This is a genomic window from Chryseobacterium lactis (assembly GCF_003815875.1).
Taxonomy (GTDB): domain Bacteria; phylum Bacteroidota; class Bacteroidia; order Flavobacteriales; family Weeksellaceae; genus Chryseobacterium; species Chryseobacterium lactis.
The window spans coordinates 4,844,172-5,074,857 of record NZ_CP033924.1 but is presented as its reverse complement, the minus strand read 5'-3'; the positions used below and the strand labels follow the sequence as shown (position 1 = coordinate 5,074,857).

Annotated in this window: 192 protein-coding genes (2 of these 192 only partly in view); 88 read left to right on the top strand and 104 right to left on the bottom strand. The window is 35.8% G+C overall.

Annotation, left to right across the window (positions count from 1 at the left end):
- From EG342_RS22580 to EG342_RS25285, 5 genes are all read right to left on the bottom strand, one after another.
- A protein-coding gene (locus tag EG342_RS22580) for a hypothetical protein (protein WP_048506322.1) crosses the window boundary here: on the bottom strand, positions 1-260 show its 5' portion. Its footprint begins 355 nt before the window's first position; 260 of the gene's 615 nt are visible here — the first part of the coding sequence; its start codon is at positions 258-260; its stop codon lies off the left edge, out of view.
- 2 nt (positions 261-262) lie between these two features.
- The gene (locus EG342_RS22575) at positions 263-538 is read right to left on the bottom strand and encodes a DUF3408 domain-containing protein (protein WP_048507112.1); all 276 of its coding nucleotides are present in this window, start codon (positions 536-538) and stop codon (positions 263-265) included.
- A gap of 30 nt (positions 539-568) precedes the next feature.
- Positions 569-967 carry a DUF3408 domain-containing protein gene (locus EG342_RS22570; RefSeq protein WP_048506321.1) on the bottom strand — a complete coding sequence of 133 codons (399 nt, stop codon included), beginning with the start codon at positions 965-967 and terminating at the stop codon, positions 569-571.
- Positions 960-1,739, bottom strand: a complete 780-nt coding sequence (locus EG342_RS22565; protein WP_048506320.1) for a ParA family protein — start codon at positions 1,737-1,739, stop codon at positions 960-962. Before EG342_RS22565 ends, EG342_RS22570 begins: the two co-directional genes overlap by 8 nt.
- 203 nt (positions 1,740-1,942) lie before the next feature.
- Positions 1,943-2,107 carry a hypothetical protein gene (locus EG342_RS25285; RefSeq protein WP_157859436.1) on the bottom strand — a complete coding sequence of 55 codons (165 nt, stop codon included), beginning with the start codon at positions 2,105-2,107 and terminating at the stop codon, positions 1,943-1,945.
- A 408-nt stretch (positions 2,108-2,515) separates the two neighbouring features.
- On the opposite strand from EG342_RS25285, the gene mobA reads away from it, so the two are divergent.
- Both mobA and mobB read left to right on the top strand, forming a co-directional pair.
- Positions 2,516-2,947, top strand: coding sequence for a conjugal transfer protein MobA (mobA, locus tag EG342_RS22560; RefSeq protein WP_048506319.1), 432 nt, complete (start codon positions 2,516-2,518; stop codon positions 2,945-2,947).
- Positions 2,944-4,206 carry a conjugal transfer protein MobB gene (mobB, locus tag EG342_RS22555; RefSeq protein WP_048506318.1) on the top strand — a complete coding sequence of 421 codons (1,263 nt, stop codon included), beginning with the start codon at positions 2,944-2,946 and terminating at the stop codon, positions 4,204-4,206. Before mobA ends, mobB begins: the two co-directional genes overlap by 4 nt.
- A gap of 103 nt (positions 4,207-4,309) precedes the next feature.
- On the opposite strand, the gene EG342_RS22550 is transcribed toward mobB, so the two are convergent.
- From EG342_RS22550 to EG342_RS22515, 8 genes are all read right to left on the bottom strand, one after another.
- Positions 4,310-5,335, bottom strand: coding sequence for a hypothetical protein (locus EG342_RS22550; protein WP_073061301.1), 1,026 nt, complete (start codon positions 5,333-5,335; stop codon positions 4,310-4,312).
- Positions 5,336-5,362: 27 nt separating this feature from the next.
- Positions 5,363-5,683, bottom strand: a complete 321-nt coding sequence (locus EG342_RS22545) for a hypothetical protein (protein WP_123868160.1) — start codon at positions 5,681-5,683, stop codon at positions 5,363-5,365.
- A 20-nt stretch (positions 5,684-5,703) separates the two neighbouring features.
- On the bottom strand, positions 5,704-6,471 hold the full coding sequence (locus EG342_RS22540) for a DUF2314 domain-containing protein (protein WP_048506315.1): 768 nt from the start codon (positions 6,469-6,471) through the stop codon (positions 5,704-5,706).
- Positions 6,472-6,596: 125 nt separating this feature from the next.
- Complete coding sequence (locus EG342_RS22535; RefSeq protein ID WP_048506314.1) at positions 6,597-7,106, bottom strand: hypothetical protein; 510 nt, start codon at positions 7,104-7,106, stop codon at positions 6,597-6,599.
- A gap of 63 nt (positions 7,107-7,169) precedes the next feature.
- Positions 7,170-8,150, bottom strand: a complete 981-nt coding sequence (locus EG342_RS22530; RefSeq protein ID WP_048506313.1) for a hypothetical protein — start codon at positions 8,148-8,150, stop codon at positions 7,170-7,172.
- Between the two features lie 10 nt (positions 8,151-8,160).
- The gene (locus EG342_RS22525; protein WP_048506312.1) at positions 8,161-8,517 is read right to left on the bottom strand and encodes a hypothetical protein; all 357 of its coding nucleotides are present in this window, start codon (positions 8,515-8,517) and stop codon (positions 8,161-8,163) included.
- A 23-nt stretch (positions 8,518-8,540) separates the two neighbouring features.
- Positions 8,541-9,632: a putative toxin gene (locus EG342_RS22520; RefSeq protein ID WP_073060406.1), complete on the bottom strand. Its 1,092-nt coding sequence runs from the start codon at positions 9,630-9,632 to the stop codon at positions 8,541-8,543.
- Positions 9,633-9,657: 25 nt separating this feature from the next.
- Positions 9,658-11,043 (bottom strand): hypothetical protein, encoded by a 1,386-nt coding sequence (locus EG342_RS22515; RefSeq protein WP_048506310.1) that lies wholly within the window; start codon positions 11,041-11,043, stop codon positions 9,658-9,660.
- 587 nt (positions 11,044-11,630) lie between these two features.
- On the opposite strand from EG342_RS22515, the gene EG342_RS22510 reads away from it, so the two are divergent.
- The 5 genes from EG342_RS22510 (at position 11,631) to EG342_RS22490 (ending at position 20,201) form a co-directional block, all read left to right on the top strand.
- Positions 11,631-12,155, top strand: a complete 525-nt coding sequence (locus EG342_RS22510) for an RNA polymerase sigma factor (RefSeq protein WP_048506309.1) — start codon at positions 11,631-11,633, stop codon at positions 12,153-12,155.
- A gap of 87 nt (positions 12,156-12,242) precedes the next feature.
- A complete protein-coding gene (locus tag EG342_RS22505) occupies positions 12,243-13,049 on the top strand; it encodes a FecR family protein (RefSeq protein WP_048506308.1) in 807 nt (268 codons plus the stop codon).
- Between the two features lie 294 nt (positions 13,050-13,343).
- Positions 13,344-16,304 carry a SusC/RagA family TonB-linked outer membrane protein gene (locus tag EG342_RS22500; protein WP_246008689.1) on the top strand — a complete coding sequence of 987 codons (2,961 nt, stop codon included), beginning with the start codon at positions 13,344-13,346 and terminating at the stop codon, positions 16,302-16,304.
- Between the two features lie 11 nt (positions 16,305-16,315).
- Positions 16,316-17,686, top strand: coding sequence for a RagB/SusD family nutrient uptake outer membrane protein (locus EG342_RS22495; protein WP_048506306.1), 1,371 nt, complete (start codon positions 16,316-16,318; stop codon positions 17,684-17,686).
- Positions 17,676-20,201 carry an alpha/beta hydrolase family protein gene (locus EG342_RS22490; protein ID WP_048506305.1) on the top strand — a complete coding sequence of 842 codons (2,526 nt, stop codon included), beginning with the start codon at positions 17,676-17,678 and terminating at the stop codon, positions 20,199-20,201. The genes EG342_RS22495 and EG342_RS22490 overlap by 11 nt, the downstream gene beginning before the upstream one ends.
- Before the next feature lie 17 nt (positions 20,202-20,218).
- Here the strand turns inward: EG342_RS22490 and EG342_RS22485 are convergent, their stop codons facing one another.
- From EG342_RS22485 to EG342_RS22460, 6 genes are all read right to left on the bottom strand, one after another.
- Positions 20,219-20,479, bottom strand: a complete 261-nt coding sequence (locus tag EG342_RS22485) for a DUF6520 family protein (RefSeq protein ID WP_048506304.1) — start codon at positions 20,477-20,479, stop codon at positions 20,219-20,221.
- A gap of 1 nt (position 20,480) precedes the next feature.
- Positions 20,481-22,073, bottom strand: a complete 1,593-nt coding sequence (locus tag EG342_RS22480) for a DoxX family protein (protein WP_048506303.1) — start codon at positions 22,071-22,073, stop codon at positions 20,481-20,483.
- 140 nt (positions 22,074-22,213) lie between these two features.
- The gene (locus EG342_RS22475; RefSeq protein WP_048506302.1) at positions 22,214-22,996 is read right to left on the bottom strand and encodes a hypothetical protein; all 783 of its coding nucleotides are present in this window, start codon (positions 22,994-22,996) and stop codon (positions 22,214-22,216) included.
- 131 nt (positions 22,997-23,127) lie between these two features.
- On the bottom strand, positions 23,128-25,128 hold the full coding sequence (gene mobC / locus EG342_RS22470; RefSeq protein WP_073060412.1) for a conjugal transfer protein MobC: 2,001 nt from the start codon (positions 25,126-25,128) through the stop codon (positions 23,128-23,130).
- A 206-nt stretch (positions 25,129-25,334) separates the two neighbouring features.
- A complete protein-coding gene (locus EG342_RS22465) occupies positions 25,335-25,772 on the bottom strand; it encodes a DUF1896 family protein (RefSeq protein ID WP_048506300.1) in 438 nt (145 codons plus the stop codon).
- A 202-nt stretch (positions 25,773-25,974) separates the two neighbouring features.
- A complete protein-coding gene (locus EG342_RS22460; protein WP_103290200.1) occupies positions 25,975-26,232 on the bottom strand; it encodes a hypothetical protein in 258 nt (85 codons plus the stop codon).
- A gap of 254 nt (positions 26,233-26,486) precedes the next feature.
- Between EG342_RS22460 and EG342_RS22455 the strand changes: the two genes are divergently transcribed.
- From EG342_RS22455 to EG342_RS22430, 6 genes are all read left to right on the top strand, one after another.
- Positions 26,487-28,232: a helix-turn-helix domain-containing protein gene (locus EG342_RS22455; RefSeq protein ID WP_048506298.1), complete on the top strand. Its 1,746-nt coding sequence runs from the start codon at positions 26,487-26,489 to the stop codon at positions 28,230-28,232.
- Positions 28,233-28,338: 106 nt separating this feature from the next.
- Positions 28,339-28,923, top strand: coding sequence for an RNA polymerase sigma factor (locus tag EG342_RS22450; protein ID WP_048506297.1), 585 nt, complete (start codon positions 28,339-28,341; stop codon positions 28,921-28,923).
- 64 nt (positions 28,924-28,987) lie between these two features.
- The gene (locus EG342_RS22445; RefSeq protein ID WP_048506296.1) at positions 28,988-30,133 is read left to right on the top strand and encodes a FecR family protein; all 1,146 of its coding nucleotides are present in this window, start codon (positions 28,988-28,990) and stop codon (positions 30,131-30,133) included.
- A gap of 122 nt (positions 30,134-30,255) precedes the next feature.
- Positions 30,256-33,855, top strand: a complete 3,600-nt coding sequence (locus EG342_RS22440) for a SusC/RagA family TonB-linked outer membrane protein (protein ID WP_053082687.1) — start codon at positions 30,256-30,258, stop codon at positions 33,853-33,855.
- Between the two features lie 8 nt (positions 33,856-33,863).
- Positions 33,864-35,246, top strand: coding sequence for a RagB/SusD family nutrient uptake outer membrane protein (locus EG342_RS22435; protein ID WP_048506295.1), 1,383 nt, complete (start codon positions 33,864-33,866; stop codon positions 35,244-35,246).
- Positions 35,246-36,748: a TlpA family protein disulfide reductase gene (locus tag EG342_RS22430; RefSeq protein ID WP_048506294.1), complete on the top strand. Its 1,503-nt coding sequence runs from the start codon at positions 35,246-35,248 to the stop codon at positions 36,746-36,748. Before EG342_RS22435 ends, EG342_RS22430 begins: the two co-directional genes overlap by 1 nt.
- 59 nt (positions 36,749-36,807) lie before the next feature.
- Here EG342_RS22430 and EG342_RS22425 read toward each other — a convergent pair whose 3' ends face one another.
- The 11 genes from EG342_RS22425 to mnmE form a co-directional block, all read right to left on the bottom strand.
- Positions 36,808-37,065 (bottom strand): DUF6520 family protein, encoded by a 258-nt coding sequence (locus tag EG342_RS22425; RefSeq protein ID WP_048506293.1) that lies wholly within the window; start codon positions 37,063-37,065, stop codon positions 36,808-36,810.
- A gap of 406 nt (positions 37,066-37,471) precedes the next feature.
- Entirely contained in the window at positions 37,472-37,741 is a 270-nt protein-coding gene (locus EG342_RS22420; RefSeq protein ID WP_048506292.1) for a DUF6520 family protein, read from the bottom strand.
- Positions 37,742-37,839: 98 nt separating this feature from the next.
- Positions 37,840-38,286, bottom strand: coding sequence for a MauE/DoxX family redox-associated membrane protein (locus tag EG342_RS25400; protein WP_048506291.1), 447 nt, complete (start codon positions 38,284-38,286; stop codon positions 37,840-37,842).
- A gap of 260 nt (positions 38,287-38,546) precedes the next feature.
- On the bottom strand, positions 38,547-40,634 hold the full coding sequence (locus EG342_RS22415; RefSeq protein ID WP_073060415.1) for a type IA DNA topoisomerase: 2,088 nt from the start codon (positions 40,632-40,634) through the stop codon (positions 38,547-38,549).
- A gap of 11 nt (positions 40,635-40,645) precedes the next feature.
- Positions 40,646-42,115: a DUF3945 domain-containing protein gene (locus EG342_RS22410; protein WP_048506289.1), complete on the bottom strand. Its 1,470-nt coding sequence runs from the start codon at positions 42,113-42,115 to the stop codon at positions 40,646-40,648.
- Positions 42,116-42,192: 77 nt separating this feature from the next.
- Complete coding sequence (locus EG342_RS22405) at positions 42,193-42,507, bottom strand: helix-turn-helix domain-containing protein (RefSeq protein ID WP_048506288.1); 315 nt, start codon at positions 42,505-42,507, stop codon at positions 42,193-42,195.
- Positions 42,508-42,746: 239 nt separating this feature from the next.
- The gene (locus EG342_RS22400; protein WP_048506287.1) at positions 42,747-43,595 is read right to left on the bottom strand and encodes an RteC domain-containing protein; all 849 of its coding nucleotides are present in this window, start codon (positions 43,593-43,595) and stop codon (positions 42,747-42,749) included.
- A gap of 414 nt (positions 43,596-44,009) precedes the next feature.
- A complete protein-coding gene (locus EG342_RS22395) occupies positions 44,010-44,351 on the bottom strand; it encodes a helix-turn-helix domain-containing protein (protein WP_048506286.1) in 342 nt (113 codons plus the stop codon).
- 119 nt (positions 44,352-44,470) lie between these two features.
- Complete coding sequence (locus EG342_RS22390) at positions 44,471-45,640, bottom strand: site-specific integrase (protein ID WP_073060417.1); 1,170 nt, start codon at positions 45,638-45,640, stop codon at positions 44,471-44,473.
- Positions 45,641-45,740: 100 nt separating this feature from the next.
- Entirely contained in the window at positions 45,741-46,346 is a 606-nt protein-coding gene (locus EG342_RS22385) for a helix-turn-helix domain-containing protein (protein ID WP_048506285.1), read from the bottom strand.
- Positions 46,347-46,607: 261 nt separating this feature from the next.
- Positions 46,608-47,993, bottom strand: a complete 1,386-nt coding sequence (gene mnmE / locus EG342_RS22380) for a tRNA uridine-5-carboxymethylaminomethyl(34) synthesis GTPase MnmE (protein WP_103290196.1) — start codon at positions 47,991-47,993, stop codon at positions 46,608-46,610.
- A gap of 492 nt (positions 47,994-48,485) precedes the next feature.
- Here mnmE and EG342_RS22375 point away from each other — a divergent pair, with 492 nt between their 5' ends.
- Both EG342_RS22375 and EG342_RS22370 read left to right on the top strand, forming a co-directional pair.
- Positions 48,486-49,538, top strand: coding sequence for a hypothetical protein (locus EG342_RS22375; RefSeq protein WP_103290193.1), 1,053 nt, complete (start codon positions 48,486-48,488; stop codon positions 49,536-49,538).
- Positions 49,539-49,556: 18 nt separating this feature from the next.
- Entirely contained in the window at positions 49,557-50,072 is a 516-nt protein-coding gene (locus tag EG342_RS22370; RefSeq protein WP_103290190.1) for a hypothetical protein, read from the top strand.
- Between the two features lie 964 nt (positions 50,073-51,036).
- Here the strand turns inward: EG342_RS22370 and EG342_RS22365 are convergent.
- Entirely contained in the window at positions 51,037-52,455 is a 1,419-nt protein-coding gene (locus EG342_RS22365; protein ID WP_103290189.1) for a tetratricopeptide repeat protein, read from the bottom strand.
- A gap of 343 nt (positions 52,456-52,798) precedes the next feature.
- Positions 52,799-53,269 (bottom strand): Lrp/AsnC family transcriptional regulator, encoded by a 471-nt coding sequence (locus EG342_RS22360; RefSeq protein ID WP_103290187.1) that lies wholly within the window; start codon positions 53,267-53,269, stop codon positions 52,799-52,801.
- Positions 53,270-53,411: 142 nt separating this feature from the next.
- On the opposite strand from EG342_RS22360, the gene EG342_RS22355 reads away from it, so the two are divergent.
- From EG342_RS22355 to EG342_RS22320, 8 genes are all read left to right on the top strand, one after another.
- Complete coding sequence (locus tag EG342_RS22355) at positions 53,412-54,803, top strand: MFS transporter (RefSeq protein WP_103290184.1); 1,392 nt, start codon at positions 53,412-53,414, stop codon at positions 54,801-54,803.
- A gap of 104 nt (positions 54,804-54,907) precedes the next feature.
- On the top strand, positions 54,908-55,654 hold the full coding sequence (locus tag EG342_RS22350; RefSeq protein ID WP_103290181.1) for a metallophosphoesterase: 747 nt from the start codon (positions 54,908-54,910) through the stop codon (positions 55,652-55,654).
- Between the two features lie 98 nt (positions 55,655-55,752).
- A complete protein-coding gene (locus EG342_RS22345; protein ID WP_103290178.1) occupies positions 55,753-56,670 on the top strand; it encodes a helix-turn-helix domain-containing protein in 918 nt (305 codons plus the stop codon).
- A gap of 208 nt (positions 56,671-56,878) precedes the next feature.
- A complete protein-coding gene (locus tag EG342_RS22340; protein WP_103290496.1) occupies positions 56,879-58,024 on the top strand; it encodes an efflux RND transporter periplasmic adaptor subunit in 1,146 nt (381 codons plus the stop codon).
- Between the two features lie 9 nt (positions 58,025-58,033).
- A complete protein-coding gene (locus tag EG342_RS22335) occupies positions 58,034-61,174 on the top strand; it encodes an efflux RND transporter permease subunit (RefSeq protein ID WP_103290176.1) in 3,141 nt (1,046 codons plus the stop codon).
- A 17-nt stretch (positions 61,175-61,191) separates the two neighbouring features.
- Positions 61,192-62,604 (top strand): efflux transporter outer membrane subunit, encoded by a 1,413-nt coding sequence (locus EG342_RS22330; protein WP_246008688.1) that lies wholly within the window; start codon positions 61,192-61,194, stop codon positions 62,602-62,604.
- A 58-nt stretch (positions 62,605-62,662) separates the two neighbouring features.
- The gene (locus EG342_RS22325; protein ID WP_103290171.1) at positions 62,663-63,214 is read left to right on the top strand and encodes a DUF2652 domain-containing protein; all 552 of its coding nucleotides are present in this window, start codon (positions 62,663-62,665) and stop codon (positions 63,212-63,214) included.
- Positions 63,215-63,551: 337 nt separating this feature from the next.
- Positions 63,552-65,732: an outer membrane beta-barrel family protein gene (locus EG342_RS22320; RefSeq protein ID WP_103290169.1), complete on the top strand. Its 2,181-nt coding sequence runs from the start codon at positions 63,552-63,554 to the stop codon at positions 65,730-65,732.
- A 431-nt stretch (positions 65,733-66,163) separates the two neighbouring features.
- On the opposite strand, the gene EG342_RS22315 is transcribed toward EG342_RS22320, so the two are convergent.
- The 5 genes from EG342_RS22315 to EG342_RS22295 form a co-directional block, all read right to left on the bottom strand.
- On the bottom strand, positions 66,164-68,425 hold the full coding sequence (locus EG342_RS22315; RefSeq protein ID WP_103290166.1) for a glycoside hydrolase family 3 C-terminal domain-containing protein: 2,262 nt from the start codon (positions 68,423-68,425) through the stop codon (positions 66,164-66,166).
- A gap of 273 nt (positions 68,426-68,698) precedes the next feature.
- Positions 68,699-69,505 (bottom strand): methionine ABC transporter substrate-binding lipoprotein MetQ, encoded by an 807-nt coding sequence (gene metQ / locus EG342_RS22310; RefSeq protein WP_103290163.1) that lies wholly within the window; start codon positions 69,503-69,505, stop codon positions 68,699-68,701.
- A 76-nt stretch (positions 69,506-69,581) separates the two neighbouring features.
- A complete protein-coding gene (gene metI / locus EG342_RS22305) occupies positions 69,582-70,238 on the bottom strand; it encodes a methionine ABC transporter permease MetI (RefSeq protein ID WP_103290160.1) in 657 nt (218 codons plus the stop codon).
- Positions 70,231-71,259 carry a methionine ABC transporter ATP-binding protein gene (locus EG342_RS22300; RefSeq protein ID WP_103290157.1) on the bottom strand — a complete coding sequence of 343 codons (1,029 nt, stop codon included), beginning with the start codon at positions 71,257-71,259 and terminating at the stop codon, positions 70,231-70,233. Before EG342_RS22300 ends, metI begins: the two co-directional genes overlap by 8 nt.
- Positions 71,260-71,278: 19 nt before the next feature.
- A complete protein-coding gene (locus EG342_RS22295) occupies positions 71,279-72,274 on the bottom strand; it encodes an EamA family transporter (RefSeq protein WP_103290154.1) in 996 nt (331 codons plus the stop codon).
- A 639-nt stretch (positions 72,275-72,913) separates the two neighbouring features.
- On the opposite strand from EG342_RS22295, the gene EG342_RS22290 reads away from it, so the two are divergent.
- The 7 genes from EG342_RS22290 to EG342_RS22260 all read left to right on the top strand — a co-directional run bounded on the left by EG342_RS22290 (position 72,914) and on the right by EG342_RS22260 (position 80,395).
- The gene (locus EG342_RS22290) at positions 72,914-73,666 is read left to right on the top strand and encodes an SDR family NAD(P)-dependent oxidoreductase (RefSeq protein WP_103290151.1); all 753 of its coding nucleotides are present in this window, start codon (positions 72,914-72,916) and stop codon (positions 73,664-73,666) included.
- 14 nt (positions 73,667-73,680) lie between these two features.
- Complete coding sequence (locus EG342_RS22285) at positions 73,681-74,118, top strand: MarR family winged helix-turn-helix transcriptional regulator (RefSeq protein ID WP_103290149.1); 438 nt, start codon at positions 73,681-73,683, stop codon at positions 74,116-74,118.
- A 187-nt stretch (positions 74,119-74,305) separates the two neighbouring features.
- Positions 74,306-75,193 (top strand): helix-turn-helix domain-containing protein, encoded by an 888-nt coding sequence (locus tag EG342_RS22280; RefSeq protein WP_164465221.1) that lies wholly within the window; start codon positions 74,306-74,308, stop codon positions 75,191-75,193.
- Between the two features lie 148 nt (positions 75,194-75,341).
- A complete protein-coding gene (locus EG342_RS22275) occupies positions 75,342-76,220 on the top strand; it encodes an AraC family transcriptional regulator (RefSeq protein ID WP_103290144.1) in 879 nt (292 codons plus the stop codon).
- Positions 76,221-76,409: 189 nt separating this feature from the next.
- A complete protein-coding gene (locus EG342_RS22270) occupies positions 76,410-77,261 on the top strand; it encodes a hypothetical protein (protein ID WP_123868158.1) in 852 nt (283 codons plus the stop codon).
- A 141-nt stretch (positions 77,262-77,402) separates the two neighbouring features.
- The gene (locus EG342_RS22265; RefSeq protein WP_103290139.1) at positions 77,403-78,119 is read left to right on the top strand and encodes a M17 family peptidase N-terminal domain-containing protein; all 717 of its coding nucleotides are present in this window, start codon (positions 77,403-77,405) and stop codon (positions 78,117-78,119) included.
- A gap of 149 nt (positions 78,120-78,268) precedes the next feature.
- Positions 78,269-80,395, top strand: a complete 2,127-nt coding sequence (locus EG342_RS22260; protein WP_103290138.1) for a type IA DNA topoisomerase — start codon at positions 78,269-78,271, stop codon at positions 80,393-80,395.
- 341 nt (positions 80,396-80,736) lie between these two features.
- Here the strand turns inward: EG342_RS22260 and EG342_RS22255 are convergent, their stop codons facing one another.
- From EG342_RS22255 to EG342_RS22245, 3 genes are all read right to left on the bottom strand, one after another.
- Positions 80,737-82,860 (bottom strand): outer membrane beta-barrel family protein, encoded by a 2,124-nt coding sequence (locus tag EG342_RS22255; RefSeq protein ID WP_103290135.1) that lies wholly within the window; start codon positions 82,858-82,860, stop codon positions 80,737-80,739.
- A gap of 12 nt (positions 82,861-82,872) precedes the next feature.
- The gene (locus EG342_RS22250; RefSeq protein WP_246008687.1) at positions 82,873-83,358 is read right to left on the bottom strand and encodes a PepSY-associated TM helix domain-containing protein; all 486 of its coding nucleotides are present in this window, start codon (positions 83,356-83,358) and stop codon (positions 82,873-82,875) included.
- A 339-nt stretch (positions 83,359-83,697) separates the two neighbouring features.
- Positions 83,698-84,120 carry a hypothetical protein gene (locus EG342_RS22245; protein ID WP_103290132.1) on the bottom strand — a complete coding sequence of 141 codons (423 nt, stop codon included), beginning with the start codon at positions 84,118-84,120 and terminating at the stop codon, positions 83,698-83,700.
- A gap of 107 nt (positions 84,121-84,227) precedes the next feature.
- Between EG342_RS22245 and EG342_RS22240 the strand changes: the two genes are divergently transcribed.
- Together EG342_RS22240 and EG342_RS22235 are read left to right on the top strand one after the other, a co-directional pair.
- Entirely contained in the window at positions 84,228-84,650 is a 423-nt protein-coding gene (locus EG342_RS22240) for a PaaI family thioesterase (RefSeq protein ID WP_103290129.1), read from the top strand.
- A gap of 114 nt (positions 84,651-84,764) precedes the next feature.
- Positions 84,765-85,109 (top strand): phage holin family protein, encoded by a 345-nt coding sequence (locus EG342_RS22235; protein WP_103290126.1) that lies wholly within the window; start codon positions 84,765-84,767, stop codon positions 85,107-85,109.
- A 54-nt stretch (positions 85,110-85,163) separates the two neighbouring features.
- On the opposite strand, the gene EG342_RS22230 is transcribed toward EG342_RS22235, so the two are convergent.
- Positions 85,164-86,030 (bottom strand): chitobiase/beta-hexosaminidase C-terminal domain-containing protein, encoded by an 867-nt coding sequence (locus EG342_RS22230; protein WP_103290123.1) that lies wholly within the window; start codon positions 86,028-86,030, stop codon positions 85,164-85,166.
- A gap of 203 nt (positions 86,031-86,233) precedes the next feature.
- Between EG342_RS22230 and EG342_RS22225 the strand changes: the two genes are divergently transcribed.
- Positions 86,234-88,228: a S9 family peptidase gene (locus EG342_RS22225; protein ID WP_103290120.1), complete on the top strand. Its 1,995-nt coding sequence runs from the start codon at positions 86,234-86,236 to the stop codon at positions 88,226-88,228.
- An 82-nt stretch (positions 88,229-88,310) separates the two neighbouring features.
- Complete coding sequence (locus EG342_RS22220; RefSeq protein ID WP_103290118.1) at positions 88,311-88,802, top strand: DNA-deoxyinosine glycosylase; 492 nt, start codon at positions 88,311-88,313, stop codon at positions 88,800-88,802.
- Between the two features lie 418 nt (positions 88,803-89,220).
- Here EG342_RS22220 and EG342_RS22215 read toward each other — a convergent pair whose 3' ends face one another.
- From EG342_RS22215 to EG342_RS22190, 6 genes are all read right to left on the bottom strand, one after another.
- Positions 89,221-90,255, bottom strand: a complete 1,035-nt coding sequence (locus tag EG342_RS22215) for a phosphotransferase enzyme family protein (protein ID WP_103290115.1) — start codon at positions 90,253-90,255, stop codon at positions 89,221-89,223.
- Positions 90,234-91,154, bottom strand: a complete 921-nt coding sequence (locus EG342_RS22210; RefSeq protein WP_103290112.1) for a sugar phosphate nucleotidyltransferase — start codon at positions 91,152-91,154, stop codon at positions 90,234-90,236. Before EG342_RS22210 ends, EG342_RS22215 begins: the two co-directional genes overlap by 22 nt.
- Positions 91,144-92,541, bottom strand: coding sequence for a Gfo/Idh/MocA family protein (locus EG342_RS22205; protein WP_103290110.1), 1,398 nt, complete (start codon positions 92,539-92,541; stop codon positions 91,144-91,146). The genes EG342_RS22210 and EG342_RS22205 overlap by 11 nt, the downstream gene beginning before the upstream one ends.
- A 161-nt stretch (positions 92,542-92,702) precedes the next feature.
- Positions 92,703-93,776, bottom strand: coding sequence for a serine hydrolase domain-containing protein (locus tag EG342_RS22200; protein WP_185126887.1), 1,074 nt, complete (start codon positions 93,774-93,776; stop codon positions 92,703-92,705).
- A 51-nt stretch (positions 93,777-93,827) separates the two neighbouring features.
- On the bottom strand, positions 93,828-95,363 hold the full coding sequence (locus tag EG342_RS22195; RefSeq protein ID WP_103290107.1) for a M61 family metallopeptidase: 1,536 nt from the start codon (positions 95,361-95,363) through the stop codon (positions 93,828-93,830).
- Positions 95,364-95,417: 54 nt separating this feature from the next.
- Entirely contained in the window at positions 95,418-96,110 is a 693-nt protein-coding gene (locus EG342_RS22190) for an AIM24 family protein (RefSeq protein WP_103290104.1), read from the bottom strand.
- A 277-nt stretch (positions 96,111-96,387) separates the two neighbouring features.
- Between EG342_RS22190 and queA the strand changes: the two genes are divergently transcribed.
- The 5 genes from queA (at position 96,388) to EG342_RS22165 (ending at position 101,702) form a co-directional block, all read left to right on the top strand.
- Entirely contained in the window at positions 96,388-97,437 is a 1,050-nt protein-coding gene (gene queA, locus EG342_RS22185) for a tRNA preQ1(34) S-adenosylmethionine ribosyltransferase-isomerase QueA (RefSeq protein WP_103290102.1), read from the top strand.
- A gap of 74 nt (positions 97,438-97,511) precedes the next feature.
- On the top strand, positions 97,512-98,546 hold the full coding sequence (gene rlmN / locus EG342_RS22180; protein ID WP_103290099.1) for a dual-specificity RNA methyltransferase RlmN: 1,035 nt from the start codon (positions 97,512-97,514) through the stop codon (positions 98,544-98,546).
- Between the two features lie 75 nt (positions 98,547-98,621).
- Positions 98,622-99,572: a sterol desaturase family protein gene (locus EG342_RS22175; RefSeq protein ID WP_103290096.1), complete on the top strand. Its 951-nt coding sequence runs from the start codon at positions 98,622-98,624 to the stop codon at positions 99,570-99,572.
- A 199-nt stretch (positions 99,573-99,771) separates the two neighbouring features.
- Positions 99,772-100,650, top strand: coding sequence for a hypothetical protein (locus tag EG342_RS22170; protein ID WP_103290093.1), 879 nt, complete (start codon positions 99,772-99,774; stop codon positions 100,648-100,650).
- A gap of 74 nt (positions 100,651-100,724) precedes the next feature.
- Positions 100,725-101,702, top strand: a complete 978-nt coding sequence (locus EG342_RS22165; RefSeq protein WP_103290490.1) for a polyprenyl synthetase family protein — start codon at positions 100,725-100,727, stop codon at positions 101,700-101,702.
- Between the two features lies 1 nt (position 101,703).
- Here EG342_RS22165 and EG342_RS22160 read toward each other — a convergent pair whose 3' ends face one another.
- On the bottom strand, positions 101,704-101,997 hold the full coding sequence (locus EG342_RS22160) for a hypothetical protein (protein WP_103290091.1): 294 nt from the start codon (positions 101,995-101,997) through the stop codon (positions 101,704-101,706).
- A 137-nt stretch (positions 101,998-102,134) separates the two neighbouring features.
- On the opposite strand from EG342_RS22160, the gene EG342_RS22155 reads away from it, so the two are divergent.
- Positions 102,135-104,567 (top strand): alpha-ketoacid dehydrogenase subunit alpha/beta, encoded by a 2,433-nt coding sequence (locus EG342_RS22155; RefSeq protein WP_103290088.1) that lies wholly within the window; start codon positions 102,135-102,137, stop codon positions 104,565-104,567.
- A 127-nt stretch (positions 104,568-104,694) separates the two neighbouring features.
- Positions 104,695-105,534, top strand: a complete 840-nt coding sequence (locus EG342_RS22150; RefSeq protein ID WP_123868157.1) for a DUF7003 family protein — start codon at positions 104,695-104,697, stop codon at positions 105,532-105,534.
- A 2-nt stretch (positions 105,535-105,536) separates the two neighbouring features.
- Here EG342_RS22150 and EG342_RS22145 read toward each other — a convergent pair whose 3' ends face one another.
- Positions 105,537-105,953 carry a carboxymuconolactone decarboxylase family protein gene (locus tag EG342_RS22145; protein WP_103290082.1) on the bottom strand — a complete coding sequence of 139 codons (417 nt, stop codon included), beginning with the start codon at positions 105,951-105,953 and terminating at the stop codon, positions 105,537-105,539.
- 126 nt (positions 105,954-106,079) lie between these two features.
- Positions 106,080-106,472, bottom strand: coding sequence for a winged helix-turn-helix transcriptional regulator (locus tag EG342_RS22140; RefSeq protein WP_103290080.1), 393 nt, complete (start codon positions 106,470-106,472; stop codon positions 106,080-106,082).
- 123 nt (positions 106,473-106,595) lie between these two features.
- Here EG342_RS22140 and EG342_RS22135 point away from each other — a divergent pair, with 123 nt between their 5' ends.
- A complete protein-coding gene (locus EG342_RS22135; RefSeq protein WP_103290078.1) occupies positions 106,596-107,657 on the top strand; it encodes an NADH:flavin oxidoreductase in 1,062 nt (353 codons plus the stop codon).
- Between the two features lie 190 nt (positions 107,658-107,847).
- Here EG342_RS22135 and EG342_RS25795 read toward each other — a convergent pair whose 3' ends face one another.
- The 4 genes from EG342_RS25795 to EG342_RS22130 all read right to left on the bottom strand — a co-directional run bounded on the left by EG342_RS25795 (position 107,848) and on the right by EG342_RS22130 (position 110,061).
- Positions 107,848-108,009, bottom strand: a complete 162-nt coding sequence (locus EG342_RS25795) for a bacteriocin-like protein (RefSeq protein ID WP_407919933.1) — start codon at positions 108,007-108,009, stop codon at positions 107,848-107,850.
- 89 nt (positions 108,010-108,098) lie between these two features.
- The gene (locus EG342_RS25790) at positions 108,099-108,260 is read right to left on the bottom strand and encodes a bacteriocin-like protein (protein ID WP_407919932.1); all 162 of its coding nucleotides are present in this window, start codon (positions 108,258-108,260) and stop codon (positions 108,099-108,101) included.
- Between the two features lie 137 nt (positions 108,261-108,397).
- Positions 108,398-108,556 carry a bacteriocin-like protein gene (locus EG342_RS25280; RefSeq protein WP_164465220.1) on the bottom strand — a complete coding sequence of 53 codons (159 nt, stop codon included), beginning with the start codon at positions 108,554-108,556 and terminating at the stop codon, positions 108,398-108,400.
- Between the two features lie 302 nt (positions 108,557-108,858).
- Positions 108,859-110,061 carry a C1 family peptidase gene (locus EG342_RS22130; protein ID WP_103290076.1) on the bottom strand — a complete coding sequence of 401 codons (1,203 nt, stop codon included), beginning with the start codon at positions 110,059-110,061 and terminating at the stop codon, positions 108,859-108,861.
- Positions 110,062-110,217: 156 nt separating this feature from the next.
- Between EG342_RS22130 and EG342_RS22125 the strand changes: the two genes are divergently transcribed.
- The 11 genes from EG342_RS22125 to EG342_RS22075 all read left to right on the top strand — a co-directional run bounded on the left by EG342_RS22125 (position 110,218) and on the right by EG342_RS22075 (position 121,361).
- Positions 110,218-110,736, top strand: a complete 519-nt coding sequence (locus EG342_RS22125) for an RNA polymerase sigma factor (protein ID WP_103290073.1) — start codon at positions 110,218-110,220, stop codon at positions 110,734-110,736.
- 11 nt (positions 110,737-110,747) lie between these two features.
- Positions 110,748-113,231, top strand: coding sequence for a vWA domain-containing protein (locus EG342_RS22120; protein WP_103290071.1), 2,484 nt, complete (start codon positions 110,748-110,750; stop codon positions 113,229-113,231).
- A gap of 146 nt (positions 113,232-113,377) precedes the next feature.
- Positions 113,378-115,291 (top strand): YfbK domain-containing protein, encoded by a 1,914-nt coding sequence (locus tag EG342_RS22115; protein WP_103290069.1) that lies wholly within the window; start codon positions 113,378-113,380, stop codon positions 115,289-115,291.
- Between the two features lie 118 nt (positions 115,292-115,409).
- A complete protein-coding gene (locus EG342_RS22110; protein WP_103290066.1) occupies positions 115,410-115,913 on the top strand; it encodes a GbsR/MarR family transcriptional regulator in 504 nt (167 codons plus the stop codon).
- A gap of 70 nt (positions 115,914-115,983) precedes the next feature.
- On the top strand, positions 115,984-116,328 hold the full coding sequence (locus tag EG342_RS22105) for a hypothetical protein (RefSeq protein WP_123868156.1): 345 nt from the start codon (positions 115,984-115,986) through the stop codon (positions 116,326-116,328).
- A 7-nt stretch (positions 116,329-116,335) separates the two neighbouring features.
- Positions 116,336-116,737 (top strand): hypothetical protein, encoded by a 402-nt coding sequence (locus EG342_RS22100; RefSeq protein WP_103290063.1) that lies wholly within the window; start codon positions 116,336-116,338, stop codon positions 116,735-116,737.
- A gap of 79 nt (positions 116,738-116,816) precedes the next feature.
- Positions 116,817-117,629, top strand: coding sequence for a DCC1-like thiol-disulfide oxidoreductase family protein (locus tag EG342_RS22095; RefSeq protein WP_123868155.1), 813 nt, complete (start codon positions 116,817-116,819; stop codon positions 117,627-117,629).
- Between the two features lie 17 nt (positions 117,630-117,646).
- On the top strand, positions 117,647-118,135 hold the full coding sequence (locus EG342_RS22090) for an SRPBCC family protein (protein WP_103290058.1): 489 nt from the start codon (positions 117,647-117,649) through the stop codon (positions 118,133-118,135).
- Positions 118,136-118,188: 53 nt separating this feature from the next.
- Complete coding sequence (locus EG342_RS22085; RefSeq protein WP_103290055.1) at positions 118,189-118,893, top strand: YqjF family protein; 705 nt, start codon at positions 118,189-118,191, stop codon at positions 118,891-118,893.
- 75 nt (positions 118,894-118,968) lie between these two features.
- Positions 118,969-119,868: a TIGR01777 family oxidoreductase gene (locus tag EG342_RS22080; RefSeq protein ID WP_103290052.1), complete on the top strand. Its 900-nt coding sequence runs from the start codon at positions 118,969-118,971 to the stop codon at positions 119,866-119,868.
- Between the two features lie 50 nt (positions 119,869-119,918).
- Positions 119,919-121,361 carry an alpha-L-fucosidase gene (locus EG342_RS22075; RefSeq protein ID WP_103290050.1) on the top strand — a complete coding sequence of 481 codons (1,443 nt, stop codon included), beginning with the start codon at positions 119,919-119,921 and terminating at the stop codon, positions 121,359-121,361.
- A 60-nt stretch (positions 121,362-121,421) separates the two neighbouring features.
- On the opposite strand, the gene EG342_RS22070 is transcribed toward EG342_RS22075, so the two are convergent.
- Complete coding sequence (locus EG342_RS22070) at positions 121,422-122,303, bottom strand: hypothetical protein (protein ID WP_103290047.1); 882 nt, start codon at positions 122,301-122,303, stop codon at positions 121,422-121,424.
- Between the two features lie 295 nt (positions 122,304-122,598).
- On the bottom strand, positions 122,599-122,973 hold the full coding sequence (locus tag EG342_RS22065; RefSeq protein ID WP_103290044.1) for a hypothetical protein: 375 nt from the start codon (positions 122,971-122,973) through the stop codon (positions 122,599-122,601).
- Positions 122,974-123,141: 168 nt separating this feature from the next.
- Between EG342_RS22065 and EG342_RS22060 the strand changes: the two genes are divergently transcribed.
- From EG342_RS22060 to EG342_RS22050, 3 genes are all read left to right on the top strand, one after another.
- Positions 123,142-123,405, top strand: coding sequence for a hypothetical protein (locus EG342_RS22060; protein ID WP_246008686.1), 264 nt, complete (start codon positions 123,142-123,144; stop codon positions 123,403-123,405).
- 228 nt (positions 123,406-123,633) lie between these two features.
- The gene (gene lpdA / locus EG342_RS22055) at positions 123,634-125,022 is read left to right on the top strand and encodes a dihydrolipoyl dehydrogenase (RefSeq protein ID WP_103290041.1); all 1,389 of its coding nucleotides are present in this window, start codon (positions 123,634-123,636) and stop codon (positions 125,020-125,022) included.
- Positions 125,023-125,283: 261 nt separating this feature from the next.
- Positions 125,284-126,084, top strand: coding sequence for a patatin-like phospholipase family protein (locus tag EG342_RS22050; RefSeq protein WP_103290039.1), 801 nt, complete (start codon positions 125,284-125,286; stop codon positions 126,082-126,084).
- A 113-nt stretch (positions 126,085-126,197) separates the two neighbouring features.
- Here the strand turns inward: EG342_RS22050 and EG342_RS22045 are convergent, their stop codons facing one another.
- The 5 genes from EG342_RS22045 to EG342_RS22025 form a co-directional block, all read right to left on the bottom strand.
- Positions 126,198-126,638: a hypothetical protein gene (locus EG342_RS22045; RefSeq protein WP_103290036.1), complete on the bottom strand. Its 441-nt coding sequence runs from the start codon at positions 126,636-126,638 to the stop codon at positions 126,198-126,200.
- A gap of 201 nt (positions 126,639-126,839) precedes the next feature.
- Positions 126,840-127,544 carry an ABC transporter ATP-binding protein gene (locus tag EG342_RS22040; protein ID WP_103290034.1) on the bottom strand — a complete coding sequence of 235 codons (705 nt, stop codon included), beginning with the start codon at positions 127,542-127,544 and terminating at the stop codon, positions 126,840-126,842.
- A gap of 80 nt (positions 127,545-127,624) precedes the next feature.
- Positions 127,625-128,167: a hypothetical protein gene (locus EG342_RS22035; protein ID WP_246008685.1), complete on the bottom strand. Its 543-nt coding sequence runs from the start codon at positions 128,165-128,167 to the stop codon at positions 127,625-127,627.
- 309 nt (positions 128,168-128,476) lie between these two features.
- On the bottom strand, positions 128,477-129,172 hold the full coding sequence (locus tag EG342_RS22030) for a LytR/AlgR family response regulator transcription factor (RefSeq protein ID WP_103290031.1): 696 nt from the start codon (positions 129,170-129,172) through the stop codon (positions 128,477-128,479).
- Positions 129,165-130,226 carry a sensor histidine kinase gene (locus EG342_RS22025; protein ID WP_246008684.1) on the bottom strand — a complete coding sequence of 354 codons (1,062 nt, stop codon included), beginning with the start codon at positions 130,224-130,226 and terminating at the stop codon, positions 129,165-129,167. Before EG342_RS22025 ends, EG342_RS22030 begins: the two co-directional genes overlap by 8 nt.
- A gap of 186 nt (positions 130,227-130,412) precedes the next feature.
- Between EG342_RS22025 and EG342_RS22020 the strand changes: the two genes are divergently transcribed.
- Positions 130,413-131,537, top strand: coding sequence for an acyltransferase family protein (locus tag EG342_RS22020; protein WP_103290028.1), 1,125 nt, complete (start codon positions 130,413-130,415; stop codon positions 131,535-131,537).
- Here the strand turns inward: EG342_RS22020 and EG342_RS22015 are convergent.
- The 4 genes from EG342_RS22015 to EG342_RS22000 form a co-directional block, all read right to left on the bottom strand.
- The gene (locus tag EG342_RS22015; protein WP_103290026.1) at positions 131,524-132,558 is read right to left on the bottom strand and encodes a serine hydrolase domain-containing protein; all 1,035 of its coding nucleotides are present in this window, start codon (positions 132,556-132,558) and stop codon (positions 131,524-131,526) included. The two genes, EG342_RS22020 and EG342_RS22015, sit on opposite strands and share 14 nt — an antisense overlap.
- Before the next feature lie 178 nt (positions 132,559-132,736).
- Positions 132,737-133,960: a hypothetical protein gene (locus EG342_RS22010; protein WP_103290023.1), complete on the bottom strand. Its 1,224-nt coding sequence runs from the start codon at positions 133,958-133,960 to the stop codon at positions 132,737-132,739.
- Entirely contained in the window at positions 133,960-134,892 is a 933-nt protein-coding gene (locus EG342_RS22005) for a hypothetical protein (RefSeq protein WP_103290020.1), read from the bottom strand. The genes EG342_RS22010 and EG342_RS22005 overlap by 1 nt, the downstream gene beginning before the upstream one ends.
- Positions 134,893-134,895: 3 nt before the next feature.
- Positions 134,896-135,924 (bottom strand): hypothetical protein, encoded by a 1,029-nt coding sequence (locus EG342_RS22000; protein WP_103290018.1) that lies wholly within the window; start codon positions 135,922-135,924, stop codon positions 134,896-134,898.
- Between the two features lie 416 nt (positions 135,925-136,340).
- Here EG342_RS22000 and EG342_RS21995 point away from each other — a divergent pair, with 416 nt between their 5' ends.
- From EG342_RS21995 to EG342_RS21975, 5 genes are all read left to right on the top strand, one after another.
- Positions 136,341-137,504, top strand: a complete 1,164-nt coding sequence (locus EG342_RS21995; protein ID WP_103290015.1) for a T9SS type A sorting domain-containing protein — start codon at positions 136,341-136,343, stop codon at positions 137,502-137,504.
- Between the two features lie 177 nt (positions 137,505-137,681).
- Positions 137,682-140,153: a TonB-dependent receptor gene (locus tag EG342_RS21990; RefSeq protein WP_103290012.1), complete on the top strand. Its 2,472-nt coding sequence runs from the start codon at positions 137,682-137,684 to the stop codon at positions 140,151-140,153.
- Positions 140,154-140,292: 139 nt separating this feature from the next.
- Positions 140,293-140,877, top strand: coding sequence for a T6SS effector amidase Tae4 family protein (locus tag EG342_RS21985; RefSeq protein WP_164465219.1), 585 nt, complete (start codon positions 140,293-140,295; stop codon positions 140,875-140,877).
- 10 nt (positions 140,878-140,887) lie between these two features.
- Complete coding sequence (locus tag EG342_RS21980) at positions 140,888-141,388, top strand: hypothetical protein (protein ID WP_103290006.1); 501 nt, start codon at positions 140,888-140,890, stop codon at positions 141,386-141,388.
- A gap of 148 nt (positions 141,389-141,536) precedes the next feature.
- A complete protein-coding gene (locus EG342_RS21975) occupies positions 141,537-141,866 on the top strand; it encodes a hypothetical protein (protein ID WP_213084022.1) in 330 nt (109 codons plus the stop codon).
- 99 nt (positions 141,867-141,965) lie between these two features.
- Here the strand turns inward: EG342_RS21975 and EG342_RS21970 are convergent, their stop codons facing one another.
- Both EG342_RS21970 and EG342_RS21965 read right to left on the bottom strand, forming a co-directional pair.
- Positions 141,966-143,426, bottom strand: coding sequence for a 5-methylcytosine restriction system specificity protein McrC (locus EG342_RS21970; protein ID WP_103290002.1), 1,461 nt, complete (start codon positions 143,424-143,426; stop codon positions 141,966-141,968).
- Positions 143,426-145,345, bottom strand: coding sequence for an AAA family ATPase (locus EG342_RS21965; RefSeq protein ID WP_103290000.1), 1,920 nt, complete (start codon positions 145,343-145,345; stop codon positions 143,426-143,428). The genes EG342_RS21970 and EG342_RS21965 overlap by 1 nt, the downstream gene beginning before the upstream one ends.
- Positions 145,346-145,613: 268 nt before the next feature.
- Between EG342_RS21965 and EG342_RS21960 the strand changes: the two genes are divergently transcribed.
- Positions 145,614-145,973 carry a helix-turn-helix domain-containing protein gene (locus EG342_RS21960; protein ID WP_103289997.1) on the top strand — a complete coding sequence of 120 codons (360 nt, stop codon included), beginning with the start codon at positions 145,614-145,616 and terminating at the stop codon, positions 145,971-145,973.
- A 63-nt stretch (positions 145,974-146,036) separates the two neighbouring features.
- On the opposite strand, the gene EG342_RS21955 is transcribed toward EG342_RS21960, so the two are convergent.
- The 15 genes from EG342_RS21955 to EG342_RS25275 form a co-directional block, all read right to left on the bottom strand.
- Positions 146,037-147,782: an ATP-dependent nuclease gene (locus EG342_RS21955; protein ID WP_103289995.1), complete on the bottom strand. Its 1,746-nt coding sequence runs from the start codon at positions 147,780-147,782 to the stop codon at positions 146,037-146,039.
- 172 nt (positions 147,783-147,954) lie between these two features.
- The gene (locus EG342_RS21950; protein WP_103289992.1) at positions 147,955-150,129 is read right to left on the bottom strand and encodes a DNA/RNA helicase domain-containing protein; all 2,175 of its coding nucleotides are present in this window, start codon (positions 150,127-150,129) and stop codon (positions 147,955-147,957) included.
- A gap of 8 nt (positions 150,130-150,137) precedes the next feature.
- Positions 150,138-150,467, bottom strand: a complete 330-nt coding sequence (locus EG342_RS21945; protein WP_103289989.1) for a nucleotide pyrophosphohydrolase — start codon at positions 150,465-150,467, stop codon at positions 150,138-150,140.
- 35 nt (positions 150,468-150,502) lie between these two features.
- A complete protein-coding gene (locus EG342_RS21940) occupies positions 150,503-151,939 on the bottom strand; it encodes a hypothetical protein (RefSeq protein WP_103289985.1) in 1,437 nt (478 codons plus the stop codon).
- Positions 151,940-152,095: 156 nt separating this feature from the next.
- A complete protein-coding gene (locus EG342_RS25555; RefSeq protein WP_246008683.1) occupies positions 152,096-152,449 on the bottom strand; it encodes a hypothetical protein in 354 nt (117 codons plus the stop codon).
- Between the two features lie 194 nt (positions 152,450-152,643).
- Positions 152,644-153,897, bottom strand: coding sequence for a condensation domain-containing protein (locus tag EG342_RS21930; protein ID WP_103289981.1), 1,254 nt, complete (start codon positions 153,895-153,897; stop codon positions 152,644-152,646).
- On the bottom strand, positions 153,894-155,165 hold the full coding sequence (locus EG342_RS21925) for a condensation domain-containing protein (protein WP_103289978.1): 1,272 nt from the start codon (positions 155,163-155,165) through the stop codon (positions 153,894-153,896). Before EG342_RS21925 ends, EG342_RS21930 begins: the two co-directional genes overlap by 4 nt.
- A gap of 9 nt (positions 155,166-155,174) precedes the next feature.
- Positions 155,175-157,574 carry a glycosyltransferase gene (locus tag EG342_RS21920; RefSeq protein ID WP_103289975.1) on the bottom strand — a complete coding sequence of 800 codons (2,400 nt, stop codon included), beginning with the start codon at positions 157,572-157,574 and terminating at the stop codon, positions 155,175-155,177.
- Complete coding sequence (locus EG342_RS21915; protein ID WP_103289972.1) at positions 157,567-158,349, bottom strand: alpha/beta fold hydrolase; 783 nt, start codon at positions 158,347-158,349, stop codon at positions 157,567-157,569. The genes EG342_RS21920 and EG342_RS21915 overlap by 8 nt, the downstream gene beginning before the upstream one ends.
- The gene (locus tag EG342_RS21910; protein ID WP_103289970.1) at positions 158,340-158,639 is read right to left on the bottom strand and encodes an acyl carrier protein; all 300 of its coding nucleotides are present in this window, start codon (positions 158,637-158,639) and stop codon (positions 158,340-158,342) included. Before EG342_RS21910 ends, EG342_RS21915 begins: the two co-directional genes overlap by 10 nt.
- Positions 158,627-162,886, bottom strand: coding sequence for a type I polyketide synthase (locus EG342_RS21905; RefSeq protein ID WP_103289968.1), 4,260 nt, complete (start codon positions 162,884-162,886; stop codon positions 158,627-158,629). Before EG342_RS21905 ends, EG342_RS21910 begins: the two co-directional genes overlap by 13 nt.
- 18 nt (positions 162,887-162,904) lie before the next feature.
- On the bottom strand, positions 162,905-169,939 hold the full coding sequence (locus EG342_RS21900) for a type I polyketide synthase (RefSeq protein ID WP_103289966.1): 7,035 nt from the start codon (positions 169,937-169,939) through the stop codon (positions 162,905-162,907).
- Positions 169,940-171,416: 1,477 nt separating this feature from the next.
- Entirely contained in the window at positions 171,417-172,877 is a 1,461-nt protein-coding gene (locus EG342_RS21895) for a RagB/SusD family nutrient uptake outer membrane protein (RefSeq protein WP_103289964.1), read from the bottom strand.
- Positions 172,878-172,884: 7 nt separating this feature from the next.
- On the bottom strand, positions 172,885-175,839 hold the full coding sequence (locus EG342_RS21890) for a SusC/RagA family TonB-linked outer membrane protein (protein WP_103289961.1): 2,955 nt from the start codon (positions 175,837-175,839) through the stop codon (positions 172,885-172,887).
- 200 nt (positions 175,840-176,039) lie between these two features.
- Entirely contained in the window at positions 176,040-176,201 is a 162-nt protein-coding gene (locus EG342_RS25275; RefSeq protein ID WP_164465218.1) for a hypothetical protein, read from the bottom strand.
- Between the two features lie 425 nt (positions 176,202-176,626).
- Between EG342_RS25275 and EG342_RS21885 the strand changes: the two genes are divergently transcribed.
- The 3 genes from EG342_RS21885 (at position 176,627) to EG342_RS21875 (ending at position 180,411) form a co-directional block, all read left to right on the top strand.
- Positions 176,627-177,544, top strand: coding sequence for an SDR family oxidoreductase (locus EG342_RS21885; protein ID WP_103289958.1), 918 nt, complete (start codon positions 176,627-176,629; stop codon positions 177,542-177,544).
- 179 nt (positions 177,545-177,723) lie between these two features.
- Positions 177,724-178,644: a helix-turn-helix domain-containing protein gene (locus EG342_RS21880; protein WP_103289955.1), complete on the top strand. Its 921-nt coding sequence runs from the start codon at positions 177,724-177,726 to the stop codon at positions 178,642-178,644.
- Positions 178,645-178,902: 258 nt separating this feature from the next.
- Complete coding sequence (locus EG342_RS21875; protein ID WP_103289952.1) at positions 178,903-180,411, top strand: amidohydrolase family protein; 1,509 nt, start codon at positions 178,903-178,905, stop codon at positions 180,409-180,411.
- Positions 180,412-180,501: 90 nt separating this feature from the next.
- Here EG342_RS21875 and EG342_RS21870 read toward each other — a convergent pair whose 3' ends face one another.
- From EG342_RS21870 to EG342_RS21860, 3 genes are read right to left on the bottom strand one after another with little or no spacing between them, the layout of a single operon-like run.
- Complete coding sequence (locus tag EG342_RS21870) at positions 180,502-181,056, bottom strand: cysteine hydrolase family protein (RefSeq protein WP_103289950.1); 555 nt, start codon at positions 181,054-181,056, stop codon at positions 180,502-180,504.
- A gap of 14 nt (positions 181,057-181,070) precedes the next feature.
- On the bottom strand, positions 181,071-182,357 hold the full coding sequence (locus EG342_RS21865) for an MFS transporter (RefSeq protein ID WP_103289947.1): 1,287 nt from the start codon (positions 182,355-182,357) through the stop codon (positions 181,071-181,073).
- Positions 182,358-182,417: 60 nt separating this feature from the next.
- Positions 182,418-183,032 (bottom strand): TetR/AcrR family transcriptional regulator, encoded by a 615-nt coding sequence (locus EG342_RS21860; RefSeq protein ID WP_103289944.1) that lies wholly within the window; start codon positions 183,030-183,032, stop codon positions 182,418-182,420.
- A gap of 507 nt (positions 183,033-183,539) precedes the next feature.
- On the opposite strand from EG342_RS21860, the gene EG342_RS21855 reads away from it, so the two are divergent.
- Together EG342_RS21855 and EG342_RS21850 are read left to right on the top strand one after the other, a co-directional pair.
- Positions 183,540-183,935, top strand: coding sequence for a nuclear transport factor 2 family protein (locus tag EG342_RS21855; RefSeq protein WP_103289942.1), 396 nt, complete (start codon positions 183,540-183,542; stop codon positions 183,933-183,935).
- Between the two features lie 312 nt (positions 183,936-184,247).
- Positions 184,248-184,844, top strand: coding sequence for a Crp/Fnr family transcriptional regulator (locus EG342_RS21850; RefSeq protein WP_103289940.1), 597 nt, complete (start codon positions 184,248-184,250; stop codon positions 184,842-184,844).
- A gap of 142 nt (positions 184,845-184,986) precedes the next feature.
- Here the strand turns inward: EG342_RS21850 and EG342_RS21845 are convergent, their stop codons facing one another.
- On the bottom strand, positions 184,987-185,574 hold the full coding sequence (locus tag EG342_RS21845; protein WP_103289937.1) for a YciE/YciF ferroxidase family protein: 588 nt from the start codon (positions 185,572-185,574) through the stop codon (positions 184,987-184,989).
- 610 nt (positions 185,575-186,184) lie between these two features.
- On the opposite strand from EG342_RS21845, the gene EG342_RS21840 reads away from it, so the two are divergent.
- From EG342_RS21840 to EG342_RS21770, 15 genes are all read left to right on the top strand, one after another.
- Positions 186,185-186,880: a DEAD/DEAH box helicase gene (locus EG342_RS21840; RefSeq protein ID WP_317126832.1), complete on the top strand. Its 696-nt coding sequence runs from the start codon at positions 186,185-186,187 to the stop codon at positions 186,878-186,880.
- A gap of 167 nt (positions 186,881-187,047) precedes the next feature.
- Positions 187,048-187,242, top strand: coding sequence for a cold-shock protein (locus EG342_RS21835; RefSeq protein ID WP_103289934.1), 195 nt, complete (start codon positions 187,048-187,050; stop codon positions 187,240-187,242).
- Between the two features lie 360 nt (positions 187,243-187,602).
- Entirely contained in the window at positions 187,603-188,061 is a 459-nt protein-coding gene (locus EG342_RS21830; RefSeq protein WP_103289932.1) for a MaoC family dehydratase, read from the top strand.
- Between the two features lie 173 nt (positions 188,062-188,234).
- Positions 188,235-188,648 carry a hypothetical protein gene (locus EG342_RS21825; RefSeq protein WP_103289929.1) on the top strand — a complete coding sequence of 138 codons (414 nt, stop codon included), beginning with the start codon at positions 188,235-188,237 and terminating at the stop codon, positions 188,646-188,648.
- A 19-nt stretch (positions 188,649-188,667) separates the two neighbouring features.
- Positions 188,668-189,282, top strand: coding sequence for a response regulator transcription factor (locus EG342_RS21820; protein ID WP_103289927.1), 615 nt, complete (start codon positions 188,668-188,670; stop codon positions 189,280-189,282).
- A gap of 168 nt (positions 189,283-189,450) precedes the next feature.
- Positions 189,451-190,563, top strand: a complete 1,113-nt coding sequence (locus EG342_RS21815; RefSeq protein WP_103289923.1) for an autotransporter outer membrane beta-barrel domain-containing protein — start codon at positions 189,451-189,453, stop codon at positions 190,561-190,563.
- A 365-nt stretch (positions 190,564-190,928) separates the two neighbouring features.
- Positions 190,929-192,083 (top strand): helix-turn-helix domain-containing protein, encoded by a 1,155-nt coding sequence (locus EG342_RS21810; protein WP_103289919.1) that lies wholly within the window; start codon positions 190,929-190,931, stop codon positions 192,081-192,083.
- Between the two features lie 140 nt (positions 192,084-192,223).
- Positions 192,224-193,282 (top strand): serine hydrolase domain-containing protein, encoded by a 1,059-nt coding sequence (locus EG342_RS21805; protein ID WP_103289915.1) that lies wholly within the window; start codon positions 192,224-192,226, stop codon positions 193,280-193,282.
- A gap of 354 nt (positions 193,283-193,636) precedes the next feature.
- Positions 193,637-195,103, top strand: a complete 1,467-nt coding sequence (locus EG342_RS21800) for a serine hydrolase domain-containing protein (RefSeq protein WP_103289912.1) — start codon at positions 193,637-193,639, stop codon at positions 195,101-195,103.
- A gap of 722 nt (positions 195,104-195,825) precedes the next feature.
- Positions 195,826-197,004 carry a hypothetical protein gene (locus tag EG342_RS21795; protein WP_103289909.1) on the top strand — a complete coding sequence of 393 codons (1,179 nt, stop codon included), beginning with the start codon at positions 195,826-195,828 and terminating at the stop codon, positions 197,002-197,004.
- Positions 197,005-197,023: 19 nt separating this feature from the next.
- Positions 197,024-201,559: an RCC1 domain-containing protein gene (locus EG342_RS21790; protein ID WP_103289906.1), complete on the top strand. Its 4,536-nt coding sequence runs from the start codon at positions 197,024-197,026 to the stop codon at positions 201,557-201,559.
- Positions 201,560-201,706: 147 nt separating this feature from the next.
- Positions 201,707-202,117, top strand: a complete 411-nt coding sequence (locus EG342_RS21785) for a 5-fold beta-flower protein (protein ID WP_103289903.1) — start codon at positions 201,707-201,709, stop codon at positions 202,115-202,117.
- 411 nt (positions 202,118-202,528) lie between these two features.
- Positions 202,529-203,344, top strand: a complete 816-nt coding sequence (blaOXA, locus tag EG342_RS21780; protein ID WP_103289900.1) for a class D beta-lactamase — start codon at positions 202,529-202,531, stop codon at positions 203,342-203,344.
- A gap of 90 nt (positions 203,345-203,434) precedes the next feature.
- The gene (locus tag EG342_RS21775) at positions 203,435-203,935 is read left to right on the top strand and encodes an RNA polymerase sigma factor (RefSeq protein ID WP_246008682.1); all 501 of its coding nucleotides are present in this window, start codon (positions 203,435-203,437) and stop codon (positions 203,933-203,935) included.
- Positions 203,936-203,939: 4 nt separating this feature from the next.
- A complete protein-coding gene (locus tag EG342_RS21770; protein WP_103289897.1) occupies positions 203,940-204,545 on the top strand; it encodes a hypothetical protein in 606 nt (201 codons plus the stop codon).
- A gap of 163 nt (positions 204,546-204,708) precedes the next feature.
- Here the strand turns inward: EG342_RS21770 and EG342_RS21765 are convergent, their stop codons facing one another.
- The 14 genes from EG342_RS21765 to EG342_RS21700 form a co-directional block, all read right to left on the bottom strand.
- A complete protein-coding gene (locus tag EG342_RS21765) occupies positions 204,709-205,248 on the bottom strand; it encodes a GNAT family N-acetyltransferase (RefSeq protein WP_246008681.1) in 540 nt (179 codons plus the stop codon).
- Between the two features lie 142 nt (positions 205,249-205,390).
- The gene (locus EG342_RS21760) at positions 205,391-205,843 is read right to left on the bottom strand and encodes a GNAT family N-acetyltransferase (protein ID WP_103289891.1); all 453 of its coding nucleotides are present in this window, start codon (positions 205,841-205,843) and stop codon (positions 205,391-205,393) included.
- Positions 205,844-206,186: 343 nt separating this feature from the next.
- Complete coding sequence (locus EG342_RS25710) at positions 206,187-207,722, bottom strand: collagen-like domain-containing protein (protein WP_103289888.1); 1,536 nt, start codon at positions 207,720-207,722, stop codon at positions 206,187-206,189.
- A gap of 20 nt (positions 207,723-207,742) precedes the next feature.
- Complete coding sequence (locus EG342_RS21750) at positions 207,743-208,228, bottom strand: T9SS type A sorting domain-containing protein (protein ID WP_103289885.1); 486 nt, start codon at positions 208,226-208,228, stop codon at positions 207,743-207,745.
- A 189-nt stretch (positions 208,229-208,417) separates the two neighbouring features.
- Positions 208,418-209,485 (bottom strand): glycosyltransferase family 2 protein, encoded by a 1,068-nt coding sequence (locus EG342_RS21745; protein WP_103289882.1) that lies wholly within the window; start codon positions 209,483-209,485, stop codon positions 208,418-208,420.
- A gap of 240 nt (positions 209,486-209,725) precedes the next feature.
- Positions 209,726-210,709: a hypothetical protein gene (locus EG342_RS21740; RefSeq protein WP_103289879.1), complete on the bottom strand. Its 984-nt coding sequence runs from the start codon at positions 210,707-210,709 to the stop codon at positions 209,726-209,728.
- The gene (locus EG342_RS21735; RefSeq protein ID WP_103289877.1) at positions 210,702-212,291 is read right to left on the bottom strand and encodes a hypothetical protein; all 1,590 of its coding nucleotides are present in this window, start codon (positions 212,289-212,291) and stop codon (positions 210,702-210,704) included. Before EG342_RS21735 ends, EG342_RS21740 begins: the two co-directional genes overlap by 8 nt.
- A gap of 1 nt (position 212,292) precedes the next feature.
- Positions 212,293-212,496 carry a hypothetical protein gene (locus EG342_RS21730; RefSeq protein WP_103289874.1) on the bottom strand — a complete coding sequence of 68 codons (204 nt, stop codon included), beginning with the start codon at positions 212,494-212,496 and terminating at the stop codon, positions 212,293-212,295.
- Positions 212,483-213,343 (bottom strand): hypothetical protein, encoded by an 861-nt coding sequence (locus EG342_RS21725; RefSeq protein ID WP_123868154.1) that lies wholly within the window; start codon positions 213,341-213,343, stop codon positions 212,483-212,485. Before EG342_RS21725 ends, EG342_RS21730 begins: the two co-directional genes overlap by 14 nt.
- Positions 213,344-213,359: 16 nt before the next feature.
- A complete protein-coding gene (locus EG342_RS21720; protein WP_123868153.1) occupies positions 213,360-213,845 on the bottom strand; it encodes a hypothetical protein in 486 nt (161 codons plus the stop codon).
- Positions 213,842-215,506 carry a hypothetical protein gene (locus EG342_RS21715; RefSeq protein ID WP_103289866.1) on the bottom strand — a complete coding sequence of 555 codons (1,665 nt, stop codon included), beginning with the start codon at positions 215,504-215,506 and terminating at the stop codon, positions 213,842-213,844. Before EG342_RS21715 ends, EG342_RS21720 begins: the two co-directional genes overlap by 4 nt.
- 96 nt (positions 215,507-215,602) lie before the next feature.
- Positions 215,603-216,112 (bottom strand): hypothetical protein, encoded by a 510-nt coding sequence (locus EG342_RS21710; RefSeq protein WP_123868152.1) that lies wholly within the window; start codon positions 216,110-216,112, stop codon positions 215,603-215,605.
- Complete coding sequence (locus tag EG342_RS21705; RefSeq protein WP_103289861.1) at positions 216,078-217,712, bottom strand: DUF6402 family protein; 1,635 nt, start codon at positions 217,710-217,712, stop codon at positions 216,078-216,080. Before EG342_RS21705 ends, EG342_RS21710 begins: the two co-directional genes overlap by 35 nt.
- A gap of 93 nt (positions 217,713-217,805) precedes the next feature.
- Positions 217,806-219,689 carry a type VI secretion system Vgr family protein gene (locus tag EG342_RS21700; RefSeq protein ID WP_103289858.1) on the bottom strand — a complete coding sequence of 628 codons (1,884 nt, stop codon included), beginning with the start codon at positions 219,687-219,689 and terminating at the stop codon, positions 217,806-217,808.
- 416 nt (positions 219,690-220,105) lie between these two features.
- Here EG342_RS21700 and EG342_RS21695 point away from each other — a divergent pair, with 416 nt between their 5' ends.
- Positions 220,106-221,257: a serine hydrolase domain-containing protein gene (locus EG342_RS21695; protein WP_103289855.1), complete on the top strand. Its 1,152-nt coding sequence runs from the start codon at positions 220,106-220,108 to the stop codon at positions 221,255-221,257.
- 16 nt (positions 221,258-221,273) lie between these two features.
- On the opposite strand, the gene EG342_RS21690 is transcribed toward EG342_RS21695, so the two are convergent.
- The 4 genes from EG342_RS21690 to EG342_RS21675 form a co-directional block, all read right to left on the bottom strand.
- Positions 221,274-221,744 (bottom strand): hypothetical protein, encoded by a 471-nt coding sequence (locus tag EG342_RS21690; protein ID WP_103289852.1) that lies wholly within the window; start codon positions 221,742-221,744, stop codon positions 221,274-221,276.
- 501 nt (positions 221,745-222,245) lie between these two features.
- Positions 222,246-222,857 carry a hypothetical protein gene (locus EG342_RS21685; RefSeq protein WP_103289849.1) on the bottom strand — a complete coding sequence of 204 codons (612 nt, stop codon included), beginning with the start codon at positions 222,855-222,857 and terminating at the stop codon, positions 222,246-222,248.
- A 118-nt stretch (positions 222,858-222,975) separates the two neighbouring features.
- Positions 222,976-225,369, bottom strand: coding sequence for a hypothetical protein (locus EG342_RS21680; RefSeq protein ID WP_103289846.1), 2,394 nt, complete (start codon positions 225,367-225,369; stop codon positions 222,976-222,978).
- An 81-nt stretch (positions 225,370-225,450) separates the two neighbouring features.
- A complete protein-coding gene (locus tag EG342_RS21675; protein ID WP_103289843.1) occupies positions 225,451-226,947 on the bottom strand; it encodes a serine hydrolase in 1,497 nt (498 codons plus the stop codon).
- A 232-nt stretch (positions 226,948-227,179) separates the two neighbouring features.
- Here EG342_RS21675 and egtD point away from each other — a divergent pair, with 232 nt between their 5' ends.
- The 4 genes from egtD to EG342_RS21655 form a co-directional block, all read left to right on the top strand.
- Positions 227,180-228,160: an L-histidine N(alpha)-methyltransferase gene (egtD, locus tag EG342_RS21670; protein WP_103289841.1), complete on the top strand. Its 981-nt coding sequence runs from the start codon at positions 227,180-227,182 to the stop codon at positions 228,158-228,160.
- Between the two features lie 199 nt (positions 228,161-228,359).
- The gene (gene egtB / locus EG342_RS21665; protein WP_103289838.1) at positions 228,360-229,550 is read left to right on the top strand and encodes an ergothioneine biosynthesis protein EgtB; all 1,191 of its coding nucleotides are present in this window, start codon (positions 228,360-228,362) and stop codon (positions 229,548-229,550) included.
- A 9-nt stretch (positions 229,551-229,559) separates the two neighbouring features.
- Positions 229,560-230,480: an ABC transporter ATP-binding protein gene (locus EG342_RS21660; protein ID WP_103289836.1), complete on the top strand. Its 921-nt coding sequence runs from the start codon at positions 229,560-229,562 to the stop codon at positions 230,478-230,480.
- Positions 230,477-230,686 carry the beginning of an ABC transporter permease/substrate-binding protein gene (locus EG342_RS21655; protein ID WP_103289833.1) on the top strand. Its footprint extends 1,356 nt past the window's final position, so the window shows 210 of its 1,566 coding nt (coding positions 1-210); its start codon is at positions 230,477-230,479; its stop codon lies off the right edge, out of view. Before EG342_RS21660 ends, EG342_RS21655 begins: the two co-directional genes overlap by 4 nt.

Sequence of the window (230,686 nt, the reverse complement as noted above, 5' to 3'; positions counted from 1 at the left end):
TCTGGAACAGGATGTTCTAAACCCTTTCCCTCGGTTTTCATTTCAAAATTATTCTCTTTATCCTTTCGCTCATTTATTTGGCTTTCAGTGGATACACTTGGCGCGGTAAGTCTTCCATCATAGTTGGATTTGCCCATGATATCCTTCTGATCTTTCTTAGGAGCGACGATCTGAGTTCTTGTAATTTTGTTTATAACCAATTTATCTTTCAACAAAAGAATGATTATTGTTAAAAGAAAGATTAAAATCAATACTTCCATCGTTATAATATTGGTTTTTGGTTCAGGGCATGGATTGTGTTTATCTCGTCAGCGAAATTTTCAAAATGCTGCTTCAGGACATTATGGATATAGTCAGTGAGGGTAATTTCACCGTCCCCAAGGATACATACGATCCGGGTAAGTTTCTTGTGAAAATCCGAACATATGTAAACCGATTTTCCACATCTGGCTACAGTACTTGTCGGCTTTAAAAAAGCACATTCATACTCATCTATATGAAGTGTTTTTTTCAATTGGCTATTCTGTTGTTTTTTCATTTTGATATTCATTGTTATAAATTGAAATAATTAGAAGATTGGTTTAAACTTATCATTGAAGTCATCTGTAATTGCCTTTTCAAAAAGTTCAAAGTGGTGATTCAGAATATTGTCTAGATAGGCATACAACGGGATTTTATCTTCGCCAATAACCTGTACTATTCTTGATAAACGTTCATGATATTCCGGCCTGATATAGATACTCTTTTCACCTCTTCGGTTCATGGAATGATTTTTAAGAAAAAGTTCCCCGTAGCTTCCTTCTGGCTGTCTTTTTCCTTTCGGTTTATCTTTCACCACAGGCTTATTTTCAGCAGAAGGTTCTTGCTGAACTGGCAGATTTGGATCCCGTGTACCCTCAGCCATAACTTGCATAAGATATTCTTCATCAACTTTTGGGAGGTTCGCTTTTTTCTCATTTTTATCCATTATCCTTCAGTTTTATTGTTTTCAGAAATTCCTCAATGAACATATCCATTTTACAGGACCTTACAAGTCTTCTATCCGGTGGGAGCAGAGTTGACCTAAAAACCGTTTTCGCTTCTGATTCACTTTCTTTTCTGAATCGTTTGCTGTCAGTAACTCTAGTTTCCATCAATGTCAATCCCAGTTCATGAATTATTTTATCATAATGGTTATATAGAACAGACCTTTCCCTGCCGTCTACCTGATTCCAGAAGAGTCTAATTGTTTCAATCGAGGTCTCTCCATTTTTGATCAAAACGTTGGTCATGACATCGGTAAAAGAAAGTGTACTTTCAAGCACAACGCGATCCGCAGTTATCGGAGAAAAAATGTGGTTCATTCCCGCAAGAGTGCTTAGAAGGCCGGGAGTGTTAACTGTTCCAGGTAGATCAAAAAATATGATGTCAACAGGAATGGGCGACAATTTTAAAAATTGCTCTGCTTCTTTTAAGGCAAGTTCAGGCTTACATTGAAATATGGGATAAGCTTTCTTATTTATTGTCTTAAATTGTTGGAAAGCCAATTTTTTAAAGGTCTCATTTTTCATAATTGCGGATTGGTCTCTCTGTCTCATCTGGGCAAGACTGTGTTGGGGATAGTCGCAGTCAAAAACAGCTACATTAAGTCCTCGACTATAATGTAATGTACTCGCTAAAATCGCGGTGAAAGTACTTTTACCGACACCTCCCTTTTGGCTGGAGAATGCCACAAATAATGTTTTTTTCTTTTTTTCCATTTTTCTAGATTTTTAAAAATTATTATAAAATAGTATTTGGTCTATCCTGCAAACCGGATCTCCTGCGTGATGGCTTGCCATATTTATTGTTCTCTTTCCAGATAGAATGACTGACTGATTTTCCAAAAGGAATCCGTCAAGCCTGCATTCTTGCCGATTTTCATCCTATCCTTCAGACTTTCTATCCATCCTGCCGATCTTATTTATTTCCGGAAAGCAATCTGTCCATCAATTCTTCCTTCATCCCTGAATCCCGGATATTTTTCAGGCGGGACAGGATCATAACTCGACTGTCGTCCTGAAATCATGTTTTCTGGCAGGCTTGAAAACAAGTTCGCTGTATAACTGGCCTGATGATTTGCCCCCATGACTTTTTGCCTGCCTGATATCCGGAAAACTATCAGCTTATCTTGCTTGATAGCACAAAGAAGAAGTATTTTTTAATGCACTATAATTACCTGGAATTGATTGACCAGAAGCGGCGGTTTTTGGCTCTTGTTGATATGGTGAGCCTTTGAAAAACTAGCCTTTACTTTGTATAGGATTCGTGGAAGACATAAAAGAAGCTCATATACTGTTGATGGATTTAAAAAATAAAATCCTTTAATCGTTGTTACTCAATCCGCCATCGCTGGCGGAATCCTTTCATCGGAAAGGAGCAAGTTATCTTTTGAGCAGCTCGAAATAAATTCCGCCGCTCAAAACAACTTGCCCTAGCGGGGCTTTAAAAACACTCTCCGAAGTCGAGGTTTTCATTAAAACATTAATTTTTGACAATGGACAATCAAAAAAAAGAGCAAATCAAAAAGTCTGGGCGCAAGCCCAAGGTTGATCCGGCAAGACACCGGTATTCCATAAGTTTGAACGATAAGGAGAATGATCGTTTCTTATCGCTATTTGAGAAGTCAGGTATGAAAGTAATGGCCCATTTTATCACAGCTTGCATGTTTGATAGAACCATAAAGACAGTAAAAATTGATATGAATGCAGTGGATTATCATACCAGGTTAACCAATTTATATAGCCAATTCCGATCAATAGGCGTAAATTATAACCAGATAGTAAAGATTTTATACCGAAATTTTTCAGAGAAAAAGGCCGCGGCATATCTTTTCAAATTAGAAAATCAGACTGCTGAACTTGCAGAACTTTGTCGGAAAATCATTGACTTAACACGCGAATTTGAAAAAAAACACCTTGAAAAATGATCGCTAAAATTGGGAAAGGAGCAAACCTTTACGGAGTAATTACCTACAATTTTCAAAAAGTAGCAAGTGAAAATGGGGAGATTCTTGGTCTTAATAATATGCCGGAAAGTTTCGATGGAACTTATTCGGTCAGTTATCTAATGAAATGTTTTGATCCATATCTTACAGCTAACAATAAAACAGAGAAACCAATCCGTCATATTTCTTTAAATCCTGATCCGAATGATAAAGTAGTGGACGATGATCTTATTAATATTGCCAATGAATATATGAAAAAAATGGGATTTGGAAATCAGCCTTACATTATATTTAAACATACAGATATTGAAAGAACCCATATGCACATAGTTACCACATGTGTAAAATCTGACGGAAAGAAAATTCCCGATTATAATGATCACGGCAAATCGATGACTATCTGCAGGAATATTGAAAAGGAATATGGGTTATTGCCCGCAACGGAAAAATTAACTAAAGATGAGCTTAATTTTAGACCTGTTAACCATAAAAAAGGAAATATCAAGAGCCAGATTTCAGCGGTGGTCCGATATATACCCCAACACTACCAATTTCAGACTCTTGGGGGGTATAACGCGCTTTTATCATTATTTAATATCACCGCCGAAGAGGTTAAAGGAGAAATTCAGGGACAGCCTAAAAGTGGTCTTGTTTATTTTGCGTTGGATGAAAAAGGTAATAAAGCGAGCAATCCTTTTAAAGCTTCATTATTCGGAAAAAAGGCTGGAATGGAATTTCTACTCAGTCATTTTGAAGAAAGCAAAATCGCTATGAAATCCAGCCCAGCAAAATCAATTTTAAAGAATACCTGTGAATCTGTTCTAGCAATTACCAATAGTGAGATAGAATTTAAAAAACAGTTGGCAAAACAGGGAATCAATATTGTAGTACGCAGAAATGATGAAGGTAGAATTTATGGTGTAACTTTTATCGACCATGAAAGTCATTCTGTCTGGAACGGCTCACAGTTAGGGAAGAACCTTTCTGCAAATTTCTTTAACGAGTATTGGTCGATAGGGGCAAGGCCACTCAGCGATGATTATGGTACTGGTCAAAAAAATGACCTGCCGATCCATAAATTATTTGATTTCATAGATGAAGGAATTTTAACCAATCTGACCGATAATTTTATTGAGGGAACGGGCTCAATGATACCAGGATCACAGGGAGAAGATTTTGAGGAAATTGATTTTGAAAACCGGATGAAAAGAAAGAGTAAACGTAAACGTAGAAAACTGTGATCTATTTATCTTTTTTTTAGGCAATATTTGAAAAAGTGGCAGTAAACAAATTACAATTAGAAGTCGAACTTTTAATTTCAAGAACTAACAGTTATTGATTTATTCAAAGTACTACTCTTTGATCACTATATTTTTTTCTTTCGATTTTTAATGATGTTAACCACTCTAAATACATTCCTTCCGGCATATTTCTGTATCCGATCTTATGTATGTAACTATATTCAGCATTGATTTTTGAAAGCAGCCTGACAGCACTTGAAGAATTTTTTTCAAGTTTTAAATATTGGTTTTTATGCGTTTCCGTTTTTAGAATTAAGGCCGTTATCAGATTCGGAAATATTTGTATCGCACGATCAGCACATTTTAAAGCGAAGCTGCCATCATTATCCGGAAAAGACCTATTAAATGCATTTGCCAGATCTACCAAGCACAACGCTAAGCTTTCTTTATCATCAAGCGCTTTCATATATACACCATTTTCAATCGCATCCAAATGGATAAACCCCGATGCCATTAGCCAGGAATCCTGTGGGAATATACCACTGGTAAGTTCGGTATTATACCAACCTATTGACTTAATGTTATGCTTTATATAAATATGATTGGGAGCAAGGGCCAAATTAGCATTTACACCAATTTCCTCGGCGAGGATCTTATATAGGTAGGGCAACGAGTTACAGTTGCCTTTCTGTGTATTTATCAGTTTGGAAACAAACAGATTCGCCAGCTCTCTGTGTCCAAACACGTCCTCAAAATCATAAGAAAATGGTTTGTAGCGAATCGTATCCTGGTTTATTAAAATTGGCGTTTCCTCACAGATCACCGAGAAAATTGCAGCATATTTGCTAACCGTCTCCTTATCTTTTTCATTGTAAGTAAGATCCCGGTTCTTAATAATTGTTTTGCAAAAGTTGGCCATAAATCGGATTTTCCTGTCAAGCTCAACTGTGTCTAGTTTGCCCTGATAATATGCATTTTCCACACTCAGAACAGCAGTTTTAAAACTGTATTTCTGCTTATCGTCCAGCATATTATCAATAGTCTGGTAGGCATCGGTATAAAACTGGTTCACCTGGGCTTTGATTACCCCTGCAAAAAAGATAAATAAAGAGAGATAGAAGTATTTCATAATTTTGGTTCCCAACATGGGATATATTTAAAAATCTGGATTTTGAATATGGTCTATAATGTCAATTGCAAGTACGTCATCTGTCTTTCGATCATACTTAGAAAGATAATAATCTATTAATAAACCAAGTTCTTTTAGTGAACAAAGCCGTTCATATGTAATCCCATTATCATTGAGTAATTCCTTCATTGCCCTTTTTAATTTAAAGAATCTATAATTTGTATCAGTTCCTATAGAGTACTCTCCATACAGAATGATTTTCTCATAGTCCATATCACTCACTTCTTCGGTGAGGAAATCATTAATCGTATTTCTTCTGATTGCTTTTATAATTTCATCTAATTTCATGGCTACCTGCATTAATTTTTTTATTCAACAAGATTCAACACTTTCCAACCGTTATCCTTTGTTAGACCAACCCAAAATTTATTGACCGTTATAAATCCGTCCGGATAGTAAAGCGTTTCTTCAATTAGCTCCTGATCTTTTCTTCTCTCTATAAGGTTGAACACGCGCTCAATGGTCTCAAAATTTGGAAAACCTTTATTCTCTAAATCCTCTAATAGAGAAACCCTCAGCACGCTTACTACTTTAGAATGGATTTCTGAATCCCAATCCATATTGTGTTCTTGCATCACATTTTCCGCTTCCAGATAAAAATCTTTACAGGATAAAATACCTTCCATATTATTTTCATTGTAAAAATTTTCCAAAGTGATTATTGCACCTTCAGGAGTTGAACGGTCTGGTCTGAAAAAATCATTCCCATGATCAATACGATATCCACAATATATTTCAAAATTTACTCTTTCATCCTCTGATAGCATATTGTAATAATGACGTATGGTGTAGCCACCTATCAGTCGTTGGTTATCTATTAACAGCCAGTCAACAGATTCTTTTCGGAGAACGATTTCCGGCTGACCTGTTTCAGCGAGAACTCCTTTGTAATATTTTCCTTCAATTTCAATATTTTCCAACCAAACGAAAACATCATTTTTGTCTTTGAACTTTATAGAATTATATCCTGTAAATCCACCTGCGATCAACTGATCGAAGTACCATAGCGTGCTGCTGGCCTTATATAAATTATATATAAATTTATCATCGACCTCAATTGTTATATGATTGTCCATTATTCTCTTAATACTTTGGGGGAAATTGGTGGCTTCTTTTTAAATAGGTAATATTGGGTATTTTATTATGGTTAAAATTAGCATCCAAAAAACTTAATTGTAAGGCTATTCATATTGCCATCTATTTAGTCAAAATCTGGATAGACGAAATTGTATTTTCCTGTCCTAATTCGTTCCGCTATTGCAAAAGGCGGTATTACAATTCCAATTTCCGCGATTCGGTTTTCTCCTTCCAGTTTACCAACTTTTCTGAAACCTTCATCATTAATTTTCCATACAAACCACCTTTCAGAAACTTTTATCGGTTCATCCCCAACTTTATTACCATAATCATTTGTATCCCGAAATAAGACTTCCTCTAAAGTTGGATAAACAATACTTTTACCTTCCTGCATATATAAGCCCTGTTTTACTCCAATATTGATCACGGTATGTGCATGAAATTCAATATCGCCCTTCAACAGTTCCGAATAATCAGGAATTACACGGGCTGGATATTCTCTTTTAAATGATCTAATAACATCGCTGTTCAATTGGGTTCGGTCATTAGCGATGTATTGGAAATATTTTTTATTCCCATTTTCTAATTCCACCGAGAATATGTCCCCGATTTCTGTTTTTACTCTTTTACCCATTTTATTTGACGAGGAATTTTATAATTTTTCTCAATTTAGGCAAATAGCGAATTTTAATTTTTTTTACCGACAAATGTCCTTAATCCATTGCGCCGATTTCAAAAATCGTTTTGCCGTATCATCGCTCCATTGGACCCCATAATCTATTTTATGATCCGTACAATTATTATTATCCAAAACTGTATTTGCTGTTTGTAAAAGTTTAGAACTGCCTACTCTTACGGTCAGTTCATCTAACTTTTTTAACCAACTCGAACTGGGATTTGCGCCTCTCGCTGTGTCAAAGAAATGAATCAGCTGAACTTTAATCTCAAAGTCATCCCAACTGTTTTCAACTATTTCCAAATTCATAATTCGGTTAATAATTCTGTAGCAGCACTGATTATTGGCAACTTTAAATTTTTTCAGATAATCAATCAATAAAATGTCTTTGGGAGACACTAATTTTAAAATCTTTTTAAAACAGATTACGTCATGGTGGAAGCTGATCTGATTTATAATTTCCAGTATATTTTTCAAAGTTGATAGTTTAACTTCCACAGTAGCTTTTTTGAAAATACTTCTGGACTGTTCAATTTTTATAATACCTTCCAAAAAGTTGCTGTTCGGCGAAACAAAATAGTTATGCTTAAGATAAACCGTAATATGAAAATAATCTTCCGGTGAATACGTAATCATCTTGTCATTCACAAAATTTGGGATAAGATTATTTCCGAGCAAAGCTCCCAATCTGGCGACGTATAACGACCTTAAAAATGCGCCATTAAATTCATTGTTATAATGCAACAATTTTGGCAGGATGTACTTATAGCTGTTCTTTTCAATTTCTGATGAGATCAGTTCATGGAAACTATTCTCCAAGTTCTTTTCCGCATTGAATTGTTCTTCCTTATCACTTGTTAATTCTTGATGATATAGAAGTAACTGGTCAAACCAATCCTGAATTTTTAAAAAATCACTTTCAGAAATATTTAATGCTTCGGCTAAAACTTTAGATTCCTTTAGGTCATCATCTTTAAATTTTAAATATGGATTATCCGTCATAAATCTGAATTTAGATCATTTCCCCAAATTTTACATTTTCACCATCTTTAGTATAGGGATAGATTTGCTGAAATCTGCTTTCAGGTGAAAGAATTAAATCCACAACCAATACATCCTTACCCTGATATCTTCCGTCCTGAGCAATAGCATAAACCCGAATATCCTCATCTTTTAAATCATCATATGCGCCAGCCAGCAAAATATCATACATTTCTTTTGAATTTGTTGATTCTGAATAAGCAGAGATATTAGTAAGGTTACCATTTGCTCTTACATAGGTAGCATAGGGTGCGAATTCACCACTTTCAATTAAATACTTTGTTGCTTGCTCTTTTATGGCATTGAGCAATTTCTCAATATTATTCATAAATAAATATAATACTTTTTAAACTATGTGCACCCAGGAACACCACCACAGGGATCTTTAGGTTTTGGTACAGGAATAAGCTTAGGAGCAGGAGCAGGTGTAACTCTAAGATTATCAATTTTGGGTTTTGCAGGAGGCGTATAGCGTTGAATATTAATACCGGAATTTTTAAGCGGTTCGCTTAGTTTTGCAGATTCATTAATTTTCAAAATAGCTTCCTGTCCACTTGCTTTTGAAATTTCCTGCTGGCCCCTAAGCTGTTTTGTAAACGATTGTTTGGCAACATGCTTTATTTCCACAGTTCCCCCTTCATCTGTCATTGCGTCGGGTATAGTTTTTCCGGTCTTTCCAGTCTTAGGATCGGTGTATTCATAGGTTTTGGTATTTTTCTCCTTTCCCATTTCCGCAAGCTGTTTTTCTTCAACATATCTACCAAAATTGAAATGTTCCTGCTGAGCTTTTGTTACGGCTTCACTTTGCTTTGTTCCTACTTCACCAGTCTTGGTAACTGTTTCAATTATGTTCGGTTTAATTGACGATTCTTCAAATAACGGCATTAAACGTAGCCACCAACAACACTCAGTAGCATCTTCCGGCGCTAAACCTGTGGGATCTTTAAATCTTACAGGGTTATTGAAGGACATACTGTAAGGGCTCCAACTTGGGAACTCTTCACTCAGGGGGTCAGGACTCATCCAGCGTCCATGTGTATCACCGATCGGTTGTGCGTCCGGATCTTCAAGATCTACTTCAATGAAATCAACAACCTCACCTTTTTTGACGTTGAATTTTACTGATCCTATCGTAACAATACTGTCCTGATCATGAAATTCAAGGTATTTTCCCTTACTTAATGTAGCTACCTTGGGGTAGTAACCATATTTTTTAAATGGGTTTCCTGCTTCTATATTTTTTCTTCTTCTTTCGGCTTCGGCAGGACTTAAGCTATCTCTTGTCTTAAGCACTTCCGACATATAGGGGCGGGATCGCTCTTCTTTTGTCAATTTAACGGGGTTTACCCATTCTTTTTCTTTTGTGTGTTTTTTCTTTTGTTTTTCCTGCGCTTGCGAAAAGCACATAAGAAACAGGAAAACACAAAATAAAATCTTTCTCATAATTTATTTGTTTCTTGATTATCAGTTATAAAAATTCCTTTGGAATTTTGTAAATCTTTGGGGATTCTTTTTTAGGTAAGATAGGTTTTGGTTTATTTTGAGCTTCTCTCTGCTTTTGCGCGTTTAAAATTTTGATCCTTTCCGCAATTTCATCACTTTTTTGTTTGTTCTCAGTACTTCTTAATGAGCTGAGCCATTTTTCATATTGATCCAGTGGCATCTGGGAAAACCCCGATTGATCAATATAGTCAAAGCTCAAATTTATTTGACGAAATTGGTCTTCCAATGGTGGGTAATTACGGATATTTTGCAGCTGCTCCTTAATCTGAGGGTCAATTCCAAATCTCGCGCAAGACTGCATAAAACGAACTTGATCCGTATTGCTTTTCCATAAAGTCGCATTGATATTCTGTGGATTTAAAAGCAAAGCCTTATCAAGAACCTTAGAAACGAATTCATCATAACCAAATTTATGTATATAACCACTTGCTAAATCCACATATGTCTGCGATAAAACTTCCCGTTTATTTAAGTTTTGCATGTATAGCTTATTCTTTAATGCCTCTGCTTTAATATATCCTGAATTGAGTACAAAGGAATTGGCAGAAAACATTCCATTGGTCAATTCAATACTTAGTATTTCTCCATCATCATTTTTAAATCTGATATAGGAGTGATTCGGAGACATTACCAAATATGCATCCGCTCCAATTTGTTCTGCTAATATTAGATATAGTAATGGCATTGAATGACACTGACCAGAATTGGTTTTCATCAGTTTAGACACAAACATTTTTGAATAATCTTTGGCGCCCATATAATCGTCAAAATCGTATTTCATAGCCTTATGAACTACTTTCCCATTCTGTTTACTGTCCTCCGCGAAATACCTAAAAATTGATAGATTCTTGGAAACGTTGTCAGAATCTTCCACTCCGTTTTTCTTTAAATCATTTCTTATAATATTAGTTGCTTTTTGGATTTGATTTTGGTAAGATTCATGGAAGTTTTTATTGTTATCGTAATAAGCATTTTCAACTATAAAAACAGCATCTGCTATGGAATAGCTTTCGGGATCAAGTTGTGACAGATTTTCATAAGCCGCATAATATGAAGAGGTACCTTTTTGATCTGCTAATGAAGCAAGCCTAAAGTTCTTAGCGAAGGATTCGGCCCTTATCTCTGCAATCTGACGTTCAACCTCCTTATTAATATGTTCTTGATCTGCTTGTTGATTTATACGTTGATCGGCATGGGAATTAATGCGAGAATGATTATAACGACCAGGAGTGATCGTCTGTGTTTCCTGTACCCTAAATAGATTATTCTTTTGGGGCATTTCAGGAAACTTGGGTATTTGTCCGAGACAAATAGAACTGACATTAAAAAATAGTATAATAATATATCTCATCGGTATAACTGTGCTTTTTTCGGAGGGATTTGCAATTTAATTCTATTTATGTTTTTCGGCTCTAGGTATTTTCACGGAATTTTTACTTTTAAATTCTCATTCAAAAAATATATGGAGCGAAATTATAACTGGAAAACGTCAGAACCTGTCGCATTTTAAACTTTGGGAAGTTTAATTATCTTTCTTACCTATTTATTGGGGATAAACAAAGAAAGGCATGGTACTGAAGCCAATCGTCTAAAGAGGTACCGCTAAGAACCCAGATGCCGAAAAGACTTAGCCCATGCCAATAGTAGGCACAGGCGTAAGTCTATCGAATTGCATCTGTTTTTGAAAATTAGCGGTTTTCTTTAGATTAAATTTTCGATAGCTTACGCTCGTTTATATCTTAATATTCTATTAAATATTCCGACTGCTAATATATTAATTTTTTAGAAATAAATATTCCAAATGATAATAGTGTTTTATTGTTGAGAATGTAATTATGAAAAATGCTGATGTTGTGGTATATTTTTCCAGTATAATTAAAAATTATTTCGATAAATTTAATTATATATTAAAAAATTACTAATTTTGCTATTAACACAATGTGGTCTCTTAACCGACATATCAGAATTGAAGAACAACAATATCATAAGCTTCTTCATAAATTTAATCCACTAATATTTTCTCTCATTTATAAAAAGATCAATAATAGGGACGATGTTTTGGATGTCTTTCAGAATGTCATTATTCATATATGGGAATATCGGTCTAAACTGGATGCTGGCAATATTGAAAGCATAGTTGTAAAAACCTGCCAACAGGAAATAGCACATTTTTATAGGAACGCAAAAATCGATAAAACTAGCGATCTACCCTTACATTTTTCCGATACTTCGCATGAAGATTTAATCATTGCAGAAAATAAGGAGCGAAATCTCTCAGAAATAGAAACAGCAATTGAAGAGTTATTTCCTCCGCTTCGTAGAAAAATTTTCAAAATGAATAAAATAGAGGGTGTCACGCAAGAGAAAATTGCCGCTAATTTCAATATCTCCAAAAGAACGGTTGAAAAGCATATACATCAATCTATGATCTACCTGAGAGACAAAGTGAAAATTACTAAATGATGTTAAAGTATCATAAAATAAGTTAATTTTTCATAAAAACCGTGTGGTTTTTTCCTCCGTTCTCCTATACATAATAAAGGCTCTTTTATGAAAGACAATTTTCCCTATCTCACAGAGGAAGAAGAGAATAAAGTATGGACAAATGCTTTAATCGCTATTCGTCGTAAAGAAAAGCAAAAAAGAAATCGTAAAAATATAATGTACGGCGGCATTGCTGCAGTCGTGATTTTAAGTGGTAGCGTTTTAGGCTATAATTTTTTGATTAAGCCAGATGTCTATATGGCCGTTTCTGATCCTCGTAAGGTCTTACTGCCTGACAAATCAGAAGTAATTTTACAAAAAGGAGCGAAGCTGACTGTTGAAAAGTCATTTCCTTCAGATACACGTGAAGTTACACTTGATGGAGACGCAATCTTTAAAATTTCTAAATCAAAAGAACATCCATTTATTGTTCATGGTAGAAATTATGAGACTAAAGTATTGGGAACCGTTTTTAAGATTTATCAAAATGAAAAATCTTTCAGTGTTGACCTGTATGAAGGTAAGGTGTTGGTCTATAGATCTGAAAAACCTAACGAATCATTTGAACTAAAACCAAAAGAAACGTTTTCAAATTTGGGAACTGTACAAGTTGCAAGAATATCTGCCACATCACGGTCAACAGAATCTCAACTTAAATCAAGTTTATCCTTCAACGATTGCTCACTAAGTAAAGTAGCCCAAATCATAGAAGAAACCTATAACGTAAAAATGATAATCCCTGATAAAGATAAGGTGGTTAAGATTACGATTTCATCTACTAATTCTACCGCTAAATCCCTTATTGAAATCATTGCTTTCCAGCTGGATTTCAAAATAAAACAAATCAATGATAAAACATTTCAATTGGAGTGAAAAACTATGGGCTTTAATTATGCCCTCGCTCAGTGACGACACGTGAAGCCGAAAATTTAAATGTTGAATAAGAAAATGACCGACGGGTGCGACCGTCGGCCAATGTATTCAACCAATAACTGTTCGATGAATTATTAATTATAAATACGTTACAAAAATATGAAAATTTTGTACAAAGCCGCCGTGTTCTTTTTGATCGGATGGCAGGGTCTTAATGCCCAAGAGAATCTCTCTACCATGAGAGTAAATTATGATTCGGAAGCATTACCCGCAGTTGATGCAATTGAACTCTTTTTGAAGGAAAATAAAATACGTCGTTTTTCTTATAAAAAGAAGTCATTTATAAACTACAAAGTGCCAAGCACAAAATGCAATAACGAATTATTAATGGATTGCCTTGCGAAGTTATTCAAGGAATTACCCTTTGAAACAACCATTTTTAATAATACGGTTGTCATTCGCGAAAAGAAAATTAAAGCAATTAGCCAAATAACTCCACAAGATCAAAGTTTACCTGTTGACACATTAAAATCCGAGTCTTTTGCGGGTAAAGAAACAAAAATTGAAGAAATCACTTTAAATGCCGGATACTATAAAGTCACCGAAAGGAACAGCACTGGAAGTATTTCAAAGGTTAAGGCAAAAGATATCGAAAACCAGCCTGTAACGAATGTATTATCCTCTTTGCAGGGCCGAATGTCAGGAGTTAATATCACGCAAAATTCCGGTATTCCCGGTGGAGGGTTTACAATACAGATCAGGGGACAGAATAGTTTAAGAACAAGTATGAATTCCTCGATTGACGGTAATCTTCCACTCTATGTGGTTGATGGTGTACCTTTAAGTGAAATAACAGCTGAAAACACGCAAATCGGCGCTACAGTGATGCCTTCTGGTAAGATTAATCCATTAAATAGCATAAATCCGGGTGATATCGAGAGCATTGAGGTACTAAAAGATGCTGATGCGACTGCTATCTATGGTTCCAGAGGAGCAAACGGAGTTATATTAATAACCACTAAAAAAGGTAAATCAGGTAGACTGAGTGTACGACTTACAACCAATTACGGTATAAGTGAGGCTATTTCCAACCTCAAATTATTAAACAAGGACCAATACCTTAACATGCGCCGTACAGCTTACCTGAATGACGGAGTTGTAAACTATCCGGCAACAGCCTATGATCTTAATGGCGCTTGGGGAAACAATGAAATAGATTGGGAAAAAACATTGATCGGAAACAAAGCAACCTATAGTAACACCCAACTTTCATTGAGCGGTGGTAGTGAAACAACCAGTTTTTTAGTCAGCCTCGGACACAATGAGCAGACAACTCCTTTTGGACAAGGTTATAAATATCTCAGCAATACTTTTAATTCTAATCTGTCACATCGTTCAAAGGATAACCGCTTTCAGCTCAGTTTATCTAATATGTTTACCAATCAGAAAAACAATGTTGTTAGAACTGATATTACTGGCAGTAGTTATACGCTACCACCTGTATCACCTCTGCTCTATAATGAAGATGGAAGTTTAAATTGGGCCGGAAATACTTTTAACAATCCTTTAGCGGCCTTTAATGCCACTTATAGTAACGATACCAAGCTCTTTCAAACTAATATAAACGCTGATTACAAGCTTTACTCGGATATGAAATTTAAGATTAATGCAGGATTAAATTACACGGCAATAAATGAATTATCTCTACTTCCCAATACAGTCAATAATCCATCCCTTGCAAGCGGTGCTTCCAGTGCAACTTCACAATCAAGAAAAAAAGATCAGGATATATTTTCTTTCATTATTGAACCTCAATTAAACTGGTCAAAAAATTGGGGAAACCATAAAATTGATTTTTTGATAGGGGGAAGTTTTCAGAGAAATGTTAGGAATACTGATGAAATTACAGGAATAGGATTTGAAAGCAATCAGTTTATTACAAATGTTTCCGCTGCAAAAACGATAAGAATGGGCGACCAATCATCTATTGAATATAGATATGCCGCATTATTTGGTAGGTTAAATTATCAGTATAAAAATCGTTATATCCTGAATGTTACTGGTAGACGTGATGGGAGCAGTCGTTTTGGACCTAATAACAGATTTGCAAATTTTGGAGCGTTGGGAGCCGCATGGATCTTTACAAAGGAAAATTTTCTAAAGGATTCTAAATGGTTATCTTTTGGTAAGATTCGCGGTAGCTATGGTTCGACAGGAAGTGATAATATCGGGGATTTTCAATTTTTGGATAATTATAATGTTTCCTCAACATTAATATACAATGGAATTACCGGACTGTTACCTGCCAGACTATTTAATCCCAATTACAGTTGGGAAAAAACAAGAAAGTTTGAAACTGCAATTGAACTAGGTTTTTTGGACAACCGTATTACTACTAATTTAGCATATTATCGTAATAGATCTTCAAATCAATTGGTTGGCTACCAACTATCTGCCGTAACTGGATTTCCAAGTGTGACAGCAAATCTGGACGCTACAGTGCAGAATACCGGACTGGAATTTGAAATAAATGCAAGACCAGTTTCAACTAAGAACTTTAATTGGGAAACTAATCTTAATATAACATTCCCTAAAAATAAACTGTTATCATTTCCAGGTCTAGCCGGTTCACCTTATGCAAGTCAATATTCCATTGGCTCTTCAACGCAGATTGTTAAGCTATATCAATTGGAAGGTATTAATCCGCAGACAGGACTTTATCAGTTCACTGATTTTAATGGAGACGGCAAAATATCTTCTCCAGATGACCGTCAGGTTATTGAAGATCTTCAAATTAAATTTTTTGGTGGCATAAATAACAGTATTCGATATAAAAATTGGGATTTATATTTTTTATTTCAATTCGTCAAAAAGAAAAACTATAACCAAAATTCAATTATGCCTCTTCCGGGTACAATGGTTAACCAACCTGTGGAAGTACTGGATGTTTGGTCTGCCGAAAATCCTAACGGAACATATATGCCTTATAGTGCATCAAAAAATTTGCTCAATCATAATTTATTTAAAGGAAGTACTGCTGCTGTTTCAGATGCATCCTTTGTAAGATTAAAAAACCTAGAATTTGGTTATAATATACCGATGTCGTCAAGTCCTTTTAAAAGTGCTAAAATTTACTTTCAGGGCCAGAATTTAATAACATGGACTAAATTCTTTGGTGTTGATCCAGAGGCAATAATCTCAGGTTTTCTTCCTCCCTTAAGAACATACTCTTTCGGACTACAGTTAAATTTTTAATTTCTAATCTCATGAAAAATTTTAAATATTTATACACATGCATTCTCGCATCTTTCTCATTGTATTTTTCGATTTCGTGCGAAAAATTGATTGACGTTGATCTACCGAATAATCAGATTGCCAGCAACGAAGTATTTCAGGATCTTCAAACAGCTAACGCTGCATTATCGGCTTTATATGCCGATGTAATGTCAAATTCCCCGATTTCAGGAGTGAATCTTGATGCCGCCCTAGGCGTTTATACGGATGAACTGGATGAATTCAGTACAACGATTACTCCAACTAGGGAACTTTATCTAAACCAACAAACTGACACGAATCAAACCGTATACAATATCTGGGTTTCATCTTTTAAACATATTTATACAGCTAATGCTATTATTGAAGGTGTTGATAAATCTAACGGGATTTCAATGTCCGACAAAAAGTATTTGAAGGGAGAAGCTTTATTTATTAGAACGTTAATGTTTTTTTATTTGAACCAACTTTGGGGGGATATTCCATATCCTGAAACAACGGATTACACAATAAATCAGATTTTAAATAAAACACCTTCAAATGATGCATTGAAAAAAATGGTAGAAGATCTTCAACAGGTCCTGACACTATTGCAGGATGACTATCGAAATGCTGAACGGATATATGCCAATAAAATGACAGCAAGGCTTCTACTGGCAAAGATCTATATGGCACAGAAAAATTGGAATCAGGCAGAACAATTGTTAAAAGAAATTACCCAATCTTCGCTTTATCAAATAGAAACCGATATAACAAAAGTATTTCAAAAGTCAGGTAAACACATTCTTTGGCAATTAAAACCTATTAATAATGCTTCTCTGAAACAGGCTACCTTATACTATTTCTCAAATGCAAAGCCTAGTTCTTATGCGTTGAATATGAATCTCGTAAACTCCTTCAACTCTAATGACCTAAGAAAACAGCACTGGATGGCGTCAGTATCCTATAATGGATCAATATGGTATAGAGCTGAAAAATACAAAAATCGCGATAATACAAATGCTAATGAGTATTCTATCATATTCAGGGTGGAAGAAGCTTATCTTTTATTGTCAGAATCTTTGGCTCAGCAGAGTAAACTCACCGAAGGGCTTATTTATTTAAATTCGATAAGACAAAGGGCAGGTTTAGCGGCATTAACCAACTTAAGCCAAGCTGATCTCCTTAATGAAATCCTTTTGGAAGATAGACGTGAATTCTTTACTGAAACAGGACATAGGTTTCTTGATCTGAAGAGAATGGATAAACTCAATTTATTGTCAACTGCAAAGCCTAACTGGAAGGATTTTCATAAACTTTGGCCGATCCCCCAAAATGAAATTCTCCTCAATCTAAATCTCAAACCTCAGAATAATGGCTATTAAGATCAAATATTTACTGGTTTCCATAATTCTTAACGGCTTCATATTTATACCTGCTCAACAGCAGGGGGATACCTTAACCCAATGGAAGGCAAAATTTGCAACATTGGGCGGGGTTCCCAAGATTTCATCTGAAGGAACATGGATAGGAATCAATAAGCAGTATAAACTTGGTGGTGATTCGGCTTATGTTGTTAGCACAAAGGACAAGACAATACATAAAATTGTATCGACGGGAGTTTTGGACTTTCTTAATGAAGAAGGGGTTTTTGGGAGAAAAGCCGATCAATTACAGTTTCTGAACCTTAAGACTGGTAAAATATACCAATATAATAATGCCAGCAATTATTATCGGCTGGATAATTTAAATAGATATGCCATTTACTCCAGAGATAAGCACCTTATTTTTTATGATCTGACGGGCAATCAGCTACAGGAAATGGCAGACATTGATGGTCTTATGGCAACAGACTCAAAAAGTAAGCTATATGTTGTAAGGCAGAGTGAAGGAAAAGCCAAGATCCTTGAAACAACGGGTAAAAGACAAGAAATTGTATATTCAACAGAAAATCGAATATCAAAGATCGAACTTACGCCATCAGGCAAACAGCTACTCATTACAGAAGTTCAGATTCAGAAAGGACATAATCAATTGACTATACTCGATTCAGAACATGACTATAAAAAGGTAATTCAATTAAACGTTCCAAGCAAATCAGAATTAAGTTTGACGGAAATTCAAAATGGAAAGTACTTTCTCATCAATTCAAGGGTAAGATTCTCCGAAGAGCAGTCTTCCTTGGTTGACATATGGTATGGCAATGATCCATTTGTCAACCTACATAAAAGAATGTACGTAAATAACGAATACTGGTTATGGGATACGATAGCGAATAAACTGCAGTCATTAAAAATTCAGGAGAACCATGTACTTGAATCTTTAAATAATGCTCGATATTTTCTGACCTATCTACCTAGAAAAGATTACAATTTTAATACGTTTACGCCAGATATCAATGATGCCTATATATTTGATATATCAACAGAAAGTTTAACAGCAATCGGCAGCTTAAAACAAATACCTACTTTAACAAAAGGTTGGAGACCCGACTTTGTGGGAAATAGGTTTTTTTGTTCCAAGAATGGCAGGTTGTTCCTAGCGAGCAATGATGGTAAAAATTGGTCCTTGTTCAGTACTTCGGGCAAGAGAGAAGCCTTAATAGAAAAATTTGGTCTTGAAAAACCTGTTTTTACGGCAAACAGCAATCAAATTTATTTTGAAAGCAGTGACGACCTCTGGAAATATGACATCAATAGAAAGAAGTTGACCGCTTTGGGCATTGCAAAAGGAAAAAAAGTTGAAATTAAAAATCAAACTAACGAATTTGGTGAAAGTACATTAAATTCATTTTTACCGGAAGATTCCATATTGCTGGAAGTATATGATAATTATTCAAATAAAACTTTTTACAATATGTACCGCAAGGGAAAATGGAAAGAGGTTGTACCGGAAACAGAAAACAGGATTGACTCTGATCATCTACTTTTCAACAGAAATATGACATCCTTTTATACGTTGGAAAGAAATTTCAACCAGCCTCCTACATTGTATTCCTATGTCAATGGACATAAAAATAAATTGTTCAATGCCGGAATTAAGGATGTTGAAGCACAAAAGATCAAACAGAAAATTTATAATTTCAAAGCTGTTGGAAAAAATCTAAGGGGTATTTTATACTATCCAATAGACTATGATCCAAAGGGAAAATATCCAATGGTAGTCCATATCTATCAGGTACAACGGACTTTAAGCAATGATTATCTTTCTCCAAATAATGTATCACCTGTAGGATTCCAGATCAGGACTTTATTGGAACGAGGGTATTTTGTATATCTCCCCGATATAGAACAAGGCAAGGATGGCCCCGGCATGTCAGCTTTAGAATGCGTAAATAGCGCGCTGGATGCTTTATTGAAAAACCCTCTAATTGATCAGGATAGAATCGCGCTTTTAGGACATTCGTATGGTGGTTATGAAACCAATTTCATCGCCACACAATCGCAGCGCTTTAAGACATATGTATCAGGAGCAGGTTTCAGTGATCTGATCAGCAGTTACCATTCTTATAGTTATCAGTATGTTAAACCGTTTTATTTCTTTTATGAAACTGGGCAGTTCAAGATGGGAGACTCAGTGGCTGAAGATAAAGAAAAATATTTACTGAATAGTCCTATTTTAAATGTTGAAAATGTCAAATCACCAATTTTATTATGGGGAGGAAAGAAGGATGAAAACGTGCCATTGGACCAGGTTATGGAATTTTATATTGGTCTTAGACGTTATCAAAAACAGGTGATAGCCCTTTTATATAAAAATGGTAATCACGATTTTCTCCATCATCCTCTCGAGGAGAAAGACAGGGACGAAAAGATCTTAGAATGGTTCGATTATTTTCTGAAAGATATAAAAGATGTTCCATGGATCAATAAGCAAATAAAAAAGAAGGCGCCTTTTTAAGCGCCTTCTCTTCGAACTTATGGAGTAGTTCTGAATAGTTCTTGTGAACATTGTGTTTCACTATCCATAAACTCATGTAAACGCGAAGTACCGTCTCCATCCCAAGTACAAACAAATCCGCTTGTGGCATTACAATCTTGTTGTACCTGAACACATTTGTTATTCTCATCAATACGATAAGTCGGAATTACTTTAGAGGCTTTACTTGCCAAATTGGTAGCGAAAGCTGCGCCTGCACCCATTGCTACAATAAGTGCTGGCAATAATATTTTTTTCATATTAAGTGTTTATTGGTTTATGCCTAATCTTTTCAAGGTTTTCGGCAATCCCTTTTTTGGGTTCCTTATCAACAGGCTGCTCCCTGAGCGGCCTGTTTCGTTTTGAATTCACGTCAAAAGCACCATCCCGGATTTTATAACGAACAAGTTCATTTCCAATAAGGACGAAAAGGTTGTTGTCCTGAACGATCATTGCAGACATTGGTATATTATTTTTATGTCGAATGTAAAAACTACCAATATATTGCTGTTGATCAGTGCTGTATACATCAATTATGGAAGATGTTTTCCAGGATTTTGAGGGCTCATGTTTGCCTTTCAGGTTGGATTGATTAAATAATAAATTACCCGAAACCAGTGAACCTTTATTTACGCTAAAAGGCGGAGCACTCATTTTATTATTGCCATTGGATAAACGTACTACAGAAATTTTTGCACGGCTTGTTGTATCAATGGTATTTAGACGATTCAATATCTTGAAATTGTTATCCATCACAATGTACTGGTTGCGATAGACATAGGTGTAGACCAGTTTTCCGCTCTGACTATCAGAACTCAAAATTCCATCCACATCAAAAATTCCGTCAATCTGTTTTTCTAAAATATCCGGTTGCAATTCCAGTTTTTTATTTTTATCTAAATCCAGTGAGGCTAGAATATACCGTTTATCAGACCTCCGCTGAGTTCTAATGGCAAATCGCATTGAATCAAGTATGGCAAGCTGATTAAAATATGCATCACCAAAGCTTATTGTTTTTGCTAATGAGTCCTCCAACTTCCCTTGATAAATTACTGGTACAGAACCATCGTACATATAATAATATGGTTTACGGATTGTTAACTTTAAGTTTCGGAATACATGATTTTTATTGTCCAATTTTACCTTTATATCTGACATCCCTCTTAGTGCGGTGTCAATTTTTGTTATGAAAAGCGGTGCAGTTGTATTTCCCAAATAGATATTTCCATCCTCCAACCCAGCAAAGTAGTAAGAATTTACTCCCAGGTCATAAATCTGTTCTTTAACAAGTGGATGCGGTACAAATCGCCTTGTAAAATTATTCTCCTGCTTAATAATGTGTTCGGAACTTAAAAATAAGCATACAACAATTCCACAACTGACAATACTTATGGCAATAGATTTGGATATGGGTAAGATCAGTCGATTTTGTGGATTCTGTTTTCTTTCCCTGTAAAGAATTGCTGTAAAAATTAGTATCACGACCACGATATTAAAAATCAGGTGTTCAGTCCACCCTAATTTTTCTAATATTCCGCCGCATGAACACGGAACAAAATCACTATAATTTATTATCAGATAAATATAGATAGTAAAAGCTGTCATTAAACCCAAAGAGCCATATAACGCAAATAATTGATAATCTGGAACACAGACATAAACTGCCAACGCAAATTCAACTATAATTACGGCATAGGAAATAAATCCGGCATAGGCACTCAACAGTGGGGATTGCGCGAGTTGAACCTGGAAATTTTCAAAATCCAAAAGTTTACTCATAGCTGCATATACAAAAAGCAGCGCTATGAAATAAGCTACAATACTTGCATAGTCTTTTGCAAAATATTTTTTCATCACAATCGGTTTAATGATTATCTATAACCAAATTTCAAAAACCTTTCTTGAAAAAAAATATCTTGAATGAGCTAATGTATTTCAAATAAATGCTTTTTTATTATAAAAAATTCCTACTAATAGGAATTTAATTATCGATACTATAATATTTGTTTGAATCTGGGTAAGTCATCCAGCACGATTTTATAATGTTGATTATATATTCTGTAGAGGTTTAAATAATCTCCAAATTGATTATTATAAGCAATTTCCTTTTTGTTCATATCCGAAAAAAGAATATCACGGTTTGCCCCGATCATCTTTAGTTTGATATAAAATTGATAAAAAGTATCCTCTAGATAAATCTTACAGTCTTTCTGGAACTTCTTATAATTACGATTAAATGATGTTACAAAGTCTTTTAACGAACTTCTTACCTTTGCATCATACAGATCAAGAAGCCTTCCAATATAATCAAGATCCTGCGCAATTATATCAATTAAAATTCTCGGTATTTCAAATTCATGAAGCAGAAATCTAATCGTTTTTCCATAGGAGTCAGTCGCTGCAATTCCTGTCAATAGGGCTAAATTATGGGTTTTAGGATATTGGGTGTGAATGGGAATAATGCGGTTTTTGACATCATCTTCGATTTCTTCAATAACAAAGGATAAACCAGATAAAATTTCATCTTCTTGTGCTTTATCGAAATCCTTTATTCTTCGTTCAATAAGGCAAGATTTTTTTACTAAATCCAAATCTTTGGGCAGAAATCCGGTTTTTTGAAAAAATTCAATGTAGTAATCCATGAGTTTATTCAACTGCAGTTGAATCACATCAATTTTGTTAGCGTGAAATGCAGGAGAGACCCAATGAAGTTTTGAAAACTCTTCAATCGCGTCCTTTAACGTACTTTCTACCAATGCTAATAAATAAGTGTTCATAATTATTGGCCAGTTAGTATAACAAATTTCTTATAGAAAAGAAAATCCAATATTTTACTAAGTAATGAAATAATTTTGATTTTCTAAGAAAAAAATAAAATTAATCTTTGTTATATTAACCCTTCAATATCCTAAGATTCCTTTTTTATCAAATGAGATAAAGATGGATCATTACTTATACGATCTAATTCCCGTTCAATAATTCCGTTAATGTCGGCTTTGATCTGTTTGTAATTCCCATCAATTACTTCTTGCATATTGTCATTACCATTTTCATCAATAAACTTGGTGATTTCGGGTATTTTTTGATATGATTTTGTCTCTGCTGCAACCTTTTTATTGTCCACGACAATCTGGGCATGAAATATTTTCTGATCAATGCGTTCATCGAAGTTGTCTGCAACTGATCCCACGAACATTCCTTGGGTTAAGGTGCTGATCTTCGACGCAGGAATTAAACTGTCAAGTTGTGTGGAAATGGATGTCGATTTGTCATTACGGTTTATTGTCATGCTTTGCCTTTTCTGCAAGACCTTTCCAAAACGATCAGAAAGAGTCTTTGCAGTCTCTCCAACAACCAGACCACTTACTATATTACCTACCAAGTTTTGTATCACTTTACTTTCTTTATCACCATAATCTCTGGTTAGCTGCGAGAAGTCCTGAATACCAAAGAGAGACGAAATTTTTAGGGATCTGGCGTAGGAAATGTAATCCAGTCCACGTATATATATTGTAGGTAACTCATCAATGATAATGGAACATTTAAGTTGATCCTTTTTAGAAATTAGTTTAATAATACGAGAATTATACAATCCTAAAGCAGCCGAATAAATATTTTGACGATCCGGGTTGTTGCCAACACATAGTATTTTTGGTTCCTTTGGATTATTGAGATCTAGAGTGAAGTCGTCGCCTGACATAACCCAGTATAATTGCGGGCTGATCATTCTTGATAAAGGAATTTTTGCGGAAGCAATTTGTCCCTGCAATTGGTCCTGGGCGCCGCCCTCCCAAGCATCCATAAAGGGAGAGATATAGTTTTCCAGTTCTGGATATGAAGTCAATATGGTAAATATATCCTCATACTTTTTGTTTAAAAGCTCTATAGCATGTGGGAAAGTACAATATCTGCCATTATCATAAATTTTCAGATACCAAATAATTGCAGCTAATAATATTATTGGTGAATCGACAAAAAATTCGCCCTGCTTAGTTATCCAGGACCTATTGAGGTTCAGCATAATTGTGTACGCAGACTCATATGCATCAGAGATGTCCGTCATAAATTTGGGATTGATTGGGTTACTTCTGTGACTTTCGCGGGGATTATCAAAATTGATTACATAGAACTTTGGTTTTACCTTGTAGCAGTGAGTATTCCTTAACAGGTGATTATATGCTATAGTTGAGAGATCTGGGAATTTAAAGTCATAGATATACATCGCAAAACCCTTCTCAATATGCTGTTTGATAAAATTATTGACGACGGCATATGATTTTCCCGATCCGGGGGTTCCCAGTACGATTGTCGCACGAAAAGGGTTAACAATGTTGATCCATCCATCATTCCATTTTCCTTTATAATAGAATTTAGTTGGTAAGTTTACCGAATATTCGTTCTCCATCAATTTGGTTTCCTGCATGAAGCTTTCATTTTCGCTATTAAAGACATCATCCATCAGATTGTTCTTTAAAAGCCGGCTTAGCCAAATACCACCTACCATCAATGAAATATATCCAATACTTGTCGTAAGAATGTATAAAAAGAAGCCTATGTCGGGAGAAAGTAATAGTAATGATGTGTTTAGAAAATAAAATACAAATCCTACTAATAAAATGGTATTAATTTTTGTCCAGGTAATTTTTTCATTTTTCACTCCTTTCGTTCCCAAGCAGCTTAATGCAAGAAGCAGGAATGCAAAAGCCTTCGTATAAAGAGTATGTGAAAATAAACCTGCCGTCCTTTGGAAGTTGCTTAAAATTCGGTTGACCACCTCTATGTTCCAGCCCTTGTCTGCAAATGCACTATAACAAAACCAATAAAAATGCATAAGTATCAGAACGATACTTACGGCCCTCATAAAAGCAATAATTTTTGCTAATCCTCTTAAATCATCATCTCCTTGCATATCTGAAAAATTAAATTTGCAAGTGAAATTATTGGGAATCTGTATCCGTTGATTAAATTGGCTTTTCAGGGAATTTTAAGGATTAATTTGGCATTATTAGTTATGTTTTTGACCGAAAACATATAATAAAAAAACTGCTATCAAACAGGTCTGTAGCAATTCTTTGGATTTTCAATAAGGTGATGTAGGATGCTTTTTATTAGAGATTATAAATTCAAGTTCTTTTTAATCCATTCACTAATAATAGCTTTGATATCGTTATAAAGATAATCATAGTCAGTACTATACGCAAAGTCATCCGTTAGATCATATTTTTTAAATATATCATCGCAGACATTCAGCATTTTTAGAGAAAATGGTCTTATCTCTTCATCAACAAAAAAGGTGTCGAATTCGTAGGTGACAACTTGAAAAATTGTATTGAACTTGGAAAAATATAGAGCTTCAAAAAGAATAGAATTTGCGATTCTCTCAGCTTCTTCTTCAGTATTTTTACCTTGAATAGCACCTTCATAAGCTTTAAAAGCCCAATTTGAACGTTGAGAAATAAATTTAGAATCGTAAGCCTTTTCAGGATAATTGGTGTATAGTAATTCTTGAAGGTTTGATCTAAAATACGAGAGGTTTTTAAGTAAAATATCCATATAATATAATTTTTAATGGATAAACTTAAAGAAGTAATATGATACCCTTCAAAATGTGGCAGTGATTGGTATTTTAAGGATAAATTTGTCTCAAAGGAAGCAATTTTTAATTTCTATTACCATTGGAAAAGATGCCTCTGACTTACCTCATGATCTGTTCGTTATATATGCATTGCGCACTGCATATATACAAACAGTTTGATTAGTTTTTGATTTTCCACTGTCCACCATTTTTAGGAGGTGGATCTTTATAGTCAATTTCTGCCGCATCAAATTCACCTGAATTCGATACTTGATTTAGACTATCCGCATTTCTGTTGGATAGTTTACTTATTGATTTTTCAAACTTAAAGTCCTGCTCTAAAGCCTGATCATCGTCCTGCTGTCTACAGGAGTGCATAAAAACAATTCCCGCTAAAATTGTAATTATTGATGAAATAATTGAGATAATCTTTTTCATAGTCATAATATTTAGAAGATTTATCCCCGGGGTTTTAATAGAATTCTGACTTCGAAATTATTGGACTTTTCTCGCTCTGAAAACCTTTGTATGGTGCGCTTCTAAAATAATTATGTTGTATTTCTAGAAAAATAACATTCGTAATTATTTATGTTTCTGGATGTTGACCTAGATATTGCTTCCATTTAATGTTTATTCAATAAAAGGTCATATTTGGGTGATTTTTTTTAATTTTATATGAAAGTCACCTAACCATGAAAGCCTTCCTTAAACTTTATATAATATGTTTTTCGTTTTTTTTCACGATGTCTTTGAAAGGACAGAATGATGAAGAGTTTAGTGAATACTATCTTCTGCGAAAAAATTATGAGGGACTTTCAGAAAATGATGAACATGCGCTTCAGTTTATAAAGCAGTATATAGCCAAAGCGAAAAGAGAAAAGAATTACGAACAATTAATTCAGGGGTATTTGGATGGTATTTTGTACTCATCACACCCAGAACAGAAATTAAAATTTGCGGATAGTACAATTTATGCCTCAAAACTCACTAAAAATAATGAAAAAATAAGCGCTGCATATTTGGAAAAGGGAGTTGTGTATTATTTCCAGTATAAGAAGTATAATCTCGCATTAGATGAATACATAAAGGCATATCAATACGCCAAAAATAGTACAGATTATTTTTATAACAATAGGCTAATCTATCTTATGGGTGTTGTCAACAGTTATATGGGAAATTATAATGAATCCCTGGAACAGTTTAGAACCACGAGTGAATTTTTTAAAAGTGAATCTAAAAAACCTCAACATCCAAACCTCATTTACAACAATTTAAGAGGTTATTTTAATTCTATCCATCAAATGGCAGTATGTTATAGAAATCTTGGACAGTTTAAGCGTTCGGATTCATTAATTGCTGTTGGTCTATTGCAGACATCAACGAGCAAAGAATATATGCAGGAATACAGTTATTTTTTGAAAGAAAAAGGAATTCAGCAATTCAGGAATAGAAAATATGAACAGGCAATCTCATCCCTAAATTCCTGCATGAAATCCATTTCAGCTGTCAATGATTTTGCTTGGTTAACGGTTTGTTATTCTTACATTGGTAAATCATATCTTGCCCTTGGAAAAGAAGATCAAGCTGCAACATATTTTAAGATGGTGGATTCCGTATTTCAAAGACATAACTTCATTTTACCAGAAGTAAGAAATAACTACGAATCTTTGATAAATTACTATAAGACCAAAAAAGATCTTCATAAAGAATATTTTTATACAAAGCAATTATTAAAAGCAGATATAGTCCTTAATAGGGATTTCAGATATCTTTCTTCTAAAATTCATAAAGAATATGATACCCCGTTATTGCGGGAAACAAAGCTTAGTTTAGAAAAGGAGATTTCCAAAAGTAAGTGGACAACTTTAATAATTATAATTTTGAGCTCTTCCGTGATATTGTTCATGATAATATGGCATCAATCTCAAAAGGATAAACTACTTAAAGCCTATTATCTTCTAGAACAGAAAATTTTAAATAAAGTTGAGGAACCAAAGCCTGAAGATTCTTCTCCCATAAATAATTCGGTTGACCCTTATATTCCCCAACAAATAATAAATGAGATATTAAAAAAACTGAAAAAATTTGAACAGAACAATGGTTTTATAGAAAAGGGCTTAACATCTAAAGACCTTGCAAAAAAGTTTGATACAAATTACAAATATCTCACAAGTATTATCAGAGAATCTAGGGGAATGAATTTCACCGATTACTTGGCTCACCTAAGAATAAATTATATTACAAACAAACTATATAATGATAGGAAATATCTGTCATATACCATTATAACTTTAGCCGAGGAATGTGGTATAGGGTCGCGTCAGAATTTTAATGAAAAGTTTCTAAAAATTAATGGTATTAAAGCCACAACCTTTATAAAAAAAAGACGGAAAGACTTAAATTTCGATGATGATCCAATAGTAGAAATTCCCCTATGATGCTTTTTAAAAGTATATTTTCAAAACGCTTTCAGTCCTTTATAAAAATTATGATTTTTAAAATTTAGAAATAATAGCTAATTTTATAAATTATAGCCACCTAAAGATGAAGAATGTTGAAAATATGGCCTATGAAATATTACTGCAGGGACTGCGGAATGGAGATCAATATGCCTTTCACCAAATCTTCCAAACATTTCACAAAGCAATAGTTTATTTTGCTTCTAAGCTTTTACCTGAATACAATTATTCTGAAGCTGAGGAAATTGTACAAGATGTTTTTGTCAAGCTTTATGAAAAGAGATCAACTTTTAATTCTTTTGAAAATATTAAAGCATTTCTATACATAGTAACAAAAAATGCGTGTCTGGACAAGATTGCTAAAGAAAAAGTTAGATCTAATCGCTTTGGTAGATACATTCAGGATTTTGAAGAATCAGAAGAAAGTATTCTTCAAAATATTATTGATGCTGAACTTATTAGCCAATTGGGAGCTGAAATTGATGCACTTCCTGAAAAGTGCAGGATTATAATGAGGCAGTTTTTAGATGAAGATAAAAATGCAAAGGAAATCGCAGATGATCTCGGCATAAGCGTAAGTACTGTCAATAATCAAAAATCCAGAGCCGTCTCTATCATAAAAAAACGGCTTGGAAATGCCGGAATCGCCCTTTTATTATTTTATTTATAAATTTTTCAATTTTCTTTAGAGAAACCTATACTATTTCCCGTTTCTATATTATAAACGCGGAATCATGGAAAGGAAAGATGTTTACATCAGTTTTGAAATAAGCAATATATTAAAAAAAATCGTTCAGGAAGAACCTTTGACTTTTAGTGATCATTCAACTTTAGAAACTTGGTTATTAAAGGATGAAGGGAATAAAATATATTTCAATAATTTAAAAAATGAAAATCTTGTCGCTGATTCCATAAAGAAACTTTATAATACTGATTCAAATGTTCAATTCAAACTGATTGAACAAAAAATCAGAAAGAAAAGAAAATTAATGCTGTTCCGAAAAATGAGCATTGCTGCTGGATTCATAGTCGTTTTCGGAACGTCAATTTGGTATTTAAACTATAAGTCGGGTACGCAAGAACCAACATTTAAAACCATAGAAAACGACATCTTACCGGGCTCAAATAAAGCTACTATAACTTTTGGGAATGGTAAAGCTATTAATCTGAAAGAAACGGAAGGCATTTTGGTAACTCCCAGCGGCCTAACCTATAGTGATGGGAGTTCTATAAATGATTCAGAATTCATCGGATCAGCAATACTGAAAACCCCGAGAGGTGGCCAATATAAAATTACCCTTGCAGATGGTTCTAAAGTTTGGCTAAACTCCAATTCGTCTTTAGAATATCCAGTAAAATTTTCAAACAATAATAGAGAAGTCCGATTAAATGGTGAAGCTTATTTTGAAGTTCATCATGACCCAAAACATCCATTTCTCGTCAACACAACTCTCCAAGAAGTTAAAGTTCTTGGAACAACCTTTAATATTCGTGCCTATGAGGACAAACAGTATACGACTCTCGTTCAGGGAAGCGTAGAAATTAAATCTAATGGCTCTACATTTACCAGAAAATTGAAGCCCAATGAACAGGCTATAATTGATCATTATAGCCTTTCCATTAAAAATGTCGATGCTCTTGATTTTATCGGCTGGAAGGAAGGGTTGATAAATTCGGGAAATATTTCTCTCGTGGAACTTTCAAAGGAAGTTGAACGTTGGTATGATGTAGACTTCAAATTTCCCCAAAATTTCAAAAATTCAGAGAGTGCAGATTTAAGCATTAACAAAAATGAAAATCTTTCCACTGTTCTAAAAGTAATAGATAAAACATACGGTGTAAAAACTGAGATTCACGGAAAGGAGGTGATCATCAGATAAGAACGTTTCATATGTGTTTATGCCCGTAGTTCGTAAGAATATACCGTCCCGAGGTCCAGTCGGGACGGCTGCGGGTTTTTAAAAGTTAAATAAAGCAAATTACTAACCCTAACTCAAATGTAATGAATAATACCATTATCGACAATGGTAAACCGATTTCTATTCCCCTATGGAAACGGAAAACCAATGAAAAACAATTAGAAAAAAGACAAGTCATGAAAAACCTAATATTTTTTATATTGATTATTTTTCTCGCTTGCACAAAACTTACTGCACAAAAAATAACATTGATCCAAAAAGATGCACCTTTCAGGACTGTTATTCGCCAGATTAACCAGCAATCGGGCTATTCTTTTTCAATAAATAGCAGGCATATGAAGATTGCTAAGGCTGTCACTATATCTGCAAAGGAAAAAGATCTAAAAGCGGTTCTAGATGAAATCTTCAATGACCAACCGTTCGATTATTCTATTGAAGGAAAAATTATAGTTTCTGTCGATAGGGGGAAGGAAACAGGTTCTAAAAACCCAATAGATAAAGATCAGACTCCCATAAGAGGAAAGGTTTCTAATGAACGGGGTGAACCGTTGTCCGGAGCTTCTCTTCGAGTAAAAGGAAGCAATGTAAACTTTATGACAGATGCAAATGGAATTGTTATGATCCCTGGTTCATTAAAGGACGAGGTACTTCAAGTTTCATTTATCGGTTATACACCAGTAGAAGTTCCTGTAATAAATTCAGGTAATATTATTATGCATCAAAACGATAATATTATTGGAATAGTAGATGTTGTTTCGACCGGATATCAAAACATACCTAAAGAACGAGCAACGGGCTCATTTGTCCAAATAGATAACCAATTATTAAACAGACGTGTTAGCACGAATATTTTAGACAGACTGGACGGTGTTACAAGTGGATTGATTTTTAATAAAATTTCAGGTCCAATAGGGTTAAATCCTCCGAATGAAAAATTAGGAATAAGCATAAGAGGAAGAGTTACAATTGATGATAAAGTTAGCGCTGATCCTCTGGTTGTACTTGACAATTTTCCCTATGAAGGAGATATTAATAATATAAATCCAAATGATATTGAAAGTATCACAGTACTTAAAGATGCTGCTGCAGCTTCGATCTGGGGTTCGAGATCTGGGAATGGTGTCATTGTAATCACTACCAAAAAAGGAAAATTTAATCAACCCTTAAAGATTGATTTTAATTCAAATTTAACCGTAGGGGCAAGGCCAAATTTAAAATATTCAAGAAATTTTCTTAAATCCTCTGAATTTATAGATGTCGAAACGTTTCTTTTTAATAAGGGGTATTATGATCCCAATTTAAACGACAACAATTACTATCCTGTAATATCACCAGTAGTTGAGCTTTTATCGAAACAAAGAAATGATCCTTCAAATGAGAATATTACTGACCAAATAAATAGATTGAGAAATGTGGATGTTCGCGACCAAACATCCGAATATTTTTATCGTCCCAGTATGAATCAACAATATTCATTGGGTTTTAGAGGAGGTTCGGAAAAATCTATTTATTCACTTTCTATAGGATATGACAAAAACCGTAATACCTTGTTTGGTTCTGGAAACAATAGGTTTACTATTAATTCAACAAATACATATCATCCCATTAAAAATTTGGAAATTACAGGTTCTGTATTATATACAAAGAGTGAGAATAAATTTGGATATCAATACACTTCTCCGTATCCATATATAAGTTTTGTTGATGATAATAAAAATCCGCTTGCGGTACCATATGGAAAAAGAGACAGTTATCTTGAAAATAGCCAAAGTTTAGGCTTTTTAGATTGGAAATATAGACCCATTCAAGAAAGAGACCTTTATGATACCAGTACTAAAACTGATAACATCCTTATAAGAGGCATTGTCCGGTATAATTTCACTGATTTCTTAAATGCTGAAATTCAATATCAGCATGAAAATGAATTCGGAAATAATCGTGGTTACAGAAGTCCCGAAAGTTATGAAGCGAGAAATTTCGTTAATATGTACAGCCAGCGATCTAGTGAGGGCTCATTTACATACCCCTTTCCAAAAGGAGGAATTCTCTATTTAACAGACAGAAAATTGTATTCCAATAACTTCAGAACACAGTTGAATTTCAATAAAGAATTTTCACAAAAACATTTAGTATCTGCAATTGCGGGAGCTGAGATAAGAGAAATAGTAAGTGAGAGTACTGATAAAGCGTTGTATGGCTACAATGATGAGTTTGGAACTTCTGTGACTAATTTAAATTATAATATTCCTTATCCAATGAACCCATCGGCACTTGGATCAACGGTTCTTCCGTCTCCTCTTGGGAAAATTATAGGTAATACAAATAGATATATATCTTATTATGCAAACGGCGCTTACACGTATTTAGGTAAATATACTTTTTCACTGAGTGGAAGAAAAGATGGTGCAAACATTTTTGGAGTGAAAACAAATGATAAAATGACACCACTTTGGTCAACTGGTGTTGCTTATGATATCAGCAAAGAATCGTTCTATAAATTTTCGTTAATACCTTATTTAAAACTAAGGGCATCATTTGGATATAATGGAAATGTATATAATGCCTCATCCTATTTGACGGCAACCTATGATGTCAGCCCAATTACTGGACTACCAATTGCCTACATCACGAGTGCCCCAAACGCAGAATTAAGATGGGAGAAAATTAGAAACAAAAATCTAGCTTTAGATTTTTCATCTAAAGGTAATCGCTTGAATGGTTCATTTGAAATTTATGAGAAGTTGGGTACTGATCTTATCGAGGATGCTTTGTTAGCACATTCAACCGGGTTTTCTTCTTACAAAGGAAATGCCGCAACTGTTAAGACAAAAGGTTTTGATATTAATTTAAACTCAGTAAATCTTAATGGTAATTTTAAATGGAATACGACTATACTATTAAGTTATAATAAAGATAAAGTAATATCTTATGACACAAAATATACTTCGCAATATCTAACAAGTTCAGGGCTTAATATTGATGGTCCTGGAAGATATGGTTTATATATCAAGGAAGGAAATAGTCTTTTCGGAGTATATAGTTTTAAAACAGCGGGACTTGATCCAACAAATGGAGATCCTCAGGGATATTTAAATGGTGTTATAAGTAAAGACTACCTCAATATAATTACAAGTTCGAATAATGAAGATATTGTATATCATGGTTCGTCAAGACCAAGAAATTTTGGGGCATTACGTAACACTTTCTCTTTTAAAGGAATCTCTTTATCCGCTAACGTTACATATAAATTTGGATATTACTTTCGCCGAAGGTCAACCTCATTAAACCTGTCAGACGTTGTAAATAGCGGATATGCCAATCAAGAATTTCAAGACCGATGGCAAAACCCAGGAGATGAAACGCGAACTACAGTTCCCTCAGTCTTATACGAATTCAACTATAATCGCAATATTTTTTATCAAAGCTCTGAATCTCTTGTTGAGAAAGGAGACCATATAAGATTACAGGATATTAGCCTTAGTTATGATTTTAATAAGGAATTACTTAGAAATCTTCCAATTTCCTCATTACAAATTTATAGTTATATAAATAATATTGGTATAGTGTGGCGAGCAAATAAGAAAGGAATTGATCCGGATGTTAGTGAATATAACCTTTCCGGTTATAATTCCTACCCAAATCCGACAACAGTATCATTTGGTATTAGGACAACATTAAAATAAATGCAGTTATGAAAAATATTATAATCTATGCAATATGTACATTTATCCTTGTTGGTTGTAAAAAGCAAGATGAATGGTTAGAGAAAAAATCAAATAAATCAGATATTATCCCATCTACCGTTGAAGATTTTCAGGCTTTACTAGATAATACTGATGTGATGAATACCAAATACCCTGCAATTGGATTAATTGGTGCTGACAATTCCTATATTTTAGATCAAACTGCCATCTCTGGTGGTACATTACAAGAAAGAAATGCATATAAGTGGTCAAGCGACATTTATGAGGGAGAGTTATTTGCTCCAGACTGGACTTATCCTTACCAAGTTATCGAATATTCTAATGTAGTACTTGATGGCATTGAAAAAATTAAAAATATTAATGATACTCGAATACCAGAAGTAAAAGGAACAGCATTATTTTTTAGAGCTTTTGCATATTATCAGTTAGCACAATTATATGCGAAACAATACAATGAAAGTACCGCAGATTCAGATCTAGGGCTTCCCCTTAAATTAAATTCCGATGTAAATGATTTGCCAAACCGTTCCACATTAAAAGAAACTTATGATAGAATTATTAATGATCTTATTGAAGCCGAATCTTTACTCCCTCTGCAAGTCAGTTACAAAACTCGGCCTACAAAATTAGCGGCAGAAAGCATGCTTTCAAAAGTATATTTTAATATGCAAAATTATACTAAGGCTAAAGAATTTGCAGATATTGTCCTTTCTAAAAATTCAGAACTTATTGATTTCAATACCTTAAGTACAACTGTGAATTTTCCATTTCCTACTGTTCGAGGTAATAATACTGAAATTATATTTTATGCACAAACTATTTCATATACTTTTAACAGTAGACAGGAATTATGTGTAATGAAAGATTTATTTGATACATATGAAAATGAAGATCTTCGTAAGGCAATTTTTTTCAAAAAAAATACCAATGGCGCAATTAACTTCGGTGGTAGATATACAGGAGCAGGCGCACTATTTTGTGGAATAGCTACAAACGAGATATTTTTGATTAGATCAGAATCATTGGCTAGATCGGGGAATTTTGTTGAAGCAATGAACGACTTAAACAAGCTTTTAAAAGAGAGGTGGAAAAAAGAAAATGGACGAAGTACATATTCAAATAAAACAGCTTCAAATCCTACTGAAGCTTTGTTATTAATAATTAATGAGCGCAGAAAAGAACTACCCTTTACTGCCAATTTAAGATGGGAAGATTTACGCCGTTTAAATATGGATGATAAATTTGCAAAAAAACTAACACGTAATATAGGCGTAAATATCTACACTCTAGAAGCCAATAGTCCAAGGTATGTATTCCCAATCCCTCCTGTAGAAATCAATTTTCATCCATTAACTCAAAATATTCGATAATGAAAATGATAGTCAAATTTATAATATTAGGCATTCTTTTGGTAAATTATGCTAATGCTCGAACTATTCAAACAAATTCGAAAGGCGGCAATAAAGTGGCATATTTAAGAATTATCATAAATGACTTAACTAAAAAAAATAATATCAAATTAGCTTATTGGGATAACGGATGGGGTGCTAATTCAGGTGTTAATAATAAAAATTTAACTTCCAACTCTGGAGAAAGAATAAAAATTGAATTTAAGAACAATGAATCATTTTTGTATGCTGATTTATCTGTAGAAAATGGGCAGACAATATTTAATAATTATATAATTGAACCTGGTGATGATTTAACTTTTAATATTGAAAGGAACATTATTACTGTTACCGGAAAGGGTAAAGAGAAATATGAACTCTTTTTTGATATCCAAAAAGATTTAAAAAAATTGTCCGTTCAAACTTTAGATTCGGTTCGAAAGTTAGAGAAAATATATGGTTATGAATACTTTGCTTTAAGAAAAACTGATATTACAAGCTATGAAAGAAGGTTTGATAATGCTTTTGTCTCATTAGAAAATTCTAAGTTGACGGCTTTAGGTGCATTGGAAAAATACCGAGATAAATTATCTAAATCAATTTATTCATTACTAAAGGCTAATATAACGTTCAAGTATAAAAATGACTACCAACAAGCTTATATCTTTTATACTTCCGAAGCTAATGCTCAAAATAAAGAATTTGCTGATTCTTGTATAAATAAACTAAAGAAGATTTACTCTGAAAATTTATTAAAATTCGACCAAAAATTTGACAGAGATATTCTTCTGTATTCCGACTATTACTACGATTTTATATTAACTGGTTTACGGAAAAAAGACTTCCCTCCACCTCAGGCAGTTGCATTTCTTAGAAAGGATTTTAGCGGACTATTTCAGGATAGGTTGTTAACCTCATATTTACTTGTTAAAAAATTACAATCTGACAAATATTCTGATATTATTATTGAAGTTACAAATTCAGTTAAAACACCTTACTGTATTGACTTATTAACAAAATATCGCGATAGTTCTTTGGCAGGAAGCTTAGCATATAATTTTTCTTTGCAGGATACTCTAGGAAACGTCGTAAAACAAAGTGATTTTTTAGGAAAAGTTTTGTTGATAGATTTTTATTTTACAGGCTGCACAAATTGCCGTATTCTTAACGATCAAATGACTGAAATATATAATATCTATAAAGATAATCCTAAAATAAAATTTATTAATATTAGTATCGACAAGAGTAAATATGAGTGGATTAAATCTGTGCGAAGTTTAGAATATTCGCATCGAGGAAGTTTAAACTTATATACTAACGGAAATGGTTCAGAAGAAAAACTTATTAGTCATTATAATATACGTGGATATCCAACAGTATTAATTATAGATAAGTTGGGAAAGATTGCAAGTTTAAATCCGCCTAGACCATATGATGAAAAAAATAGGATGAATTTAATTCAATTAATAAACTCACTTCTTTAAAATTTTAAGCCTAAGGTTTTACCAATAGATATCATCTTAGGCTTAAACTGTTCTTATTCCTATTCTTCAACCCATCTAGCATTTGTGTGATAAGGTTGGAAATTATTAGGATCGGTATTACTACCGGACGGATTGATTTTAGTGTAATCACAGGTTTGACTAGACTGAGTTACACAATCCCCCGAAGGTCTACTTGATTTTAATTGGTAAGTAGAACCAATTAGCACATATTCTCCAGCAGCTTTATTACTTGCAGTAAATGCGCTTCCAACGGCAAATACTACTGCCGCACCTAATAATAATTTAAAATTTTTCATAATAAAAAGTTTTTGATTTGTTGCTTACTCTGGTTGAAGGTTTTCAGCTTCCCCTTATTTTGGACCCAATAATTTTAATTCACTTATACTGATCTAAATTATTCTAGCGGGTTATAAAGTAAATGATTGGACGAATTTATCTTGTTTGCTGGATGGTAATTAACATAATCATAAAATATCAAAATAGCTCTTTAGTTGGAGTATGACTTTTAATTTTCCACTTCAAGATATAATGGAGATTATAGTGAAATAAATCGATTAATACGTAAATTTACAATCTGTTAGAAGTTTAAAATATCTTTATAATGGGAGTCAAAATCTAAGAACTCTAATAAAGAAAGAGATTAAATTAATAAATTCACTACAAAATTTAAGGTGCCATTAATGATAGCACCTTAAATATTCTTTAGTCCTCACCTTCAACCCATTGGGCATTTCTCGTATTAGGGGTGAAGTTATTTGGATCTGTATTACTGCCAGATGGATTAATTTTGGTATAATCACAAATTTGACTTGGCATTTCTCGGCATTCTCCGGCAGGTCGATTTGTTTTAAGCTCATAAGTATTAGGAGCGATTAAAACATATTCTCCTGCATAAGCTTTGTTGCTAGCAGTAAAAGCGCTTCCAACGGCAAATACTACTGCCGCACCTAATAATAATTTAAAATTTTTCATAATAAAAAGTTTTTGATTTGTTGCTTACTCTAGTTGAAGGTTTTCAGCTTCCCCTTATTTTGGACCCAATAATTTTAATTCATTTATACTGATCTAAATTATTGTAACTGGTTATAAAGTAAATGATCTGACAAGTTTTTCTTGTTTACTCGAATAGCGAGTGAAGTGATCACAACGAAAAAAAGGTTAAAAATTAAATGTTGTGGCCATGTTAGATTTTTTATGACGCCTCCACATGAACACGGCACATACTCAAAAACATGAAATAGAACTAGCGCTGTATAAATTGTAAATAAGCTCATCAAAAACAATGATGCATATAAACCTATCAATCTGGCTTTTTCAAATAATAGAGCAATTACAATTGAAATTTCAGTTATTGGTATTAACCACCTTAACAATGGTGTTAAGCTATTCGGAAAGGGCTGATTATTTAAATCATAAGTAAACCCCTTAAAATCAACAAATTTGCTTACACCAGTATAGAGGAACAAAATGACCAATAATACAACTACTATCTCCGTAAAAATTCTCTTTTTTTGCATGACAATGGTTTTTTAGCTTTTTCATTTCTCACAGTTGAAATTTAAAGGCTATTACCATTTTTTTTTCGATATAAATTTCAAACTGTCGTGAGAAATAATTCAAACAAATGTAGAGGGAGAAAACAACATGATGCAACATAATGATGTTACGATTCTAGAAAAACACCATAACTTTCCTTTATTCAAAGCAAAAATTCATATTGTAATAATTCTAGAATAATAACAAAAATGACGGTCTTTGGAAGCGCCATTCTTATAAATCACTTATTTTTTTTCTTTTTTTTATCAAATTCAAATGAAGTTTTACCATTTTCGTCAAGTATAATGTATGCATCAAACTTATTTCCTGATCTACTTTTCATGCCTTTCAAAAGTGATGTCCTTTTTTTGGTAATTAAGTTTTCCATTTCCTTATCACTTAGGGCAACCTCACAGACCTTCTTAAACTGAATCCATTCACAGTTCTTATCTGGACATTTTACTACATGTTCATTAAAGATTAAATTATGAGTTTTGCATTTTGGACATTTTAATTGCAATGTATTTGGTACAAACTCAGTAGATAGAAGTTCTGTGGTAATTTCTTTAGCATAGGCTTCCATTTCATTTTGAAATAGATTAGCATTTAACTCATTATTTTCTATCTTCTGAAGAGCAAGCTCCCATTGCGCAGTCATAGCGACATCGGCTATTTTCTTTTCTTTTACGAGTTCATAAACCTGAATTCCCTTTTTGGTTGGAACTAGATTTTTTTTCTCCCGGACAATATAATTTCGATCAAACAAAACTTCAATGATAGCTGCGCGAGTGGCTGGCGTTCCAATCCCAATATTATTAAGTGATTTACGCTCTTCTTCATTTTCAATTTGCTTCCCTGCATTTTCCATTGCCGATAGGAGACCTGCCTCAGTGTAAAGAACTGGCGGACGGGTCTTTTTTTCTAATATATTTGCCTCATTAACGCTGAGTGAATCACCCTCTTTTAATGTTGGTATATCCAATAATACCTCTTCATCATTGTCCTCATTTTTAAAGAGGTTTTGTATAGATCTCCATCCCGGATCAATCACACGGGCTCCTTTCAGAATAAATTCAAAGTGCAGTGATTCCAGCTTAACTTCAGTAATTTCTTTTGTACATTGGTAGCATATTGATTCAAGAAGCCTAATAGCAATCATATCATAGATAGCATTTTCCTTACTCGATAGGGCTGAAGGAATTTTATCTGTTATCAATAATGCATGATGATCTGTAACTTTAAGGTCATTCACAATTCTTTTATTGAATCGGCCCCATTTTACATTGTTTATCCGCTCTTTATAACCAACGCGATTCTCCAAAGCTCTGACTAGATCAGGGATCTCCGGCCAAATGTCATTAGATATATATTTACTGCCTGTTCGGGGATATGTAATGAATTTCTGCTCATATAAGCTTTGTGCAATTGATAAAGTCTCTTCGGCAGTAAGATCTAATTTCCTATTAGCTTCTTTTTGTAAAGAAGTTAAATCGAATAGTAGAGGTGGCTGTTCGTTTGAATTACGTTTATCGACTGAATTAACAATAGAACTTCCTAAACGCTCAATCGATTTTAATACTTCGGTAGCTTTTTCTTTATCATCCCATTTTTCCTTCGATATACTGGAGAAATAGAGTCCATCTTTTAAATATTTGAGTTCCAATTGCCAATAGGTTTCAATTTTAAAATTTTTATTGTCAATGTACCTCTTACAAATTAAGCTCAGAGTTGGTGTTTGCACTCTTCCTAGAGAATAAATTCCATTTCCAGCTTGTAAAGATAATGCCTGAGTTGAATTTATTCCCACAAGCCAATCCGCACGGCTTCTGGCTTGGGCAGCAAAAAATAATCCATCGAAATCGGTTCCTGGCTTTAGATTGGCAAAACCTTGGTCAATAGCTTTTTCTGTTAATGAGCTAATCCATAGTCGCTCAAAAGGTTTTTTACAATTCAAATAATTATAGATATATCTAAATATTAGTTCACCTTCTCTACCAGCGTCAGTTGCAACAATTATGCTGTCACATTGTTCAAAAATAGTTTCTATTATTTTTAATTGCCTAACTGCACTGGGATCGTCAAGATAACCTTTTTCTTTTTTGACTTTTCTTACTGTAAGTAAGAATGGATCTGGCAATATTGGTAAGTTGTCTTTTTGAAATCCGGTAATACCATATTCCGAAGGCATTCCCAAAGAAATTAAATGACCTATTGCCCAGGTAACGATATAGCCATTACCTTTTAAAAAACCTTCATTTTTTTCTGTTGCTCCCAAAAGTGCTGCAATTTCTCGCGCAACGCTTGGTTTTTCAGCTATTACTGCTTTCATATTAATTTATTTTAGGATACTCTTCGACCTCTTTTTTTAGGCGCATTGTTGGTTTCTTTTTGCGTGTTCTGCTGCCTTTTATTAGCAGGCGTACTTTGACCTGATTTTAATGGCTCCTTGATATTTTTAGTAGCTTCATTTGTTTTTCCATCGGAATTAACAGCGACCTGGGTTTTATGAGTTTCAGCTGTGGTTGCATTTTGTTTAAGTTTATTGGGGTTTTTAAAATTAAAATCCAATTCTCCTTTTTCTTTATTTAGCCATACATATCCCGGATATTCCTTCCCAGCACCATCCTTAAAATCGGTAATATATACTGTTTCACCCTTGCTAAGTTTATTATACTGGTCGAATGTAAATTCTTTCCTTCTAAAAGTTTTTGGTATTTCTGCAGATTGGTTTTGAGAGTTATCCTGTTTTTGAATTTTGGAATTTCCTTTATCAAATTGAAATTCAATATGACCTTTGAAAGCATTAAATTGGATTTCACCATTAAATAAAGTATCTCTTTTAGAAAGCATCCCTTCAAGATATACAGGCTTACCTTCCAATAAAAGATTTTTTTGATCGGGAGTAAGGGTCACTCCTTTGATAATATCATCAATACGCATCTTTTCAACCGGAAAAGAAACTAATTGATTTGTATCCTTATCTAGCGTTATCACATGGAAAGCCTTCGTATTATTATCTGTAATTAGTTCTACAGCTCTTCCCATATTTCCTCTTTCTAATAGGTTGGTTTTATCCTCTTCGGTAAATTCATGTCCTTGAAATTTTTTATCTAATTCAATTTCATTTTTTTTGGGAAGCATGTTAAATACCGCTAGACCATCCTTTCCCTGTTCAAGCCATAACTTAGCTTGGGTTTCAATTTCTTGATTTCCAACTTTTAACGATACTGTAAGCATGTCATTTGTTTTATAACCTTTTAAAAGAGAGTCCAAAAGATTGAATTTCTCAAATTCCTCGCGGCTGTATCCAAGATTTTCAAGGCTTTTCCAGTCGATTTTTTCAATGGAATAGTGATTACCATTACTATTTTCCGTTTTGTTTTGTTGTTTCGCCATAGTATTTTTATTATTGTTTTTACTCAAAATATCTTTTAGTCCTTCCAGAAGCTCTTTACCTTCAAGTTTTGCTGTATCAATAAATTGCTGCATTTTTTTCGCTATCATGACAGCAGTTTCAATAGGAACTTTAAAAAAATTGAAGCGTGTGGGATTGCCGATCTGACTAAAAAAATTCTTTAAAAAATTGGAAAGCATATCTTCATTTTTGTTGAGTTTCAAAAAAGAATTTTCTTTTCTTTTAGTTGGATCAACCGTTTCAAGCTCATCTTTTTCACCAGGTTTTTTGCCGGATTTTTTCTTTATTCCTTTAACCGCGAGAATTTTATTGGTTTCTGTATCATGGACAAGCAATGTATCTGTTAGATCATTTGCTTGATCAGATTTCTGATTTTTGGATTGATTAGTACTCATAACTCTAAATTTTTGTAAATCTCAGATCAAGGTATTTTATAAATCAATAGCAATAACTAAGTTGGAATTTTATGGTATTATTCGGCTTTCAATTTCCTCTTACGCTTAGTGGGAGTGTTAAAACTATCACGAATAAATTGGTGGACATCTGATAATTTGTAATAAAGCTTACCACTAATAGTGTAATAGAGTAATTTACCATCAGACCTGTATCTCTGTAATGAACGATTACTAATTTTTAGCATTTGAAGCAAATCCTGATTGTCTAGCAATTCTTCTCCATCAATTGCATTGTTAGTTTTCTTCATTTCTCTTACGCTCTCGGAAATCAAATCGAATCGATCCATGATTCTTTCCATCCAAGCAATAAATTCTAATCTGTCAATATTCATCTGTTTAAAATTTTTGTTCACAGACAAATTTCTTAGAGTAAAATAGCTCAGTAACCCAAGTTTAATCAAGAGCTGCCAAGAGAAATTGAAAATTTTTTTTTGTAATTTTTATTCTTCAGATGCTCCAATTCTCACGAATGAAAGGTTTCTATTTTGTTGGTTTATTAGGTCAACTTGGCATATCTTGGCATAACTTGGTAAAAAAAAGACAACCTATTGGCTGTCTTAATCAAATAATGTTATAGGTTCCTGCTCATGTATTCTTCTAAACTTACTTTAAGATGGTCAAGAAAAGCTGTTTTACTTCCGGACCTGACTTTCATTCGGTGGAAAGCATGGTGGAAATCGCCTAGTTCTATCTGGAAAAGTGTTTCAATTATGGTACTGATTTTTGATATTGCCAATCGACCATTGGATAAAGACCTGGCAGCATATAATGCATATATTAACTCTATTAGAGCGTTCTTAGAATCGGTCCAGAACATATCATCGTAATTGGTATATGTTAGCGATGGTGAATCATATTCATTGTCAGGGCTCAACCTATTTCTTATATAAGTATATAATAGTTCATCTGCAATGATATGAGCGACTTTATAGTCATAATATGTTGAAAAATTTGGATCGATTTCAAAGACAAAACTATTTAGTCCTTCTATTATATCAATATTTCCTAAAGCAAAATATTTCTTATCCAGATCTTTACGATCTGATTTTATATATCGATAAAAATCTGAATCTACAAAATGCTCCTGAAATTCTTTGTTTAATTTTTCAAGTTCATTTTCGAAATATATCTTATAAAGTTCACCAGCTTTTGTTGGACAAGATGTTTCAATTCTATATACCTTATTATAATAAATAAGCTTTCCTAGAAGTTGTGGTTTTACGTATTTAAAAAAATTGATCTCCTGATCTTTATCAATGAAACCTTTGTCTGATACAAGCTTTTTTGTTTCATTCAATAATTCTCGGAGAGAGGTCGCCATTTGATAGGCTTCTTTTATAACCTTTTCTTTAGTTAGCGTAATTTTGCATTCTTGAATTTCAATACGTTTTACTATTGTATCATAAATTGATTTTGTCATGGTAAAAATATATTTGAAAGGTTCTCATTATCAGGTCCAGTGATCAGCAGTCCTAAAAATATAATATTTTTCCCTTTGTGGCGATTTATTTAATTTATCAATTAATTATATATTATTTTGCTAATAACCTTTATTACATTTTTAAATTTTTATTGAAATATTTTATTCGTTCATAATTTGATTCATAAGCAATTTAAATTAATGTAAGGTGAAATTATTTGCTGTTTAATATTTGAGTGTGATTAGCAAATATTCGTTGTGTGATGTTTGATATAACAGGAACTAATTGACAAAATTTGTTCTAATAGGCGACTTACGTGCTAAGAGATAGATCTCCTTTATATATGGTCTAAACTATTGTAAATAAAAACCTTCCAAAATAAAGTTGGAAGGTTTAAAATGCTTGTATGATTTCTAATGCCATCTTTTTTTTGTTATTCTTTTTAAGATAGCATTACCATCACTACTTAATTCATTTAAGGATTTTTCTTTACCCTCTTGAATCCATTCTAATAGTTCCATTTTAGAAAAATGCAATCTATTTCCCTTTTTATAAAACGGTATTTCGCGTAGACAAACTTTAGAATATAATGTTGGTAATGATAATTTTAAAATTTTGCAAGCCTCTTTCGCATCAATAAATTCAAGTTCTGGCATTTCATTTTGGATACGATCCAATAAAATTTCTTCTAAACTTTCCAATCTTTCTTCAATTCTTCTAAGAATATTTGGTATTTGATCAAATGTATATTCCATTTTTTTTTTTCAAGTTAATAAGACCTTGAAAAACGTTCTTGATAATGACTTGATCTGTCGTAATTTGTCTTTTGAAGGTATTTATAGCTTACTAACTATTTCATAAAATCTCAAAATTACTAGATATTTAAATTATCTGTTGGAGGATCAATCTGGTCGATATTTACGATGTTCTTACCTATATCAAATAAATTAATTTTAATTTTTTCAGAGGCTTCTTTTTTTAAACTGTCAACTATTTTCGCATATATCTCTGTTGTTTTGATATCTTTATGTCCCAATAGTTTTGAAACTGTATATATAGATGTTCCAGCAGCTATTTGTAAGGTCGCAAAGGTATGTCTGAAACCGTGGAAGGTGAAATGTTTTTCTATACCAGCATTTGCCAACCACTTTTTCAACTCTGCTACTGTGTTATGATAATTTAATCCTTCAAATACTCTTGAATCAGAATTTCCTCTTGGACCTAACAATTTTATAGTTTGATCAGATACTGGATGATATTCTGCATTCTCTGTTTTTTCCTGATTATATACTATATAATAATTGCCTTCGGTTCCATGAATTTCACTCCATAATAGCTTTTCAACATCTGAATATCTGAAACCGGTCATAGCAGAGAAAAGTCCTGCCTTTTTTACTATTGGATTTCGACACTCAGAATTTGCCATTCTTTCTAATTCCTCCATGAATAAAAATGGACGATGAGTTTCCTGCGGTGCAATACTGTCAATTATTGAACCTAGGTCTGTGGGTAAAAAGCGCTTTTTAAAAGCCTCCTTTAATGTCAGCTTAAATCTTCCAAAATAAGCTACGGCAGTATTCTTTTTTATGGTTTTTCTGCGTCCCAATGCGGGGCATGTTAACAAATAATCTGCATATTCCTCACATAGCGTTTCATTCAATTCATTAAATGGAATTTCGGGCCCAACAAAAGTCTTAAAATATCTAACAGACATTACCCAGTTATAACAGTTGTTTCTTTTTTTAGCTTCAGCTTCAAAGAATTCAATAAAGTTTGATTTCATCTTTTCTTCAGAAATAAAATCAAACCTCTTGCTTTGTAATTCTATATGCCTTTGAGCTCTTACATATTCTCCTAAAGCTAAAGTTTCTTTATTGAACTTCCTTTCAGTTTCGTTTTTGGGACGATTATAGATATATAATTTTAGATAGTGTTTTCGTTCCATTTTTCCTGTTTCTGGATTATAAATGGGAGGCCATATGTCCAGAAATAAAGATTGTCTGCCTTTTGATATAGGTTTTTTCCTTAATGTTACTTTTGACATAATTTTGGATTTTTGAGTAATATTAAAAATTGATAGTGTAAGCCAGATTTTATGGCTCTCTTAGGGGAAATTTGGCGTCAGAATGCCAAATAAATTGGTGTTATCCTGAATAAATACCCAACTCAATCCTCTTTAAAATATGCTCAATTTTAACTCTTGGTACATATACAAATTTGCCCTTCTGAAATTTTGGGATATTATGTCTTTCTATAAGATTTTTTAAGGAAGTCGGAGAGATATTATACTCTTTTTGAATTTGACCCATTGTGAAGCAATCCTTTAAAGGTGTCCATTCAATCTTTTCCAAATCTTCTGTTGGATTTTGGATTACTTTTGGCTTGACTTCAAATAATGCATCAATATCTTTCTTTAATAGACGAATCTTTCTGATGGATAAATTAGCTGCAGGAATACTGCCATTTTTAACCATTCGATAGACTGTTCTCTTATCACATTTCAATAAAATAGAAGCTTCCTTGACTGTTAAGTAATCAAGGGTTTTGAGGGCAAAATAAGAGTTAGGATCTTCTTTAGGTTTTGATTGAGGTTTGGAAACTTCCTGAGTTGCTTCAGTCAATTTTTCTCTAAGTTCCCTAACATTAATCTTGTAAGCTCTGGAATTACAGGTTTTGCAACAGTATCTGGTTACTGTTGTTTGGGCAATAAATTCAAGTCCACAATGTTCGCAAATCTTCTTGATTTTCATAATATTTTATTTGTGGAAGAGATAATTTGGCTTAAGGTACATTATGGTACATTTAAGTACAATTAGGTACAATAAATTACCTTAAGTGACACTAACTCTCCCGAGTTAAAAAAAATAAAATATTATTGGTTTGAGGGACAACTGGGGGACAAAACTGAACAAAACTAACCAAACTTTGAAAAACTCATACAAAATCAATATTTTTGTAAATAGCTAATAATCAATCGTTTGGTTTGTTTTAGTTTGTTTTATTTGTCGTACTTATTTGCCAATACAGAATTTCGAGAAGATATTTCCCAGAATTTCGTCGTTTGTAACTTCTCCTGAGATGGTACCAAGGTGCTCCAGGGCATTTCTTAATTCATAGGCTAAAAGCTCCGTAGAAATACGGAAAGTAATAGCTTCTTTTACCTGATGCACCGCGTCCAACGACTTTCGTAAAGCCTCGAAGTGACGTTGGTTGGTAATCACCACATTGCTTTCTTCAGTTTTTAAATGCTCAACATACGATGATAATTCATTTTTTAAATCCTGAATATTTTGGTTTTCAACTGCCGAGATCTTAATAAAATCAAATTCGTGGCTGATTGCATTTCTGAAAATATCTTCTACGTTTTCGTATTTAGTAGGCGTTACTTCATCAATTTTTGTAGCACAAATGATAAGCTTTAAATCTTCTCTCAATAAAGATTGAATCATCTCAATATCTTCCGAAAAACTTTCAGTAGCAGCGTCTGCCAGATATACCAGAATATTGGCATTTTCTACCTTTTCTTTAGCTTTTTTTACCCCAATTGCTTCAATTTCATCCACTGTGTCACGGAGTCCGGCAGTATCGATAAGACGGAAAGCATTTCCTTTAATATGAAGAACTTCCTCAATTGTATCTCTGGTTGTTCCCGCAATATTGCTGACGATGGCTCTTTCTTCCTTCAATAAAGCATTGAGCAAGGTAGATTTTCCTGCATTAGGCTTTCCGATAATAGCAACAGCAGTACCATTTTTGATTGCATTTCCGTACTGGAAACTTTCAATAAGAGAATTTAATTTGATCTCAATTTTATCCAATAAACCACTTAATGCCGTCCTGTCTGCAAATTCCACATCTTCTTCTGCAAAATCCAATTCCAGTTCAATTAATGAAACAAAGTTCAGAAGATCTGTTCTTAAGAATGAAATTTCATTAGTAATTCCTCCTTTTAGCTGGTTGATAGCGACTTTTCTGGAAGCTTCATTTTCAGAAGCAATGACGTCGGCAATTGCTTCAGCCTGAGAAAGGTCAATTCTGCCATTGATAAATGCACGAAGGGTGAACTCTCCGGCTTTAGCCATTCTCGCACCGTTTTTAATCAGGGTTTCAAGAATACGTTTTCCAATATGTGGTGAGCCGTGAAAAGCTATTTCCACAGAGTTTTCTGTAGTGAAACTTTTCGGTGCCAGAAAAATTGAAAGCATTACTTCATCAATAGCCTCTTCACCATCCATAAAATATCCGTAATGAATCGTATGTGATTTCTGTTTTTCCAGCTTCTTTCCCGGAAAACTTTTCTGAACTATCGGTAAAGCGTCATTTCCTGACACTCTGATTATGCCTAATGCTCCTATTCCATTGGCTGTAGCCAGTGCACAAATGGTATCGTTATTCATGCTGCAAATTTAAGCTTTTTAATGCATATTTTGATAAAGGGCGGTCATACACTTTTTCTATAATTTTTATTTAAAAAGAAAAGAAATCGATTCCAATGTAAAGTTTCTGAAGATATACAAATGCTTAACGTTGTAGCAAGTAGTAGGTATGAATACCAAATTCATCCTGTCAAAAAATATTCTGGCCTTTTGGGTTAGATTAAATGATAATGTAATTTATTTTTAGAATTTTAAATAATATAAAATTACTTTTTAATAATTTCTAATTTTAATCGTATTATGCTGGTCGTTAGTTGTTTGTTCTGATTTGAACTTGAAAATAGATCTACATATTATGAAATAAAAACAAATTTCGGCACGAATTTATATTTGTTTATTACATCTTGAAAATGAGTTTGGTATGTTAATTGTTTATTAGGCCGTCAGCGATATCAAAAATTTAATTTTTTGATTTTATAATGTGAAAAATCTGTTAATTTAGTATAAAAGTCTATGAATAGTTTAAATTTTCTTAAAATCAATGAAAAAGTTATTTTTTTATTGATGATTGCTTTTTATGGCGTAATAAAAGCACAATGTATCCCCTATACGGGACAAGTGATGACCGCCGGTAATACCTATTGTTCGAACGGTAACCTTACTGTAGGAACAACTATTGATATTCCTTTTGGTGCTACTCTGATCATTCAGTCGGGGCAGCTGCAAACCGTAAATGTTGGAGTAAATGGTATACTTGATATTAATGACGGAGCAAGTGTTAGGTCTACAGGTTCTATTACGATTGGAACCTTCGGTACTCAGAAAAACTCTAAAATAAAATTAGGTACAAAATCATTTCTTTCATTAACGGGATCTGTTTCTCAGGGAGATCCTTCTTTTATGGGAGCATTTCCCGGAACTACATCAACCCTTGAAATGGGAACAAGCAGTGTAGTTGAAATATGCGGTACTTTCAGCCAGCAATCAACCACTTATCCGTTTGTAAATTATGTGGGAATTCCTACAGGAAAAGCATATTGTATTGCAAAAGCTGATGTAAGTGGTGGTGGACCGGGATCAGTTATTAGTAATGATAGTCAGATTGTAGCAATTGCGATGTCAACTGTTACTAATTTAGGACCCGGTAATGCTAGTTTCTGTGGCCCGAATGCGACTAAGTCTACTTGTCCGTCTTTATGGCCTGAAGGATTGTCTGAAGATAAATCCAGTTGTGGTAATGCACCGGTAATTATTGACGATATGGATGCTTTTTGTACAAAACCGGCAACAAGCGGAACGCCTGATGGTTTTACCAAGTTCGGGATTACGATACAGCAAAAAAGCAATGCTTGGCCTGAAAATATTCCTAACGGTTTTCTTGCTATGGAATCAAAAGACAAAGGATTTGTTATTACAAGAGTACAGCATGTAAGCCAGACGCCACAGCCTGGTGATGCAATTGCAGATCCTAAAGAAGGAATGCTTTTGTATGATCTTCAGGATAAATGTATAAAGCTTTATAACGGTACAGAGTGGAAATGTGTGCAAAGAAGCTGTAACGATTAATTTAATTAGTAAAGTAGTATGAAAAATATAAAAAACATAAGTATAGCAGTTGCATTGCTTATTTTTAATTCTTTCTTTGCTCAGGTGGCAATCGGAAAAGAAGTAGTAGACGGAAACAGTACGGTTTTAGACTTTAATAATGTATCAGGTAACACAAAAGGTGTAATCCTTCCGGCAACATCAGGTTTACCTACCGGAACATTGGTCAATGGAACTTTTGTCTTTGATCTAACTGATAATAAAGTAAAAGTGTATGAGAATGATGTATGGAAACCTTTGTCGGATGCAGGTAGCTCAAGCGCAGTTGTGGTAAATAATTCTGCTGAACTAGGGAAAGGTGTAATTATTGGAGCTTCATCCAGCACAGCGGATGGTGTTTTAGTATTAGAATCACAGGATAAAGCAATGATGCTCCCTAAAATAGCAACTCCACATCTCAATGTGAAAAATCCTTATCCTGGGATGATATGCTATGATACTACCAGTAAAACCCTGGCTATATTTGATGGTTCGGTCTGGAATTATTGGAAATAAATCTCATCTAAAATATCCGGAAAATATCCCGGAATACATTATAATTAAAACAGCTGTATAGAAAATGTATAGCTGTTTTTTTATGCATGAAAGATTGCTTGAATAGATGGTTTTAAGTGAAATAACAAGGTGTGGTATAGGTGTTATTAATTAAAATAACGAGAGATTACAAAAGGGGAATGTAATCTCTCGTGTTTAAACAAATAATAGGTGTTTAATATTCTAAGCTTATGTAAAATAAAAGTGGTGCTTTAATTTATTGTTTGTGTTGGATCTTAGAAATATTATTTCATCATAGTGTACATTGTGTTAATTAGGCCTCCTTTTTCGTTTGTGTTTTTATTACTATCTGTTTAAATTTTTTAAAATCTTACCCCTCTTAGTTTCATCATTTGTGTTGTCATTTGTGTTCTTAATACTTTTTACTAGATTATTTAAAGTGCTTTTTAAGAGGGGTGAAGATTTTATATGATCATCTTTTTTATCATTTAAAAAATTAGGTGTAAATCTTTAGTCGCTTGTTTTGGTTTAAATTTTATTGAGTTTATATTTTTAACATGACAAATATCTTCAATTAACGAGAAATCTTCCAAAAAAACACATACGACATAGCTACACTATGTGTACTTCATTATATTTAATTGTTTGTATTTCAGTTATTTGAATTTTGTTATTTGTTGTTTTTAATAAAAGTTTTATTGAAAAAAGATCGGGCTAAAATCCTGGATGTATAGATTTTATTTAGATGGTATTCGGTTCTTTTTTAATAAAAACAAGATTTTGTACGTAAAATTTATATTTTCTCATCAGAAGATAATGGGTAGTAATAAAGAAATATTTTTCTAAGAGTTTTTTTTAAAATTTTTTTCCTTTGTCTTTTTGGAATCGGGAACGAAAAAATCCTGCTGGTTTAACAGGATTATATATTGCTTAAGTGAAGAGTAATTGTTGGGAAAATTAAAAATTATAACGATGTGAAAAAGCTATAAAGATCAGTTTCTGAAGGAATGTTAAGTTTTTTTCTTAGCCTGCCTTTTTTAGTCTGGACAGAACGATGCTGAATAAAAGTATAATCTGCAATATTCTTGGATGAAAAGCCAAGCCAGATCATAGCACATAAAGATAATTCTGATTTCGTAAGCTGTGGATTGATTTTTAAAATGTTTTGAAATAAAAACGGATTTATTTCTTCGAACCTTTTAATGAATGTAAGGTCATTGTTTTTGGCCAGTTCTAATAGTTCTGTGAAATTTTCTTTTGAGATCTGATCTTTTGTAAATAATTCTTCTGTGTATGACTTTAATCTTGGATTATTTTGTTTACTTTTTCTCATGTAAAGTAATAACGAAGTTCCTAATATAAGAGCAATTGCACTCGCAAAAATGAAAATAGTATTAATATTCTGTTTTTCCTTCTGATCAATCAGTTCGGTAAGTGAGAGGTCTATCGCTTCAGTTCCTGAATTTTCCAAAGTTTTACTTAGCTGTTCAGCTTTGGCAGAATATTCTTTTTCCTTTTCCTTATTATTGAGTTTTTGATAAGTAAGAGCTGTTTGCTGATAAATACCTGGGAGTTTATTAATTCTTTTTGTTTTTATTAAGATTTCTGTTGATTTCTTGTAATATTCCAGAGCTTTTTCGTAATCTTTCCTTTCAAAAAGAAAATCGGCGTAGAGATAATATATAATCCCTTGTCTTGCGGTTCCGTATTCTGACCTCTTAAGGAGAGTCAGAGCCTTAGTAGTATAGAAATTAGCCGAATCAATATTAGGAGATTTTGACAGATAATAATTGCCTAGTATTGAAGAATTCAGTGCTGACGGATCTGTACTGAACCCTTTGTGAAGGTATATCAATGCAGAATCCTTATTGATAGAAAAGATAAAATCAGCCCTTTGCATGTACATATTCCCTAATAACCAATCCTTTTTTTCCAATTGTTTACCATAATAAATGGCTTTGGCATTATAGCTTAAAGCGGTGTTATCTAAACCTGTTACATAATTGAGTTGGCCATATTCATGATATAGTTTTGCGTATAGGAAATTATCATTAAGGCGATTGGCTATGCCACTGGCTGATTTCAGGTACTTCTGACTTATCTTGTATTTTCCCATTGTAGCATACATATTCGCCAGATTGATGTATCCCAATGCTTCTCCTTTTTGATATCCACTTTGTTTTGCGTGTTCAATGACTTCGTTATTTAGAGCTATAAGCTCGGTATCTTTTCCTTCAAGTCTTAGTCTTTCATTTTTCTGTAATAGCGCGTTGTCAAGCTCATTGATATCTGCTTTTTTATGGCAGCTAACAAAGAAAATTGTAGTGAAAAGTAGTAAAAGTATTTTGTGTTTTTGCAGTCGGATTTCATGTATGCAGTTCATTGATTTTTTTTGATTTTTGTAATCATTTACATAATGTCAATCTCAGGTTTGTTCTGAAGAATGCGTAATTATTCCGTTAGAGCAAAGCCTGTTATTACAGTTTGAACTTATTGAGAAACTGTATGCCGAATAAATTTTATACTTTTTGTACAGATAGGTCTACGAAAACCTGTCGACAATTGTTGAAAATTGTCTGAGTTAATAAATTTATTGCTCATCATTTTATTTGTTGTTTATTGGAACTTTTCAATATGCTGATCAATCAGCAGTACTAAAGTAGTGAAAATAACTAAAACTTCAATAATCTTTTGAAAAGCAATGAGATATTGTTATGAGAAAAATATTACACAATTTGAACACTTTCTTTAATACTATTCATAACAAAAATACTTTTTGTTTGACCAATTCCTTCAATTTCCGATAATTTATTGATAAAAAACTCATGAAAATCATCCATATTTGGGGCAAGAATTTTTAACATGAAATCAAAGTCTCCACTGATGTTGTAAAATTCTACCACCTCTTTTAATTTGCCTACTTCTTCAATGAATTTTCCGGCGGTTTTTTTGTTGTGAACGTTCAGAGCAATCATACAGATCACCATCATTCCTTTGTTCACTTTTTTGCGATCCACAACGGCTGTATACTCTTTAATGATTCCCAACTTTTCCATTCGTTTAATACGTTCGTGAGTAGGAGTAGGGCTCAGGTTGATTCTTGCTGAAATATCACGGACACTCATTTTAGCGTCTTTCTGAAGAAGTCTGAGAATTGAAAGGTCTTTATCGTCCGGGACGTAATTTTCTGCTGCCATTTGTTCTGTTTTTTAAATTAAATAGTGGTGAAACAGTTGTTTTGTTCTTTTTAAATATTTTAAATATCAATATCGTTCCAAATTTAAGACTAAATTTTCAAATACGTTCTGTTAATTTTAATTTTGCAGGAAATTTGAATATATGAGTACAAGGAAGAATGTAATATTAATTTTAGCATCGGTAGGAACTTTTGTAGAGGCGTTGGATATTGCCATTATTAATTTAACAATTCCTTCTATTCAGGAGCAGTTTAACATCGGGGCCGAGACCGTTCAATGGCTGCAAACCCTTTATGTATTGTTCTTTGGCGGTTTTCTGATTATTGGCGGAAAGCTTTCTGATCAGATAGGGCGAAAGAAGATTTTCTTATTGGGAGCACTTATTTTTATGTTAACATCACTCGGTGCAGGTCTGTCTGAAAGTTTTAATATATTAGCTATATTTCGCGCTTTACAAGGATTGGGAGCTGCTTTCGTTATGCCGGCTGCCTTATCCATTGTCACCAATACATTCAGAGAAGAACAGGAAAGGAATCGTGCTATTGGAGTCTTCAGTTCCTTTGCAGCAATTGGTTCCGGGAGTGGTCTTTCCGTAGGAGGGATCATCAGTACTTACTTAAGCTGGCATTGGGTTTTCCTGATTAATGTTCCTATTCTTCTGATAACCTTGGTGCTGTCTTACTATTATCTGCCAACAGATGAGAAAAATGAGACCGCTCAAAAAACGGATATTATTTCCGGAATTCTGATGGTCCTGGGACTTTTAAGCATGACCTACGGAACACATGAGCTGATTCATATTAAAGAACAGCCTTTTCTGGTAATAGGTTCACTGGTTGTAGCTATATTGCTTTTAATTACGGTATTCTATCGACTGAAATCAGTAGCTGAACCATTGTTTGATTTAAAATTATTTAAACATAAATCTCTGGTTGTCTCTAATGCGGCATTCTTTACATTGGGAGATTTCTTTATTGGATTCTTGTTCCTTATTTCTTTAATGCTTCAGAAAGATATGGGATACAGTGCTGCTTCAGCAGGATTAATGCTTGTGCCGTTCAGTATTGTATCTGCTTTGACAGCAAAATTTATTTTACCTCAAATATCAAAGCGGCTTAACTCTTCTCAAATGGGTGTTTTTGGCTGGTTGTTTATGCTGGCCGGAGGTTTGTTGTTGCTGGTCTCTGTGTATGCAGGGCATCCTTTGACGACTGTACTATTAGGAGCTGCATGTATATCAGGAGTTGGGATGACTTTCTGTTTTACAGCACTTTCGGTAATGGGAATTCAGGATGTTGAACCCGCAAATTACGGATTGGCATCAAGTTTGAGTTCTACAAGTTACTTTCTGGGAGCTGGGATCGGATTGTCATTTATGACTTTAATGAGCCAGGTCTTTCCTTCGGAATTTGCCGTAGGAAGCCTCAATCTGATTATTTTAATTGGCTACGCTCTTTTAGCACTTGGAATGTTATGCTATTTTATAGTAAAAAGCTTACAACTGAAACAAGCTGAAATCGCAGTTTCACAGTAAGCGGCCTTAAAATTACACAAACTATATGACGAAAGAATCGGTACTTAAGGTGTCGGTTCTTTTTTTGTTCTTGCTGTTTGCTCCTCCTTTACTACTTTTACAGTATGAAAATACAAGTCATTAGTGATCTTCACCGGGAGTTTGGCAGTACGGAATTATGTTTTGATAATTCAGATGTTGTTGTTTTGGCAGGAGATGTTAATCTGGGGACCAAAGGTGTGGAATGGATTAAATCTAAAATTCATAACAAGCCGGTAATTTACGTCTTAGGCAATCATGAATATTATAAAGGCTCTTATCCAAAAACACTTGACAGGATTAAAGAAGCAGCAAAGGGGTCAAATGTATTTGTGCTTGAAAACTCTTTTGTAGACCTTGATGGAACTCGTTTTCATGGAGCAACGTTGTGGACTGATTTTTCAATTTTTGGAAATCCTGTCGAATATGGAATGCTTTGTCAGCCTAAAATGAATGATTATAAAAAGATCAGACGAGATCCTTCTTATTCAAAAATGAGAACGATTGATACCTTTAAAATCCATCAGTATTCAAAATTATGGTTGAAAGAAAGCCTTGAAAATTCAAAAGGTTTTAACAATATTGTTGTAACCCATCACGCACCAAGTATTCAATCTGTACCGGAACATTACAAAGAAGATCCTTTGACTTCTGCGTATGCTTCTGATCTGGAGGATTTAATTACAGAACACCAACCTTTATATTGGATTCATGGCCACATCCATACACCATCCAGATATAAAATCGGAGATACTGAAGTTATTTGTAATCCTCATGGCTATATTGATGAAAAATATAACGGTTATGATAAGGAACTGATCATTGTGGTTTAACAATGTGAAAAAATTGTAAGATGATCATTTAGCATTTCAATTGACTACGTCATTTTTTAAGAGCGATATTTATTATTTTCGCCTAATATTCCATCCCAATGCCTCGAAAGAAAAATACAGAATCTACCGGATACATTTCTGAATTTACACTTGAAAAACTTTTTCAGGAAGTGCAAATTGATCTCAGGATTAAAGAATTTGTTGTAAAAACTCTTGATACAAGCAGTTATTCTATGAAACTTAACGTTCCGTACCGGTCAGAATATTTTTGTATGATTCTTGTGAAAAAAGGATATAATAAGTTCAGGGTTGATGATAAAAGATATATTATTTCAGAAGGTGATGTTTTATTCAGTCCAACATCAGAGACCTTTTGGATAGAAGAAGTATCAGAAGATTATGTGGCTAAATATATTTTCTTCTCAATTGATTTTATTTCTAATGCAGGCTTTAATTACAGATCGAGTGATGTCTTAAGGAGTCTTTCCGAAGACCCTGCCAGTGTAATCAGGAATGAACCGGATTTGTTTCGGAGAGTGGAATTTCACCTGGATGAACTTAAAATTTTAAACAATCCTGAAAACGATAATTATTATTTTAAGGAATTAATCTGGCATCACTTTTCACTTGTTATCTATGAGATTGATAATTATTTTAAAAAAATAGAAAAAGGAAATCCGATCACTTATCGGGAAGATGAACTCACAACAAGCTTTTTTATTTTGGTCCGTGAACACTTTAAGGAAGAGCATACTATACAGTTCTATGCAGATAAGCTTTGCATAAGTCGTAAATATCTCACTAAGGTAATCAATAAGACGATGTTTAAGTCACCAAGAGATATTGTTCACCAGGTATTAGGAGTTGAAGCAAGACTATTGCTTAAGAATTCCAATGCCAATGTAAACGAAGTGGCGACCCAGCTTGGTTTTTCAGATCAGGCGTCTTTCAGTAAATTTTTTAAGAAACAAGCCGGAATTTCTCCATTGGCTTATAAAAGGGCTGATTTGTATTAAAATCTCATTTAATCCCTTTCTCATTATTTAAATTTTTTTATAAATCTAAATGATCAAGAAGGATCTTATCTGTCTAAGATCAAAATGACTTTTATCAGGTTTTAAAAAAATGAGGAGTCTTTTTGACAAAACAAGGGGTTTTTCGAATAATTCTATTGAATTTTTTTCGTCCGAATTTTGTGCGGTAAAATTTAAATGGAATATTGTTATGCAAAGGTTTTTTATTCAGAAATCAACCCTAATTTTCCTCTCGCTTGTCGTCCTGGCAGGGTGTAGGAAAAATAATCAAAATCAATCTTATCAGCAGCAGGCACCGGAACTTCCTGTAGAAACAGTGAAGCAGGGAGATGCCTCTGTTTCCAGAGAATATGCGGCTGCAGTTGAGGGCGTTTCCAATGTGGAAATCAGACCTCAGGTAACAGGATATTTAAGCAAAATTTTTGTTGATGAAGGAGATTACGTGAGAGCCGGACAGTCTTTATTTAAGATTGAAGATCAGGTGTTTCGTGAACAGCTCAAAATTGCTCAGGCAGCTCTGATTACAGCACAAGCCAATCTTTCAACCTCTAAAATTGATCTGGACAGAAAAAAGGAGCTTTTTAAAAATAAAATGGTTTCGGATATCCAGGTGAAAGAGGCAGAAGCTGCTTATAATGCTGCAAGAGGGGCTGTAAGTTCGTCAACATCTTCCATCCAATCAGCGAAAATCAACCTGAACTTTTCAACGATTAAAGCGCCGGTAAGTGGATTTATCGGAAGATTCAATTATCGTCTGGGAAGTTTGATGACTCCGGGAAATCAGCTGCCTATTACATTGCTGTCTGATATTCATCAGGTGTATACCTATTTCAGCATGAGTGAAAATGATTTTAATAATTTTCAGAAACAACAGGTAGGAAGTAGTGTTCAGGAAGTAATCAACAATACTCCGGCTGTATCTCTATTGCTTTCCGGTGGTGAAAAATATACTGAAGCCGGGAAAATTGATGCAGTGGAAGGACAGTTTAATAAAACCACCGGATCTATTACTTTAAGAGCAAAATTCAACAATCCTAACAACTTTTTGAGAAGTGGAAACACAGGGAAAATTGTAATGAATCAGTTTTACAGTAATGTTATTCTGCTTCCGATTGCCTCAACCAGAACAATCCAGGATAAGGTTTTTGTCTTTACCATCAAAAATGGGAAAGCAGTAATGTTGCCGGTTGAAGTCAACGGAAAGGCAGGTGATCAATTCATTGTATCCAACGGGCTTAAGGCCGGTGATCAGTACATTACTACCGGCTTCGACAGATTACAGCCGGGAACTCCTGTGGTAGCACAAAAGAAGAATGCTCAACAGAAAAAATCGTAAGAAGAAATCATGTTAAAGAAAATTATAAAAAGACCTGTACTGGCAACGGTTATTTCCGTGTTGCTTGTTATTCTGGGGATAGTCGGTATGGTGAGCCTGCCGATCACAAAGTTTCCGGATATTGCGCCACCTACCGTTATGGTAACTGCGGTATACCCGGGAGCAAATGCTGAAACGATTGCAAGATCGGTGGCACCTCCTTTGGAAAACGCCATCAATGGAGTGGAAAATATGGATTATATAACGTCGAATGCCAGTAACGACGGAACGTTAAGTATTACCGTTATTTTTAAATTGGGTACAGATCCCGATCAGGCAGCTATCAACGTTCAGAACAGGGTTGCCCAGGTGACCAATCAGCTTCCCGCAGAGGTTATTCAGGCAGGGATTACCACGGTAAAGAGACAGAACAGTATGATTGCTATGGTATCACTGACCAGTAAAGATGGTAAGATGGGTGATCTTTTCCTGGAAAATTATGCGAAAATTAATATTGTACCGGAACTGAAAAGAGTGAAGGGAGTAGGAGACGCGATGGTGTACGGAAATAAAGATTATTCAATGCGTATCTGGCTTGATCCAAATAAACTGGCCTCCTATAATCTGACCCCGGCAGAAGTTTCACGGGCGATTCAGACCCAAAACCTGGAGGCAGCTCCCGGAAGATTCGGAGAAAGAAGTAAGGAGGTAATGGAATATGTACTTCGCTACAAAGGAAAATTCACGGAACCTGAGCAATATGAAAATATTACCATAAAAGCTTTAAGTGATGGTTCTGTTTTAAAACTAAAAGATATTGCCAAAGTTGAATTTGGGGCATATAGTTATACTGTTTCCTCCAATTTTAACAAAAAACCTTCAGTAACGATGGCAATGTTCCAGATGGCAGGATCGAATGCCAATGAGGTGCAAATCGCCCTGCAGGAAAGAATGAAAGAACTGGAGAAGTCTTTCCCGGAAGGAATGAGCTATGAGATTCCGTATGCTACAAAAGAAGCATTGGATCAGTCGATCGAACAGGTAATTCATACTTTGATAGAAGCATTTATCCTGGTATTTATCGTCGTGTATATTTTCTTACAGGATCTACGTTCTACTTTGATTCCGGCGATTGCAGTTCCCGTGTCTATTGTAGGAACATTCTTCTTTATAAAGATTTTTGGATTCTCAATTAATATCCTGACATTATTTGCCCTGGTACTGGCTATTGGTATTGTTGTGGATGATGCCATTGTAGTCGTAGAGGCAGTTCATGCTAAAATGGAACATAAAAAACTGAATCCGAGGGCTGCCACGATGTCGGCTATGAGTGAGATTACAGGGGCTATTGTTTCCATTACCTTAATTATGTCTGCGGTATTCGTTCCGGTAGCATTTATGAGTGGTTCTACAGGATTGTTTTATCAGCAGTTTGCTTTGACATTGGCTATCGCAATTGTTATTTCTGCGATCAATGCATTGACTTTAAGCCCTGCATTATGTGCTTTATTTTTAAAACAACATCATGGAGGGACTCACGAAAAAATGAATTTTAAAGACCGCTTCTTTGCAGGCTTTAATGCAAGTTTTAATAAACTGACATTCCGTTATGGAAAAGCAATATTATTTCTTTTAAAGAAAAAATGGATTGCACTGATCATCGTTGTAGCATTCGGAGGATTGTTTGCGTGGATGTCGATGACTACTCCTAAAGGATTTATTCCCGATGAAGACCAGAGTTTTATCATCGTGACAGCTAATCTGGCTCCCGGAGCTTCTAAGGACAGAACTTCAAAAGTAGTTTCGGACACGGAAGATCTTTTGATGAAAAACCCTGCGGTAGAAAAGGTTATTTCAGTTGATGGGCTTAATTTATTCAGTGGGTCGATGTCATCGTCAGCAGCTTCTATTTTCGTTAAATTAAAAAAAGGAGGCGAGAGAGGGGCTGTTAATAATATCAATGACATTATTGGACAGACTCAGGGAATGCTTTCTAAGGATAAAAGGGCTAATTTCCTTGTGATTAATACTCCAACAGTGGATGGTTTCGGAAATACCAGTGGGATGGAACTTGTGGTTCAGGATCGTACCAATGGGGAACTTCAAAATTTAGGAAATATTACCTATGGAATGATGGGAGCTTTGATGCAGAGGCCTGAAGTAGCGGTAGCTTTTACCACTTTCGATGTGAGCTATCCTCAGTTTGAAGTACTGGTAGATGAGGTGAAGGCTGCGCAGCTTGGAGTCAATGTTTCAGATGTGCTAGGGGTGATGCAGGGATATTATGGAAGTATTCAGGCATCGGATTTCAACAGATTCGGAAAGTATTACAGAGTATTGGTACAATCTTCTCCGGAGACCAGACAGGATAAAGAATCCCTGAACGGAGTTTTTGTGAAAAATAATACGGGCGGAATGGTTCCTGTAAATACATTGGTAAGTTTAAAACAGGTGACGGGAGCTGAAGTGGTAGCTCGTTTTAATCTCTTTAATTCATCCAATTTAACGGTAATGCCGGCTCCGGGATACAGTACAGGTCAGGCTATGGCGGCTGTTGAAGAAGTAAGCAAACAGGTACTTCCTCCGGGATATACTTATGATTACAAGGGAATGAGCCGTGAAGAAGCTGGCTCCGGTTCCCAATCCGTAATGATTTTCGGATTGTGTATTGTGTTTGTGTTCTTCCTTTTATCTGCACAGTATGAAAGTTATATCCTTCCATTTGCAGTGCTTATTGCTATTCCGGTTGGTTTATCGGGTGTTTTTGTTGGAATTACGTTCGCTGATCTTTCGAATAATATTTATGTTCAGATTGCCATGGTAATGTTGATCGGGCTTTTAGCGAAGAATGGTATTTTGATTGTGGAATTTGCTATTCAGAGACGCCGCGCGGGGAAAAGTATTACGGCGTCGGCTGTTGAAGGAGCAAAGGCCCGTCTGCGTCCTATTTTGATGACTTCATTAGCGTTTATTACGGGATTGCTTCCTCTTCTATTTGTAGTAGGACCCTCAGCATTAGGAAATCATTCTATTGGGTACGCTGCCATTTCGGGGATGCTTTTCGGAACGATCTTAGGAATTTTTGTGGTTCCTGTTCTCTTTGTAGTATTCCAGTTTTTACATGAAAGAATCAACGGAAGAGTAGTGACGGATGCGGATTGGGAATATTAATTCAAATGATTTTAAAAATGAAATTTAAAAATATAGCATATATCGCACTCATTTCAGGAACCGCCGTTTCATGTGGGGTTCAGAAATATGAACAACCGGTAGTCAAAATGCCTGAAAACTTCAGAAACGACAGTGTTGTTGCGGAAAAGAATGAAAACATTGCTAAAATCAGTTATAGAGATTTTTTCAAAGATCCTGTTTTGGTTGGACTGATTGACAAAGCAATGGTGCAGAACAATAATCTTTTGGTAGCGATAAAACAAATAGAGTTTGCTTCTCTGGCATACGATCAAAGTAAATGGGGAAATGTACCGATACTCAGTGCTGGTGCTAACGCAAATATCACTCGTTCTTCGGACAATAGTATGGGCGGAATGTCGGCAGCGCAGTTTGGCGGGAAAAAATATACTGAAAACTATACTGCTTCTGTCAATCTATCATGGGAAGCAGATATCTGGGGGAAAATTAAGGGTCGGAAAGAGCAGGCTCTGGTAGAATATCTTAAGACTAAGGAAGCGGCCAATGCTGTAAAGACACAGGTTGTTGCAGCAGTAGTACAGGGGTATTATAATTTATTGATGCTGGATACTCAGCTGGAAATTACAAAATCCAATCTCGTCTATGCGGATAATACCTTGAAATTTCTTGCCAAACAACAGGAACTTGGGCTGACAACAGCTTTAGCTGTGCAGCAACAGGAAATCGTGAAAGATCAGATCTTAAAATCTGTTCCGGCTATTGAGAGTTCTGTAGCCACACAGGAAAATGCTTTGAGCGTATTGACAGGTTCGATGCCGGGAAAAATTGAAAGAAGTGCCGGTTTGAATAATGTACAATCTCCGGATAAAATTTCAGCCGGAATTCCCGTGGAACTATTGAGCTACAGACCGGATATAAGAACTGCCGAACTGGACGTAAGGAAAAGTGCAGCGGCAATTCATGTGGCAAAAGTAAGCATGTACCCTTCGTTGAATATTACGGCGCAGGGTGGTGTGAATGCCTTTCAGTTGAGCCAATGGTTTAATATTCCGGGATCCTTGTTCGGGATGGTAGCTGGAGCTATTGCCCAGCCTATTTTGAACGGCAAACAATTGAAAACACAGTATGAACAGTCAAAAGTATTGGCGGATCAGGCTGAAATCGGCTTTAAGCAGTCTGTTTTAAAAGCAGTGGGAGAGGTTTCTGATGCATTGGTACAAATTCAAAAGCTGGAAGAGCAGCAAAAGATTGCTGAAGGACTGGCGATGAAATCCGGTGAAGCAGTAAAGAAGGCAGATTTGTTATTTAAATATAATTCAGCTACTTATGTTGAGGTGATCATTGCGCAAACCAATAAACTTCAGGCAGAGCTGGATCTGGCTTCCCTGAAAACTCAGCGCCTGAATGCAATAACAGCTCTTTATCGATCTGTAGGCGGAGGATGGCAATAAAGTAAAATTGAACCTGCTTCGTCTATCATGATACAGCAGGTTTTTAATCTATACTATTATGAAAACAAATATACAGGAGGGTGTTATTCTTATTCCGGATTTCAGCGGATTTACGGAATTTGTGTTTAATACAAAATTATACACAGGAGAGTATATTGTAAGGGAATTGCTCTCTACATTGATTGACATGAATGATCGCTATTTTGAAATTTCAGAGATTGAAGGAGACGCCATTTTGTTCTATCGCTATGATGAGCAGCCGTCTTATCAGAATATTTCAGGGATACTCAAAAAAATGCGAAATGCCTTCAACAAGAAAATAGAAGAACTCAGTAAGAGTCTGAGTACAACTATTGATCTGTCTCTGAAGTTTATCGTTCATTACGGTACATTTTCACAATATAATATTGGGAATTTCAGAAAATTATACGGAAAAACAATAGTGGAAGCCCATCAGCTCCTTAAAAACGGGTTGGCGGAACAGCCTTCTTATGCTTTATACACCAATTCTTTCCTTGAAAACAGTAAAAAACAAGAAGCAGCTTTTCCTGAAGAAGGTTTTCATCAGGAGGAAGTAGGTGCCATTCACTATTTTGAAAATATAAACTAGCATATTTTTTAATATTAATCCTTGTAAATTTGCTTTTGCTAGGTGCCCGGGTGAGATCCGGGCATTTTTGTTGATTAATAATTAAGTTTATTACAATTTTTATTATGAATTTTTCAATTATAAGGAAAATGCTATTTTTTGATAATTTGGCAAATTGAAAATTATTTCGAATTTATTATATTGATATATTATTACTTTTTTTTAATTATAATTGTTTTTTATTTAAAATTAATCATGGTTATGTCGTTGGAAATTAAATATTTATTTCGTTTTTTTTATTTTTCGATGTAACAAATACAGTATGTGAATGGTCTTATAGGATAAACTATAATCTCACATGAAAATAATTTTATTTCCAATCGCGGTATTAATGGGCACTTGCACTTTTGCTCAAACCAAGGCTGTGAAAGATACTGTAAAAGCAGAGGCGAAAGAAATTGAAGGAGTTACTCTTGTCGCCAGAAAACCAACCGTTGAATCTAAAGTAGACAGAACCGTTTTTAATGTTTCCAATAGTTCTATAGTAGCAGGAAATACGACCTGGGATGTCCTTAGAATGACCCCATTGGTAAGCATCAATAATAATGATGATGTAAAAGCGGAGGGACAAAACGTTACGGTATATATCAATGACAGAAAATCAGTTTTTACAGGGAAGGAATTAAAAGAATATCTTAAGACTATTCCTGCTGATAACCTTATGAAGATTGAGGTCATTACCAGTCCGTCTTCCCGATATGAAACTTCAGGATCTGTGATTAATATTGTCCTTAAAAAGAGAGATGATGAAGGAATGAAGGGAAGTATTTCTTTGAATAACAGACAAAGTACCAAAAACTCTCAATACACGAATTTTAACCTGAATTATCATAAAAAAAAGTTTACCCAAACCTTTATAGGAAGTTATAATAGCGGAAATTATGTCCAGAAGACAGAGACCTGGGACAATCGGTTTGAAAACAATAAACTTACCCAATTCAGTCTGGAAAATATAATGAGAAATGAGAGTCCTTCACTTTCCTCTACTTCAGAATTTGCAATCAACGACAAAAATAATATCGGATTTGTGCTGGAGTATTCACAGAACAGAAATTTATCTTTGGCCGAATCTGACGGAAGGATTTCATTGAATGGGAACCCTGGTGATTCTTTTCATCAGATGCAAAATACCTGGGGTTTCAGCCGTAACTTAGGGACGAATGCCTTTTACAAATACTATGATAAGGAAAAAAATAAAATTTTAGATATTAATTTAGGAACCAATTATTCCAGCAATAACAATGATAATTTAATTGACAAGGAAATAACAGATAAGCAGGGAGTAAAAACAGCGCAGCAGCTGGGATTTATCAGTACGAATGAGATGCGTAATTATTACCTGAAAATAGATTATACACAACCTTTAGGTAAATCGGGAGGTACTATAGAAGTGGGCGGAAAGACCGAGCTTAATAATCACGTGATTCCTAATAATTTGTATGGATCCAGTATCAACGATCCCAACTCGGAATATTTTAATCTTTCTAAAAATGACAGATTCCACTATAAAGATAATCTGAGCTCTTTGTATGCCAATTACAGTAAAACATTTTTCAAAAAACTGGAAACAAGAATAGGAATAAGATATGAATATATTGATTTCAAAGTTGGGCAGGATGTAGCAGGAACAGAGAGAAAGGAATCGTATGGAACTTTTTTACCCAATCTATTGCTGAAATATACTTTTTCGGATAAATATGATGTGAGTTTTACCTATAACCGAAGCATATGGAGACCTTGGTATTCTGAATTTAATCCATTCCTGATGCCGGAAATCAATGGAACATATTCCAGAGGAAATTTATATTTAAATCCGAATCCTAACGATCGTCTTTATCTAAAATTCGGAATTCTGAAAAAGTACTTTATCTCTGCAAGATATATGCATACCAATCAGGATTACTGGACAACCTATGTTACTGAAAATGGAAGAACTGTTTCCTTGCCCGGAAACTTCGATGGAAAGGTGGAAAAATACTATCTTTTTGCCAATACCAATCAGAATTTTCTGAAAAACAAGCTGAATGTCAATGTCGGATTTGGATGGTACTACATCAATAATAAAGATTTTAATGAAAAAAATAAATTGGGAGGTAAGAACTATATCAGTTATTGGGGAGGTTCTGCCAATTTATCATACACCAATCTTTTCAACAAAAATATCAACCTGAGTGCCTGGATGGAGATTGCGAATCAAAACAATGGAAATTCATATGCGAACAATACCAACGTTTTCCATAATATTTCAGTCACCAAAATATTCCCAAAAACTCAAATGGAGCTGAGTATGCAGCTGATGAATATCTTTAAAAGACCTTCAGGTGATAATACGACTTATAGTCCGGATGGTACGTTTAGAGAGTATTCGAAATGGGATTGGTACGGGGTAGCACTTACGTTCGTAAAACGCTTTGGAAATCAGAAAGTAAAAGAAAATACTAAAACCGATGTCGAGAAAAATGCCGGCGGAGGAAAATAAAGCTAAATTTGTTAAATGTGTGGGCGGATCTTCTTTGGGAGTCCGCTTTTTTATTTTTAATAGTCTCTCGCAGATCTGTCAAATTTGAAGAGATCAAAAAAAATCTGCAAAATCTGCTCAATCTGCGAGCGAAAATAAAATACATTCACAATTTTACTTTGATGCAAAGGTTCGGTTTCCAGACTATTTGTTGTAAAGTGAGTAAAATTTGCGTTTTAATTTTACCCTCACGCAGATTTAGCAAATTGAGCAGATCAAAAAAAAACTGTGTAATCTCCGAGATCCGCGAGCGAAATAAATAAAATCAGATTAAATAAAATGGATAAGCAAAAGAAAAACAGATCCCAATCAGGAACCTGTTTTTTATCTCTATATTGAAACTTCCAGATATTGATCGTTTTGAACACATTCTCAACTTTCAACTCTCAATTTTATTGAAGCGTAAACTTCACTTTCGTTTTGATCGCATCAGAAGAATTACCGATTAAAGCCTCAAAATCTCCAGGTTCAGCTACCCAGTCATGTTTATCCGCGTCAAAATAACTCAGTGCCGTTTTATCAATAGTGAATGTTACTTCTTTTTGTTCTCCGGGATTTAAAAATACTTTTTCAAAACCTTTCAATTCTTTTGAAGGGCGGGGAACTGAGGATTTTAAATCACTGATGTAAAGCTGTGCAACCTCCGCTCCTGCTTTTTTACCTGTGTTTTTAACACTTACGGTAAAGGTAATGGTGCCATTTTGAGAGACTGCTGTTTTGTCGGCTTTTGCTTTTCCGAATTCAAAAGTTGTATAGCTCAATCCATGTCCAAAACTGAATAATGGTTTGATGTTTTTAGTATCATGCCAACGATATCCTACGAAGATTCCTTCATTATATGTAATATTGATCGGGTTTTTCTGATCTTTTCCTTTTCCTGCAGCAAACTCATCCTTTTGACCAGGATATTCTCCAAGCTGATGCGCAGAATTATCTTCCAGCTTAACAGGGAAGGTAAACGGAAGTTTTCCGGAAGGGTTAGCATCACCGGCGAGGACAGACGCGATCGAATTTCCTGCTTCAGAACCAAGATACCAGCTCTGGATAACTGTCGGAACTTCTTTGATCCATGGCATCGCGACAGCATTTCCTGAAACCAAAACTACAGCCAGGTTTTTATTAGCTTTTGCCAACGCAGAAATTACGTTATCCTGATTATAAGGAAGTCCGTAGCTCTTTCTGTCATTTCCTTCACTATCCTGAAAATCTGCTTTATTCAAACCTCCTACGAAAATGACGTAGTCTGATTTTTTGGCTAATTCCACCGCTTCATTCAATAATTCAGTCTCAGAACGGCTGTCTTTCAGATCTTGTCCGGATTTTACGCCGTTGTATTCACCGCCGGTATCTCCTACATAACCTCGGGCATATTGTACATCGGCCTGTTTTCCGAATCTGGATTTGATTCCGTCTAGTGGAAGGGTTTCGTATTTTACCTTTAGTGAAGAAGATCCGCCACCAACAGTCATTACTTTAATGGCATTTTCGCCAATAACAGCAATTCTTTTAGCTTTATTAAGATCAATTGGAAGAACATTTCCTTGGTTTTTTAATAAGACCATTCCTTCTTCTCCAATTTCTTTTGCCACTGCTTTATGATCTTCAGAAGCGATATTTCCGAAAGGTTTGTTTCGGTTCATTGTTGTTCTGTAAGCAAGACGAAGAAGTCTCGTAACTTTGTCATCAAGCTCAGTCGTTCCTACTTTTCCTGATTTAATTAAATCCAGATAAGGTTTTGCTAAAAAGTAATTGTCGTAAGCATTTTTAGTTCCTGCCGAAAGTCCGTTTGTCCAGGTACCAAATTCCAGATCCAACCCGTTATGAATAGCCTGTTCCGTATTGTTTACCGCACCCCAGTCTGATACTACCACGCCATTATACTTCCATTCCTTTTTCAGAATATCGTTTAAAAGGTATTGATTCTGGCTGGCATACTGGTTTTTATACATATCATATGCTCCCATGATTGTCCATGAATCACCTTCTGTTACTGCCGCTTTAAAAGGAGGAAGGTAAATTTCATACAAGGTTCTGTCATCTACATTCACGTTGCTTGTGTGACGGAACATTTCCTGGTTATTTAATGCAAAATGCTTTACAGAAGTAGCCACACCGTTTGATTGTACTCCTTTAATGTAAGGAACCACCATTTTTGAGGTCAGATAAGGATCTTCACCCATATATTCGAAATTTCTTCCGTTCAGGGGAGTTCTGTAAATGTTGACTCCGGGTCCCAGAAGAATATCTTTTTTTCTGTAACGTGCTTCTTCACCTAAAGCTTTACCGTAATTCCATGACATTTTTTTATTCCATGTCGCTGACAAAGCGGTGAGAGCAGGATAAGCGATAATAGAATCATTGGTCCATCCGGCCTGGTCCCATTCGTCCCACATCACTTCCGGACGTACCCCGTGAGGGCCGTCTGTTGTCCAGAATTCGGGAATTCCTAATCTCGGAACGCCCGGCGAACTAAATTTTGACTGTGCATGCAGCATAGCCACTTTTTCTTCCAGCGTCATCCGTGAAAGCGCATCCTGAATACGTTGTTCCACAGGCTTGGATTCATCTAAATAAACGGGTAGGGTAGTGTTCTGAGCCATATAAGAAACAGAAATAAGAGTGAATAAACTTACGATGGCGGTTTTCTTTAACATAATGCCTTTTTATTTGATTGAAACAAAAATAACGAAAATTTTCATTATTATCTCAAATTGAGAAAATAAAAATAACCCATAAAAAAACTGTCCACGCAGTTCGTTGACAGTAATTATTAATTAAAGGCGATTTTAGGCGATCGTAGTGAAAAAGCAGAATAGCAAATTATATGCTTCTTCAGATAAATTTTTTTTGTTGAGACTAAAATAAAAGAAAGTGGAAAATAGAACTGCCGTTGAAACAATTTTACTCTCAAACTCTCTCGCTAAAAACTACCAGCCTTTCACAGCTCCTCCTTTGAAAATTTCTTTTGCTTTTTTCTCTACTTCATCAGATTCATAAGCCTTCACAAAATTCTTGACTTTCTGGCTGTTTTTATTGTCCTGTCTTGCCACCACTACATTGACATATGGGGAATCTTTATCTTCTTTTAAAATACCTTGTTTTTCTGAATCTAAACCGGCCTGAGCCGCAAAATTGTTATTGATAATTCCCACCACAACATCTCTGTCATCAAGAACTCTTGGAATTTGTGCACCTTCAATCTCCATAATATTCAGCTGCTTTGGATTCTCTGTGATGTCTGTAACCTTGGGAAGAAGCCCAACACCATCTCTTAGTTTTAATAAACCGCTTTTCTGCAATAATAGTAATGAACGTCCTCCGTTTGTTGGATCATTAGGGATAACAACTGTATTGCCATTTTGCAACTGATTGATATTGCTGATTTTTTTTGAATAAGCAATAATAGGATAGACGAAAGTATTACCAACTACCGCAAGATTGTAGCCTCTTTGTTTTGATTGTTCCGTCAAATAAGGAACATGCTGAAAGGCATTGACATCAATATCACCGTTGGTTAAAGCTTCATTGGGAACGACATAATCATTGAAAGGAATGAGTTCCACGTCCAGATTGTATTTTTCCTTAGCTACTTTTTTGGCTACTTCAGCAATTTCCTGTTCCGGTCCGTAAGTGATTCCAACTCTGATGAAATTCGGATCATCTTTTCTCCCTGAACAAGCATTGAATAGAAGAAGTCCTGCTGTTAATAAACCTATGATCTTTATTTTTTTCATTCTTTTTTATTTATTATTAAGGGCAAAGAAGAGGTAAAACACTGAACGCTAAATCTTCTTATCTAAAACCTTCTAATTATCTGTGGTCAAAATGCTTGGAAAACCGGTCTCCGGCAAACTGGATGATAAATACCAGCAGAACAAGCAAAATAAGAACCGTATTCATAATAACAATATCATATCCGATATAACCGTACTGGTAACCGACCTGTCCTAATCCACCTGCTCCTACAGCTCCTCCCATTGCAGAGTAGCCCACTAAAGTAATTAATGTGATGGTTGCATTATTGATGAGAGAAGGAAGTGCCTCCGGAAGCAATACTTTTCTGATAATCTGGAAAGGTGATGCACCTAAAGCTCTGGCCGTTTCTATCAGTCCGTGAGGAACTTCAATAAGGCTGTTCTCTACCAATCTTGCGATAAACGGGGCTGCACCAACACTTAATGGAACAAGGGCTGCGTTCACTCCAATAGAGGTTCCTGCCAAAATTCTTGTAAAAGGAATCATCCATACAATTAAAATAATGAAGGGAATGGCACGGAAAATATTAACCATAACAGATAATATTCTATGGTATAACGTATTTTCCAGCAGTTGTCCTTTTCTGGTTAAAAATAACATAATTCCCACCGGAAGTCCTAGTACAAATCCAAAAAATCCTGAAACAAATGTCATATAAACCGTTTCCCAGGCTCCTTTTGCTAAAAGAGCAATTACCGTATCACTAAGCATATCCTTTTACTGTGTTTTGAATTTTATTTTGATTGAAATAATAGATAGCCTGCTGATTTTCTTCCGTTTTGCCCTGAAGCTGCAACAGCAGTTTTCCAAAATTGGAATTCCCAAAATACTCTACATCAGCTTTCAATAGTTTATATGGAATTTTATATTGGTTGTATAGGGCTGAAAGAATTTGTTCAACACTGATATTTTCGTTAAGTTCTATTTCGACCAGCGGAAACAAACCTTCTTTTGGTTCTTTCTGCAGTCTGTTACTGATTTCCTGTGGCAGGGTCATGACGTCTGAATTTATAAATTGTCGGATTACCGGATTTTCTTTATCCGAAATAATCTCACTTAAAGTTCCTTTTGCTAATAATTTTCCGTGGTCTATAACGGCAACGTGGTTGCAGACCGCTTTGATCACTTCCATTTCGTGGGTAATCAAAAGAATGGTAATGCCAAGCCTTTGATTGATGTCTCTCAACAACTGTAAGATAGACTGTGTGGTTACCGGGTCAAGGGCGCTGGTAGCTTCATCGCAGAGTAGAAGATGAGGATCATTGGCTAATGCCCTTGCGATTGCTACCCTTTGCTTCTGACCTCCGGACAGACTTTTGGGATAGTCGCTGGCTTTATCTTCAAGGCCTACGATTTTCAATAATTCATTTACTTTTTTATTGATTTGCTCTTTGCTGAGATGATCCAGTTCCAGAGGAAGTGCTATATTATCAAAAACGGTTCTTGAAGAAAGAAGATTGAAATGCTGGAAAATCATTCCTATTTTTTTACGCTCTTCGGCCAGTTGCTTTGAGCTTAATTGGGTAAAATCCTTTCCATTGATAATCACCTGTCCCTGATCCGGCTTTTCCAATAAATTTACCGTACGGATCAGAGTGCTTTTTCCTGCACCTGAAAATCCGATAATTCCTACAATATCTCCTTTATCTATAGTAAGGCTCACCTGATCCAGTGCTTTGAAAGACTGTTTTTTCTGGTGAAACGTTTTTGATATGTTTCTGATTTCTATCATTCTGATGTTTTACATTATTTTAGATAGGCTGATAGCGCTTGCCTGCCTTAAAAAATCTTCTTACTCTTCTTAATTTAACCTTTGACCGTTTTGAAAGTTTAAAGTACTTGGTAACATTCGTCAGCAATACTCCCAGCAAAATGATTGATAAACCATATAGCTGACCTCCGTTGATGCTTTGATTGGCAACAATCCAGCCTGCAATCACTGTAACAATAGGATTAATATAGGTATGGGTGCTTACCAGAGCAGCGGGTTTCACGGACAAGAGCCAAATGTACGACAAATAAGCGACTATAGATCCAAAGAAGATCAAAAACAGAACTCCCAACCATGCCGATAATGGGATCGCAGAAACTGAAAAACCAGTCCATTCTTTTCTTACAAAAGCGATGAAAAAAGAGGCTAATCCTGCTACAATAAGCTGTTGAGCAATATTCATAAAAGTAGAATGTGAGGCCGGATTTTTCTTAGAATATAAAGATCCCAGAACCCAGGCAACAGAACTTAATCCTAATACTATAAATGCAGTAATACGAAGATTTCCGTTCACCATTGAATGGGCTGCACTTGAGTGTACACTTCCTTTTAAAAAGAATACCAACCCTACAAATCCTATTGCCAATCCTATAGGTATGAATTTATCCGAGAAATAATATTTCCAGTTTTTTCTGTCAATTGCAATGAACCAAAACGGACCTGTTGCGATAGATATGGCAGCTTCTGAGGCCGTTACATATTGTTCTCCCCAGGCTACAAGCCCTGTTCCTCCCGTGAGGATAAGAACTCCGGTGATTGCATTTTTCTTCCAGTTGATCAGCGAATTTGCTTTTTCCCCTTTAGAAAGAAGATAGCTCATCATTAAAATTCCTGCAACCAGAAATCTTAATCCCGAAAGAATGAATGGCGGGAAACCTTTCAAGCCAAATGAAATAGCTAAAAACGTAATCCCCCATATTACATAGATGTTTGTAAAAGCCAATGGAATCAACCATTTGTTTTTAGAATTACTCATTTTTATTTTTTTAATGTTGTTTGTTTTTCAATAAAAAAGGCCCTACAACTTGGTAGGGCCTTTACAATATGTCATATAAAAGTAAGGTCACCCACAGCATTTCTGATACATAGGCATACAGGTAGCCATCATCATTTTTTTGATGCTGTGTTTTATTATTGAATTATTCTTTAATACTGCCTTCATTTTATTTTTTTTCCTGAATACGGTGCAAATATATAATATAATTTTTATTAGTCCACTAAAAAAGTAGGGAATTTGTATATTAATTTATTGTTAATGATTTAATTTGTTTAAATACAGTGTTTTATATTTTTATTCTGTGTGAAATGGAAGTAGTAAATTGAAGTTTATATAAAATTTTAATTCAATATGGATTGAAATGCATATTAAAACGTATTATAGAAAAGATAAAATAAGGTTAAATTTTTATGAATAATATAAATTCATTGATGCTTTTATGGAGGTAAAATCGGAATGATTTAATAAACGATTGTGATGAAATAGAAATATTGTAAGTGTTTGCAAATAAGTATGTTTGTGATTTTAAGTTTAACATTTAACAATATTTATGATTAGACATTGATGATTAGTCATTAAATTTGAAAAATCAATTTATTAATTTTAAAAACAGGTATTATGAAACGTTTTGAAAACAAAGTAGCTTTTATTACAGGTGGAAACTCAGGAATTGGTAAAGCCGTTGCAATACTGATGGCAAGAGAAGGAGCAAAAGTAATGATTGCCGATCTTAAAGAGAACAAAGAAACATTGGAAGAAGTTTTGAAAGAAGGAACAGAAGCCAGATTTATTGCTTGTGATGTATCCAAACATGAAGAAGTAGAAAAAGCAGTCGCAGAAACTGTGGCAGCCTTTGGTAGCCTGGATGTAGCTGTGAATAATGCGGGAATTGTAGATGCTTCTCCGATTCATGAGAAATCCGTGGAAGAATGGCAAAAAGTTATTAATATTAACCTGAGCGGTGTCTTTTACGGAATGAAATATCAGATTGCCCAGATGAGAAAGCAGGAAACGGGTGGTGCTGTGGTCAATATGGGATCCATTATGAGCCAGGTGGCAGAATTTGGAATTGGCGGTTATGCTTCTTCAAAACACGGGTTGGTAGGTCTTACTAAAGTAGCTGCTTTGGAAAACGGAACCAACAATATTCGTGTCAATGCCATTGGTCCTGGATATATCGAAACACCTTTATTGATGGACAACGCAGCTCAAAGTGCAGAGTACAGATCTTATATGGAATCAAAACATGCGATGAAAAGATTGGGAAAACCGGAAGAAATTGCAAAAGCTGTATTATTTTTGGCTTCTGAAGATGCGAGTTTCTGTACAGGAGCGTATCTTCCAGTGGATGGGGGTTACCTGATCCAGTAATTAAATAATAAAGAATGAAAAAAACAAAAACGGAAAAACTTCCACTTCGAAGAAAGTTGGGTATTACAATGGTTGAAACATATAATACCGTTTATGAAAGGTCTCAGGAGTTTTTTGCGACCTACGGGCTTACCTCTCAGCAGTATAATGTTCTTTCTATTTTGAACGATGCTGGAGGCCCTTTGTCGACTTCAGATATCCTGAAAAAAATGTTGGAGAAAAATGCCGGTGTTTCCAGGTTGGTTGATCGTCTGATCCTCAAAGAACTGGTGGAAAAGAACGTCAATAAGGGTGATAAACGGCTGATCGACGTGAAACTTACTGACAAGGGAGAATATTTGTATCAACAAGTTACCGCGAATTTATCAGGTGTTGACGAAGTTTACAATGCACTGGCAGATGAAGAAGTGGAAGTGTTGCTCCGTCTTTTAGAAAAAATGAAAAAATCATGATCTTTATCAAAACCGATAAAAAAGATATGAATTGAATAATTTTTTTGATTATTTCTGATGTTTTTTTTGATTCGAAAAAAATAATTTTGTTTTTCATACCTACTAAAGTTGTTTTGCAGGAATAGATGTTGCTGATTTTTTGATCGAAATGATCTTAGGTTATAATAAGTTCTTAATATTTTTTTATATGCACATAGTCAGTTCGTTTAAAAATAAGCCAATCCAACATTCTACTGGTATATCTGATTTTTCAGATATTATTTTAACCCAATATTTCGAAAAAGAAAGGTTGGAAAAAGAGGATATGACAGACGACTATTTTTCCTTATTTCTGATCAGGAAAGGGTGGGGAACGCATCAGATCAACGGGCAGATTAAATCCGTTCAACACAAACAATTACACTTTGTTTTTCCGGGACAAGAAAGCAAATGGGATTTCCGTGGTGGTGATGAAGTTGAGATTGAACAGATACAAATTCCGGAGAAAATATTTGAGACTTTTGGAAGCTACCTTAAATATCCATTCTCGCACTATATGAAAATGGGTGAGATCAGTTTGTCAGAAGAAAGTTTCGCGAAATTTAATTATGAATTTGCTCATATGGGAACCGATCTCAGAAGCCAACAGGAAGAAAAGTTGATGGTAGAATTCAGGCTTAAAGTGATCATGCTGATGCTAAGCCGTGAAGTCTACAGGATACATTATGAAAAAAGAATGGATTCGGCTTGCCTACTTTCAAGATTTATTACTCTCGTTTTTGAACATTTCAGGGAGCAGAGATCCGTCAGTTTTTATGCAGATAAACTGGCTGTCACAACCAACTATCTGAATATTCTCTGCAGCAAACATCTCGGAAAAACAGCAACAGGGATTATAAGCCGTGAGCTCTTGTCGGAAATCAAACAATATCTGGCTGCTTCTAACCTCTCAATAAAAGAGCTGTCCATATTGATGAACTTTAGTTCGGTCAGTAGTTTTTATGCCTTTTTTAAAAAATATACAGGGATGACACCCAAAGATTTTCAAAGTAAATATGCAGGAACCGTCTTACATGCAGTCCCCGAAGACCTGTAATTTTAAAAACTAAAATTTCCATTATTATCTCTAATTCTGAAAAAATGTTCCTATCCTGCATAAGATAGGATGAGGCTACTGTAGGCTGAAGTAAAATAGCCAATGCTATTAAATTAAACTAACAAACAATATAAAAATGTATTTCTGAATGAATGAGAAAAAAAATCCGGTTCAAAAGTTCAAGGAGATCCAGGGCAGGTTAAAAATATACCATGATATTTTTTTTTATGAGCCAAAAGGTTTATGCCCTTTATATACTCCCGTCAGCCATGATTTTTTTTCATTACTACTATTTAAAGAGACAAAAGGAAAGCATAGTATTGATGGGAAGGAATATCCCGTTGAAGGTATGCAGCTTCATATGGTGTTTCCGGGACAAGTACGTTGGTGGGATTATGAAAGGCATGGTGAAATTTATAAATTATTTGTAAGTGGAGAGGTATTTGAGCGTCTGGAAGGATTGATGCAGCTACCGGTTTTTATGTATAAAGAAAAGCCCGTTATTAATCTGAATGAAGAGATTTTTGAAAAGCTTTTACATGAATTTAAAGATATCAGAGATGAGTTGAATAATCCGTCGCCGGTGATGAACGAAATTATTTATTCAAAAATGAAAATCATTGCCCGGTATATCTCTAACGAAGTTCAGAAAAATGCTGAGTACCTGAATATTTATGAAGATCATCCTGTGCTTTTTGACTTTATGACCTTGCTGAACCAAAATTTCAGACAGGAGAGATCAAAAAAGTATTACGCAGATCAATTGCGAATTAATGCCAATTATCTTAATATTCTCTGCAAAAAATATTTGGGCCACACAGCAACTGAAGTGATACAGAGCCAAACGTTGGAAAAAATAAAATATAAACTGATGATGACCAAGGATCCGTTAAAAGATATTGCGTTTGATTTTAATTTTCAAAATTATGGACATTTCTCGGGCTTTATAAAAAAACATACAGGATTGACTCCAAAAAAATTCCGGGAACTTTACAGCGTATCCGAAGGGAAAAATACTGATCAGTAAAAAATCAGTTTTTAAGAACTGTATATCGGAAACTAAATAGGAAAACAGGTTTTCTTAGTACCATTAATTGGAATAATAGAAATAACTTTTTCGATGATTTGGATACTGTTTGTCGTTTTCCGGATCAATAAATTTGTATGAGTTTGTGAATAGAAATAACTAAGATGAAAAATGTATAAACCTAAATGTATGAATACAATATCTCAATATTTTAAAACAATTTTTGTCTGCTCAATAGTCGCGGGTACAGGAAAATTCTACAGCCAGGTCGGAATTAACAATACCAATCCTCAGGCTACTTTTGATATTTCAGGTGCTCCTACTGATTCCGGAAAAATTGATGGGGTTATTGCTCCCAGAATTACCGGCACTCAGTTGAAAAGTAAAGATAATCTGTATACCGCAGCCCAGGATGGAACGATAGTCTATATTACACAACCTTTACTTCCTGCTGATACCAGTGCAAAGACTACCAATCTACTGGAAAAGGGATATTATAATTTTGATGCTTCCCGCGGAACAGATGGTGAGTGGATGAGGATGTTTCACAGGTATCCTGCCATTGCAGCAGGAGCAACTTCCGGAAGTGCCAATACAGGAAATGCAATGACTTTGACTTCCGCCAACTCATCGAATGGGACGGCAACCATGATTTCCAAAAGTTTCACTCTCGACAAACCCGCATTGGTTATGTTTACATTTTCTGTTCCTATTACCAATGTTACATTAGCAAATGGAACAGGACTAAGCGGTGGAAGCTCAAAACTTCTGGCGACCAATGTATTCTTAACCGGTCCGGGATATAATAATTATTTAATTGTAAGATCAGGAAGTTCAATTGTCAACGCCAATACAGGAGCTTATACCAATAGCGGATATCAGGTGAACGGTACAAGGTCATTGGTTTTGCAACCGGGAACCTATACTGCCAACCTTAACCCACTTGTTTTTGCACAGGATGCCTCCGGGGTAAGAGCTGTCTTCGGAGATAACAGCTATGCAGATACTGTATTTGATATCGTGGCATTACCAATGCCTTAGTTATTCAACTTTTTTAATGTGAATTAAGAAGACTCAACGAAAGTTGGGTCTTTTTGTATTTATTATGATAGATCAATGCAGGCGGTTTTTATCTTCTGTAATTTCGGAGTATAATTATTACCCATACAAATCTTATTTATTATGAAAAATACAATTGCCAGATCTTTAGTTATTGCCGCTTTAGCATTTTCTGCTTTAAGTTTTGCTCAAACAACCAGTTCTACAACGGCTGTAGGAACTTCAAAAACCTGGGGATCAGTAGACGGAATCTCTATGGTAGGCTTGGTAGAAGGACCTTCTTCAGCAAACGTTCAGCTTCAGGTAGCCTGCGTTTTCGAGTATACCGAAGGGGATATTTTTAATGCACCGGCTTTGCCAGCCAACTTAAATGGTCTGATCCATCTGGATCAAGCGTTAAAAGGTGAGCTAACCAATATTAGAAAATCAGGACAATTTCACGGGCATTCTCTGGAAACTATTTTAATTACACCACCTGCCGGATCGATGCCTGCAAAGAAACTATTGTTGATCGGTTTGGGTGACCGTAATAAATTCACTCCTGATTTAATGACCTCAGTAGGAGAGGTAGCTGCCCGTGAAGCGATGAGATTAGGCGTTACCAATTTTGCCTTTGCCAGTGATCTTAAGGATGCGGGGATAGATTCACCCACTGCTTTAGTAGCTGGAAATGCAGTGAGAGGTATTGTACATGCCAACCGTTCTGAAAATTATCTGAAAGAACACAAGTTATCCACCACCAAAAAATTAGAAAAAGTATACCTGCTGGCAGGACATGCTTTCTTTGAAACTGCGGGCGGAGGAATTTCAGAGGCGATTGCTGAAGTGAAAAATAAATAATGAGTTGTTTTTACGAATTAAACTCACTTTTTACATATAGACTTTTAATAGAATAAAGTTTGTTAATTTTAACGGTTACATGATCTTCTTAAATTAGCTAAAGTCAAAAAAAATCCCGATTTTTGCACCCCTACAATAAATCCGAGTTCATGAAATTATGTATTGCCGAAAAACCGAGTGTTGCCAGAGATATTGCCAAAGTATTAGGCGCTACTATGCCTAAACAAGGCTATATGGAAGGAAACGGCTATTGCGTAACATGGACATTCGGACACCTTTGTACACTGAAAGAACCTCACGACTACGGTCCACAATATAAATCCTGGAATTTATTTTTGCTGCCAATTATTCCCAGCAGTTTCGGGATCAAGCTGATTCCCAATAAAGGCGTTGAAAATCAGTTTAAAGTAATTGAAAGATTAGTTGAAGAATGTGATGAGGTCATTAACTGTGGGGATGCCGGGCAAGAGGGAGAATTGATTCAGCGTTGGGTATTGCAGAAGGCAAAATGCAACAAACCCATTCAGCGTTTATGGATTTCTTCCCTGACGGAGGAAGCAATTAAGGAAGGTTTTGCAAATTTAAAACCTGCTGAAGATTACAAAAACCTTTACCTGGCAGGAAATGCCAGAGCGATAGGCGATTGGTTGCTGGGAATCAATGCTACCAGACTTTTTACCAAGAAATTCGGTGGAAATAAAGCGGTACTTTCCATCGGTAGAGTGCAGACCCCGACATTGGCTATGCTGGTTCAGCGTCAGAAAGAAATTGATGCCTTTACCACGGAAGAATATTGGGAGCTTAAAACCAAATACCGTGACGTTGTTTTCAATGCGGCAATTGATCGTTTAAAAACCTTAGAACGTGCAGAAAAAGGACTGGAATACCTTAAAGTAAATCCATTTGAGATCGTTTCTTTCGAAATTAAAGAAGGAAAAGAAAAGAATCCAAGACTTTTTGATTTGACCGGACTTCAGGTAGAAGCCAACAAAAAATATGGGTATTCGGCAGAAAATACCCTGAATTATATCCAAAGCCTTTACGAAAAGAAACATGTGACCTATCCACGTGTTGATACCACTTATTTATCAGAAAGTTTATATCCGAAAATAGAGGGCATTCTTCAGAAAATGTATCCTTATCAGGAATTGATTGCTCCATTATTAGAAGCTCCGATTCCAAAATCAAAGGCTGTTTTTGACGATACCAAAGTAACCGATCACCATGCGATCATTCCTACAGAAATTCCTCCTTCTCAAAATCTGAGTAGGGAAGAAAAACTGATTTATGATTTGATTGCCAAACGTTTCATTGCTGTATTCTATCCGGAATGTAAAATCTCCAATACTTTGGTAGAAGGAAAAGTAGGAACCATTCCTTTCAAAACCAGCGGAAGACAGGTATTGGAAGCGGGATGGAGAGCGGTTTATGCCAAAGAACCCAAAGAAGAATCTGCCGATAAAGAAAAAGAGAAAGAAGAGGAACAAACCATTCCTGAATTTATAGTAGGTGAAACAGGACCGCATGATCCGATGATTCATCAGGGAAAAACAACCCCTCCCAAGCCGTATACTGAAGCAACCTTGCTGAGGGCTATGGAAACAGCCGGAAAACAGGTTGAAGATGAAGAATTACGTGAAATGCTGAAAAATAACGGGATCGGAAGACCGTCTACTCGTGCAAACATCATTGAAACGCTGTTCAAAAGAAAATATATTGAGAAGAAAAGGAAAAATCTGATTGCCACTCAAACAGGAATTCAGTTGATTGATACCATCGAAGACGAGCTTTTGAAGAGTCCGGAACTAACCGGTGAATGGGAATCAAAGCTTCGTAAGATTGAGAAAGGCGAGTATGAAGCCAATCTTTTCAAAGAAGAACTGATTCAGATGGTGACGGAACTTACGGATAAAGTGGTGTACGGAAAAGGAAAAGTCATTACCCTTCAGGAAGAAGCAAAAGAAGAAGTAAAGGAAAAGAAAAAAAGAGAACCTGCACAGAAAAAGGAGCTTCAGTCCTGGGAAGAAACGAAATGTCCGAAATGTAAAGAACACAACCTGATCAAAGGAAAAACAGCCGTGGGATGTTCCGACTTCAAAAACTGTGGTTTTAAAATTACTTTCGAAATTTTCGGTAAAAAATTAACGGATAAGCAATTGATGGATCTTGTGTTAAAAGGCAAGAGCTCAAAACTAAAAGGATTCAGTGCTCACCCTGAAAGTATTGCAGAAGGGGTTCTAACTTTAAGTGATGACTTCCAGGTACAACTCACTTAATTATCATTAATTAAACTACAAAAGTCACAAAAGCTTTTTGAACACAAAAGTCACTTTAAGTGATAAGCTTTGAGAATAAGAAGTACACGTAAGTTTTGAAAATCTTCGATTTTGGTCTAATGTGAACTTTTTCATCGGTGTTATTTGAATAGTTTTAATTGTCTAAAGTGTCTGTTAAATTCTAAAAGTATCGGCGCTATGGATCTATGATGTACAAACTGACAAAATAGCTAAAGGAATGAAGCTTCCTGATAATATTTCCGGCTTTGCCCACTTTGATAAATTCTACGACTAATCTTTTAGCCTTGTCAAGGTTTTAAACCTTGACAAGGCTCCGAAGACTAAAGTTTGTAATTAAAAGAGAGCGTCACCACCCGGCTGTCAAGATTGTATTTTTGCCGGATTGTAGAACTGAAATTGTTCCCTGTTACACGATAATTATTTGTTTTTAATAAGTCGGTTACCGCCAGTTTTATTGTTGCTTTATCCTTCCAAAGGGTTTTTGAAACACCCAGTGTCAGGTCAAAATAAGCATCGCGAATAAACAGTCCAATGTTTGATTTTGAGAAGTATTGTGCATTAGCTTCTGCTTTCACCCCTTTTGCAATGCTGAAACTGTTTTGTGCATTGAGTGTAAAGGCCAGTTGTGAACTGTTTACCGAGTAGTTCTGGTAATTTCCTTTATATTCATTGTTGAAAACATTAAACATAGAGGTAAGTGACCACCATTTAACAAGCTTTGTAGTGGCAGTTATGTTGGCGCCATATACATAAGATTTGTTCAGGTTGTCCTGAGTTTTTACCAGGATTCCTGTATCAGGCTGATAGTTGTATACTTCCGTCATTACATCGTTTGTTACGCTGAAATAAGCCGATGCTATAATATATTTTCCCCAGGTATATCCCAATTCTGTTGCGTGAGTAAACTCAGGGTTCAGATTTGGATTTCCTTGCCAGTAGTTGAAGGGATCATCATAAAAGCGGAACGGATTCAGATCGAAGTGGCTCGGCCTGTTGATTCTTTTACTGTACGAGGCATAGAATCCATGCTGATCGCTCATCTGATATTTGACGGACGCACTCGGAAACAAATTGGTATAATCTCTTTTTCGCTGTTCCTGGGAAGTTTTCTGGTTAATGTCTGTATGTGTCATTTCAGTTCTCAATCCTAGTTGGAATGTCCATTTTGTCAGATTGAGCTTGTAGTTGGCATACAGCGCATGTATCTGTTCTTTGTAAACATATTCATTGCTTGCTTTATCATCGTTGATCCAGTCTTCGCCCTGTTGTATAAAATATTCTGAAGGGTTGTTATTAGATTTTATAGTGGATTTAAGTCCTGTTTCCAGGCTATGCATTTCACTGAAAGGCAGGGTAAAGTCTACTTTAGCATTAAAGACTTTCAAGCGGGAAGCAATGCTGCCTCTTCTGTTGTTAAACTTTTCTGTGCCCTGATTCACCAATGCATCTGAAAGCTGATTTTGAAGGGAAGAGAAGCGCGAAGTTTCGTATTCCAGATCCACATCTACCTTGTAATCCTTATCGTTAAAGATATGTGTACCCTTTAAATTATACGTATAATCATACCAGTTTTCTTTGCTTTTGTTATCCGAAAGTACATGAGCAAACAGATTGTCTACAGGTTGAAATATTCTGTTTTCACCTTTCGAAAAATCTTCATATCGTCCTATTTTAGCATCGAATAAAGCACCAATGGTCGTTTTATCATTAAATGTATAATCTGCTCCGAATTTAAAGTTGTTGGAAGTTAAAGGTTCATTGGTTATTGAATTCTGATCCGTTCTTCGTGTAACCTGCTGGGGTTGTTTTTCATTAAAGAAAATCTGATTGAATTTTTTTCTTTCTTCCTCGCCACGGAAAGTATAACTGTAGTCCCCATGCAGAGATAGTTTCTTATGGGTATAATTCAGACTCAGTCCGGTATTGATTCTATTTTTCCGACCCCTTCCGCCGTTCAGGTAATAGCTGCCGCTTAGTCCTTCCAATGAACTTTTTTTAAGAACAATGTTGATGATACCTGCATTTCCTGCAGCATCGTATTTTGAAGAAGGATTAGCAATAATTTCAATATTCTTTACCAATGTGGAATTGGTAGAGCGCAATAAGTTGGCCAGTTCCTTAGTTGACAGGGAACTCAGCTTACCGTTAATCATTACACTTACTCCTCTCTTGCCGCGTAAAGACAGCTCACCTTCCTGCGAAACCACCACACCCGGCGTTTTGCCCAGAATTTCCAGTACAGTAGTACCATCAGACAAGACACTATTTTCTACATTAAAAATCATTTTATCGGCTTTCTGCTGAAAGACCGCTTTATTACCTTTGAGTACAATGCCGCTAAGCTCTGAAATTTTTTCTGTCTGCAAAGAATCATTCGTGCTTTCTGTCTGCCCGTACGCATTCAGGCTCGCCATTAAGGGTAACCATATATAGTGCTTCTTCATGATAACTGATTTTTAGGTTGTTGTTTTCTTTTTATTTCTTCGGCCCCACCAGATCATAAACCCCGTTATCGGCAATGATGCACAGAACAGGCTTATGCCAGTATATTGGTTTACGTAAACGTTTTTATAGACAATAATGCTATTGAAATGATTCCAGCCCTCAGGATTGCCTTTAACCAGTCCGAATTGATAGGAACGTGAAGGGTCAATAGGAATGGTAACTTCATCTGCTTTTACAATTTCATGTTTTAGCTGGGCATTTACAAGGTCTTTTAACTCACGTAAGGGAAGTGATTTTTTATGCTGAATATCCTTCTCACCATGAAAAGTATGTTCCTTACGCAACGCAGCGGTAATATCTTCATTGAAAACAAAAATTGCTTCCGACAAAGAAACTATTAAAACAATAATATCGGAAAGTAGTCCAAGCCATAAATGAACTTTTAGAATATATTTTTTAAATGTACCCTTAGACTTCTTTTTACCGAGTTGTTGCATTTATTATTATTTAGTCTTATTAAAAATAATAAATGCAAATATAGTTTTATTTGTAGTAATTCTTTACAGTAGAGAACTTTATTTCGGCTGAAAAACCTGATATTTATTAGGGTTTGGGAGAATTTATAGTGTCAAAATAAAGAATTACAGGATAATCAACCAGAACGTTGAAGACCGAAGTAATAGAAAAAGCTTTGTAGTAGAGAGGGGAGAAAACGGGATTCGAACCCGTGACCTTTTGACTGCCAGTCAAACGCGCTATATTTTAATTATGTGGATTTTTATGGTATGACAAATAGAGCGTTTAATTTTTTCACACCGTTTCTTTGACCGGCTAATTTACCGAAATAGCCTCTCATACCAGCCTCCAACATCTTTTTTGATCTCTTCATGATGTTTACATACAATCAAAGCCAGTTCAAGTTCTGATCTATCGGATTTATAAGGGTTCAGGGTTAGGAAGCCTAAAAAGTTTCCGTTTTCATCCAGAATAGCCGGCGGATACGATGCGTAGGCACTCCATGGTGAATAAGTGCTATAAGTACTTCCATAGTTTCCGTAGGTATTCCAGATAGATTTTGAGCTGAACGGATTGCCATAGTCACTAAACTTATTCCACACCGAGTTTTTATCAAAATTATCACAATTGAGGCATCCCAGATATTGATCCTGGTCAGCACCTCCATATAAATGCAGTGTCTGGGCATGATAAATACAGCCTATTATAAAGGTGAGAACCAGAAGCATTTTTTTTAAGTTCATGGGACGGTTTCTTTACTGCAAAACTAATCTTTTATAAGTAAAACAACACCAATCTATTAGGTTTACATTTAAATCAATCCTTACATTTACCATCAAATTAAATAACAATGACTCCGGAAAAAAAGAAACTCATTACCGATAGCTTTGACCGTTCAGAAACCCTGAAGTTTTATAAAGCAGAACTGCTGGAAGTAGAAACCGATTTCATTTCTATGAAAATTCCAAAAATGGAACTGATGACCAGAAAAGCAGGCATGTTCAATGGCGCTATGATTGCTTCCTTAGTAGATGTTTCTTCAGGATATGCCGCAGTAAGTCATTATGAAGAAGATTGCTATGTGGTAACCGTAGAACTGAAGGTGAATTACCTGCGTCCTGCAATAGGAGATGCTTTAATCTCTAAATCCTATGTCATAAAAGGCGGGGCGAAGATCAGTGTGATAAGAACGGAGATTTATGTAGTGACTGAAGGTTCAGGCGCAGAAAGTCATGTAGCGACTTCGCTAGTCACCATGATGAAAATAAAATAAAAGATCTGCTAGCTTAAAATATTTCCTAAATAAATAGAATTTGATTAAAAAAAAATCTTGAAAATGGAATGGCTTTTGCTCCATATCCCCCATAAACATTAAAAAAATTACGAAATGAACTTAATTATCAGATTGTTTGTGACGGCCATAGTTGCCTATCTTTTAACTAAAATTTTACCGGGAGTACATTTTGAAGGATTTTCAACGGCAATTATTTTTGCTATTGTCCTGGGAGTTTTAAACATATTTGTAAAACCCATTTTAAGCCTTTTCGGTCTTCCACTGACTATTATTACCTTAGGATTTTTTGCATTGGTAATTAATGCCGCAATTATTATGCTTGCAGATTATTTTATTGACAGTATGGTGGTAGATGGCTTCTGGTGGGCATTTATATTCAGTATCCTATTGTCAATTGTTACTTCTCTGGCCAACTCAATGTTCTCAGATGGAGATTAATTGATTGAATATATAAGTTATAAAGTCCGTTGGTTTAATTACTGACGGATTTTTTTATTTCTTAATGAATTTCAGTAAAACTAAATCTCCCTTTTGGTCTTTCAGTTTTAAAAAATAATTTCCTGAAATAAGATCATGAATGGAAATATCTTTTTTAAACTTACCATTTGAAACTATTTTTCCGGTAACATCTATGATTTCATACTCCTGAAAATACCGATCAGTATTTACCTTTAGAATATCTGAAACAGGATTTGGATAAATTTTGATCAAAACATTTTTACCTTGTGACTGATTTTCACGAGTTGCTAAAAATAAGCAGGAAGGTGGATTCGTTATAATTCCATCTGTAAAGTCATAGTATAGAGTACTTCCCATCGGAATCGAATTGGTTGTAACCGTTTGAGGGATATTTTCGAAAGGAGTACAGTTATTAAAACTTACATTAGCTTCTTCAAAATTTCGGCTTATTTTATACCAGGTTTCACAACCGGTAGGCTGCATCGCCATTCCCGGCCAGAAAGTATCAATTACAAATCCGTTAATTGAATTTGGATTCACCATATCGATCATAATACAACTTCCAGATGTCCATGTAGAAGGAGCTTTAAAATAAATGGCAGCATCAGGAATACTTCCGGTGTAATACTTTTTGCTGATTATAGCGGAAGAATTTCCCTGGCCATCAACAAGAAAGGCCTTGATTTCCTTATTCTGATTAATAGAGATTTGCACATTATTGATAGCCGAAGACGAGCTCAAGGTCGGTGTGCTGCCGTCGGTAGTATAATAAATAGTTCCGTTTCCTGAAATAGTAGCCTGATAAGCATTGTTATAATGAGTTCCGATAGGAAGTATGGCTATTTGTGAAAAAAGGAATGATGAAAAAAGGATTGACGAAAAAAGTAAAATTTTTTTCATGATGGTTGGATATTTAGTTTTTGATAAAATTAATGAAATTTACCTATTGACTAATTAATTATTTTAATTTTAGAAAACTTAAGTGTTAATTTTTTCGTCCATTTTTATTTTAAATACTAACTTTGGCAATCTTTGAATTTAATAAAAGGAATTATTGAAATCGCTATGATTTTGTAATTCCGTTAAAAAATGAATATTGACATATGAAACTTAAGTACAGTCTGCTGGCTCTGGCAGCTCCGCTTTTAATGAATGCACAACAAGTAATGACGCCTGAAATTCTTTGGACTTTGAAAAAAGTTGGAGTGCAGGCAGTTTCACCGGATCAGGCTTCTCTTATTTACAAAGTAGGACAGGTAGATCTGAAAACAGAAAAAACAAAAAGTGAGAACTACTTTCTGAATGTTCTTAATAATCAATCTGCAAAAATAGATTTCGGTAAAAAATCTCTGATCCAATGGGATAAGAATGGGATTTATGCTCAGGAAGGCGATAAAATCTATCTTTCCAAAGACGCCGGAAAGACATGGAGTGAATTTTATACAATTGGTGAAGTCGATAATATCGTTATTTCTCCGGATGGAAAAAGAATCGCCTTCAGTAAGCAGGTGTTGGTTGAAAAATTAATGGGTAAGGATAAATATGCCGATACTCCGAAGACCACAGCTCAGGTGTATACAGACCTGAATCACAGACATTGGGATTATTTCAATGAAGGAAAATACAATCACGTATTTGTAGTAAATACTTCCGATAAAGTAGAAGGTGCCAAAGATCTACTGGAAGGAAAAACATGGGATTCGCCGCAAAGACCTTTCGGTGGAGCAGAAGACTTTATCTGGAGTGCCGATTCTGCACAGCTTTTATACGTTACAAAGCCTAAAAGCGGTAAAGAGTATGCAACAAGTACCAATACGGATATTTTTGCCTACGATATGGCTTCAGGTACTACAAAAAACATTACCGAATCTAATAAAGGGTACGATATTAACCCAAAATTCAGTCCGGATGGAAAATCGCTGATCTGGCAGAGTATGGCCAGAGACGGGTATGAAGCTGATAAAAATGATGTGAAAATCATGGACTGGAAGACCGGAAAAGTAACCAATCTGACTGCAGGTTGGGATGATAGTGTTTCTGGAGACGTTCTTTGGGGAGCAGATTCAAAAACAATTTACTTTACTGCAGCTTACAGAGGAACAAAGCAGCTTTTCTCACTGGATTCAAAATCAGCAAAAGTACAGCAGATTACCAAAGGAGATTTCGATGTTAACGAAATTTTTACAGACAATAAAACTTCACTTTTAGTAGGAAGAACAGATGTAAACCACGCAACGGAACTATTCTCTGTTAACCTTAAAAATGGAGAGATGAAGCAGGTGACCGAAGCCAATAAAGATACCTATGCTAAATTGGCGCAAGGAAAATCCGAACTTAAGATGGTGAAAACTTCCGATGGTAAAGAAATGGGAGTATGGTTCCACTATCCACCCAACTTTGATCCAAACAAAAAGTACCCGACATTAGTATACTGTCAGGGAGGTCCACAGTCTGCATTGACACAATATTTCAGTGTAAGATGGAACTTCGCATTAATGACTGCTCATGATTATATCGTAGTAGCTCCGAACAGAAGAGGGATGCCGGGATGGGGTACAAAATGGAATGAAGATATTTCAAAAGACTGGGGTGGACAGCCGATGAGAGATTATCTGGCAGCTACTGATTATGCGAAAACTTTACCGTATGTAGACGGAGAAAGAGTAGCAGCGGTAGGAGCAAGCTATGGAGGATACAGTGTATTCATGTTAGCCGGGATCCACGAAAACAGATTCAAAACGTTCATTGCACATGATGGATTATTTGACATGAAATCATGGTATCTGACGACTGAAGAGCTTTGGTTTGCCAACTGGGATCTTGGTTCTCCATGGGAAAAGCCACTTCCAAAGGCTTATACAGAATTTAACCCAAGCAACTTTGTAGAAAAATGGAATAAGCCCATTATGATTGTTCAGGGTGGAATTGATTTCCGTGTACCTTACGAGCAAGGACAGGAAGCTTTCCAGGCTGCAAAATTAAGAGGTTTAAAATCTAAACTGGTTTACTTCCCGAACGAAAATCACTGGGTACTTCATCCACAAAACGGATTGGTATGGCAGAGAGAATTCTTTGACTGGTTGAAAGAAACATTATAAAAATATCAATGGGAGCGGGCTTTAGCCCGCTTTTTTTATATAAAAATTCCAATGGCTTTAGCCAAAATGCATATATTTGATCATGCAAAACCGTATTTCTTCTTTTCCTCCAATTATTGATCAACAGTCTGAAATTCTGATTCTGGGCTCAATCCCGGGTGGAAAGTCATTGGAGAAACAGCAATATTATGCACATCCTCAGAACAAATTCTGGAGAATTATTTTTGAATTGCTGAATGAAGAATTTACTGAAGAGTATGTCCAAAGAATTAAAACAATAAAGAAACATCATATTGCCCTCTGGGATGTCATCGACTCCTGCGAAAGAAAAGGAAGCCTGGATTCTGATATTAAAAACGAAGAAGCCAATCAGATTGCTGAGCTTTTGGAAGAACATCCACATATCAAAGCTATTTTCTGTAATGGCGGAAAGTCCTATAAAAATCTGATTAAACTATTAGGGAAGAATAATAGCTTACCCGTATTTTTACTTCCCTCAACAAGTCCTGCTTATACAATTCCACTTGAGAAAAAACTCGAAGATTGGAAAGCTATTCTGAACTTTTTGAAATAAAAACTTTTGCAGATTTTGCAGATAATGCAGTTTTTTTTATAACACTTAAGTTCACTTCAATAAGCTCATCATGCTACTAAACATGTAAGTTCACTTTAGAAGAAAATCAGAGATTTTCATAAAAACTTTAATGTACTTTCTATGCACAAAGATTGTACACTTAAAATAACTTAAGTGTTCAAATAGCTTTTGTGACTTTGTCATTTGATTAACCACAGATTTCGCAGATGTACACAGATTTTTGTTACTTTGAATAGAAGCAGCATATTTCATTTTGCATTAATGAGATAAAGCGTGGGCCTATTGTCATTCCGACGAAGGAGGAATCTCAACATAGCTCACATAAATAATCTTTAAACTTTGCTATTCCGTAGCAAGTTAAATGTTCTTTGTTTTTAAAAAGTAGAATTTAAAAAAATCACATATTTTCTAAGTATTCCCTCAACCCCTTCAATAATTCCAGCTGATTTTTTGTCCTGTCCAAATTGTGTTCAGGATGTTTGATAGAATAGTAGGTGCTTCCGTTCAGGTAATCGGTTAAAAATCGAAGTTCCTGGATATAAATGGCGACTTGTGCAGCATAATCGAGATTTTCAGATTCTTCCGGAGTTAATTTTTCTTTTAGATGGAATAGAAATCCTTCTTTTACAGCCTTATACATTTCAGGATTGAAATTGTTTCTGGCGCCTCCGTCATCTTCAGTGGTTGTATTGGTGTAGGATTGGATCATTGTGCCAAAATCATATAAAATAGTAGAGATCATCATAGTATCCAGATCAATGACCGCTAAAGGATGATGATTTTGATCAAAAAGAATGTTGCTGATTTTTACATCTGCATGGATGATTCTTTTGGGAATCTGATTGCTTTTCTCCATTTCTATCCAATGATCAGGTAAGGACAAAAACCGGTTCGTGATTTCTATTTCAGTCTTTGCATTTTCTTTTAAATGAGGAGCCGCATCTTTTAGTGCAATTTTATAATCCGAAATCCTTTTTTCAAAATTGAGGAAATCAGGAAGCGGATCTTCAATGGCGGGTAACTTTTCAGTATTGATGGTGGTAAGAAAATAACTAAAGGTTTTAGCAGCTTCAAAAGCCGTCTGTAAAGAGGGAGCAGTAAGAAAAGTAATACTGTTTTCCACAAAACTTAGCATGCGCCATGGTTGGCCATTGGCATCTTTTACCAGAAGTTTATCGATAAGAGAGGGAATAGGCTCTATAATTTGAAATTGATAATTATTTGATCTCAGAAGTTCATTAATCATCAAATGATTGTTGACGATAATCTCCGGCTGCCTGAAAACATTATTATTGATCTTTTGCAGAATAAATTTTTCATTTCGGGTTTTATCCTCTAAAAGGTAGGTCGTATTGATCAATCCATCGGTAATCGGAGAAAGATCATATTTATTCGCTCCGATAAATTGAATTACAATGTCATTGATGTCCATAAATTTTCCGGGTATCTGTTATTCTGAATTTCCGAGATCAGAAAGTCCCTGATGCTCTTTTTGTCATCTGCATAGGTAACACCCATCCATTGTGAAGGCGATGCTTTTACCAATACTTTTGCCCTTTTTTCATCAATCATCCTTTGTACAGCCGAAGGAATATAGAATTCCTGAGTGGGCAAAGGATTAGATGCAATAAAATCAGAAAAGTAAGTATCAAGTGCATCAAAAATAGCCGGATGGAAAATGAAAAAATTCATAGATACTAAGGTGTCCGGTGCTATTTCTATATTTTTTCCATTCTCAGTATAGATGATGGAATCATTGACCTTTTGAATAGAAGTTTGTTCATCTACTTTAATCAGATAATTTTCAGAATCCAATGTGCAGATTCCTCTGGCGACAGTTCCATTACCACTTAATGTGGTATCAACCGGATAGGCTACCGTTCCAAACTGTGAGTCTGAAATATGTCCGCGTTCGATTTCATCAGCAGCAAGTTGATATGTTTTTCTTCCATAAAAATCATCAGCATTGATCATGATAAAAGGTTCCTGTACGACTTCTCTGGCACAAAGTACGGCATGTGCCGTACCCCATGGTTTTTGTCGTTCAGAGTAGTCAAAATTGTGTATTGGGATACTATTCATTTCCTGATACACCCAATGCAGCTCAAACCCTTCCGATTCGGATAGGGTATTGAGTCGTTCTATATAACTTTCAGGAATCAGTTTGTTGACAACAATAACTATTTTTTGAAAACCGGATTCCAATGCATCATAGATAGAATATTCTAAAATCGGAGATCCGTTATCAAGAATTCCATCAACTTGTTTTAATCCTTTGTAGCGGCTTCCCAGTCCGCCGGCAAGGATGAGTACGGTCTTTTTAAAACTCATCGGTCATTCCAAATACAGGTTTACGGGTTTTCCATTTGCCGTTGGTGAAATCAGGAATATCAACAACCTGACCTCCTTTGGCAATAGACTCTTCACTTAGCGGGGTAATAGAATACCATAAAGCCAGGTCATAGACGTCCATTGGGAATTCTATATTTCGTTTGATACATTCAATAAAGGTATTCATGACAAAGAAGTCCATTCCTCCATGTCCGGCACCGGCAGCGGTAGTTTCAAATTTCTTCCACATCGGATGATCGTGCTCTTTCATCCATTTTTCTGTATTGTCCCAACGGTGGGTATGGTTCATTGTTTTTTCAAAATAAATCTGTCCCTGATCGAAGTCACCCCATCCGAAATCCTGCCATAATCCTTCAGTTCCCTGTACTCTGAATCCAAGGTCATAAGGTCTTTGTAAACTTGTATCGTGAGTTAAAAGAATGGTTTCACCATTGGCACATGCAATTTGAGTAGTGACAATGTCTCCCTGGTTGAATTTTACTTTTGCATTAGGATGATTTTCTCCTCCTTTAGCATGTTCTACAATATATTTATGAAGTCCTACCGATTTTGAAGAGAAAGAAGAAAGTCTGATCAAACGATTTCCACGGTTGATATCCATCATCATGGCAACCGGACCTAATCCGTGAGTAGGATACAATTCTCCGTTGCGTTTTACATAATGTTCTGTTCTCCATTTGGCTTCACTGAAACCTTTTTCTCCAAATTCAGCTCCTGAATTGTAAGGGGTTACTCCGTCGTTGAAAAGAACACCTCTCAGATCATGCTGATAGCCTCCTCTTCCATGAACCAGTTCACCAAACATTCCTTTACGAACCATGTTCAATATCGCCATAATATCTCTGCGGTAGCATACATTTTCCATCATGAAAATAGGAACTTTTGTTTCCTCGTATACCTTTACAAATTCCCAGCAGTCCTGAAGTTTGATTGCTCCGGCAACTTCCATTCCTACAATCTTTTTAGCCCTCATAGCCTCCACACCTTGAGGAAGATGCCATTCCCACGGAGTAGCAATGACAACTGCGTCTATATTTTTTGATTTTAAAAGATTTCTGTAGTCGTATTCACCATTTGAAAATTCCTGAGCAGCCGGCTTATTATTGTCTTTTAATATTTTCTGGGAAGCGGCAAGCATCCTTTTGTCCGGATCTGCAAACGCTATAATTTCCACATCATTACGTTTGGCTAGTAATTTTACATGTTCCTGCCCGCGAAGTCCTACACCGATAAAACCAACACGAACTTTTTTATCTGTTTTAAAATCATTTGAATAAGCAAATAAAGAATTAGGTAAAACCAAAGCCCCGAAACTAGCCAGGGTTGCCGTTTTAATAAAATCTCTGCGGGAGGTATTCTTGTTCATTTATATATTTTTTTCTAAATATATTAAAAATTTATCAAACAATAGTGAATATATTTTGAGAAAAAATAATGTGAATTTGATGTTTGGAAGGGAGGTTTTTTTGAGTTGGAAAGTCTAAGAGTTTGGGGGTTTATGTTGATTTAGCGTATTACTAAAGATTCTCATTGTCCATAGTAAGCACTGATTACTCTTTCCCTCATCTTGTTGAGGTATTTAATGTCTTTGGTATTTGACAGAATGATCACTGTAAGACCTTTATCCACCAGATGTACCCAGTTGGCACTGTGCCCGTATCCTTCTCCCTGACGTTCAGCAAATATAGTATTGACTGAACCGAATTTTTTAGGATACACCCAAAAGCCCAATGCTGTATCTTCCAGTTTTTTATCAGCAGTCAGCATTGTTTCTAAAGTCTTTTTGTTGAACAGAACAGAATTAAACACAGCCTGATCAAAAATGAGCAGATCTTTAGGAGTAGAATACATAGCTCCTGCCGAATAAAAATTATCAATATAGGTATTGGTCGGGGTATGAAGAGCAAACGGATCAGACGAATCGGCAGCGTATCCATCATCTATATTTTTGATAATATCGTTATGATGAAGAAATCCTGTATTTTGCATGTTGAGCGGAATAAGGATTTGCTCTTTTAAAACCTCTTCAAAAGGTTTGTGGTATATTTTTTCAATGATCTTCCCAAGAAGAATGAAATCGCCATTGTTGTAACTGAATTTTGTTCCTGGTCTATCAATCAGCTTTTCAGAAAGAAAAGTGGTAATAAAATCATCAAGATTCCAGATCGTGTTGTCATAAGCCTGATGGATGAATTCCGGTGAACGGAGGTCTTTATTTTCTCGGCCGCTGCTGTAGGTGAGCAGGTTTCTTATCGTTGCTTTTGTACCTGCTTCTCCTTTATATTCGGGATAGTAGGTAGAAATAGTAGCATCCAGATTGATTTTTCCCTTTTCATAAAGCTGCATAATTAAAGCTGCCGTAAAGGTCTTGGTGAGTGAAAAAATATGAAACCTTGTTTCATCAGAAAAACTGATGTTATAATGTCTGTTGGATAAGCCTTTATAGGTAAGCAATTCGGTTTTTCCATTTTTTGCTAGTAATACGGAGCCGTTGAAATTATCTTTTTTTACACAGGCATCGATCACTTGCTCCACTTTCTGTATCTGCGGATAGGCAAAATGAATCATCATCACCAACAATCCTGAAAGTTGTCTTTTCATAGTAAAGTTTTAATAAGGTAAATACTTGATGATAGGTTTTTAAACCAAATTTTATTGGTCAATCCATGCTTTTCTTAAAGCCAGTTGTTTAGAGTCCGGATTAGGTACGAGGCTTACTTTTCCGGTATTTTCATCATAGGTGAAACCCACTTTTGCCAGATATTCTTTTAAAGGAACGGGTTGAGTACCTTCTATATAATCTTTGAAAAATGTTCGGATTTCAGGATAGGTCATTGTTGTAATTTCATCAAATAAATCATCATCATTAAAATATTTACCTGCTCCATATTTTTTCATCAATTGCAGCATCAGATCCTGAGTTCCCATTTTTCCTCCCGAAAGTTCCCGCAGTCTGATATCCAGACATAGTCCCAATAACGGACCTTTTTCGTAAAAATTCATGTACTGATCCTGTCTGGTCATGGCATTTTTACTGATTTCCGTGAAAGATACTTTATCATCGAATTCTTTCATTCCTTTGATCTTTTCCTCCAGGGTTTTTTCAAAATCTTCCAAACTGATCATCTTTTGTTTTATTGGCATATGAATGGTGGCATACTCCGTCATACCCTCATATAACCATAGATGTTTAGACATCGAAGGATTCAGGAAATCATAATGCTGAATTTCTCCGGAATGAATATTAAGCGGAGTTACTATATGGAAGAATTCATGAGAAGCGACCCTGTTTAAAGCATTAGGTAGAAACTTCATACTTCCCGAACGGTAGAGGCATACGGTAGATTGAGAATGCTCCAGCCCGTCACCCATAAATCCTTTTTCATTTGAAGATTCATAATAAATCAAAAATGCATATTTATTCACCGGTAATGTTCCGCCCAGATAAGCTTGCTGATTTTTCAAAATATTCTCTATCTCATGAGCTATGGTCTTTGAATACTGCCGTTCTTGCTTATTGTAAAACGAAACAAGTACTTCAGTATGGCCTATTTTCAGCCATGTTGTATCTGGAACACAGTACATAGCCGGAGAATCAACCAATTGTCGGTAATCTTTTGCCCAGACTATATCTGTGTTTTTATCTTTCTTTTTGTAATCTAAGGCAGATGAAGCATAGAAATCCTTATTTTTTGTAATATTAATTTGGTAGGGAGTATCTTTTATTTCTTCAAAATAGCCCACCAAAGAATTATAATTGATGACAAAAACGCTGTCTTTAATAAACATACTACCGGCAGATTTAGCTTCATAGGTATCTTTTTCTAAAGAGTCCCATCCGTCGGCTACCTGATATGATATTTTGTTGACGTGTTTAAGATCGTGTACCATCCAGCTATTTTGATCCAAACGCTCAGTAGAGATTTTTTTTCCATTTTTATCGGTGGCAACCAGATTAGAAACGTACTGTCCGAAATTCATAGCCTGGTAAAACCCGGGAACCAGTTTGGGAATAATAAACTTCCCTTGCTTAAGATTATTTTTAGGTGGAGCAAAAGAAACCGTCACTTCATCATTGGATACGTGAAGAAGGTCTATATTGTAATTGTAAATTTTCTTTGATGATTGGGCAATAATTGTAGTAGGAAAGATAATTAGTACGAAAACTAACTTGATCAGGTTATTCATCCTCTTTATTTTAGTAAGTACGAAAATACAAAAATTGCCCAAGTTGAGGTCACTTTATTTTTCCATAAAGTACACTTCTTCATAGGGTTGAATCAGTACCCAGCCGTTTCCTGAAAATTTCATCTGGAATTCTTCACCACTTCCTCTTCCGATAAGGCTTTTAAATGAAACATTGGTTTTCAGTTCGGGGCTTAAGTTTCCGGACCAGGCAACAGTCGCATTAGGATCCGTGAAAACAGGGGTGTCAGGAGTTACGAGCAGTGTTAAAGGATCACCGTGAGTGGTTATCGCAATATGCCCGGTTCCTGAAAGTTTTACCTGAAAAAGGCCGCCGGACATCATTCCCGCAATGCTTTTAAGCATGGTAATATCGCTTTTTACGCTTTGTTCATGGGCTAATACATCATTGCCATTAACGCAAACAGATTCGTTGTTCAAATAAAGAATACGGACTTTTTTCCCGGAATCTGCTACATATAATTTCCCGGTTCCTTCAGCCTTCATCAGTTTAGCACCTTCACCGCTTATGGCTTTCTTTAATAGATTACCAATTCCTCCGGACAGCATTCCCTGTCTTTCAAAATTGATATTTCCTACATAGCTTACCATACTTCCTCTTTTCGTCCATACTGCCTGATTATTGAGGTTGATTTCCAGAAGATGTTTGGTTTCCAGTTCAAAATAATCCCTTTGCTGCGGATTTTCTTTGGTTTCGTTAATAAATGCTTCGATTGAATACTTGCTCATTGTTATTATTTTTTAATTGTTATTAAATCTGATATGTTTTGTTAAAATATTCTATGATAATATATTGAAGTATTGACAGATAATTGTTTGATATTTCCATGATAATTTTTTGCCGGAAGCTAAAATAGAACTTTTTCTCCTATCGGAATCCCCGTATAATCACGGTTTTATATTTCATTGTAAATAATACTTGACAAAGGGGTGTTGAATGTTGTATATTTGCACTCCGAAAATTACACCTTGTAATTTCAATAATTTTTAAACCGTAATTTAAAAAATGAAAACATCAGATTTTAATTTTGATCTTCCTGCGGAATTATTAGCAGAACACCCTTCAGAACACAGAGACGAAGCTAGATTAATGGTTCTTGATAGAAAAACACAAACTATTGAGCATAAATTATTCAGAGATGTAGTAGATTATTTTGATGAGGACGATTTGTTTATCTTCAATAATACTAAAGTTTTCCCTGCACGTCTTTACGGAAATAAAGAAAAAACAGGTGCTAAAATTGAAGTTTTCCTTTTAAGAGAACTGGATAAAGAAACTCGTGTATGGGATGTATTGGTAGACCCTGCAAGAAAAATCAGAATTGGTAACAAATTATTCTTTACTGAAGATGAATCATTGGTAGCTGAGGTTATTGATAATACAACTTCAAGAGGAAGAACATTAAGATTCTTATTCGACGGTTCTTATGAAGAATTCAGATCGAAATTGAAAGAATTGGGAGAAACTCCACTTCCAAAATATATCAAAAGAGCAGTAGAACCGGAAGATGCAGAAAGATATCAGACGATCTATGCTAAAATAGAAGGAGCAGTTGCTGCACCTACAGCAGGTCTTCACTTCTCAAGACACTTGATGAAAAGATTAGAGATCAAAGGAATCAATTTTGCTGAAGTTACGCTTCACGTAGGGTTGGGAACTTTTAATCCAATCGAGGTAGAAGATCTTTCTAAGCACAAAATGGAATCTGAAGAGATCATCATTGATGAGAAAAATGCTGATATCATTAATAAAGCAGTAGATTCTCACAGAAGAGTATGTGCAGTAGGTACTACTACAATGAGAGCGTTGGAAACTTCTGTTTCTTCAAATAAAAAGATCTCTGCTTTCAACGGATGGACTAATAAATTTATTTATCCACCTCACGATTTTGGAGTTGCTAACTCAATGATCACCAACTTCCACACACCGAAGTCTACATTGATTATGATGATTGCTGCATTTGCCGGAAGAGATTTCATTATGCACGCTTATGAAGAAGCCGTAAAAGAAAAGTATAAATTCTATTCTTACGGTGATGCAATGTTAATTCTATAAAAAAAGTAAAAAGAGCCAGGTTAAAAATAGAATAGGGTTTTTAAATTTTACTTTTAACCTGGCTCTTTAATATTATGAAAGATATCCGTATATTATCATTAGACCAGCTTAAAGACTACTTTGTGTCTTTGGGAGAAAAACCGTTTCGTGCGAAACAGGTCTATGACTGGCTATGGAGTAAAAACCTCCATTCGATTGATGAAATGACGAATCTTTCGAAATCTCTTCGTGAAAAAATTTCCGAGGAATATACCATTAATCCTGTTTCCGTTGACCTGCTTCAAAAAAGTAATGACGGAACCATCAAAAATGGAGTAAAGCTTCATGATGGATTACTGGTTGAATCTGTTTTGATTCCAACAGAAACAAGAACTACAGCTTGTGTTTCTTCACAGGTGGGCTGCTCATTAAATTGCGAATTCTGCGCAACGGCAAGACTGAAAAGAATGAGAAATCTTGAAGTTGCCGAAATTGTAGATCAGGTTGCACTGATTGACAGCCAAAGTAAAATGTACTTTGACAGACCGCTTTCCAATATCGTTTTTATGGGAATGGGAGAGCCTATGATGAATTACAAAAATGTAGTGGAAGCCATCAAAAAAATTACCCAACCTGAAGGTCTCGGAATGTCTCCAAGAAGAATCACCGTTTCCACCTCAGGGATTCCGAAGATGATGAAAATGCTTGCAGATGAAGAATTGCGTGTGAAACTGGCCCTATCACTTCACTCAGCGATTGAATCTAAGCGTAATGAAATCATGCCTTTTTCGGATAAGTTCCCTTTAACGGATATTATGGAAGCCCTTCAATACTGGTATCAGAAAACAGGCTCTGTTATTACTTTTGAATACTGTGTATGGAAAGGAATTAATGACGGGGATGAAGATATCAAAGCTTTAATCAAATACTGTAAGCAGGTTCCTTCCAAGGTAAACCTTATCCAATACAATCCGATCGGTGACGGAAAGTATGACCAATGCAACAAGCAGGCAGAGGAAAACTACATAAGACAGCTGGAAAATGCCGGCGTTACTGTAATGGTCAGAAGAAGTCGTGGTGGCGATATTGATGCAGCTTGCGGACAGTTAGCCAATAAAGCAACGGATTAAAATTTTCTTAAAAAAACCTTAAAACGCCCTTTAAAAATACCCTAAAGTCCTACCTTTGCATAAAATTATTTTATGATGATGGATTTTCTTATGAGCGAGGACGGGTTAGAAAATGTGTATGCCTGGGCAATTCCCTTACATGCTACAGTTATTTTAGCTGAAATGATTTACAGCCATGTTTCCGAAGCTAAATTATATAGTGGAAAAGACCTGGCAACCAATGTTTATCTGGCTTTGATGAATTTTGGTCTTGACCTTATCATGAAGGCCTTTGCCATGGGAGTGATGTTTTTCTTTTATCACCACAGACTTTTCTCATGGGATCTGAGTATCTGGTACCTGATCGCTTGTTTTATAATCACAGATTTTGCCTACTATGTGCTGCATTATGTAGATCACCGTTCCAGAGCTTTCTGGGCAGTTCACATCACGCACCATAGTTCAGAATTCTTTAATCTTACAACAGGTTTCAGAAGCCCTGTGCTACAGCCGCTTTACAGATATTTATACTTTTCGCCGTTGGCATTTTTAGGATTTAATCCATGGCATATTATGGTGGCCTATGCAATCGGGCAGGTATATGGAACCTGGGTTCATACGCAAACCGTAAAGAGCATGGGAATTCTTGAATATATCCTGGTAACTCCTTCTCACCACCGCGTACATCATGCATGTAACGTAAAATATCTGGATAAGAATATGGGAATGTGTTTGATTATCTGGGATAAAATATTCGGAACTTTTGAAAAAGAAGATCCCAATGTTCCGGTAAAATATGGTATTTATCCAAAAATGCCCGATAACAGACCGGATACCGTTCTCTTCTATGAATGGCGAAAGATATGGAAAGACCTTAAACAGCCGGGATTGAAATTTACTGATAGAATCAACTATATTTTCAATTCACCCGGATGGAGGCATGATGGAACAGGAAAAACGGTAAGACAATATCAGAAAGAATATTTTGCAAGACAAGCCAGAAAGAAAGAACAGCAAGACAATCAGAATGAACAGAAAATTGCTTGATTTCAATATTGATACCAATAAAAATCTATAAGAAGGACGGGCTTTTTAGTCCGTTTTTCTGCTATATAAAAATACCCAAACGGTAAAATTGCAATATACAAAGTCATAAATTATTCAACCATCTTTCAAATTCAATTACCCGAATCCAGCATCCTGTACCTTTACCACTCATTTAAACTGAAAGCCTTATTTTTGTCTTATGAAAAAATTCCTTCTGGTGGCCGCTTTTGTTATTGGCCAATCTGCATTTTCGCAACAACCTGATTTCCTTAAAATAAAAAAATACAGAATCGGTTATTTGGATGATAAGATCCAGGAAACCTCCGGATTGAATATGTTGAATGGAAAACTGTATACCTTTAACGACAGTGGGAACGCTCCGGAATTATTTGAGATCAGTAAAACTTCAGGAGAAATTGTAAAGACCTTTAAAGTGAACGGTAAAAATACCGATTGGGAGGCGTTAACCAATGACGGAACTCATTTTTATATCGGTGATTTCGGAAATAATGACGGAAGCAGAAGACACCTTAAAATTTTTAAAGTGCCATTTAAAAATGACAGCCTGCAAAACGATCAGGTTAAAGAAATTCTTTTTCATTACCCGGAACAGACGGACTATATTTCCACTTATTTTAATACAGACTTTGATGCGGAAGCCATGGTGTATACTAATGGGAAAATTCATCTTTTCACAAAAGAATGGGCTTCAAAAGCAACCCATCATTATGTGATAGACCCTGAAAAGTATGAGAAGCAAAATGCAGCAATGACAGAAACCTATAAAACCAATTTTATGGTGACAGATGCTGCCTACTTTGAAAAAAAACTTTATTTGGTGGGATATACCAAGAAAACGGAAGTGTTTCTGGATATTTTTACAGAAACGGAACCCGGAGTGTTTTTTAATGAGAGACCGAAGCATTATTATCTCGGAAGTTCTTTGTCAATTGGTCAGATTGAAGGGATTGCCGTAGACGAGACCGGGATTTTTATCTCCGGTGAAAAGTTTAAATCGCGCTTAGGTAGTACCAAACCTGCGTTCTATTTTATTCCAAAAGATAAACTCAAAGATTAATTTTCTCTTAAAATTGAGCGAAAAAAATTATCTTTGTGAGAATTAATAATTTATTCATCCATCATTCGCAGATTGTGGCAAACATTGTAGAAGACATTAAGCAACCGATCAATGAGGAAATGAAACTTTTCGAACAGAAGTTTTATGAATCAATGCAGAGTAAAGTCCCTTTATTAGATAAAGTAACTCGTTTTATTGTTACCACAAAAGGGAAACAGATGCGTCCTATGTTTGTATTTCTTTGTGCTAAGCTGGTAGGAGAGGTCACTGAAAAGACGTATCGGGGAGCTTCAATGATTGAATTGATTCACACAGCGACTTTGGTTCATGATGATGTCGTGGATGAAAGTTTCAAGCGTCGTAATTTCTTCTCCATCAATGCGCTGTGGAAAAATAAAATTGCTGTTTTGGTAGGAGATTACCTTTTGTCCAAATCAGTATTGCTCTCTACAGACCATAAGGATTATGATTTGCTTGGCGTAATTTCCAGAACAATCCGTGAAATGTCTGAGGGTGAGCTTCTTCAGTTGGAGAAAGCCAGAAAACTGGATATCACAGAAGACGTTTATTATGAAATTATCCGTCAGAAAACAGCTACTTTAATTGCTGCGTGCTGTGAAATTGGTGTTCTTTCAAATAGTGCCGATGAGCAACTTGCCAAGAAAATGCTGGATTTCGGAACTTATACGGGGATGGCATTTCAGATCAAGGATGACCTTTTTGACTATTTAAGTTCGAATGTAATCGGTAAACCGGTAGGAATTGATATTAAGGAACAGAAAATGACCCTGCCTTTGATTCATACGCTAAAGATTGCTGATGAAAAGAACCGTAAATATTATTTTGATACCATAAAACGTTATAACAATAATCCCAAAAGAGTAAAGGAACTGATAGAGTTTGTTAAAAACTCCGGAGGATTAGAGTATGCGATTACGATCATGAAAGATTTCCAGCAAAAAGCAAAAGATATCCTGAATGAATTTCCGGATTCTGAACCTAAAAGGTCATTGCATAGTATGCTGGATTATGTAATTGAGCGAAAATTTTAAATTAAATAATTTTTAGGGTTACAATAATAACAGCTAGAACTATACAAAATAAGGCTGTTAAAAATAAATAATCCGCAATAGTCTCAAACCTATATTCTTGCTTTTCTCTTTTTGTTCTGATCGCCAGGAATGAAAAGAAGCAGCTGCAGGCAAAAAGAATACAGGCAAATCCTGCAAATTCGTCTAAATAGGTACTCTGACTTATTCTAGCAATTTTCAGTGAAGTAATAATGATCAGTGAAAACCCTAAAAGATTGCTAGATGCATTCAAAATATGAGGTGACTTTTTTTCCATCTTTACAATTTTTTTCAAAATAACGCACAATTTTTATTATTATCAAATTTTTAAAAAAGATTAATAAAAATTAAAATTAATTTAAAAAGTGTATATTAGCAAAATACTTGAAGAATAAAAAACTTTTTTACTTAGCTATGCAAACAACCTATATTGAAACACAGCAAATATCCTTTCAAGATTTTAAAAATCAGATACTTGACGATTACAGGTTAGGAAGGATCTCTCGTGAAATGTCTTATCTCGGAAGAAGAGAAGTGCTCACTGGAAAAGCTAAATTTGGAATTTTTGGGGATGGAAAGGAACTTCCTCAGCTGGCAATGGCGAAGGTTTTCAGAAATGGAGACTTCCGTTCAGGATACTACAGGGATCAGACTTTTGCATTAGCAGTAGATGCCCTGACGGTGGAAAGCTTCTTTGCACAAATGTATGCTGATACCAATGTAGACAGAGAGCCGGCTTCAGCAGGTAGACAAATGAACGGGCATTTTGCAACAAGAAGTTTAAATGAAGACGGAAGCTGGAAAGATTTAACAGCACAAAAGAATATTTCTTCCGATATTTCTCCTACTGCAGGACAAATGCCAAGATTATTAGGACTTGCTCAGGCTTCTACTATTTATAAAAATGTAACCTTTGAAGGTTCTGAAAAATTCTCAAAACAAGGGAATGAAATCGCTTTCGGAACCATTGGTGATGCTTCTACAGCAGAAGGGCATTTCTGGGAAACACTGAATGCTGCTTGTGCGCTTCAGGTTCCTATGATTGTGTCAATCTGGGATGACGGATATGGAATTTCGGTTCCTACAAAAAACCAAAGAGCAAAAGCTGATATCAGCGAAATGTTAAGCGGTTTCCAGAGAAAAGAGGGCGAGAACCAAGGGTGTGAAATCATACAGGTGAAAGCATGGGATTATCCGGCATTACTGGATGCTTATGCAAAAGCTGAACATTTTGCAAGAACAGAAAGCGTTCCTGTTGTAGTACACGTTGTAGATGTTACGCAGCCTCAGGGACACTCAACTTCAGGATCTCACGAAAGATATAAAAATGAAGAGCGTCTTGCATGGGAAGCAGAATTTGACGGACTGGCAAAATTCAAAGAATGGATTTTAAACTATTCTATTGAAATTGAAGGAAAAGAAGAGGTGATTGCTACTGCTGAAGAGCTGGAAGCAATTGATGAAGAAGCGAAAAAGAAAGCAAAAGCCGGACAAAAAACAGCCTGGGATAACTACCAGAAAGCGATTACTGAATTAATTCAATCTATTTTACCACTAGTAGAAAACCTTAAAGGTCAGAATGCTGAAGTGGAAACGTATATCGCTCAGTTCAATAAATTGGTTTCTAAGGCTAAAAAAGATGTATTCCATTTAACAAGAAAGGCTTTATTAGCAACGAGAGGAACAAATTCGGCAGAAAGAAATCAATTGATGCAGAAATACAATGAAGTTTCTGAAATCGAAAAAGACAACTATTCTTCTCACCTATATTCAGAGTCTCAATGGAAGGCTGAAAACATCAAAGAGATCACGCCGGTATATTCTGACAGCTCAGAAGATGTTGACGGAAGAGTAGTGATCAGAAATAACTTTGACAAAATTTTCTCTAAATATCCTGAAACCTTAATCTTTGGTGAAGATACCGGAAATATCGGTGATGTAAACCAGGGGTTGGAAGGAATGCAGGAAAAATACGGAGCACTGCGTATTGCCGATACGGGAATTCGTGAAGCTACGATCCTTGGACAAGGAATTGGTATGGCGATGAGAGGTTTAAGACCAATCGCCGAAATCCAGTATTTAGACTATGTCCTTTACTGTTTACAAGGAATGAGTGATGACCTGGCAACGGTACAATATAGAACAAAAGGAGGTCAGAAAGCTCCTTTGATCATCAGAACAAGAGGTCACAGACTGGAAGGAATCTGGCATTCAGGTTCTCCGATGGCGGGAATTCTTAACCTTTCAAAAGGTATTCTGGTACTCGTTCCGAGAAGCTTAACAAAGGCTGCAGGATTCTACAACACTATGCTTCAGGCAGACGAACCGGCAATCATCGTAGAATGTCTGAACGGATACAGATTAAAGGAAAAGCAACCTGATAACTTAGGAGAATTCACTGTTCCTGTAGGTAAAATTGAAGTGACTAAAGAAGGAACAGATGTTACTTTGGTAACTTACGGTTCTACCTGGAGGGTAGTAACAGAAGCAGCAAACGAATTGGAAAAGTTAGGAATTTCTGCAGAAGTAATTGATATCCAGTCGTTGATTCCTTTCGATTTATCTCACGAAATCGGTGAGAGTGTTAAGAAAACAAACAGACTAGTCGTGATCGACGAAGATGTGGAAGGAGGAACTACAGGGTTTATCTTACAGCAGATTCTTGAAAAACAAAAAGCATTCAGATATCTGGATTCAGATCCGTTAACGATTTCTGCAAATGATCACAGACCTGCCTACGCAAGTGATGGTGACTATTTCAGTAAGCCGTCTACAGATGATATGGTAGAGAAGATTTACGCGATGTTTAATGAAACAAATCCTGAGAAATATCCTGCGATATTCTAATTTGGGATTTTAAATAAATTTTTGAACCGCTTCCTTTTTTGGGAGCGGTTTTGTTTTACCATAGTTGCAGGAAATTTGTACATTTAAGGACTAAATAATTTTTTTGGCCCATCTTTAAACCAAGTCTATGAAACGAGCATTCATCATATATATGCTTTTTACGTTATTTTTTTGTAAAGCCCAAAAGTATACAGAAACTGAAATTTTAGATCAATTAGATTTGGCTTTTAATGGTAAACCAAGTCAGTATTTTCCTCAAAAAAAATCAGGTGAAATTCAATATAATTTTTTTCTGGATTTGGAACATGGTTATTTTATGACAGCAGGAAATCGAATACATTTATATGCAAACGATGAAGGGCAATGGGCTGTAGTTTTTGAAAAAAACGGATATCAAAATAGAGCAACAAGAGCAGAAATTGAGCTTAATTATATTGGTAACTGTATTAATTATTCCAAAGAAAGATATTCTGATATAAATTATACTAGTAATACTAATTATATTGTTCTAATTGATGGTGATGAATTCACAAGAATTGAAAATAAAGAAGGGAACGACCAAGAAACATTTGAATATATTGGAGAACAGATAAAAGAAATAAAAATTCATAATCAATTTGTGCCTTTTAATCCTAATTATAGAGATTATGAAAAAGTAGGTATTAAAATAGCGAACTTTGACAATGGTAAGAGGTTGGTAGGATTTGGAGATTTAATAAGATATTATAATGAGGTAAATCCCTCATTACTTTATGCTTCAGAAGATGAAATAAAAATGCATATTCCCAAAAAATTAAAAAAAATAATGACAATAGACAAGTTTCATTATGACAGAACAGTTTTACCAAGTAAACAGGAAACCTATAAGATGATAGCTAAGATTTTGGTTTCTGGAGATTCTTCTTATTGGAGACCTGTTTTGCTTTTTAACAATCATTGGAGTACATGGGAATCTGGAAACTTATAGCTTTATTCCTCTTCAGCCAATGTAATACGCAATCTATTTAAAGTACTCATCAAAGTAATACTTGTAGTCAGTTCTACAATTTCTCTTTCTGTAAATTGTTGTATTAATTTCTCTCTCATTTCATACCAGTCATCATTGTTGTAAGTAACGGCTTCTGCCCAGCCTAAAACAAGTTTTTGCCGATCATTGAAGACATTGGTATGTTTCCAGCCTGGTAGCCTGTTGATGACATCCTGCTCAAAGCCAAAATCAGACAGTTCTTTAGCATGGTAACTACAGCAATAAGCACAGCTATTGATTTGAGATACTCTGAGCTCGGCGAGGGCAATTAATTTTTCATCTATACCGGATTTTCTAATGCTGTTGTGGGCTCTATACAGATTTCCAATGGTTTCTTTTGCAATTTCTTTGTAATTCATAATGAAATATTTTTCTGCAAATTTGCATCAGAAATGGTTTTGAACCTATATACTTACTTTTTGGTGATACACTTACCTTTTTGAAAGTAGCCTCAATGAATTTTGCCCATTAAAAGCAAAAGGCTATCAAACATTGACAGCCTTTTTATTTTTTACATCCTCATTCAAAAAAGAACAATCTTTATCCGAATGCAATCCTTTCACCTGATATTTTGCTTCCCATTCTTCCAGCAGATATAGAATAGGTAATAGTGCCAATCCTTTTTCCGTAAGTGAATATTCCACTCTTGGAGGAAGTTCTTTAAACTCTTCACGAATGACCAAACCATCGCTTTCCATTTCTCTTAATTGATCCGTAAGCACCTTTCTGGAAATTACATTAATGCGTACTGCCAGTTCTCCAAAACGCAGCTTTCTGTCTTTGATCACCAGGACGATAATGGGCTTCCATTTGCTTCCCAGGGCAGCCATGGCTTTGCCTAAAGGACAGCTATATTGCATTAATTCATTCTTTTTCATACGTTACTTTAACGTTACTAATGTAAGTTACTGCGAAGTTACCACTATTTTTTTGATAAAAGATACAAAAGTGAACTATTATTAGTTACTTTGTGTAACAATTATAAAATAGAATTTTAAATCATGAGCACATCATCATTATTTAAACCGTTTCAATACAAAAATTTACAGCTTAAAAATAGAATCGTAATGGCTCCAATGACCAGAGCACAATCTGACAATGGAGTACCCACACAAGAAATTGCCGATTACTACGGAAGAAGAGCTGCTTCCGAGGTTGGATTGATTCTTTCGGAAGGAACTGTAATCAACAGACCGGGATCAAAAAACTTACCGAATATTCCTGATTTCTACGGAAACGAAGCCTTGAACGGCTGGAAAAATGTAATCGATACCGTACATCAGCACGGTGGCAAAATGGGACCTCAGATCTGGCACGTAGGAGATACCAGAATGTCTGAAGAATATCCTTTAGTTCAGATGGAAAAAGCTTCCACAATGACCATTGAAGATATTCAGGATACTATTGCACAGTTTGCAGCCTCTGCAAAATCAGCAAAAGACCTTGGATTCGATTGCCTTGAAATTCATGGAGCACATGGTTATCTTATTGATCAGTTTTTCTGGGAAGTAACCAATACAAGAACTGACGAATATGGAGGTAAAACATTAAAAGAAAGAAGCAAATTTGCGGTTGATGTTGTGAAAGCAATAAGAGCTGCAGTAGGAGAGGACTTTACCATTATTATCCGCCTTTCACAATGGAAACAACAGGATTATAAAAGCAGACTGGCATTAACTCCAAATGAAATGGAAGACTGGCTATTGCCGTTAAAAGAGGCCGGAGTAGATATTTTCCACTGTTCACAACGTCGTTTTTGGGAACCGGAATTTGAAGGTTCCGATTTGAACTTTGCAGGCTGGGCAAAAAAAGTTACCGGGCAACCAACAATTACCGTAGGTTCTGTAGGATTAAACGGAGATTTCTTAAATGCTTTTGCCGGTCAGGGAACAGAAAAAACAGACCTTACCGAATTGATCAGAAGACTTGATCGTGAAGAATTTGATCTTGTTGCAGTAGGACGTGCTATTTTACAGGATTATCAGTGGGTACAGAAGATCAAAGACGGGAATACCGAAGCGCTTCTGGATTTTTCAGCAGAAAGTATGGGCGTATTATTTTAATGTGAGAAGGTGATATTGAATTGGCTTTGCCGGCAATTTTATTACAGCATAATTTTATTCACTGGCAGAGCAAAATTAACTATTTACCAATCCCATTAATCATCATAATTCACTTTATTTTATATTTAATTTTCACCTATTTATTAAGAACCCCGATTTCAGAAATTCTGAAATCGGGGTTCTATTTGTTTTATTTTCTACATGAATAAACAGCTGGTTCGCAACTCCAGTAGGAAGAACTGCCGGACTCATTAAAGTAATGACACGGAATTTCGTTATCTCCACATACTGGAGCATCTCCGCCGCTGATTTTTTTCAAATTGGATTTGGTTAATTTTTTTAGATTTTTCATAATGAATAAAGTGTTGGTTGTTATTGTATTGTTTTTATGAATAATGAACGGGCTTTCAGAATATTGAAAGCCCGTTCATTATATTTGTTTTAGAAGCGACATCCTGTTTCAGGAGGCTCGCAAGACCAGTAAGCAGGAGACCCGTTCTGAGCTTTGTTACGACATGCAATGTATCCCCCTTCACAATTCGGAGCATTTCCTCCATTAATTTTTTTTAGATCCGATGTTGCGAGTTTTTTTAGATTTTTCATGTTTGATAATTTGTTGATGGTTATACATAATTTTGAAAGACTGTGATTTTTATAAATAATAAGATAAATTAAAACCTTAATTGTATATAAAAACCAGAGTCCTGTTTTTTACATTGAATACGTTGAAATAGTTTATTTTATGGGCATTCTTGTGTATTCAGAACACATGTCCATCGAGGTGGAAAGCCATTTTTGCTGGGAATATAGCATGCGGTAGTTCCTGTAGGACAGTCGGGAGCATTACCTCCGTTAATTTTCTTTAAATCAGACTTTGTTAATTTTCTTGAATTTTTCATGTTTAATAGTTTGTAGTGTAAACAAATGTAGTATTTTTTTTAAATCATTAAATGCTTTGACGTTAATTTTAACATATTAATATTTTATGTTAAATGTAGGCAGCGGCTTATATTCAATCAGAATGCGAGCGGATTGACCAGATCCTTCCACAGCAACGCAGCTCGTTTGTGAGTACTTTAAAGTTGTTTATAGAGCCTTTACAACCAGAATAAAAACAAACCCGCTCCCGGAAATTTCCGGGAGCGGGTTTTAACAGATTTAAATATCTAAAACTGCCATATCAAATGACAGAAGTGATTTCTTACAACCCAATATTTTTAGTAGGTTTCAATTGTTTAAGAATGCTTTTTGGAATGGCATTTTTATGAACCAAAATAGCAGTAGACTTATATTCAACATAAGGTCTTGTTACATAAAGGTATCCTGCAAAGTCATTGGTTACACCCCATGAATTTTTTACCATATAATACTCCTTACCCGTTTGATCTTTAGCCAAACCTACGATATGCATTCCATGGTCATCCGTAGTTGAAAGGTTATTAAGCGCTTTCTGGCGCATATCCTCGGTAATGGTTTTATCTTTTTTAGGCTCTGTAAATAAAGTCTGCTTGTTTTCAGAAGTAATCTGATCAAGCTCCATATCAGGAACATAAGCAACCCCATTTTTGTAAGAGAAATAAGGTTCTGAAACGTCAGTAGCCCAACCTACAGAATATCCTTTTGTTACCGCATTATCAATAATTGCAGTAAGATCTTTCATCGGAACATTCCAGTCAGAATCATGGCTCCAGTTATCAGGAATCGGAACTACAAATTTCTGATAATAAGCATAGTCTTTGTAAGAAGATAATTCTACATAATCATCGGCATTAATTCCTACTACTTCTTTAGCAAATGTTTTAGGAGTATAATTTTTCCCTTCATAAGTGAAATTAGAAGGTACTTTTCCTAAATATTCATCAAGAATTGTATCTACAGAATCCATCCAGTTATCGGTAAGTTTTCCTTTAGATGAAGCCTGAACAAGACTATCAAGAACCGGTTTTATTTTCCCCTGCATTTCCTTGAAGTTGTTCGTGGTTTGTCCGGATTTTAATCCTGTATACACATCCTGTGGAACCGCTCCGTACTTTTTGTACATATTGATTACATCGTGAAGCTCTCCACCGTCACCCCAGCTGATGGCTCCATTATTTAAAACATATAATTTTGCTTTATCATGGTAAGAATTTCTGGCCGTGAAAATTTCAGCAAGATCGACAGGCTTTTTGCCCATTCTCTGCATTTCAGATTCCAGGAATGAATTTCCAGAATAACTCCAGCAAGTTCCCGATGAACCTTGGTTCTTTACTGAAGTCGCTCCAACGTCTTTTAGCGTTGTGAACTGGAAATTAGCATTTTGAGAGTGATTGTTTTTTAGTTTGTTGATTAAGTCATCTTGGGCAAACATCATACTTCCTGCAGACAAAACAAAAAGTAATGATGCCATTTTCGCATTTTTCATTACTATAAAAGATTATTTGTATTAATAGTCGTTACTAATAGAGATTTGTTACAACAGGAAAAGTTAAATTTGAAATGTAAGTTTTTGTTAAAAAAGTTAACCATGATTCCAACCCCAACAAAAGTTTCTGCATCTATCATAGTATAAAGCCTGACTATGGAACGAGAATTATTATTAGAATGTCAACGGAACGACCGCAACGCACAGCGGAAAGTTTACGAAAAAATGGCGGGCAAACTCTACTCCGTTTGTAGACGCTATTTAAAGAACGATGAAGATATAGAGGAGGTATTGGCCGATACCTTCTACAAAATTTTCACGAAGATCAACCAGCTTCAAACTCCTGAAACCTTTGAAGCCTGGACCAGGAAAATTGCAGTTAACGAATGCCTGCAGAAAATAAGAACCAACAAAGCCTTATTTATTTCCCTCGAAGAAAATATGGTGGATTCTCCGGATGGATCACCGGAAAATATTTCGTTTGAAAAAGATATTCTGAGCTTATTAAAGTTTCTCCCCGAAGGATGCAGGGCTATTTTCAATCTTTTTGCTATTGAAGGATATCCGCACAAGGAAATAGCTGCAATGCTTTCCATCAGCGAAGGAACATCAAAATCCCAGCTTAATTTTGCACGGAAAAAATTGCAGGAACTTTTAGTGAATCAAAACATTTAAACTTTACAACAATGGAAAATAATCATATAGATCAACAATTCAATGAAGCCTCTAAGCTTTCAGAAGAACCAAATGTTTTTCCTGGTTTTGAAAAAGTATGGGGAAAAATTGAAGAAAAATTAGATAAGAAAGAAGAAAATAAGAGAACTGTTCCTTTCTGGCTCCCTTATGGTATTGCTGCCAGTATTGCTATTGGCCTGGGTGCTTTCTATTTTCTTAACAACAAAGATATAGCGGAACCTGTAAAACCTGTTATCGCTGAAAATAGAATTTCAAAAGAACCGGCTGTCAGCCAGAATACTTACATAGCAGAAGTTGACAGTATCACAAAAAGGAATATTCAGAAAGAGAAAAGACACGCAAAACGACCTATAGAAAAATTGGCATCGAATATAGTTCCGGAACCGCTTAAGTCTTATGATGTGAGTATGCCACCCGCTCCACCAAAGACTGTTCCGCTACCATCATTATCCAAGGTTCAACCTGTTACCAATGACTATTATGTGGAATCAAAAACAGTGAGGGGAGATCATCAGAAAAGAAACAATGAGGAAGAGACCCAGCAAATTGATGAAGTGGTAGTAGTTGGATATAAGCCTAAAAAGGTTGAACATTCTGTAGGTAGCGCAGTAACCGTTTCCACATCGGAGATTGTATCGCAGCCTACAGTTCCATCAGCATTACAAGGAAGGGTTGCAGGACTTCAAATTACTTCAAGAGATAGCAGGAGAAAGAGAAAAGAGGAAATTAAAAATACGGCGAACAATATCAATTTAGGATATCTTGGTAGTAATAATCAGGTAATGATCAGAGGGGTTGCTTCCATTAATGCAGGAAATGAACCATTGTACATTATTAATGGAGAAGTTTCTAATTCCGAAGGATTAAGATCGCTCATCAATACCAAAAAAATCAAGACGTTAAATATTGTAAAAGGAACTGCTGCAACAGCAATATATGGCAGTAAAGCGGCAAACGGAGTCGTTGTTGTAACAACAAAAAGGCTTTCAAGAAAAGAGAAAAAAAGAATGGAGCAGCTTCAGGAAGAAATTGAAAAACAAAAACAAATTTCACCTGCCTCCAATGATGAAAGTTATGACTCTTTTGTTGAAAATCCTTTTGAATCAGCACATAGTCAACCGTTGTCAACCTTTTCCATCGATGTAGATAATGCTTCTTATTCCAATGTCAGAAGGATGATTAATAACGGTCAGGTTGTAGATAAAAATGCCGTGCGAATCGAGGAGATGATTAATTATTTTAAATATGATTATCCACAGCCTAAAAATGCGGAACCTTTTTCAATCAATACAGAATATAATGAATCACCATGGAATCCCGGCCATAAGCTTTTGAAAATAGGACTTCAGGGGAAAAATATTCCACAGGATCATTTGCCGGCATCCAATCTTATTTTTCTTATTGATGTTTCAGGATCGATGGATGAAGAAAATAAACTGCCTTTGCTGAAATCTTCATTCAAGGTGCTTTTGGATAGATTGAGACCAAAAGATAAAGTAGGAATTGTAGTCTATGCCGGAAGCGCCGGAATTGTTCTGCCACCAACTTCAGCCGGAGAAAAGTCAAAAATTATCGAAGCGTTGGATCATCTGCAGGCGGGAGGAAGTACCGCAGGAGGAGCAGGGATTGAACTCGCCTACAAACTGGCTCAGGAGAATTTTGTGAAAGATGGAAACAACCGCGTGATCATCGCTACTGACGGAGATTTTAATGTAGGTACCTCTTCCCAGTCGGATTTGAAAACCCTTATTGAAGACAAAAGAAAATCAGGTGTTTTCCTTACATGCTTAGGTTTTGGAATGGGCAATTATAAAGATAATACCTTGGAAACTCTTGCCGATAAAGGAAACGGGAACTATGCCTATATTGATAATCTACAGGAAGCAAATAAATTTTTAGGAAAAGAATTTGCAGGAAGTATGTATGCAATTGCCAAAGATGTGAAGATCCAGATTGAATTTAATCCTCAATATGTACAATCTTACCGCCTGATTGGTTACGAAAACAGAAAATTGAGAAATGAAGACTTTACCAATGATAAAATAGATGCAGGTGAATTGGGAAGCGGGCATACTGTTACCGCTCTGTATGAGATTATTCCTGCAGGTACAAAATCAGAATTCCTTCCAAAGGATAACGATCTGAAATATACACAAAATACCCCTGCGAAAGAATTTGGGGATGAATTGGCTACCATAAAATTCAGATATAAAAAACCTGACGGGGATAAAAGTCATGAAATGAGTCAGGTTATTAAAAATCTTGATCCGGGAATAACTTCTGCGAGTTCGGATTTTAAATTTGCCTCATCAGTAGCATGGTTTGGATTAGTGTTGAGAAATTCTGAACTCATCCGGAATAAAAATCTTTCCGATATTGAAAACCTTGCCAAACAAGGTAAAAATAAAGATGACGAAGGCTATCGATCAGAATTCATAAGGTTGATAGAAACCTATAAGACCATTCAAAAATAAATGTAAAAAAAGAAATTTCCCCGGAAGTTTCTTTTTTCATTATATCGTTTTGCTAATAAATTGATTATTAATGGGTTTCTGTGTTTTAACATTTATTAACGAAATTCAAAATTATTTTAATAATTTCCCTGCTTCAATTAATAAAGATGAGAAAAATTCTAATAACCATGTCAGGGCTTGTAGTATTAGCAAGCTGTACAACTCAAAAAACTACTGATACAAGCGGAGAACCTCAAAAATATAGTCTGCGAAAAGACAAAGATCAGGATGGTATTCCCAATAAACTGGATAAATGCCCTGAATCTGCCGGACCGGTTGAAAATGATGGCTGTCCATGGCCGGATACGGACAGTGATGGAGTAATCGACAAAGATGACGCCTGTCCTACAGTAGCCGGGCCACCGGAAAATAATGGATGTCCGTGGCCCGACACCGATGGCGACGGCGTTCTGGATAAAGATGATGCTTGTCCTACCGTTCCTGGGCTGCCGGAATATAATGGGTGCCCAAAACCGAAAACTATGGTGGCATCTGAAGTTATAAGTTCAAGGTCACAGATTGAACCGGGAAGAGTATATAATCATCAGGTCGAATCTGAGAAAACTACCAAAAAGACGAGTAAGACTGTTAATAAAAACATAGATTACGACAGTGAAGAATATGTCGCTTTAGTGGAAAACCCATTTGAACTGACTAAAAATCAACCTTTGTCAACGTTTTCTATTGATGTCGATAATGCCTCTTATTCCAATGTAAGAAGAATGATTAATTACGGGCGCAAAGTCGATAAAAATTCAGTAAGAGTGGAGGAGATGATCAATTATTTTAAATATGATTATCCACAGCCGGAAAAAAATCAACCGTTCTCCATTAATACGGAATATAGTGACGCATCCTGGAATCCGAACCATAAATTATTGAAAATAGGCCTTCAGGGAAAAAGAATTCCTATGGAGAATCTTCCGACGTCTAATATTGTTTTCCTGATAGATGTCTCGGGTTCTATGAGCGATGAGAATAAATTACCGTTATTAAAATCTTCACTCAAAGTTTTATTGGATCAGTTGAGACCTCAGGATAAGGTAGGAATTGTAGTCTATGCCGGAAATGCCGGAATGGTATTGCCGTCTACTTCTGCCAAAGAAAAATCGACTATTATTAAGGCACTTGATAATCTGCAAGCAGAAGGAAGTACCGCCGGAGGAGCAGGTATTGAACTGGCATATAAAATGGCTCAGGAAAACTTTATTAAAGGAGGAAATAACAGAGTTGTATTAGCCACTGACGGCGATTTTAACGTAGGACCGTCTTCTACAGCTGATCTTGAATCATTGATTGAGAAAAAAAGAGAAACCGGAATATATCTTACCTGCTTAGGCTACGGAATGGGGAATTATAAAGACAACCACATGGAAACTCTTGCCGATAAAGGAAATGGAAACTATGCTTACATTGATAATATGCAGGAAGCGAATAAGTTCTTAGGAAAGGAATTCGCGGGAAGTATCTATACGATCGCTAAAGATGTAAAAATCCAGATTGAATTCAATCCTAAGTTTGTAAAATCATATCGATTAATAGGATATGAAAACAGAAAACTGAGAAATGAAGATTTTGTCAACGATAAAATAGATGCCGGCGAATTAGGAAGCGGACACACCGTTACTGCTTTATATGAAATTATTCCTGTCGGCGTACAATCAGATTACCTTCCAAAAGTAAATCAGTTAAAGTATTCTGCGGTTACCACCAATACAAAAAATTCCGGTGATGAACTTGCTACGGTAAAATTCAGATATAAAAAACCGGATGGCAATACCAGTACAGAAATCAGTAAAGTAATTAAGAAAGAAGAAATATCACTGGCAAAAACAAGCCCGGATTTTAAGTTTGTGTCTTCTGTTGCCTGGTTCGGATTGGTTTTAAGAGATTCAAAATTAATTAAACATAAAGATTTAAATGCAATCAGCCATCTTGCAAAAGAAGGAAAAAGCAATGATGAAGAAGGCTATAGAAGTGAATTTATGAGATTGGTAGAAAGTTATAAATCAATAAAATAATGATAAAAGCAGGCATTCGTAATGAATGTCTGCTTTATTTTAAAATTAATTTTCAAAAATTATTGAAAATTCAAAAAATATAATTACATTTGTAATAGAAATTCAAAAATCAGATACAATGCAACTTTCAGAAGCCAAAGAAAAATACATTCAAACCTGGGGGACATTTGCGACCAATTGGGGAATCAATCGTACCATGGCACAGGTACATGCTTTGCTTTTGGCAAGTGTTAAGCCGCTTTCTACCGATGAGGTGATGGAGCAGCTGGAAATTTCAAGAGGAAATGCCAATATGAACCTCCGTGCTCTGATTGATTGGGGAATTGTGAGAAAAGAATTTATAAAAGGAGACCGGAAAGAATATTTTGTGGCAGAAAAAGATGTCTGGTATCTGTTTAAACAAATTACCAAAGAACGTAGAAAGAGAGAAATTGAGCCGGTAATTTCATTTTTAGAAGAGCTTAAAAATATTGAAGATAAGGATTCAGACGAAGCACAGGAATTTATCAAACTGATGAATGATTTCAGTTCTGTAACCGGGAAAATCAATAACATTATGGATCTGGCTATAAAAAGTGATGATCATTGGCTGGTAGGGAAAATAACCAATTTATTAAAATAGAAAGAGGATGAAAATCCTTTTTTCTTTCAAATAAACTTTCAAAAATTATTGAAAATATAATATTTTTAAAATGTTCAATATTATTTCATATATAATTTTTCTTGCGATCAGCTCATACATTACAGTAGATGTGGGTAGAAGGTGCTATAGAGCTGGAAAAGCGTATCTGAAATATCTGCTTCATGACGAAGGTCTTTGTCTGACAATTAACAGAATATTATTGGGATGTTACTATCTGCTCAACTTAGGGTACATCGCACTAAGCCTCACATTTTGGGAAAAGATCAGTACAATAGAAGAAACAGTGATCACCACTGCCATTCGTATCGGGGGTATTGTTATCATCCTTTGCCTATTACATTATGTGAATATTTTTACCCTTTATTTTTTAAGGAAAAAACTAACTTTAAAATAATACTATCATGACAACTACAGTTTTAACTGCCACGTACAATTTCTCAGCGTACATGATTTACTTACCGATCGTGATTGCCCTTACGATCTTGGTTTCACAGTTTTTATTTAAAAATTCAAAAACTTTTATGATTGATATTTTTCATCAAAAAGAAGATATTGCTTTGGCAACAAACTCTTTGTTTAAAATTGGCTTTTACCTTTTAAATATTGGTTTTGCGCTTTGTATTATCGAATTTGATCGGATTGAAACCCTGGAAAGACTTGTAGTAGCTCTAAGCACAAAAATCGGAGGCTTCTCTATATACCTCGGTCTGATGATGCTTTTGAACCTGCTCTTGTTCTTGAAAGGCCGCAAACATGCATTAAACAAAGATATAAAGATCAGATATGAAAACCTTAATATTTAAGATCTGGATGTATTTGACTTTCAGATCACAAAACAAAAGAACCAGAGGAGACTTTCTTAATCTTTAAAAATCAGAAAGTATGAAAGCTTTAAAAAACCACACCCTAATCTATGACAACGAATGTCCCATGTGTAACATCTATTCCAAAGGCTTTATCCAAAGCGGGATGCTTGATGAAAAGGGAAGAGAAGCATTTACGGAAATATCGGTAAAGACTAAAGAATTGGTCGATTTTAACCGGGCAAAAAATGAAATTGCCTTAGTTGATTATAATACCAACAAAGTAATATATGGCCTTGATAGCCTGCTTCTGATCATTGGAAACTCCTTCCCATTATTAGAAAAGATAGCGGGAACTCAACCTTTGTACTGGTTTTTTAAAAAACTATATTCTTTTGTTTCTTACAACCGAAAGCAGATTATTCCCTCATCGAAAGACCATACGGAAGAATCCTGTGTTCCTGACTTCAATCTGAAATACAGACTTGCATACATCGCCTTTGTAGTTATTTTTTCAGCTTATATTTTAAGCCTGTTTTCAGCAAAATTAAATATAGGACTCAGTCATAATTTTGGAAGAGAATTGGCTGTGTGCCTTGGTCAGCTCTTATGGCAGACCCTATTTCTGAGAATGTATTTGAAAGACAAAATCTGGGATTATCTTGGAAATATGATGACCGTTTCATTAATAGGAACATTACTTTTGATCCCGGCTCTATTGACAAATTTTACAGGTGTCTTCTATTTCATTTATTTCGGAGCGGTCGTTCTGATCATGTTACTGGAACATATGAGAAGATGTAAAATTTTGAAATTAAGCTATTGGCCAACCTTTTCATGGATACTGTTTCGAATGACCGCATTGATGCTGATTATACTCCTATCAATTTAAATTAAAACCTTTTTAAGATGTCAACAATTTACCTGGAAACTTTAATTGATGCCGATATTGATACAGTCTTTGATTTGGCAAGGAATATTGACCTGCACCAAAAATCAACAGCAAGAAGTAATGAAAGAGCCATTGCAGGACGTACATCCGGATTGATCGAAGAAAATGAAACAGTGACCTGGAGAGCAAAACATCTGGGAATCTATCAAAACCTGACCACCAAAATTATCAGCATGGAAAAACCTTTGCAGTTTACCGATGTAATGCAGAAGGGAGCTTTTAAATCCCTTCACCATCAGCATATTTTTAAAGAAACAGAAGGAAAAACACTGATGACCGACATCTTCGAATTTGAATCCCCATTAGGCATATTAGGTAACCTTTTCAACAGATTTTTTCTTAAACAATACCTGAAAAACTTTCTCCTGGAAAGAAACGAATTAATAAAAACTACCGCTGAATCATTAAGGAGCCCCAAAGGGGCGACTTATTCCAGAATAGAATGAAATTCTATCAAATTGTCAAAAAAATATCCATCAAAATATAAAAAACACCCATCATGATTTTTTTAAAAGCCGAATGGCGAAAATTAGCCATCATCAATTACGAAATAAATCCCGGGGTATTATTAAAATACCTGCCACAAGGTACCGAGCTGGATTTCTATAAAGGAAAATGCTATGTAAGTGTAGTAGGTTTTATGTTTTTAAATACAAAACTCTTAGGGATGCCGATTCCTTTTCACCGTAACTTTGAAGAAGTCAACCTGCGATTTTATGTAAAGAAAAAAGAAAACGGAATCTGGAAAAGAGGCGTGGTTTTTATCAAAGAAATAGTTCCTAAACCTGCTTTAAGCTTTGTAGCCAATTCCGTTTATAAAGAAAATTATCATACGATGCCTATGAGAAATCTGATTCATGAAAAAGAAGATGAGCTGCTTATCCAGTATTCCTGGAAAGATAAAAGCTGGCATTCTATCCGTATTACCGCTGATAATACAATGCAAAAAATGGAAGCTGACTCAGAATTTGAATTTATTACCGAGCATTACTGGGGCTTTACGAAAAAAGAAAACAGTGTTTCAGAATATGAAGTTTGCCATCCGAAATGGGATCATTATCTGGTGAAAGACTACCACCTGGATATTGATTTTAATAAAATCTACGGGCACGAATTTGATGACCTGAACCATCAGAAACCTATTTCAGTAATGCTGGCAGAAGGCTCTGAAATTGAAGTGAAAACAAAGAAAATACTGGCCTGAGAGAAACACAACATCATCCGATCCTTTCGAAACCCGCATCCCATTCACTTACAACATAACTTTAAATCATAAATAATGAAAATAATTATAGCCGGTGGCACCGGATTTCTCGGTGAAAATCTGGAACAATATTTTACCCAAAGAGGAAATCAGGTGTATATCCTTACCCGTCAACCCAAACGCGAAAATGAAGTCTATTGGGACGCAAAAACAATAGGGGATTGGAAGAGCATTCTTGAAAATGCAGATGTGTTGATAAACCTTACCGGAAAATCAGTGGATTGCCGCTACCATGAGAAAAACAAACAGGAGATCTATTCTTCAAGAATTGATAGTACCCGCATATTACAGGAAGCTGTTGATCACTGTTCTGAAAAACCAAAAATCTGGTTGAATGCCAGCTCAGCAACGATTTATGTGCATTCTGAAAAACATTTAAATACAGAAGAAGATGGCGTGATCGGGGATGATTTTTCAATGAATATATGTAAGAATTGGGAAAAAGAATTTTTTAACGTTAAAAATGAAGGAATAAGAAAAGTAGCCCTTAGAACTTCCATTGTTCTGGGGAATAACGGAGGAGCATTTCCAAAATTAAAAATGATCACTAAATTGGGTCTGGGAGGAAAACAAGGGCGGGGAAATCAAATGGTAAGCTGGATTCATATTGATGATTTCTGCAGAGCCGTAGACTGGATCATTGCTCATGATGATATTGCGGGAGCTATCAATATAACGGCTCCTGAACCTTTATCCAACGAACTTATGATGAAAAAGCTAAGGAAACTTATGAATATTCCATTCGGATTAAATGCTCCGGTTTGGCAACTTGAAATAGCGTCCCTGTTTTTGAACACAGAAACTGAATTATTATTGAAAAGTCGAAATGTTTTTCCTGAAAAACTGTTAAAAACCGGTTTTCAATTTACCTATTCAAACTTTGATACGACAATTTTTAACCTGTTGAAAAACTAGTATTTGTTAATTGAATAAGGATAATTAAATTAGTGAAAAATTAGTTCACTATGCCAGTCATAAAAAAAACAAAAAGCCTGTTGTTTTCTGCGATCCTGTTGAGTTCTGCATTGTTTTCACAGGCACACAATGTGTCTGAAGGATATTCGAAGCCTACAGACCCTCTTGTTCTTCAGAATCTGGAAGATTGGCAGGATCTGAAGTTCGGATTGTTCATGCATTGGGGAACATACAGCCAGTGGGGAATTGTGGAGAGCTGGAGTTTATGTCCTGAAGATGAATCCTGGACTCAGAGAAACCCGGAACATGGGAAATCTTATGACGAATATGTGAAGAATTATGAAAATCTTCAGACTACTTTTAACCCTGTACAATTTGATCCTGCAAAATGGGCAGAGGCAACAAAGAAGGCAGGAATGAAGTATGTTGTTTTTACGACAAAACATCATGATGGTTTTACCATGTTTGATTCACAACAAACCGATTATAAAATTACCTCTTCAAAAACACCTTTCTCAAAGAATCCTAAAGCTGATGTAACGAAAGAAATTTTTAATACATTCAGGAAAGATGGATTTAAAATCGGAGCTTATTTTTCAAAACCCGACTGGCATTCCGATGATTATTGGTGGCCGTATTTCCCGCCAAAAGACAGAAATGTGAATTATGATCCTAAAAAATATCCCGGGAGATGGGAAAATTTTAAAAAGTTTACCTTCAACCAACTCAATGAAATTACCTCTGGATATGGCAAAATTGATATCCTTTGGCTAGATGGAGGATGGGTAAGACCTTTTCGCACAATCGATCCCAAGGTAGAATGGCAACGAACGATTAAAGTTGAGCAGGATGTTGACATGGACAAGATAGGGAACATGGCCCGCAAAAATCAACCGGGAATTATTGTGGTAGACCGTACCGTTTCCGGAAAATGGGAAAATTACGTTACTCCGGAACAGGCTATTCCTGAACATGCACTGTCAATTCCTTGGGAAAGCTGTATTACGATGGGTGATTCTTTTTCTTATGTTCCGGATGATCACTATAAATCACCCCAGAAAATCATTGAAACATTGGTGAAAATCATCTCAAGAGGCGGAAACTATCTGATGAATATCGCTCCCGGACCCAATGGTGATTACGATGCCATTGTCTATGAAAGATTAAAGGAAATTTCCGGCTGGATGGAGAAAAACCAATCTGCTGTCTTTTCAACGAGAGTCATTGCTCCTTACCATGAAGAGAATTTTTATTACACCCAAAGTAAAGATGGGAATACCGTAAATGTTTTTCATCTTAATGATACAGTTGAATATAAAGCACCAGGTAACATTACTTTTACTGTTCCTGAATCATTTAATCCAAAATCATTAACGATTCTTGGTCTTCCTTCAAAAATTCAATGGAAAAAAACGGGAAGTCACATTGAAATTAAATTACCGGAAGAAAGATCCAAATTAAAATATGCCCTCGTAATTCAGATGAAAAAGTAGGTGTAAAAGTGAAAAAAGCAGAACGAAGTCCTGCCCTTTGAAAGATATAATATTTAATTTTTAATATTTTCTGGCTAAAAGAAGATTTAGCAAAAATGTACCGGTCCAGTTACTGTTATTAGAGCCATTGGCACCTATAAAATCAATTCTTGAAACGGATACAGTAAGTCTTGTTTTTCCTCCCGTTCCGTTGTTGGCCAGACTCACAAACGATGCGGTAAATACGTCAGGGAAACTGGAATTATTTCCTGCAGTAAGAATAGGGTACATATTGGTTACATTGAAAGGAGCTCCCTGATATTCATATACTATCATCATTCTACTGGCATTAGAATAAGCTGCAGTATGCGCGTAGGTAGTCGAAGATTTACTGATTACCCACCAAAGATCTGTTCCCGATCCTGTATCATATGAAGTTGTGGTATGGTTGGTCCAGTCTGCAACTCCCGGTGTTCCGTTTCCATGAGGTGGAATAGATAGCTGTGAACCATAAATCTCTACATTGCTGGGTTTAGGAAGAACAGTAAAAGATAAATCCCATGTTCCGCCGGTGGTATTCGTATTGTTGACCACTTCCGCATAGGCTCCCAATGGAATGACAAAAGAAGTAACCGGTGTATTGTCAATTCTTAGAGTATTACCACTCGATGCCTGAAGTGTAATAGCAGAAGTCGATATATTTTTAATCTTATAAATCCTTCCCGTATAACTTGTGGTTCCGGTTCCAATGACAGGCAGTGTAAATGTAGCATCACCCGTTCCGTTATAGGTCAGATAATGATCATTAGCCAGAATCGTATACGTATTGGCTGTAACTTGCTTATAGTTAGCTCCCAAAGAACCGTTCACAGCTAATGTACTATTAGGGGTTGTGGTGTTAATACCAACTTGTGCATTTAAAGATAATCCCCATAGTAAGAAAATCGAGATGCATTTTTTCATATTAATTATTTTTATTGATTTTAAGTAAAATTAAGAAAAATTAGCATTGAATTTTATTGCCAAACAGAACTTTAATAAAATTTTAAATTTAAATCCCTTTTTTTGGATTTTTTATCGGCTAATTGGTTTTGATTTCCTTTTTTTCGGCAATAAAAAATTTCACAAAAATGCTATTATGCGTCTACTTTTCTAATTTTTTTGCAAAACTAGAAAAAATATTATCTGTATTGGGTTAGGTTTTAATATATTTCCAATAACATGAAATAATTCATGTATTGGTGATGTTGTTTTGTTTTTAGACTAATCTGCAAGGGACTTCCAAATCTTCTGTTAAATAATAACTACAGCATAAACGGTGATACCCATCGGCAATAATCAATTCATTTTGCCCTCTTACCAATAGAATGGGGGAGAGCTTTTTATTCTTTTCAACTTTTTTCAGATTTTCTTTGACATGAATATTGGTTTCCGGAAGCAAAGCGAGCTTGCTGGCTCTCAAAATGTCTTTGGATTTTTTGGTGATTGTGGTTGCCTTTTTTAGTTTTTCTACCATTTTTTTCGCTTGATCCGGCTCAAAAAGAAGTTCCAGATAATCTTGTGCTGCAGGGAAATCATGATCTTCAGGCTCTTTTAACCAAAGTTTATCTCGGGTAAGCATATTTTTTTTCATAATTCTTTATTAATAAGGTAAATAAAATTATAAAAAATAGTTCATACTTGTACTTTTTACTTGAAGCAAAAAATATTGGTACAATATATGTAGATTCAACGATGAACCTGAATTAATTTAATCAATACTTATTAATTGTTTGAATTAATTTTTTTAAATATAAACATTATGAAAAAGTTATTCATTTCAACATTATTGCTATTAGGTTTATCAATGAATGTTTACGCGCAGAAACATCCTCCCGTTCCTCCACATCCATCAAAAAACGAATTGGTGAATATTAAAATGCAGGAACTGACTAAAAAATACAACACAGAAAAAAAACTGATTTTGAATCACCCGCTTGCTACCAAGAAAATGAAAAGAGATCAGATGAAAGCGCTGAATGAAAGATTTCAAGTTGAAAAGCGATTACTTCAAAAAGCAAAATAACAGAGATTTCTTACGTTTATTGAAATAGGAAGAACTATTTTTATATTTTTTCATTTTGAAAAGTTTTCAATTAAAAATAAAATATATTGAAAGAGAATGCGTTTTGTGTTCTCTTTTTTTGTTTAAAATTGAATGAAACCAGTCTTATTGATGCATTTTTAGATCACTCTACAGAAATAGATAACATCCAATATTTTTCCTTAAATTCGCATAAAAATTTTTAAAGTAATGAATTACGATATTATTGTCATTGGAAGTGGTCCTGGTGGATATGTTACTGCGATCAGAGCAGCACAATTGGGTTTCAAAACCGCAATTATCGAGAAAGAAAACTTAGGAGGAATCTGTCTTAACTGGGGATGTATTCCAACGAAAGCTTTATTGAAATCGGCTCAGGTTTTTCATTATATCAACCATGCTGAAGATTATGGTTTGAATAAAGTGGAGGCCAGCTTTGAGTTTCCTAATGTTATTCAGAGAAGCCGTGGTGTAGCCAACAAAATGAGCAAAGGAATCGAATTCTTAATGAAAAAGAATAAGATTGACGTAATTCTTGGTACTGCTACAGTACAAAAAGGGAAAAAAGTTTCTGTAACCGATAAAGACGGTAAAGTAACTGAATATGCGGGGAACCACATTATCATTGCTACAGGAGCTCGTTCAAGAGAATTACCAAACTTACCGCAAGATGGTAAAAAAGTAATCGGATACAGACAGGCATTATCTCTTCCTGAGCAACCTAAATCTATGATCGTTGTAGGTTCAGGAGCTATCGGAGTAGAATTTGCCGATTTCTATAATACAATGGGAACAAAAGTGACTGTTGTAGAATTTATGCCAAACATCGTTCCTGTAGAAGACGAAGAAATCTCTAAGCACCTGGAGAAATCTCTGAAAAAATCAGGTATCGAAATTATGACAAATGCTTCTGTAGAAAGCGTTGATACTTCAGGAGAAGGAGTAAAAGCGAATGTTAAAACGGCTAACGGAAACATTACTTTAGAAGCTGATATCTTATTATCTGCTGTAGGTATTGCTGCAAACATCGAAAATATCGGTTTAGAAGAAGTAGGAATCCAGACAGATAAAGGAAGAGTATTGGTCAACGAATGGTATGAAACGTCAGTACCTGGTTACTATGCAATTGGTGACCTTATCCCAACTCAGGCATTAGCTCACGTAGCTTCTGCAGAAGGAATCACTTGTGTTGAGAAAATCAAAGGAATGCACGTTGAGAAAATCGACTATGGCAATATCCCTGGATGTACATACTGTCACCCTGAAGTAGCTTCTGTAGGTCTTACAGAAAAGCAGGCTAAAGAAAAAGGATATGAAATCAAAGTAGGTAAATTCCCTCTTTCTGCAAGTGGTAAAGCAACTGCAAACGGAAATACAGATGGTTTCATCAAAGTAATTTTCGATGCTAAATATGGTGAGTGGTTAGGATGCCACATGATCGGTGAAGGCGTTACGGATATGGTTGCTGAAGCTGTTGTTGCCAGAAAACTTGAAACAACAGGTCATGAGATTATCAAGTCTATCCACCCGCACCCTACAGTTTCTGAAGCCATCATGGAGGCTGCTGCAGCTGCTTATGGTGAGGTGATTCACATCTAATCAATTATTTTAGTATACATATAAAAGCTCAGATTTATCTGGGCTTTTTTTATTTGATACTGATGGAAAATCTAAGCCATCAATAGGAAACTATTAAACCTGACAGGTTTCAAAAACCTGTTAGGTTTTTATTTCCTCCATATCTTTGTGTCTTGATAATATCTTAGCCTATCTAATCGTTTTCTGTTAAAATAATTTTAAAATCAACACATTTATAAAAATTAATCCAATTATCTCCCGGCGATTGCTTACATTTATTCTATGAATTTTGAAAAAGTAGGGCTTGTTTTATCAGGAGGTGGTACCAAAGGAATCGCTCATGCAGGGGTATTAAAATTCTTGAAAGAAAAAGACATAAAGACAGACATTCTTTCCTGCTGTAGTGCCGGATCAATTGTAGGATGTTTACACGCTATAGGAAAGACTCCTGAAGAGATTCTGGAGTTTTTTAATTCCGTATATTTTTTCAACTGGAAGCATTTCACCTTTAATCAGCCGGGATTGGTGTCTTCTATTATTTTCAGAAATTATCTTAAGCCGATTTTTCATGAGATGAAATTGGGTGATCTGGACATTGATGTCAGAATTGTCGCTACAGAACTGGTGGCGGGAACCCAGGCGATTTTTGATAAGGATTTTGAAATTGTGGATGCTATTATTGCTTCATGTTCCATTCCGGGGATTACGACGCCTTATCTTATTGATGAGAAAATGTATTGTGACGGCGGTGTTTTAAATAATTTTCCCGCAGATATTATCCGCGATGATTGTGATAAGCTGATCGGGGTATTTGTTTCACCACCCAACGAAGCTAAAATTGAAGATCTCAATTCGATTAAAGCAATCGTTTCCCGTTCATATGATCTCCTTTCCTACAGAATCGAAAAAGTGAAATTTGACTACTGCGACTGGTTTATCTCTTCTCAAAAACTATCTGCTTTTGGAACTTTTGAACGACGAAAAGACCGGCTGGAACAAATTTTTAATATTGGGTATGAAGCTGCAAAAGAAAGCTATGAATCCAGTCATTTTATCACAGAATTGAAACAATCCGGAACATAAAAAAATCCTGTATCACTACAGGATTGTATTTTTTTATAATCGGAAAGTTTAATCTGATCAACCAATCATTGCTTTATAGTAATTGACTGTTTTCCGTTTCCTCTCTTTTCAAACTAGTTTTTAACGACATATCCGTCCTGACGCACAATTTCCTGGTCGTTGCTGTCACTAACAGTCAGGGTGTAAGGTGCTTTTTTTGCAGAATCTGTCAGATAATTTCTCCAGATCTGGTAGGTATGGCCTTCATTACTGAACTGGATATAATAATTACCTCCCGTTCCATCAGGAATCAACTCTCCGTCACTGATAATCATGCTTGGTTTGGCAGTGATTTTAGCGTTGGCATTCCAGGATTGGTACAGATATTTACCATTAGGCTGCTTATCGATTCTTATCTTAAATTTTTTAGTTTTGATAATAACGGTCTTCGGTACTTTTTGAAGAGTAGAAGAGGTGATCGCAGGGTGAACTTTTGAATCTGATGGAACCTCTTTTGCATAAGCGAAAGAAAACTGAGCCAGGCAGAAAGTTCCTAATAATAGATGCTTAATCATATGATTTTTGGTTATTGGTTAACTTTTCAGATTCCATCAAATATGAAGCCATTGTAGGTGGTACTTTTTAACATCATATGACAAGTCCCGGGCTATTAAATAAAAATTAAGATTTCCACAGAATAACAAATGGAATATTATTAACCAATTTTGTCATTCCGTAGAAATCTCAATAATATATTTTAAAAGCTTGTAGGCCCTTTACTTATAAATTGCCGTATAACTTGCGAAAGCCTCTTCCAGGCTGTCAAATCTTCCTTTAAACTCATCAATAGGGCAATCCTGAAGGATGTTTCCCTGATGAATAAGAATGACTCTGGAACACAGTGCTTCCACCTCCTGCATAATGTGCGTAGACAGTAAAACCGTCTTTTGCTGACCAATCTCTTTCACCACATTTCGTATTTCGATAATTTGGTTAGGATCCAATCCGTTCGTTGGCTCATCCAGAATCAGAAGATCCGGCTGATGGATAATAGCTTGTGCCAGTCCAACACGTTGTTTATAACCTTTTGACAGTTGTCCTATCTTTTTTGATTTTTCCGGTGTGATTCCAACTAATTCAATTACTTCGTCTACTCTGGATTCCGGGATTTTGTGGATATTGGCAACAAACTGAAGATACTCTTTTACATACATTTCCAGATAAAGGGGATTGTTCTCAGGCAGGAACCCTATTTTTTTCTTGCTTTCGATCTCATGGCTGGAAATATTCATTCCGTTAAAGATAATCTCACCCTGATCAATTTTCAATGCACCCACAATAGATTTCATCAACGTCGATTTTCCTGCACCATTCGGTCCCAGCAGGCCAATGATTTCATTTTTGTCAATTGAGATATTGATGTTGTTAAGGGCTGTTTGCTCACCAAATTTTTTAGTTAAATTGATTATCTGAAGCGGCATAATGTTGAATGTCTTTTTGCAAAAATAAAATAAAAAAACTCATCCTGGAGAATGAGTTTCGCAATATTTATGAATTATAATTATTTTCTTGATTTTTTACTTCCTCCGCCTGAGGCAGGATTTGTGGTAGAGCCCTTCGTAGGATGGTTCGTAGCAGCAGGTTTGTCGTACATCGAATACTTACCATTTGTTCGTCCAAAAACTTTTTCAACCTGTTTTTGAGTTAAAAACTGGGATTTTCCTACATATTTTCGGTTTTTGTTGATATACTGAATAAACTGTACCGTCGGCTGGCCATAGTTTTTTTCATAATGAAGTTCTATGATATCATTAGGAAGCTCCAATACAATATTCTCCTCAGGAGCTGTTATAAAGCCATCCAGGATAAGCTTATACAAGCCTGAAACATCATTATTCAGGTTTTGAAATGAAAAAGCTCTGATCGTATTCAGGTTGCTGGTATTCAGATCCTGGTAATTGATCGTATATTTATCTTCTTTTTTATATAAACCTACGGAATTATCTTTACCAATTTCCACCAAGCTTTCATTTTTCAACACTTTAATCTGTGAGAAAACAGAAATACCGAACATACATGTAATAAGTAGAATTATTTTTCTCATGGAATGAATTTTAATGTTTTATAAATTGGTACCCATAAACTTACTCATAAAAAAGCTAAAAAGCAATTTTATTAGTTCAAACAAAAGTAATACTTTTTTTTAATATTGTTAAGAAGATCCTGTCGATGAAGAGCTCTTTACCGAAGGCTCAATAGAGTGTAAATCATCCGTTTATTACATTTTAATGAAAATTATTCTTTGCCACCTGATTGAATAAATTTTAAATACAATTGAATTTTAATCTGTTGAAAAACAATGTTATATATGTGTTTTTTGAAAGTTTGGTTTAAAAAAATATTAAAATTAAACTTATAACAACTTATTCTTTGAAACATTGGAAACGAAAGTGTCAAACTCGTGCTTATAGCTTCTTCCAACCGGAATTTGATAACTGCCGAGATGTACCTCATTATTGTTGAATGCCGTAACGAATTCAGGATTGATGATAAAAGACCGGTGGATTCTTATAAATCCTCTCGACGCTAATACCGCTTCCAGATCAGTAATTTTACTCTTAGAAATAAAGCTTTCATGAGTCTTCAAAACTATTTTAACATCATTTCCCTGACTTTCAATATAAATAATCTGAGAAAGGATAAGTTTCCGGTGCATTCCTTCTGCCCTGATCAGGATAAAATTTTCCAGTGAATCTGTATTGTTTCTCAAGACCCGCTCCACCGCTTTAAAGAAACGTTCAAACGTAACAGGTTTCAACAAATAATCTACCGCTTCCAATTCAAATCCTTCGATAGCGAAATCGCGATAAGCAGTGGTGAAAATAGTTTTTGGTTTTTGTGGAAGTGACTTTAGGAAATCAATTCCGTTTAAATGGGGCATTTCAATATCAAGGAACATCAGATCTACCGGATGATTCTGAAGGATTTTATAGGCCGCCATGGCAGTTTCTGCTTTGGCAACCAGTTTTAAATGATCTATTTTGGAGATATGATTCTCCAATAGTGCCGTTGCCAGAGGTTCGTCATCTACAATGATACAATTAATCATATTGTGAAGGAGTGGTTATTTCAACTTTAAAAATATTGTTTTCCTGTGAGATTTGGCAGGAAAAATCATGCTGATAATGGTAGTGCAGTTGTTTTTTTATATTCTGTAGCCCGATTCCCTGTTCATGAGTATCCTGATCTCCTGTGGAGGTATTTTCAATGCTAAAGACGGAATGTCTGTGATTCGTTTCCACCTGGATATTGATTTCCGTAAGGCCGGAATTTTTCCCTGCACCATGTTTGAAGGCATTTTCTACCAAGGTCAGATAGAGTAGTGGCGGAATGGTATTGGAAGAATGTAATTCATATTTTTTGTTAATTTTCAGTCTTTCATCATAATACCTGAGACTTTCCAAGGCTATATAATCGTCAATAATGCTGAGTTCTTCAGATACGGAAACCCATTTTTTCTGTCCCTTGTATAAACTATAATCCAAAATATCAGAAAGCTGGCTGATGGATTGTGAAGTTTTATCAGAATTAGTGAGTGAAAGGGAATAGATGTTATTCAATGTATTAAACAAAAAATGTGGATGGAGCTGGGCTTTAAGCGATTTTAATTCGAGGTCTGATTTTTCTTTCTGCAGCCGGATTGTATTTTCTTTTTCATCTTTATACCTGATAATAAACAGGATGGAAATAAAGATAAAAGCTCCACTGATAAGGGGGAAAGTGTAGTGAAATAAAAGGTATCTGATATCTGTAAAAATACTGAAAAAGCTGTCTTTTACCTCATTCATAAAAAACGGTTCGGCCACATAAACAATAAAAATTCTGTTGATAACCGAAATGAAATAGAGACTGAGAAGCAGATATAATGAAAATTCAAGATATTTTTTTCGATCGAAAAAATGACGGATAAGAATATAGTAAATAAAATTGGCTCCTATAATCTGAAAAATCCAGTGACAGAAGTTATAAATGACAGATTCTTTATATAACCCGCCTTCATATTCTCCATAAGTTCTCGCCGTACCAAATAAAAATAAAGCAATCCAAAAGAAAAGCTGGAAATAGAAATTCTGCCTGAAAGAAATGTCTGCTTTGATTTTCATAATCTTCAAAAATATAAAAAACCGAGAGGAGAACGGGCGGAAGTATGTAAAAGGTGGTAAAATAATGACAAATGTCGGTATTTGAACCACAGACGACCTGTTTAACTATTGATAGGTAATAAGCTGCTTTCTAAGTCTGATGTTCAAAAAAACTCAGGAATTTAACAAGATTTGCACTAAAAAAATATGGAGCAACGTTCTGAAAGGTTTTACGGATTAGATCATCTGCGGGCTGCGGCTATTATGCTGGTTTTATTATATCATTACCGTGCTTTTAAGCATCCTGACTGGATTGACAGTGTAGGAAGGTTTGGCTGGACGGGAGTTGATCTCTTTTTTGTGCTGAGTGGTTTTTTGATTTCGAATCAATTGTTTAAAGAATTAAAAAACAGGGAAGCTATTAGTTTAAAAACCTTTTATATCAAGCGTTTTTTCAGAATTATTCCTCCTTACGCTTTTACGCTTTTCCTGTACTTTACATTTCCTTTTTTCAGGGAAAGAGAGGCACTTCCTTCGGTATGGAAATTTGTTACTTTTACCCAGAATTATGGATTGAATGTTATTGATCGGGGAACTTTTTCCCACGCCTGGTCATTATGTATTGAAGAACAGTTTTATCTTTTTCTTCCTTTGCTTCTGCTGATTTTGATGAGGACCAGATTTTTCAGATATCTTCCGGTTTTAATCGCATTTGTTGTTATCCTTTCCCTTGCTGCCCGGTTCATCACATGGAATACATTGTTAGCTTCAGCTGATAATAACTCGCTGGAATTCTGGCGGTCGTGGTACATGAACATCTATTATCCTACCCATACCAGACTGGATGGCCTGGGAATCGGGGTTCTGATCGGTTATTTGATGCAGTATTCCGCTAGGTTTGAAAGTATAGTACATCATAATGGGAACAGGTTATTTCTGCTGGGAATACTGTTGTTGGGAATGTCATTCTGGATCTGCAATGAACAAGCCTCACAAGGAGCTTCCATTTTCGGTTTTACGCTGGTAGCAGTAAGCTATGGAATTATTGTTATGTCAGCGGTTTCCGCATCTTCTTTTCTTTCGCGGTCAACATCTTATATAACGACACAGGTGGCTTCTTTATCGTATGCCATTTATCTTTCCCACAAAGGAATTATTCATATGCTCCAGAAAGCTATGGACTCTGTGAATATTGAAACATCAGATACTATAAGCTTTTTTCTTTGTCTGTTATTTTGTGTCGGAGGCGGAGTATTTTACAGGTTTATTATTGAAAAAAGATTTTTAAAAATAAAAAATAAGATGGTAGAAGTATCTTCTATTTTGAAGTAATCATTTTCAGTACTGCATTTTTTATAGCAGCCTCTTTCAGGCTCCAATACTCTCTGTTTTCGGGCATTTGATTTTCAAGAACAATCAAACTGGTGTCCACAGATGGAAAATATACATTGAGACAAGTGAAACCATCGCCGAGACCTGTCACAGCATAATAATCAAGCCCGGATTCTTTGATGATTCTCACGTTATAGCCAAATCCCATATTTTCTTTTCCAAAAACATTATGTTGAGAGCTTGTAGAAGCGGTGAGCATCTGTTTCTTGTATGGTGGTGAGAGGAGCTGCCCTTTAAACAATGCCTGATTCCATTTTGCAAGATCCTGTACTGTGGAAATCACTCCTGCTGCGGGAAGAATGTCGTCATTTAAAAATGATTTTTCTACCTTTTTAAACTGATTGTTTTCATTCATATATCCGGGTACAAGAGAATGATTATTGCTGATGTTGTATACAAATGTCTTTTCCATTTTCAGTTTTTTGAAAAGTGAAGTGGCCAGTTCAGCAAAGCTTTTCCCGGTGGTGTTATGAAGGATTTCGCCCAGAAGCATATAAGAAAGGTTGCCGTATTTGAACTGGCTTCCAGCCTTAAAAGCAGAAGGTTTATTTAGATCTGTAATGCCATGAGTATGATTTAAAAGCTGGTGTATTGTGATGGTGTCGGCCCAGGTTTGGGTCAGAGAAGGCAAGTACTTTTTAATGGGAGTCTGAAGACTTATTTTCCCCTGCTCAGCTGCTTGTAAAATTAAAACAGCAGTGACTTGTTTTGAATTAGACATAATTTCAAACTGATCATCAGTTTTCAAAGGAGTTTTCTTATCAAAATCTTTATAGCCATTGGATTTCAGGTATTGTACCTTTCCATTTTGAGAGAGTAATACAACACCATTGAATGGTAATGGAGTGGAGGCAGAGATAATGCTATCTATTTTTTTTAAATGAAAATCTGCTTTTTGTTGTGAAAAAAGTGGTACGCAGGAAAGACATATGAATAGTGTGAAAATAATTTTCGCCTTCATGTTTTGGATGGTTTAAAAGTTTTTGTTTCCAAATATAAGTATTTCAGCACTGTTCTTTACTGGTATTGAAATTTTTTATGCCTCTATCAGGAAGGATTTAAAGAAATTATATTATAGAAATTTTGATGTGAAAAAAATAAAAACCTCCTTTTTCTCCAAAAGGAGGTTGTATTATAGCTCAATAACTGATCCCCAATATCTTTCCTACGTCCAAAAATATGAAAGAACAGGTCAGAATTCCGATCAGAACAAAAGAAAGGATGAACGTTGCAACTTTATACCAGTCCAGTTTGAATTCTTTTTCCTCATTTCTTTCGCGCCCCCTAAAACCGGATAGGTCATTTCCGTATTGTGGAACCTCTCTTGCAGTGCTGTTACCTGATGAGATAGACTGTAAAGAATCTATATTTTTATTCTGACTGATGGTGTTGGTGAATGCTTTTGTATATTCAGAATACTTTTTTTTGGCGGCTTCCACTTTTCCATCCAGTTTTAGCTTGTCGGTTACTTCTGCAATTTTTCCGGCGTATTGATCGTATTCTTTGCCGATGAGGTCGATCCCGTTTTTTGATTCCTTTATTTTAAGTTCATTTTCCCGGTGTCGTCTTTCATTAGATTCAATTTGTTGGGTAAGTTCTGCAATAAGTATCTTTTTTTCTTCTTTCAGGTCTTCCTTTTCCTTTTCAAATTCAGCGATAGATTGTTGAACCTCACGATTTCTCTCTTCGTGAAACTTCTCGATTTCCTTATGAAAACCACCTGCGTCTACAATTTTAAATATTCCTTTTTGCTTTACAAACTCCGCAATTTCGTGGCTTTGAGTAAAATAAATGGTATCGTAGACATTTAAAAGTTCCAATGCTTTGCTAAAAAAAGGCTGTAGTTTGGAGGCATCCGTTTCACAATACACCACCAGATAACTTTGCGTAGTCAGAGAAAAATTGAGGTCTTCAATTTCTTTGATATTAAATCCTATCTTATCAAAATCTTTCGGCTTACGAACGGAAAAATGATCTGAATGGTTAACGGTAATTGTTCCCTCAGACAGGTTATTTTTTTCAAGATTGTTCTGAAAATCATTCAATGCATTGATGGTAATGCTTTCCGGTGCTGTTTTATTAACAAAAAGTAAGCTGGATCCGATGAAAGTTCCGCCCCGGTCTGAATTCTGTTCTTTGGCAAATTTATAAACTGCATAGGAAATCAGATTGCTTCCGCCGGCAAAATCTTTCCGCATAGAATAGATACTGGTTTCCGGAAATAGCTTGATGGCATCAGTTTTCAGATCATACGTTCTGATTTCTTTGGCAACACTACTGCTGCCTCCCAGAAAAAATGATTGCCTGAAACCGTATGGATTTCCGAAAGTGCCAAATGCTGAGAAAAAATAAGTGCTGTTCATTAACTTGTAAAACTAAATTTTAAACGTTCCCAAAATGTTCCTTCATAATCCAGATCGTACCCGATGATACTGCGATACAGCCATTTTGATAAGACCTCTGCGGTAGAAAGATTGAGCAAATCAATTTTTTCCTGTCCTGTTGCGTTTTGAAGACTGCCGATGGTATAATATGTTTTGCTTAAACCATAGGTATTAATCCGCTGTGAAGTCATCGGCAAGCGTTCAGAGATGAAATTATCAAGCTCTTCGGCACTTTCCACATCCATTCTTCCGGATTTATCCCATTTTGAAATCACTAAAATAGCATTGACGGATTTTAAATTTTTGCCTTTTCTTTCGAGTTCATCCAGAAATTCATTGATCAGAGAATCGTCTTTGTAAGCAGATTCAAAGCTGGTGACAATGATAAAGGTGAGCGGAATATTGGCATTTAAAAAAGTTTCAATACTGCTATGATAGCTTCCGCCTCTTCTGATATCGTTGTGATTTTCACCTGAGGTTTCCAGAAAGGTAAGATCTATCGGAACCACTTTTTTAGACTTATTATTCGGTTCAAATACCAGATCCAGACGGGTTACCTGATCTCTCGTTGTTCGGTTGGGTAAAATTCCCTGTCGGATATTTTCAAAAAAATCAGACAAAAGTACGTTGGCTTCTTTTGAATTGGGGGTTCCTAGTTTGGGTCTCAATACTCCGGCATACGATCTGAGATAATACAGCATGGAAGAAAGAATCACTGATTTTCCTGATTCTGCTGTACCGAAGAAAAAGACAAAGTTGCTTTCCTTGTTTTTGAGATCATTCGAAATGGTCTTTGCAATCGGAACAAAATCTTCCGGAGCATCATTTTTAAATTCAAAAGAAAGAGGCTTTAAAGCATCATCATTGTCAAGCTCAAAAGACAATGGTTTTAAATGGTCCTGAGTTTCCATAGGTTAATTGTTAGGGATTATGGTTTTACCGCTTCTCTTGTTGCTGAATACGCTTCCACCGTTATTTCTGTTGTATCCTCCGGGGCTCGTTACGAGTAAAATGATAATGACAATCACAAAATCAAGTAAGATGCAGCCTGCCAGTACAACAAATTGGTACATTCCGAAGTTTTTAATGGCATGTTCGAAAGCAAAACCTATTTTTCCAACCTGCTGAGTTTGAGATACCGCAGGTTCAAAGTGAATTTTTTCATTTCCTAAAACCGTTTGTGCCCGGCTTCCCAGCTTATTATAATCAGCCAGTGATTCATCGATCAGGCCTTGTGACATTTCATCTTTTTCTTTTTTGGAAAGCAGAAGCAGATCCTGGATGTTTTTGTTCCATTTTAAAGCAGAGTTATTGAGGTCTGTTTTTAAGGCTCTTTCATCAGGCGACAGGTCAGAAATCATGTTATCGATCTGATGTCCCATTCTTTCTGAAAGATCTTCGTAATCACTACCTACGGGCGTCAGCAGGTCAACTTTCTGACCCGTTAACTTTTCAATGTCTCTGATCAGCGACTGAGCACGGGTTCCGATTCCCTTATTACCCGGATCTTTGATCTGCTCCATCAATTGTTTCTTTTTAATTTCTATATTCTGGGTAGTGAGCTTATTGTACTTATAGCTCAGCTTGGATTCTACATCATTCTCCAGGGTAGTGAAATTTTTATTAATGTCTCTCAGTTCATCGGTATAGATATCTGTTTTCATGAATCTGGTATACAATGCATTAAAATTGGCAATGAAACAGAAGGAGGCAATAAAGATGTAAATTCCGACCAGGCTTCCGGTTGGTTTTCCTTCAAGCTTGGCATTCCTCAGCATCCAGCAGAGGAACAGCAATAAGAGAGATAAAACAAGCGCAATGACAAACGATGCCGGTCCAAAAATCTGTTGAAGGCCAAGCCAGGTCTGGTAAAAGCTTACGCTGATGAGGAGTAGTGCAAGAATTCCAAGAAAGAGATCTGCAGGAGTTAATTTTTTATTCATAATGGTTCAGTTATTTTTTAAGTGAAATCTTTTCAAAAACACCATGGTTTATAATGTTCGAAACTACGAACAAGCCTCATGAAAAAATTACGGAAACCCGTAAAGGCAGTTTGTATCTTAGCTGATAATCTTGATACTTGGATATGTATATTGGAATATAATGGGTAGTTGATCAGTGCTTTAGAGTAAAATCGGGAAGAACGTTGATGAATAATAAGGATTTTTATATTTATTAATCCAGTGAATATATTCAATAGAAATTTATAATAATTTATATTTTTCGCTTTACTATTGGGTTTATAGAATTAATAATTGAAAAATAGTTTTAAATGATTAATGATATTTTATTTTATATGAAATATTTCCTACTTTAGTGAAAAACTAAAGCGTCATAACAACCATAAAAACAAGATATTATGAAAATTCAACTACTTTTCGTGAAAGCGGGCTTCACCGGTATGCTGCTTTTAACCGGAGCTTTACAGGCTCAACTTTGGGATATCAATGGAAATGCCGGAATTACCAATACAAACTATGTCGGAACTGTAGATCCACGTCCTTTATATCTGAGGGTAGGCGGGGCGACTTCCAATCCCGGACAGGCCATTCTCAATGAAACCGGTTCTTTTATCGTTGAAACCACAAACAATACAAATTTTGCAAAAACCAAGGGCAGTATTGTAAACGGAATATCCAATATTTTGGGTGCTCAGGCCAATAGTTCTTTGGTAAGCGGCTGGGAAAATGACTTAAGCAATGCAGGAGGAGCCAATATTGTTGCCGGACAAGCCAATACGGTATTAAACGGAGCAGGTAAATCCGTAGCGCTGGGTTGGAAAAATACCATCAGAAACGCCAATCAATTTGCGTTGGGAGTAGGAATTGATCTTGGGGATTTTTATTCCGGAGGTTTTGGAATTGATCTGATTGCTACCGGAAACCGATCTTTTGTGATTGGAGCAGGAGGAGGTGGCGCCAAATTAACAAACGCTATTCCCCAATCCATTATGTTTGGAATGTCTGCAACCTCTACCATGCTGATTAAAGACCAAAGTGTAGGGATCCGTACAACTACTCCGACTGCCAATTTCCATACGGTGGGAACGGTAAGATTACAGGGCTTACCAACAGGAAGTGGCCGCGGATTGGTCGTAGATACCAACGGAAATGTCATGATTTCCAATACTCCTTTAAGTAGAACAGCCAGTAGCGATGAAACAATACAGGAACTTAAAGATCGGATTCAAAGCCTTGAAAATACCGTAGACGAATTGAAGCAAATGCTGATCAACAGAAGTACTGCAGGTGCTTCTTCAGATACTCCGGTATTATTTCAGAATACACCCAATCCCACAAAGAATGAAACCAATATCCGATATTATATTCCTGAAAATAGTCGTACGGCTGGCATAGAAATATACAGCATATCCGGGCAATTGGTAAAGTCAATGCCTTTGAATGAAAGAGGCAGCGGATCTGTAAGACTTTCAGGAAATGAGCTGCAGTCCGGCACTTATGTATACAAAATGACGGTCAACGGAAAGCTGATTGACGCAAAAAAAATGATGATCAGAGATTAATACACTCATTTATATCTATTTTCAAGGAGCGGCCGCTGAGAATACCTCGGCGGCCGTTTTTATGGGATAATGGCACAATTTTATATTTTATCCGGAAAAAGTAACAGGTTGATGATAAATTCAGAATTTCTACCAAATTGATTTTCATTTTTGCGGGATATTAATTCAACTATCACTGTGAAACAATTATCGATTTTACTGACCCTGTTATTTTCTGTACTGATGGTCAATGCACAAGAAGCTGAAGGTCAGGGAAAAATAAGCGGAAGACTTGTGGATTCTAAGACGGGGAAACCCATCAGCTATGCCAGTATTGGAGTATTAAATCCGGACAATAAAGAGGTCAACGGAACAACATCTAATGAAAAAGGTGAGTTTTCCATAGATCATATGACAACAGGAAGCTATAAAGTGGCTATTTTTTATGCCGGATACAAAAATAAAACAACAGCTGATATTCAGATTGATCCCGCCCATAGCAATGTGAACCTTGGAGATATTCAATTGATTAACGGCGAAACGGTTCTGGAAGGAGTGACGATCGTTGGTAAAAAATCTGTGATTGAAAATAAAGTAGACAAAATTGTATTTAATGCCGCAAATGATGTGACTTCCCAGAACGGAGCAGCGATTGATGTATTAAGAAAAGTTCCTCAGGTGACCGTGGATGCTGACGGAAATGTGGAACTTCAGGGAAATTCTAACATCAGGTTTTTGATTAACGGAAAGCCTTCCAGTATATTTGGAAACAGCCTTGCCGATGCGTTGGCCTCCATTCCTGCGAATCAGATTAAAAGTATAGAGGTAGTTTCCAGTCCGGGAGCAAAATACGATGCACAAGGGACAGGAGGAATTATCAATATTGTTTTAAAGGATAACAAAGTAAAAGGCATCAACGGAATTGTAAATGCATCTGCCGGAACGTTGTTTGAAACCGGATCCGTAAATCTGAATTATAAGAACAATAGTTTCAGTATGAATGCCTTTTTTAGCGGAAATGCCCAATTAAAAGCCAGAACTCCCTTTTCACAGGACAGAACTTCCAGAGATCCTGCAGCCAATACCGGCACTCACTTAATGCAGGATGGCTATACCGATTTTGAAAGACACGGATACCGTACAGGTCTGGGATTTGACTGGACATTGAGTAAATCCAGTGCTTTGAGCGGTTCATTATCCTACAATAATTTTTCCAATAAAAATACGGGATTGATCAATCAGCAGCAGTTTATCACGGATTATAATACTTCGACTGTAACTTCGATTATCGGATCCCGAACTACAGATAACCGATCTTCTGTTCATTCCGTCGATGGAAGTTTAAGTTTTAGAAAAACCTTTCAAAAAGAAGGGCAGGAGCTTACTGCTGATTATGTGTTTAGTTTCGGATCACCCACTACCAGTTATTTTCAGACCCAAAGTTTATCAGGAGCAGCGTCGCCGTATAATGGAATCTCGGGTAATAATCCGGGAACCGATAACAGCCATAACCTGTCCGTAGATTATGTTCATCCTTTAAATGAGAATGTAATCTTTGAAATGGGAGCGAAAACAGTACAGCAACATATCACCAATGCTACGGAGGTTCATGTTTTGAATACTACATCCGGTCAATATGAAGCAGATCCTTTGCAGTCGTATCATTTAAATTATGATATGGGAATCTATGCCGCGTATTTTTCTTCAAAACTTAAAATATTCAATTGGCTGGATGTAAGAGCAGGGTTACGCTATGAGTATACCACTCTTAAAATAGATTTCCCTAATACAAATATTCCATCTTATGGATTGTTGGTTCCTTCCTTCATTTTGTCTCATAAATTTGAAAGTGGTGAAACGATAAAGCTATCTTATACAAGAAGGGTAGAGCGTCCGGAATACACTGAGCTGAATCCGTTTTTAAACATCAGTGATCCTCATAATATTACCACAGGAAATCCGGCATTGAAACCTGAAATAGGCGATAATATGGAATTGGGATACACAAAGAATTTTGCCAATGGAGGAAACATTTCATTGTCGATGGTAGAACGTATCAACAGCCAGGATTTAAAGCAGATTACTACCTTTTATCCCACCTTTACAGCGAACGGAACGGAATATACCAATGTATCAGTAACAGCCAGAGACAATATCGGGAAAGAATACAATTCCGGTGGTATCATTTCTCTTTCTCTTCCATTCCTTCATAATAAAATGAATCTGAGAAGTAATATGATGGTGTTTCACCGGTATATTATGAGCCATACCTATGTAGGCAACCTGGATATGGGAATGCGCTATCGCCTGAATCTGAATCTCAATTACCAGTTTCCCAAGAATTTTATTCTGGAAGTATTCGGAAACTATAACTCAGCCGCCAAAAATATCCAAGGGAAAAATCCAGAATCTATTACGTATACATTGGCAGGAAGAAAAGAATTCTGGAACAAAAAAGCAAGTTTGGGTTTTACCATTACCAATCCTTTCAATAAATACATCAGACAGGTCACTACCGTGAGTACCGGAGACTACGACTCTTATTCCGTAAGAGAACTTCCTTACCGCTCCTTCGGAATAAGCTTCAGTTATAAGTTTGGTAAAATGGATTTTAAAAAGGAGAAGGATATGAGTAATGAGTATTTGAATGGGCCGGGAACGGGGAGTTAAATGAAAGCTATCGTTGAAAATATAGCTGATCAATTCTTGTCGTAGCTCTACTACAAATTTTAAAATATCTCATGTGCAAACCATGAGATATTTTATTTTTATCTACTTTTAGTGAAATAATATAAAAACACACATGAGTATGAGAATTAATAATTTTATACCTATATTCCTTGAGCAACGACGAGGGATTATAGCGACAAGTGGAAATAAACAGACCAAGCCTATCAAAATTAAAAGGCCTAAATGGGATGACGTTTACCATGGTTACCCAAAAGTAAATCCGGGAACTCCCTCTGAAAATGATATGCCAGCCTCCAAAGTGTTTACAACAATATTTGGTTCGAATTATGATAAAACAGTTTTTTCAAATGCCTGTGCTACCAGAGTTTCTTTAGGACTTATTAATGCAAAAATCAAAGTTAAAACTGAATATACAATAAAAGAAGGTCCAAATAAAGATAAAGGTATTACTGTTAGTGCAGCAAATATGGGAACTTGGTTAAAGGAAAAACAATTTGGTAAACCTGATGAAGAAATTAAAAATCCAAAATCGTTTAATGAAGTAGCTGATAAAATAGGGGATAGAAAAGGAATTTATATTTTAATATCTAATGATGCACGATGGGCAAGCGGACATGCAACTTTATGGCATGATGGAAATGCTATTGGTGGACATAATTATTATGAACATGCGAAAGTTATTTATTTTTGGGAATTGAAATAAAAAAATAAAAATGAGATATTTTATAATCGCTTTATTAGTGTCAGTAGGGTTATACTCACAAGGAACATTGAATGCTGTTCAACAAAAATTATTAAATGATAATGCTGCTTATCAACAATTTATGGATTTAGGAAAGTGTCAATGCATGGATATTCTGATACAGAAAACTAAAATATATCGTGTGCAATCCATAGGTAAAAATAACAGTTTATTTAACAGACACTATTACACTCTTTATGATTTAGGCTATGCACTACCAACTTTTTATAAAATTGAAGCAGTAAAATCAACAATTATTGATTTTCAAAATAAAAATATGGCCAATGTAATTACCTTTTACCAAGATAAAGATGAACATATAAAAGAAGATTACAGCTCGCCTTTTTTGCTTTGTAACAAATTATTTGAAAGTGAAAACATGACCATTGAAATGTATAAAAAACTTATTAATGATTCGAAGGCTTATATGCATAATATTCAAAATGAAAATAAATATTTGAACAACCATTAGCTATACTCAATCCAGCAGATGAAATAACATTATGGGAATTAAAATAAGTTTATTTACAACAAAAAGCAATAACTTAAAACTGTTTTTAATACTAGTCTTATTACTGACTAATGTACTCCAGGCACAAACCTCAAATGTAGGTGACAATATGAAGAAATATGTATTTGATCACTGTCTTTACATTAATTATAATAAAATAGACTCTTCTTTTTTAACTAAATTCCAGATGAAAGATATGTCAAGTACTGAATTTTCAACATTAGGTAAACTAACAGATAGTCAAACTAAGAAGCTGAGAAACTATACAATTAAAGAGGCAGGTAACTTTTATTCGATGGGGCACATATACTATTCTGAACAAGAAAATAGTAATATCATTGTGGCTAAATGTTTGTATTTTTATGAATCCAAGGAGTTAGACAGTTATATCAGAAAACTTATTGGAGTGACCTCTCAAAGGAAAAATTCAAAGAAATAATGTTCGCTATTTTGTTTGTGGAAGAGTAGGCGGCAGATAAAAAGCACCCTTTGGAAGTTCCATAAAGATGCTTTTTGTAGCTATTGTTTTTGTTGGGTCTTATGAAATGACAGGCAGACCTATCCCCAACTTAAAGACTTTGTGATAAGCCGCAATCTGATTTTCAGTTTTTTCAAATTGCCTTTTAATATTTTCAAGTGAGAAATCAGATAATAATGTGGATGAATGAACATTTTCACTATCAAGGTGTGGATAGATAATTAAACAGTCCATGATTTGATTTTCATCCCAAGCGTCATTTTTACTTTTCAATTCATTGATAACCTTTTTCAGACGGGAATACCCTGAAACCTGGCGGATATCCTTATGAATATGGCTTTTCGTGTATTTCAGCTTATATTTTGTATCAATAACCATTTCACATCCGGGTTTACTGATCAGAATATCGAGATGATTTCCATAGGTACTAAACTGATAATGGATAAACTGCTTGTCTTTCGGGTTGGCCTTTATTAACTGATAATAAAAATACAATTCAAATAATCCCGGCATATCAATCCAGAAAGGTGGGGTTTCTATTTTTTTCTGGGTTGTTTTCGTGATATTATAAGAAAAGCGCTTCAGAATAAGTTGTCCGATTCTGATAGCTTCTCCGTACTCATTGAAGAAAGGATTTTTTTTGATGTTTTTCAGTTGGTATTCATCGGCATCACTGCGTATATGTTCAAAAGCCGGTCTGCAATAATTCAGAATATCTTTAATGGCCGATACATCTGATTCTGAAGGAAATAATGATGAATTATTTCCGATATAGCTGGCCACAAATTCTAAGACTTTCTTTAAAAATCTATTTTCCAAATGATCTTCCCCAAAGACCTGAAACTCACAGAAAGTAGAGGTTAATCTGTTTTTAAATACATTCTTTTTAATATGCTGCCCGACTAATACTTTCCCTTTTACCTTACTGTTCAGGTTTTCCTGAGCTTTATAATAGGATTTTTTCAGTCCTTTACGTACAATTGTTTTTAGGTGCTGTAAAAACTGTACAATCAGAAAAGGCGTTAAACGGTCATCTTTCTGATCAATTGTAATGGGGGGTGCCTTCCAGTCGACCTGGACCACGTCCTTGGAATATCGGGATGTTTCCGGCAGAGACATGATATCCAGAAGAATCGTAAGGTAGTTCACTTCCCTGGTTGCTGCTTTCTCTTGACTAGTAAACTCTTCTGGACTTTCAGTGGAATTTTCTTCTGAATTAAGGCAGTTTCTGAAATATTCTGATAATCCCACATTCATCTTTGGCTCAACATAGATCGTCCGGCCGGTCTTTCCCAGCCAGTCGATGCCTACAAAATAATCGGCCTTAATCTCACAGTGGTTTTCTCCTTTTACCACCGAAAAAGAAAAAGACCGATGATTGAATGGTTTACTTTCTAAGGTATCAAATAACTGAAAAGACTCATCATCAAGATGAAGCTCACCCTGAAGGTCTGCAACAGATTCTTCAGGAATACCTCTTCTGATCAGAAAACTTTTATGTTCCGAAAGTAAAATTCCCATTAATTATTTGTTTTCAGCGTATTGATATAGTCTTTGATGTCATATTTTTTATTGTTGTCCTCCTTATCCTCGAAAGTTCCGATAAGAACACCGTCTTTCACATACTCCAGAAGAATAGGAACCACTTCATAATTCATCTTCATTCTGAAAATGTCCTCTTTTGTATGATCAGCTCTGATATCTTCATGTTTAGCAATAAAATAACTGTGTCCCAGTTGAACATCCTTCGCTTCAAATTCACCACTTACATTTCCATTTTTGAATAGCCCTGATACTTTTTTGAACCCTTCCGTATTAAAATGAATATGCTCGTCATCTTCCAGAGGTTCAGGTAAAACATCAATAAAAGCAAAACGGCGGCGTATCGCATAATCAATATGTCCAACACTGCGATCTGCGGTATTCATAGTGCCAATGATGTATAGGTTAGGAGGGAGAATCAGGTCTCTTTTGCCGTCAACTTCATATACACTTTCCACGGCTTTACCTCTGTATTCTAAAGCATAAATAAGTTCTCCTAAAACGGAAGAAAGATTGGCCCGGTTGATTTCGTCAATAACCAATACATATGGTTTTAGTTCTTGTTTTTCATTACTTGTATTTTGTATGAAGGATATATGATTATCATCCAGGTATTTTTTGAAATTTTCTACCAAATTTTGGTATAAATAATACATCCCGCTTCTTGCAGACTTTGATAAAATAATATTTTCTCTAATCTTAATAGTAGGATTAGAGAAATAAAGTCCTTTATAGCCTTCTATAATATCTGTATCTTTTATTAAAACGGAGTCATTTTCATTACTATAACGATTTACCCTGATTGCCTTTTCTTCTATGGCAATAATTTTTGGTTTTGTATTATCTTTTATAGTGACTTCTCCTTTCTCTTCTAATGTAGTTAATAGAAATTCTTTGAATTTTTCATAATTTTCCTGAATCCAATGTTCCTTAGAAATTTCTTCCGGAGCTTTTTTAGAATCATTGTAATTATCTGTTGCTTCTTGTGCAAATTCTCCTAAGGTTTTGTTTTCTGCTACATACAGAACTCCTTGGCCCGCAGGATTTGGTTTGGCTACAATACCTCTTACAAAATCTTCGTAAGAGTAGCTGGGATGAAACTGGATGATTTTGAATTGCTGATTATCTTCTAATTCTGTAGTATCATTCAATCTCAATAATTGAACAGCCAATTCCTTTGCCATTTTAGTTTTTCCGGTTCCTGGAGGGCCTTGCAGGATGATTTGCTTTTTATAGTCTAAAATTTGAATCTGGTGGTCCAGTTTATTTTCACTCATATCATTTTGTTCTATGGAGGATGGGGTATTTTGCTCCTGAAAATAATCATACACCTGCCATGGAAGGGTTACGATTTCAGAGACATCTTTATTGAGTTTTTGTTTAAAAATCTGAAGAAGGTTGTGGCTGTCCTGAAACCAGTCGTATGTAAGTTTCAGTTCAAAATCCTCCACATTCTTGTTCAGTAGATAAATTAAACCTCTCAATCGGTCTTCATTTACAATGGTACACAATAATTGCGGCTGCAAACCTACGATAAGTCTGTTGGTTGCGGCTTTCTTATTATTACTGGTGCATTTTCTAATGAGTTCTTTAATCTGATAATAGGTTTCAAATAAGGGTTGTTGCTGGCTTAAGGTAATATTCTGTAACAGCACAGACAATTCTGACCAGTTTTCTTTGATCAGGTCTTTTTCTTCATGGGTAAAGTAGCCCAGTTTTAAAGAAGAAACACATTGATCGGACGAGCGCATGAAAAATTCATAAAAAACTTCCTTATCCCAGTCTTCCCATTGTTTTCCGGTGCCTGCTTCCTCAATAAACAGGGGTACATAGTGGTTGTATCTTTCCTGCCAGTGATCCCAAATCTCTAATTCGTCAATTAATTCTGTAAAAGTCATGTTGGTTTTAGTTTTTCTGTATAGATATGATCCATTACTATATAATGAACCGGTCGTTGATGATAAAAATGATAAGTTTTTAAATTGAGAGGTACTTTATCTAAGGTATTAAAGCATCAATAATATTAGTTTTCATGTATTTGTATCTTATGGAGTACAATAATAATGAAAATCTTTAATTCATGGTTACGGGAAAACGTAAAATATTAATGCTTATGTTATCTATCTTGGGAATACAATTATAAAAAATGTAAAACGATTCAGGGAAATGCTGGGCATCAAGCAGGAAGCATTGGCTCTTGACCTTGGGGACGACTGGAACCAGAAGAAAGTTTCTTTGCTGGAACAGAAAGAAATTATTGAAGACCCTTTACTGAAAAGAATTTCTGAAGTATTGAAAATTCCGGTGGAAGCGTTTCAGAATTTTGATGAGGAGCAGGCGGTGAATATTATTTCTAATACGTTTGGTGATAATGCTTGTGTTGGAAATCCGCATTCTACGTTCAATTTTAGTCCAATAGATGAAATAAAAAAATTGCATGAAGAAAAGATGGAACTTTATGAAAGGATGTTGAAGGAGAGGGATGAGATGATGGGTAGGCTGGAGAGGTTGATTGAGAAGGGATAACTTAAGATATAGAAAAGGTTCAGCACACGCTGAACCTTTTTTAATAAAAATAAAATATAAAAACTAGTGAGATAAAATATTTCCTAGAAATTTTATTATAGGAACCTCATTAATTTCTTTTATATTTAAATTGGGTTGTAGAACTTCTTTCCAATATAAATTTGCATTGAATGGTTTACCGTTGGTCTTTGTATATTCTTTATATCTTAAATTTTGAAGAATGTCTTCATTCTGGTGAAATGGTTCAAAAGTTGGAATATTTACCTGAAATAAGCCACACTTATAATTTTCTTTTTTATAATCTGCCTTAATTTGTTGGTAAATAGTCATTTGAATTCCAGATTCGAATTGTATAAAATTATTTTCGTCCATCTCCAATATTTCAGCTGAATCTGTATCACATATCACATGATATGTAATATTGAATTGGGAGAATATTCTTTGGAAGAAAGGAATGTTATTAACTGTACCACAGTTAACTACAAAAATGTCTTTATCAGTCTGGACTTCGTTAAAGTATCCCCTTAAAATAATTTCTTCTGTAGGCCCTTCGATCAAAATGACTTCATCTGCATAAAAAGATTCACAAATAAAAGGGTTAAACCTTAGTACCTCATTCATCTCTTGCTTTAATTGCTCTTTTGTTTTTAAGTTTTTAGATTCCTTTAAAAACTCATCGTTAATTTGAAATAGTTTTGTTCCTTCAGTATCTTTAACCATTCTTACTAATGAAGATTTTTCTTTTGTGATATCAATCATTTGAGGAGAGTGAGATGCGCAAAGGACTTGATAAGGTGAGTCTGCTTCACTGACTTTATAGATCAGTGTGCGAAGTTGTTTCATTAATTTTGGATGCAAAAATAATTCTGGTTCTTCAAACAATACAATATAATCTTTTCTATTATCAGTTCTTTCGAATTCTTCAGCTACATCTTTCATTAACAAGAGTGAAAAAATTGCTGATCGTACAGCTCCATGTCCTATTCGATCATAACTTGTAGGAATAGTTTCATCTTTCTCTCCTCCAGAATTATTATGCTCAAAATGAATTGCAAAACTTTTTCCGATAGAATTTTCTGTCCATTTAGTTTTATCTTTTTCACTTAATTCAATTTTAGAGTTGGGAAAAAGTAATTGAAAATACTTATTAACTTCTTTTTTATAAGCTTTAATGGAGGATGGATTATAAAGTTTATCCTGTAACTCTTGAATTTTTGATTGCGCATCTTTAAGCTCCTGTCGATCTTTATCTTCCAACTTAGCAGATGCTTTCTGTTTTAGAATTTCGTTAATGATTGTTTCGCCTTCTGCTTCAGTTGGCATAGCTTTTATAAAGATAGGTTTTGGTAACGCGGCTTGGAAGACGCTGTCCAGACCAATACCACCATAGTTTTTAACCTCCCATTGTGAACTATAGTAATTCCAGGTTTGGTTTTCTGTTTCAAAAGCTATTTTTGAAACATTTTTAACCTTGATAATTCTTTTGATCTTTAGATAATTTTTTTCATTTAACCACTTCTTTAGTCCTTCTTTTTTGTTCTTGATTGAATCTTTTTGAAAATCATATTCATCTAGCTGAAAAACCATTTCAAATTCAATTACATTATTCGTATCCATTCTATGTATATCTTCTAATGTAGGACTGGAATTTCTGTAAAAAAAATCATAAGCTTTTAAAAAGCTTGATTTTCCAACATTATTTTGTCCCAGAAGGAAAATTGTATTTGAATTATTAAATTCGATTGTGTTTTTTTCTATTCCACCAGAAATACCTCTAAAATTATTTACTCCAAAAGAAATTATTTTCATAATATTATTTTATTTCAAATATATTTCAGACTATGTGTTATACCTTACGGGATTCCATAATCTAATAATGAATTAGTAGATTTTAAGAAATAGATCTAATATTTTCCCACAATAAAAACCTTCTAAATTTCTTAGAAGGTTTTATAATTTATTTTAAAAGTAAGAAGAACTATTATTTTAGTACTCTCACAAAAATACCTAAAACATTAAAGTCAATCGTTTCTTCATCTCTAAGAACAATAGGTTTGAAACTCGAATCATTTGATTTTGGTAACAATGTTATTTCTTCATGATGCCAACCTTCTTCATCTGTTACTTTTTTACTGGAATATTCTTTAATCGTATAGCTACTGCCAAATTCAATATCAGTAACATTTCTTCCTTCAACTAGTGTGATTAAACCATTACGTGAACCTCCAGTATACTTTTTAAATAAGCAGATACTGCCATTGGGTATGATTTTATTCATGGATTCGCCTGTTACAGTACACGCAAAATAATCATCTTTACTATTTATATCATCTAATTCTATGTATTTTGTATTTTCTAATTCCTGCAGTTCGGAAAATGATCCAGCAGCAATAGTAAGATCATAGAACGGTATTGAATTTTCAGAAGGTGTATTTGAAATTTGTAATGAATTTTGCTTTGTAAACGAATTAGAAGATTGAATAAATTGGCTAAGGAAAAGTCGCATGTTTTCATTACATGCATAAATGTAGGTTCCTTGAATTCCCCTCAATAGTATTGTTTTGTAAATATTGATAATGAAATCAAGTAATTCCTCTTCATTCTGAATAGAATTTTTACCATTTTTATCCTTGTATTTTTTCTTGTCAACAATAAATTTTCTTGAAGTAAAGTCATAATCCAATTCTGGTCCTATAATAACTCCAGTGTAATTAAGGTCATAACCTTGTGTTGTATGAATGCATCCTACCTCATCAATTGAATTTGTAGAATTAACCCAATCTACAGAGACACTGTTCCATTTAAATTGATTTTCACCAATAATGATATCATAAGCTTCTGAGTTTTTATTTGATATCCATTCCCATGCATATCCTGCTACCATTCTTGATAAACCATGCAGTTTATCTTTCTTTTTTATTCGGTCAACCATTTGAGACAAATCATCAAAAAGATAGAATTCGTAGTCATCTGTTTTATAGGTTTCTGATGGCAATATCAAAGATTCGTCAAAAATTTTATGAATCAACTTTATATAGTTATTTCCTCCACGTACCCGAAGTTGAGTCTTTAATTTTTCAACGCGTGTATGAGGTTCTAGTTCTAATTTTTTAAAACTATCTTTAAGTGTATCCGAAGGTTTTATGGATTGGTATTGATCATAAAAAATAATCGATTTACTACTTTGTAAAATAACCCAATCCAACTCAGAAGCTGTAAATTTATCTAATCCTAGCTTCTCACAATTCGTGTCAAATGTTCCAAAGTAAGAACCAAGGTTAACTCTTCTTCTTAAGCGATGTCCCTCATCAACTATAATAAGATCATAGTTATTCTTTGCTAAATCTGATGGTCCTATTACCATTTTTCCAGATAAACCATTTATATTTTTAAATACATTAGAGATGGTTTTTCTAAATGATGCCATAGGAATCACCAGTGCCATATTTAAGTCTTTAAATTTATCCTTAACCCTTTTTAATAAAAGAAAAAGCTCTTCATCATCTTCATCAAAATCAGCATAATTAAAATCCTCTAAGTTTGTTTTTAAGAGCTTAAATAAAAAAATTGCTAAAATAGATTTACCAGTTCCTGCTCCTCCATGGATAAGACTTACTTTCGCATTCTCATCCAGTAAACAGTTTAAAATAGTTTTTAATCCTTTAATCTGTTCTTTAGAAAGCGATTTATAAGGAGAATATTTAAAAAGATCTGAATTATTGATATAATCTAACGAATGACGAGTAATACCTAATTGTCTGAGTTCATCCCAAATATCTTTGAATAAATCCCAGTATACTTTCTTTTCGTGATATTGATGATTGGAAATTCCAAGATTACCATTTTGTAGGGCGTACTGACCGTCAGCTGAAATATATTTGATCAGATTAGATTCCAAATCTAATGTTGCTGATTTGTGAAAGAGATCACTTAAAATGAGATTTACTGATGAGAGTTGTTTCTTCTCTTCCGACTTCAAATGTGTGCTAATACGGGTCAATACATCAGTGGTTTCTCCTACATATGCCGATTTAGTCTTTTTGTTTTTTAAAAAATACACAATAGGCCAGGATAAATAGTCTTTGTGATTGCTGGTTATTTTAGTTTCTATGAGGGAATCAAAACTGTACTCCTCTGTAATTGTAAATTTCTTCATTTTTGATACTACAATTCATCGTACTTATTTGATTTGCCTTTTGCCTTTTCTACAGGATATTTTTTTTCATTTTTTGCCATTTTATCTTCTATGATTTTAGTAACATCTAAATCAAATTTATCAGCAATATTTAACGCAAAGGTAAATATGTCAGCTAGTTCTTCCTTTATCTTTTCTATATCTATCTTTTCTCCTCTTTTCCAAAGAAAAAGTTCCAACAGTTCCGATGTTTCAATATTTAAAGCAATAGCTAGATCTTTGGGATTATGAAACTGCTCCCAATCTCGATCGTGATTGAATTTTCGTATTTTTTCAATCAATGACTTTATTTCTGACATAATAAATGTTTGGATTACAATAATAGCAAAGTTAATTATTCTTTAAGTTTAGATGCACTTTTTTTATCAGGAGTTGCATCTACAATTATTGGAATTATTTCTTTTCTTTGTTCTTTTGAAACTTGCTTGCTTATTTTTTGTAATTCTTTCACCTTCTCAATCTCTTTTTCAGAATAACATATTACTAGAAAGTATCCCTTATCTATTTCTTCTGCCTGCATATATTTAGGTAATTGTAATCTAACACCATCCCAAAATCTATTGTTTTTAGCAAGCTTTACTTCAATTAAAACTTTATTTTTATATCCTTGTGAAAACTTAAAATCTACTGGTCCACTTCCAAGATTATTTTCTCTATTTAAATCAATATTATTTGCCTTACACAAACTCTTGGTTAAAGCAACAAATATTAACTGAGCTGCTTCTTCTTTTTTTGCTGTCTTATCATCATTCCAAAGCAATTTATAGCCACTGTTATTTTCTATATAATTTGTGAAGTAATTAATAATATCAGATACAACATAATCAAAGGTCTTTTGATTATGAGGTTCATTAAAACTGATAGGGTTTTCTTCTCCATAATTGAAGGAAGCTTTAGAAGGTTGATATATTCCAAGTATATCTTTTTCAATATCATAAGAGCTAAAATCCCTTGAAATCATAAATTTATTATATAATGATATCCAATCCGTATGCTTTTTTGCAATACTTATAATACTTTTCTTATCAATTTCACTCTTTATGGCAAAACTAAATTCGTCTCTAACATCACTATTTTGATTATCCCAAACATAGTCTAAAAAAGATTCTTTAGACATATAACTATCAATATTCAATATTTTTTTTGGACATAATAATAGTCCTTTATTATTATACGGGTTGATTGGCAATTCTACAATTTCTTTTTCCCATACCAATGTTTTCATATTGAATTTAGTATTTCTTACTGGAAATTTTTTAGTAGTTATTTTATCTGAATACCTTTTTATTATTGTTTGGGTATAATTTATGAGATCCGATTTAATAATATTTGCTGTAATATCACTAATTCTATCTCTTCCTATTCCTGTACTAAATAGGCCTATATTTTCGAATCTGTCAATATTATTTAATCCTGCTTCAATAGAATTATATATACCATTGAGGATATCTTGGCTAAATCCTCTTCCTGATCCGGCGCCTTTAGTGGAAGTTGAGTATCCTAAACAAAGCTCCTCGACTTCTGGAAATAAAAGCATATTATTTAACTTTTTGAAAAAGAGATCGGAATTTTTTCTTTCACTTTTTGCTGCGATTTCAAAAGCATTTTTAAAGAACTCCATAATTTCTTCATATGACCTTAAAAATGGCTTAATTCCATTATTAGATAATAGTAGTGGGTCAATAAAAAGTAATGTATCTGTTTGTAAAATTGGATCAAACCAATCGTCTTTTGACGTTGGCGTAATACCATAGTGTTCTGAAAATGTCATGCTTATTGTTTTTTATAAAGGTATTTAATGTTTTTTTATAAAACAATAAGTTTTATATTTTAGAATATAATATTTTTTACATTTTAAAGTGAATTTTGGTGTTGTTTATATTATAGTTTTTTTAGATATTAAACTACTAATACCTTTTTACTGTAACTATCTATTTGTATCTATGATCATATTTTCAATCCTCCTACACATCCACCTCCTCAACCTCCAAACCGGCAAATAAACAAACACCACAGACAGCACTCCAGCCAGTACCCCCACAACAACAGCCATCGCTGCACCATCCAGCTTATAATCCTTTGACAGATTAAACTGTCCCAGAAACAACAAGGACAGCACCAGCGAACCCGTAACCAAACCGTGTAAAATACTCAGCTTGGTCATTAGCTTTTTAATATTCAGTTGCTCATCTACGGTGAATTCAATGGCACCTTGTCCGGCGGCGTCTGTGACTCTTTTGATAATGTCAATGGTAAGGACGACGGGGAGGAAGATGGCCATGGGTAAAGTAAGACGGGCGAGATTTTGTTCTCCCGAGAAAAAATGGGTATAGCCCAATTCTTTGAAGCTAGCGTACGCAATAATAAAGTTGAAGAAGACGTTCGGGAGGACATAGTAGATCATCCGCTTTAATAAAAAGCGTTTCAGGGTAGTTTTCTTGAGTTTTTTGGGCGGCTTCGGCTTAAATTTCAATTTCATACAGAGGTTGTCAGGAGCTCAAGGGCTTTATCTTTTATTTTCATAGCTTCCTCTTTGGGAAGGAAGTGTTCATTGGACATAAAGGTGAAATCCATTTGTCGGTTGTAGGTGCTGGCAACCAGAGTATTGGAGTTCAGCCATGGGAAAGCAACCGTGGGGCTGATAATCGTTTCAAGTTTAAAATGCTGATAGTCGCTCGGAATATCAATTTTACCCATATTGGATAGCGTCACATCATGTCCGCCGTTACTTGATTTCAACAGAGAAATCATGCGTTCAACAATCGGGTGCATCTGTTCACCCATCCACAGAAGCTCACGGGCTTCCATTTTATTGATCTTTTCAAAAAGTTCTTTCTTAATTTCTTTCGCGTTGTCCAGCACACTGTGATTCCCTTTTTTAATGGACAGTTCCACGGTAGGGGCAAAGGCAAACAAATGATCCTGTTTGATCTCAGGGATAAAATGGCGCACATCTACCGGGCTGATCACTTTTCCTTTGGCCTTTTCACCCTGTACCTCACGGAAAGCTTGCATAAAAGAAGCACATAGCAAGGCGTGTACGGAAATTCCGTTGGCTTTACATTTTTCGGTGATCTGTGCTGTCGTTTTAGGATCCAGCTTGCGATGAAGGGCATAGTTTTTTCCAAGATTTCTTTTCTTGCTTTTCGATTGCAGCATAAAGAAAAATCGGGCAAACATCAGGTAAAGACGGGCCTTGAATTTCTTTGTGGTGGCATTAAAATCCGAAGGCAGAAAATCATTGACCGATTCAAATGGCTCATAGGGAAGGAGCTCAGCAGCGGGATTATCCAACAGCTGAAGGAGTTCCCGCATCAGAGTAACACCTGTAGTTCCGTCAGAAATACAATGCGGCATCACCCAAAGGATTTCAGAAAATTCTTTTCCTTTTACCCATACCAGACGGGCAAGCGGTTTTTTATCCTCATCAAAAAGCCGGAACCATTCCGTTTCCGATTCATACAGCCAGTCATTCTCCGTTTGTCGCTGAACAATACGAAGCGGAATAGGACTGATCTCTTTTTCTTCTATAAAAAAAGGATATTGTTCGGTTTCCTCATCAATCGAGACCCGTAACAAGGTATGTTTTTGTTGGATTTTATCTAAAGCAATTCTGAAATTCTCCTCCAAAAGCTGTCCAGAGACTTTGGCAGTGAATATACAGTTTACAGGGGTTTTAGAATCTACATACATAATTCTTTCCACCATCATTAATCTTCTTTTCATCATGATACCACTAAATATTCAATTTGCTGGTGAACAGTCTTTACAATCTCATCGCGAATCGCCAATGCTTCTGCATGTGGCAAATAGCCTTCACTTCCTACAAAAGAAAAATCCATTTCTTCGCGGTAGGTCGATACAACAAGGGTAGTCGTATTTCCCAACGGCCCAATTACAGAAGGACTGAAGATTGTATCTACCGTAAATTCTTTGTACTGATGCGGAATCTGGATGCGTCCCAGATTGGAAAACATACAGTCATTCGATGACTTTCCATTTTTTAGGAGCTTCGTGAAATTATTCAGAGCATCATGTCCGGATTCCATGACCATCATCGTGATATACGGATTGAGTTTAGCCGTTTTTTTGGCTACCGCTTCCTGCATAGAACGTACATTCTCCAGAAAGCCCATTTTTTCATTTGCTGAAACCACGATCATCAATCCGAAGGCGAAAATATGATCGTTTTTAATCTGAGTGGCAAAACGCCGGATATCTACAGGACATGAAACTTTATTAAAAGCAGCTGTTCCTTTTACTTTTTTAAATGCCTGCAGGACTGCCGCACACAAAAAGGTGTTCACTGTAACTTTATTCGATTTACAATAAGAAACCAGTTCGCGGCTTGTTTTCTGGTCAAATTTCCAGTGCATCAGATAATCGTTTTGTCGCTCAACTGCTTTTTTACCCACAGGAATATACTTAATAGCGGTGGCTGCCAGACGGCCGATAAACTTCGCCTTCAGTTTCTGTCTGCGACTATTGAGAATCTTGGCCGGAACCACATCCTGAATACCCAGAATAGGCTTTTCAACACCAATATCGGCAGAAGGGTTGTCTAATACCTGCAAAAATTCATATAAAAAAGCCATCGCAGAACCACCATCGCATAAACAATGGTGGAACGCAAACAGCATATCGGAAACATTTTCCCCTTTAATCCATACAAAACGGATCAAAGGAAGTTTTTCATAGTTAAATGGAGTACGCCATTCTCTTTTTGATTCTTCCTGCCACTGGTCTTCGTGTTGACGGGCAAGAATTCTTACCGGAATGGATATCGTAGATTCAGGAACATCAAACCAGGGAACGTTTTTCTCATCATGAGCAATGAGCGCCCTGAGCCAGGGATGTTTATGTTGAATCTTGGATAAAGCTCTCTTGATATCTTCTAATTTGAAGGTACCTCTCAGCCTGAAGGGAATAACAGCATTAAAAGGTTCTGTGCCATCTCCCAAAAGCATGCGTTCGCCAAATAACAGTCGTCTTTTCATATAGTAAGCTTATACTGAGGCTAATGTGGATTCTTGTTGTACAAAATTTTCTAATAACTCTACAGCCTTGTCATTACCGCCTGCCGTATGGAAAGTGTTTTGAACTTCCTTGGCAGCAGTTCTGTATTTCGGATTCTCCAATAATTCAAAGACAGTTTCGCGAAGAGCTTCTACACGAAGTCGCTTGTAACGGATACTGATTCCACAACCGGCCTGCTCAATTAATTTCGCAATATGGAAATGGTCATAAGCAATAGGAGTGATCAACATCGGTAAGCCGTTACGGAAGGTATCATTAACGGTATTGAAACCGCCATGACAAATCACCATATCCATATGAGGCATTAATTCCGATTGAGGAACAAAGCTGTTGACAATAAAGTTAGACGGCCATTCTTCAAAAATATCAGGTGGAGTAGCAGCTACCACAGTCACCGGCTGGTCTGCAAAAGCGGCAATCACCTTTTCGAAGAATGCTTTTCGGATATCAACCAATAATGTTCCTAATGATACGAAGATCTTCGGAGTTGTAGCGGCATGCAAACGATCCCATTCAAACGGAGCATGGTTCGGACGTCCTTTTACGGGACCTACGAATTTCATGTGGGAAGGAACGGTTTCAAATCCGGCAAAAGCCTGAGAAGTAAATACCATATTCAGTTTATGGGAATGAATGAAAATACCGTCATCCTCAATACCTACCTCTTTTTGCAGATCTTTGATCAGGTTTTGCTGCCATTCCCAGATTTTTGGAGCACTTTTTTCCGTGTCTCCCATCACATCCGGTGGAACAGGGGTCGTCGTTACACAAGGGATATTGTGTTTGTGGGCAAATAAAGCGCCCCCAAAGGTAATACAGTCGTTCACGATGACATCGGGTTTCCAGCTTTCTGTTAATCGGCTCAATCCCGGCATCATCATTTTGGCAAAGGGAACATAGGTTTCTTCAAGGGCTAGTTTCATCACTTCAGGACCTGAACAGGCAGGTCCGTCATCTTGTCTTTTTAGAATGCGTTGTATTTCGTCCTGGTAAGGGATAAGATCTTCATGAGGGTAATAGTAAGATCCTCCTTCCGGAATGTGTTCGTCTGATAGTGGGGTAATCCCGAACCATTTTACTTCGTGGCCACGGGCAATAAGGCTTACCCCGACACTTAATGTAGGGCTGATATGTCCGAAAAACGGAGGGATAACAAATAGGAATTTAGCTTTTTTCATTTCTGTGGTAGGTGTTAATGCTTTTTCAAGTAAATCAGCTGCAGTCGATGAACCGCCGGCTTCAACAAACGATTGTCCGACTTTTTGAGCTGCCTCACGGTAACTTAGGTTGTGTAAAATCTGGTGTACAGCTTCTCTCAGGTGATTCGCTTTAAATCTATTAAAATTCAAACGTTCACCCGCTTCTGTACGTACAACACGTCCTGCAACATGTGACTGGTCATAGGCAATAGGAATCACCACCAATGGAATACCGTTGGATAAAGTTTCGGAAACGGTGTTGTGACCGCCGTGGCAAACCACTCCGTCGAGATGAGGTAATAAATCCAGTTGGGGAACCTGCTGATAGACCATAAAGTTTTCCGGCCATTGCTCGAAAAGCTGAGGATCAGAAACGACAACAACGGTTAAATCCTCATCTTTAAAGGCATCCACCACTTTCTGGAAAAATGCTTTTTTATGATCATGATCGAAAGTGGTTCCGATGCTTACAAGAATCTTTTTATTGGTTGCATTGTTTAATCTGTCCCAGTCGAATTCACATGAAATACGACGTTCCGTAAGAACAGGTCCTGTAAATTGATATTGAGCAGGTAAATCATCCATTTCACCAAAGAAATAATTGGACGTTAAAACCAGAGTCAATAGGTCAGAAGTTGCCAGAGAACGTTCTTCATGAAAACCAAGTTCTTTCTGTAAATTGACAATCTGATTCACTTCCCATTCGTGTACCTTCGGAAGCTCATTCATAATTTTAATGGCAGCCGGAGCAGTAACGGAAGTGGCGTAAGGAATTCCCAGCGTTTTGGCGGCAATAGGGGCTGCAAATAACTGATGGTCTCCAATAATCAAATCGGGTTGGTATTTTTTTAACAAAGCAATGATGCCGTTATAGCAATGTCTGTTTAAAGGAATCAATACCTCTTCATACAGAAATTTAACGCTATCAATGCCGTAGACTACTTTTTTTGAAATAATATCCAGGTATTGTTCACTCTCTTTTTTTTCTTCATCAGTCTGATCGTATTGAATAAGAAGAAGCTTCCCTCCCTCCGGAAGTTTTGTTTCCAGGGTAGGGTCAAGGCTGATCCACGCTACTTCGTGGCCTCTTTCCAATAGGGTAGCACCGATGCTTAAAGTAGGATTGACATGTCCTGTAAGGGGTGGAACTATAAATGCGAATTTAGCCATGGTTTTGTGTTAAAATTTTAGATAAAAAATCAGTGATGGTCTCTGCGATCATCTGTGGTTCCTGGATAGGAATATTATGATCGCCCGGGATCAGCTCCAATACGGAATTCCCGATTTGGGTCTGCAGCCATTCTCCTGTAGGTCTGCAATTGGAGTCAGCGCCATAAAGCAGTAAGGTGGAAGCTTTTAATTCGTTAAAATCAGCTTCATTCAGGAAATCTTTTTCCCTGATCATATCTGCTTTAATGCTGGTTTGATTAAACAGAAACTCATACATACGATGGTTCTTTTCCATTTGTCTTTTGCCCATCTGAACTTTAGTGGTATCCGTGAAATTGGCTACATAATGTTCCAGAAACTCTTTGCTGTATTCATCAATAATATTGCGGGCCTTTTCATCCTGAGGATCCGGAGCTTCCGTTACTACCAGTTTATTGACACGTTCCGGGTATTGTAAAGCTGTTTTTAAAGCGATAAGACCACCAAAACTATAGCCGGCAAGATGGACCTTTTTCAGTTGCAGCGTATCCATTAAACAAATCAGATCAGATGACATCGTATCAAGGTCATATCCGTCAAGAAAACGCTCACTCATTCCGTGGCTTTTCAGATCGTACATAACAACATGGAAGTGCTTCGCCAGAATCGGAGCAATATTAAAATAATAAATAGACAGATTGCTGAACATCCCGTGGATTAACACCACGGTTTGTTCAGCTTCTTTGTTGAGTTCCTGTATATGAACCTGTTTATTATTGACCGTGATTATTGGCATTCGTAGATGTAATTGATGATCATACTAAGGTCAAGATTGATCAAGTGGTCAAGGTCCATAGAAGACAACCAACCTGTAAAATCGATCTGATCTCCAAAATGCGCTTTGATCTTTTCGGAAAAAGAAACAATCTCAATACTGTCCATTTCCAGATCTTTGGTGAATGAACTTTCCGGAGTAATATCCATTTCTTCTACAAATTCAGCACCGATCACTTCAGTAATAAAACCTTTTAATAAAGTGAAAAGTTCTTCGTGGTTCATTTTTAATGTTGCGTTTACAGTGTCCATCCGATAATATAATTTTGATGTTTAATAGTTTTGATTTCAATATTGTTGATCCACAAGTGATCATCTTTTATAAGCTCGACTTCGAAGGCTTTTGGATTTCCCTTCAGTCCTGTTCCCAGGAACTTTCCGTAGGCTTCCTTGGCAACCCAGAAACGGGTAGTCCACTCGGCCTGATCTCTGTCTTTTAATAATGTTAATTCGTGGTCGGTAAATACCATGTCGTAGAATCCGGAGCTGCGTTCTTCAATAGTTTCCATATCGATTCCTACAGATTTTCCGTATCGGGCAATACCTACTGCTTCTTTTCCTTTGTGAGCCAGTGAAATGTGAATGTCTTCCGTAAAATCACTGATGAGGTAAGGTTTCCCCACTTCATCAGAACGAATCTCAAAGGTAATCGGGAAGCAGGCATGATTTTTTTCCTGACGGAGAAGATTTCTTACGGCATCTTTCACCGCTACACGGCTTACCATCCAGTTTTTCTTCTTATTCGGTAATAATTGTTGTTGATGCTGTTTTTCCGTTTGGTTAAAATATCTTTTCAGGATAAAATCCCATGAAGCAACCCTTGTATACGCCTGATGGAAGTAAAACACTTCAGGAGCGATTTCTTCAGAAAGACGATTGTGCAACGGTGACATAGAAACATTCCATAAAGCAGCGTCAATTTCAAGTCTTCTGTTTTGCCACCCTGTAATGGAGCACCATGGTTTTCCGTCTCTTGTCAGAAGGATATTGGCAATAGCGAACTCATCATTAAGCTCAGTCTGCATACAGGTACATTCAAAAATACCTTCCTGATCATGCATCTCTCCGAAGAATTCTATATCTCTGATTTTAACAGGGAATGCAATACGGTCTTTTACCAGGGTAAGCTGTAACCAAAGCCCGAATAATTGTCCTGCATTGTCAAGTAACGAACCTTTACCACCGTTTCCTTTGATTTTTCCGATGATTCCTTTGGAACCAACGGCAGAAACTTCAGTGATTCCCTGATACTGATCTCCATGGAACATGTGCATGTCATAGATTTCTTCAGGAGTTCTCTCAATAGGTAAAAGATCACCGATGGAGAAGTTGAAGGCAGGAACCGGAACCGGAGAAGATTTTAACAGTACTTCGGCATTGGCAAAATTCTCAATATCCAGATACGCATGGTTGTGGGCACGCCATTCTCCTTTTACTGTTTTTTCAAAAGGTTTGGCTACATTCATCCATTGGAAGACACTTACGTTCATGATTTTATGAACCTGTGTTCCCGGGATTTCTGCTTCCGCAATTTCTGCCAGCTGTTCAAAGATCATGGTCATCGGAATGACCGGTTCCATATCGGCTACATGAGCCCATCCTTTAGGCTGTCTCAATAAACTGTGGTCGATAAGGTAAGGATGACTTTCCAGGGTAACATACAGGTCTTTTGAAAAAGTGGTGCTTCTCGGTGCTTTCGATGCTACAGGAGCGACTGGCTGCACAGGAGCCGGACGCTGAATTTTAATATTTGATGGGTTTTGGAAAAGCGTTAAAACCTCTTCCTGCATACGGATCATATCGGCTACGTTATCCTGGAATGCCTGCACAAGAGGGTGTCCGGTTTTGCTAGCCATAGATGCTGATGCGGTGTATTGTTTTGGTGTTTCAAAGGCGGGAACTAAAGCGTGGGCTTCTTTAAAATTACGGATAATCGGGGAGCCCAATTCCAGTTTAATTCCTTTTCCTGACGATTTTTTGGTGTGATTTTGAATTTCTAAAAAGTCCAGCGCTATACTTTTTCCCTCAACAAATAAGGAGGCAACTACACGCTGCAACTGAGCCAATGCCGATCTTGTAGGAACGCTGGAAGCAATCGTACTGAATGCTTTTCCTTTTAACGTATCATCGATAAATCCTATCAATCCTCCGGTACCGACCTGAATAAAGCATCTTGCGCCTTCCTCATACAATCTGTCAGTCAGTTCACGAAAGCGAACCGGCTGAACGAGATGTTCTGCACTCAGCTGTCTGATGGCAGCCTGATCAGCAGGGTAGGGTTCAAGGGTGGTTGCGGACCATAAAGGGATTTTTGTTTGCAGGAACTGTGCTTTTTCCATTCCGGCAAGGATCACCTCCAGTTTATCAGCGATAAAAGGGGAGTGGAATCCGGATTGGAACGGCAGAACCTGATGGAAAATCTGTTTTGATTTTAACAACGGCACCAACTCGTCCAATGCAGCATTACTTCCGCAAAGGATAACCTGATTCGGGCAGTTATCATTGGATACATATAAGTTTGAAATCTCTGCAATAAAAGGTTTTACGACATCAATTCCTGCTCCTATGGCAATGAATTTAGAATCTTTTAATTCAAATGTTTCAGGATTCAGTACATCAATCAGGGCTTTTACAGAGTTGGCTTCTGCCAGTTCTGAGGAATATCCAGCGAGCCATTCTCCTAAACTGTGTCCTGCATTCATATCCGGAATAATTCCCAGCTTTTTTAAGGAATTATCAAGGATACTGCAGTTGTTGAAAATGTTTAAAGCATCGGTTAAAAGACCTTCACCTTCTGTTTCGATAGGCGCTGTTAATCCGAAATAACGGCTAACGGTTTCAACCTCACCTTTTGCAAGGCCATCTAATCCAGGAAATACAAAAGCTACTTTGCCTCCGTCTTTTAATAACGGGGCAGAAGTGTACCAAATATCCTGTTTGTTTCTCCAGGTAATATTTTTGGAGACAATTTTAAGGGCTTTCTCAATTCTTGCCGGTGTTGGGTCAAATAGAGCTATTCTGAAATCTCCTTCTCCTATATGAGTTTCGTTGTTTTGTAGCGCAGAAAGAAGTTCTTCATGAGTAGGTCTTGCCAATAGCAATACGCCGTCTTTTTTCGGCATATCATAGCCTTCCAACACTACGTGAGCGTTGATTCCTCCGAAACCGAAGGCATTTACTGCTGCCACTTTTGGCAGTCCTGTTTTTGACCAGTTTTGGGGTTCCTGTACGGGAGCAAAACGGGTTTTCTGCATATCCGCAATGGGATTTTCACAATATAATGTTGGTGGTAAGGTGTCGTGATGTAATGCCAGACAGGTTTTGATTAATCCGGCAATTCCGGCAGCGGGCATCGCATGTCCAATATTAGACTTTACTGATCCGATACCGGCTGTCTGAGCTGTTTCTTCTTTTCCGAAGAATTGCGCCAGGGTCTGAAGTTCTGTTTTATCTCCAAGCGGAGTTCCGGTACCGTGAGCCTCAAGATAACCCACTTTATTTTTATCCAGATCCGCATTCGACCAGGCTTGTTCAAGGGCTTTCAACTGACCTTTTACTGCAGGGCTCATCACGCTGGTTCCATTACCATCGCTGCTTACACCTACTCCTTTGATGACGGCATAGATTTTATCCTGATCACGAACGGCGTCTTCCAGTCGTTTTAAAACAACGAAACCACAACCTTCACCAATCAGCAATCCATCAGCATCACTACTGAACGGCTTGATCTGTTGTTGACGGGACATCGCTCCCAGCTGGGCAAAAATACTCCAGAAAGCAGCGTTTTGTCCTGTATGAACTCCTCCTGCGATCATGATATCTGCACGGCCACGCTGAAGCTCCTGTACTGCATGATCTACGGCAATAAGAGCGCTGGCGCAAGCTGCATCTACGGTAAAAGCTGCACCTCCAAGGTCAAAACGGTTGGCAACGAGCGACGCTACAAGATTAGGAATTAATCCCATAGCCGTATCAGCTGCAAAACGTCCTTTGCGTTCCTGGAAAGCATGTTTTACCTTTTCGATGTCTGCAGTAGATACCTGTGGTAAAAGTTCCTGCAGCAGCGAAGAGATTTGTTCTCCGGTTCTTACGATTTCTATCGCACGGGTAGCCCCGGGTCCGGTATAATTTCCTTTTCCTATAATAATCCCTGTTTTTTCAAGGGAAGTTTTCTTTTGAAAAACGCCTGCATCTTCAAGTGCTTTCTGAACTAAATCAAGGGTCAGCAAATGGTCAGGCTCGGTTCCTTCAACTGCTAAGGGTAAAATACCAAAAGCCGTGGGATCAAATTCATAATCAGGAATAAATCCTCCGCGCTGACAATAAAAGCGGTCAACGGGATGGGTAGCATCACTGAAGTGTACAGGATCTATCCGGTCGGCCGGAGCCAACTGGGTAGAATCTACTTTATTGACAATATTCTGCCAAAAAGTGTTGGCATCCTGTGCCCCTGGAAAGACACAAGAAAGACCAATGACAGCAACATCTGTTTTTTTCATACTTAGTTTATGCAGTGTTTACCAATTATTTCCTGACATGATCAGTACCTGGCTTTCAGTCCCGTACTTTATTTCATTAAGGAAGATTTCTTTTCCTTCATCCAAAGGAATCATAGAAATACCTCTGCGTTCGTATTCTGTTTCAAGAGTGGATGAAACCATTCCTGCTCCTTTCCACGGACCCCAGTTGATAGAAAGCACTTTTCCTTTTAATCTTTTATTTAAGGCATTAGCATAATCATCCAGTACACTGTTGGCAGCAGCATAATCTGTCTGACCTTTGTTACCATAAACGGAAGCAATACTTGAAAATAATACTACAAACTGACAGTCTGATCGAAGTTGTTCAGCCAATACACGAAGGGGCTTCACTTTGGTATCAAATACACGTCCGAAAGAGCTTGTTGTTTTTTGTTTAAATAATTTATCTTCCAAAAGACCTGCTCCGTGGATCACGCCATCCAGACGATCGTATTTTTCATAAATATTGCTGATCAAAGTACTCAATCCTTCTTCGTCACAAAGATCTAAAGATTGATAAATAATGGTGTTTCCAAGCTGTTCCATGTCCCGGATGGTACGTAAGATTTCATTGTTTTTGAAAATTCTTACGGTTTCTTTTTCTATCTGAGCAGGAGCATTGAATCTGGCAGATTTAATAAGATAAGCTCTTATTTCCTCTTTGTTTTTCATTCCTTCAAATTCTTTCAGATTGTCAGCTTCATTTCTAGGATCTGCTGATCTTCCTACCAGAATATAAGTACAAGGATATGCCTCAGACATGTGTTTTACCAACTCCGCTGTTATTCCTTGTCCGCCTCCAAGCACCAGCACAACAGATTTAGAATCTAATTGAATGTGAGCTTCTTCAAGGCTTGTTGACAACGGAGACGGGATGATGTCTACTTGATGTCTTTTTTCATTTTTATAAATAACTTCAGCGGGTTTATCGTTGGTCAGTATTTCCTTTAAAGTGATTTCGGCAATCTGATCCATTTCCTGAGATGTGCTTAAGCTGATCAGTCTGCATGTCGTGTGATCAAATTCTCTTGCCAGACTTTTGAAAAGTCCCGGATATCCCTGATGATGGCGTAATGCACGGGCATCATTGATCTCCTCAAGGTGAGCCGGAACATCTGAAATAAGGTACACCCATTTCGCTTTATCAAAATCAAGCTTTTTAATCAAATCAACATGATCGATGATGCTTGGTTTGTCAGAAGAGGAGAAGATATCGAGCATAATCAATCCGTCAAAAGTTGAAAGATCTTTTTCTGTATCTACCAGTTCTACAATAGCACCGTGTTTTTCCAGTTCGGTTTTAATCGCTGAGGTTTGTTTACTGTTATCCTGAGTGATGGCGAAGCGTTTTCCGTGAAGAACTTCAGTGTTTTGTACTAAAGAAGCGTCTGTAGGAGTAATATCAAAACGAAGTCTTGACAGTACATTGTTCGCTCCTTCAGGAGCGTTAGCTTCCTTTGCTTCACTGGTGATTTCACTGGTTTCTCCATTCATCTCACTGATCCAGCCTGCCAATCCGCGAAGGGTTTTAATGGCAGCTAGTTTTTCCATGACATCATCAGCCTGTTCCAGATTTTCTCCGAAACCAATTTTATTTTTAAGGTCAGCGATGATTTCCATACGCTTGATAGAGTCGATACTTAGGTCTGCCTCTAAATCCAGGTCTAAGCCTAACATCTCTTTAGGATATCCTGTTTTCTCACTGACGATATTTAAAATAGCATTCTGAAGGTCTTCAAGAGAGAATGCTGTTTGTGCCTGTGGTTTTGGAGCAGCAGATTCAGTTGCGGAACCGTTTTTTTCGGAACTAGTTGTGGCTGGTGAACCTGTAAGTTCAGTAAGCCATGAAACCAATCCGCTAAGGGTTTTAATTCCTGCCAGTTGTTCCATCACTGTATCTTCGTTGGCATTACCGTTGGCTAAGGTTCCGAGTTCACTACGAAGGGTTCCTATGATTTCCACTCTTTTAATGGAGTCGATACTTAAATCAGCTTCAAGGTCCATTTCCATGCCCAACATTTCCTGAGGATATCCTGTTTTGTCACTTACCACCTGTAGTAGTAAGGATTTGATATCTCTTGCAGGCGCCTGCTTTACAGGAGCAACTGCTACAGGTACTTCCTGATAAACTGGCTGAGCCTGGATTGCAGCCACCGGTTGATGGGCAGGTGCTGATATTGGTGCAGCATATACGGGAGCAGGTTGTATCTGAGGATTCTGTCCCATAAAGGAAAGCATCACATCCCGTTGCGCCTGTATCATGAGTTTCATACTGTTTAAATATTCCTGCAGCATACGTTCAGCGGTAGATAAATTCTCCGTTGCAGGTGCTTGTTGGTTATTTGTAAAACTGTTCATTTGGATAGGATTTAAAATAGGGAGTGCACCATTGGAAGGCAGGTTGCCCGTAGTCGGATGTGCAGCTTGTCCGTTAACCCGCCAGATAGCAGGGTTTTTCTTGTATAATTCAGGTTGTTCAATGTTAATGACTTTAACATTACGACCATCAAAAAGCTTATTGATATTGAAGTGTCTGCCTGTACCTAAATACTGGGCTAGCATACAAAGGAGGTGCGTAAATTTATTACGGCTGTTGTCTTCCACATACAAGCTTAGCTGGTCTTTTTCAATACAGGATTTCGTTAATCCTGTCAGTACTTTTCCAGGGCCTACTTCAATAAATATTCTTGCTCCATCGTTGTACATAGCCTGAAGTTGCTCTACATATCTTACCGGCTGTACAAGATGATCGGTCAATCTTTCTTTTATTTCAGATGGCTGTGTCGGATATACAGTCGCCGTAGTATTCGACCATACCGGAATCTGCATTTCACTGAAAGAGACATCTTTCAATACGTCAGCATATAAACCTTTTGATTTTGCTAATAATGGACTGTGGAATGCGCAAGCTACTTCCAGTTTTTTAGCAGAAATACCTTCCTGTTTAAGGACGTCTAATAATTTATTAATGGCAGGTGTACTTCCGGCAATTACACATTGTGTAGGAGCGTTGAAATTCACCGGGTAAGATCCTTCTACCTGAGCGATAACCGGTTGTAAACGTTCGTACGTTGCACTAGCTGCCAACATAGAACCAGGATCTCCTCCTTCTACAGAATTTAAAATAGAATGTGCTCTCTGAATACTCAGGTCAACCAATTTTTCTTCCCCAAACACTCCGGCAAAGCACAGAGCAGGAAGTTCACCATAGCTGTGTCCCGCCAGCATATCCGGAATAATGTCCAGTGACTCTAAGAATTTTGCCAATGCAAGATCAACAATTCCTAAGAGGGGTTGTGCTAAACGAGTATCTTTAATGGTTTCTTTTTGTTGTTTTAAAGCCGCTTCACTAAATGTAGTGGATGGGAATAGCACTTTTTCAAGCTCAGGATATTGGTTAATAAGGGTACGCATTGCAGGGAATACCACGAACAGATCACGAGCCATGTTGATTCTCTGACTGCCTTGTCCCGGGAATAAGAAAGCTACTTTACCTTCTTTTTTATTAACGGTGAAAGTGTCTTTGGTTTCAATCCCTAACAATACCAGTTCAAGCTTCATCATCAGATCTTCTGCCGTGTCAGCCACTATGCTGAACTGGATCGGTTTTTCTGAACTGATACTTAAGCTGTAGGCAATATCTTTTAAAGCAATACCATCATTGATTTCCAATAAAGTTTTAATCTGACTTGATTGTCCTTTGGCTTCTTCATAGGTGTTTCCACGGAAGACGAAAAGTTCAGACGGCCATGACTGCATGGCAATAGCTTCATTTTGTTTTGGATGATTTGCAATCACTGTATGGAAATTCGTTCCTCCGAATCCAAATGCACTGATTCCTGCATAACGGTTTTTTTCACCCCACAATCCACTCTCTGCATAGAATGCAAAAGGACTGGTTTCAGCAGTATAATAGGCATTAGGTTTCTGAAGGTGAAGAGTAGGAGGTTTTACTCCATGATATACGGCAAGGGAAGCTTTGATTAATCCTGCTAATCCTGCGGCACATTTGGTATGTCCGATCTGTGTTTTCACGGAACCTAAATGCGTCTGACCCGGCAAAGCGCCCGATCGACTGAATAGATTCGTTAATGCACTCAATTCTGTTTTGTCTCCTACTACGGTTCCTGTACCGTGAGCTTCTACTAATCCTACTGTTGCAGGGCTTATTCCGGCTTGGGTATAGGCACGTTCCAATGCTCTTACCTGACCTATTTTTCTAGGTGCAGTTAATCCAAGAGCTTTCCCATCACTTGATCCGCCAACTCCTTTGATTACGGAGTAAATACGGTCGCCGTCGTTGACAGCGTCTTCATATCTTTTTAATACAAGAATAGCGATTCCTTCCCCAAGAGCAATACCATCTGCCTCACTGTCAAATGTAGCACATCTTCCTTTTCTTGAAAGAGCATGAGTACTGGAGAACATCAAATAATCGTTGATTCCGTTGTGTAAGTCTGCCCCACCGGCAAGAACCATATCCGATTTGCCCAGCACAAGTTCCTGGCAGGCAAGGTCAAGTGCTGCTAAAGATGAAGCACAAGCTGCATCTACGGTGAAGTTTCTTCCGCCAAGATCCAGTCGGTTTGTAATCCTACCTGCGATCACATTGGCCAGAATACCCGGGAAAGAATCTTCTGTGGTATGAGGAAAAGCTTCTTTTACTTCTTCGTGAAGCTCCCCGAAGACCTGCTTGTAATACCCTCTGAAACTGTAGCTGTTGGCAAGATCATTACCTCCTTCAGCTCCAATAATAACAGAAATATTATCTCTGTTGATATGTTTTTCACCATAACCTGCATCTTCCATTGCTCTTTTAGCTACCAATAAAGTCAGTAGCTGAGTCGGTTCGATAGCGGCAAGAGATTGTGGCGGAATTCCGAATGCCAACGGATCAAAGTCAATTTTAGGAATGAATCCTCCCCATTTGGAATGAGATACGTCAGAAGCGTCAGAATCCGGGTGGTAATAAAGCTCTTTGTTCCATCTTTCATCCGGTACCTCAGTGACGCTGTCTTTTCCTAAGATAATATTTCTCCAGTATTCTTCCAGGTTTTTAGCACCCGGGAAAATACATTCCATCCCTACGATAGCAATATCTAAAGGCTTTTCTTTTGAAGCCGGCTCTTCCGGAAGAGAAGCATTCTGAATATATGTATAATTGTCAACGACATTCTGATGAAGATCTGTAAGAGAAATAACTTTATTCTGCATTGTCGCAATCTGTCCGATCATGTACATGCCTAAATCAAGTTGATCATCTTTGGGAATGTTAACCAATTGGTCTCCCTGGCGTTCGATTCCTTTAGCAGCGATACGAAGGCGGCCTACGTTTAATTTTTCAAGCTGCTCCCATACTATTTTTTTGTCGGTTCCTGCTGCCAGCAATTTTGCTTTTTCTGCATTGAAATGGTTCGCAAAAGCGGTATTTAAACAACGGGTTTCGTGTCCCGGTGCTGTTTCCAGTAAAACGGTATCTTTTGCCTGCATTGCCTGTAGCTGGAATTCCTCCTGAATAGCTCCGGTTTCTACGGCTTCATGAGTATAAAGGTAAGCGGTTCCCATCAAAACACCGATCTTTACACCGCGTGCTGCCAATGGTGCTGCCATAATGGAAACGAATGCTGTTGAGAATGCATCGTGAATTCCACCGGCGAAAAATACGCTGATATTTTCAGGGTGGTCTTCTTTTAAGATGCGCTCAATTTGTTTTTCCCAAAGAACGGTACTTGATAGTGGACCTACGTGGCCACCGCACTCACGTCCTTCGAATATGAAATTCTTCGCTCCTTCTTTCAGGAAAATATCTAGTAGGGCAGGAGACGGAACGTGCAGGAAAGATTTAATTCCTGCTTTTTCAAATACTTTTGCCTGAGCAGGTCTTCCACCGGCAATCAGGACAACAGGAGGCTTAGCCTCTAATATATAGGAAGTTTGTTCTTCTCTTAATTCTTGTGGGGCAAATCCTAAGATACCTACGCCCCATGTTTTTTCACCGGCCAGTTGTTTGGTTTCCATTACCAAAGCTTTTGCTGATTCTCCTTTTAATAAAGACAAAGCAACAAAAGGTAAGGCGCCTGCTTCTGCAACTGCATTAGCAAATGCCGGAACATCACTTACACGGGTCATTGGCCCTTGAGCAATAGGGTATTGCAGACCAAGTTCCTGAGCTATCGAATTATCCTTATCAATCACTTTAAGGACTTTTGCCTGTTTTAAATGCCCATACATGGCTTCTTTAAATCCAAAAACAAGTTTTTTCAATGTTTTGAAGTCCTCATACAGATCAATGGCTAACGAAATATCCTGTCCCATTGGAATATAGCTCTTGCTGATATCAAGATCTGTAAAATATTTTTTAAGATCTTCAGCGGTTGCATTTTCCGGTAAGGCAGGCGAATTGGGTCTTACCAGTACACGATGATGGGCTATAACTCTGGTTTCTGTTCCATTTAATTTAGAGCATACCTCTTTTATATCCTTAGGAACGGAACTTTCCGGGAATAAGGCAAGCTGGCTATCCAGAACAATACCTGTTGCTCCCAACGATTTTACAGCGGCAGCGGTATGAAGCCCTATTCCTCCCTGTACCCATACCGGTATGGATTGAATTTTCTCAATGACACGCTGGAATAATACAAATGTAGATTCATATCCCACCAGGCCACCAGCCTCATTTCCTTTGATAATGATACCTTTTGCCCCTGATTGTTCAGCTTGTAAAGCTTCTTCCAGAGTGCTTACCTGATAAATAACCGGGAGATCCGGATATGTATGCAGTACGGTACCAGAAGAAAGGATTGCAAAGCTTACTTTTTCTGGAATTTGAAGCGATGTTAATTGGTTATTAGTAAAGTGGATACCGTATGAGGGTACATCTATTTGATTCAGTTGGTTCAGCGCTTCTTGGGCAGTATTTAATTCAAGTCCTAAGCTTAGAACCGGAAAAGCACCTGCCTGATGTAATTTTAGGATTAAGCTAACGTCTGGCTTTTCAAAAGGCGTTAATCCAATAATGGTCAAGTTTTTCATGGCGATGATAATATTGAAATGATACCAAAGAGGTTTTTAACAAATCGCTTATTCATTTGATAATGAGAAGCAAAGCTTTGTTGCAAAAGAATAAAATTATTGTTTTATAATATTCTTAATTATTAAGGTCGTTTGATGATTATTTTCTAAAAATACACCGCCATCCAATGAGTTATTGGATTTAAGGGTAATGTCCGGCTTTTCAAAAGGCAGTGGCCTTACATGAGTCAAGTTTTTCATAGCAAATCGGTATTGTAATGATAATATAATTTTCACAATAAAATACAAATGCTTTATATATAAGCTGTATTTGTTTGTTGTTATATGATAAAATTAATGATATTAAGCTTTAAGTATAGTCATAAGTGAAATTTGATAATGATTTTTTAATAATCAGATATCAATTGTTCAAATATCATTAAAGTATAAATATTATCTATTTATCTGTATAAAACAAGCCAGTACAATCTTGATAATTATAAAAATAATTGATTATAATTAACATGATATTAAGCAAAGGTAATAATAAAAAACATAATATATCAATATTAAGAGATTTGTTTTTCTTAATATTACCAAATTATAATATAGAATTCAGGGTTAAAAATTGGGAAAAATTAACATTGTAAATTTGACAAAAAGAGATGCTTTATTTTCAGGAAAAGTGAGTTAAATAAAGTATTTCACACTTTAAGGATGATCTATGTTTTTATATTCTTTTGATAGATAGTTGAATATGTTTTAAAAATGTTAAAAAAATAACTCGTATTGACTCGATAGATTTTTTTTTAATAGTAGAGATAATTTCAAATTACAGATGATAATTAATTTTTTTTGAGCCAAATCGGAAAGGATGAAATATTTTTAATTATTACATGAATGTTATTGAAATTTGTATTGAATTGAAACAGGGAATTTAATAAATTAGGACAGGAGGTATCGAAATAGGGTAATTATTCCAAGCAAATGATGATTAAGTATTCAGGATATAGGAGATTAATATCCGAAAAGAAAATTAATGTAAAACATGACGGCATGAAAATGATGTGTAAAGTAATAGCCTCCTATACACAGTGTACGGAAATATCGGGCAGGAGGTGATACGTCAATTCAAAAAGATGACCCTGAATCTTGATCCGGTGTTTGTAAAGTTTGAGTAAATATGTTCTACATGTGGATGCAGGAAAAGTTTTTCTTAACGCAAAGTTTTTTGATTATTTTGCTCTATATTTTTAGAGAGCAAAGATGGAATCAACTTCATTGATTCTTTCTAAGCGTGCGGATATTCGTAGTGCTTCATGAGCGAGGAAGTCATAGCTTACTTAAAAATAACATGTCTTTTTATTAATCTTTGCGTATAGAATAAAATCACTGATACATATTTCTTTTAACGGTATACAAAAAGACACCATTTTCTTTTAAATGGTGTCCTACATAGAATATATTAAAATTGTAAAGGCTTTTCAGCGAGTGTTATCTAGTCATTCTGTTTGATTTGTGGGTTATTATTAATTTCTTTATTCGGGATCTGAAACTTGAATTTATCAGGAGTCAGGTTAAATCTTCCAAAAGTATGATTCGTTCCGGTGTAAACTCTTTCCAACGGGACATTTAGTCTTTTCATATCAAACCATGCATAGCCTTCACCCCATAGTTCTATTCTTTTCTGAAGGATAATTTCATTGATCAGCTCATTACCTGTCTTTGAAGATAGGCTGTAAGAACTATCTCTTTTTGAAGTAATTTCAAATAAAACCTGTCTGGCCTCAGTTTCCCTTCCTTGTCTGGCAAGGGCTTCAGCTTCAATATAATAAAGGGAAGATGCTCTGATGTAGATATAATCACCTTCAAAAAAGGTAGGGTCCTTAAATTTCCAGCTTACATAGGCCGGATAATTTTTTGTTTTGCCATTAAAGGTGTACTGGGCATTTTGGCTGCCATTGAATACTTTTTTACGATAATCGGTTTGCGGAATTGCTTCGTAAAGTCGTTTGTCTATTAATTTTCTGATTTGTGCTGCACCGGCATATCCTTCATTGGTATTGTCAAACATCGAAAAGAAAGAGGCGTAATAGTTTCCGATACTCATTGTAGAGATGGTATTATGGAAGCCCCATATTACTTCTGGATTATTGATATTTGAAAATCCGGTTGTTGTGTATTCGTTTTCAGTCATCAGGGCAATACCTTGTTTGCTTTCGGAAGCGTACTGACCTGCTTTTATATAATTTCCGGTTTGTAAATATACCTCAGCGGCAATGGCTTTAGCTGTTCTCTGATCAATTTGTGCTCTGGTTGGGCGGGCATAGCTGTCCAGAAGTTGAATGGACTCTTCAATGTCTTTCGTGATCTGTCCATAAACCTCTGCTACCGTTGATCTTGGAAGTCCCTGGTTAGGATTGTTGCTCGTCAATACAAGAGGTAATCCTGGATTTGATTCATGTCCTTTATAATCGTTTGCATAAAACCGTACAAGATGGAAATACGAATAAGCTCTTAACGCAAGCAGCTGCCCTTTGATTGCTCTGTTTTTAGTGCTGTTGTCGTTCTTTAATTCATCAAGCAGTTTGTTGATGACAAATATTCTGGCATAAAAAGTAGTCCATACAATTTCTGAGGCCAAATTACTGGCGTTTGTTGCTTCATAATTGTAAAACATCCCCAGGTGCTGGTTCGTAGATTGTATCACGTCATTAGACATCAGGTCTGCACCTGCTTTTACGGCCATAATCCCAAAATCAGAATGAGAAGTGGTGCCGCCGGCTCCGTTGCTTCGGAGATCAAGGTAGATTCCTCCCAATATTTTTTCCGGGCTTGATTTGTCGGTAGTCAATTGCTCACCGGAAATATCTCCGTCCGGTAACGTGTTCAGATCATTGGCACAGCTTGTGGTAAGGCCAATGGCTAAGGTTGCTATAAAGTATTTTATTGTTTTCATAAATTTTTTAAAAAGTAAGTTTAAAGCCTAAAGAAACGCTCGATAGCAGAGAATATTTATATGAATCGGAAACTCCGGTTAATGAAGCTCTTGGATCATATCCTTTTCTCTTTGACCATAGGTATAAGTTGTTTCCTGTCAGATAGACTTTCAAGCCTGACAAACCTGCGTGTCGTGCAAAGTCATCAGATAGTTGGTAAGATAAAGTAACATCCTGAAGACTGATATAATCTGATTTGATCAGGTACAATGTTGAATTTCCATTCTGATTCGTAGAAGTCAGATCTACCCGTGGCAGAGCGGCGTTTGGATTTTCCGGTGTCCATGTTTTATCCAGATCAGTAGAATAATTGGAGCCATAGGTATCTGAGTGGAATAAACTTCTGTAAATATCATCATAGCCATACCCCCCAAACTGATAGGCAAAGTTCACCGACAGATTTACTCTTTTATAAGTGATGTCTGTTCCGAATCCTCCATATACTTTAGGAATGGCAGATTTTCCGGTGTTATAATCTGTGGCTTCTTTATAATTGTTTGTGATCGTTTTTTCTTCCTTTTGAGTCGTTGGATTGATGGCAGTACGGTACCATAAAGCATCACCATTTTCAGGATTTACACCTGCAAATTCTTTAAGATAATACGTGTATCGGTCTCCACCCTCGCTCAGAATAAACAAACCTGAAACAAGCCCTGTATTTCTTTGTTCTGCAGGCAATCGGGTGATCTTATTTTTATAATGGGTTGCATTGGCGTATATATTCCATTGGAGATTATCAGTGTGAAGAATATCCACGTTTAAGTTGGCCTGTACCCCTCTGTTGATCATATCCCCGATATTTCCATACTTTATATAAGACCCTGAATTGGAAGGAGGAAGCGGAAGAGCATAAATCATGTCTGATACTTTTCTTTCAAAATAATCTGCATTCAGGTTTATCTTGTTTTTAAGAAGAGAAATCTCAAAACCGGCATTCAGGTTTTTGGATGTTTCCCACTTTAAGTCTTTGTTCCCTTGCTTTTTAAGTGACAGTACAGGGTTTCCATCTCCGAAATTATTAATTCCATAAATATCCTGATAGGCATAGTAATCTCTTGTAGAGCTGTCCAGTAGGATATTGTCGTTACCCTGCTGTCCGTAAGAAGCTTTTAATTTCAGGGCATCTATAACATTATTACCTTTAAGAAAATCTTCCTTAGCCACATTCCAGGCTGCTCCTAATCCATAAAAATTACCCCATCTGCTTTCCGGAGAAAATACAGAAGAGCCGTCTCTTCGTATATTGGCATTAAAGAAATATTTGCCGTCATAATTATAAAGCAATCTTGAGAAGTAACCTTCCACAGCATATTCGTACCCGTTCCCTGAAAGGTCTGTTATTTTTACAGCATTATCAAAAGACGATGAATTGGGCAATACAAGCTGTTGTTTGGTACCTGACATGTTCTCATTCTTTATTTTATTTAATTCATGTCCGATAAGAATATTGAAATTGTGTTTGCCCAGTTTCTTCTGATAGGTCAGTAATTGCTGATGGTTCAATGTATATCTGAATTGGGATGCACGGGTTATGGTACCTCCAACTGATGACGAAGTACCACCTTCAGTATTTCCAAACTGGAGATTTCTTACATTTTCAAGGTAGGCTCCGAAATTATAAGTGAAGTCAAGACCTTTAATGATTTCATAATTTAATCCCAGGTTGATGTTACTCACGTTGCTTGTAGTCTGAGATTTGTCTTTTTGAAGATTACCTACCGGATTCTCAAAAACAGCATAAGATCGTGCTGCGCCGTTCGGCCCGCTTCCGTCCCCATAATCATAAAGGGCATTTCCGTAGCTGTCATATAATCTTTGATAGTTGTTGTCTCTCAGGAATACGGGATAAAAAGGCGAGATATTTCTGGCAAACTGGAAAGGATTGGAAAAGCCTCCGGTTTCTCCAAAATCCTGCTTGCTGTAAGTGTAGGATAGGGCACTGGTTAACTTTAATCTGGATGTAATAGAGTAGTCTACATTGGATCGTATTCCAAATCTTTCAAATCCTGATGAGATAAGATAACCCTTGTCGTCCAGATAATTCAATGAAGTATAAGACTTTACCTGATCACCATTGGCATTTATTCCTACGGTAGCTTCTCTTCTCAATGCAGGTTTGAAAAGCAGCTTTTTCCAGTTGTCCTGATATAATAATTGGGCTTCAGGATTAAAGGAGCCATCCTGTCTGATCAGCTGGGCAAAAGGTACATTATAGGCATTATAGCCAAGTTTGGTCAGTGCGGCAAGACCAACATCGTGTGGAGTAGATCCGGAAGGAACTGCACCTGGTTGCTTTAATCTGGCCACTTCTCCGATTCTTGCCCTGTTGTAAAAAGCAGTATAATAATCCTGTGGCGAAGTATATACCGGATAATCCTGGATAGACCTGAAATTAACGCCGGTTTTTACATCAACATCTATACTCAATCCTTTATTCTTACCTCTTTTGGTATTTACAATAATCACTCCATTAGCTCCTCTGGAACCATATAGAGCATTGGATGAAGCGTCTTCAAGAAAGGAAATACTTTCAATATCTGAGGCTGCTATGCTGTTTAAATTTCCGCTGTAAGGGATTCCGTCCAGTACAATTAATGGATCACTTGACGCATTGATGGAGCCTATTCCTCTCATTCTTATGGTAGGTTGGGAGCCGGGCTGACCGGAAGATACCACCTGTACCCCTGCTACTTTACCTCCGATTCCCTGGAGAATATTTCCATTTTGAAGGTTTGATAAATCTTTAGCCTTTAACGACTGTACCGATCCTGTAATTTCCTCTTTCTTTTGCTTCCCGAAAGCTACTACGACCACTTCCTGAATGGTATTCTCCCGGGTGAGGCTGTCTTTAGTTTGGGCAAAACCATATTCTGCAATGAACAGCAGGGCCAATACACCAAGTTTGCATTGTTTTTTTCTCATTCTAGTATCATATTTAAGTTTAAAATTGAACGGGTGTATTACTGTTGATTTCTCCGGATAAGAAATAATAAATTCCTGCCTCCTTTTGCAGGGAGGGTATAGAAGGAAATATTAAATGGTATGGGAGATATGCCCTGATTACATCAGCTTTGAACTAACCGGGCTTTAATTCCTACAGTAATGTGTATTTCTTCGAAAGTTTATAGCATCATCATGGTACACATATACGTCATAGATTCAAAACACTTGTCTGTAGAAAGAATATGGTGTTGTGAAAAGCCATTCTGTGTACAACTGCCAGGTTGTACAGCTGTAATAGCTATGATTGTAAATTGGTAAGAATCAAAGTAGTTCTTATTCATGAGAATAAAGTTTATGTTTTTTTAACTGGGTCAAAATTATTTAATAATTCATGAATCCGGTATAAACAGAGATATGAGATAAATCATATTAGTCCACTAATTTAGTAGGTTAATAAATATTGTAGTGTTTTTCAATATGTATTCATTTGTAAATCAATATATTGTGTTGATTTTTGAATTTGTTAAAAAGTATTAAAAATTTACTTATCAGAGTGTGAATTAAACTTAATTATATAAGTCTATTGTTTTTGTAGACTTTTTAACTATTTTATAACGATATCTCTTCTAAAGATGGTTTCATTTGGGCACTCCTGAACTCTGTTTACTTTGTCATGATTTGGTTTGTTTTGGTTAAAAAGAAGATAGATCCGGCTAAGTGTAGCTGATATGATATTCAGAATTTTACATCAACAAAAAATTATAAAATGAATATTGTTTTAACAGGTTCCGTCGGGAACATCGGAAAGCCACTTACACAACAACTGGTTGAAAAAGGACACTCAGTAACAGTTATCAGCAGTAATGAAGAAAGAATATCTGCTATCGAAATGTTGGGTGCAAAAGCAGCCATTGGAAGCATGTTTGATCCGGATTTTCTGGCTAAAACATTTAAAGGTGCGGATATCGTTTATTTAATGGAAACTATAGAGGCCGCTGGAGATCTATTTGATAAAGATGTAGATTTTATAGGAGCTATCAGTGAGATTGGGCATCATTATAAGGCAGCAGTCGAGAAGTCAGGTGTAAAAAAGATGATACACCTTAGCAGCATTGGAGCACATACCGATCAGGGAACCGGTATTATCATTTTTCACCATCATGTTGAAAATATCCTGAAGCAATTACCGGATGAGGTCGATATTAAGTTTATTCGCCCAGTCGGTATTTATTTTAATATGTTTTCTTTTATCAATACGATAAAAAATACCGGAGCTATTATTTCTAATTATGGAGGAGATCAAAAAGAACCATGGGTTTCGCCACTGGATATTGCAGAAGTTGTAGTTGAAGAAATTGAAAAACCATTTGAAGGAAGAGTAGTTCGTTATGTTGCCAGTGATGAGGTTTCACCGAACGAAATAGCAAAGACATTGGGGAATTCAATAGGAAAACCGGGTCTTCAATGGAACGTTATTTCAGATGATGAACTGCTGAAAAGCTGGCTGAAGATCGGATTTAATGAACAGGTCGCCAAAGGTTTTGTGGAAACTCAGGCTGCTCAGGGAACTGGTGTTTTGTATGAAGACTATTATCAGCATCAACCTGTCTTAGGGAAAGTGAAGCTAGCTGATTTTGCTGAAGAATTTGCTGCTGCATATAAAAATGATGAGGTGGGAAAATAAGATTTGGGATACTGTAAACTTTATATCTATTTAAACCACAAAGTCACAAAAGCTTTTTGAACACTTAAGTAATTTTAAGGTAAAAGTTTTCGGAAGACAAGTACACGTAGGTTTTAAAAAATCAAAATAGCAAATCACAACAAGGAAGCCATTGCAAAAACAATTCGTAATTTTATCTTATGGGACAACGGGCTACAAAAACAATAAAAACCATCACTGAATTTCATCGGTCAAGAGGCGTACAACCTCCTGATCATCCGTTGATCAGTGTAATTGATTATCATGATGTCAAACGTCCTTCCGATATTGGCGAGGTCAACTGGATGCTGAATTTTTATATGATTTCTCTCAAAATAGGAATTAACGGGCAGTTGAAATATGGTCAGCAGGATTACGATTTTGATGAAGGAACGATGTTCTTTATTTCTCCCAATCAGGTGTTCAGAATTGAAACAGATGAAAATCCCCAACAACAGAAATCCGGTTGGATGCTGCTGATTCATCCTGATTTTTTATGGAATACATCTCTTGCGAAGACGATAAAAAAGTATGATTTTTTTGATTATTCTGTCAATGAAGCTTTGTTTCTTTCAAAAAAAGAAGAACAAGTCATCAATGGAATTATAGAAAATATTGAGCGGGAATATCATGCTAATATTGATAAATTCAGTCAGAATATTATTGTTTCTCATATTGAAACGCTACTTAACTATTCAGAAAGATTTTATGAGCGCCAATTTATCACAAGAAAAATAACCAGCCATGAGGTTCTGGATCGCTTAGAGGAATTGCTGGATGGCTATATCGGAAATAATGATCTGATGTTAAAAGGACTGCCGACAGTACAGCAGATTGCCGATAAACTTCACATGTCTTCCAATTATCTGAGCCGGTTACTTACCACACTTACCGGGCAAAGTACCCAGCAGTTTATTCATGATAAATTGATTGAAAAGGCCAAAGAAAAGCTTTCTGCAACAAATTTGTCAATAAGTGAGATTGCTTATGAATTGGGTTTTGAGCATCCCCAGTCTTTTACCAGGTTGTTTAAAAATAAAACCCATCTTTCACCTTTGGAATTCAGAAATTCTTTTAATTAGGTTTTTATTATTGAGTTTTTTAAAATAGAAATCTACAACTTTTGAGGATTTATAATATCTATTTCTATATCCGGTATTAAAAAGTTTATGATATGAATTTCAAATATTTCGGTAGTTTTTGGTATTGTTTTCTGTTTAAAATTCTTTTACAAGAAAAATAAATTATACTTTTGAAATACCTTTACTTAGTACAGTTTTAGTTCATATAGACTGTTTTAAAGGTTTTGAATAGTCGATAAGCAGAAACACCTCAATATCATGATGAAGAAATACTTTACCTATATTTTACTTTTTGGATCTCCTTTGTTTTTGTGTCAAAATAAAACAGATGGAAAATCCACCTATCAACAAAGCTGGGTAACATTGGAGGAAGAAAATGCAGCACTGGCCTTTGATGCCGATATACAATTAACCAATCCGGAACTGGCATTGGATAAAAAATTGTTTGAGGTAAGAAAGCAGTTCCTTAGTGAAACAGAGAAACAGAAAATTCCTATATACAACAGTTCTTTTAATCAAATAAAACCATTGATTGAAAGCAGCAGCCTTTTTAAAATTTTTCAGACCATGCCTAAAGGAGGCTTGCTGCACACCCATAGCGGAGGATTGGCCAGTATGAAATGGGTTATTTCAACGGCAAGAAAATATAAAGAATGCTACGTTTTCGATCAGAAAGATACCAAAGACTTTATTTATGGGCAGCTTGCTTTTTTTGAGAATGGAAAAGCTCCTCAGGGATTTGTCAGTCTTGATAAGAAATTGGTTGCAAATCCTGATTTTGAAAATGAACTGCTTGGGCTTCTCACTCTGAAGCGTGATAATCTTTGCAGCTATAACGATTACTGGATTGAATTTGAAAAGCGTTTTACAAGAATTAATCTGCTGTTGCCGTATCGTCCTTTTTTCAAAGAATATTATAAAGAAGGGTTCCGTGAATTGTTGAAGGACAAAATACAACATGTTGAAATCAGGTATGTTTTTGATGAACTCTACGATTTTCAGCATGGAAAATATCCTTTAAAAACTTCAATTACTGATCTGCAGGATATCGTTAAAGAAATACGAAAATCAGATCCACAATTCAGTTTGAAATTAATCTATTCAAGCTTTAAGTTTTTGGACTCGGAAAGTATTGGAAAACAGCTTGAAATCGCTTTTGGACTTAAAAAAGAATTCCCGGATATGATTTCCGGTTTTGACCTTGTAGCAGATGAAGCAGCTGGGCATAGCATCAATTCTTTTCAGAAAAACTGGTCAAAATTGAATGAACTTTCAGTGAAATATGGAGTACAAATGCCTCTTTTCCTTCATGCCGGTGAAAGTGCCTCGGTTTTTAATAAAAATATTCTGGATGTTTCATTATTGAATAATCAGAGGATTGGTCACGGTTTTAATTTGATTTATTTCCCAAAAACAATGGAACTCATTAAGAAACAGAACAGATTGGTAGAAGTAAGTCCCATCAGTAACCAGATTTTAGGGTATGTGAGTGACTTAAGAAACCATCCTGCAAGAGTTTTATTGAGTAATGGGGTGCAATGTTCTATCAATAGTGATGATCCGTCAGTATATGGATATGATGGTCTTAGCTATGATTTCTGGACTGCATTTGTGTTTTGGGAACTGGATGTAAAAGCCCTGAAAAAACTCGTTTTCAATTCAATTAATTATTCTTCTTTGAATGATAATGAAAAAAAACAATCTCTTGCATATTTGAACAAAGAATGGGACAGTTTCATTCAAAAGACAAATATGGATTTAAAATAACAAGATATAACTCAACAGTTAGATTTTGAAACCAAACTTAAAAACAGGAGATAGTCTCCTGTTTTTTTGTAAAAGACTTATCATATTTTTTTATGAAGTCCATTGATTCAGGGAAATTATTTCAGCTTGTCTTGGAAATACTTTGTCCATCAAGACACGATGAACCTCTTCGTCTCCATCTGCACAACAATCTCTGATGATGCTTAATTTATAATCTTTATCTGCAGCTTCTCTTAGGGTGGAAAGAACAACTCCGCTGGTAGAGATTCCCGTCAATATCAGATGTTCAACTTCCAGGCCTCTGAGTAGTACTTCCAGATCACTACCTGTAAAAGCACTAAAACGTTTTTTGACAACAATAATGTCCTGTTCCTGTGGAGAAAGATCGGGATGAATAGCCATCCATTCCTTCATATCAACATGGGCCATGTTTTGTTTTATAACTGAAAATGATTTGTTGTTTTTACTTATTTCCGGCATACCTTGTCTGAAACCTACCACAACATAAATGACAGGAATTTTTTTGTCCCTTGCCATTTTGATTGCCTGCGCAGTATCAGCAATTAATTTTTTGGTATCTGATAATAAGCCTAAAATCGAGGATTGCATGTCCATGACCAATAATGCCTCTTTTGCTTTTTCCATTTTGTTATTTTTGATTATGTTTTATTGATAAATATTTCTTCCGATTCCTCTAGTAGTTGTGGATCCGGAGGAGTGTTGTTCTTCTTTTTGATTAAAATATTTCTGAATGCGAATGCAATAACTAATCCGGCAATACCTTCAAATAAAAGGGTATTGGGAGCCCCAATTTTTTCTGAAACAATTCCGATAAGCAAACTTCCCAGCGGAAGCATCCCGAATATTGCTGTCAGAAGAATACTGATCACTCTGGAACGCATTTCCGGTGCTGCTTCAGACTGAACAATAATATTACAGGTTGTAAACTGTGCAACTCCTCCAAAACCTGTGACCGCGGCAAAAAACATAGCCAGTATAAAATTGCTTGTATAGGCAAAACAAATAAGCCCAATACTCAGAATGACTGTACTTCCAATCAATATCTTCCGCATGGATACATTTTCTTTTAAAGAAGCAAGAATGATGGTGCCCAGGACAGCACCTGCACCAATAAAGCTGGAGATGTAGCCAAATGTTTTAGCATCACCTTTAAAAATTTCTTTGGCATACACGGGCGTAAGGGTATCATATGGAAGTACAAGCAACCCTGTGATACTCAACATTACAATAACCCATCCAATGGAAGATTCATTTTTAATATACCTGAATCCTTCCGTCAGTTCCTTTAATATACTTTGTCTTGCGGTACTTGGAAGTTGAGAGACTTTCGCAATTTTCATCATAGAAATAGAAATCATCACCGCGGCAAAACTTGCAGCATTTAATAGAAAACAAACCCCGGCTCCAAATTGTTGTAGGATAATTCCTGATAGAGCAGGTCCCAGCAATTTAGCAAGACTTGCCATAGAAGCCGTCAATGAAAGAGCGCTTTGCAAGTCCGCAGGATCATGTACCACTTCATTGATTAAAGATTGTCTGGCAGGAACATCATAAGCATTGATGATCCCAAGGATTACACTCAGCCCCAGTATTAACCATACATTCTGATGACCACTAATGATCAGTACGGCAAGTAAAACAGACTGAATTAACGAAGCGATCTGAGTAATATTAATAATCTTATAGCGGTTGTGCCGATCTGCTGCCACACCACCAAATGCAGAAAATAAAAAGGAAGGAAACTGTTCTGCAAAAATAGCCAGTCCCAGCATAAAGGCAGAATGTGTCATACTGTAAACTACCCATACAACGGCCGTGCGCTGCATCCATGTTCCCAGCTGTGATACGGAACGTCCAAAAAAATATAAAGTATAATTATTACTTTGAAAAGCTCTGAATGTACTGATGTTGCTTAATTTCTTCATATTTTAAGATAAAACTTTTTGACATATATTGTAAAAATGTCAAAATTGAGGTAAAAAAATTTATTCCAGCCATTTGATGGTCATAGACGTCAACACATCAACGGTGGTATTTAAATCATCAAAACTATTTTTTAAAATCATTTCACGTTTAATCCCTCTGATACTGCTTTGCAAAATGAAAATAACAGTATCCTGCTCTTCCTGTGTTAAAAGGCGGATTTCTTTTTTGCTGCTACTTTCAGAAAGTGCTTTGGTAAGAATGATTTTTTCTCCATCCATTAAATGCTGATGAACAACTTCCATAACCCGGGAGTGCCTTGATTTTTCTTCTGCATTCATGCCTGCTTCAACAGCCGTAAAGAAAGGTTTTTTGCTTTCGGAAGTGGTAATCTTGGTCAGGCAGAAAGCTCTGATTTTTTCTTCAATGGTTTTCTGCTCATCCATAGCATTACCTATTTCGGCAGCAACTTCCTGTACCAGAGAACTTAAAACGGCCTGGAATACTTCCTCGCGGTTCTTATAATAGTAATAAATAGAAGTTCTGCTTTTACCGATGGTTTTGGAAATATCATCCATCGTTACTTTTTTGAAACCATACTTCAGATATAGCTCAGAAGCAGCGTTAAGTATCTGTTTCGAAAGCTGATCCTGTTCGTTGTGTATGGTTGAAAACATAAGTCCTGATTTTTCGGATACAAAATTAAACTATTTTTGACAAAAAAACAAATTTTGTCAAAATGTATGACTACAACCTTTATCAGAAGTTGATTGTCATAATCAGGGGGAAATAAGCTCAGTTTTAGCTTCTCAAGTGAAAAATAGGCATTAAAAATATTATTTATTACTATCTATCTGTAGGTTTTAATACTGATCTCTATCGGGTGGATCATCATTTATTTCTTCTGTATATATTTTTGTTTTCTTGCAAAAAATTTTCTGTTTCTATGGTATTGTAATTCAAATTTTAATGATACGAAGATTGTTGTAAATTTCTTAAACATGCTATGTTTTGTAAATAATCATAGACTTGTGAAATAGTTTTTAAAATGAGATCATTTTTTTCAAATGCATGGTTAATGTTGATATATTGGTATCAGAAATAGTAAAAAAGAAATTAGAGACCACGTATATACTTTAGACACGTATATATGTGATCCATTATTAATCATTAAATTTAAAATTATGAATTCAGAAAATGAAATCAAAGCACGTTACCGTGCTTATTGTGATGCTTGTGAAAGTGGTCACCTTGAAAAACTTGAAAACTTTTGGAAGGTTCCTACAATTTTTGTTGTCAATGACGGCGCTCCAGGAGTAGCTAAACATTTAATCAAAGGATATGATGAACTTGTCAGCTTATATCGTACAATGTTTGATGCTTCTACAGGCGTTGACCAAACAGTGATCACCAAACAGGATGTTACGATGTATGGAAATAATTTAGGAATTATTCAGACTGAACTGGAACATTATGCAGGTGAAAGATTAGATAATATCCAAAAGGCGATATATCATTGTGTGAAGGAAAATGGTGAATGGTATTTTGTAGCCCACCTCAGCGATATAGAAAACAAATAAAACCCGATTTTTTTATTCAATGTACGATGAGTACAACTAATATCTTTCCCGAATTTAGTATCAATTTGTTATCACAAATATTTTAAGTTAAATCAGAATTTTAACAACACAACAGATCATAAAGTGACTGGTAAAATCCCCAAGAAAAACAATCTTGGGGATTTTATTATCTATAAAGGATTTGTAATGAACTGTGATGTGGTATGTAAACCCTTTAAAACAGGCGCTTTTGGTCTGAAATTTGCATTTTGAGAATTTCCGATTTTTTATTTTTACGACAGATATTTCATTGTTAACCATTAAACATATCATATGATCATCGATGAAGATTTGCTACTAGAAAATGGCGCAATTTGCGAAGATTACGAACCTAAAACGATCTTGTTTAAGGAAGGAGATTCTCCCCATTACTATTTTCAGATTATAAGCGGAACTGTAGAATTGAATAATTATCATGAAGATGGTAAAGAATTTACTTTCAATATTCTTTCTGCGGGTCAGAGTATCGGGGAATCATTGCTATTTAGTGATAATAACTATCCAATGAATGCCGTGGTTAAAACACGGTCTCAAATTTTAAAGCTGCCCAAAAGCGTTTTTTTGGATCTTATCCGTAAAGACCAGGATATTACATTGAATTTCTTCCGGTGTCTTTCTGATCGCCTTTATTACAAATACATTATGTTGTTTAATAATTCATCGGCAGATCCTTTGACAAAGATCAGTTGTTTGCTTAATTATTTCAAAGGGTTCAGCGGTGATAAAGGTCAGTTTACGTATCATGTTCCTTTTACCCGTCAGCAAATTGCCAATTTAACTGGGCTTTGTGTAGAAACCGTTATCCGGTCTATAAAAAAGATGGAAAAACAGAACGTCGTCAGAATTACAAATAGAAAGATTTACTATTAGCATTGTAAAGCAAAATTTATAGCTGCCTGATTGTGACAGTACATTCATATAAATAATATCCTCCGTAAGACTATGGAGGATATTATTTATATGGTATTTTGAAGATAATGAATTTTGTGTTATCCATTTTCTCTGATACCTGTTATAGTGCTTTCGTATTGAGTCCTGTATCAGCAACTTTTGTAAGTAGCTTGTCACATTTCTTTTCTTCGTTAAGAGTTGCCAGAAAGTTTTTAAGGCAAACATTTTCTTTAAGGACTTTTGCATAGGCAGCAAGGGTACCATACGTTGCAATTTCATAATGTTCAACTTTTTGTGCTGCTGCTATGATTCCTGCATCTCGTACAGATCCTGGTTTTGTTTCTTCCATGATGTTTTTTCCTTCATCAAGAAGTCCCTGCATGGCATCACATTTTTTTGCCTGTGCTCTTTTTTTAAGGGATTTGAAACATTCTTCAAGCCTTTTTACATGAACCTGTGTTTCCATCAGGTGATTTTCAATGGCTTGTTTTAGCTTTTTGTCTGTAGCATTCTTATGCATTTTTGGTAATGCTTTCACCAATGCTTTTTCTGCCCAATAGATGTCTTTCAGACCATCTTCAAACAGATCCTTCAATTCTTTGGCGGCATTCTTCTTTGCCGGTGTTTTTGTTGTTTTTTTAGCCGGAGTTGATTTGGCTGCTGTTGATTTTTTTGGTGTTGTTTTTTTTGTGACGGTTTTGGTTGCCATAATATTATATTTAGTGTGATTGTTTTTAATAGCTGCAATTCTAAGACCATTTACTTTACCTGTCAATGATTTGTGGTACTAAAAGTAGAGGATGGAAATTCGAATCAGGCTTTAAACTAGCTGAATTAGAATCCCATTGAAGCAATATTAGTAAGGAGAAGAGAAGAATGGAGGAGGTTTTTAATTCTTGTCTGTGATAAAGAGGAAGCCCGCGGAAGCTACGAATATATTTTTGATAATCAATTAATTAAATGAAAATTTATTAATTTATTTTATTGTAGGTTTGCAGAGCATTTATAAAACAGGTCACTGCCTTTGCTACTCTGTAATAGTTTAAAATCACAATTTTTTCTTTCAGTTTGCTTTTTCAGCTACCAATTTATAGTCTTAATTTCAATTGTGAAAAGTAAAGGTTATAAAGTCCTATCTTACCAATAGGAGCGATACGTTATTGCAGGTTAATCAATAATATTTTGATGTTGTTGTTACAGCTAAAGCAAGTAATAAGATGAATAGAAAGAATATTCTTTGTTTATCCTTATCATGCACCAATTCAAATTCTGATAAACAGATTTGCTTACAAATTACCGGAAGGCCGGGGAATTTTATAATGAGTTTCAAAAATTTAAATTTAATTAATCCGATTATCCGAGCTGTTACAGAAGCCGGATATTCTAAACCTACCGAAATACAGGATTCTGCGATTCCGTATATTTTGGCAGGTAAGGATGTTGTAGGATGTGCACAAACGGGAACCGGAAAAACGGCTGCCTTTGTAATGCCTATTTTACAGTTACTCAAAAAATATACCCCTGAACATAAGGAAATACGAACTTTAATTCTTACCCCAACCCGGGAATTGGCTATACAAATCGAGGAAAATTTTGGTCTTTACAGCAAATATTTACCATTATCCCAACTTTCTATTTTTGGAGGTGTTTCAGCTGGAAGCCAGCTTGCTGCCCTGAGAAAAAGAGTGGATATTTTGGTAGCAACTCCGGAAAGACTTTTGGAATTGGTAGATCAAAGATATATTGACTTGTCCAAAATTGAAATATTTGTTTTGGATGAAGCAGACAAAATGTTGGATATGGGATTTGTAAATGATGTAAGAAAAATTTTAAAACTGCTTCCCCAGAAAAGACAAACGCTGTTTTTTTCTGCTACAATGCCGGTAAGCATCAGAAAATTTGCAGAAACGATTATGAAGAATCCTGTGGAAGTTACCGTTCATCCTGTGTTGCCAGCAACGCAAACATTGAAGCAGTCGGCAACATCAACGTCCCAATATTCCGGAAATTTATAGTAGTCGGATTGGAAGAACAGGAGCAGAAGCAACGGCTATCTCATTTTGGAGGCCGGATCTAAAAAATATCAGAACCTGATAGGATTTTTAATCCTTTCAGATTATTTAAGAAATAAAATCTGTAAAGTGTACAGATAAAATAAATACAATTTTTAATAATAATTACAATGCAAGAAGGCACCGTAAAATTTTTCAATGAAGCAAAAGGCTTCGGTTTTATTTCTCCTGCGGACGGGAGTAAAGACATATTTGTACATTCTTCAGGATTAACGACAAGAGTGATCCGTGAAAATGATAAAGTAGTTTTCGATGTACAAAAAAGTGATAAAGGTTTGAACGCAGTTAACGTAAAGTTGGCATAATTCAAATTTTGATTGCATAGGTGTTATACAATATCATTGCAATATCAGTATCATATTTTTATATTTTTTTACAAATGAAAATCCATACACTTTTAGTATCTGGATATATTGTTTGAAGAACATTGATGTAAGTTAGATTATTTTTTATTTTCCATTATGTTCATTAACCTCTCGCTTAATGTGAGAGGTTTTTAAGGATTTTGAAAGATTGGAAATTAATTGACATCACTGCACAAACTGACATTTGAAGATTATAAATGGTAAAGCCTGCTTTTAAGGCTTTCTCTTCTAAATGCCGATTGTGAAACATCCATATTTTATTCCCAAATATAAAATTCCTGTAAGGAGTAATACCATCATATGATTATTATCAACAGTTTTAATGAGTATAAATCTCTTGAAGGCCAGGTACTCGGAGTTTCTGATTGGCACAGAATCGACCAGAATCAGATTGACCGATTTGCAGAAGCAACATTAGATTATCAATGGATTCACGTAGACAAAGATAAAGCTGAAAATGAAGGGCCATTTAAATCAACCATTGCTCATGGGTATTTAACATTGTCTATGATTCCTTATCTCTGGAAGCAGATTGCAGATGTGAGAAATGTGAAAATGGAAATTAATTACGGAATAGAAAATCTCAAATTCGGACAACCCGTCCCTGTCAACAGTGATGTACAACTTAAGGCGACTGTAAAATCAGTAACTGATCTTAAAGGAACTGTAAAGGCAGTTGTTGAAGCAAAATTGCTGATTAAAGATCAACTAAAACCTGCCTATACAGGTGATGTTGTTTTCCTTTACCATTTCTATTGATGCACTATCGTTTCCCCCTAAAATTTTATCCATTAAAGGAATTTAAAATTAATGATAGAATTTTAACTGATATCAGAAATTTAAAAATTATTCCTGAGCAGACAGCAACCGTTTATAATAATAGGTACTTGCATTTACATTTAAAAATAGTAAGTGATAAATTGTGTGTGTAAATGAATTATCTTTACAGTATTGATAAAGGAGTTGTTTTGCACCAAAAAATTTATATATTTAGTTTTTTATTTGCTTTTTTTTCGCTTTACTCGCAGCGCTATAACACTCAGATTTACAACACGGATAATGACCTTCCACAAGATAGTATTAAAGATATTACAGAGGATAGGTTCTGCTTTATTGGGTTCACAAAGGAAAACGCTATTGTAAGGCTTGATGGCTTACATTTTTTAGATACAAGAATTTTCCACTTGGCAAGCAGCGGTTTACTTATTTTTATGGAAATCATGAAAAAGACAGTGTTTTCACTACTGGAGATTACGGAAAAACTATGCTCAATGCAGCTATTGCAGATGATAGAACGCAAAATTATCATAGAATGGCATGAAATAAAAGGAACTTCTTTCAGATGACTATTAAAAAATAAAAAAGATGATTAAAAAGATTCTCATTGCAGATGATCATGATATTGTATTAACGGGTACTGTTTTAATCTTAGAGTCCCGGATTCCCGATTTGATGATAGATACCGCCGAGAATTATCCGGAAGTTCTCGATAAAATAGGTCAACAAAAATATGATCTTATTATTCTGGACATTAATATGCCTGGAAGTAAAAACAAAAAGATGATCTCAGAAATTAAAGCTATTGCTCCCCTGATCAAAATATTGGTTTTTTCGTCTTATGAAGAAGAAATTGCCGTGCAGTATATCAAAGAAGGGGCAGATGGCTATATTAATAAGTTGAGTAAAGTACACGAGATTTCTGAAGCGGTAAAAAAAATGTTTGCAGAAGGACATTATTATCCGGCAGGTGTTGTCAATAAACTTCTTCAACCTTCTTTACTTGACTCTATAAAAAAGCTGTCGGAACGGGAGTTTGAAATTTTTGTGCTAATGGTTAAGGGAAATGGGAATCTAGAAATCTCCAATGCCATGGATATACAGATGTCTACGATCAGTACTTATAAAAAAAGGATTCATAACAAATTAAAAACAACAAATCTTGCAGATCTTATTAAGCTTTATGAAGCTTACACCTCATAAGTATATATCTGGAGTAAATCAAAATAAATGTGTTATTTCATGTAGAAAATTTTCTACAAATACCGTAGTTTTTTTCTACACCTTGTGATATTTCCTGTAGTATTAATTCTAATATTTTTACATTATGTTAAAAAGCAGAGTCTAATAATGTTTTTAAAATAATGATCAATGTTTAAAATTTCTACAAAATTATTTTTTGCAATCATGGCGCTAAGTCCGGTTATTGCTTTTGCCCAAGCAAGAAATATTGGAGTCAATACAGCTAATCCGGGTTCCACCATGGATATTAACGGGTCATTAGCTGCCAATTATAATGCAGTGAATACTCCTTCTTATAATTTGACCTCATCAGATTTTCATGTATCCTATAATGGTACTGCGAACGGAACATTTAATCTTCCTTCTTCAATTAATGGAGCAGGGAACTTTAAGGGACGTATTTACAGAATTAAAAATAATACAAACTTTACAATCACAGTAAATGCGGCGGTACCGGAAACAATTAATGGAAATACAAGTATTTCAGTGCCTGCCAACCAGAGTGTGGAATTAATCAATACAGGACTTACCGGAGCCAATTCTACATGGGATGATAAAGGTAACAACAATATAACTGCATCCAATGGTCTTAACGTATCAGGTACAGACATAAAATTAGGTGGAACTCTTTTACAGCCTACAAATATTGCCACGGCGGGAAATAATCTAAGTGTGAATGGTACCGGAAAGTTTTTAGTGGGAACCAACACCGTACCTACAGGAGCATCCAATGCGAAAGTTGTAATAGATAACGGCAATACAAACGGAGCACTTCAGATTAAAGACGGTACTGAACAGCTGGGATACGTATTGACGAGTGATACTAACGGATTAGCAACGTGGTCATCAACCGTTACCACGGCTTTTGCAAATAACTGGACCCCTTATACCGGGACATTGGTTAATCCTTACACAGGGGCAACAGGTGGCGGTGGCCTGAATACAGGGATACAGGTGACAATCCCGGCTAAAGGATGGTATTTTTTCAGATGTGGTGTCGCTATTAATTCTGATTGTAATGATTATTTCTTTTATATCAATGGAGTAGGCGATGTATGGAGAAGTTATTGCGGATCAAATACGGCTGCCTTTATGTTCCCAAGGGATCAAAACCGGGTATTATATTTTGCCGCCCCGGGAACCTACACTGTATTGGCGGGTAAAACAAATGGAGTTGTGCCGGCTACTTTTAACGGAGGGAATCCTACCTTTTATTTGGACTTTGTAAAATTCCAAAATTAATATTCTGATATTTCATCAGGTAAAAATATTTTGTTCTATACGTCAACGATTCTGGAAACATATAATGAATTGAACGGCTGCAAAGGTTTATATCTGGCAGCTTTTCATGTTAATGCTAAAAAACAAGAAGATGTCATTTGTTTGTAAATCAATAAGATATTAGAAATTTTTAGTCTGAATTTTATATTTCTTTTCATTCTCATTTAAAATTAAGTCGCTGTCTACATTTCTATGATAGAAAAAAACTCAGAAAATGTTAATCTAATTTTTATATTTGTATCCATTGGATTTTGGTTCATAAAAGGCTGTTGATAATCCAATAAAAGCTTTAAAATTAGATAACCATAAATAAAGAAGAGTAAAGAATGGATAAAATTAATGTATTACTTATTGTAACTCTAATCTCTATATTTATTTCATTAATTCTTGCCTTTTTTCTTCTTACCGTCAAAACAAAATACAAAACAAGTAATATTCTTTTTGCTGTTTTTCTCATATTAGCTGCAGTAGATCTTAGCGAGCCTTTATTTAATTTAGTAGTTGATGGTCCCTCAAATCTGGGAATGCTGAGAACTACATTGGCATTTTTGCAAATTCCTGTCTTTTATCTCTACGTAGTATCGGTTTGTTATTCTGATTTTAAGCTTAAACCTAAATACTTCTTCCATCTGCTTCCCTTTTTGATAGTAAATATTGTTTTGTTGCCCCGTTTTTATACAGTAGATCTTTCTTCTAAAATTAATTTTATTATCAACCGTCAGCATATGATAGAATTACAGTTCATTCATATTCTGTTCCATATTCAGTTTGTGGTTTATTTTATTGCTGTTTTTATACTGTTGAGAAAGACAAAAAAATTATATCTTGAAAATAATGCGGGCACCCATCTTAATTCCTATAATTGGTTGTTTCAGTTTACGGTCGTGCTTACTGTTTTATATTCAATCGCACTTTTAAAGAATATTTTCAAATTTTCCGATTATCCATACATTTCTGAATGGATCAAATTTGGCATCTTAGTAATTCAGCCGTTTATATTTTGTTGGTATTTATTCAAGGCATTAAACAACCCTGAATTATTTAGAAATGTAGATTCAAAATTACAACTTGTTGCCGAGATTATTTTGGAAGAAAAAAATAAGGAGCAATCAGTAGCTAATGAAGATAACTACAATGAGGAGCTGCTGAAATTAAGGAGTTATATGATTGAAAAAAAACCATTTCTTAATCCTTCAGTAACTATTCAGGATATTTCTGAAAATATTCAGATTCCTACCCGGGAATTATCTGTTTTAATTAATCATCAGCTAGGACAACATTTTTATGACTTCGTGAATACCTATCGTATAGAAAGTGCTATGGAAATTTTAAAAGATACCACAAAAAGCAAAGTCACTATTCTTGAAATCTTATATGAAGTAGGTTTTAATTCTAAATCTTCCTTTAATACGGCTTTTAAAAAGCACACTGGAAATACCCCAACTTATTATCGTAATAATTTACAAATCAGTAGTTTGTAATTACTCGTACGCCTTTTCTTAAGGAGTCGTACGCATTTTTTGCAACAAATGTGGTCGACTACTTTTACTCGGTCGCATAAGATTGGGTTCTGTTGGATATTTGTATCGAAATAATTTTTAAACATAAAAAAATCGATACAATGAAAACTTCACTAAAATTCGCAGCAGCACTTTTATTAATAAGTAACTTATCTTTTGGACAGGATATCACCAAAAAAATTGATTCAATAATCAATGTCAGTTATCAAAAAAATCCTGAGATCGGTATAAGTGTAGGTTTTATTAAAAATAATGAAGAACACTATATTGCCCATGGTCGTTTGAATGCAGAAAGTACGGCTGAAATTGATAAAAATTCCATTTTTGAAATTGCATCCATTACTAAAATTCTGACATCAAATTTAATTGCACAGGCGGTTGTTGATCGCAAAATTAAACTAGATGATTATATAGACAATTATCTTCCCAAAGGCTATGTGCTGAACAGTAATCTTAAAAATAAAATTAAAATTTCCGACCTGGCTTCTCACCAATCAGGCTTACCCGATATAGATTTTGGAAAATTAATAGAACAGAATCCACAACAGCCTGTAAGCAGTGTTACAGAAAAAACATTGGCCACCATCATCAATAATTGTACTGAGCTGAAAGACTATGGTAAATATCGTTATTCTACGATTGGATATACTTTACTGGGACAAATATTAGAAAAAGTGTATGGTAAATCTTATGATGAGATCATCAGAGCTAAAATAATAAAGCCATTACACATGACCCACACATTCACTAAAGATTTTAATGTAAAAAACAGAACGACGGCTCACAATCCAAATGGCGGTATCCAGGAATTTTTTACATGGAATGTGACTGCACCTGCTGGATTAGTAAAATCTAATGCTTCTGATATGGTTACCTATTTAAAAGAAGTTTTAAAGAACGAATCTACCATAGGGAAAGCCTCTATCATTGCCGAAAAAATCTATTATAAAGATGAAAAAAGAGAAATGGGATTAGGGTTGAACATCAGCACGGATGACCAAAATACCATTTATTTAAAGTCAGGCGATTCTATGGGACAATCTTCAATCATCTGCTACAACCGAGCTAAGAAGTGGGGTATTATCATATTGCTGGATCAGAGAAATTCAAAATTGAGACAAGATCTGTTGAATCAAATTTATGATAACGTATTGAAATAAATAGAGTTGCATCGATTTCAAATTGAGGCTATTATTTAAAACTTGTTTATAGAATAACTTCCAGTCTTCAAAATTCAGGTTAAATAAGAAATTCGACAGAGTACATAAAAACCTAAAAAACTTATTTTTTTGAAAGCATCTATCTGAGTTGCTTTGTCGAAAAAAGAAGATGAAACCTTCTTCCTTTACTTAGTCACTATAATTATCATACTTATGACCACACAGAATTTACAAGCACAAAACAAATCCTTTGAAAACGATGTAAAAACAATCGATAGAAATTAAAAACATTCGCTAATAAAGCCTTAGAAGGAAGGCAAGAGACTATAGATTTTTACCATTAAATATAATACCATGAAAAATATTCTTTATTTACTAATTTTCACATTGATAATGTCTAGCTGCAAAACAAGCAATAACGCACTGACCTCTACCAAAAATTATAACTTTCTTACGGATAGTTTGCATATTAATCAACAATTAGAAAAATATAAACTTCCCGGATTTAGTGTGGTTGTTTTCGAGAATTATAAAGTTGTTTATTCCAATCAATTTGGAGTGAAATCGATGAATTCTCAAGAAAAGATAGATGAAAATACTGCTTTTTCTACGGCATCTATTTCGAAACCGATTACGGCACTTCTTTGCTATTTACTTGAGGAGAAAGGCTTAATTAATTTAGATGATCCAATCGATAAATCACTAAAACGTTGGCATTTACCTAAAAGTAAGTTTACTGAAAAGATAAGCCCAGCATGGAGACAATTTCTTAATCACACGGCCGGTACCTCACAGAGTGGATTTGAAGATCATTATGAAGGGGAAAAAATTCCGACCATTACGCAGAGTCTTTTAGGACAGATTCCCAGGTACGAAAAGGAAATTGAATTTTTGTTCACACCGGGTACTGATTGGCAATATAGTGGTGGTGGCTATGTAATTGTTCAGATGGCCTTGGAAGATACCTTCAATAAACCTATTGCAGAACTTGCAAAAGAGTATATTTTTTCACCTCTCGGTTTGAAAAATACAACCATGATACAACCTAATGAAAAAGGATTTTTAACAAATGTAGCTCTGGTTCATGATAAAGATGGAAAAGTGATTAAAACAGGCCTGCCAATTACTCCACAAGTGGGACCTTCGGGATTGTGGTCTACACCTACTGATTTGGCTAAACTTTCTATTGAAATACAAAATGCCTTAAGAAACAAAAATAACAAAGTGATATCTCATCAGATTGCAACAAAAATGACGAAAGTAACTGCTATCAAAAACGCGGTTGGCGGTTGGGGATATGGATGGCAAAAATCTTTTGCGTACAACAATTATGATTGGTTTTCATGTAATGGTTCCAATACAGGAGTAGGAGGTAGTGTTTTCGCAACCATGAAAGATGGAAATGGTTTTGTATTTCTTGCCAACGGGGAAAAACCAAATCGTTTTCCTGTGATGAATAAGACTCAAAGGACGATTCTGACATTGATGAACTGGAACGGAAAAGAACCTAAAGTAGAGACGCAGGAAATGCCTTTCACCCTAAAACAAAAACTAATCGGAACCTATGATGATTTTCTTTATGGGCAGGGAATGGAAACCAAAATATTGGAAAAGAATAACCGTCTGTATGTGGAGTCACCAATTTTGGAACATTTTAAAGGAAAAAATGAATATGAACTGGTTTATTTGAAAAACGGATTATTTAAAATTGTAGATTATCCAAACCTGTTACAATTTGATTTCAACAATGGAAAGATAGACTCTGTTACCTTAACGAGAGATTCCTTGCAAACTAAAGTTCAGGTCATTAATAAAAAATAGATAACAATTACTCAATATCTTCAATGTACCAACATCTGATCTTTTTAGATGTTGGTACATTAATTTTATCCGGAATAGTTGAGGCAAAGGATAAGTATTCATTTGGTTCGGATAGAAAACTGTTTTGTTCATAAAAAAATATAGAAATAAAATTACAGTAATTTTCGATTAAATATTTGATGATTAACAATAAAAACATACTTTTGTAATCAATAACATAAAATCATACTCGATTGTATTGTTGTTAAAAAAAACTAAAACCCTAAGCTTGAAAATTAATTAAACCATGAATGAACAAAACTATACTGTATTTATACTAATTCATCAAAACTGATTGTTTCCAACAATTGAGAACAATAGTAAATCTTCTGAATTCTTTTAAAGTTACAAATTCTATTTAGCCAAAATTTGGCTCATTTCGGTATGCCCTGAATTAGATGAAAAATACTGATTTATGGAAGCATAACAGATATTTTACTGTCGATTTGAGAAAAAAGAATTGTGTAGAAATATCAGAAGAGGAGATGTTGTCCGATCAGTTATGATGCTACACTATTGATTAACCATATACTTTTAAAATCAATGTTTCTTCATTGATTAAAGAAATCTGTTTATGTACGAATCTATTTCATATAAATAAAAATTGTATTCAATAATCAGGTGAAGTATTTAAAAAATCAAGTTTACAATTAATATTAAACCAACCAATTTTATATACTATTATGACAAAAAAACTACTTACCATTGCCTTGACTGGTTTACTCAGTACGACGGCTTTTGCAGCTGATCTATATGTTAGAAATGCCGGAGCCGGTGGAGCATATTCTACTGTAAGTGCGGCTATTACTGCCGCTTCAGACGGAGACAGAATCATCATTCAACCCAAAATAAATGGGACCGCCTATGTAGAAAACCTGATCATCAACAAATCACTGACTTTTGTCTCTGAAACCAATTATAACAAATACATCATTCAGGGAAATGTTACCATCAGCCCGGCAGCGGGAAGAGTAGTGACTATTAGCAGCCTGAGTTCAGGGATTTCCGGCGGATATACTCTGGAAGCAAGTGGAGCAACAACCGGGGGAAGAACTACCATTAATCTTTATAACTGTGATTTGAATAATGTCTTTACGTACCAGGTGAATACAACCACAAATATTTCAGGTTGTACGGTTAAAGAAAGTTTGATCTTCTCGCACGGAAGGTGTACGGCTAATAAAGCAAATTATATTAATATCTATTCTCAGGCAGAAGACACCAGTCTAGCCACATCTGACGTTGAGGTGTATGGAAATGTATCCAAATCAGGGATATCGAACGCGCAGCTCAATTATAATTTTAAATTCTACAATAATTTTTGTACCGGTTTTATTGTTTCCAATTTTAAAGCGGGAGGTTCTGGTGAAATCATTAACAATACGGTCTATAACCCAAATCCTGGTGATTTCGGTCCGTTTTATATTAGCTTAAATGGTCCGATTCCTGGAAATATTACGATTATGAACAATGCTGGTTCTTTTGTGGTAGGCCAAACCAATGCCTGTATCAAAAACGAAAGTACTAATGTTAATGTAACAGCTACGTATAATTTATTTACCAATTCATTTGTAACACAGGGAACTATGACCCAAAGCAACAATTCAGGGGCTGTCAATATGAATTTCGATAACACGGCATATACTATAGCCGGAATGAATGTAAATGCGGGAAATCCTGCCATAAACTATACAGATTTGGATTTAACGAGAAACGATGCCGGACACTATGGTGGCTCTAACAGCTGGGCGAATTACTGGCCGTCAGATAACGGAGGAAAGCCTCAGGTAAATTATTTGGTAACTCCAAGAACAATCAGCAGTGGTACTTTAAGCATCACCGGATCTGGTTTTTCTAAATAATCCTTAAGCATCGAATAATATGAATAAATATATTTATAGTATAATCGCTTTGTTTATAGCAACATTGTGCTGGGCACAAATGTTCGTAAGCCAGGCCGAATATTTCTGGGATACCGATCCGGGAACAGGAAACGGAACTCCGGTATTGGCAACCGATGGGAGCTTCAATAGTGCTTTTGAACAACTAACCAAAACTGGAATTGCCACGCCGGGTAGTGGTTTACACAAATTATCTGTCCGTATCAAAGACAATACGGGGGTTTGGGGACCTGTTTTTACCAACGTCATCAATGTCGAGCAAAACACGGTATCTGCTGTAATGGCTCTGGCACAAGCCGAATATTTCTGGGATACTGATCCAGGGACCGGAAACGGTACTCCGGTATTAGCCGCCGACGGAAATTTTGACAGGGCTTATGAGCAACTGGTAAAGACAGGAATTGCCTTACCATCCGTTGGATTGCATGTATTTAATATTCGTGTCAAAGATACCAACGGGACCTGGGGACCGGTTTTTAAAAATGTTATTAATGTAGAAACTCCAGCTTCTACCGGTTGTTGGCAAAGCCTTAGTGCAGGAACTGAACATTCGGTAGGGATAAAGAACGATGGAACACTATGGGCATGGGGAAATAATGCTTATGGGCAATTGGGAGACGGAAGTACAATTGACACAAATGTCCCTGTTCAAATAGGAACGGCAAATAATTGGAAAGTCATCGCTGCCGGAGCACAGCATACCCTTGCTATCAAAACAGATGGAACCTTATGGGCATGGGGAAGGAATGAGTATGGACAATTAGGGGATGGAACTAAAAATGATAAATTGAGCCCAACTCAAATAGGAACAGCAACGAATTGGCAAAATGTTAGCGGGGGAGTCTATTATACAGTAGCCACCAAAACAAATGGAACACTTTGGGCATGGGGTTTTAATGGATATAGACAGTTAGGCGATGGTACAATGACAAATAAAACCGAACCTACACAAATCGGAACAGAAACAAATTGGCAAAGTGCAGTAGCAGGTTCGGTACATACTCTTGCTATCAAAACTAATGGTACACTTTGGGGATGGGGTTATAACACTACCGGCCAACTAGGTGATGGAACTACAACCGACAGATCGACTCCAACACAAATAGGGTCAGCTACCAATTGGAAAAGTGTAGATGTAGGAAGTATGCATTCTGTAGGAATCAAAACAGATGGAACACTTTGGGCCTGGGGTACGAATGAGTATGGGCAATTAGGTGATGGAACAACTACTTATAAAAATATCCCTATACAAATAGGAACTGCAACCAATTGGCAAAATGTATCCGCCGGAGGTAGTTTTACTTTTGCGAACAGAACAGATGGTACGCTTTGGAGTTGGGGATATAATTCTTATGGAGTGTTAGGCCAGAGTTCAGGAAGCACATTAATACCTAAGCAGGTAGGTTCTTTTTCAGACAGCATGCTGATTTCTGCCGGAACTTATCACGTTCTTGAAAAAAATACCAGTGGTGCTTTAAAAGTTTGTGGACGAAATGTTTCAGGGGAATTAGGGGATGGAACAACTACTCAAAAAGATACCTTTACTTCAATTGAGTGTCCTTCCAATTGCACGTCTCCAACACAGTTCTCAACGAGCAATATTACCTCTTCTACAGCTTCAATTAATTGGGTAGGATCAACACCGGTTCCCAATGGAGGTTATTTATATTTTTATAGTACGAATCCAATTGTTGGAGGTATAGGCGGAACTACTACTTCTTCTACAATGGCAAATTTAACCAATTTATTACCTAATACGACTTACTATTGGTGGGTTGCATCTCGTTGCGGATCCAGTAGAGGGAGTTGGATATCCGGAGGGTCCTTTACCACGCTTTCTGCAACGACAACAGGATGTTGGAAAGCTGTGAGTTCGGGAAGTATTCATTCAGTAGGAATTAAAACAGACGGAACACTATGGGCCTGGGGAGGTAATAATTTTGGACAAATGGGGGATGGAACTACAACTGATAGATCTACGCCAACACAAATAGGTACTGAAACAGACTGGGTAACTATTGCCACTGGGGAAAATTTTACATTAGCTATCAAATCAAATGGGACACTTTGGACTTGGGGAAGTAATGGACAGGGACAATTAGGAGATGGAACAACAAATTCAAAAAATATTCCAACACAAATAGGTACAGCAACAGACTGGGTAAGTGTTGCTGCCGGTTTTAATCATACAGTAGCGCTAAAGTCTAATGGTACCCTTTGGACTTGGGGGTCTAATACCTATGGTCAGCTGGGAGATGGAACTACAGCTGATAGATCTACTCCAACACAAATTGGAACCGAAAATAACTGGAAAACTATTACCACCGGATTGTATCATACTATTGCTATCAAAACAGATGGAAGGCTATGGGCTTGGGGATTTAATGACGAAGGCCAGCTAGGCGATGGAACTAAAGTAAATAAAAATACCCCCACACAAATAGGTACAGCAACTGATTGGAAAAATGTTGGCGGAGGATGGCGTCATACTGTTGCATTGAAAACAAATGGAACGTTATGGGCATGGGGCCGGAATGATAATGGGCAGTTGGGAGATGGAACTAAAATAAATAAAATTTCACCAACACAAATTGGAACAGCAACCAATTGGAAGACTATTAATGCTAACCAATACAATTCTTCAGCAGGAATTAAAACAGATGGTACTCTTTGGGCATGGGGAGATAATTTATTTGGTTACCTGGGAGATGGAACTAAAGTAGATAGAAGTACTCCAACGCAAATAGGAACGGCTACCGATAGAAAGATTATTGAAGCAAAGAGATTTAATAGACTTACTATAAATAATGATGGACTTTTATCAAGCTGTGGCATCAATGACTTTGGCCAAATAGGAGATGGGACTACAATTGATAGAACAATCTTTGTACCTGTTGCCTGCCCTCCAACGTGTAACCCTCCAGTGCAATTGTTTTCTTCAAATATCACTTCTGCAACGGCTACTATCAGCTGGACAGCTGCGAATCCGGCTCCTAGTGGAGGTTATTCGTATCTTTATAGTACGAATCCGGTTCTTGGAGGTATAGAGGGAAATACTTCTAATACGACGGCCAATCTTACAAATTTATTACCCGATACAACTTATTATTGGTGGGTGTCGTCTAGCTGTGGATATAGCCAGACTAATTGGATCGATGGCGGTTCTTTTACTACACTTCCTACCTCTGCAACAGGCTGTTGGGAAAGTGTGATTGCGGGCAGCTATCATTCGATAGGGCTTAAAACAGACGGAACGCTTTGGGCATGGGGATACAACAATTATGGCCAGCTGGGAGACGGAACTACTATTGGAAAAAATACCCCAACGCAAATCGGAACCGGAAATAATTGGGTGAAAATTGCAGCCGGCAGTTATTATTCAGTAGGAATTAAAGCAGACGGAACACTATGGACATGGGGTGATAATTACGATGGACAATTGGGTGACGGAACTAATATTAGCAAAAATACCCCAACACAAGTAGGTACAGCAACAGACTGGGTAAGTATTGCCGCAGGGGATAGTTATGCACTCGCCATAAAATCAAATGGAACGCTATGGGCATGGGGTTATAATTATTATGGACAATTAGGTGATGGTACCAATGTAAAGAAAAATACTCCAATCCAAATCGGAACAGAAAATGACTGGAAAATTATCGCCAGTGGTTCATATCACTCCCTTGCCATTAAAACAAATGGAACATTATGGAGCTGGGGAAAAAATAATGAAGGAGAGCTGGGAGATGGAACCAAGACCGATAAAAAAACACCTATTCAGATAGGAACTGCCGCGAATTGGAAAAATATCGATGGTGGACTTAGTCATACAATAGGAGTAAAAACAGATGGAACATTCTGGGCTTGGGGCAGTAATGTTTTTGGACAATTAGGAGATGGAACCGCAGTTGCAAAAATTACTCCGACACAAATCGGAACGGCAACAAATTGGCAGAGTGTTAGTGCTAATCGTTACCATTCTTCTGCTGCCATCAAAACAGATGGAACACTTTGGGCATGGGGTAATAATCAGAATGGACAATTAGGAGATGGTACTAAAACAACAAGATTTACTCCAACTCAAATAGGGACAACTGCCAATAGAAAAAGTATTTCATCCAGTATGTATAACAGACTTGTGATTGATACCAATGGATTTTTATCAGGCTGTGGACTCAATGACAAAGGACAAATAGGAGATGGTACAAACATTCAAAAACCGATTTTTGTCCCTATTGCTTGTCCTACAAGTACTTTAGCTGTTCAAGAAGTTTCAGCAAAAACAGATCATTTAAAAGTCTATCCAAATCCGGTTCAGGATATCCTGACGATCTCTTATGATCAGAAGATTCATTCGGTAACGGTTTACAATGCAGCAGGGCAACAGGTACTTACCAGGGAGATTAATGATACGAAAGGAATCATTGATGTTTCCAGACTCGTTTCAGGAATTTATCTTGTAAAAGTAAATGCTGTTAATGGCTTTGTAAAGACTGTAAAAGTCATCAAACGATAAGTATAATTTATAACAACTAAGATTTCAGTACGTTTGAAATTTTAATAGCGTCACTTATTTTTAAGTGGCGCTGTTTTTTACAAATTAATTGATATTTTTGAATACATCAGGTTAGAAAAAAATAATCAACCATTCAACTTTAAAATCATGAAAAAAATAGCAGTCATTTGTTTCTTTTTATTCAACCTTTGTGTTGTAAATGCACAAACGATAGAATCAGGCAGTCACAGCACAACAGGATACATCAAATCCGATGGGACCATTGAAAATAGTAGTCATTCCACGGTCGGTTACATCAAGTCTGACGGAACAATTGAGAATAAAAGCCATTCCACAATCGGATACATCAAAAGCGATGGTACCATAGAAAACAGCAGCCGTTCTACAGTGGGTTACGTTAAAAAAGACGGAACGGTAGAAAGTAGCAGCCATTCAACCATGGGTTATATCAGAGACGACGGAACGGTGGAAAACAGCAGTCACAGTACTATTGGCTACGCAAAAGGGGTTAAAAAAGAATGGGCAGCAGTAGTGTATTTCTTTTTTAAGTTAGATTGATCATCAATGATGTGACGAAGAATAGGTGAGTTTGGCAAGTAAGGTTTTTAATATTGTTCTTCTTATAGCTTACTTGAAATACAATCTCCAAAAAACAGGAGACTTCGGAGATTGTAGGCAGTATAGAAATTAATCAATACATAGATTTTTTATGTTTAATAAACCTGGATAATATAGTAGGAAAAGATAATAAAAGAGAAGTAAATTATGGTAGAGGTACTTTAAAAGAACCTTTTAAAATGATTATTACTAACTATTGTCAGGGAAGATAGGGGTCAGTATATTTAGAAAAAGTAATTAACCATAAGGGAAATAGGGGAAATATAATTTCTACAAAACAATATAAATCAGGGGTATTATGATTTATATGGCTCGAAAAAAAATAAATTACACTTAATATAATTGAATAAGATGAAATTCATAAACATCAATTTTTTATTTACTGTGGTCGCTTTCTTTTTAATAGTTTCTTTCACATCCGATTCTACTGAAGTCATCCGGAATGATTTTAAGAAATTCTATGATAAATATGGAGTGGAAGGTTCATTCATTATGTATGATCAGGCGGATGACAGGTATACTATATATAACAAAGAACAAATATCTACACCGTTCACACCGGCATCTACATTTAAAATTTGTAATTCGTTAATTTCATTAGAAACCGGTGTTATCAAAGATGAAAACATTGTTTTTAAATGGGATGGGAAGGAGAGGCCACTTGATGTCTGGAATAAGGATACTGATATGAGAGATGCCTTTAAAAACTCAACAGTATGGTATTACCAGGAGTTGGCGAGACGTGTGGGTGAAAACCGAATGAAAAGTTGGCTGAAAAAGTCTCATTATGGTAATGAAGATATTTCAGGAGGTATTGATGCTTTTTGGTTATCTGGTGGGCTTCGGATTACACCGGGTGAACAAATTGATTTTCTGCGTAGACTTCATGATGATAAACTTCCCTTCTCAAAACGATCTATGGATATTGTAAAGGACATTATGATTGTAAGTGATACTTCAGGTACCGTAATACGGGCGAAACCCGGTGCCGGTAAACAGGGACAACAATATGTGGGTTGGTATGTAGGGTATATTACAACTAAAGATAACGTATATTATTTTTCAAATTGCATTCAATCGATTGAAAAAAAACCGGATTTTGGGAAAGCCAGATTTGAAATTTTAAATGATATTCTTGATGAATTGAAGGTTTTGAAAAAGCTCTGACAGCGAAGGAAAACATTTTTTTTCCTATTCTGTCAAAATATTTGGTAACATTTTTTTACAACGGGAAACAAATAGCTAAAATCCAGAGATTTGAAAAAGACAGATTTAGAATTAGAGTTTGAGCTGGCATTAAAAGAATATAAACTTTTGATATATAAAGTTTGCCGGATTTATACCAACAATCAAAATAATATTCAGGAGCTGTATCAAGACATTATTATTCAGTTGTGGAAATCTTATCCGAAATTTAAGGGAGAGTCGAAATTTAGTACCTGGCTGTATCGGATCGCTATTAATACAGCTTTAATGAGTTTCTCCAAACCAAAACGCTCTCTCCAGATGAGTGATGTAGAAATTCATAATGTACAAATGCCATATGAAGAAGATATCGGATTGAAGGAAGAGCAACATCAGCAGTTATATGCAGCAATACAACAATTGAATGATGTGGAAAAATCTGTTGTTATGCTTTATTTAGAAGATAAATCTTATGATGAAATGGAAGAGATTTTAGGAATTAGCAATGCAACCTTAAGAGTAAAAATGAATAGGATAAAAGAAAAATTAAGAACGTTAACCCATAATCGATAAAAAAATGGAACTAGACACATTAAAAAATAGTTGGAAAACAATTTCAATAGATACAAATCAAAATGAATTTGACATTATTTCTGCAACAAAGAAAGAAATGATCTCTCCCTTAATGGAATTAAAGAGAAAATCGAAAAATCAAGTTAAAATTTTACCAATTCTCTTTGCTTTTTTAGTTGTAGTAGCTAGTAAAATATCTAACGTGAGTGATAATCTTCTAATTTGGATGGCCTTAATTATTCTGCCCATATTAACCGTGTATTATTATTTTAACTTAAAATTAATACATGACTTAGAAACGTTTAATGGTTCAGTGAAAAACGACATAGAAACTAAGATAAAAAGATTGATCAAAACCAATATCACGTATCTTATAATTACCAGGGTGTTTTTCTTAGCCGTCATTATATTTTGTGAGCTATTCCTTAGAAATAACAAATATGATTTAGTGGAAGGGCTTCATGCATTGGCGAAACTGAGTTTTCCCTTCAGGTTGGGTATATATGGCGCAATATTCGGGATGCATTACTTAATTAGTCAATATACTTTTAAGCAATATTTTGGAAAGTATTTGGAACAACTAAAAAAGGTATTATCAGACATGCAGTAAAAACTCTGAAACCTATGTCAGATGAGGTGATAAAATAAAATTTTGGCAAATAATTTTTTCTAATATTGTTATGGCTTGTTTTAAAAAAATCTCCAAACCCATGAAGCTTTGAATAACCAGAACCTATGTTCTGGTTTCAGGATATTAATCTTTTATCCTCGAATTAAATATCAAGTCTGTAAATAAATTCCTCGATCTCTGTTTGTCTGGCTCGCGCAAAACCTTTGTCAGTGCCGATTTTGACAAATCCGCAATTTTCCAGAACTTTCTGTGAGCCACTATTGTCAAAGGCAACACGTCCAAAAATGGGTCTGGTTGTTTCAATGGTAAGAAAACTTTTCAATGCTGTTGTGGCGATACCTTTCCCCCAGAAAGATTTATCGATCCAATAGGTGATTTCTGTATCGCCCTCCATCACAAATTTTGCAATACTTCCTGCGATGGTATCACCAAACATAATGGTCTGGTTGTTAACGGTTGGATCATTCAGTAATTTGGTGTATTTGGCCAGATAAGCTTCTTTATTGAAGGAATCCTTTGAAGTAAATGCTGCCAGATGATTCGCTTCAGGATCAAGCTGAAATTCAAAAAGAATATCTAAATCAGCAATTGTTGTGGGTCTGAGCCGTATTTCAAGGTTAATATCTTTCATTTTGAGCGATTGGTTGATCTCAAATATAGTATTTGTTAATCCCTTAAACATAATAAAATGTTTAAAATATTTTATTTTAAATACTTAAGATCATTGAAGTGGGTTGAGAATAAGATTGCGTAAAAAAGGTCAAAAAGTTGTAAAGTTGAATAATTCTATAAAGTCAGGATACTTCAGAGATTCAAAGAATATATCACGACCCAGATGCTTCCATGATCATGATGTACTTGTCAATTCCTTTACTGAATCCATCCGGTACAATCTCTACTGTTCTAAAACCATTCTTTTTATAAAACTCAGCGGTATGCTGTGAGGTTTCAATTTTGTAGGGCAGGGAAGGGTAGGTCTTTTTTAACAAATCAATCCGATATTGAGTAAAAGCTTTTCCTATTCCTTTCGCATGATAGTCGGCATGAACCATTCCCCAGGATAATCCAGCCGTATTATGTTTTGTATCTAAAAAAAATCCACCACATCCTATTACCTTATCATCCGTTTTAACCACGAAATAGTTCTCTTCAGTATACTGATCCAAAAAGTTTTCAAAAAGCGGTAATTCTTCCAGAGCAAAAAACTTAGGCAAATTACTCCTGAAGATTTCGATGCAGTCTTTTCTGAAAATTCTTGTGTAATTAATGATTTTCATTGTGATTAGTTTAGGAGTACCAAGATACAGGAAATTTAATAATGATGATTTTTATTGTGCGATGATAGAGGTCAGACAAGAGGGAGATGCTTTCGGAGCGATAAAATGCATAAGCGGATAAAGACGACCTTGAACTTCTTACAGCGGTCAGTTTTGTTTTAACCTGAAATGGATCAATGAATTTAAGGTAAAACGGTAAAAGAGAAGCACTTAATCGCCAATATTTAATCCTGATTTACCACATTGTAAATATTCCAAACAAATCAAAAAATCCAGTGAGTACTGGATTTTTTGAATTTATTATTATGCAATTATCATTTGTTTTGTAAAAATAAGATACAAATTATTTGATAACCGTAGCTTTAAAAGAAAAGGACGTACCTCCAACATTACCAGAATCGTATACATAAACAGTTATGGTATTTGGTGCTGTTACTTTTGGGGTATAGATTGGTGGATAATCTCCTGCTGTAATATTACTTGTCGGGCTTACGATAACCGCATCCCCAATGGCTGCCCCATTGACAGTCATCGTAAATGCTCCGGAATTACCTGGTGCCGGCAAAGTCACAGTAGTTGTTCCTGTTAATAGTTGCGCACCACTGCTACTTGGCGTAGACCAGGTTCCGTCTCCTCTAAGATAAGTGGTAGAACCTGCTGTACCGGAAGTTGTAGATATTTTAGCTACGGTAACGGAAGCATCAGCTATTTTGGCTGTCGTTATCTTAGAGCTCCCAACAGTTGTAACTCCGGAAGTGTTTATAGTAACATCTCCACTTAGAGTTACCGGATTAGATGGGGCAAATGGAGTCCCGCCTGTTATATAGACCTGCCCTGAAGCAGTACCATTTGCAAAACCTGAACCCGTTGCTCCGGTAACACCTGCTAATCCTGTGGCTCCAACTGGTCCTGTCGCTCCTGTCACTCCCTGTATTCCTTGTGCACCAGTGGCTCCGGTAGCACCTGCTAATCCCTGGGCTCCAACTGGTCCTGTCGCTCCTGGCACTCCCTGTATTCCTTGTGCACCCGTTGCTCCGGTAACACCTGCCAATCCCTGGGCTCCAACTGGTCCTGTTGCTCCTGTGATTCCTGTAATCCCCTGTATACCTTGTGCACCAGTGGCTCCGGTAGCACCTGCTAATCCCTGGGCTCCAACTGGTCCTGTTGCTCCTGTAATCCCCTGTATACCTTGTGCACCAGTGGCTCCGGTAGCACCTGCTAATCCTTGAGCTCCTACTGGTCCTGTTGCTCCTGTAACCCCTTGTATACCTTGTGCACCAGTGGCTCCGGTAACACCTGCTAATCCTTGAGCTCCTACTGGTCCTGTTGCTCCTGTAATCCCCTGTATACCTTGTGCACCAGTGGCTCCGGTAACACCTGCTAATCCTTGAGCTCCTACTGGTCCTGTCGCTCCTGTCAATCCCTGTATACCCTGCGGCCCTGCTGCACCGGTAGCACCTTGAGGCCCGGGAAGGGAACTTCCTGAAGTTTTAGCATATAAAGCGTAAGGAACGCTTAATAATTGTGATGTTCCTGTTATGGTATAATTATTTGATCCACCAGGATCTGTTTCTATTTTGATGAAGTAAGTGTCTGCTCCCCAATTGATGGTAGAATAAGAACCGCTCACTAAAGTACCGGTACCTATTTTTACTGTTACTAAACCATTTATATTCGTAGACTGAGTCTGAGTTTCGGAGTATACTACTGTTCCTGTTGTAGAACCTTTCAATATAGAAAATTTCATTCCTACATTTTGATTGCTAACCAATTGATTACTTGAATTTCTGATGATAGCCTGATAACTCATGGCATCCTGCACTTGCGAAAACACTAAAGCAGAAGCCAGAGAGGCTGCTAGAAAAGAAAGCTTTTTCATAGGTAATTAGTTTTTATATTTTATTTATCTGTTTTTAAAACCTTAAAAATTTTGATGCTCTTACCCTCTTTTGATACTTTTAATAAATAGAGTGAAGCAGGATAAGCGGTCATTATAATTTGAGTTTGAGGCTGAAGTATAGGTTGACTTATCAGTAACTTTCCACTATTATCAAAAATATCATAGCGATATTTATTATAATCTTTAAATCCTATTTTCAAATTGAGAATATCTGTAGTGGGATTGGGGAAAATAGTAAGGTTCAAACTGATTTCGGTAATGTCAACTCCTAATGTCGGTGTGATTTCATAAGGCTGCTGAACACCTGCAGTAATATTTCCGGCAGAAGAAGATGTTGTTTCGTAAAAAATCTGGCCTATAGAAGCTGAAACATTTCCCGTGGTGCCTGACATATTGGTGCCACTGGTATTTAGGGTTTCTTGTCCCGAAACCTGCATCGAGAAACTCACAAGAAACAAAGAAAGTGTAAAAAGTGTAGTTTTCATATCATATTGGTGTATATCTTATTAGTTTTTATTATTTATCAAATATATAATTATATTATGATAACTATATTAATTTATAATTAAAAAAAATCATAAAACGGTTACTGATATTTCTGTCATCCTACACCTTCTCTATGAAGACTGACTGATAAAAATTAAGAAAGTGAATTTTGGTAGATCTTGCACGTATTATATGAGATCCCTTAAATATTCTCTATTTTGTCTTACCGAAGGACAATCTGGTCTGCAAAGAGATGCTTTCTCATTGTATTCATGGGCCTTTTTGTATTCCCCTAAAAAAGATAAACAAACACAAGCCTCAATATTAGGAATATATCCTGAATAATCAGAAAATACAAACCCTACAGGATTAGATTCAGGAACTCTTGTAGCCAAATCAAACCATTTAAATGCCAGGTGATAATTGTGCTCTTCTTTATAGTAATATCCCAATTCACAACAGATATCCGGTCTCGGAACATCATATTCAAAGCTTTTGAGTAAGATCGGCAGAATTTTTTCTTTAGCACCCATCTTTTTATATTCAATCGCTAATTGGTGACAGGAAGTGATGATGTCTTCTAACCAGCCGGATCCCAAATGTAAAAACTTTTCATAACAGGTGATGGCTTTAGCTGTCTCGTGATGATCTTTCAGTTCCCTTGCATAATAATATAGCTGTCTTGCAGTAAATTCTTCTCCATTCTTCTCTAAAGCTCTGTATATATCTATATTCCTTGTAGAAAGCTCTTCAGGGTTTGTTTTTTTATGCCAAATTTCAATATCGGTATAATGGAGATTGCCGATTAAAGGAATACATTCGTGAACGGGATCGATCCATTGATAATTTTTACTTCTTTTAAATAATCTTTCACGTGTTGAATGAAAGGTAGGATTATTGTTTTGGTCAAATGATAAAACATATTTCATCGTAACCATCTCAACATGATCCTTTAAGGTTTTCTTTAGTTCATTAATTTCTGTAACTGATTTTTCCGGTACCACATCATCAGCATCCAGCCACATCTGATAATCCATAGTCGCTTTCGAAAACGCAAAATTACGGGCCGCTGAAAAATCATTAATCCATTCAAAATCGAAAACTTTGTCTGTAAACTGTGCAGCAATTTCTTTGGTTTTATCGGTAGAACCAGTATCTACGATGATGATTTCGTCTGCAAATTTTGTTGCACTTTCCAAACATCTGGCCAGGACTTTCTCCTCATTTTTAACAATCAGACACAGGCTTATTTTCATTGACTTTAAATGATTTTTAGGGTATAAATATACTGGTATTAATTGTAGATATTTAAAAAAATTACCAGCAAAGTACTGGTGTCAGCGATCAAAGAAGATTCTACAGAAAGCAGGAAGGAATTTTAAATCATATTGCTGTTTTTGCCTGTACATGGGAAGTTTCACGCAAAGTTAATTTGGTCGGCATCCTTGTCAAGGTTTAGAACCTTGATAAGGATGAAGCTGCGAGCCTTTGATTTGTTATTGATACTCCCGTTTTTTCAATACCCCATCGGTATACATTTCAGTATAGATGAGTCGCCCTTTTTTCCTTGTATTAACGATAGGTTCTCCTGTTTTTTCATTATACTGTTGTAATAATTTGTAACATTTCCATGTTCCGGAGGGTAGGCCATTTTTATACTCTGCTTCCAGATAAGTATAGGGATCTGTAAATTCCGGATATTGTTGTAAGTCTATAGAGCTATTTGCCTTCGTTTCAATCCATTTCCCTTCTTTCTTGTGATTTTTTACCATGCCTTGCTCTTCTTCATTTTTATATGAACCGTTTTTATCAAAGTACCTGGCAAATCTTCCGGAAGGCAGGATTTGGTATTGCTGTAGAGGTTTTACTTGAAAAGGATTTTCACTGAATTCATAATCCTGTAGAGAAATGATATAATTTTTATCGATGTTAAATAATGTATAGTTGGCAAATCCCATTTCTCCTTCATGATGAAGATAGATTCTTTTCATATCGATAAGCTTACCGCCTTTCGTTGAAACCAGATATATTTTTTCGATAAATGGTTCTGCATAACGAATGGTATTATAGTCCGCCATAAAATACAATGAATAGTCTCCAAAACACAGAAAATCAGAGGCCATCGCAATGCGGTCTTTTTCGTTGACATTTTTATTAAATGGTAAAAAGGTATCATATTCTTCAGTGAGTGATACAAGATCTTTTTTGATTACTTTTTCAAATTGTAAAGCATTGATTTGCCTTAATTTATTTTTATCCTGAATAGCCGCCAGAGCAGAGTCAACGGTTATTCGTTTTGAAAGATCTGAATATCCGAATGGCAGGTTGATACAATCAACTTTACGGGTGGTAAAGAAAACGGATCCTTTATCGGTTGAATGGGTTTCTGTATGGATGGTCTTATTTTCCGTTTGAGCCTTACTATAGCAGGAAAAAAGGAAAAACAAAACAGAGAAACATGCGATATTAATTTTAGGCATAGATATCTGATATTGGGGTGAAACCGTGAACATGCAAATGATTGTTATGTCTGGGGGTAGCGGTATGAATGGTATGGGGTAACCGTGTCGTAGCATCGTCATCAGTACTGGCATTGGAGGTATTGGAAAAATTCTCTGACCGGCCTGATTCAAATCCAAAATCAAAAAGAATATTCCGAAGAATGACCTGATTTTCGTAATCAAAATTGGCTGCCGTAAGTATGGTATTGACTCCATCCTGCTGAGCCGTTAATAAATTCAGATCTCCCGCCTCTCCGTTCACGTGTTCTGCGCTGGGATAGCATGACGCATCAGCATAAGAAAAACCCTGAGATACGATATAATGCGTGTGTCCTTCCTGTCTGAATTGTGCTAATGATCCTAAGAAACCTGCAAATAAATCCGGCTGAATGCTTCTTCTTCGGGTATGCTGAAATCCGTACCGGATGATAACGCCATCCTGATTATAGTTGAATGCTTCAAAAATCTGTGGTCCCACACCTTGATTCGCTAATATATCCATATTGACCATTTCAACATTTTCTGTTTGATTGGCGTACCACTTGTCGGTGGCTCCATCTCCTAAGGTTCCGGTGGAATATATCAATAACTGATGTGCATCAATCTGTTCCCCCGCCGCTCTGTTGGCTGTGAAATCTATGGTATCCAAAAGATTTCCTCTTTGGGCAACTGGTGGAACGGTATTAACTCTTCTTTTTCTGGTGACACTTTCTTTAGTTCTGGAACAAATTCTGTGTTCATTATCATGTTGATCATAATAGAAATAAATAACTTCAGTGGAGTGGTTATTTACAACCTTCTGAATCCTTCTCCTTCTTTCAGGATCTGGAGTAATTACTGTTAAAGTATTGTATGTATTACTGCCATGGTGAATGGTATATATATTTTTATTAACCACTCTGAATCTTCCCGTATCATCATCCAGGAAAATACCTGCACCGTTAACTTCTTCCTGGCTATCTTTATAGGCACAGGGGTTATTGTCTGTTCTCTCTACTACCACTTCCAGATTAATGCTGCCCTCTGCAAGTCTTTCGGTCCATTCGTCAAAAATAGCCCTTCCGTCGGGTCTGAGCTGCAGTTTAATAATGGCTTTATTGATATGATCATTTAAATTACCATAATGAGTATGGCTGCCTCGGTTGTTGTTGAGCGCACCAAAATTTCCGACTTGTACGGTAAACAGTCTCTGTGCTTCATACCGGTCAGGAGATATAAAACGCATGAGTTGTAATGTATCTGTATTATTTGTCAGCGTGTTGGCTGAAGGTCTTATCACTGCATCAATGCTCAGGTCTGTCATATTGCTGGTCTCTATGATCAGATAGACCGTTTTTCCTAATATGGAATCGTAAGGAATCGCTTGATTCTGTTGGTCTTGCTGTGCGTGGGCGGAATCAATTTTTGTGAAATTAACTCTTGTTCCATCGTCTGTTATTACTTTTTTAGCAAAATAGACATCAGTGATACGCTGTAATGAATTATCAGGAGTATCCGGAGCCAATGGAGGATTTAAAGTTTGTGTTTGCCCGGAATCTGTTATGGTAATACGTGTCGACATGTTAAGATTTTTCTTTTTTTAGTTCGGGAGTTTCTGATATTTCCTGACAGGGATGATCTATGCTTTTGTTTTCCTTCAATGGGATAAGGCTCAGACATCCAGACAATAAAAAAATATATTCTTCATGGGGTAGCCCTTTGCCGGATTGTTCATCCGGATGGCCTGGTATTTCTTCAATCCATCCTATTTTTTTATAGTTCTTCATGACTTATTTCTTTTATATGATAGATAATTTTCTTTTGGTAGTTGTCTCCCAGAGAAAAGTCTATGGTCAATTTATGCTCCAGCACTTCTTTGGTGATAAAATCCAATAACATCTGTCCTTTATATTTGTCTAGTTTTGGAACATCTGTTTCACTATTATAAGCTATTTCCTTTCTTTTCAGTTCACCATAAAACATTTCCCAGTTTTTGTCTGAGGGAATAGTACCGATGTACTGCAACAGCAATAATTCATCATCATAACGCATAGCCTCCGTTTGTACGCTCTCATCTATGTCTATTATGGTATTGATCATGAAATTACGGTAGCGCACACTATGCTTTCCCTGATCTTCCTTCTCAAATCTTCTGTAAAATGGATGGAGGATCATTCCAAAATGAATATTCTTTAAAAAATCTTTGCTCACCAGGGTTTCATTTTGATAAAATGCTTTTAAAAACTGATAAAGATCTTCCGCCTTTTGCCCCACATAGGACCGGGATAGCTTTTCTACTGTTTTTTCCACTTTATCCTGAAGTATTGACAAGCCCTCTATGTTTTTTAAACGACCGTATTCATCTGTGATGAGCACTACATCATCATTGATTGCTGTAATTTTGTCTAAAAAATCTTTTTCAGACGGTGAAAGCTCTTTATCCCGGTGAACTCTGTCAAAAACTTCGATATGGTATTCAAATTGTTCATTTTCTAAACGTTTCAGCGTGACATGAAAATTTTTGTTGAGCTCACTTCTGTGTATTTTCCCGTTGATGATAGTATATTCATTATAGGTATAACGATAAAACTTCTTTCCTTCAGAAAGGTTTAATTTCACATCTATGGGAAACATCGGTTCCATTATTTCTTTACTTAAAAACTACTTTTCCACCTGAGGAAACCCACTGATTTTTTTTGTTCCATGATCCATCACAATCCTGTTGCATCTGTTTTACTATTTTGGCTTTCTTCAGATCAATAATGGCACATGTGTAATTTTCATGCAGTGTACTGTCTTTATCACTTTCATGCACGTAATCTTTGATGATGGCATCCACTACTACATAGTTTGCATTAGGGGAGAGTGAAGAGAAAAGTTCACTTCCGGTGCCTTTATATTCATTCCCTTTACCTATTTTTATACGCTTCTTTTTCTTTACAATGTAGAGGTTGTACCATAATTTCATATTGTTGTTGTAGGAGCCGTAATACAATGATAAAGTATCATTTAAAGTAATGATGGTATCTCTCTTTACCGTTTTATTCTGAACATCATGATTTCTGTGGGAAACAGTATTTCCGCATGTAATACATATAACTAAAATCAATACGATGGTTGTAAATTGTTTCATCATGATAAATTTGAATTTTTTTCCATTTTTTCATACCGCTTATCCATATCGGTACCTCTTCTTTTATTACCGTAATCATCTAGAATTTCCTTCTCATATTGGCTGTGCTTATCTCCCCATTCTCCTGGGTTTCTTGATAGATTTTTCAGTTTTTCACCTTCTTTTCTGGTTTTATTTTCTTTGGCAGTGTTGGCATCTTTTTTAGCAAAAAATCTGCCTAATGCAGCACCGAAATCATCTTTTACAAATCCAGGCCTGTTAATGTGATGATCCAATACAGTGGCCTTACCTAATTTTGATTGTAAATAATCTGACAATTTATACGAATAGCCTGTAGGAGTTAAAGGAAGCACGACCTCTTTTAATCTCTTGATAAAATCCAGCACTTGTTTTTCCTGAAATGATTTATCAATAACGGCATTTACGATAGGTTGAAGGGGTTTACATTCTACTGTTTTTCCAAATAAAGATTCTTTACAATTTTCTCTGATTTTATCGGATAATGTATTTCCTGTAATTTTATCGGCTTTCGAATCTGCGGGGTCTTTATAATACAGAATCCCGGAGTCAACCGTCCATCCGCATGATACAAATAACTCTTCATATTTTTCAGGATACTGAGCTTTAAATTCTTCAACTTGTGTCGTAAATTCACCTTGTCCGGTGTGATCTACTGTTTTTTGCATTGCTCCTGCCGTTAATATCATCTGTTCACCTGAAAGATCCCAATCATAAGATTGAACAGAATCCAATTTACCTTCATTTTCAGACATTCCTACCAGGATAGCTTTTTCTTCAGTCGTAATTTTCTTTTCTTCAATTAATGTATCCCAATCGGCATAATTTTCAAGTTTTTTTGATCCCCAGTAAGCGGGGCCGTATCTTTTGCTATATCTGGTACAGGTGATATCATAATTGCTTCCGCAATTACAGTATCTGATCTCAAACCTTTCATTGTCTTTATTTAAAAACTCACGCGTCTCATCCGGAAATTTCACTTCATCCTCTGTGCCTGTTACTTCAGCTTTAAAATATAAAAAAGCATTCCTGTCATCTCTTTTATTAAATTTATCTATCAATTTTTTTAAATCCTCATCACTTTTGGGACGCATCGTTATTTCTTTTGCATACACCAGTGTTCCGTTGATATTGAATTCAATATTGCTTTTCTCCGTCTCACCCTCTAAAAATTTTACTGGATTTTCATAGATGTTTTCTGCATTTTTCAATTTATTTTCATGGATCTCAACGGAAAGTTTTCCGGTTGCTCCCTGACATTCTGCTACCACCCATACTTTCTTTTTAATGGTGGTGCTGTTTATTCTCTCAAAATCAAAATCAGGACTGCCATCAGCTTTTTTCGCCTGTACTTCTTCTTCCCAGGTAATTTTTACCTCTTCTTTTGCTTTTAATCTTACAGAATCTTCTTTATCGGCCTGGATGTTTCTTCTTCCTTTTTTTTCATACTTCTCTTTGACGTCAGATACCAGACCTCCGTTTTTTACCGGATAAATTTCGTCCTTAGGTTCCCAGGTCATTTTAGGAACCCGTTTCGCAAAATATATTTTCACCACATTCACTTCATGATCTACCTGATGTGGCATATCATAAGTCTTTTGATTGGGGTTTGCAGAGTAATTATCTTTTTCTTGTTCGTCACTCATACCATTTTATTTTGAGCTGGTTAGAATTAATTTTGTATCTGTCTTGTATTCCGGGATTTATTCAAAATTTGAATGATTTTATAATAAATATTTGTTTTAAGAATTATTGTTAATATAAGCTCTGTAATTTTTAATAATAAAAAAAGACACTGCAAATACCAAAAGATTAAAAGGAATAGCACCTAAAATAGCTAAACCACCCCAGGTTAAACCATAAAACATATCCGAAAATATTTTTTTTAACAACTCATATCCTTGGGGAAAGTAGCCCGCATTCATATCATAGAAAGACCATAATAAACCGCAGAAAACCAAGGAAAGTACAATCCAGAAAATATAAAAAATGAAATAGAATATATTTTTATGAACAATTTTTTTGTTTCTTCCTAATACTAACATCGTTATCATAAAAAAAACAGCAAATACCATTATAAATGAATAGGGATGCATCCAGTGATAGGCTGATCCAAAAGAAGATCCAACGACTTTATCAACTAATTTACTCAGGATAAAATATAATACTGATGTAGCGACGAAAAAAACAACACTACATAAAGCCATATAGGATAATCTATTCAATTTCTTGAGGGGTAGCATAAAATTCATAAGATACATTTAAATATTTTACATCTGTATATAAGTTAAAATCCATTCCTTTCTTATAATCTTTTCTCCAATCTCTGTATGATTTATTTTCAATTTTATAGTAGGTGTCTTTTGTAGGTCCATATGGATTTACTGATACTGCATTTTTTTTAGGAGACCAATCACCCAAATATTCACTTTCTGTTATAAAATCGAAACTGTCCTTTATATAAACTCCAATTTTTGTGATTTTAACCAGATAATTATTTGAACTGTTTTTTCGTGTAATGGTCCCAAATGCGATTACTCTAAATTGGCAACTTGCCAAAGTTCCAAATAAATCATCTAAAGGCTCCATTGAAAAAACATTTTTGCTGATGTTATAGGATACACTTTGATAATAGAATTTCTCAAATAATGGCATTGCTTCCTGTGCTTTTTGTCCTCCTAATTTGGGTTGTTCAATATTATCAAACTTTTGTATTTCATTTCTAGATACCCCAAAATTGACGGTTTCGTTATCTTTTTTAGGAAGGTTTAAATTCACAGTAGGAATTTTTACCATCTCTTTAATCCTTTTCTTTAGAAGCTTTATTGCATTATTTGATTTCCACTTTTCAGTAATAATTTTATCATATTCGGTTTTCATTCTAGGATATGACAACACCCAATCCATGGATAATAAATCAACTTTAGGATCAATTAACCAAGGTTTATCATTTTCCTTACCCTCAAACCATATCTCTTGAAGCATTTTGGCTTTTGTCCATTTTAATGCCCCCTCTATCTTGGGAACAAATTCAACCGCATGAATTTTGAGATAATCAGTTTCTTGTGGTAATTCATAGGCCTTATTTTCAAGCTCAATTTTCGCATATAATTGTAATATGCTCTCTCCTCCTTTTGTAAATAGATCTGCCGTTAGGGGGAAATTAATATAATTTTTTTCAGAGGCGATTATATAATTTTTTTCATATACATTATCATCATTAATGGGACCTGAATCTGATTCATATACTGTAAATGAGATTTTTTTTCCTATTGCTGCTTTATTTGCTTCAAAGAAAAAGTGTAGCTTTTCATCTCCGTAAGGATGCAACTTTATTTTTTGATTATTTTTGTTGACCCAATATCCTGAAAGTATGGTTGGTTTCTCGTTATCAACATTAGATTTTATACTCGCAACTTTCGGAATCGGTGACGCAACAGCTGCATTAAACTCAGGATCACAATTGATAAAAGATTCCTTTACTAAAGCGGTTTGTTCCTGTATAATAGAGGTTCCCAGGTTTTGCCACGGACTTAATTTTATAACACTCATGCAGGGTGGGGGAGACATTTTTCTGGCCGGCCATTTTGGGTGCCCACAGGTTCCTTTAAACTGAAGGTTTACCATGTTGTTTCCGTCGCCCTTTGTTGCAAATAGTCTATCCTGAAGGTTTATCTCATTAGAGGTCACGTTTAGTTTTCCGGCTGACTGAGCATAAGGACATTTCAGTTTTGCTCCATGTATGACCATTTCTCTTTTTTCTAAAGGAGAATCTTCGCTGGCTTTTTTCTTTTTTTCTGCCCGTTTTTCAGAAAGCTTCTGATTATGCGCTGAAGTTTGTTGATCTTCCATGGGTTAATATTTGGGATTGGATTCAATACTTGAGGTAGTCATCATATTCGTTGGCAAGAAATGGAAATTTACTTTCACCATCTGTACCGGATTTTAGCCTTTGCTTACTTTAACGTCTTTTCCTCCCTGGAATACGGCCAGTGAGGTTCCCCTCAGTTTTAAATCACCTTTGGAGGTCTGTATATCGGCTTCTCCAGAGGTACTTTTAAATGTATTTCCTGTACTTTCTGTCTGATCCTGCTTTACCGTAACAGTTTTATTTTCAGAGGTCTGAGTATATCTTTTAGTAATGGATTCAGTATGATCGTTTCCAATATTCAAGGTGCTATCCTGTCCGATCTTGGTGGTCATATTCCTTCCCACTGAAATATGCATATCTTCTCCTGCGGTAAAGGTCATATTCTTTGGTGCCGTAACCTTAATGTTTCCCTGGCCATCCATAAAATAGGTATTTCCGCTTGGATCTTTAATGGTAACACTTCTTTCCGCATCATTCATTAAAACCTTAATCCCGCTTCTTGTCTGTATCGACTTCAGATGATTGTTCACACCTCCGCCCAGACCTACCTGCCCATGAAACATTCCGCCCATGGCAAAAGGAAAATCAGGATTGTGATATTCAAATCCTACCATCACCTGATCACCAATTTCAGGAACGGCTACAAAACCTCTGTTTTGTGACACCGCATCCGTTCCTCCTGCATCAGGACTCATCATTCTGATAAAGTGAGTGGTATCATTTAACTGCCAGTCAAATCTAACCTGTATTCTGCCCTGGTTCAATGGATCTACATTGGAGATGACAGTGGCTACCTGCGGTTCTGCTTTTGGCATTTCAAAATCAGGTTTTGGCATAAAACCGGTGCCTTCAGCAATGGCTTCAAAGGTTCCTGTATAATATCCTCTTGCATTCACTTCGTGAGTCACTTCTGTGATCATCAGTGTCGTAAAATGGGAGGTTTCATTGCTGTCGGTCTTTCTCATTGCCAGATCTGCCACACAGCCGATATAAAGGAACGGAACCGTTGTTTGTCCCGAAACGGTAAAAACCTCTACAGCTTTACTTCCCCTTGCACTCTTTTGAGAATCATCCACATCAAGGAACACATTGGGATTGATGGGAGTAGGAGTCAGTGATCGGGTCGTGAAAATAGTATCATTCAGTGCATAGGCTTTGGAAGATAATTCTCCCGGGTGGTTGATACGGTCATCAGTACCCACCATTTTGGTATGTCTGCTGCTGTTATAGCCAAAATATTCCGGTTTGATGTGAACGGCTTTCAGCTCCACATTCAAATCAATGACATTGCTTCCATATACCAATACGATAGGTTTTTCAGAAGAGGGGAGTTTTCCGAAATGAAGAACTTCGCCGTCATAATAAAACTGCTCTCCGTAAGCTTCTGCAATTCTCGTCAGATAATTATAATGGGTTTCGTTGTATTGGGCACTGTAGCTGATATAACTTTTGTTCTGGGTATCGACCCTGAAATCAAATTTACTGGTTCCCAAGGTCTCTTTGATAATCCGGTTGGCAATAATATTGGTATTCACCGTCTGATTTCCTCCGAAGCTTTGAGTATGGGGAGCCGCATCCATCAGAATCGTAGGACTCATCCCTTTTAAAATAATATTTCCCAGACTCATTTTTTCCTGACTGAACGCCACTTTGGTAATGAGGCCCACAAATGTTCTTTCGGGGCTTTCATTTTCGTAATCTTTATATCTGAAAATAACGGTGATTCTTTTTCCTAAAAATTTTTGGGCCTGCTCCAGGTTGTGGTTTTGTACCTCCCCCAAAGAGTCATGAGCCAATACCAGTTCAAAATCATGGTGCTTTCTTGCACTTTGTTGTAAACGAAAGTGTTTAAAGTGATTGATAGCCTTACCCTCAACCACAATTTCCAGTTTAACCACCCGGTTGATGCCCGAAACGTGGTTTTCTGAAACTTTCTCAGAATTTGAGGTGTTTTTCATAATATTTTATGTTTTTTTGGTATTATCTCACCGAATTTAGATAAAAAATAGATTACAAAATGTAAATTAATATTAAATCTGAAAAATTGTAGTAGAACTACGATTACTTTTTCTAAGTGACTTTAAATTAGAGGGTTGAAGGGAGTGTTGGAAATTGGGGCGTTTTAGGAAGGAATGCTTTTTATCATAGAATGCGGTAATGGGGAATGAACAACATATTGAGATGAAAAATAGTTATTCTATGAAGCATAAACTTTTCAATATATTTATTTTAAAAATTCATTACTCTCCCATATATAAACATCTCAATGTAATTACTTGTTACATGAAATTTTAAAAGACAATCGAATTAACTTTCACCCATCAAAAAAATTAAAACAATTTCCTGAAATTGACTATATTAAACAAAAAAGAAAATGACGCCCAAAACAATAAAATACATTATTGGTTTTTCTTCTACCTTGCTACTGATTTCCTGTTCAGGGACAAAGTCCGTTGTTGGAATAGAAAAGGTACAAGAAAGTTCACTCTATACAGAAATCCGGCAGATAGGTTTAGAGGCAACCAAAAATAATAATGTTCCCGGGGTAGCCATAGCCGTTATTCAAAATGGAAAAATAATTTGGACCCAGTGCATAGGATTGGGTGATAAAAAAAAACAGCAACCTATAACGACAGAAACTATTTTTAATGTAGGTTCAATTTCCAAGATGGTTTCTGCATGGGGGTTTATGCAATTGACAGAAAAAGGGCTTGTAAAATTGGATGCTCCTGTTGATCAATACCTAACCCGCTGGAAATTGCCCGCTTCCCAATATGATCTATCAAAAGTTACCCTTAGACGTATTCTAAGCCATACCGCAGGCCTTTCGGTACATGGCTACGGAGGTTCTGAACAAGGGACAAAATTGTTGAGTTTAGAAGAATCCCTTTCCGGAAAGACAAAAAGAAATGGAGAAAGCGTACGTTTAATAAGTGAACCAGGAACAAAGTGGGAGTATTCGGGCGGTGGCTACACCCTTGCACAGTTAATGCTTGAAGAAAGAACGAAGGAAAAGTTTGCAGACTATATGAAAAAGAATGTTTTCAACCCCTTAGGTTTGAATCATACTTCCTATGAATGGACAGCAGAAATGATGAAAAACTCTGCAATAGCTTATGATACCTCCGGTAAACCCATAAAGAATAGAATATTTACAGAACAAGCTGCAGCAGGATTACAAACAACGGTTTTAGACCTGGCGCGTTTTGCAGAACTTTCATTAGGGTACAAACAAAACCGATTGCACAAAGTATTGCGACCAGCCACCGTACAATTAATGGAGGAGGCTATTGCCCCATTTTCTGATCAGGGAAAAAGTGGTCTTGGGTATCGGTTTATGAATTATGAGGGACTTGAAACATTAGGGCATACCGGAGAGAATGAAGGCTGGAGTGCGGCTATATTTATGTATCTGCCCACAAAAAGCAGTATTGTAATTCTCTGTAATGGTTCAAACGGAGATCGTGTTTGGTTTCCTATCTATCAGAGTTGGGCAAAAAGAATTAAGGCTGTTAGTGCTCAGTAAGTTCAATGGTTAAAAACTATTTGAGAAGAAACCATATTCCGGCACCAATTGCGGCATAGGCAGTAACCGTAATAATATCAGCGATAGGCTGTGAAAAGCGTTTTTCCGCAATTCTCTCAGCATCAATCTGGTTTTTATGGAATTTCAGGATTTTCTTTGGATTATGAACGGGGTGGGCTACCAGACTGTCACTTTCCCATCGGTCAACGATTACTTTATAGCTCCTGCGGTCAACGTTAATTTTAACATTTTTACCTGGGGAAAGTTTGTCCTGAACATTGATCGGAACAGGTATTTGCTGAGCGTTCATGTTTTGAGATTCAGCTGTTGACGTTTTGATTTGCGGCGAAGTATTGTTAGCCAAAGTAGCATTCTTTTTAGCTTCTTTTTTATTGTCGGTGGAGGTATCCGCTTGTTTTTTAACCTGGTAAGTGTAACAGCTGGTAAGAGAAAATAATATGATGATGAAATAAAGATTCTTTTGCATTGGTTAAATTTAAGAATTAAACGGAATATTTAGCATTTTCTTTTGAAAGATTGTGTTTTTTGAGGAAGTTTACTGCTTTGTTTATGTTTTTTAGAGTTGATAATTTTTCGATTGGGGTATTATAATTGTATTCCATCCACCAATAATTTACCGTTCTAAAAGCTTAATTAATTTTTTTTAAACCAGTAAGAATGATTAAGTTGTTAAGTTTAATTAAGAAAAAATCGAAGATTTTAATAAGAATAGGGATCTTAAGACGTAGCCTACCTTACTATTCTAAAATCCTTAAAAAATTTTAATGGTTTAAAATAACGTCGGTAATGAGTTACTTGTTCTGGTGTAGCTTGATTTTAACGCAAAGATTTCATAATGCAACTGCATTATTTTAAGGGACAAAGATGGAATCAACTTCATTGATTTTTTCTAAGCGAACACATAATGTATATCGCTTCATCCGTGGCTTTGTTGCTTCTTAGTTCATTTTCAGTAAAAATCGTTGTTTTAATATTGTTCCAGATCAGAAAAGCTCAGATCCTGAATTTTGGGCAAGGCTTCAATTTTGATCCCTTTTTTCCTTTTGTTTAAGATTTTGTCCGAACCTAATTCTTGCTCAAACTCTATTTTGGTTTTTGCTAATAAGTCAATTTCAGCTTCAGCAGTTGTATTTTTTCCGTCCCAAGATACCCGTGATATTTTAATCAATTCGAAATTATTTTGCTTATATCTGAATTCATAGCTGCTTTTCCGGTCATTAATATCCGTAAGCATTTTTAAATGACCATCTTCAATGATAAAATCCGGAATGGTATTCCCGTTGTATTCTCCTTTTTTATCGGCCGGATATTGGCTTTCAATGAGTTTTGTAGTAGAAACAACGAGTTGAAGTTTTTTGCTGTTGGGCTGGGAGAGGAATATTTGTAATCTCAATGGTCTGGTATCATCCTTTACATCCATTTCTACAATTACCTTATCATCATGTTGATCGTTATTCAGATCACCCACCTCATTTCGTACCTGCAATGAGTAATGATCCTTATCAGCCGCTTTTTGTGAATACAAATTAACTTTTGCAAGAAGAAGAAATAAAATAAGGCATCGCGAAGACTTTTTCATAATTCATTTTCTGACATGAATGTATCAAATTTTTCAATACAAAATAGAAACCTTAGTGAGATCTTAAAATAATAAGAAAGCCTTCCAAAAGAATTGAAAGGCTTTTTAAGCAAATATATTATTTAAAAATTTCTTTGTCATACAGAAGATTGTCATCCTCATCAAAGCTTATAATCAAAACTTTAAATTGTGTTGCCCTGTCATTATTAAAAAACTTAATTCTTGGTGGCACATAATCACTGTCAAACAAATTCGGGTTCCAGTAAAGAGTTTCTCTGGTATCGTTTTCTATTTTTGACTTATCGTCTAGTACTCCAATAGGGAAGTCTGATGGCTTATCATAACCTTTTATGATAGATAAGTTATTTTTTTTCGTGTCTTTTTCATTAGTTTTAGGTCTCATGTTTCCTTTCATCGTATAGATCAATACAGCATTGCCAATTAACCCGGCTCCTTTTATAATTTTCACCATTGCAATATTGCTGACAGGAACAGAGCTGATCATAGAGACATCAGTTTGTATTTCATCTAAATATAATAGTGCCGGGCTGCCACGCATATAAGGAACATTCTGCCCTGAGCTGTTTCTTTGAAACGATAATCCGGCAGCCCGCCCCTGCAACCAGTCTAATATATTGATTGATGCTGCAGCATGCTGATCTTCATTTACAAAATCAAATATGGTAGAATTCATAGAATTAAACATTCCGGTGGACAGCTGGTTGTTTAATTCTTCTTTTGGGTCTTGTTTCTTTCCGGTTATTTTTACTTCTTCGATTTGGACCTCTGCATTTTCACTTTTTTTGATGTTTTTCTGATTATTGAGCGCTCTGGAAATAGCAAGTGGAGTTTTCTTATTCTCAGTACCTTTTACCAATTTGTATTTTGTATTCGGAACATTGCCTTTAAATGGTGTTGGCTTAATAAGAGGTTCTGCCGTGAAGAATAAATCATTAGTGTCAGATCCTTTATCTTTGTCCGAATTTACAAATATTGAAATACTTAAAGGTTCATTAAAATTGATATTATTTAAATAAAAATAACCACTTTCATCAGTTTTAAATAAATTAACCGCAGGTGCTTCTTCACCTAACTTTAACGCTACCGTTACATTGGTATCTTTCAGCAGTGCATTGTTTTTAACAGGCTTTATTTTATAAGAAAGAAATTGTTGAGATGGGGTGGTAATGGCAGGAACAGATCCGTTTAATACAGCATTCCAGTCAAATCGTTTCCAGTTTTCAGAAATAAGCAGAGCATCCAAAGCCTCAGTATTTGCGTTGGTAGAGAAATATTGTGCCGGAGCATCTATTTTGCCCGTAAAATCTCCTGTCAGCCAAAGAGCACTCAGTATATTTTCCTCTTCCGGATTGCTGCTTCCGTTATCCTCACTTACCAAAACGGTATAGTTTTTAAAAAAGGTCTCCGGAGAAAGATCGATACTGCTGAAAGATCCGGGCGTTTGTTTTATATTTCGGGCAACAATTTGAGCTTTGTTAATCTTTAAATTATTAGGTCTTATAAAGCAAAGTCTGCGGGCAACCAGATTGTCCTGTTCATCAAACACTGCTAATTGTAAAATACCGTTCGCTCCATCACTGATTTTTGAAGGAATAAGACTTGAAACATCATTCGTTAACTGATTGATATTGGCTTTATACGCAAGATAGTTGTTGACGGTTCCTACAATTTTATAATGTTGGAGTTGGTGTTGTAAGTTAACTCCTTTTAAACTGTATTTAATTCCTTCTTTGGAACTGCTGACTTCTAAACTAAGCCCGCTGCTTGCCACTTCCGGTAAATCGATCGTCTGTTTTTTTCCGGTATTATCCTGAATAATGACCTGGTATTTTTTTCCTAAAGTTGGCGTTATTTTAAAAGCTGCCACATTTCTATCAAAAGATGTAAATGTTGTAATAGAAACATTTGGAGTCTGGCTATCGATTACTTTTCCGGTCCAGCTTTCCGGTAGAGTAGTATTGCCTGATAATCTTACTGCAAATTTCGTAGGCATCCCGTTAATGAAAGTGCCGCCTTCAGGAAAAGCTTTAGCAGACCAATCGGTACTTTTGGAAATCTCTAATGTTTCAGCTGAGTTGGGATTGTAAATCGGAAGCGTTTTGACAATCTGAAAATCTTCAATGAAATTGGTCATATATGGCGTATAAGCTCTTATAAAATACACCTGCTCCGGAAGGTTTTCTTTAAGCTTAAAATCCCCGCTTCCTTCCCCGTTTGTAAGAAGGATGGTCTTCCAGTCTATCAGTTTTTTATCAGAATCATACAATTCAACAAACAGAGTGGTAGACAATGCAGAGCGATTATATCCATTAAAGACAAAGCTTTTAAACCAAATCTGGTCACCCGCTGCATACTGTGATTTGTCGGTCAGCAGGTATACTTTTTCCTGGTCGTAATTTTTTTCAAGATTGGTAATGGCCTTTTCCAGTTTAGTTTGTGCTAAAACAGGCTGTGCAATTGAAATAAGTAATAAAAAGAATATGTTTCTCATAGAAATCTTAACACATTTTAATCCAATGCTAAATTACTCATTTAAAGGTTTCGAAAAGATACTTACTCCTTATTTTAAAAATTAATGTTTATTCAATTTCAAAAGCATTTCTTTTGCATTTTGATTGGCTGGTTCTAACTGCAATACTTTTTGATAATCTTTTTTCGATAGCTGATATTCCTTCTTATTAAAATAGGCTTCACCACGACTGTCATATACATTTGCAGAATTGGGGAATTCATTGACATTCAGATTGAAAATTTTAATGGCGGCATCTACATTGCCATCACGCAGAAACTCATAACCAAGTTCATTCAGTTCATTTTCTGAGAAATTATAATCATTGCCGTTGTTCTTTTTAAGTTTTTTATAAAGCTCAATTCCTTTGTCAATGTTTTTTTCGCATTCCTTTCTTATGGTTAAAGCAATTGATTCTTTTTGAGACTCAAGAGGATAATTTTTCCATTGATTCAAGCTTGCAATGCTATTTACAATCTCTCCCAAAAGCTGGCTGTTTCTTCCATTCGTCATTATGACAACACCGTTTCCATCTTCAACACTTCCTATATAATGACAAACGAAGCCTTCATTTCCGCCACTGTGTCTGAAATATTTAGATCCTTTAAAATCAGTCATGAAAACTCCATAATTATTTTCAATTCTTTGTGCAGATAGTTCTTTAGATAAAATTTTATTTGATTTTCCAGCTAAAGATAATTGGGTCTCAATGATATAATTTGCTAAATCTGATGGCGTAGTCCATAAACCGGCTGCTGCTTTTTCGGGATAAATGTGATATTTTCCTTTCACTTCTTTGCCATTCGCATTATATCCTGTCGCAAGAAGATTCATTTTATCGGGTGATGGAGGCTGATTAAACGAACTTTCATTCATCCCTAAAGGTGAAAGAACATTTTTCAACATATAATCCTCATATTTTTCTCCGGTGGTATTTTCAAGAATAAGTTGGGTAATAGTGGTTCCACCGCCAGAATACTGAAATTTGAGACCCGGCTCAAAAACGGAACGTACGGCGGGTGAGTTGGAAGGCTTCAGTCCATCAAGTGTTTGTATTGTAGTTGGTAGATCTTTGCCCTTTTCATACCCACCAAAACCGCCAACTGACAATCCTGCAGTATGGCTCAACAGATTAGCGATTGTGATTTTCTTTCCCTTTGACAGTTCATCATATGGGAATTTCCAGGTGGTTAAATAAGTGTTGATGTCCTTATCTAAAGCTAATTTACCTTCCTGAACCAGCTTTAAAATCCCAAGACTATTGAGCGATTTACTGATTGATGCTGCCTGAAAAAGCGTCTGAATAGTCGTTGGTCTGTTTTCAGAAATATCAGCAAAACCATACGCTTTTACCCATTCTACTTTGTAATCCTTAATGACTGCAATACTTACTGCATTGGCATTGTAAAAACTCATCCTTTCCTTTAAAGTCCATTTTTTGGTTTTTGACTTGTCCCAATAATTCAGGTTGCTCTCAAATAATTTTATTTTATCATTTAGACTTTGGCCAAAAGTATTCAGTGATAAAAAAAGGATGATAAATAAATGTATTTTTCTCATTTTGAAGAAGTGTTTTCCGGTTATTTTATTTTTCTCAGTTTATTATTAAACAATTCAAAATACGGATTTATTACTTCCTGAGGGTAAGTTTTTTAAACAAAAGAGAAAAAATAAAAAATAAACCATATCTTTAAATAAGAGGAAATTGTAGAAGCTCATAGGTTGATGAAAACTTATCCCAATGGCGGCAAGATAGTTGTAGCTAGTTAATAACCAACCCAAAATATAGACTATGAATATACAGTTAAAGCAGGAGCATCAGCTTAAAAATGACTATGCCGGTAGTTTCCTGCAGGATGTTTTGAAGGGCTTGTCTGCTCAGCCCAAAAAACTATCTTCAAAATACTTTTACGACAAAACAGGTGATCATCTTTTCCAGCAGATTATGGCAATGCCTGAATACTATCTCACTCATTGCGAACTCAATATATTTCAAAATAAAACAGAAGAACTTGCAAAAGCAATTTCCAATATCAATGAATCTTTTGACCTGATAGAACTAGGAGCCGGTGATGCCATGAAATCATCTTATCTCCTTAAAAATTTAGTGGAGAAAGGGACCGATTTTACCTATATGCCCATCGATATCTCAGGAAATATCCTTACTGTTTTGCAGAAAAACCTACAGGAAAAGTTACCTGAACTCAAAATTTTGCCTTTAGAAGGTGAATATTTTGATATGCTTGATAAAGCCACCGGTATTTCGAAAAGAAAAAAAGTAGTCCTTTTCTTAGGTGGAAATATTGGAAATATGGAAGTTGAGGAAGCCAGACATTTCTGTAGCGAGGTCAAAAGAAAACTGAATCCGGGAGATTTATTTCTGGTAGGCTTTGATTTGAAGAAAAATCCGAATACCATTCTTGCCGCATACAATGATCCGGCAGGAATTACCGCTTCGTTCAACCTTAATCTTCTCACAAGAATCAATCGGGAACTGAATGCTGACTTCAATGAGAAGCAGTTTCAACACTATCAGACCTATGATCCGGTTTCTGGAGCCTGCAGAAGCTTTCTGGTAAGCCTTTGTGATCAGGATGTTCATGTGGGAAATCAGTTGTTTCATTTCAAAGAAAACGAACTGATCGATATGGAAATTTCTCAGAAATTTTCGGAACAGGATATCAAAAAACTAGCCGGAGATTCAGGTTTTCATATTCTTAGTGAAATTAAAGATGCTAAAAACTGGTTTGTAGATTCTATCTGGATGATATAATTTAAGGTGCTTATATATAATTTTAGACTATTGTCATTCTGACGGAGGAAGAATCTCATTGGTAGTTTAGATTCTTCATTTTACTTCTGAACTACGTTCGCAAACCTTCAGTTTGTATTCAGAATGACAAGTTGAAATAACTAAATAACAACTTAATGTAAAGTTGTAGATAGTAATCTAATTTAAAAATGATTTTTTTATGAAAAAAGATGCATTACTTGTAGAAACAACTCTTCATAAAAACTGGAAACAAAAATACTCGGAAATCCGCAATCATTCCGTTGAAATCTGTCGCCCTTTGGAAATTGAAGATTATGTGGTTCAGCCGATCGTTGATGTGAGTCCGCCGAAATGGCATTTGGGGCACACCACCTGGTTTTTTGAAACATTTATCCTACAACCTAATTTTCCGGATTACGAAGTTTTTGATCCTCAGTATAATTTTGTGTTCAACAGTTATTACGAAACTATCGGAGCCCGTGTTATCCGTACCGACCGGGGAAATCTAAGCCGTCCTTCCGTTTCAGAGGTTTTTAAATACCGTGAGTATGTAGATCAAAAGATGGATGAATTTCTTCAGGGAGGATATCTTACAGAATCGCTGGAATCTCTGTTGGAACTGGGCTTGAACCACGAACAGCAGCACCAGGAATTATTACTGACAGATATTAAATATATTTTGGGACACAACCCGTTATTTCCTGCTTACAAAAAAGAAAAGATTTCAAAAAAAGAAAATGCAGAAAGTTCAGAAATGATACATTTTCCGGAAGGAATTTATGAAATTGGTTTTAATGGGGAAAGTTTCTGTTTTGATAATGAGCTTGGAAGACATAAAGTATATCTGAATGATTTTAAAATCTGCAGTCACCTTGTAACCAATAAAGAATATTTGGAATTTATTGAAGCGGGAGGCTATGAAGATTTCCGGCACTGGCACGCCGAAGGCTGGGATTGGGTAAAGCAAAATAATGCTAAATCTCCGTTATATTGGCATTTTATTGATGAACAATGGATGCATTATACTTTAAATGGTTTACAGGAAATTGCCTTAGATGAACCGGTCTGCCACATCAATTTTTTTGAAGCCTCAGCTTTTGCTTCATGGAAAGGGAAACGTCTTCCAACTGAAGCCGAATGGGAAGTGGCATCAGCACATTTCAATTGGGGAAAACGCTGGGAATGGACTAATTCTGCCTACCTTCCATATCCCGGTTTTACAAAAGAAGCGGGAGCTGTAGGAGAATATAACGGAAAATTTATGGTCAACCAAATGGTTTTGCGTGGTGCTTCTGTGGCAACTCCTCCCGGACACAGCAGAAATACCTACCGAAATTTTTTCCAGACCCATTTACAGTGGCAGTTTACCGGAATCAGACTTGCTCAATAATTTTTGCCTATGATTACAGTTGAATCGGTTTCAAAAAGTTTTAACGGAAAAAAGGCAGTCGATACAGTTTCTTTTCAGGCTAATGATCAGGAAATCCTCGTGCTTTTGGGCACAAGCGGTTGCGGAAAAACAACAACACTGAAAATGATTAACCGCCTGATCGAAGCAGATTCCGGTAATATTTTAATTAACGGCAAAAATATTCAATCACAAAAAGTGGAAGAGGTGCGGATGGGAATCGGTTTTGTCATGCAGCATTCCGGATTGTTTCCGCATTACACTATTCAACAGAATATTGCGGTGATTCCTGATTTGATGAAATGGGACAAAAAAAGGACAGCAGACAGAATTCGTGAATTATTACCTAAGCTTCATCTTTCAGAAGACGTACTTTCGAGGTTTCCCCACGAATTAAGCGGCGGCCAGCAGCAACGGGTGGGCATAGCAAGAGCTTTGATTTCTGATTCACCCATTTTATTGATGGACGAACCGTTTGGAGCGCTGGATAATATCACGAAAGCAAATATTCATGCCGAATTTAAATCATTGGAGGAGCTTAAAACCAAAACCATTGTTCTGGTTACTCACGATGTTCAGGAGGCATTTGACCTCGGTCATAAAATTTGTCTGATGGATAAAGGAAAGATTATTCAGACAGGAACTCCCAAAGAAATGTTGTACTGGCCGAAAAATAATTTTGTTAAAAATTTCTTTACCGAAAACCGGCTTTTGCTGGAATACAAAGTGGCTACACTGAAAGATCTGAATGCGCTGATTGATGAACATCATTTCTACGAAAAGCTTCAGTTTTCAGAGCATACCAGTGTGTGGGATGCTTTGCAGCAGCTAAGTGCAGATGTTTCACTTTCCGAAGATTACGAAAGTCTTGTTAAAGCTTTTAATGAATACCGAAAATTCCAGATTGTATGAGTGAGCAAAGTTTTTGGCAATTTATCATCGAACAGCACGAAAAATTACTCGGACAGGTTGTTCAGCATCTGGGACTTACTTTTTTGTCTTTGTTTCTGGCCATCATTGTAGGCTTACCGTTGGGAATTCTCATTGCCAGGAAAAGAAAATTATCAGGTTCTGTATTGGGAATGGCAGGAATTTTACAGACGATTCCCAGTATCGCA

Bases quoted from the DNA above. Each gene is read 5' to 3' on its own strand.
- EG342_RS22575 (WP_048507112.1), bottom strand. From the start codon at position 538: ATGAAAAAACAACAGAATAGCCAATTGAAAAAAACACTTCATATAGAT.
- EG342_RS22570 (WP_048506321.1), bottom strand. From the start codon at position 967: ATGGATAAAAATGAGAAAAAAGCGAACCTCCCAAAAGTTGATGAAGAA.
- EG342_RS22565 (WP_048506320.1), bottom strand. From the start codon at position 1,739: ATGGAAAAAAAGAAAAAAACATTATTTGTGGCATTCTCCAGCCAAAAG.
- EG342_RS25285 (WP_157859436.1), bottom strand. From the start codon at position 2,107: ATGGGGGCAAATCATCAGGCCAGTTATACAGCGAACTTGTTTTCAAGC.
- mobA (WP_048506319.1), top strand. From the start codon at position 2,516: ATGGACAATCAAAAAAAAGAGCAAATCAAAAAGTCTGGGCGCAAGCCC.
- mobB (WP_048506318.1), top strand. From the start codon at position 2,944: ATGATCGCTAAAATTGGGAAAGGAGCAAACCTTTACGGAGTAATTACC.
- EG342_RS22550 (WP_073061301.1), bottom strand. From the start codon at position 5,335: ATGAAATACTTCTATCTCTCTTTATTTATCTTTTTTGCAGGGGTAATC.
- EG342_RS22545 (WP_123868160.1), bottom strand. From the start codon at position 5,683: ATGAAATTAGATGAAATTATAAAAGCAATCAGAAGAAATACGATTAAT.
- EG342_RS22540 (WP_048506315.1), bottom strand. From the start codon at position 6,471: ATGGACAATCATATAACAATTGAGGTCGATGATAAATTTATATATAAT.
- EG342_RS22535 (WP_048506314.1), bottom strand. From the start codon at position 7,106: ATGGGTAAAAGAGTAAAAACAGAAATCGGGGACATATTCTCGGTGGAA.
- EG342_RS22530 (WP_048506313.1), bottom strand. From the start codon at position 8,150: ATGACGGATAATCCATATTTAAAATTTAAAGATGATGACCTAAAGGAA.
- EG342_RS22525 (WP_048506312.1), bottom strand. From the start codon at position 8,517: ATGAATAATATTGAGAAATTGCTCAATGCCATAAAAGAGCAAGCAACA.
- EG342_RS22520 (WP_073060406.1), bottom strand. From the start codon at position 9,632: ATGAGAAAGATTTTATTTTGTGTTTTCCTGTTTCTTATGTGCTTTTCG.
- EG342_RS22515 (WP_048506310.1), bottom strand. From the start codon at position 11,043: ATGAGATATATTATTATACTATTTTTTAATGTCAGTTCTATTTGTCTC.
- EG342_RS22510 (WP_048506309.1), top strand. From the start codon at position 11,631: ATGTGGTCTCTTAACCGACATATCAGAATTGAAGAACAACAATATCAT.
- EG342_RS22505 (WP_048506308.1), top strand. From the start codon at position 12,243: ATGAAAGACAATTTTCCCTATCTCACAGAGGAAGAAGAGAATAAAGTA.
- EG342_RS22495 (WP_048506306.1), top strand. From the start codon at position 16,316: ATGAAAAATTTTAAATATTTATACACATGCATTCTCGCATCTTTCTCA.
- EG342_RS22490 (WP_048506305.1), top strand. From the start codon at position 17,676: ATGGCTATTAAGATCAAATATTTACTGGTTTCCATAATTCTTAACGGC.
- EG342_RS22485 (WP_048506304.1), bottom strand. From the start codon at position 20,479: ATGAAAAAAATATTATTGCCAGCACTTATTGTAGCAATGGGTGCAGGC.
- EG342_RS22480 (WP_048506303.1), bottom strand. From the start codon at position 22,073: ATGAAAAAATATTTTGCAAAAGACTATGCAAGTATTGTAGCTTATTTC.
- EG342_RS22475 (WP_048506302.1), bottom strand. From the start codon at position 22,996: ATGAACACTTATTTATTAGCATTGGTAGAAAGTACGTTAAAGGACGCG.
- mobC (WP_073060412.1), bottom strand. From the start codon at position 25,128: ATGCAAGGAGATGATGATTTAAGAGGATTAGCAAAAATTATTGCTTTT.
- EG342_RS22465 (WP_048506300.1), bottom strand. From the start codon at position 25,772: ATGGATATTTTACTTAAAAACCTCTCGTATTTTAGATCAAACCTTCAA.
- EG342_RS22460 (WP_103290200.1), bottom strand. From the start codon at position 26,232: ATGAAAAAGATTATCTCAATTATTTCATCAATAATTACAATTTTAGCG.
- EG342_RS22455 (WP_048506298.1), top strand. From the start codon at position 26,487: ATGAAAGCCTTCCTTAAACTTTATATAATATGTTTTTCGTTTTTTTTC.
- EG342_RS22450 (WP_048506297.1), top strand. From the start codon at position 28,339: ATGAAGAATGTTGAAAATATGGCCTATGAAATATTACTGCAGGGACTG.
- EG342_RS22445 (WP_048506296.1), top strand. From the start codon at position 28,988: ATGGAAAGGAAAGATGTTTACATCAGTTTTGAAATAAGCAATATATTA.
- EG342_RS22440 (WP_053082687.1), top strand. From the start codon at position 30,256: ATGAATAATACCATTATCGACAATGGTAAACCGATTTCTATTCCCCTA.
- EG342_RS22435 (WP_048506295.1), top strand. From the start codon at position 33,864: ATGAAAAATATTATAATCTATGCAATATGTACATTTATCCTTGTTGGT.
- EG342_RS22430 (WP_048506294.1), top strand. From the start codon at position 35,246: ATGAAAATGATAGTCAAATTTATAATATTAGGCATTCTTTTGGTAAAT.
- EG342_RS22425 (WP_048506293.1), bottom strand. From the start codon at position 37,065: ATGAAAAATTTTAAATTATTATTAGGTGCGGCAGTAGTATTTGCCGTT.
- EG342_RS22420 (WP_048506292.1), bottom strand. From the start codon at position 37,741: ATGAAAAATTTTAAATTATTATTAGGTGCGGCAGTAGTATTTGCCGTT.
- EG342_RS25400 (WP_048506291.1), bottom strand. From the start codon at position 38,286: ATGCAAAAAAAGAGAATTTTTACGGAGATAGTAGTTGTATTATTGGTC.
- EG342_RS22415 (WP_073060415.1), bottom strand. From the start codon at position 40,634: ATGAAAGCAGTAATAGCTGAAAAACCAAGCGTTGCGCGAGAAATTGCA.
- EG342_RS22410 (WP_048506289.1), bottom strand. From the start codon at position 42,115: ATGAGTACTAATCAATCCAAAAATCAGAAATCTGATCAAGCAAATGAT.
- EG342_RS22405 (WP_048506288.1), bottom strand. From the start codon at position 42,507: ATGAATATTGACAGATTAGAATTTATTGCTTGGATGGAAAGAATCATG.
- EG342_RS22400 (WP_048506287.1), bottom strand. From the start codon at position 43,595: ATGACAAAATCAATTTATGATACAATAGTAAAACGTATTGAAATTCAA.
- EG342_RS22395 (WP_048506286.1), bottom strand. From the start codon at position 44,351: ATGGAATATACATTTGATCAAATACCAAATATTCTTAGAAGAATTGAA.
- EG342_RS22390 (WP_073060417.1), bottom strand. From the start codon at position 45,640: ATGTCAAAAGTAACATTAAGGAAAAAACCTATATCAAAAGGCAGACAA.
- EG342_RS22385 (WP_048506285.1), bottom strand. From the start codon at position 46,346: ATGAAAATCAAGAAGATTTGCGAACATTGTGGACTTGAATTTATTGCC.
- mnmE (WP_103290196.1), bottom strand. From the start codon at position 47,993: ATGAATAACGATACCATTTGTGCACTGGCTACAGCCAATGGAATAGGA.
- EG342_RS22375 (WP_103290193.1), top strand. From the start codon at position 48,486: ATGAATAGTTTAAATTTTCTTAAAATCAATGAAAAAGTTATTTTTTTA.
- EG342_RS22370 (WP_103290190.1), top strand. From the start codon at position 49,557: ATGAAAAATATAAAAAACATAAGTATAGCAGTTGCATTGCTTATTTTT.
- EG342_RS22365 (WP_103290189.1), bottom strand. From the start codon at position 52,455: ATGAACTGCATACATGAAATCCGACTGCAAAAACACAAAATACTTTTA.
- EG342_RS22360 (WP_103290187.1), bottom strand. From the start codon at position 53,269: ATGGCAGCAGAAAATTACGTCCCGGACGATAAAGACCTTTCAATTCTC.
- EG342_RS22355 (WP_103290184.1), top strand. From the start codon at position 53,412: ATGAGTACAAGGAAGAATGTAATATTAATTTTAGCATCGGTAGGAACT.
- EG342_RS22350 (WP_103290181.1), top strand. From the start codon at position 54,908: ATGAAAATACAAGTCATTAGTGATCTTCACCGGGAGTTTGGCAGTACG.
- EG342_RS22345 (WP_103290178.1), top strand. From the start codon at position 55,753: ATGCCTCGAAAGAAAAATACAGAATCTACCGGATACATTTCTGAATTT.
- EG342_RS22340 (WP_103290496.1), top strand. From the start codon at position 56,879: ATGCAAAGGTTTTTTATTCAGAAATCAACCCTAATTTTCCTCTCGCTT.
- EG342_RS22335 (WP_103290176.1), top strand. From the start codon at position 58,034: ATGTTAAAGAAAATTATAAAAAGACCTGTACTGGCAACGGTTATTTCC.
- EG342_RS22330 (WP_246008688.1), top strand. From the start codon at position 61,192: ATGAAATTTAAAAATATAGCATATATCGCACTCATTTCAGGAACCGCC.
- EG342_RS22325 (WP_103290171.1), top strand. From the start codon at position 62,663: ATGAAAACAAATATACAGGAGGGTGTTATTCTTATTCCGGATTTCAGC.
- EG342_RS22320 (WP_103290169.1), top strand. From the start codon at position 63,552: ATGAAAATAATTTTATTTCCAATCGCGGTATTAATGGGCACTTGCACT.
- EG342_RS22315 (WP_103290166.1), bottom strand. From the start codon at position 68,425: ATGTTAAAGAAAACCGCCATCGTAAGTTTATTCACTCTTATTTCTGTT.
- metQ (WP_103290163.1), bottom strand. From the start codon at position 69,505: ATGAAAAAAATAAAGATCATAGGTTTATTAACAGCAGGACTTCTTCTA.
- metI (WP_103290160.1), bottom strand. From the start codon at position 70,238: ATGCTTAGTGATACGGTAATTGCTCTTTTAGCAAAAGGAGCCTGGGAA.
- EG342_RS22300 (WP_103290157.1), bottom strand. From the start codon at position 71,259: ATGATAGAAATCAGAAACATATCAAAAACGTTTCACCAGAAAAAACAG.
- EG342_RS22295 (WP_103290154.1), bottom strand. From the start codon at position 72,274: ATGAGTAATTCTAAAAACAAATGGTTGATTCCATTGGCTTTTACAAAC.
- EG342_RS22290 (WP_103290151.1), top strand. From the start codon at position 72,914: ATGAAACGTTTTGAAAACAAAGTAGCTTTTATTACAGGTGGAAACTCA.
- EG342_RS22285 (WP_103290149.1), top strand. From the start codon at position 73,681: ATGAAAAAAACAAAAACGGAAAAACTTCCACTTCGAAGAAAGTTGGGT.
- EG342_RS22280 (WP_164465221.1), top strand. From the start codon at position 74,306: ATGCACATAGTCAGTTCGTTTAAAAATAAGCCAATCCAACATTCTACT.
- EG342_RS22275 (WP_103290144.1), top strand. From the start codon at position 75,342: ATGAATGAGAAAAAAAATCCGGTTCAAAAGTTCAAGGAGATCCAGGGC.
- EG342_RS22270 (WP_123868158.1), top strand. From the start codon at position 76,410: ATGAATACAATATCTCAATATTTTAAAACAATTTTTGTCTGCTCAATA.
- EG342_RS22265 (WP_103290139.1), top strand. From the start codon at position 77,403: ATGAAAAATACAATTGCCAGATCTTTAGTTATTGCCGCTTTAGCATTT.
- EG342_RS22260 (WP_103290138.1), top strand. From the start codon at position 78,269: ATGAAATTATGTATTGCCGAAAAACCGAGTGTTGCCAGAGATATTGCC.
- EG342_RS22255 (WP_103290135.1), bottom strand. From the start codon at position 82,860: ATGAAGAAGCACTATATATGGTTACCCTTAATGGCGAGCCTGAATGCG.
- EG342_RS22250 (WP_246008687.1), bottom strand. From the start codon at position 83,358: ATGCAACAACTCGGTAAAAAGAAGTCTAAGGGTACATTTAAAAAATAT.
- EG342_RS22245 (WP_103290132.1), bottom strand. From the start codon at position 84,120: ATGAACTTAAAAAAAATGCTTCTGGTTCTCACCTTTATAATAGGCTGT.
- EG342_RS22240 (WP_103290129.1), top strand. From the start codon at position 84,228: ATGACTCCGGAAAAAAAGAAACTCATTACCGATAGCTTTGACCGTTCA.
- EG342_RS22235 (WP_103290126.1), top strand. From the start codon at position 84,765: ATGAACTTAATTATCAGATTGTTTGTGACGGCCATAGTTGCCTATCTT.
- EG342_RS22230 (WP_103290123.1), bottom strand. From the start codon at position 86,030: ATGAAAAAAATTTTACTTTTTTCGTCAATCCTTTTTTCATCATTCCTT.
- EG342_RS22225 (WP_103290120.1), top strand. From the start codon at position 86,234: ATGAAACTTAAGTACAGTCTGCTGGCTCTGGCAGCTCCGCTTTTAATG.
- EG342_RS22220 (WP_103290118.1), top strand. From the start codon at position 88,311: ATGCAAAACCGTATTTCTTCTTTTCCTCCAATTATTGATCAACAGTCT.
- EG342_RS22215 (WP_103290115.1), bottom strand. From the start codon at position 90,255: ATGGACATCAATGACATTGTAATTCAATTTATCGGAGCGAATAAATAT.
- EG342_RS22210 (WP_103290112.1), bottom strand. From the start codon at position 91,154: ATGAGTTTTAAAAAGACCGTACTCATCCTTGCCGGCGGACTGGGAAGC.
- EG342_RS22205 (WP_103290110.1), bottom strand. From the start codon at position 92,541: ATGAACAAGAATACCTCCCGCAGAGATTTTATTAAAACGGCAACCCTG.
- EG342_RS22200 (WP_185126887.1), bottom strand. From the start codon at position 93,776: ATGAAAAGACAACTTTCAGGATTGTTGGTGATGATGATTCATTTTGCC.
- EG342_RS22195 (WP_103290107.1), bottom strand. From the start codon at position 95,363: ATGAATAACCTGATCAAGTTAGTTTTCGTACTAATTATCTTTCCTACT.
- EG342_RS22190 (WP_103290104.1), bottom strand. From the start codon at position 96,110: ATGAGCAAGTATTCAATCGAAGCATTTATTAACGAAACCAAAGAAAAT.
- queA (WP_103290102.1), top strand. From the start codon at position 96,388: ATGAAAACATCAGATTTTAATTTTGATCTTCCTGCGGAATTATTAGCA.
- rlmN (WP_103290099.1), top strand. From the start codon at position 97,512: ATGAAAGATATCCGTATATTATCATTAGACCAGCTTAAAGACTACTTT.
- EG342_RS22175 (WP_103290096.1), top strand. From the start codon at position 98,622: ATGATGGATTTTCTTATGAGCGAGGACGGGTTAGAAAATGTGTATGCC.
- EG342_RS22170 (WP_103290093.1), top strand. From the start codon at position 99,772: ATGAAAAAATTCCTTCTGGTGGCCGCTTTTGTTATTGGCCAATCTGCA.
- EG342_RS22160 (WP_103290091.1), bottom strand. From the start codon at position 101,997: ATGGAAAAAAAGTCACCTCATATTTTGAATGCATCTAGCAATCTTTTA.
- EG342_RS22155 (WP_103290088.1), top strand. From the start codon at position 102,135: ATGCAAACAACCTATATTGAAACACAGCAAATATCCTTTCAAGATTTT.
- EG342_RS22150 (WP_123868157.1), top strand. From the start codon at position 104,695: ATGAAACGAGCATTCATCATATATATGCTTTTTACGTTATTTTTTTGT.
- EG342_RS22145 (WP_103290082.1), bottom strand. From the start codon at position 105,953: ATGAATTACAAAGAAATTGCAAAAGAAACCATTGGAAATCTGTATAGA.
- EG342_RS22140 (WP_103290080.1), bottom strand. From the start codon at position 106,472: ATGAAAAAGAATGAATTAATGCAATATAGCTGTCCTTTAGGCAAAGCC.
- EG342_RS22135 (WP_103290078.1), top strand. From the start codon at position 106,596: ATGAGCACATCATCATTATTTAAACCGTTTCAATACAAAAATTTACAG.
- EG342_RS25795 (WP_407919933.1), bottom strand. From the start codon at position 108,009: ATGAAAAATCTAAAAAAATTAACCAAATCCAATTTGAAAAAAATCAGC.
- EG342_RS25790 (WP_407919932.1), bottom strand. From the start codon at position 108,260: ATGAAAAATCTAAAAAAACTCGCAACATCGGATCTAAAAAAAATTAAT.
- EG342_RS25280 (WP_164465220.1), bottom strand. From the start codon at position 108,556: ATGAAAAATTCAAGAAAATTAACAAAGTCTGATTTAAAGAAAATTAAC.
- EG342_RS22130 (WP_103290076.1), bottom strand. From the start codon at position 110,061: ATGAAAAATGCGAAAATGGCATCATTACTTTTTGTTTTGTCTGCAGGA.
- EG342_RS22125 (WP_103290073.1), top strand. From the start codon at position 110,218: ATGGAACGAGAATTATTATTAGAATGTCAACGGAACGACCGCAACGCA.
- EG342_RS22120 (WP_103290071.1), top strand. From the start codon at position 110,748: ATGGAAAATAATCATATAGATCAACAATTCAATGAAGCCTCTAAGCTT.
- EG342_RS22115 (WP_103290069.1), top strand. From the start codon at position 113,378: ATGAGAAAAATTCTAATAACCATGTCAGGGCTTGTAGTATTAGCAAGC.
- EG342_RS22110 (WP_103290066.1), top strand. From the start codon at position 115,410: ATGCAACTTTCAGAAGCCAAAGAAAAATACATTCAAACCTGGGGGACA.
- EG342_RS22105 (WP_123868156.1), top strand. From the start codon at position 115,984: ATGTTCAATATTATTTCATATATAATTTTTCTTGCGATCAGCTCATAC.
- EG342_RS22100 (WP_103290063.1), top strand. From the start codon at position 116,336: ATGACAACTACAGTTTTAACTGCCACGTACAATTTCTCAGCGTACATG.
- EG342_RS22095 (WP_123868155.1), top strand. From the start codon at position 116,817: ATGAAAGCTTTAAAAAACCACACCCTAATCTATGACAACGAATGTCCC.
- EG342_RS22090 (WP_103290058.1), top strand. From the start codon at position 117,647: ATGTCAACAATTTACCTGGAAACTTTAATTGATGCCGATATTGATACA.
- EG342_RS22085 (WP_103290055.1), top strand. From the start codon at position 118,189: ATGATTTTTTTAAAAGCCGAATGGCGAAAATTAGCCATCATCAATTAC.
- EG342_RS22080 (WP_103290052.1), top strand. From the start codon at position 118,969: ATGAAAATAATTATAGCCGGTGGCACCGGATTTCTCGGTGAAAATCTG.
- EG342_RS22075 (WP_103290050.1), top strand. From the start codon at position 119,919: ATGCCAGTCATAAAAAAAACAAAAAGCCTGTTGTTTTCTGCGATCCTG.
- EG342_RS22070 (WP_103290047.1), bottom strand. From the start codon at position 122,303: ATGAAAAAATGCATCTCGATTTTCTTACTATGGGGATTATCTTTAAAT.
- EG342_RS22065 (WP_103290044.1), bottom strand. From the start codon at position 122,973: ATGAAAAAAAATATGCTTACCCGAGATAAACTTTGGTTAAAAGAGCCT.
- EG342_RS22060 (WP_246008686.1), top strand. From the start codon at position 123,142: ATGAAAAAGTTATTCATTTCAACATTATTGCTATTAGGTTTATCAATG.
- lpdA (WP_103290041.1), top strand. From the start codon at position 123,634: ATGAATTACGATATTATTGTCATTGGAAGTGGTCCTGGTGGATATGTT.
- EG342_RS22050 (WP_103290039.1), top strand. From the start codon at position 125,284: ATGAATTTTGAAAAAGTAGGGCTTGTTTTATCAGGAGGTGGTACCAAA.
- EG342_RS22045 (WP_103290036.1), bottom strand. From the start codon at position 126,638: ATGATTAAGCATCTATTATTAGGAACTTTCTGCCTGGCTCAGTTTTCT.
- EG342_RS22040 (WP_103290034.1), bottom strand. From the start codon at position 127,544: ATGCCGCTTCAGATAATCAATTTAACTAAAAAATTTGGTGAGCAAACA.
- EG342_RS22035 (WP_246008685.1), bottom strand. From the start codon at position 128,167: ATGAGAAAAATAATTCTACTTATTACATGTATGTTCGGTATTTCTGTT.
- EG342_RS22030 (WP_103290031.1), bottom strand. From the start codon at position 129,172: ATGATTAATTGTATCATTGTAGATGACGAACCTCTGGCAACGGCACTA.
- EG342_RS22025 (WP_246008684.1), bottom strand. From the start codon at position 130,226: ATGAAAATCAAAGCAGACATTTCTTTCAGGCAGAATTTCTATTTCCAG.
- EG342_RS22020 (WP_103290028.1), top strand. From the start codon at position 130,413: ATGGAGCAACGTTCTGAAAGGTTTTACGGATTAGATCATCTGCGGGCT.
- EG342_RS22015 (WP_103290026.1), bottom strand. From the start codon at position 132,558: ATGAAGGCGAAAATTATTTTCACACTATTCATATGTCTTTCCTGCGTA.
- EG342_RS22010 (WP_103290023.1), bottom strand. From the start codon at position 133,960: ATGAACAGCACTTATTTTTTCTCAGCATTTGGCACTTTCGGAAATCCA.
- EG342_RS22005 (WP_103290020.1), bottom strand. From the start codon at position 134,892: ATGGAAACTCAGGACCATTTAAAACCATTGTCTTTTGAGCTTGACAAT.
- EG342_RS22000 (WP_103290018.1), bottom strand. From the start codon at position 135,924: ATGAATAAAAAATTAACTCCTGCAGATCTCTTTCTTGGAATTCTTGCA.
- EG342_RS21995 (WP_103290015.1), top strand. From the start codon at position 136,341: ATGAAAATTCAACTACTTTTCGTGAAAGCGGGCTTCACCGGTATGCTG.
- EG342_RS21985 (WP_164465219.1), top strand. From the start codon at position 140,293: ATGAGAATTAATAATTTTATACCTATATTCCTTGAGCAACGACGAGGG.
- EG342_RS21980 (WP_103290006.1), top strand. From the start codon at position 140,888: ATGAGATATTTTATAATCGCTTTATTAGTGTCAGTAGGGTTATACTCA.
- EG342_RS21975 (WP_213084022.1), top strand. From the start codon at position 141,537: ATGAAGAAATATGTATTTGATCACTGTCTTTACATTAATTATAATAAA.
- EG342_RS21970 (WP_103290002.1), bottom strand. From the start codon at position 143,426: ATGGGAATTTTACTTTCGGAACATAAAAGTTTTCTGATCAGAAGAGGT.
- EG342_RS21965 (WP_103290000.1), bottom strand. From the start codon at position 145,345: ATGACTTTTACAGAATTAATTGACGAATTAGAGATTTGGGATCACTGG.
- EG342_RS21960 (WP_103289997.1), top strand. From the start codon at position 145,614: ATGCTGGGCATCAAGCAGGAAGCATTGGCTCTTGACCTTGGGGACGAC.
- EG342_RS21955 (WP_103289995.1), bottom strand. From the start codon at position 147,782: ATGAAAATAATTTCTTTTGGAGTAAATAATTTTAGAGGTATTTCTGGT.
- EG342_RS21950 (WP_103289992.1), bottom strand. From the start codon at position 150,129: ATGAAGAAATTTACAATTACAGAGGAGTACAGTTTTGATTCCCTCATA.
- EG342_RS21945 (WP_103289989.1), bottom strand. From the start codon at position 150,467: ATGTCAGAAATAAAGTCATTGATTGAAAAAATACGAAAATTCAATCAC.
- EG342_RS21940 (WP_103289985.1), bottom strand. From the start codon at position 151,939: ATGACATTTTCAGAACACTATGGTATTACGCCAACGTCAAAAGACGAT.
- EG342_RS25555 (WP_246008683.1), bottom strand. From the start codon at position 152,449: ATGGCCATCTTCCTCCCCGTCGTCCTTACCATTGACATTATCAAAAGA.
- EG342_RS21930 (WP_103289981.1), bottom strand. From the start codon at position 153,897: ATGATGAAAAGAAGATTAATGATGGTGGAAAGAATTATGTATGTAGAT.
- EG342_RS21925 (WP_103289978.1), bottom strand. From the start codon at position 155,165: ATGAAAAGACGACTGTTATTTGGCGAACGCATGCTTTTGGGAGATGGC.
- EG342_RS21920 (WP_103289975.1), bottom strand. From the start codon at position 157,574: ATGGCTAAATTCGCATTTATAGTTCCACCCCTTACAGGACATGTCAAT.
- EG342_RS21915 (WP_103289972.1), bottom strand. From the start codon at position 158,349: ATGCCAATAATCACGGTCAATAATAAACAGGTTCATATACAGGAACTC.
- EG342_RS21910 (WP_103289970.1), bottom strand. From the start codon at position 158,639: ATGGACACTGTAAACGCAACATTAAAAATGAACCACGAAGAACTTTTC.
- EG342_RS21905 (WP_103289968.1), bottom strand. From the start codon at position 162,886: ATGAAAAAAACAGATGTTGCTGTCATTGGTCTTTCTTGTGTCTTTCCA.
- EG342_RS21900 (WP_103289966.1), bottom strand. From the start codon at position 169,939: ATGAAAAACTTGACCATTATTGGATTAACGCCTTTTGAAAAGCCAGAC.
- EG342_RS21895 (WP_103289964.1), bottom strand. From the start codon at position 172,877: ATGAAAACAATAAAATACTTTATAGCAACCTTAGCCATTGGCCTTACC.
- EG342_RS21890 (WP_103289961.1), bottom strand. From the start codon at position 175,839: ATGAGAAAAAAACAATGCAAACTTGGTGTATTGGCCCTGCTGTTCATT.
- EG342_RS25275 (WP_164465218.1), bottom strand. From the start codon at position 176,201: ATGAATAAGAACTACTTTGATTCTTACCAATTTACAATCATAGCTATT.
- EG342_RS21885 (WP_103289958.1), top strand. From the start codon at position 176,627: ATGAATATTGTTTTAACAGGTTCCGTCGGGAACATCGGAAAGCCACTT.
- EG342_RS21880 (WP_103289955.1), top strand. From the start codon at position 177,724: ATGGGACAACGGGCTACAAAAACAATAAAAACCATCACTGAATTTCAT.
- EG342_RS21875 (WP_103289952.1), top strand. From the start codon at position 178,903: ATGATGAAGAAATACTTTACCTATATTTTACTTTTTGGATCTCCTTTG.
- EG342_RS21870 (WP_103289950.1), bottom strand. From the start codon at position 181,056: ATGGAAAAAGCAAAAGAGGCATTATTGGTCATGGACATGCAATCCTCG.
- EG342_RS21865 (WP_103289947.1), bottom strand. From the start codon at position 182,357: ATGAAGAAATTAAGCAACATCAGTACATTCAGAGCTTTTCAAAGTAAT.
- EG342_RS21860 (WP_103289944.1), bottom strand. From the start codon at position 183,032: ATGTTTTCAACCATACACAACGAACAGGATCAGCTTTCGAAACAGATA.
- EG342_RS21855 (WP_103289942.1), top strand. From the start codon at position 183,540: ATGAATTCAGAAAATGAAATCAAAGCACGTTACCGTGCTTATTGTGAT.
- EG342_RS21850 (WP_103289940.1), top strand. From the start codon at position 184,248: ATGATCATCGATGAAGATTTGCTACTAGAAAATGGCGCAATTTGCGAA.
- EG342_RS21845 (WP_103289937.1), bottom strand. From the start codon at position 185,574: ATGGCAACCAAAACCGTCACAAAAAAAACAACACCAAAAAAATCAACA.
- EG342_RS21840 (WP_317126832.1), top strand. From the start codon at position 186,185: ATGAGTTTCAAAAATTTAAATTTAATTAATCCGATTATCCGAGCTGTT.
- EG342_RS21835 (WP_103289934.1), top strand. From the start codon at position 187,048: ATGCAAGAAGGCACCGTAAAATTTTTCAATGAAGCAAAAGGCTTCGGT.
- EG342_RS21830 (WP_103289932.1), top strand. From the start codon at position 187,603: ATGATTATTATCAACAGTTTTAATGAGTATAAATCTCTTGAAGGCCAG.
- EG342_RS21825 (WP_103289929.1), top strand. From the start codon at position 188,235: ATGAATTATCTTTACAGTATTGATAAAGGAGTTGTTTTGCACCAAAAA.
- EG342_RS21820 (WP_103289927.1), top strand. From the start codon at position 188,668: ATGATTAAAAAGATTCTCATTGCAGATGATCATGATATTGTATTAACG.
- EG342_RS21815 (WP_103289923.1), top strand. From the start codon at position 189,451: ATGTTTAAAATTTCTACAAAATTATTTTTTGCAATCATGGCGCTAAGT.
- EG342_RS21810 (WP_103289919.1), top strand. From the start codon at position 190,929: ATGGATAAAATTAATGTATTACTTATTGTAACTCTAATCTCTATATTT.
- EG342_RS21805 (WP_103289915.1), top strand. From the start codon at position 192,224: ATGAAAACTTCACTAAAATTCGCAGCAGCACTTTTATTAATAAGTAAC.
- EG342_RS21800 (WP_103289912.1), top strand. From the start codon at position 193,637: ATGAAAAATATTCTTTATTTACTAATTTTCACATTGATAATGTCTAGC.
- EG342_RS21795 (WP_103289909.1), top strand. From the start codon at position 195,826: ATGACAAAAAAACTACTTACCATTGCCTTGACTGGTTTACTCAGTACG.
- EG342_RS21790 (WP_103289906.1), top strand. From the start codon at position 197,024: ATGAATAAATATATTTATAGTATAATCGCTTTGTTTATAGCAACATTG.
- EG342_RS21785 (WP_103289903.1), top strand. From the start codon at position 201,707: ATGAAAAAAATAGCAGTCATTTGTTTCTTTTTATTCAACCTTTGTGTT.
- blaOXA (WP_103289900.1), top strand. From the start codon at position 202,529: ATGAAATTCATAAACATCAATTTTTTATTTACTGTGGTCGCTTTCTTT.
- EG342_RS21770 (WP_103289897.1), top strand. From the start codon at position 203,940: ATGGAACTAGACACATTAAAAAATAGTTGGAAAACAATTTCAATAGAT.
- EG342_RS21765 (WP_246008681.1), bottom strand. From the start codon at position 205,248: ATGTTTAAGGGATTAACAAATACTATATTTGAGATCAACCAATCGCTC.
- EG342_RS21760 (WP_103289891.1), bottom strand. From the start codon at position 205,843: ATGAAAATCATTAATTACACAAGAATTTTCAGAAAAGACTGCATCGAA.
- EG342_RS25710 (WP_103289888.1), bottom strand. From the start codon at position 207,722: ATGAAAAAGCTTTCTTTTCTAGCAGCCTCTCTGGCTTCTGCTTTAGTG.
- EG342_RS21750 (WP_103289885.1), bottom strand. From the start codon at position 208,228: ATGAAAACTACACTTTTTACACTTTCTTTGTTTCTTGTGAGTTTCTCG.
- EG342_RS21745 (WP_103289882.1), bottom strand. From the start codon at position 209,485: ATGAAAATAAGCCTGTGTCTGATTGTTAAAAATGAGGAGAAAGTCCTG.
- EG342_RS21740 (WP_103289879.1), bottom strand. From the start codon at position 210,709: ATGCCTAAAATTAATATCGCATGTTTCTCTGTTTTGTTTTTCCTTTTT.
- EG342_RS21735 (WP_103289877.1), bottom strand. From the start codon at position 212,291: ATGTCGACACGTATTACCATAACAGATTCCGGGCAAACACAAACTTTA.
- EG342_RS21730 (WP_103289874.1), bottom strand. From the start codon at position 212,496: ATGAAGAACTATAAAAAAATAGGATGGATTGAAGAAATACCAGGCCAT.
- EG342_RS21725 (WP_123868154.1), bottom strand. From the start codon at position 213,343: ATGTTTCCCATAGATGTGAAATTAAACCTTTCTGAAGGAAAGAAGTTT.
- EG342_RS21720 (WP_123868153.1), bottom strand. From the start codon at position 213,845: ATGATGAAACAATTTACAACCATCGTATTGATTTTAGTTATATGTATT.
- EG342_RS21715 (WP_103289866.1), bottom strand. From the start codon at position 215,506: ATGAGTGACGAACAAGAAAAAGATAATTACTCTGCAAACCCCAATCAA.
- EG342_RS21710 (WP_123868152.1), bottom strand. From the start codon at position 216,112: ATGAATTTTATGCTACCCCTCAAGAAATTGAATAGATTATCCTATATG.
- EG342_RS21705 (WP_103289861.1), bottom strand. From the start codon at position 217,712: ATGGAAGATCAACAAACTTCAGCGCATAATCAGAAGCTTTCTGAAAAA.
- EG342_RS21700 (WP_103289858.1), bottom strand. From the start codon at position 219,689: ATGAAAAACACCTCAAATTCTGAGAAAGTTTCAGAAAACCACGTTTCG.
- EG342_RS21695 (WP_103289855.1), top strand. From the start codon at position 220,106: ATGACGCCCAAAACAATAAAATACATTATTGGTTTTTCTTCTACCTTG.
- EG342_RS21690 (WP_103289852.1), bottom strand. From the start codon at position 221,744: ATGCAAAAGAATCTTTATTTCATCATCATATTATTTTCTCTTACCAGC.
- EG342_RS21685 (WP_103289849.1), bottom strand. From the start codon at position 222,857: ATGAAAAAGTCTTCGCGATGCCTTATTTTATTTCTTCTTCTTGCAAAA.
- EG342_RS21680 (WP_103289846.1), bottom strand. From the start codon at position 225,369: ATGAGAAACATATTCTTTTTATTACTTATTTCAATTGCACAGCCTGTT.
- EG342_RS21675 (WP_103289843.1), bottom strand. From the start codon at position 226,947: ATGAGAAAAATACATTTATTTATCATCCTTTTTTTATCACTGAATACT.
- egtD (WP_103289841.1), top strand. From the start codon at position 227,180: ATGAATATACAGTTAAAGCAGGAGCATCAGCTTAAAAATGACTATGCC.
- egtB (WP_103289838.1), top strand. From the start codon at position 228,360: ATGAAAAAAGATGCATTACTTGTAGAAACAACTCTTCATAAAAACTGG.
- EG342_RS21660 (WP_103289836.1), top strand. From the start codon at position 229,560: ATGATTACAGTTGAATCGGTTTCAAAAAGTTTTAACGGAAAAAAGGCA.